Origin of the sequence: Streptomyces sp. 8N706, assembly GCF_052245415.1 — a bacterium.
In the GTDB taxonomy this organism is placed as follows: Bacteria; Actinomycetota; Actinomycetes; order Streptomycetales; family Streptomycetaceae; genus Streptomyces.
In genome coordinates, this window is record NZ_JBQQBW010000001.1 from 1 (window position 1) to 222,964 (window position 222,964).

The 222,964-nt window shown below is 69.6% G+C and carries 194 protein-coding genes, 3 tRNA genes and 8 pseudogenes; 118 read left to right on the forward strand and 87 right to left on the reverse strand.

The features are described from left to right. Positions 1-926, reverse strand: a 926-nt coding sequence (locus tag ACTWQE_RS00005) for a serine hydrolase domain-containing protein (protein WP_443326652.1), incomplete at its 3' end; no start/stop codon positions are given. Positions 927-1,043: 117 nt separating this feature from the next. Between ACTWQE_RS00005 and ACTWQE_RS00010 the strand changes: the two genes are divergently transcribed. Together ACTWQE_RS00010 and trxA (ACTWQE_RS00015) are read left to right on the forward strand one after the other, a co-directional pair. After that, positions 1,044-1,463: a MerR family transcriptional regulator gene (locus ACTWQE_RS00010; protein WP_443326828.1), complete on the forward strand. Its 420-nt coding sequence runs from the start codon at positions 1,044-1,046 to the stop codon at positions 1,461-1,463. After that, positions 1,460-1,822, forward strand: a complete 363-nt coding sequence (gene trxA / locus ACTWQE_RS00015) for a thioredoxin (RefSeq protein ID WP_443326653.1) — start codon at positions 1,460-1,462, stop codon at positions 1,820-1,822. Before ACTWQE_RS00010 ends, trxA (ACTWQE_RS00015) begins: the two co-directional genes overlap by 4 nt. 250 nt (positions 1,823-2,072) lie before the next feature. Here the strand turns inward: trxA (ACTWQE_RS00015) and ACTWQE_RS00020 are convergent, their stop codons facing one another. Continuing rightward, entirely contained in the window at positions 2,073-2,651 is a 579-nt protein-coding gene (locus ACTWQE_RS00020) for a helix-turn-helix domain-containing protein (protein ID WP_443326654.1), read from the reverse strand. A gap of 109 nt (positions 2,652-2,760) precedes the next feature. Between ACTWQE_RS00020 and def the strand changes: the two genes are divergently transcribed. From def to ACTWQE_RS00035, 3 genes and pseudogenes are all read left to right on the forward strand, one after another. Then, a complete protein-coding gene (def, locus tag ACTWQE_RS00025) occupies positions 2,761-3,423 on the forward strand; it encodes a peptide deformylase (RefSeq protein WP_443326829.1) in 663 nt (220 codons plus the stop codon). Between the two features lie 241 nt (positions 3,424-3,664). Continuing rightward, positions 3,665-4,405 carry a dienelactone hydrolase family protein gene (locus ACTWQE_RS00030; RefSeq protein ID WP_443326655.1) on the forward strand — a complete coding sequence of 247 codons (741 nt, stop codon included), beginning with the start codon at positions 3,665-3,667 and terminating at the stop codon, positions 4,403-4,405. 248 nt (positions 4,406-4,653) lie between these two features. Continuing rightward, positions 4,654-4,788 (forward strand): annotated as a pseudogene (locus ACTWQE_RS00035) (TetR family transcriptional regulator); the annotation flags it as partial. An 82-nt stretch (positions 4,789-4,870) separates the two neighbouring features. Here the strand turns inward: ACTWQE_RS00035 and ACTWQE_RS00040 are convergent. Continuing rightward, positions 4,871-5,425 carry a helix-turn-helix domain-containing protein gene (locus tag ACTWQE_RS00040; RefSeq protein WP_443326656.1) on the reverse strand — a complete coding sequence of 185 codons (555 nt, stop codon included), beginning with the start codon at positions 5,423-5,425 and terminating at the stop codon, positions 4,871-4,873. Positions 5,426-5,878: 453 nt separating this feature from the next. Here ACTWQE_RS00040 and ACTWQE_RS00045 point away from each other — a divergent pair, with 453 nt between their 5' ends. Continuing rightward, the gene (locus tag ACTWQE_RS00045; RefSeq protein WP_443326657.1) at positions 5,879-6,445 is read left to right on the forward strand and encodes a dihydrofolate reductase family protein; all 567 of its coding nucleotides are present in this window, start codon (positions 5,879-5,881) and stop codon (positions 6,443-6,445) included. A gap of 106 nt (positions 6,446-6,551) precedes the next feature. Here ACTWQE_RS00045 and dnaB read toward each other — a convergent pair whose 3' ends face one another. Further along, on the reverse strand, positions 6,552-7,985 hold the full coding sequence (gene dnaB / locus ACTWQE_RS00050; protein WP_443326830.1) for a replicative DNA helicase: 1,434 nt from the start codon (positions 7,983-7,985) through the stop codon (positions 6,552-6,554). Between the two features lie 526 nt (positions 7,986-8,511). Here dnaB and ACTWQE_RS00055 point away from each other — a divergent pair. Next, positions 8,512-9,846 (forward strand): MATE family efflux transporter, encoded by a 1,335-nt coding sequence (locus ACTWQE_RS00055; RefSeq protein WP_443326658.1) that lies wholly within the window; start codon positions 8,512-8,514, stop codon positions 9,844-9,846. A gap of 571 nt (positions 9,847-10,417) precedes the next feature. Here the strand turns inward: ACTWQE_RS00055 and rplI are convergent. The 4 genes from rplI to rpsF all read right to left on the reverse strand — a co-directional run bounded on the left by rplI (position 10,418) and on the right by rpsF (position 12,144). Then, a complete protein-coding gene (rplI, locus tag ACTWQE_RS00060; protein ID WP_443326659.1) occupies positions 10,418-10,864 on the reverse strand; it encodes a 50S ribosomal protein L9 in 447 nt (148 codons plus the stop codon). 17 nt (positions 10,865-10,881) lie between these two features. Then, complete coding sequence (rpsR, locus tag ACTWQE_RS00065) at positions 10,882-11,118, reverse strand: 30S ribosomal protein S18 (protein ID WP_003978893.1); 237 nt, start codon at positions 11,116-11,118, stop codon at positions 10,882-10,884. 62 nt (positions 11,119-11,180) lie between these two features. Next, positions 11,181-11,765, reverse strand: a complete 585-nt coding sequence (locus tag ACTWQE_RS00070) for a single-stranded DNA-binding protein (RefSeq protein WP_443326660.1) — start codon at positions 11,763-11,765, stop codon at positions 11,181-11,183. A gap of 88 nt (positions 11,766-11,853) precedes the next feature. Beyond that, positions 11,854-12,144 (reverse strand): 30S ribosomal protein S6, encoded by a 291-nt coding sequence (gene rpsF / locus ACTWQE_RS00075; RefSeq protein ID WP_351509044.1) that lies wholly within the window; start codon positions 12,142-12,144, stop codon positions 11,854-11,856. Positions 12,145-12,408: 264 nt separating this feature from the next. Between rpsF and ACTWQE_RS00080 the strand changes: the two genes are divergently transcribed. The 3 genes and pseudogenes from ACTWQE_RS00080 to ACTWQE_RS00090 all read left to right on the forward strand — a co-directional run bounded on the left by ACTWQE_RS00080 (position 12,409) and on the right by ACTWQE_RS00090 (position 15,158). Then, entirely contained in the window at positions 12,409-12,738 is a 330-nt protein-coding gene (locus ACTWQE_RS00080) for a hypothetical protein (protein ID WP_443326661.1), read from the forward strand. A gap of 148 nt (positions 12,739-12,886) precedes the next feature. Then, positions 12,887-14,000 (forward strand): annotated as a pseudogene (locus ACTWQE_RS00085) (lipid II:glycine glycyltransferase FemX). A gap of 126 nt (positions 14,001-14,126) precedes the next feature. Then, positions 14,127-15,158: an alanine racemase gene (locus ACTWQE_RS00090; protein ID WP_443326662.1), complete on the forward strand. Its 1,032-nt coding sequence runs from the start codon at positions 14,127-14,129 to the stop codon at positions 15,156-15,158. A gap of 103 nt (positions 15,159-15,261) precedes the next feature. On the opposite strand, the gene ACTWQE_RS00095 is transcribed toward ACTWQE_RS00090, so the two are convergent. The 3 genes from ACTWQE_RS00095 to ACTWQE_RS00105 all read right to left on the reverse strand — a co-directional run bounded on the left by ACTWQE_RS00095 (position 15,262) and on the right by ACTWQE_RS00105 (position 20,524). After that, positions 15,262-16,260 carry a BRO-N domain-containing protein gene (locus tag ACTWQE_RS00095; protein WP_443326663.1) on the reverse strand — a complete coding sequence of 333 codons (999 nt, stop codon included), beginning with the start codon at positions 16,258-16,260 and terminating at the stop codon, positions 15,262-15,264. A 70-nt stretch (positions 16,261-16,330) separates the two neighbouring features. After that, positions 16,331-17,818, reverse strand: a complete 1,488-nt coding sequence (locus ACTWQE_RS00100; protein WP_443326664.1) for a glycosyltransferase family 87 protein — start codon at positions 17,816-17,818, stop codon at positions 16,331-16,333. Positions 17,819-17,908: 90 nt separating this feature from the next. Then, a complete protein-coding gene (locus tag ACTWQE_RS00105; RefSeq protein WP_443326665.1) occupies positions 17,909-20,524 on the reverse strand; it encodes a transglycosylase domain-containing protein in 2,616 nt (871 codons plus the stop codon). A gap of 369 nt (positions 20,525-20,893) precedes the next feature. Between ACTWQE_RS00105 and ACTWQE_RS00110 the strand changes: the two genes are divergently transcribed. The 3 genes from ACTWQE_RS00110 (at position 20,894) to ACTWQE_RS00120 (ending at position 24,119) form a co-directional block, all read left to right on the forward strand. After that, positions 20,894-21,598, forward strand: a complete 705-nt coding sequence (locus ACTWQE_RS00110; protein WP_443326666.1) for a helix-turn-helix transcriptional regulator — start codon at positions 20,894-20,896, stop codon at positions 21,596-21,598. A 50-nt stretch (positions 21,599-21,648) separates the two neighbouring features. Then, entirely contained in the window at positions 21,649-22,731 is a 1,083-nt protein-coding gene (locus ACTWQE_RS00115; protein WP_443326667.1) for an inositol-3-phosphate synthase, read from the forward strand. Between the two features lie 101 nt (positions 22,732-22,832). Continuing rightward, complete coding sequence (locus ACTWQE_RS00120; protein WP_443326668.1) at positions 22,833-24,119, forward strand: MFS transporter; 1,287 nt, start codon at positions 22,833-22,835, stop codon at positions 24,117-24,119. Between the two features lie 105 nt (positions 24,120-24,224). On the opposite strand, the gene ACTWQE_RS00125 is transcribed toward ACTWQE_RS00120, so the two are convergent. Beyond that, positions 24,225-25,739, reverse strand: coding sequence for a CCA tRNA nucleotidyltransferase (locus ACTWQE_RS00125; protein WP_443326669.1), 1,515 nt, complete (start codon positions 25,737-25,739; stop codon positions 24,225-24,227). Positions 25,740-25,911: 172 nt separating this feature from the next. Here ACTWQE_RS00125 and ACTWQE_RS00130 point away from each other — a divergent pair, with 172 nt between their 5' ends. The 7 genes from ACTWQE_RS00130 (at position 25,912) to trxA (ACTWQE_RS00160) (ending at position 35,448) form a co-directional block, all read left to right on the forward strand. Continuing rightward, positions 25,912-28,281, forward strand: a complete 2,370-nt coding sequence (locus ACTWQE_RS00130) for a DUF6049 family protein (protein WP_443326670.1) — start codon at positions 25,912-25,914, stop codon at positions 28,279-28,281. Between the two features lie 45 nt (positions 28,282-28,326). Beyond that, a complete protein-coding gene (gene murJ, locus ACTWQE_RS00135) occupies positions 28,327-30,510 on the forward strand; it encodes a murein biosynthesis integral membrane protein MurJ (RefSeq protein ID WP_443326671.1) in 2,184 nt (727 codons plus the stop codon). Between the two features lie 112 nt (positions 30,511-30,622). Beyond that, positions 30,623-32,356: a protein kinase family protein gene (locus tag ACTWQE_RS00140; protein WP_443326672.1), complete on the forward strand. Its 1,734-nt coding sequence runs from the start codon at positions 30,623-30,625 to the stop codon at positions 32,354-32,356. A gap of 38 nt (positions 32,357-32,394) precedes the next feature. Further along, positions 32,395-33,078 (forward strand): RNA polymerase sigma factor SigM, encoded by a 684-nt coding sequence (gene sigM, locus ACTWQE_RS00145; protein WP_443326673.1) that lies wholly within the window; start codon positions 32,395-32,397, stop codon positions 33,076-33,078. Positions 33,079-33,080: 2 nt separating this feature from the next. Then, positions 33,081-33,992 (forward strand): hypothetical protein, encoded by a 912-nt coding sequence (locus tag ACTWQE_RS00150; protein WP_443326674.1) that lies wholly within the window; start codon positions 33,081-33,083, stop codon positions 33,990-33,992. Between the two features lie 112 nt (positions 33,993-34,104). Beyond that, entirely contained in the window at positions 34,105-35,079 is a 975-nt protein-coding gene (trxB, locus tag ACTWQE_RS00155; protein WP_443326675.1) for a thioredoxin-disulfide reductase, read from the forward strand. A 39-nt stretch (positions 35,080-35,118) separates the two neighbouring features. Continuing rightward, on the forward strand, positions 35,119-35,448 hold the full coding sequence (gene trxA / locus ACTWQE_RS00160; protein WP_443326676.1) for a thioredoxin: 330 nt from the start codon (positions 35,119-35,121) through the stop codon (positions 35,446-35,448). 70 nt (positions 35,449-35,518) lie between these two features. Here trxA (ACTWQE_RS00160) and ACTWQE_RS00165 read toward each other — a convergent pair whose 3' ends face one another. From ACTWQE_RS00165 to rpmH, 9 genes are all read right to left on the reverse strand, one after another. Next, positions 35,519-36,136, reverse strand: coding sequence for a GNAT family N-acetyltransferase (locus ACTWQE_RS00165; RefSeq protein ID WP_443326677.1), 618 nt, complete (start codon positions 36,134-36,136; stop codon positions 35,519-35,521). 342 nt (positions 36,137-36,478) lie between these two features. Beyond that, the gene (locus ACTWQE_RS00170; RefSeq protein ID WP_443326678.1) at positions 36,479-37,597 is read right to left on the reverse strand and encodes a ParB/RepB/Spo0J family partition protein; all 1,119 of its coding nucleotides are present in this window, start codon (positions 37,595-37,597) and stop codon (positions 36,479-36,481) included. After that, entirely contained in the window at positions 37,594-38,685 is a 1,092-nt protein-coding gene (locus ACTWQE_RS00175) for a ParA family protein (RefSeq protein WP_443326831.1), read from the reverse strand. Before ACTWQE_RS00175 ends, ACTWQE_RS00170 begins: the two co-directional genes overlap by 4 nt. Positions 38,686-38,906: 221 nt before the next feature. Beyond that, positions 38,907-39,623: a 16S rRNA (guanine(527)-N(7))-methyltransferase RsmG gene (gene rsmG, locus ACTWQE_RS00180; protein ID WP_443326679.1), complete on the reverse strand. Its 717-nt coding sequence runs from the start codon at positions 39,621-39,623 to the stop codon at positions 38,907-38,909. A 105-nt stretch (positions 39,624-39,728) separates the two neighbouring features. Then, positions 39,729-40,265 carry a Jag family protein gene (locus ACTWQE_RS00185; protein WP_443326680.1) on the reverse strand — a complete coding sequence of 179 codons (537 nt, stop codon included), beginning with the start codon at positions 40,263-40,265 and terminating at the stop codon, positions 39,729-39,731. A gap of 12 nt (positions 40,266-40,277) precedes the next feature. Beyond that, positions 40,278-41,390 carry a membrane protein insertase YidC gene (gene yidC / locus ACTWQE_RS00190; RefSeq protein WP_443326681.1) on the reverse strand — a complete coding sequence of 371 codons (1,113 nt, stop codon included), beginning with the start codon at positions 41,388-41,390 and terminating at the stop codon, positions 40,278-40,280. Positions 41,391-41,393: 3 nt separating this feature from the next. Next, the gene (yidD, locus tag ACTWQE_RS00195; RefSeq protein ID WP_443326682.1) at positions 41,394-41,711 is read right to left on the reverse strand and encodes a membrane protein insertion efficiency factor YidD; all 318 of its coding nucleotides are present in this window, start codon (positions 41,709-41,711) and stop codon (positions 41,394-41,396) included. Further along, positions 41,708-42,124, reverse strand: a complete 417-nt coding sequence (rnpA, locus tag ACTWQE_RS00200; RefSeq protein ID WP_443326683.1) for a ribonuclease P protein component — start codon at positions 42,122-42,124, stop codon at positions 41,708-41,710. The genes yidD and rnpA overlap by 4 nt, the downstream gene beginning before the upstream one ends. A gap of 16 nt (positions 42,125-42,140) precedes the next feature. Next, complete coding sequence (rpmH, locus tag ACTWQE_RS00205) at positions 42,141-42,278, reverse strand: 50S ribosomal protein L34 (RefSeq protein WP_003949374.1); 138 nt, start codon at positions 42,276-42,278, stop codon at positions 42,141-42,143. A gap of 422 nt (positions 42,279-42,700) precedes the next feature. Here rpmH and dnaA point away from each other — a divergent pair, with 422 nt between their 5' ends. The 12 genes from dnaA to ACTWQE_RS00265 all read left to right on the forward strand — a co-directional run bounded on the left by dnaA (position 42,701) and on the right by ACTWQE_RS00265 (position 58,945). Further along, entirely contained in the window at positions 42,701-44,458 is a 1,758-nt protein-coding gene (gene dnaA, locus ACTWQE_RS00210) for a chromosomal replication initiator protein DnaA (protein ID WP_443326684.1), read from the forward strand. A gap of 852 nt (positions 44,459-45,310) precedes the next feature. Next, positions 45,311-46,441 (forward strand): DNA polymerase III subunit beta, encoded by a 1,131-nt coding sequence (gene dnaN / locus ACTWQE_RS00215; protein ID WP_443326685.1) that lies wholly within the window; start codon positions 45,311-45,313, stop codon positions 46,439-46,441. Positions 46,442-46,608: 167 nt separating this feature from the next. Continuing rightward, positions 46,609-47,484: a phosphogluconate dehydrogenase (NAD(+)-dependent, decarboxylating) gene (gene gnd / locus ACTWQE_RS00220; RefSeq protein WP_443326686.1), complete on the forward strand. Its 876-nt coding sequence runs from the start codon at positions 46,609-46,611 to the stop codon at positions 47,482-47,484. 77 nt (positions 47,485-47,561) lie between these two features. Beyond that, positions 47,562-48,770 (forward strand): DNA replication/repair protein RecF, encoded by a 1,209-nt coding sequence (gene recF / locus ACTWQE_RS00225; RefSeq protein ID WP_443326687.1) that lies wholly within the window; start codon positions 47,562-47,564, stop codon positions 48,768-48,770. Beyond that, positions 48,767-49,291, forward strand: a complete 525-nt coding sequence (locus tag ACTWQE_RS00230) for a DUF721 domain-containing protein (RefSeq protein ID WP_443326688.1) — start codon at positions 48,767-48,769, stop codon at positions 49,289-49,291. The genes recF and ACTWQE_RS00230 overlap by 4 nt, the downstream gene beginning before the upstream one ends. A gap of 266 nt (positions 49,292-49,557) precedes the next feature. Continuing rightward, positions 49,558-51,615 carry a DNA topoisomerase (ATP-hydrolyzing) subunit B gene (gene gyrB / locus ACTWQE_RS00235; RefSeq protein ID WP_443326689.1) on the forward strand — a complete coding sequence of 686 codons (2,058 nt, stop codon included), beginning with the start codon at positions 49,558-49,560 and terminating at the stop codon, positions 51,613-51,615. A gap of 42 nt (positions 51,616-51,657) precedes the next feature. After that, on the forward strand, positions 51,658-54,288 hold the full coding sequence (gene gyrA, locus ACTWQE_RS00240; RefSeq protein ID WP_443326690.1) for a DNA gyrase subunit A: 2,631 nt from the start codon (positions 51,658-51,660) through the stop codon (positions 54,286-54,288). Positions 54,289-54,291: 3 nt separating this feature from the next. After that, positions 54,292-55,029, forward strand: a complete 738-nt coding sequence (locus ACTWQE_RS00245; protein WP_443326691.1) for a DUF3566 domain-containing protein — start codon at positions 54,292-54,294, stop codon at positions 55,027-55,029. Between the two features lie 48 nt (positions 55,030-55,077). Beyond that, positions 55,078-55,151 (forward strand) — tRNA-Ile (locus tag ACTWQE_RS00250). A gap of 156 nt (positions 55,152-55,307) precedes the next feature. After that, a complete protein-coding gene (locus ACTWQE_RS00255; RefSeq protein WP_003958712.1) occupies positions 55,308-55,442 on the forward strand; it encodes a DLW-39 family protein in 135 nt (44 codons plus the stop codon). A 172-nt stretch (positions 55,443-55,614) separates the two neighbouring features. Then, positions 55,615-57,498, forward strand: coding sequence for a vWA domain-containing protein (locus tag ACTWQE_RS00260; RefSeq protein ID WP_443326692.1), 1,884 nt, complete (start codon positions 55,615-55,617; stop codon positions 57,496-57,498). A gap of 10 nt (positions 57,499-57,508) precedes the next feature. Continuing rightward, a complete protein-coding gene (locus tag ACTWQE_RS00265) occupies positions 57,509-58,945 on the forward strand; it encodes a hypothetical protein (protein WP_443326693.1) in 1,437 nt (478 codons plus the stop codon). A gap of 1 nt (position 58,946) precedes the next feature. On the opposite strand, the gene ACTWQE_RS00270 is transcribed toward ACTWQE_RS00265, so the two are convergent. Both ACTWQE_RS00270 and ACTWQE_RS00275 read right to left on the reverse strand, forming a co-directional pair. Next, positions 58,947-60,281, reverse strand: coding sequence for a serine/threonine-protein kinase (locus ACTWQE_RS00270; RefSeq protein WP_443326694.1), 1,335 nt, complete (start codon positions 60,279-60,281; stop codon positions 58,947-58,949). Between the two features lie 520 nt (positions 60,282-60,801). Then, positions 60,802-61,350, reverse strand: a complete 549-nt coding sequence (locus tag ACTWQE_RS00275; protein ID WP_443326695.1) for a helix-turn-helix domain-containing protein — start codon at positions 61,348-61,350, stop codon at positions 60,802-60,804. Between the two features lie 163 nt (positions 61,351-61,513). Between ACTWQE_RS00275 and ACTWQE_RS00280 the strand changes: the two genes are divergently transcribed. Beyond that, positions 61,514-61,586 (forward strand) — tRNA-Ala (locus ACTWQE_RS00280). A 100-nt stretch (positions 61,587-61,686) separates the two neighbouring features. On the opposite strand, the gene ACTWQE_RS00285 is transcribed toward ACTWQE_RS00280, so the two are convergent. Next, the gene (locus tag ACTWQE_RS00285) at positions 61,687-62,412 is read right to left on the reverse strand and encodes a DUF5324 family protein (RefSeq protein ID WP_443326696.1); all 726 of its coding nucleotides are present in this window, start codon (positions 62,410-62,412) and stop codon (positions 61,687-61,689) included. Between the two features lie 255 nt (positions 62,413-62,667). On the opposite strand from ACTWQE_RS00285, the gene ACTWQE_RS00290 reads away from it, so the two are divergent. Continuing rightward, positions 62,668-63,201: a peptidylprolyl isomerase gene (locus ACTWQE_RS00290; protein WP_443326832.1), complete on the forward strand. Its 534-nt coding sequence runs from the start codon at positions 62,668-62,670 to the stop codon at positions 63,199-63,201. Between the two features lie 92 nt (positions 63,202-63,293). Continuing rightward, positions 63,294-64,187 carry a rhomboid family intramembrane serine protease gene (locus ACTWQE_RS00295; protein ID WP_443326697.1) on the forward strand — a complete coding sequence of 298 codons (894 nt, stop codon included), beginning with the start codon at positions 63,294-63,296 and terminating at the stop codon, positions 64,185-64,187. Between the two features lie 275 nt (positions 64,188-64,462). On the opposite strand, the gene crgA is transcribed toward ACTWQE_RS00295, so the two are convergent. Further along, positions 64,463-64,717: a cell division protein CrgA gene (gene crgA, locus ACTWQE_RS00300; protein WP_443326698.1), complete on the reverse strand. Its 255-nt coding sequence runs from the start codon at positions 64,715-64,717 to the stop codon at positions 64,463-64,465. 141 nt (positions 64,718-64,858) lie between these two features. On the opposite strand from crgA, the gene ACTWQE_RS00305 reads away from it, so the two are divergent. The 6 genes and pseudogenes from ACTWQE_RS00305 to ACTWQE_RS00330 all read left to right on the forward strand — a co-directional run bounded on the left by ACTWQE_RS00305 (position 64,859) and on the right by ACTWQE_RS00330 (position 69,595). Further along, positions 64,859-65,632: a DUF881 domain-containing protein gene (locus ACTWQE_RS00305; RefSeq protein ID WP_443326699.1), complete on the forward strand. Its 774-nt coding sequence runs from the start codon at positions 64,859-64,861 to the stop codon at positions 65,630-65,632. A gap of 32 nt (positions 65,633-65,664) precedes the next feature. Further along, positions 65,665-66,353 (forward strand): annotated as a pseudogene (locus tag ACTWQE_RS00310) (class E sortase). 72 nt (positions 66,354-66,425) lie between these two features. Further along, on the forward strand, positions 66,426-66,605 hold the full coding sequence (locus tag ACTWQE_RS00315; RefSeq protein WP_432092321.1) for a hypothetical protein: 180 nt from the start codon (positions 66,426-66,428) through the stop codon (positions 66,603-66,605). Continuing rightward, positions 66,602-67,240, forward strand: a complete 639-nt coding sequence (locus tag ACTWQE_RS00320) for an aminodeoxychorismate/anthranilate synthase component II (RefSeq protein ID WP_443326700.1) — start codon at positions 66,602-66,604, stop codon at positions 67,238-67,240. The genes ACTWQE_RS00315 and ACTWQE_RS00320 overlap by 4 nt, the downstream gene beginning before the upstream one ends. An 872-nt stretch (positions 67,241-68,112) precedes the next feature. After that, entirely contained in the window at positions 68,113-68,823 is a 711-nt protein-coding gene (locus ACTWQE_RS00325; protein ID WP_443326701.1) for a class E sortase, read from the forward strand. A gap of 43 nt (positions 68,824-68,866) precedes the next feature. Then, a complete protein-coding gene (locus ACTWQE_RS00330; RefSeq protein WP_443326702.1) occupies positions 68,867-69,595 on the forward strand; it encodes a class E sortase in 729 nt (242 codons plus the stop codon). Positions 69,596-69,805: 210 nt separating this feature from the next. Here the strand turns inward: ACTWQE_RS00330 and pknB are convergent, their stop codons facing one another. The 6 genes from pknB to ACTWQE_RS00360 all read right to left on the reverse strand — a co-directional run bounded on the left by pknB (position 69,806) and on the right by ACTWQE_RS00360 (position 77,862). Beyond that, positions 69,806-71,818 (reverse strand): Stk1 family PASTA domain-containing Ser/Thr kinase, encoded by a 2,013-nt coding sequence (gene pknB, locus ACTWQE_RS00335; protein WP_443326703.1) that lies wholly within the window; start codon positions 71,816-71,818, stop codon positions 69,806-69,808. Positions 71,819-71,985: 167 nt separating this feature from the next. Continuing rightward, entirely contained in the window at positions 71,986-73,443 is a 1,458-nt protein-coding gene (locus tag ACTWQE_RS00340) for a peptidoglycan D,D-transpeptidase FtsI family protein (protein ID WP_443326704.1), read from the reverse strand. Beyond that, complete coding sequence (locus tag ACTWQE_RS00345) at positions 73,440-74,837, reverse strand: FtsW/RodA/SpoVE family cell cycle protein (protein WP_443326705.1); 1,398 nt, start codon at positions 74,835-74,837, stop codon at positions 73,440-73,442. Before ACTWQE_RS00345 ends, ACTWQE_RS00340 begins: the two co-directional genes overlap by 4 nt. A 21-nt stretch (positions 74,838-74,858) precedes the next feature. Continuing rightward, entirely contained in the window at positions 74,859-76,379 is a 1,521-nt protein-coding gene (locus ACTWQE_RS00350; protein WP_443326706.1) for a PP2C family protein-serine/threonine phosphatase, read from the reverse strand. 120 nt (positions 76,380-76,499) lie between these two features. Further along, positions 76,500-77,024, reverse strand: a complete 525-nt coding sequence (locus tag ACTWQE_RS00355) for an FHA domain-containing protein FhaB/FipA (RefSeq protein WP_443326707.1) — start codon at positions 77,022-77,024, stop codon at positions 76,500-76,502. A gap of 10 nt (positions 77,025-77,034) precedes the next feature. After that, a complete protein-coding gene (locus ACTWQE_RS00360) occupies positions 77,035-77,862 on the reverse strand; it encodes an FhaA domain-containing protein (protein WP_443326708.1) in 828 nt (275 codons plus the stop codon). A gap of 362 nt (positions 77,863-78,224) precedes the next feature. Here ACTWQE_RS00360 and ACTWQE_RS00365 point away from each other — a divergent pair. After that, positions 78,225-78,311, forward strand: a tRNA-Leu gene (locus ACTWQE_RS00365). Positions 78,312-79,040: 729 nt separating this feature from the next. On the opposite strand, the gene ACTWQE_RS00370 is transcribed toward ACTWQE_RS00365, so the two are convergent. After that, a complete protein-coding gene (locus tag ACTWQE_RS00370) occupies positions 79,041-79,691 on the reverse strand; it encodes an FMN-dependent NADH-azoreductase (protein WP_443326709.1) in 651 nt (216 codons plus the stop codon). Positions 79,692-79,799: 108 nt separating this feature from the next. On the opposite strand from ACTWQE_RS00370, the gene ACTWQE_RS00375 reads away from it, so the two are divergent. The 4 genes from ACTWQE_RS00375 to ACTWQE_RS00390 all read left to right on the forward strand — a co-directional run bounded on the left by ACTWQE_RS00375 (position 79,800) and on the right by ACTWQE_RS00390 (position 83,308). Continuing rightward, positions 79,800-80,180, forward strand: a complete 381-nt coding sequence (locus tag ACTWQE_RS00375; RefSeq protein ID WP_443326710.1) for a winged helix-turn-helix transcriptional regulator — start codon at positions 79,800-79,802, stop codon at positions 80,178-80,180. Positions 80,181-80,524: 344 nt separating this feature from the next. Continuing rightward, entirely contained in the window at positions 80,525-81,949 is a 1,425-nt protein-coding gene (locus ACTWQE_RS00380; protein WP_443326711.1) for a DUF2252 domain-containing protein, read from the forward strand. 124 nt (positions 81,950-82,073) lie between these two features. Next, complete coding sequence (locus tag ACTWQE_RS00385; RefSeq protein ID WP_443326712.1) at positions 82,074-82,907, forward strand: J domain-containing protein; 834 nt, start codon at positions 82,074-82,076, stop codon at positions 82,905-82,907. A gap of 56 nt (positions 82,908-82,963) precedes the next feature. After that, positions 82,964-83,308, forward strand: coding sequence for a rhodanese-like domain-containing protein (locus ACTWQE_RS00390; RefSeq protein ID WP_443326713.1), 345 nt, complete (start codon positions 82,964-82,966; stop codon positions 83,306-83,308). A gap of 366 nt (positions 83,309-83,674) precedes the next feature. On the opposite strand, the pseudogene ACTWQE_RS00395 reads toward ACTWQE_RS00390, so the two are convergent. From ACTWQE_RS00395 to paaA, 6 genes and pseudogenes are all read right to left on the reverse strand, one after another. Beyond that, positions 83,675-83,908: pseudogene (locus ACTWQE_RS00395) on the reverse strand (acyl-CoA dehydrogenase family protein); the annotation flags it as partial. 176 nt (positions 83,909-84,084) lie between these two features. Then, the gene (locus tag ACTWQE_RS00400) at positions 84,085-85,164 is read right to left on the reverse strand and encodes a 2Fe-2S iron-sulfur cluster-binding protein (protein ID WP_443326714.1); all 1,080 of its coding nucleotides are present in this window, start codon (positions 85,162-85,164) and stop codon (positions 84,085-84,087) included. Next, complete coding sequence (gene paaD, locus ACTWQE_RS00405; protein ID WP_443326715.1) at positions 85,165-85,677, reverse strand: 1,2-phenylacetyl-CoA epoxidase subunit PaaD; 513 nt, start codon at positions 85,675-85,677, stop codon at positions 85,165-85,167. It lies immediately after the preceding gene. Next, positions 85,671-86,372: a 1,2-phenylacetyl-CoA epoxidase subunit PaaC gene (gene paaC, locus ACTWQE_RS00410; protein WP_443326716.1), complete on the reverse strand. Its 702-nt coding sequence runs from the start codon at positions 86,370-86,372 to the stop codon at positions 85,671-85,673. Before paaC ends, paaD begins: the two co-directional genes overlap by 7 nt. Further along, positions 86,369-86,656 carry a 1,2-phenylacetyl-CoA epoxidase subunit PaaB gene (gene paaB / locus ACTWQE_RS00415; RefSeq protein ID WP_443326717.1) on the reverse strand — a complete coding sequence of 96 codons (288 nt, stop codon included), beginning with the start codon at positions 86,654-86,656 and terminating at the stop codon, positions 86,369-86,371. Before paaB ends, paaC begins: the two co-directional genes overlap by 4 nt. Continuing rightward, positions 86,653-87,609, reverse strand: a complete 957-nt coding sequence (paaA, locus tag ACTWQE_RS00420; protein ID WP_443326718.1) for a 1,2-phenylacetyl-CoA epoxidase subunit PaaA — start codon at positions 87,607-87,609, stop codon at positions 86,653-86,655. Before paaA ends, paaB begins: the two co-directional genes overlap by 4 nt. A gap of 185 nt (positions 87,610-87,794) precedes the next feature. Between paaA and ACTWQE_RS00425 the strand changes: the two genes are divergently transcribed. The 3 genes from ACTWQE_RS00425 to ACTWQE_RS00435 are packed head-to-tail and all read left to right on the forward strand — an operon-like array spanning position 87,795 to position 90,342. After that, complete coding sequence (locus tag ACTWQE_RS00425) at positions 87,795-88,469, forward strand: DUF5819 family protein (protein ID WP_443326719.1); 675 nt, start codon at positions 87,795-87,797, stop codon at positions 88,467-88,469. 5 nt (positions 88,470-88,474) lie between these two features. Further along, positions 88,475-89,680 (forward strand): HTTM domain-containing protein, encoded by a 1,206-nt coding sequence (locus ACTWQE_RS00430; RefSeq protein ID WP_443326833.1) that lies wholly within the window; start codon positions 88,475-88,477, stop codon positions 89,678-89,680. Next, entirely contained in the window at positions 89,677-90,342 is a 666-nt protein-coding gene (locus ACTWQE_RS00435; RefSeq protein WP_443326720.1) for a TrmH family RNA methyltransferase, read from the forward strand. The genes ACTWQE_RS00430 and ACTWQE_RS00435 overlap by 4 nt, the downstream gene beginning before the upstream one ends. Before the next feature lie 144 nt (positions 90,343-90,486). Here ACTWQE_RS00435 and paaN read toward each other — a convergent pair whose 3' ends face one another. Further along, positions 90,487-92,184, reverse strand: a complete 1,698-nt coding sequence (paaN, locus tag ACTWQE_RS00440) for a phenylacetic acid degradation protein PaaN (RefSeq protein WP_443326721.1) — start codon at positions 92,182-92,184, stop codon at positions 90,487-90,489. 177 nt (positions 92,185-92,361) lie between these two features. Between paaN and ACTWQE_RS00445 the strand changes: the two genes are divergently transcribed. Further along, complete coding sequence (locus ACTWQE_RS00445; RefSeq protein ID WP_443326722.1) at positions 92,362-93,882, forward strand: 3-hydroxyacyl-CoA dehydrogenase; 1,521 nt, start codon at positions 92,362-92,364, stop codon at positions 93,880-93,882. Further along, complete coding sequence (locus tag ACTWQE_RS00450; RefSeq protein ID WP_443326723.1) at positions 93,879-94,484, forward strand: TetR/AcrR family transcriptional regulator; 606 nt, start codon at positions 93,879-93,881, stop codon at positions 94,482-94,484. The genes ACTWQE_RS00445 and ACTWQE_RS00450 overlap by 4 nt, the downstream gene beginning before the upstream one ends. 198 nt (positions 94,485-94,682) lie before the next feature. On the opposite strand, the gene ACTWQE_RS00455 is transcribed toward ACTWQE_RS00450, so the two are convergent. After that, complete coding sequence (locus ACTWQE_RS00455) at positions 94,683-95,183, reverse strand: Lrp/AsnC family transcriptional regulator (RefSeq protein WP_443326724.1); 501 nt, start codon at positions 95,181-95,183, stop codon at positions 94,683-94,685. Between the two features lie 226 nt (positions 95,184-95,409). Between ACTWQE_RS00455 and pdhA (ACTWQE_RS00460) the strand changes: the two genes are divergently transcribed. The 9 genes from pdhA (ACTWQE_RS00460) (at position 95,410) to ACTWQE_RS00500 (ending at position 106,514) form a co-directional block, all read left to right on the forward strand. Further along, on the forward strand, positions 95,410-96,552 hold the full coding sequence (gene pdhA / locus ACTWQE_RS00460; RefSeq protein ID WP_443326725.1) for a pyruvate dehydrogenase (acetyl-transferring) E1 component subunit alpha: 1,143 nt from the start codon (positions 95,410-95,412) through the stop codon (positions 96,550-96,552). Beyond that, positions 96,549-97,601 carry an alpha-ketoacid dehydrogenase subunit beta gene (locus ACTWQE_RS00465; RefSeq protein ID WP_443326726.1) on the forward strand — a complete coding sequence of 351 codons (1,053 nt, stop codon included), beginning with the start codon at positions 96,549-96,551 and terminating at the stop codon, positions 97,599-97,601. Before pdhA (ACTWQE_RS00460) ends, ACTWQE_RS00465 begins: the two co-directional genes overlap by 4 nt. Next, positions 97,601-99,337, forward strand: coding sequence for a dihydrolipoamide acetyltransferase family protein (locus tag ACTWQE_RS00470; RefSeq protein ID WP_443326834.1), 1,737 nt, complete (start codon positions 97,601-97,603; stop codon positions 99,335-99,337). Before ACTWQE_RS00465 ends, ACTWQE_RS00470 begins: the two co-directional genes overlap by 1 nt. Before the next feature lie 54 nt (positions 99,338-99,391). Then, positions 99,392-100,402 carry a DUF6457 domain-containing protein gene (locus tag ACTWQE_RS00475; protein WP_443326727.1) on the forward strand — a complete coding sequence of 337 codons (1,011 nt, stop codon included), beginning with the start codon at positions 99,392-99,394 and terminating at the stop codon, positions 100,400-100,402. Further along, positions 100,399-102,405 (forward strand): molybdopterin-binding protein, encoded by a 2,007-nt coding sequence (locus ACTWQE_RS00480; RefSeq protein WP_443326728.1) that lies wholly within the window; start codon positions 100,399-100,401, stop codon positions 102,403-102,405. Before ACTWQE_RS00475 ends, ACTWQE_RS00480 begins: the two co-directional genes overlap by 4 nt. After that, positions 102,402-103,472, forward strand: a complete 1,071-nt coding sequence (locus ACTWQE_RS00485; RefSeq protein ID WP_443326729.1) for a potassium channel family protein — start codon at positions 102,402-102,404, stop codon at positions 103,470-103,472. Before ACTWQE_RS00480 ends, ACTWQE_RS00485 begins: the two co-directional genes overlap by 4 nt. Positions 103,473-103,787: 315 nt before the next feature. Then, complete coding sequence (locus tag ACTWQE_RS00490) at positions 103,788-104,765, forward strand: NAD(P)H-quinone oxidoreductase (RefSeq protein ID WP_443326835.1); 978 nt, start codon at positions 103,788-103,790, stop codon at positions 104,763-104,765. 250 nt (positions 104,766-105,015) lie between these two features. Then, on the forward strand, positions 105,016-105,813 hold the full coding sequence (locus ACTWQE_RS00495) for a hypothetical protein (RefSeq protein WP_443326730.1): 798 nt from the start codon (positions 105,016-105,018) through the stop codon (positions 105,811-105,813). A gap of 137 nt (positions 105,814-105,950) precedes the next feature. Further along, positions 105,951-106,514 carry a bacterial proteasome activator family protein gene (locus tag ACTWQE_RS00500; RefSeq protein WP_443326731.1) on the forward strand — a complete coding sequence of 188 codons (564 nt, stop codon included), beginning with the start codon at positions 105,951-105,953 and terminating at the stop codon, positions 106,512-106,514. Positions 106,515-106,698: 184 nt separating this feature from the next. Here ACTWQE_RS00500 and ACTWQE_RS00505 read toward each other — a convergent pair whose 3' ends face one another. Continuing rightward, the gene (locus tag ACTWQE_RS00505) at positions 106,699-108,396 is read right to left on the reverse strand and encodes a protein kinase domain-containing protein (protein WP_443326732.1); all 1,698 of its coding nucleotides are present in this window, start codon (positions 108,394-108,396) and stop codon (positions 106,699-106,701) included. A 332-nt stretch (positions 108,397-108,728) separates the two neighbouring features. Here ACTWQE_RS00505 and ACTWQE_RS00510 point away from each other — a divergent pair, with 332 nt between their 5' ends. Then, entirely contained in the window at positions 108,729-110,324 is a 1,596-nt protein-coding gene (locus ACTWQE_RS00510) for a protein kinase domain-containing protein (RefSeq protein WP_443326733.1), read from the forward strand. 256 nt (positions 110,325-110,580) lie between these two features. Here the strand turns inward: ACTWQE_RS00510 and ACTWQE_RS00515 are convergent, their stop codons facing one another. From ACTWQE_RS00515 to ACTWQE_RS00525, 3 genes are all read right to left on the reverse strand, one after another. Further along, a complete protein-coding gene (locus ACTWQE_RS00515; protein WP_443326836.1) occupies positions 110,581-111,588 on the reverse strand; it encodes a phosphotransferase in 1,008 nt (335 codons plus the stop codon). Between the two features lie 184 nt (positions 111,589-111,772). Continuing rightward, positions 111,773-112,207 (reverse strand): pyridoxamine 5'-phosphate oxidase family protein, encoded by a 435-nt coding sequence (locus ACTWQE_RS00520; RefSeq protein WP_443326734.1) that lies wholly within the window; start codon positions 112,205-112,207, stop codon positions 111,773-111,775. A gap of 186 nt (positions 112,208-112,393) precedes the next feature. Next, on the reverse strand, positions 112,394-113,053 hold the full coding sequence (locus ACTWQE_RS00525) for a response regulator (RefSeq protein WP_443326735.1): 660 nt from the start codon (positions 113,051-113,053) through the stop codon (positions 112,394-112,396). Positions 113,054-113,373: 320 nt separating this feature from the next. On the opposite strand from ACTWQE_RS00525, the gene pdhA (ACTWQE_RS00530) reads away from it, so the two are divergent. The 4 genes from pdhA (ACTWQE_RS00530) to ACTWQE_RS00545 all read left to right on the forward strand — a co-directional run bounded on the left by pdhA (ACTWQE_RS00530) (position 113,374) and on the right by ACTWQE_RS00545 (position 117,602). After that, positions 113,374-114,540, forward strand: a complete 1,167-nt coding sequence (gene pdhA / locus ACTWQE_RS00530) for a pyruvate dehydrogenase (acetyl-transferring) E1 component subunit alpha (RefSeq protein WP_443326736.1) — start codon at positions 113,374-113,376, stop codon at positions 114,538-114,540. 1 nt (position 114,541) lies between these two features. Continuing rightward, entirely contained in the window at positions 114,542-115,522 is a 981-nt protein-coding gene (locus ACTWQE_RS00535) for an alpha-ketoacid dehydrogenase subunit beta (RefSeq protein WP_443326737.1), read from the forward strand. Positions 115,523-115,546: 24 nt separating this feature from the next. Continuing rightward, a complete protein-coding gene (locus tag ACTWQE_RS00540; RefSeq protein WP_443326837.1) occupies positions 115,547-117,139 on the forward strand; it encodes a 2-oxo acid dehydrogenase subunit E2 in 1,593 nt (530 codons plus the stop codon). Positions 117,140-117,410: 271 nt separating this feature from the next. After that, a complete protein-coding gene (locus ACTWQE_RS00545) occupies positions 117,411-117,602 on the forward strand; it encodes a DUF397 domain-containing protein (RefSeq protein WP_443326738.1) in 192 nt (63 codons plus the stop codon). Positions 117,603-117,796: 194 nt separating this feature from the next. On the opposite strand, the gene ACTWQE_RS00550 is transcribed toward ACTWQE_RS00545, so the two are convergent. Both ACTWQE_RS00550 and ACTWQE_RS00555 read right to left on the reverse strand, forming a co-directional pair. After that, on the reverse strand, positions 117,797-118,189 hold the full coding sequence (locus ACTWQE_RS00550; protein ID WP_443326739.1) for a type II toxin-antitoxin system VapC family toxin: 393 nt from the start codon (positions 118,187-118,189) through the stop codon (positions 117,797-117,799). Next, positions 118,186-118,413 (reverse strand): FitA-like ribbon-helix-helix domain-containing protein, encoded by a 228-nt coding sequence (locus ACTWQE_RS00555; protein ID WP_443326740.1) that lies wholly within the window; start codon positions 118,411-118,413, stop codon positions 118,186-118,188. Before ACTWQE_RS00555 ends, ACTWQE_RS00550 begins: the two co-directional genes overlap by 4 nt. A gap of 178 nt (positions 118,414-118,591) precedes the next feature. Between ACTWQE_RS00555 and ACTWQE_RS00560 the strand changes: the two genes are divergently transcribed. Together ACTWQE_RS00560 and ACTWQE_RS00565 are read left to right on the forward strand one after the other, a co-directional pair. Then, positions 118,592-119,251: a GntR family transcriptional regulator gene (locus tag ACTWQE_RS00560; protein WP_443326741.1), complete on the forward strand. Its 660-nt coding sequence runs from the start codon at positions 118,592-118,594 to the stop codon at positions 119,249-119,251. Further along, entirely contained in the window at positions 119,215-120,543 is a 1,329-nt protein-coding gene (locus tag ACTWQE_RS00565; RefSeq protein WP_443326838.1) for an MFS transporter, read from the forward strand. Before ACTWQE_RS00560 ends, ACTWQE_RS00565 begins: the two co-directional genes overlap by 37 nt. Positions 120,544-120,585: 42 nt before the next feature. Here the strand turns inward: ACTWQE_RS00565 and ACTWQE_RS00570 are convergent, their stop codons facing one another. Continuing rightward, a complete protein-coding gene (locus ACTWQE_RS00570; RefSeq protein ID WP_443326742.1) occupies positions 120,586-121,410 on the reverse strand; it encodes a maleylpyruvate isomerase family mycothiol-dependent enzyme in 825 nt (274 codons plus the stop codon). Positions 121,411-121,568: 158 nt separating this feature from the next. On the opposite strand from ACTWQE_RS00570, the gene ACTWQE_RS00575 reads away from it, so the two are divergent. Both ACTWQE_RS00575 and ACTWQE_RS00580 read left to right on the forward strand, forming a co-directional pair. Continuing rightward, complete coding sequence (locus ACTWQE_RS00575) at positions 121,569-122,390, forward strand: carbon-nitrogen family hydrolase (RefSeq protein ID WP_443326743.1); 822 nt, start codon at positions 121,569-121,571, stop codon at positions 122,388-122,390. A gap of 187 nt (positions 122,391-122,577) precedes the next feature. Next, positions 122,578-124,410 carry an NHL domain-containing thioredoxin family protein gene (locus tag ACTWQE_RS00580; protein WP_443326744.1) on the forward strand — a complete coding sequence of 611 codons (1,833 nt, stop codon included), beginning with the start codon at positions 122,578-122,580 and terminating at the stop codon, positions 124,408-124,410. Between the two features lie 106 nt (positions 124,411-124,516). On the opposite strand, the gene ACTWQE_RS00585 is transcribed toward ACTWQE_RS00580, so the two are convergent. The 4 genes from ACTWQE_RS00585 to ACTWQE_RS00600 form a co-directional block, all read right to left on the reverse strand. Continuing rightward, the gene (locus tag ACTWQE_RS00585) at positions 124,517-124,747 is read right to left on the reverse strand and encodes a hypothetical protein (protein ID WP_443326745.1); all 231 of its coding nucleotides are present in this window, start codon (positions 124,745-124,747) and stop codon (positions 124,517-124,519) included. A 352-nt stretch (positions 124,748-125,099) separates the two neighbouring features. Then, on the reverse strand, positions 125,100-126,956 hold the full coding sequence (locus tag ACTWQE_RS00590; RefSeq protein WP_443326746.1) for a BTAD domain-containing putative transcriptional regulator: 1,857 nt from the start codon (positions 126,954-126,956) through the stop codon (positions 125,100-125,102). A 1-nt stretch (position 126,957) separates the two neighbouring features. Then, positions 126,958-128,253: a M18 family aminopeptidase gene (locus ACTWQE_RS00595; protein WP_443326747.1), complete on the reverse strand. Its 1,296-nt coding sequence runs from the start codon at positions 128,251-128,253 to the stop codon at positions 126,958-126,960. A 571-nt stretch (positions 128,254-128,824) separates the two neighbouring features. Beyond that, positions 128,825-130,651, reverse strand: a complete 1,827-nt coding sequence (locus tag ACTWQE_RS00600; RefSeq protein ID WP_443326748.1) for an acyl-CoA dehydrogenase — start codon at positions 130,649-130,651, stop codon at positions 128,825-128,827. A 132-nt stretch (positions 130,652-130,783) separates the two neighbouring features. Between ACTWQE_RS00600 and ACTWQE_RS00605 the strand changes: the two genes are divergently transcribed. The 6 genes from ACTWQE_RS00605 to ACTWQE_RS00630 all read left to right on the forward strand — a co-directional run bounded on the left by ACTWQE_RS00605 (position 130,784) and on the right by ACTWQE_RS00630 (position 135,244). Continuing rightward, entirely contained in the window at positions 130,784-131,254 is a 471-nt protein-coding gene (locus ACTWQE_RS00605; protein WP_443326749.1) for an SseB family protein, read from the forward strand. Positions 131,255-131,433: 179 nt separating this feature from the next. Further along, on the forward strand, positions 131,434-132,405 hold the full coding sequence (locus ACTWQE_RS00610; protein ID WP_443326750.1) for a pirin family protein: 972 nt from the start codon (positions 131,434-131,436) through the stop codon (positions 132,403-132,405). A gap of 425 nt (positions 132,406-132,830) precedes the next feature. Next, complete coding sequence (locus ACTWQE_RS00615; protein WP_443326751.1) at positions 132,831-132,992, forward strand: choline/carnitine O-acyltransferase; 162 nt, start codon at positions 132,831-132,833, stop codon at positions 132,990-132,992. A 134-nt stretch (positions 132,993-133,126) separates the two neighbouring features. Continuing rightward, positions 133,127-133,447, forward strand: coding sequence for a choline/carnitine O-acyltransferase (locus tag ACTWQE_RS00620; protein ID WP_443326752.1), 321 nt, complete (start codon positions 133,127-133,129; stop codon positions 133,445-133,447). 37 nt (positions 133,448-133,484) lie between these two features. Beyond that, entirely contained in the window at positions 133,485-134,456 is a 972-nt protein-coding gene (locus ACTWQE_RS00625; RefSeq protein WP_443326753.1) for an ATP-binding cassette domain-containing protein, read from the forward strand. Next, entirely contained in the window at positions 134,453-135,244 is a 792-nt protein-coding gene (locus ACTWQE_RS00630) for an ABC transporter permease (RefSeq protein WP_443326755.1), read from the forward strand. The genes ACTWQE_RS00625 and ACTWQE_RS00630 overlap by 4 nt, the downstream gene beginning before the upstream one ends. Here ACTWQE_RS00630 and ACTWQE_RS00635 read toward each other — a convergent pair. Then, a complete protein-coding gene (locus tag ACTWQE_RS00635; RefSeq protein ID WP_443326756.1) occupies positions 135,225-138,365 on the reverse strand; it encodes an ATP-binding protein in 3,141 nt (1,046 codons plus the stop codon). The genes ACTWQE_RS00630 and ACTWQE_RS00635 overlap by 20 nt on opposite strands. Before the next feature lie 101 nt (positions 138,366-138,466). Here ACTWQE_RS00635 and ACTWQE_RS00640 point away from each other — a divergent pair. Both ACTWQE_RS00640 and ACTWQE_RS00645 read left to right on the forward strand, forming a co-directional pair. Beyond that, positions 138,467-138,844 (forward strand): annotated as a pseudogene (locus ACTWQE_RS00640) (pirin-like C-terminal cupin domain-containing protein); the annotation flags it as partial. 204 nt (positions 138,845-139,048) lie between these two features. Then, complete coding sequence (locus ACTWQE_RS00645; RefSeq protein ID WP_443326757.1) at positions 139,049-140,137, forward strand: AI-2E family transporter; 1,089 nt, start codon at positions 139,049-139,051, stop codon at positions 140,135-140,137. Here the strand turns inward: ACTWQE_RS00645 and ACTWQE_RS00650 are convergent. After that, a complete protein-coding gene (locus ACTWQE_RS00650; protein ID WP_443326758.1) occupies positions 140,077-142,224 on the reverse strand; it encodes an ATP-binding SpoIIE family protein phosphatase in 2,148 nt (715 codons plus the stop codon). The genes ACTWQE_RS00645 and ACTWQE_RS00650 overlap by 61 nt on opposite strands. A gap of 144 nt (positions 142,225-142,368) precedes the next feature. On the opposite strand from ACTWQE_RS00650, the gene aspS reads away from it, so the two are divergent. From aspS to ACTWQE_RS00670, 4 genes are all read left to right on the forward strand, one after another. Further along, on the forward strand, positions 142,369-144,156 hold the full coding sequence (gene aspS, locus ACTWQE_RS00655; protein ID WP_443326759.1) for an aspartate--tRNA ligase: 1,788 nt from the start codon (positions 142,369-142,371) through the stop codon (positions 144,154-144,156). A 236-nt stretch (positions 144,157-144,392) separates the two neighbouring features. Next, positions 144,393-145,142 (forward strand): DUF6879 family protein, encoded by a 750-nt coding sequence (locus ACTWQE_RS00660; RefSeq protein WP_443326760.1) that lies wholly within the window; start codon positions 144,393-144,395, stop codon positions 145,140-145,142. Then, positions 145,139-145,981, forward strand: a complete 843-nt coding sequence (locus tag ACTWQE_RS00665; RefSeq protein WP_443326761.1) for a helix-turn-helix domain-containing protein — start codon at positions 145,139-145,141, stop codon at positions 145,979-145,981. The genes ACTWQE_RS00660 and ACTWQE_RS00665 overlap by 4 nt, the downstream gene beginning before the upstream one ends. A gap of 87 nt (positions 145,982-146,068) precedes the next feature. Beyond that, complete coding sequence (locus tag ACTWQE_RS00670) at positions 146,069-146,260, forward strand: hypothetical protein (protein ID WP_443326762.1); 192 nt, start codon at positions 146,069-146,071, stop codon at positions 146,258-146,260. Between the two features lie 410 nt (positions 146,261-146,670). Here ACTWQE_RS00670 and metG read toward each other — a convergent pair whose 3' ends face one another. The 3 genes from metG to ACTWQE_RS00685 form a co-directional block, all read right to left on the reverse strand. Then, entirely contained in the window at positions 146,671-148,395 is a 1,725-nt protein-coding gene (metG, locus tag ACTWQE_RS00675; RefSeq protein ID WP_443326763.1) for a methionine--tRNA ligase, read from the reverse strand. A gap of 219 nt (positions 148,396-148,614) precedes the next feature. Beyond that, positions 148,615-150,237, reverse strand: coding sequence for a VWA domain-containing protein (locus ACTWQE_RS00680; protein ID WP_443326764.1), 1,623 nt, complete (start codon positions 150,235-150,237; stop codon positions 148,615-148,617). A gap of 367 nt (positions 150,238-150,604) precedes the next feature. Continuing rightward, entirely contained in the window at positions 150,605-150,901 is a 297-nt protein-coding gene (locus ACTWQE_RS00685; protein WP_443326765.1) for a barstar family protein, read from the reverse strand. A 741-nt stretch (positions 150,902-151,642) separates the two neighbouring features. Between ACTWQE_RS00685 and ACTWQE_RS00690 the strand changes: the two genes are divergently transcribed. Beyond that, positions 151,643-153,709: a PhoX family protein gene (locus ACTWQE_RS00690; protein WP_443326766.1), complete on the forward strand. Its 2,067-nt coding sequence runs from the start codon at positions 151,643-151,645 to the stop codon at positions 153,707-153,709. A gap of 165 nt (positions 153,710-153,874) precedes the next feature. Here ACTWQE_RS00690 and ligD read toward each other — a convergent pair whose 3' ends face one another. Together ligD and ACTWQE_RS00700 are read right to left on the reverse strand one after the other, a co-directional pair. Then, positions 153,875-154,792, reverse strand: coding sequence for a non-homologous end-joining DNA ligase (gene ligD / locus ACTWQE_RS00695; protein WP_443326767.1), 918 nt, complete (start codon positions 154,790-154,792; stop codon positions 153,875-153,877). A gap of 112 nt (positions 154,793-154,904) precedes the next feature. Beyond that, a complete protein-coding gene (locus tag ACTWQE_RS00700; protein WP_443326768.1) occupies positions 154,905-156,014 on the reverse strand; it encodes an endonuclease/exonuclease/phosphatase family protein in 1,110 nt (369 codons plus the stop codon). Positions 156,015-156,352: 338 nt separating this feature from the next. Between ACTWQE_RS00700 and ACTWQE_RS00705 the strand changes: the two genes are divergently transcribed. From ACTWQE_RS00705 to ACTWQE_RS00715, 3 genes are all read left to right on the forward strand, one after another. Further along, entirely contained in the window at positions 156,353-157,078 is a 726-nt protein-coding gene (locus ACTWQE_RS00705; protein ID WP_443326769.1) for a VanZ family protein, read from the forward strand. A gap of 310 nt (positions 157,079-157,388) precedes the next feature. Beyond that, complete coding sequence (locus ACTWQE_RS00710) at positions 157,389-158,981, forward strand: hypothetical protein (RefSeq protein ID WP_443326770.1); 1,593 nt, start codon at positions 157,389-157,391, stop codon at positions 158,979-158,981. Positions 158,982-159,229: 248 nt separating this feature from the next. Then, on the forward strand, positions 159,230-160,846 hold the full coding sequence (locus tag ACTWQE_RS00715; RefSeq protein ID WP_443326771.1) for an MFS transporter: 1,617 nt from the start codon (positions 159,230-159,232) through the stop codon (positions 160,844-160,846). Positions 160,847-160,957: 111 nt separating this feature from the next. Here the strand turns inward: ACTWQE_RS00715 and ACTWQE_RS00720 are convergent, their stop codons facing one another. Next, complete coding sequence (locus ACTWQE_RS00720) at positions 160,958-162,352, reverse strand: FAD-binding oxidoreductase (RefSeq protein ID WP_443326772.1); 1,395 nt, start codon at positions 162,350-162,352, stop codon at positions 160,958-160,960. A 182-nt stretch (positions 162,353-162,534) separates the two neighbouring features. Between ACTWQE_RS00720 and mptB the strand changes: the two genes are divergently transcribed. Continuing rightward, positions 162,535-163,959: a polyprenol phosphomannose-dependent alpha 1,6 mannosyltransferase MptB gene (gene mptB / locus ACTWQE_RS00725; protein ID WP_443326773.1), complete on the forward strand. Its 1,425-nt coding sequence runs from the start codon at positions 162,535-162,537 to the stop codon at positions 163,957-163,959. Then, complete coding sequence (locus ACTWQE_RS00730; RefSeq protein ID WP_443326774.1) at positions 163,956-165,296, forward strand: glycosyltransferase 87 family protein; 1,341 nt, start codon at positions 163,956-163,958, stop codon at positions 165,294-165,296. Before mptB ends, ACTWQE_RS00730 begins: the two co-directional genes overlap by 4 nt. Here ACTWQE_RS00730 and ACTWQE_RS00735 read toward each other — a convergent pair. Then, positions 165,274-165,564, reverse strand: coding sequence for a hypothetical protein (locus tag ACTWQE_RS00735; protein WP_443326775.1), 291 nt, complete (start codon positions 165,562-165,564; stop codon positions 165,274-165,276). The genes ACTWQE_RS00730 and ACTWQE_RS00735 overlap by 23 nt on opposite strands. Before the next feature lie 289 nt (positions 165,565-165,853). Between ACTWQE_RS00735 and ACTWQE_RS00740 the strand changes: the two are divergent. Next, positions 165,854-166,051 (forward strand): annotated as a pseudogene (locus ACTWQE_RS00740) (helix-turn-helix domain-containing protein); the annotation flags it as partial. A gap of 43 nt (positions 166,052-166,094) precedes the next feature. Here ACTWQE_RS00740 and soxR read toward each other — a convergent pair. After that, on the reverse strand, positions 166,095-166,559 hold the full coding sequence (soxR, locus tag ACTWQE_RS00745; protein ID WP_443326776.1) for a redox-sensitive transcriptional activator SoxR: 465 nt from the start codon (positions 166,557-166,559) through the stop codon (positions 166,095-166,097). A 178-nt stretch (positions 166,560-166,737) separates the two neighbouring features. Between soxR and ACTWQE_RS00750 the strand changes: the two genes are divergently transcribed. The 3 genes from ACTWQE_RS00750 to ACTWQE_RS00760 all read left to right on the forward strand — a co-directional run bounded on the left by ACTWQE_RS00750 (position 166,738) and on the right by ACTWQE_RS00760 (position 168,758). Continuing rightward, positions 166,738-167,325 carry an NADPH-dependent FMN reductase gene (locus tag ACTWQE_RS00750; protein WP_443326777.1) on the forward strand — a complete coding sequence of 196 codons (588 nt, stop codon included), beginning with the start codon at positions 166,738-166,740 and terminating at the stop codon, positions 167,323-167,325. A 66-nt stretch (positions 167,326-167,391) separates the two neighbouring features. Next, complete coding sequence (locus tag ACTWQE_RS00755; protein ID WP_443326779.1) at positions 167,392-167,649, forward strand: hypothetical protein; 258 nt, start codon at positions 167,392-167,394, stop codon at positions 167,647-167,649. Positions 167,650-167,858: 209 nt separating this feature from the next. After that, positions 167,859-168,758 (forward strand): class I SAM-dependent methyltransferase, encoded by a 900-nt coding sequence (locus ACTWQE_RS00760; RefSeq protein ID WP_443326780.1) that lies wholly within the window; start codon positions 167,859-167,861, stop codon positions 168,756-168,758. 97 nt (positions 168,759-168,855) lie between these two features. Here ACTWQE_RS00760 and ACTWQE_RS00765 read toward each other — a convergent pair whose 3' ends face one another. Then, on the reverse strand, positions 168,856-169,080 hold the full coding sequence (locus ACTWQE_RS00765) for a hypothetical protein (protein ID WP_443326781.1): 225 nt from the start codon (positions 169,078-169,080) through the stop codon (positions 168,856-168,858). 363 nt (positions 169,081-169,443) lie between these two features. Between ACTWQE_RS00765 and ACTWQE_RS00770 the strand changes: the two are divergent. Then, positions 169,444-169,629, forward strand: a pseudogene (locus ACTWQE_RS00770) (DUF1059 domain-containing protein); the annotation flags it as partial. Between the two features lie 441 nt (positions 169,630-170,070). Here the strand turns inward: ACTWQE_RS00770 and ACTWQE_RS00775 are convergent. The 5 genes from ACTWQE_RS00775 to ACTWQE_RS00795 all read right to left on the reverse strand — a co-directional run bounded on the left by ACTWQE_RS00775 (position 170,071) and on the right by ACTWQE_RS00795 (position 176,391). Then, entirely contained in the window at positions 170,071-171,744 is a 1,674-nt protein-coding gene (locus tag ACTWQE_RS00775) for a glycoside hydrolase family 13 protein (protein WP_443326839.1), read from the reverse strand. Positions 171,745-171,782: 38 nt separating this feature from the next. Further along, positions 171,783-172,664 carry a carbohydrate ABC transporter permease gene (locus ACTWQE_RS00780; protein WP_443326782.1) on the reverse strand — a complete coding sequence of 294 codons (882 nt, stop codon included), beginning with the start codon at positions 172,662-172,664 and terminating at the stop codon, positions 171,783-171,785. Next, positions 172,661-173,692, reverse strand: a complete 1,032-nt coding sequence (locus ACTWQE_RS00785; protein WP_443326783.1) for a carbohydrate ABC transporter permease — start codon at positions 173,690-173,692, stop codon at positions 172,661-172,663. The genes ACTWQE_RS00780 and ACTWQE_RS00785 overlap by 4 nt, the downstream gene beginning before the upstream one ends. Before the next feature lie 95 nt (positions 173,693-173,787). Continuing rightward, entirely contained in the window at positions 173,788-175,083 is a 1,296-nt protein-coding gene (locus ACTWQE_RS00790; RefSeq protein WP_443326784.1) for an ABC transporter substrate-binding protein, read from the reverse strand. A gap of 279 nt (positions 175,084-175,362) precedes the next feature. Continuing rightward, positions 175,363-176,391: a LacI family DNA-binding transcriptional regulator gene (locus tag ACTWQE_RS00795; protein WP_443326785.1), complete on the reverse strand. Its 1,029-nt coding sequence runs from the start codon at positions 176,389-176,391 to the stop codon at positions 175,363-175,365. A gap of 147 nt (positions 176,392-176,538) precedes the next feature. Between ACTWQE_RS00795 and ACTWQE_RS00800 the strand changes: the two genes are divergently transcribed. Both ACTWQE_RS00800 and ku read left to right on the forward strand, forming a co-directional pair. Beyond that, entirely contained in the window at positions 176,539-177,006 is a 468-nt protein-coding gene (locus ACTWQE_RS00800; protein WP_443326786.1) for a DUF6233 domain-containing protein, read from the forward strand. 105 nt (positions 177,007-177,111) lie between these two features. Continuing rightward, positions 177,112-178,023 (forward strand): non-homologous end joining protein Ku, encoded by a 912-nt coding sequence (gene ku, locus ACTWQE_RS00805; RefSeq protein WP_443326787.1) that lies wholly within the window; start codon positions 177,112-177,114, stop codon positions 178,021-178,023. 1 nt (position 178,024) lies between these two features. On the opposite strand, the gene ACTWQE_RS00810 is transcribed toward ku, so the two are convergent. Further along, positions 178,025-178,771 carry a 4'-phosphopantetheinyl transferase family protein gene (locus tag ACTWQE_RS00810; RefSeq protein WP_443326788.1) on the reverse strand — a complete coding sequence of 249 codons (747 nt, stop codon included), beginning with the start codon at positions 178,769-178,771 and terminating at the stop codon, positions 178,025-178,027. 161 nt (positions 178,772-178,932) lie between these two features. Further along, positions 178,933-179,133 carry a DUF3073 domain-containing protein gene (locus ACTWQE_RS00815; RefSeq protein ID WP_443326789.1) on the reverse strand — a complete coding sequence of 67 codons (201 nt, stop codon included), beginning with the start codon at positions 179,131-179,133 and terminating at the stop codon, positions 178,933-178,935. Between the two features lie 308 nt (positions 179,134-179,441). Here ACTWQE_RS00815 and ACTWQE_RS00820 point away from each other — a divergent pair, with 308 nt between their 5' ends. Then, positions 179,442-179,570, forward strand: a complete 129-nt coding sequence (locus ACTWQE_RS00820; protein WP_443326790.1) for a hypothetical protein — start codon at positions 179,442-179,444, stop codon at positions 179,568-179,570. A gap of 637 nt (positions 179,571-180,207) precedes the next feature. On the opposite strand, the gene ACTWQE_RS00825 is transcribed toward ACTWQE_RS00820, so the two are convergent. Then, the gene (locus ACTWQE_RS00825; RefSeq protein ID WP_443326791.1) at positions 180,208-180,477 is read right to left on the reverse strand and encodes a hypothetical protein; all 270 of its coding nucleotides are present in this window, start codon (positions 180,475-180,477) and stop codon (positions 180,208-180,210) included. Positions 180,478-180,619: 142 nt separating this feature from the next. On the opposite strand from ACTWQE_RS00825, the gene ACTWQE_RS00830 reads away from it, so the two are divergent. Then, positions 180,620-182,146, forward strand: a complete 1,527-nt coding sequence (locus ACTWQE_RS00830; RefSeq protein ID WP_443326792.1) for a DUF7782 domain-containing protein — start codon at positions 180,620-180,622, stop codon at positions 182,144-182,146. 76 nt (positions 182,147-182,222) lie between these two features. On the opposite strand, the gene ACTWQE_RS00835 is transcribed toward ACTWQE_RS00830, so the two are convergent. Further along, positions 182,223-182,555 (reverse strand): putative quinol monooxygenase, encoded by a 333-nt coding sequence (locus ACTWQE_RS00835; RefSeq protein WP_443326793.1) that lies wholly within the window; start codon positions 182,553-182,555, stop codon positions 182,223-182,225. Between the two features lie 539 nt (positions 182,556-183,094). Between ACTWQE_RS00835 and ACTWQE_RS00840 the strand changes: the two genes are divergently transcribed. The 4 genes from ACTWQE_RS00840 (at position 183,095) to ACTWQE_RS00855 (ending at position 187,482) form a co-directional block, all read left to right on the forward strand. Then, positions 183,095-183,823: a peptidoglycan recognition protein family protein gene (locus ACTWQE_RS00840; RefSeq protein WP_443326794.1), complete on the forward strand. Its 729-nt coding sequence runs from the start codon at positions 183,095-183,097 to the stop codon at positions 183,821-183,823. A 570-nt stretch (positions 183,824-184,393) separates the two neighbouring features. After that, positions 184,394-185,389 (forward strand): alpha/beta hydrolase, encoded by a 996-nt coding sequence (locus tag ACTWQE_RS00845; RefSeq protein WP_443326795.1) that lies wholly within the window; start codon positions 184,394-184,396, stop codon positions 185,387-185,389. Beyond that, positions 185,382-186,701, forward strand: a complete 1,320-nt coding sequence (locus ACTWQE_RS00850; RefSeq protein WP_443326796.1) for an acyltransferase family protein — start codon at positions 185,382-185,384, stop codon at positions 186,699-186,701. The genes ACTWQE_RS00845 and ACTWQE_RS00850 overlap by 8 nt, the downstream gene beginning before the upstream one ends. A gap of 82 nt (positions 186,702-186,783) precedes the next feature. After that, a complete protein-coding gene (locus ACTWQE_RS00855) occupies positions 186,784-187,482 on the forward strand; it encodes a class I SAM-dependent methyltransferase (protein ID WP_443326797.1) in 699 nt (232 codons plus the stop codon). Positions 187,483-188,077: 595 nt separating this feature from the next. Here the strand turns inward: ACTWQE_RS00855 and ACTWQE_RS00860 are convergent. Continuing rightward, positions 188,078-188,737, reverse strand: a complete 660-nt coding sequence (locus ACTWQE_RS00860) for a response regulator (protein WP_443326798.1) — start codon at positions 188,735-188,737, stop codon at positions 188,078-188,080. Then, complete coding sequence (locus ACTWQE_RS00865) at positions 188,734-190,062, reverse strand: sensor histidine kinase (protein ID WP_443326799.1); 1,329 nt, start codon at positions 190,060-190,062, stop codon at positions 188,734-188,736. The genes ACTWQE_RS00860 and ACTWQE_RS00865 overlap by 4 nt, the downstream gene beginning before the upstream one ends. Before the next feature lie 145 nt (positions 190,063-190,207). Here ACTWQE_RS00865 and ACTWQE_RS00870 point away from each other — a divergent pair, with 145 nt between their 5' ends. The 4 genes and pseudogenes from ACTWQE_RS00870 to ACTWQE_RS00885 all read left to right on the forward strand — a co-directional run bounded on the left by ACTWQE_RS00870 (position 190,208) and on the right by ACTWQE_RS00885 (position 192,274). Further along, complete coding sequence (locus tag ACTWQE_RS00870) at positions 190,208-190,498, forward strand: AMP-binding protein (protein WP_443326800.1); 291 nt, start codon at positions 190,208-190,210, stop codon at positions 190,496-190,498. Further along, positions 190,444-190,785 (forward strand): annotated as a pseudogene (locus ACTWQE_RS00875) (hypothetical protein); the annotation flags it as partial. The gene ACTWQE_RS00870 and the pseudogene ACTWQE_RS00875, both read left to right, overlap by 55 nt. Before the next feature lie 98 nt (positions 190,786-190,883). Further along, a complete protein-coding gene (locus ACTWQE_RS00880) occupies positions 190,884-191,498 on the forward strand; it encodes a hypothetical protein (protein WP_443326801.1) in 615 nt (204 codons plus the stop codon). Continuing rightward, positions 191,495-192,274: an aspartate/glutamate racemase family protein gene (locus ACTWQE_RS00885; protein ID WP_443326802.1), complete on the forward strand. Its 780-nt coding sequence runs from the start codon at positions 191,495-191,497 to the stop codon at positions 192,272-192,274. Before ACTWQE_RS00880 ends, ACTWQE_RS00885 begins: the two co-directional genes overlap by 4 nt. Here ACTWQE_RS00885 and ACTWQE_RS00890 read toward each other — a convergent pair. Further along, on the reverse strand, positions 192,211-192,738 hold the full coding sequence (locus ACTWQE_RS00890) for a thioesterase II family protein (protein ID WP_443326840.1): 528 nt from the start codon (positions 192,736-192,738) through the stop codon (positions 192,211-192,213). The genes ACTWQE_RS00885 and ACTWQE_RS00890 overlap by 64 nt on opposite strands. Positions 192,739-193,339: 601 nt before the next feature. Between ACTWQE_RS00890 and ACTWQE_RS00895 the strand changes: the two genes are divergently transcribed. Further along, positions 193,340-193,846, forward strand: a complete 507-nt coding sequence (locus tag ACTWQE_RS00895) for a cupin domain-containing protein (protein WP_443326803.1) — start codon at positions 193,340-193,342, stop codon at positions 193,844-193,846. A gap of 300 nt (positions 193,847-194,146) precedes the next feature. Here ACTWQE_RS00895 and ACTWQE_RS00900 read toward each other — a convergent pair whose 3' ends face one another. Continuing rightward, on the reverse strand, positions 194,147-195,331 hold the full coding sequence (locus ACTWQE_RS00900) for an amidohydrolase family protein (RefSeq protein ID WP_443326804.1): 1,185 nt from the start codon (positions 195,329-195,331) through the stop codon (positions 194,147-194,149). Positions 195,332-195,578: 247 nt separating this feature from the next. Beyond that, positions 195,579-195,944 (reverse strand): PH domain-containing protein, encoded by a 366-nt coding sequence (locus ACTWQE_RS00905; RefSeq protein ID WP_443326805.1) that lies wholly within the window; start codon positions 195,942-195,944, stop codon positions 195,579-195,581. Between the two features lie 237 nt (positions 195,945-196,181). On the opposite strand from ACTWQE_RS00905, the gene ACTWQE_RS00910 reads away from it, so the two are divergent. Both ACTWQE_RS00910 and ACTWQE_RS00915 read left to right on the forward strand, forming a co-directional pair. Then, positions 196,182-196,709, forward strand: coding sequence for a DinB family protein (locus ACTWQE_RS00910; RefSeq protein WP_443326806.1), 528 nt, complete (start codon positions 196,182-196,184; stop codon positions 196,707-196,709). Positions 196,710-197,163: 454 nt separating this feature from the next. Beyond that, on the forward strand, positions 197,164-197,592 hold the full coding sequence (locus tag ACTWQE_RS00915; RefSeq protein WP_443326807.1) for a nuclear transport factor 2 family protein: 429 nt from the start codon (positions 197,164-197,166) through the stop codon (positions 197,590-197,592). A gap of 185 nt (positions 197,593-197,777) precedes the next feature. Here ACTWQE_RS00915 and ACTWQE_RS00920 read toward each other — a convergent pair whose 3' ends face one another. Then, the gene (locus ACTWQE_RS00920; RefSeq protein ID WP_443326808.1) at positions 197,778-198,566 is read right to left on the reverse strand and encodes a DUF5707 domain-containing protein; all 789 of its coding nucleotides are present in this window, start codon (positions 198,564-198,566) and stop codon (positions 197,778-197,780) included. Between the two features lie 565 nt (positions 198,567-199,131). Between ACTWQE_RS00920 and ACTWQE_RS00925 the strand changes: the two genes are divergently transcribed. Then, a complete protein-coding gene (locus tag ACTWQE_RS00925; RefSeq protein ID WP_443326809.1) occupies positions 199,132-199,866 on the forward strand; it encodes a carbonic anhydrase in 735 nt (244 codons plus the stop codon). Between the two features lie 305 nt (positions 199,867-200,171). Here ACTWQE_RS00925 and ACTWQE_RS00930 read toward each other — a convergent pair whose 3' ends face one another. From ACTWQE_RS00930 to ACTWQE_RS00945, 4 genes are all read right to left on the reverse strand, one after another. Beyond that, entirely contained in the window at positions 200,172-200,585 is a 414-nt protein-coding gene (locus ACTWQE_RS00930; protein ID WP_443326810.1) for a TIGR03618 family F420-dependent PPOX class oxidoreductase, read from the reverse strand. A 488-nt stretch (positions 200,586-201,073) separates the two neighbouring features. Then, on the reverse strand, positions 201,074-202,441 hold the full coding sequence (locus tag ACTWQE_RS00935; RefSeq protein ID WP_443326811.1) for an esterase-like activity of phytase family protein: 1,368 nt from the start codon (positions 202,439-202,441) through the stop codon (positions 201,074-201,076). A 556-nt stretch (positions 202,442-202,997) separates the two neighbouring features. Next, a complete protein-coding gene (locus ACTWQE_RS00940) occupies positions 202,998-203,852 on the reverse strand; it encodes an SCO2400 family protein (RefSeq protein ID WP_443326812.1) in 855 nt (284 codons plus the stop codon). A gap of 455 nt (positions 203,853-204,307) precedes the next feature. Further along, a complete protein-coding gene (locus tag ACTWQE_RS00945; RefSeq protein ID WP_443326813.1) occupies positions 204,308-205,777 on the reverse strand; it encodes an FG-GAP repeat protein in 1,470 nt (489 codons plus the stop codon). A 397-nt stretch (positions 205,778-206,174) separates the two neighbouring features. Here ACTWQE_RS00945 and ACTWQE_RS00950 point away from each other — a divergent pair, with 397 nt between their 5' ends. Continuing rightward, complete coding sequence (locus tag ACTWQE_RS00950) at positions 206,175-206,615, forward strand: peptidase inhibitor family I36 protein (protein WP_443326814.1); 441 nt, start codon at positions 206,175-206,177, stop codon at positions 206,613-206,615. Between the two features lie 521 nt (positions 206,616-207,136). On the opposite strand, the gene ACTWQE_RS00955 is transcribed toward ACTWQE_RS00950, so the two are convergent. Further along, complete coding sequence (locus tag ACTWQE_RS00955) at positions 207,137-208,042, reverse strand: alpha/beta hydrolase fold domain-containing protein (RefSeq protein WP_443326815.1); 906 nt, start codon at positions 208,040-208,042, stop codon at positions 207,137-207,139. 346 nt (positions 208,043-208,388) lie between these two features. Here ACTWQE_RS00955 and ACTWQE_RS00960 point away from each other — a divergent pair, with 346 nt between their 5' ends. Further along, on the forward strand, positions 208,389-208,991 hold the full coding sequence (locus tag ACTWQE_RS00960) for a YcxB family protein (RefSeq protein WP_443326816.1): 603 nt from the start codon (positions 208,389-208,391) through the stop codon (positions 208,989-208,991). Between the two features lie 366 nt (positions 208,992-209,357). Here ACTWQE_RS00960 and ACTWQE_RS00965 read toward each other — a convergent pair whose 3' ends face one another. After that, positions 209,358-210,617: a protein kinase domain-containing protein gene (locus tag ACTWQE_RS00965; RefSeq protein ID WP_443326817.1), complete on the reverse strand. Its 1,260-nt coding sequence runs from the start codon at positions 210,615-210,617 to the stop codon at positions 209,358-209,360. Between the two features lie 265 nt (positions 210,618-210,882). Between ACTWQE_RS00965 and ACTWQE_RS00970 the strand changes: the two genes are divergently transcribed. Next, positions 210,883-211,200, forward strand: coding sequence for a hypothetical protein (locus ACTWQE_RS00970; RefSeq protein WP_443326818.1), 318 nt, complete (start codon positions 210,883-210,885; stop codon positions 211,198-211,200). 827 nt (positions 211,201-212,027) lie between these two features. On the opposite strand, the gene ACTWQE_RS00975 is transcribed toward ACTWQE_RS00970, so the two are convergent. Beyond that, complete coding sequence (locus ACTWQE_RS00975; protein WP_443326819.1) at positions 212,028-212,498, reverse strand: ATP-binding protein; 471 nt, start codon at positions 212,496-212,498, stop codon at positions 212,028-212,030. A 147-nt stretch (positions 212,499-212,645) separates the two neighbouring features. Between ACTWQE_RS00975 and ACTWQE_RS00980 the strand changes: the two genes are divergently transcribed. From ACTWQE_RS00980 to ACTWQE_RS01010, 7 genes are all read left to right on the forward strand, one after another. Next, positions 212,646-213,191 carry a GntR family transcriptional regulator gene (locus tag ACTWQE_RS00980; protein ID WP_443326820.1) on the forward strand — a complete coding sequence of 182 codons (546 nt, stop codon included), beginning with the start codon at positions 212,646-212,648 and terminating at the stop codon, positions 213,189-213,191. Next, on the forward strand, positions 213,188-213,967 hold the full coding sequence (locus ACTWQE_RS00985) for a GntR family transcriptional regulator (protein WP_443326821.1): 780 nt from the start codon (positions 213,188-213,190) through the stop codon (positions 213,965-213,967). Before ACTWQE_RS00980 ends, ACTWQE_RS00985 begins: the two co-directional genes overlap by 4 nt. Positions 213,968-214,704: 737 nt before the next feature. After that, entirely contained in the window at positions 214,705-215,355 is a 651-nt protein-coding gene (locus ACTWQE_RS00990; protein WP_443326841.1) for an RNA polymerase sigma factor, read from the forward strand. Continuing rightward, the gene (locus ACTWQE_RS00995) at positions 215,352-216,422 is read left to right on the forward strand and encodes a CU044_5270 family protein (RefSeq protein WP_443326822.1); all 1,071 of its coding nucleotides are present in this window, start codon (positions 215,352-215,354) and stop codon (positions 216,420-216,422) included. Before ACTWQE_RS00990 ends, ACTWQE_RS00995 begins: the two co-directional genes overlap by 4 nt. Before the next feature lie 134 nt (positions 216,423-216,556). Beyond that, positions 216,557-216,769, forward strand: coding sequence for an excisionase family DNA-binding protein (locus ACTWQE_RS01000; RefSeq protein ID WP_443326823.1), 213 nt, complete (start codon positions 216,557-216,559; stop codon positions 216,767-216,769). A gap of 235 nt (positions 216,770-217,004) precedes the next feature. Next, on the forward strand, positions 217,005-217,181 hold the full coding sequence (locus ACTWQE_RS01005; RefSeq protein ID WP_443326842.1) for a hypothetical protein: 177 nt from the start codon (positions 217,005-217,007) through the stop codon (positions 217,179-217,181). A gap of 458 nt (positions 217,182-217,639) precedes the next feature. Beyond that, positions 217,640-217,831, forward strand: coding sequence for a hypothetical protein (locus ACTWQE_RS01010; RefSeq protein ID WP_443326824.1), 192 nt, complete (start codon positions 217,640-217,642; stop codon positions 217,829-217,831). A 381-nt stretch (positions 217,832-218,212) separates the two neighbouring features. Here the strand turns inward: ACTWQE_RS01010 and ACTWQE_RS01015 are convergent, their stop codons facing one another. The 3 genes from ACTWQE_RS01015 to ACTWQE_RS01025 form a co-directional block, all read right to left on the reverse strand. Continuing rightward, positions 218,213-219,031, reverse strand: a complete 819-nt coding sequence (locus tag ACTWQE_RS01015) for a hypothetical protein (protein ID WP_443326825.1) — start codon at positions 219,029-219,031, stop codon at positions 218,213-218,215. An 86-nt stretch (positions 219,032-219,117) separates the two neighbouring features. Further along, complete coding sequence (locus ACTWQE_RS01020) at positions 219,118-219,798, reverse strand: DUF488 family protein, N3 subclade (RefSeq protein WP_443326826.1); 681 nt, start codon at positions 219,796-219,798, stop codon at positions 219,118-219,120. A gap of 381 nt (positions 219,799-220,179) precedes the next feature. After that, positions 220,180-222,330, reverse strand: a complete 2,151-nt coding sequence (locus ACTWQE_RS01025) for a hypothetical protein (protein ID WP_443326827.1) — start codon at positions 222,328-222,330, stop codon at positions 220,180-220,182. Positions 222,331-222,964 lie beyond the last annotated feature (634 nt).

Here is a 222,964-nt window from a genome sequence, read left to right on the forward strand (position 1 = left end):
TCCTCGGGGCTCGTCCACAGCGCGGCCAGGAAGCCGGGGAGCGAACCGGTGTGCCCGACCAGCGTCCGGCCGTCCCGGTGGAGCAGCTGGAGTCCGAGGCCGTAGCCCGCGTCCCAGCTGTCGCGGCCGGGCGCGGCGGCCGGGGTCCGCATCTCGGCGACCGACTCCGGGGCCAGCACCCGCGCGTCGCCGCCGATGAGGAACCGCGCCCAGCGTCCCAGATCGGCCGCCGTGGACCAGAGCTGGCCGGCGGGTGCCATCAGCCCCAGGTCCTCGGCCGGCTCGGGGAGCAGCACATCCGCCCAGGGGTGCACCGCCCAGCCGTGGGCGTGCGGAGCCTGCGGCCGTGCCGACGTACGGCCCATGCCCAGCGGCTCCAGCACCTCGCGTCGCAGCACCGCTTCCCACGGTTCGCCGCGCAGCTGCTCGATCAGGGAACCGAGCAGCGTATAGCCGGGGTTGGAGTAGTGGTGGACCCGGCCGACCGGGTGGCGGAACGGCTCCTCGCCCAGAACGTCGCTCAGTGCGGGGCGCAGCGTCCCCGCAGTGCGCTCCCACCATGGGCCGGGGGTCTCGGCCGCCAGGCCCGAGGTGTGGGCGAGCAGCTGGGCGATCGTGGCCTCGCCCGCCCCCGTGCCCGGCAGGTGCTTGTCCAGCGGGTCGGCGAGGTCCAGCAGGCCCTGGTCCCGCAGACGCAGGACGAGCACCGCCGTGAAGGTCTTGGTGAGGGAGCCGACGCGGTACTGGGTTTCGCCGTCGGGCTCCTGGCCGTCCACCGAGCCACGGGCCCCCGTCCACACCGGCCGTCCCTCCCGCACCACCGCCCCTACCAGGGACGGGGCGCGGCCCTGGGCCTGCGCGGTGGCGATCCGGTGACACAGGGCACGGCGGGTGTCGGGCAGCAGCTCTTCGAACGGCGCACTCATGGGGATCACTTCTACCGGTGCGCCCGTCGCGGCGCACCTCGTTCCCGCGCGCTGCAGCCGTACGGCTCTGGCCTTGACGTCGGCGTCAAGGTCTACCGTCGGAGCATGCGGACGCGGATGCGGATCGGTCAACTGGCGGAGCGAGCGGGTACGACCACCCGCACGCTCCGGTACTACGAGACCCGCGGTCTGCTCCGCGCAGAGCGCACCACGAACGGCTACCGGACGTACGGTGAAGAGCACCTGAGGCTCCTTCAGCAGATCCGTACCCTGCAGGCCTTCGGTTTCGGGCTCGAGGAGATCCGCCCGTTCGTCGAATGCCTCCAGGCCGGCCACCCGGCCGGGGACTCCTGCCCGGCCTCGCTGGAGGTGTACCGGAGGAAGCTGGCCGAGCTGGACGACGGCATCGCGCGGCTGCGGGAGGTACGAGCGCAGATCGGCGCCCAACTGGCCCGTGCGGAGCAGGAGCGCGCGGCCGCGGAGCCACGCTGCGCATTCACGGCACATCAGACAGAAGAAGGGGAGAAGAGCACATGACGACTCGGACACCGGGGAGGGCCTCGGGAGGAGTGTCGGCCGCGCTGCCGGCAGTCACCGACGCGACGTTCGCCGAGGAAGTACTGCAGTCAGAGATTCCGGTACTGGTGGATTTCACCGCTTCGGGGTGCGGGCCCTGCCGCATGATCGCCCCGGTTCTGGCGGACCTGGCCAGGGAGGAAAGTGACCGTCTCAAGGTGGTGCAGCTGGACGTCGACACGAACCCGCGGACCCCGGCCACGTACGGCGTGCTGTCGACGCCGACGCTCATCCTCTTCCGGTCGGGCGAACCCGTGAAGTCCCTGGTGGGCGCCCGCCCCAAGCGCCGTCTCCAAAAGGAGCTCGCGGACGCCCTGTGAGACCACCGGGTGGAGCTTGCGAGCCGGAGGGCATGAACCCCGTTAACGTGTCGGATCCGACACGGCTCCGACATCGCGGCGCGGATCCCGACACGGGATTCGGGATCCCAAAGGGCCTGTAGGTTCTCACCTTCCGCGTCACGCAAGGACGCGATGACCTGCACGTGTCCACCGTCTCCCGCCGTGGCATCTGCCCGCTGTCTCAGCTTCGTGGCATTTCCTCAAGTGAGCCGCGAAGCAGCCCTCGACCTCAGCCCGGGTCCCTCTCGTCTGTCGTGTGGGGAAGCAAGGGGAACAGCCGGGTGATGAGGGCCACCGGTCGGGCGCCGTCAGGCCGAGCAAGGGGGCGTTGTTCGCGGTCTTGGTAGGGGGCGAGCGCCCGTCGGATGGCGTCCGCGACCCGGCTCATCTCTTCGGGTGTCAGGTAGGCGACGGCGCTGAAGGCTTCGTCCTGGCGCCATTCGGTCGGCGCTTGGTCGCGTTGGGCGAGCCATCGCTGCCAGCTCTCGTCCTCCAGTCCTCGGGCCAAGTCGCCGAACTGCTCCTCCGCGGGTGCACCGGCGGTCAGGTTGTGCTGCCTCAGGCGCCAGGGGCGTGCGCGCCCGCTGCGGTGAGGGGCTTCCTCGATGTGTCCGTGGCGTGCGAGCTGCCGAAGGTGAAACGAGCAGAGCCCAGAGCTGTAGCCCAGTCGGGCGGCGGCTTCGGTCGCCGTGACGGTGCCGACTTCGGCGAGGAGATCCAGCAGGGAGGTGCGGACCTTGTGCTCGCGCAGTTCGTCGCCGGTGTCGCGTGTGTGATCGGGCGGGGTGTTGAGCTCGTCTTCAGTCACTTTGCAAAGCCTGCTACTTTGCAAAAATCTTGGCAAGCGGTTCCTGCTCGAACATCAGGCCGCGGTGATGTCCGTCGCGTATGTGGCGTGCGCAGAAGGGGAGACAGCGATGTCTGTTCGTCACGACCGGTCCCGTCCCGTCGACCGCCGGGTCCGTGTGCAGGGCCGGCCCGTCGACTCGTATCCGGCTCGGCCGCCGGAGGCGGAACGGGGTTCGGTGCGCCGGGTCACGGTGGTGGGTGAGGAGATCCTGAGCCGGCCGTGCCGGGAAGTGACCAAGTTCGGAACTCGGGAGCTGTCGGCGTTAATCGACGACATGTTCCTGACGATGTATGTGGCCGACGGTGCCGGCCTGGCTGCCAACCAGGTAGGTCTCGATCTGCGGCTGTTCGTGTATGACTGCCCGGACGACTACGGGATCAGGCATGTCGGCCACATCATCAACCCGGTTCTGGACCTGCCCGATCCGGGTAGCCGCCGACTCGTTGACGAATTCGAGGGCTGCCTGTCTGTGCCCGGTGCCGCCATGGCGGTTCCCCGCACCGATCGTGCCGTCGCTCGCGGGTTCGACAAGGCCGGCAACCCTCTCGTCATCGAGGGGATGGGTTACTTCGCCCGGTGTCTGCAACATGAGACCGATCACCTCGTCGGCCATACGTATCTCGACCGGCTCTCCAAGCGGGACCGCAAGGACGCACTGCGGCAGATGGAAGACCGCCGTGAGGAGGTCTTCGCGCAACGCGCAAGCAAGGCCGCCAGCTTGGGTCGGTGAGGCGTCGCCAGGGTAGTTCGTGTCAGAGGGCATCGCGCTGACCGCACCATTCCCAGCTGTTTCAAGCCGTGTCACCGCGTTTGTTCCTCAGCCTGGTGACTCTTCTTCGTCGCCTCGGCAGGGGGTCGTCGATGCGCATCTGAGCCTTCCACAGCGCCCAGCCACGGATCCACGCCCGCGCTGTTCTGCCGACGGTGAAGACCGGCCCGACCGGGCTCGACGATCACTACAGTCCAGTCTCATGACGACGGTCACCACGCGCACGGTCGAATACCCGGCCGACGGCCTGACGATGATCGGGCACCTCGCGCTCCCGGCCGGTGTCGACCGCCGGCCCGCGGTGCTGCTCGGACCAGAGGGCACGGGGCTCAGCGACGTCGAGCGCCGCCGGGCCGACGCCCTCGCCGAACTGGGGTACGTGGCGCTGGCCTTCGACCTCCACGGCGGGCGCTATTTGGGCGACCCCGAGGAGATGCTGGCCCGTTGCATGCCGCTGCTCGCCGACCCCGACCGGATGCGGGGCATCGGCCACGCGGCGCTCGACGTGTTGCGCGCCGAACCGCGGACCGACCCCGACCGGATCGCCGCCGTCGGCTACGGCACCGGGGGCGCAATCGGGCTGGAACTCGGGCGCGATGGCGTCAACCTGTGCGCGATCGGGACAGTCAACGCACTGACCACGGGCCGACCGGGCGAGGCGGCGCGCATTCGCTGCCCGGTGTGGGCCGGGGTCGGGTCGGAAGACCCCATCATGCCGCCCGCGCAACGGGACGCGTTCACCGCCGAGATGCAGGCCGCGGGCGTCGACTGGCGCCTCGTGGTCTACGGCGGAGCCCTTCACGCCTTCCACCACCCGCCGGTCGACCAGCCCGTGCTCCCCGGCGTCGGCTACCACCCACGGCACGCGCAGCGAGCCTGGCGCGACGTCGTCGACCTGCTCGCCGAGTGCCTACCCGTGCCGACCCGTAACGAAGTCAGCTAGATGTTGCGGGTAAGGGCTGCCATCGTCATGACACGACAGCGGAGAAAATGACACGGAGCCTGAGAACCTACAATGGCTGTAGCCTCTAGGCTTCGCTGTCAGGCGGCAGCCCTGTGACCTGCGGTTCTTCTCGTTGTCTCAGACCGTGTCGGTGAGATGCCGTCTCAGGAACCTGTCATTTCCTCAGCTCCGAGATCGAGGAGCCGGGCCCGAGCCGGAGAGCTGCCGGCCACCGCCCGACCTCCTTGCAGCCGGGCCCGGCCGGCGCCGCCCGCGCCTTGCGGGCCGCACTGCCAGAACAGACAGCCCTGAGCAGCGCTGAGCAGCACCTGCTCCGGGAGTGGCTGAACCGCCTCGCCTCCGACGGGTCGGGCCGAGTCTGAGAGCGCTACGTCCCGCCGCCGGAAGCTCCCGCTGCGGAAACGTCCCCTGACGAAGCGCTGACCTTTGGTTCGTCGCCTCGTCTCAGCCACTGTCCTCGGCGGATGGTCTCACTCTTGCTGTCCCTTTGCTCGGGCTCGTCTCTCTGATCGCGGCGATCGCTTTGACTCCGAGAGGAGTGAGTTGCATAGGGCGGCCTCGTTGGAAACGAGTGCGAAGGGGACCACCAAGTTCCCGTTCGACTCTGAGGACTTGAGTGACCAGGACTGTTGGGCGAATCCGGAGCTCTGCAGCTGCTGCACTCAAGGTGGGGTACTCCGCTGCGGCTGCGAAGCGGGCGAGCCGTTCCCATGCGTTGGCGCCGGTGAGGGCGGGCCGCAGGATTTCGGGGACAGCCGTGGCAAGGACCTTGGCCTGCAGCGCGTCGGAGTGGCTCGTGCCGCCACGGGGACGCAGAGCAATGCCCAGATCTTGGGCCTGTCGATGCATGTTCGCGGCGCTCATGCCCTTGTCGTGGGCGAGGTCTGTCAGGGTGGGCCCGTGGCCGACGTACTGCGCCTGCAGCCATTCCCGCGAGACAAGCTGAGGCTTTCGGGGGTTGCGGGGCAGGTCGTATCCCTTGGTGGCCACTTTGGTCATGGCTCGGTTCGTTCCACGATCAGGTCGGGGAACGCCGCTGTACAGATCGAGACCGAGATCGGCACTGCTGCGGGCGAACGGTCAGACAGGAGTTCGTCTTTTCGTCTTACTGCCCTGTCCCTTGGGCCAGAAAAGGGCCATCGTCAATGAGAAAGAGACTGCGGAAAAGCGAGCCTACAAGCCGGTGTAGGTCTCGCCGCTCGTGACATGTCGATCTTGCGTGACCTGGGCGTTCTTGGCTGTCTCACGGCCTTGTCACCCATGATCAGTCTCAAATCCGTGGCATTTCCTCGCGAGGGCGAGGTCGAGATCAGGCGGCTTGCCCGTGTCGGCCGAGTACACCACGCTGAGCCCCGAGCACGAGGACTACCGGCGAGCCCAGATCGCGCACCGATGAGCTTCCCGAGCCGCGCTGGTCTATACGCCGGACACCCACGGACGGAAGGCTGGGCCATGCGGAAACTGATCTACGGCATGAACCTGACCCTGGACGGCTACATCGCCGCGGCCGGCGACGACATCGGCTGGAGCGGACCGCCGAGCGACGAGCTGTTCCAGTGGTGGCTCGACCACGAGCAGGCGAGTGGCCTGTCGCTGTATGGGCGCAAGCTATGGGAGACGATGAGCTCCTACTGGCCGACCGGCGACCAGCAGCCCAACGCCACCCCGGCGGAGATCGAGTTCGCGCGGAACTGGCGGGACACGCCGAAGGTGGTGTTCTCCTCGACGATCGACAAGGTCGACTGGAACACCCGCCTGGTCACCGGCGACGCGATCGCCGAGATCACCCGGCTCAAGGCCGAGGACGGCGACCCAATGAACATCGGCGGCGCAACGCTCGCCGGGGCAGCCATGCGCGCCGGGCTGATCGACGAGTACGCGATCGCCGCCTATCCGGTCCTGGTGGGCAGCGGCACGCCGTTCTTCACCGCGCTGGACAGCTGGGTGAACCTGAACCTCCTGGAGACGCGGACGTTTCCCGGCGGCGTGGTCCTGACCAGGTACGAGACGAGGCGCTGAGCAGCAGCACCCACGCGCTAGTCTCACGGTGATGTCGTATACGACATCGGTACGACACGGCCCGTGAGATTACGACATCAGCCGCGAGACCCTACAAAGCCGGCGGTCAGGTCTGGGCCATGTCCACGAAACGGGAGTAGTGGCCCTGGAAGGCCACCGTGATCGTCGCGGTCGGGCCGTTACGGTGCTTCGCCACAATCAGGTCCGCCTCGCCCGCGCGCGGCGACTCCTTCTCGTAGGCGTCCTCCCGGTGCAGCAGGATGACCATGTCGGCGTCCTGCTCGATCGAACCGGATTCACGCAGGTCCGAGACCATCGGCTTCTTGTCCGTCCGCTGCTCCGGGCCACGGTTCAGCTGTGACAGGGCGATGACCGGGACCTCGAGCTCCTTGGCCAGAAGCTTGAGGTTCCGCGACATGTCCGAGACCTCCTGCTGGCGGCTCTCGGGGCGTCTGGCACCACCGGACTGCATCAGCTGGAGGTAGTCGATGACGACCAGTTGCAGGTCGTTGCGCTGTTTCAGACGACGGCACTTGGCGCGGATCTCCATCATCGACAGGTTCGGCGAATCGTCGATGTAGAGCGGAGCCGCGGACACATCCGGCATACGGCGGGCGAGCCGCGTCCAGTCCTCGTCGGTCATGCTGCCCGACCGCATGTGGTGCAGGGCCACCCGTGCCTCGGCCGAGAGCAGTCGCATCGCGATCTCGTTGCGCCCCATTTCGAGGGAGAAGATCACACTTGGCATATTGCTCTTGATCGAACAGGCTCGGGCGAAGTCCAGTGCCAGCGTGGACTTTCCCATCGCGGGGCGGGCCGCGATGACGATCATCTGGCCGGGGTGCAGTCCGTTCGTCAGCGAGTCCAGATCCGTGAAGCCTGTGGGCACACCGGACATCTGGCCGCTGCGTGACCCGATCGCCTCGATCTCGTCGAGCGCGCCCTCCATGATGTCGCCGAGCGGGAGGTAGTCCTCGCTGGTCCGCTGCTCGGTGACGGCATAGATCTCGGCCTGTGCGCTGTTGACGATCTCGTCCACATCGCCGTCGGCCGCGTATCCCATCTGTGTGATGCGGGTGCCCGCCTCGACGAGCCGGCGCAGCACCGCGCGCTCATGGACGATCTCGGCGTAGTACTCGGCGTTGGCCGCCGTCGGGACCGACTGCACCAGAGTGTGCAGATACGAGGCGCCCCCGACGCGGGTGATCTCACCGCGCTTGGTCAGTTCCGCGGCAACCGTGATCGGGTCGGCGGGCTCCCCCTTGGCGTAGAGGTCGAGGATCGCCTGGTAGACGGTCTCGTGCGCGGGGCGGTAGAAGTCGTTCCCCTTGAGGACCTCCACCACATCGGCGATGGCGTCCTTGGAGAGCAGCATGCCGCCCAGCACGGACTGCTCGGCGTCGAGGTCCTGCGGTGGTACGCGTTCGAAGCCCGAGCCCCCTGACCAGTCCTCGCGGCCCGGGGCCTGCCGGTCGGCCCTTCCGCGCTCGCCGCCGCCGCGGGGTGAGCGGGAGGCCGGAAGGCGGTCACCCGGGCCCATGTCCGCCGCCCAGGGATCTTCCGTGTCCTGCTGACTCACCCCGACACCTCCTCCCGTCCGCGACGCGCGCCCTGCCGGGCCCGGCGTACACCCGGCTCCCCCGTGCCGTGTCCTTCTTACGGCACGGCTCTGACACATAAGACGCCCGGCTCCGGGTCCGGCGCGTCGAGTTCACTGGGGTGTCGAGGGCCGGAACGGGCGGCGGGCGCCGCACCACGGTAGGCCCGCCGCCACCGTCAGCCAAGATGGTTATCCACAGGCCGTGTGGATGAGTGGACCCAGCCTGTGGAGAAGCCCGCCAAACCTGTGCACAGTCCGGGGGAAAGCGCTGTGGACAAACAGACGATCGCCCCACGATCACCGTCCTGACCTGCAAGGTTCCCATCCACCGGCTGTGCAGAAGAAAAACTTCCACCAGTGACTCAAGATCGCGACAAACGGCGCAGAGAAGATCGCCCCACCGAGCACCAGGTAAGGGATGAAGCACGATTGTGTCTCTTACCTGTGGAAGATTACATTGGAGCCCATGACGCAGGCTCCCGCGACCGCGAAACGCAGCAGACGCCACGATCGCGAGATCGTCGCACTCGCGCTGCCCGCCTTCGGCGCACTCGTCGCGGAACCCCTCTTCGTCATGGTCGACAGCGCGATCGTCGGCCACCTCGGCACCCCGCAACTGGCCGGCCTCGGTATCGCGGCCGCCATGCTGGTGACCGCTGTCAACGTCTTCGTCTTCCTCGCCTATGCCACGACCGCGGCCGTCGCGCGGCGTGTCGGTGCGGGCGATCTCCAGGCGGCGATCCGCCAGGGCATGGACGGCATCTGGCTCGCCCTGCTCCTCGGCATCGCCGTCGTCGCCGCGGGCCTTCCCGCCTCCCCCGCACTCGTCGACCTCTTCGGTGCCTCCGACACCGCGGCCCCGTATGCAGTGACCTATCTGCGGATCAGCGCCCTGGGGATCCCGGCGATGCTGGTCGTGCTGGCCGCCACCGGAATCCTGCGGGGCCTCCAGGACACGCGCACCCTCCTGTACGTCGCGGTCGGAGGCTTCGCCGCCAACGCCGCACTGAATGCGGGGCTCGTCTACGGCGCCGGGCTCGGCATCGCCGGCTCCGCCTGGGGCACGGTCATCGCCCAGTGCGGGATGGCCGCGGCGTACCTCACCGTCGTGGTGCGAGGAGCGAAGAAGCACGGCGCCTCCCTGCGCCCCGACGCGGCGGGCATCCGTGCCAGCGCCCAGGCCGGGGCGCCGCTCCTGGTCCGTACGCTGTCGCTGCGCGCCATCCTGCTGATTGCGACGACAGTCGCCGCCCGGCTCGGGGACCCCGAAGTCGCCGCGCACCAGGTCGTCCTCACTCTCTGGTCGCTGCTGGCGTTCGCGCTGGATGCCATCGCCATCGCCGGACAGGCCATCATCGGGCGCTACCTGGGGGCCGAGGACGTGGCCGGAGCGAAGGCCGCCTGCCGGCGCATGGTCGAGTGGGGCATCGCGGCAGGGCTGGTACTGGGACTGCTGGTGGTACTCGCCCGGCCGTTGATCCTGCCGATCTTCACCAGTGACCCTGCCGTACACGAACTGCTGCTTCCGGCACTCCTGGTGGTTGCCTGCGCCCAGCCGGTCTCGGGCGTGGTCTTCGTCCTGGACGGCGTACTGATGGGGGCGGGAGACGGGCCGTACCTGGCGTGGGCGATGATCGCGACCCTGGCGGTCTTCGCACCCGTGGCCCTCGCCGTGCCGAGCCTCGGAGGTGGACTCACCGCGCTGTGGTGGGTCATGGGGCTGATGATGGCGGTCCGTCTGCTCACCCTCGCGGTCAGGGCCCGCTCGGGCCGCTGGATCGTCACCGGCGCCACGCGCTGACCGGTCGCCCGGGCCGGACGCGCTCTACGAGGCCGGGGTTCCCGGCACACGAGTCCGCGACGTACGGGTGCCGAGCCGTCGGCGCGAGCGCCGTTCCTGCCTCGGCGGCGGCCATCAGCCTACGCCGTCGAAGACACCGTCCCTGCCACGGTCCGCTCCCGCCCAACGACCGCATCAATCAGGGAGGCGAGGCTCGGAGTGGAGCACCGTCGAGCGTGACTGGGGCCGGGCGCCTCCGGCCGGGGGCTGGGAAGTCGGGCTCCGGTCCCGTGCTGGAGCCGGGGCTCGGGTTCAGGCCCGCGGCCTCGGCCGCGCGTCACGCTGGGAACTGGGCCTCAGCGCTGGAGCTCGGGGTGGAGCCAGGGCCCGGGTTCAGGCCCGCGGCCTCCGCCGGGCATCAGGCTGGGAGGGCGGGCTGACGTGGGGCTCGGCTGCGCGTCGGGCTTCGGGCCGCGGCGGCCGACTGTGCTGGTCCGCCGCGGCCCGAAGCACGAGCGACCGGTCCGACGTGTAACGCGCACGGCGAAGGGCCGCACCCGGAGGTGCGGCCCTTCGATACGAGCGCAGCGAATTACGCGGCGACGACCTCGACGCCGACCTTGGCGGCGACATCGGCGTGCAGACGCACGGACACCTGGTGCGAGCCAAGGGTCTTGATCGGCGAGCCGAGCTCGATACGGCGCTTGTCCACGTCCGGACCGCCGGCGGCCTTGATCGCCGAGGCGATGTCGGCCGGGGTGACGGAGCCGAAGAGACGGCTGGCCTCACCCGAGCGGGTGGCCAGTCGCACCTTCACGTTCTCGAGCTGGGCCTTGACCTCGTTGGCCTGCTCGATCGTGGCGATCTCGCGGATCTTGCGACCGCGGCGGATCTGCTCGACGTCCTTCTCGCCACCCTTGGTCCAGCGGATCGCGAAACCACGCGGGACCAGGTAGTTGCGAGCGTAGCCGTCCTTGACGTCCACGACGTCGCCGGCGGTGCCGAGGCCGGAGACCTCGTGCGTGAGGATGATCTTCATGATTCGGTCATCCTCCCTTAGCGAGCCGTCGAGGTGTAGGGCAGCAGCGCCATCTCTCGGCTGTTCTTCACGGCCGTGGCGACATCGCGCTGGTGCTGGGTGCAGTTGCCGGTGACCCGGCGGGCACGGATCTTGCCGCGGTCGGAAATGAACTTCCGCAGCAGGTTCGTGTCCTTGTAGTCGACGTAGGAGATCTTCTCCTTGCAGAACACGCAAACCTTCTTCTTAGGCTTGCGAGCAGGCGGCTTCGCCATTGTCTCTCTCCAGTGTGATCAAGAAGTTTGTGCTGGTCGCCCGACCAGACCGCGGTCGCGGCCTAGAAGGGCGGCTCGTCCGAGTAGCCACCGCCGGAGCCGGAGCCGCCGCCCCAGCCACCGCCGCCACCGCCCTGCTGGCCACCGCCGGCCGGCGCACTGGTGGCCCACGGGTCGTCGGCGGGAGCACCGCCGCCGCCCTGCTGGCCGCCACCGGGGCCGCCGCCCCAGCCGCCGCCACCCTGGCCGCCACCGCCGCCGTATCCACCCTGGCCACCACGGCCGGTGGTCTTGGTGACCTTGGCCGTGGCATTGCGCAGGCTGGCGCCGACCTCGTCGACATCCAGCTCGTAGACCGTGCGCTTGACGCCCTCGCGGTCCTCATAGGACCGCTGCTTCAGCCGGCCCTGCACGATGACGCGCATACCGCGCTGGAGCGACTCGGCGACGTTCTCCGCCGCCTGACGCCACACCGAGCACGTGAGGAAGAGGCTCTCGCCGTCCTTCCACTCGTTGGTCTGGCGGTCGAAGGTGCGGGGAGTGGACGCGACGCGGAACTTCGCGACCGCCGCACCGGACGGGGTGAAGCGCAGCTCGGGGTCGTCGACGAGATTGCCGACGACCGTGATGACGGTCTCGCCTGCCATGGGTGAACCTCTCGGCGGGTGTGCTGCTTGGCTGCTTGCTACTCGAACCCGGTTACCGCTGAACCCTCAGTCGTCGAGGACTGAGATGTCAGTGGGTCTCGGGACGGAGGACCTTGGTCCGGAGGACCGACTCGTTCAGGTTCATCTGACGGTCGAGCTCCTTGACGACACCAGGCTCGGCCTGGAGGTCGATGACCGAGTAGATGCCCTCGGGCTTCTTGTTGATCTCGTACGAGAGACGACGACGGCCCCAGGTGTCGACCTTCTCCACCTTTCCATTGCCCTCACGGACAACGGAAAGGAAGTTCTCGATCAGCGGGGAGACAGCGCGCTCCTCGAGATCGGGGTCGAGGATGACCATCACCTCGTAGTGACGCATGTTGAACCCACCTCCTCTGGACTCAGCGGCCACGGTCTTTCCGTGGCAGGAGGGTCGTGATGCGTAGCAAAGGTATCGGCTGCCACTGACAGCCGGTGCCAGTCCCGGTCGGGGCCGGCATGTGGCCTGGACAGACACCAGTGCAGACCGTACAGAGTACCTGCATCGAGCCTTCCGGTTGAAATCCGGACTCGGATGGCCGCAATCTGTACACATCGGGTGTGTGCGGCGCTACAGTACGCCGCTTATCGCCAGGAGGTACCCATGGCGCAACCAGTCCGACAACACCGCGGTCCTCTCTCCACCCTGAGCTCTGTCCTCAACAGCGACGGCAAGGCGCATCCCGTGGAGAACACCTTCGTGGCCGCGACCCTGGTGCTCGGTGCGGTCGCCTTCATCACGGCACAGTTCGACAGCCTCCATCTGGTCAGTTCCTGGACCGGCCTGGTCGGCGTCCTGTCCGGGTCATGGGGACAGATGATCTCGGTGACCACGGGTGAGCGCTTCCTTCTGGTCATTGGGCTCGGCGCGGCCGCGGTCGGCTTCTTCCTCGGCATGGCCCACGGCGGCCTCTTCGGCGGGGTACTCGGTTAGAGCGGCGTACTCGGCTGGCGAGGGTTCCCGGAGGGGCGCGGGACGTCGAAGGACCGTCCCCAGGAGGGCACAGACCTTGGCGCAGTAGGCTTCCCGGCGAGAGCCGGAGCCCCGACCCTGGGGACAAACCTGCCGAGGAGCGCCCCGCATGAGCTTGACCCTGAGGACCATCAGCCGTGAGCAGCATCTGGCGTACATCCAGAGCCTGCCCGCGGCGAGCCACATGCAGGTCCCGGCATGGGCCGACGTCAAGGCGGAGTGGCGCTCCGAGAACCTCGGCTGGTTCGACAAGAACGGTGAACTGGTCGGTGCGGGCCTGGTGCTCTACCGGCAGCTGCCCAGGATCAAGCGCTATCTCGCTTATATGCCCGAGGGGCCGGTCATCAACTGGTTCTCCCCGAACCTCGAGGACTGGCTGCAGCCCATGCTGGCCCATCTCAAGCAGCAGGGCGCCTTCTCCGTGAAGATGGGTCCGCCGGTGGTCATCCGTCGGTGGGATGCCGGAGCGATCAAGTCGGGCATCCAGAATCCGGATGTGAAGCGACTGCGCGATGTCGAGGCCACCCACATCGAGCCCCGTGCCTTCGAGGTCGCGGACCGGCTTCGCCGGATGGGCTGGCAGCAGGGCGAGGACGGCGGCGCCGGATTCGGCGATGTGCAGCCCCGCTACGTCTTCCAGGTACCGCTGGAGAACCGCTCTCTCGAGGACGTGCACAAGGGCTTCAACCAGCTGTGGCGTCGCAATATCAAGAAGGCCGAGAAGGCGGGCGTCGAGGTCGTCCAGGGGGGCTACGACGACCTGGCCGAGTGGCAGCGGCTCTACGAGATCACCGCCGAGCGCGACCAGCCCTCGGCCGCTCGGCTACTTCCAGCGGATGTGGAAGGCCCTCAACGCCGAGGACCCCAACCGGATGCGGCTCTACTTCGCCACGCACGAGGGCGAGGCCGTCGCGGCCGCCACCATGCTGATCGTGGGCGGCCACGTCTGGTACTCCTATGGCGCCTCCGCCAACCACAAGCGCGAGGTCAGGCCCTCGAACGCGATGCAGTGGCGCATGCTGCGCGACGCCTACGCGCTCGGAGCGAGCGTCTACGACCTGCGCGGCATCAGCGACTCCCTCGACGAGAACGACCACCTCTTCGGGCTGATCCAGTTCAAGGTCGGCACCGGAGGGCAGGCTGCCGAGTACCTCGGCGAATGGGACTTCCCCCTCAACAAGGTGCTGCACAAGGCGCTCGACTTCTACATGTCGCGCCGCTGACGGCCCCGGTACGAACGCCCCCGACGTCCCCGACTCCGACGCTCCCGACCCCGACTTCACTGTCGCCCACGTTCTCTGCTTCATACCTCCTATACACCGCAGATACGAGAGAGGTTCCGGACCGCCATGGCGCTCACCCTCTACGTCGACACCACGCGCTGGCGGGCGCATCACCAGTCGGTGATCCAGCAGTTCCCGGGGCTCGTCCCGGTCTGCAAGGGCAACGGCTACGGCTTCGGCCACGAGCGCCTCGCCGAGGAAGTCACCCGCTTCCGATCCGACATCATCGCGGTCGGGACGACGTACGAAGCCGCCCGGATGAAGGACTACTTCGGCGGCGATCTGCTGGTTCTCACCCCCTTCCGCCGCGGCGAGGAACCGGTGCCACTGCCCGACCGGGTGATCCGCTCGGTGTCATCCGTCGAGGGTGTGCACGGACTGGTGGGGGCGCGCGTCGTCATCGAGGTCATGAGCAGCATGAAGCGGCACGGCGTGAGCGAGCACGACCTGCCCATGCTGCACGCGGCGATCGAGGACGTACGTCTGGAGGGCTTCGCCCTCCACCTCCCGCTGGACCGGACGGACGGCTCCGACGCGGTCGAGGAGGTCATCACCTGGATGGACCGTCTTCGCGCCGCCCGTCTGCCGCTGCACACGATGTTCGTCAGCCATCTCCAGGCCGAAGAACTCGCCCGCCTCCAGCAGCAGTTCCCGCAGACCCGCTTCCGGGCACGGATCGGCACCCGGCTGTGGCTCGGCGACCACGACGCCACCGAGTACCGGGGTGCAGTCCTGGACGTCACGCGGGTCGCGAAGGGTGACCGCTTCGGCTACCGCCAGCAGCGGGCAGCCTCGGACGGCTACCTGGTGGTCGTGGCCGGCGGTACATCCCATGGTGTGGGTCTGGAGGCCCCGAAGGCCCTGCACGGCGTGATGCCGCGCGCCAAGGGCGTGGCCCGGGCCGGTCTGGCGACCGTCAACCGCAATCTCTCGCCCTTCGTCTGGGCCGGCAAACAGCGCTGGTTCGCCGAACCACCGCACATGCAGGTCTCCATCCTGTTCGTGCCCAGCGATGCCCCCGAGCCGAAGGTCGGGGAGGAACTGGTGGCCCATCTCCGGCACACCACGACCCAGTTCGACCGCGTGGTCGACCGGTAGGACCTGGCCGGACGAGCGCCCGTTCCGGACGGGACGTACTCCGGAGAGACGGGCCCCTGACGAGACGGCCCGGAGCCGCCGCGGCGCGACTCCGGGTCCTTTCTCATGGCCGGTGCGGCCGGCCCAGCACGTACACCGGCGTGCCCTCCGCCGTCACTCCCGACTGCCGGATGCAGCCCGTCTCCAGCAGCACGCACAGGCCGTCGCATACGCGGTCGGCCGAGAGCCCGGTCCGGGCGGCGATCGACTCCGGGGTGCGGCTGAGCTGTCCCCACGCCACCATCAACGGCACGATGTGCAGCGCCACGGCCAGAACCTCATCCGTGAGGGCGCACCTCGTCCTCCAGTCCGCCAGCACCGCCTCGGCGGACACCTCGGGCCGCCGGGGCCCGGACTCGCGCTCCCGCTCGGGCCCCGCGGACCGGGCCCGCATACGCTCGGCGATCCGCTCCAGCGAGTCCGCGATCCGTGCCATGGAGCGCACCAGGTCAAGCTGCGCGTCGACGCTCTCCCGCCGGGGGCACACCACGTCCCGCCGCACTGCGGCCAACTCCTCGTCGAGCCGTGCGTTCCGCTCCTCGACAGCGGCGATCATGTCGATCACCGCATCGGGCATGGCATAGAACGGCAGTCCACGGGACGTACCCCAGCGCGGCCGCGGCTGCACCTCGGACTCGGCCAGGGCGTAGGAGCCGTCCCGCTGCACCATGAGGACGACCTCGGAGACCCAGCGCTTGAACAGCTCGGCCTCGGGCTTGGCGCAGCCGTTGACGAGCGTGATGAGTCCCTGAAGATCCACCATCGTCGTCGACTTCCTGAGCCCTCGGCCGGCCAGGTTGAGGAAGGTATCGCTCCCGTCGACGGTCCGTGCCAGCTCCTCGAGGGTGGCGGCGTGCTCGACCGGCACCTGCCGGGCGAAGACCGCCACCGGTGTGTCCGTGTAGCCCAGGACACGCGCCAGGTCGGCGGCGGGGAACCAGTGCCGGCCGCCCGGCATGGTCAGCCTGCGGATTCGTGCGCCCGTCGCCGCGTAGACGAAATCGCCGATGTCGATGGCTTCGCGCGCGCTCGCTCCGATCGACGATTCACCGTGTTCGCTCATGGCGAAGCACCACCTCCGCCGCGCACCTTAAGTGACGACAGAAGTGAACTTCACCCACAACTGTGGAAGTTCACTCCATAGATGCTGAATGCGCCGTTCCGTGCCGTTGAACTCCCCACTGCACGTACGTCCCTTCGCCATAGTGCGCGGCGTGCCGTGCGTGCCGCCGGTGCCCGAGGACGAACACGTCGGGGGCCCCGTCCAGGACGCCGCCCGAAGGATCGTCCGAGCCGTCTCGCCGCACCACGTCCCGCTCCGGCAGCAGCACGTCCCGTACCACCACGGCGCACAGATACAGGGTTCCCAGCAGATGGATCAGGATCGCGAGCTGGTAGCCCTCCGTCGGCAACCCTTGGTGTTTGTCCCCGCTGGAGGTGTACGCGAGGTACATCCAGATCCCGAGGAAGTACATGACCTCGCAGGCCTGCCAGATCAGGAAGTCCCGCCACCGCGGGCGCGCCAGTGCGGCGAGGGGGATCAGCCACAGAACGTACTGCGGCGAGTACACCTTGTTCACCAGGATGAAGACGGAGACGACCAGGAAGGCCAGCTGTGCGAAGCGCGGGCGACGGGGGGCGGAGAGGGCCAGGGCCGCGATACCGGCACACAGCAGCAGCGTGAGCGCGGTGGCCCAGGCGTTCGCACCCTCCAGGGGATCGCCCGTGCGCTGCGAAATGATCAGCCAGAACGAGCCGAAGTCGACCGGGCGCTCCTGGCTGAAGATATAGAACTTCTTCCATCCCTCCGGTGCGAGCGCCATCACTGGCCCATTCACCACGAGCCAGGCGACGACCGCCCCGCCCGCGGCAGTGCCGAACGTCCGCCAGCGCCCAGCCCGCCAGCACAGCACGAACAGCGGTCCGAGCAGCAGCGCCGGATAGAGCTTGGCGGCGGTCGCCAGACCGATCAGCACCCCCGTGGCGAGCGGGCGGCTGCGCGACCACATCAGCAGCGCGGCCGCGGTCAGCGCGACGGCGAGGAGGTCCCAGTTGATCGTTGCCGTGAGCGCGAAGGCAGGAGCGAGGGCGACGAGCAGCGCGTCCCAGGGGCGGCGCCGGTGCGTGCGCGCCACACAGACGGCGACGATCGCAGTGCAGATCAGCAGCATGCCCGCGTTGACCAGCCAGTAGATCTGCTCACGGTCCTGGAGGCCGCCGCCGTCCGGGACCGGCCAGGAGGCGGCCTCCATGAAGAGCCCTGTGAGGACCGGATACTCCAGATACTCCATGTCTCCGGGCAGCCGGTCGAAGTACGGGACCAGGCCGTCCGCGAAGCCGCGTGCCTTGTAGAGATGCGGAATGTCCGAGTAACACGCGTGTGTGTACTGGCTGCCCGCCCCGAAGAACCAGCCGCCGTTGTAGCACGGCAGCTTCTGCACCATTCCCAGCGCAAACATCCCGATGGCCACGAGTGCGATGATCCGCACCGGTGTCCACCAGCCCGCGCCGAGCAGCGCGCGACGGCCGACCGGTCCGCCGATCAGCTCGCTGCCGGCGGCGGCGACCTTGTCCTGGACCGTGGGCCGTGCGGGCCGCCGGTCCTCGTGCACGCTCGTCATGGGGCACATCCTGCCGCACGCGACCGTACGACGGAGCCCCCGCCCGGTCGACCGGGCGGGGGCTGTGTCGTGTACGTGACGGGGGAGCGCTCACTCGCGGCGGGTACTCGTCGGCCCGCCGAAGAGACCGCCACCGTTGGAGTTGCCGTTCCCCCCGCCACCGCTGGGTGGCGTCGGAGTACCGGAAGTGCCGGAATCCGTACCGCCGTCGGCCCCCGCGTCCGTACCGTCGTCGCCGCCGTTCGCCCCTCCGGGCTCACAATTCGGATCGAACACACCGCAGGTGGGCGACGGGCTCGGGGAGGTGGGCGGTGTACTGCTGGGCGTCTCGGAGGGTGTTTCCGAGGGCGTCTGGGTGGGGGTGTCGGACGGCGTCGGGGTCGGGGTGGGGGCACCGTCCTGGTCGACCTTGGACCCGATCGGCTCCGCCGCCGGGAAGGGCTCGTCCGGCGTGCCCTTGAGGGCCGCCTTCATGTAGTCGGTCCAGATCTCCGTGGGGATGGCACCACCGTGGATGGAGTCGAAGCCACCCGTGCCGTTCATGGAGAGCAGTTTCCGGTGCTCCGGATCCGTCCGGAACATGGTGACGGCCGTCGAGAGCTGCTTGGTGTAGCCCACGAACCACGCCGACTTGTTCTTGTCGGTGGTACCGGTCTTCCCCGCCGCCGCACGTTCCAGCGCCCTGGCCTTCTTCGCAGTGCCGTTCTGGATGACGTTCTCCAGGACCTTCGTCACGTTGTTCGCGACGTTGTTCGTCATGGCCTGCTGGGACTTGGGCTTCTCGAAGCCGTCCAGCTCCTGGCCGCCCTGCTCGACCTTGGTGACCGAGTACGGCTCCACGTGGACGCCGGAGGTGGCGAAGGTGCCGTACGAGTCGGCCATGCGGATGGCGCTCGGGGTGGACGTTCCGATGGAGAAGGAGGCATTGAGCCGGTCCATGCTGTCCTTCAGAATGCCGGTCGATTCAGCGACCTTCTGCACGTTCTGCAGGCCGACGTCGATGCCGAGTTGCACGAACGGCGTGTTGACCGACTGCTCCATCGCCTTTTCCAGCGTGATGTAGCCGTGGCGTGTCGGACTTTCGTTCTTCTGGCGGAACGGCTGACCGTCCTCGGTCCGGATGAGCTCGCCGTTGCGGTCCTTGATCGGCAGCATGTCGTTGCCGTTGTACTTGCTCTGGGGCGAGATCCCCTGACCGTCGCTCTTCAGCGTGCCGTACTCCATTGCGGCCGCGAGGACGTAGGGCTTCCAGGTCGACCCGACAGGAACACCGGAGGTGTCCGCGTTGTTGTTGAAGTGACTCTGGTCGTATCCCTCGCCGCCGTAGAGCGCGACAATCTTGCCGTTGTTGGGATCGACCGAGGCGCCACCGAACTGCACGGACTTGTCCTCGTCACGCTTCTTCGCGTCGAGGTACTGCTTCCGTGAGGCCCTGACCGACTTCTCGAGCGCCTCGGTCTTCGACTTGTTGAAGGTCGTGTGGATCTGGAAGCCGCCCTTGGACAGGTCGTCCGGAGTCAGATCGGGCCGCTTCTTGAGGACGTACTTCTGAGCCGTCTCGACGAGGTACCCGTTCTGGCCCGACAGCCCCTTGGCCATCTTCGGGTCCTTCGGCTTCGGGAACCCCTGCTGGATGTACTTGTCCCGCTGGGCCGCGCTCATCCGGCCCACCGACACCTCACGCCCGAGGGTCCAGGCCCACCGGTCCTTGGCCCGTTTCGTGTTGGCGGCCTTGGAGGCGTTGTCCCCGATGCCGCCTGCCGGGTCGTAGAGGTTCGGGCCGTTCAGAGTCGCCGACAGGAAGGCGCCCTCGCTGGCGGTGAGCTTGTCGCAGTCCTTGCCGTAGTACGCCTGAGCCGCCGCCTGGATGCCGTAGGCACCCCGCCCGTAATACGCCGTATTCAGATATCCGGCGAGGATTTTGTCCTTCGGCTCGGTGGCCCCGACCTTTATCGAGATGAACAGTTCCTTCGCCTTACGGGTGAGGGTCTGCTCCTGGGACAGCATGGCGTTCTTGACGTACTGCTGGGTGATCGTAGAACCACTCTGAGTGCTGCCACCCCTGGCCATGTTGAACACGGCACGGGCAATGCCCATGGGGTCGACACCGGAGTCGTCATAGAACGTGGCGTTCTCTGCCGAGATCACCGCGTCCTGCATCGACTTCGGGATCGAGGTGATCGGGACGATCTGGCGGTTCACCTCACCACCGGTCGACGCCATCTGCGTGCCGTCGGACCAGTAGTAGACGTTGCTCTGCGCCTCGGCCGCCTCGTTGGGGTTCGGCTTCTCCACCAGCGCCAGCGCGATACCCGCGCCGCCGACGATCAGGCCGAAGAAGACGACAGCGCTGCCCAGCACCTGCTTCCACGACGGTACCCAGCGGCGGAATCCGTAGCGGCCCGAGCGCGGGTAATCGATCAGGCGCTTCCTCTCCGGCTCACGGGCAGCGGCACGGCCGCGGCCGCCCCGGCCACCGCCGTCGTGACCGACGGCGGCCCGTCGTCTGCCTCCACCGCTTCGCTGGGCGGCGCGGCGCGCCTCCGCACGCCCACCATAGGTTCGCTCCTCACCCGCCGGGCCGACGGACCCGGTGGTGCCGCGCTGGGGCGCGGCTCGGCGGCCGGACGGCTGCTGCCCTCCGCGCCGGGCCGCAGCGCGCCCACCGCCCTGCGACGGCGGTTGCTTGCGACGGTGCTCGCTCATGGAACAGCTACTCCTCGGGCAGGCGCTATCGCCTGACAGCGACAGTTGACTTTCGGTCCCCCCCAAGTACGGACCTGTCCCCACGGGCGACAGGCCGCACTGCACCAGCGACGAGGACGTCCCCTGGCGCACTTTGGTTCCCGGTGGTCTGCATGGCGCACAGACTACGCACGGTCAAAACCCGCGCAGCACGCATCTTCACCCCAAATCAGTCTTGTTGATTCCTACGAATCGGCGATGTGACGCCGTTCACCGCGCCCCCTCTTGTCGGAGCCGGACGGCCGTTCTATCGTCTGGATGTATCGATTCGATACATCAGCTCGGCATAAGGTCCGGCATCGAGGATGAAGGAGACAGGGGAGGCGAAGGATGAGCAGACGCTCCGGCATCCTCGAGTTCGCCGTCCTCGGGCTGCTCCGTGAGTCGCCGATGCACGGCTACGAGCTGCGCAAGCGCCTCAACACCTCGCTGGGCGTCTTCCGCGCGTTCAGTTACGGCAGCCTCTATCCCTGCCTCAAGACGCTGGTCGGTCAGGGGTGGTTGATCGAGGAGCCGGGCAGCGCCCCGGAGGACGCACTCGCCGCATCGCTGGCCGGCCGACGGGCGAAGATCGTCTACCGGTTGACGGCGGAGGGGAAGGAGCACTTCGAGGAGCTCCTGGCCCACTCCGGTCCGGACGCATGGGAGGACGAGCACTTCGGCGTCCGCTTCGCGTTCTTCGGACAGACCTCGCGGGACGTACGGATGCGGGTGCTGGAAGGGCGCCGCAGCCGGCTGGAGGAGCGTCTCGAGAAGATGCGCGCCTCCCTTGCCCGCACTCGCGAGCGGCTGGACGACTACACCCTCGAGCTGCAGCGGCACGGCATGGAGTCCGTGGAGCGGGAGGTCCGCTGGCTCAACGAGCTCATCGAGAGCGAGCGGGCCGGGCGTGACCAGCGCCCCGCCACCGGCTCCGGGCCCGCCGCCGGGCAGCCCGCATCGCAGCACTCTCAGGACCAGTCAGGAAGCACGGGCGGCCTGCCCCGGGACCGGGGTAGTTCCCGGCCGGATCCGTCCGACGACACCGCCAAGTGAGGTCCTGCATCCCGCAGGGCTTCGTCGAGTACACACAGGGAGCAACCGGAATGGGTTCGGTTCGCGTAGCCATCGTCGGCGTGGGCAACTGCGCCGCCTCGCTGGTGCAAGGCGTCGAGTACTACAAGGACGCCGACCCGAAAAGCCGCGTGCCGGGTCTGATGCACGTGCAGTTCGGCGACTATCACGTGCGTGACGTCGAGTTCGTGGCCGCTTTCGACGTCGACGCGAAGAAGGTCGGCCAGGACCTCGCGCACGCCATCGACGCCAGCGAGAACAACACCATCAAGATCTGCGACGTGCCGCCGACCGGCGTCACCGTCCAGCGCGGCCACACTCTTGACGGTCTGGGCAAGTACTACCGCCAGACCATCGAGGAGTCCGATGAGGCTCCGGTCGACATCATCCGGGTCCTCAAGGACAAGCAGGTCGACGTCCTGGTCTGCTACCTGCCGGTGGGCTCCGAGGACGCCGCCAAGTTCTACGCGCAGTGCGCCATCGACGCCGGGGTCGCCTTCGTCAACGCCCTCCCCGTCTTCATCGCGGGCACCAAGGAGTGGGCGGACAAGTTCACCGAGGCGGGTGTTCCCATCGTCGGTGACGACATCAAGTCGCAGGTCGGCGCCACCATCACGCACCGTGTGATGGCCAAGCTCTTCGAGGACCGGGGTGTCATCCTGGACCGCACGATGCAGCTGAACGTCGGCGGCAACATGGACTTCAAGAACATGCTCGAGCGGGAGCGCCTGGAGTCCAAGAAGATCTCCAAGACCCAGTCCGTCACCTCGCAGATCCGCGACCGCGAGCTGGGGGATGACAACGTCCACATCGGCCCGTCGGACTACGTCGCCTGGCTGGACGACCGCAAGTGGGCGTATGTACGCCTCGAGGGCCGTGCGTTCGGCGACGTCCCGCTGAACCTGGAGTACAAGCTCGAGGTCTGGGACTCCCCCAACTCCGCGGGCGTCATCATCGATGCGCTGCGGGCCGCGAAGATCGCCAAGGACCGTGGCATCGGTGGCCCGATCCTGTCGGCCTCCTCGTACTTCATGAAGTCGCCCCCGGTGCAGTACTACGACGACGAGGCACGCGAGAACGTCGAGAAGTTCATCAACGGTGAGGTCGAGCGCTAGTCGAGATCTCGGCACGTTTCAGCGAGCGCCGTTGGTTCTCGTGATCACAGGCCCCTGGGCAATCCGCCCAGGGGCCTGTGCGCTGTGTGAGGCTGTGACTCATGGCTGTTGTGCGTGATCTGCGCGTGCTGCTACGGCTGCGCGACTTCCGCCGCCTGCTGGCCGTCCGTCTCCTCTCGCAGTCCGCCGACGGCGTCTACCAGGTCGCGCTCGCCACCTATGTCGTCTTCTCTCCGGAGAGGGAGACTTCTCCCGCCGCCATCGCCTCGGCGATGGCCGTGCTGCTCCTGCCTTACTCCGTGATCGGGCCTTTCGCGGGCGTTCTGCTGGACCGATGGCAGCGGCGCCAGGTCCTGCTCCATGGCAATTCCCTCCGGGCCGTGTTCGCGTCCGGTACGGCACTGCTGATCGTCGGCGGAGTGCCCGACTGGCTCTTCTATGCGTCCGCACTGTCGGTGACCGCGGTGAATCGCTTCGTCCTGGCAGGGCTCTCAGCGGCCTTGCCACACGTTGTCGACAGCAAGCGCCGACTGGTGATGGCCAACGCGGTCTCCCCGACGGCCGGGACCCTGGCTGCCACGGCGGGCGGCGGCCTGGCGTTCCTGGTTCGCCTCGTTGGCTGGGACTCGGACGCCGTGACGGTGCTGCTGGGCGCGGCGCTGTATCTGTGCGCGGCGCTCGCGTCCCTGCGGATGCGGCGCGGGCTGCTGGGCCCTGATCCCGCACTGGTCCAGCCCGGAGTGCGCGCGGCCCTCGCAAGCACCGTCCACGGGATGATCGCCGGCGTACGCCATCTCTCGGATCGGCGCCCCGCGGCGCGCGCCCTTGCCGCGATGACGCTGATGCGCTTCTGCTACGGCGCACTGACGGTGATGGTCCTGATGCTGTGCCGGTACGCATGGTCGGACACAGATTCGAGAGGGCTCGCCCTGCTCGGCCTGGCGCTCGCCGTCTCGGGTGCGGGCTTCCTCACGGCGGCGGTGGTCACGCCGTGGGCTGTCGAACGGCTCAGGGGGTTCGACCGACTGGGACCGGACGTCCGGCTGCGCTGGGTGGTCGTGTGTGCTGGCATCGCCGCAGTACTGGAGCCCGCACTCGGCCTTCCCTTCCTGCCCGGGCCGATGCTGGTCGCTGCCTTCATCTTGGGCCTGACCAGCCAGGGCTCGAAAATCGCCACCGACACCGTCGTCCAGGCAACGGTGGATGACGCGTTCCGCGGCCGGATCTTCTCGCTCTACGACGTGCTCTTCAACATCGCCTTCGTCGGAGCGGCTGGGGTGGCTGCTCTGATGCTGCCCCCGGACGGCCGGTCGCCCCTGCTGGTGGCGACTGTCGCTGTTCTCTACGGCATTGTCGCGGTGGCCACGGGTCAGCCCCGGTCGACCTGAGGAGGGCTGTGTTTCACGTGAAACATCGCGAAGCCCGGACAGCCCTCACTCCGTGCGGCTCCGCCGTCCATGTTTCACGTGAAACATGGACGGCGGAGCCATATCTCAGTCATCAGATGAGGCCTGGGAAGCCCACCACTCCTTGAGCGCGGCCGCAGCACCGTCCTGCCCCATCGGGCCATGTTCCAGTCGGAGCTCCAGCAGGTGCTTATAGGCCTGACCGACGACCGGGCCCGGCCCCAGACCGAGAATCGCCATGATCTGATTGCCGTCGAGATCGGGCCGGATCGAGTCCAGTTCCTCCTGCTCCTGAAGCCGCGCAATGCGCTCCTCGAGCCCGTCGTAGGCCGCCGACAGCGCGTTCGCCTTCCGCTTGTTGCGCGTCGTGCAGTCCGATCGGGTCAGCTTGTGCAGCCGGTCCAGCAAGGGCCCCGCGTCACGCACATACCGACGGACAGCCGAATCGGTCCACTCGCCGGTGCCGTAGCCGTGGAAGCGCAGATGGAGTTCGACCAGCCGCGAGACATCCTTCACCAGATCGTTGGGGTACTTCAGTTTGCTCATCCGCGCCTTGGTCATCTTTGCGCCGACCACCTCATGGTGGTGGAAGGAGACCCGGCCATCCGATTCAAAGCGCCGCGTCTTCGGCTTCCCGATGTCATGCAGCAGGGCGGACAGCCGCAGCACCAGGTCGGGCTCGCCTTCCTCCAGATCGATGGCCTGCTCCAGCACGGTCAGCGAGTGCTCGTACACGTCCTTGTGACGGTGGTGCTCGTCACGCTCCAGCCGCAGCGCCGAGATCTCGGGGAGCACCCGATCCGCCAGGCCGGTCTCCACCAGCAGCTTCAGGCCCTTCCTGGGGTTCGACGAGAGGACGAGCTTGTTGAGCTCGTCACGGACCCGCTCAGCGGAGACGATCTCAATACGATCCGCCATCGCCGTCATGGCGCGGATGACGTCCGGCGCCACATCGAAGTCCAGCTGGGCGGCGAAGCGCGCGGCACGCATCATCCGCAGCGGATCGTCCGAGAACGAGTCCTCCGGAGCCCCCGGTGTCCGCAGCACCCGTGCCGCGAGGTCCTCCAGGCCGCCGTGCGGGTCGATGAACTGCTTCTCCGGCAGCGCGACGGCCATCGCGTTGACGGTGAAGTCACGGCGGACAAGATCATCCTCGATCGAGTCGCCGTAGGCCACCTCCGGCTTCCGCGACGTCCGGTCGTATGCCTCGGAACGGTAGGTCGTCACCTCGATCTGGTAACTCCGGACGTCCTCGCTTCCGGTACGGCTCCTCTTCAGGCAGCCGACAGTGCCGAAGGCAATACCGACATCCCACACCGTGTCCGCCCATGGCTTCACGATCGTCAGCACATCCTCCGGACGGGCATCCGTGGTGAAGTCGAGATCATTGCCGAGCCGGCCGAGAAGCGCGTCGCGCACCGATCCGCCGACCAGGGCAAGCGTGTGCCCCGCATCCCGGAAGCGGCGGGCGAGGTCATCAGCGACGGGGGAGACCCGCAAGAGTTCACTCACGGCGCGGCGCTGTACTTGGTTCAGCTCGCTCGCCGGCTGCGCGCGCTGCGGTGTCTGCTGGGTGTGGCTGTCATTGTTGGCGTTCGGCACAACAGAACAGGGTACGTGGCCCGGCCGCTCGCAGCGTCCCCCCATCCGGACAGCCGGGCCCGCAGACGATCATGTGGACCACTCCCCAGCACTTCACCACAGCGGACCTCGTTACCATGCGGGGACGCACATCCGACGACCACCACTGACGACGACAAGGGACGGGCAAGGCGTGGCCGAGGCGGCACAGCAGATCCAGGGGACGCGATCCGCTCCTGCCCGCCGGTGGCTGCGGCGCACTGCCGCGGCGCTGGTGGGGATGCCGCTGTTGGCAGGATTGCTACAACTCCCTGCCGCCCCTGCGGCGCAGGCCGACACCAAGGCGGTCGGTTCGCGGTCCGTCGATGTCTCGATCGACTCGATGACCCCGGACTCGCCCACGAAGAGCGACACACTGACCGTCAAGGGGACCGTCACCAACAAAGGCAGCTCCACCGTCACCGACGCCCATGTGGGTCTCAGGCTGGGCCCCACCCTGAGCAGCCGCAGCGCCATCGACAGCGCCGCCCAGCGCACCGGCTTCTCCTTCGGCGCCGACGGGCCGGAGGTCGGCGGCAAGCACACCGCCGAGATCGCCCAGCTGCCGTCGGGGATCTCCCGCAGCTTCAGCATCAGCGTGCCGGTGGAGGACCTGGAGCTGGGCAGCGACGGCATCTACCAGCTGGGTGTCTCGATCTCCGGACAGACCCAGGCGCAGCGATACGAGCAGGTGCTGGGAATCAAGCGCACTTTCCTGCCCTGGCAGTCCACGGCGGCCAAGCAGAAGACGCAGGTCAGTTTTCTGTGGCCGCTCATCTCCTCAACCCACCTCACCGCACGGACGGACTCCGACGCCCAGCAGACTCCGATCTTCCGTGACGACGACCTCGCCGCCGAGCTGGCGCCGGGGGGGCGGCTGCAGCAGATGGTGAGCCTGGGCAAGGACCTCCCCGTGACGTGGGTGGTGGACCCCGATCTGCTCGCCGCGGTCGATGCCATGGCAAAGAATTACAAGGTCGAAGGGGTCGACGGCACCACCACGGCGGGAAAGAACCAGGCCGTCGCCAAGCAGTGGCTGAAGGAGCTGCAGGACGTCGCGGACACCCATGAGGTCGTGGCGCTACCATTCGCCGACCCCGATCTGGCCTCCCTCGCTCACCGCGGCAAGGAGGTGTCCGGCGCCCTCGGCCACCTCAAGCCCGCTACCGATCTCGCCTCGGGGACAGTGGAGACGATCCTCGGCAAGAAGCCGCGGACCGATTTCGCCTGGCCCGTGGAGGGCGCCATCGACTCTTCGGTGGTGGACGTCGCGACGTCCGCGGGCGCGCACAACGTGATCACCCGCAACGACAGCCTCCGGGAGACGGGGGGCCTGCCCTACAGCCCCACCGCGGCCCGTCCCATCGGTGGCGGCAACACAGCGGTGGTGTCGGACGCCCGCCTCTCCACGGCCTTCGAAGGCGACATGTCCGGGGCGGAGAACTCCACACTGGCCAAGCAGCGGTTCCTCGCCCAGACCCTCATGGTCACGATGCAGGCGCCGGAGAAGCAGCGCAGCATCGTTGTCGCACCGCAGCGGGTGCCCACCGCGAGCCAGGCGCGGACCATGGCCGAGGCGCTCCGTGGGCTGGAGCACGATCGCTGGACCGAACCGCTGGACCTGGGGGACGCGGCCAAGGCGAAGCCGGATCCCCGCGCCACCAGCCAGGTACCGGCGCCCGCCTCCTATCCCCGGTCGCTGCGGAAGCAGGAGCTGCCGACAGAGGCCTTCCGTGTGATCCAGCGGACTCAGGGCGCGCTCGACGGCTTCCAGGTCATCCTCTCCCGGCCGGACCGCGTGGTCACGCCGATCGGCAACGCGATCATGCGTGAGATGTCCACCTCCTGGCGCGGCGACGCCGGAGGCGCGACGACATACCGGGAATCCGTGCAGGGCTATCTCTCCGATCTGACTCAGGAAGTCCAGCTCATCCAGAAGTCGACGCAGACCCTCTCCGGGCGGAGCGCGACGATTCCGGTAACGGTGCAGAACAACCTGGTGCAGGGCATCGAAGGGATGAAGCTGGTCCTCACCTCCGGCCAGCCCAACCGCCTCGACGTCGGCAAAGCACAGCCCGTCAAGATCGAGGGCGGGCACAGCCAGTCGGTGAAGTTCGACACCACTGCCAACGCGAACGGCAAAGTCTGGGTGACGGCTCGGCTCTACACCGACGACGGCACTCCGTATGGCGGGCCGATGACGTTCCAGGTGAACGTCACGGAGATCACCTCCACGGTGATGCTGGTCATCGCCGGCGGCGTGCTGCTGCTCGTGCTCGCCGGAATCCGGATGTACACCCAGCGCAAGCGGGCGGCCGTCGCCCCCGATGCCGCTGAGGACTCCGGATCTCAGGAGGAAACGTCCGATGAGCCCGCCGGGTCCGGGGAGCAGGCGACCGACGAGCAGGAATCCGACCGGACGGAGCAGGGAGAACCCGGTGCCGAGCAGCAGGGTGACGTGATGCCGGACACCGGACCGGAAAGCAGCAGCGCATCCGGCACGGGTGAGAAGGTGGACCGTTGAGCGATGCCGGGGCCGTTCGGCCGGGGACGATGAGGTGGGGTAGCGATGAACGCGCCGTACGACGGTGACCGCGGCCAGAGCCCGGGCCCCGACCCATCGGAGCAGGTGCCGCCGACGCCGCGGACCCCGGATCCGTATGTGCGGGATGTCTACGCCCATGATCCTTACCACGACCAGGATCCCTCGGCTCAGGATCCGGTGACCGAGGCGCTGTACGACCGTGCCTCGCATCCCCCGTCGGCCTCGGGCCCCTATCCGGACACACAGTCCCTCTACCAGCGGCCTCCGGCGCCCCAGCACGCCCCCGACCCGCGGCTGTGGGCCCCGACCCCTGCCCCCGAGCCGGACGGCCCCTCCCGACGCCTCCCCTACGGCGACGATGCCGCCACCACCCAGTACGTCGGTGTGGACGACCTGGTCGGCCGGGCGTCGGACGAGCCGCAACAGCAGGACGCGTTCGCCCATCTCTTCCGGGACCAGCAGCAGCCCGAGCCGCAACGCCCCGCGCAGACCCCGCCTCCGGCCGAGCCGGTCGCGGAAACCATCCCCCCGGAGCCCGCGCCGGCAGCCGCGCCGACCAAGCGCTCAGGTGGCCGCGCCTCCGGCATCCTCAAATCCAGCGCGCTGATGGCAGCCGGCACGATCGTCTCCAGGATCACCGGCTTCCTCCGCACGCTGGTCATCGCCGCCGCGATCGGCGTGGGCACGCTCAACGACACCTACCAGGTCGCCAACACCCTGCCGACGATGATCTACATCCTGGTGGGAGGCGGCGCACTCAACGCGGTTTTCATCCCGCAGCTGGTGCGTGCCATGAAGAACGACGAGGACGGCGGCGAGGCCTACGCCAACCGTCTCCTCACACTCGTCATGGCCCTGATGGCCGGTGTGACCACCGTCTGCGTCCTGGGCGCTCCGCTCTTCATCCGCATGATGTCGACGAAGATCGCTTCCGACCCGGCACAGATGGAAGTGGCAGTCGCCTTCGCACGGTACTGCCTGCCGACCATGTTCTTCATGGGCGTGCATGTCGTGCTCGGCCAGATCCTCAACGCTCGTGGCCACTTCGGCGCGATGATGTGGACCCCGGTCCTCAACAACATCGTCGTCATCGCCACGTTCGGCGCTTTCATCTGGGCATTCGGCAGCTTCACCGCGACCGAGGTCAGCGCCTCCTCCGTCACCCCCGCAGGCATCCGGCTCCTCGGTGTCGGCACGCTCCTCGGCCTCGTCGTCCAGGCCTTGGCGATGATTCCGTACCTGCGGGAGGCCGGCTTCACGATCCGTCCGCGCTTCGACTGGCGCGGCCACGGTCTCGGCAAAGCGGTGCGGCTGGCCAAATGGACCTTCTTCTTCGTTCTGGCCAACCAGCTCGGCATGGTCGTCGTCACTCAGCTCGCCACCTGGGCCGGCTCGGTCGCGGAGGGCGAGGGCTATTCCGGCACCGGCATCACGGCCTACAACTACGCGCTGCTGCTCTGGCAGATGCCCCAGGCCATCATCACCGTTTCCGTGATGACCGCCGTCCTGCCGCGGATTTCACGCGCCGCCCACGACGGTGACGCGACTGCGGTCCGCGACGACATCTCCTACGGACTGCGGACCTCGGCCGTGGCGATCGTTCCCTGTGCCTTCGCGTTCCTGGCGCTCGGTGTCCCCATGACCAGCCTGCTGTACGCCGGGTCCGGCGAGTCCGGTGCCCGCAGCATCGGTTACGTCCTGATGGCGTTCGGTCTCGGTCTGATCCCGTACTCCGTGCAGTACGTCGTCCTGCGCGGCTTCTACGCCTACGAGGACACGCGAACGCCGTTCTACAACACGGTGATCGTCGCCGCCGTCAACGCCGCCGCCTCCGGCGTCTGCTTCGTCGTGCTCCCCTCCCGCTGGGCCGTGGTCGGCATGGCCGCGTCCTACGGCCTCGCCTACGCCGTGGGCGTGGGAGTGGCCTGGCGGCGGCTCCGCAAGCGGCTGGGCGGCGATCTGGACGGGTCGCATGTCACCCGTACGTACGCCCGTCTGACCGGCGCCAGCGTCCCCGCGGCGCTCTTCGGCGGGGCCGCCGCATTCGGGATCACCAAGACTCTCGACAATGGCGCCCTCGGCTCTCTCGCGGCACTCATCGGCGGTGGGATCGTCCTGCTCGGAGTGTTCTACGGAGCGGCCAAGCGCATGCGTATCGAGGAACTGACCGCGATGGTCGGTATGGTCCGCGGCAGACTCGGCCGCTGACCGAGCACAACCATCGTCCGCCACCGTGTGTCGTGCATAGCGGCGGACTGTGGGCACAATTGTTTTTGCTGTGGTGCGAAAGCGTGCAACGGATGGGGAGGCAGGAACGACGGTGGCGGAACGGAGCACGGCTGCCGTCGACGTGGCCGACAGCAGTGGCGATGAGCCGCTGACCGCCCAGGCGGGCAAGGCCACGGCCGACGGGGTGGACACCCAGGAGAAGCCCGGCGCAGACGCGGACGCCGCGCGCACTGATACGGCAGGGGCAGGAGGCAAGGCGTCCGCGCCCGACGTGGAACCTCCAGAGCTGCACAGCGGGCACAAACTCGCCAGACGCTACCGCCTCGAGGAGTGCGTCACCCGACTGGACGGATTCAGCAGCTGGCGTGCCGTAGACGAAAAGCTCCGACGGGCCGTCGGGGTCCATCTGTTGCACGCCGACCACCCGAGGGCCCGCCCGGTACTGGCAGCGGCCCGCTCCGCCGCCCTGCTCGGCGACCCCCGCTTCGTCCAGGTCCTCGACGCCGTCGAGGAGAACGACCTGGTCTATGTGGTCCACGAGTGGCTCCCCGACGCGACCGAACTCACCACCGTCCTCGCCTCCGGCCCCATGGAGCCTCACGACGCGTACCAGCTCGTCAGCCAGGTCTCACAGGCCATGACAGCCGCCCACCGCGAAGGACTGGCGCACCTCCGGCTCACGCCCAGCTCGGTCCTGCGCACCGAGTCCGGTCAGTACCGGATTCGCGGACTCGCCGTGATGGCGGCGCTGCGTGGCATCAGTGCCGAGCACCCTCAGCGCACCGACACCGAAGCCATCGGGGCGCTCCTGTACGCCGCGCTGACCCAGCGCTGGCCCTACGAGGAGGACGCCTACGGGCTGTCCGGCCTCCCCAAGGGCGTGGGCCTCATCGCCCCCGACCAGGTGCGGGCCGGTGTCCACCGCGGCCTCGCGGAGCTCGCGATGCGCGCTCTGGTGAATGACGGCGCCACACCGTCGCGGCAGGAACAGCCCTGCACCACACCGGAGGAGCTGGCCAAGGCCGTCGCCGCGCTACCGCGGATCCGTCCCCCGGAGCCATCCTTCGCCACACCCACGTACCAGCCCACGCCCTACCAGCAGGGCGGGTACGGCTCACCGGCTCACCGCAACGGGTCGGGCGCCCCTGCACGGCCAGTCCCGACGCCTCCGCCGCCGCTTCAGACCCGCAGCGGCAAGGTTCTGAAATGGACCGTCGCGGCTCTGCTCATCGCCGCGCTCGGCCTCGGCAGCTGGCAGCTCGCCGACACGCTCATGCACCGCGACGAAGGCCGCAACGACGACTCGAACGGCTCTCAGCCGAGCGAGGGAGGCGGCTCCGGCAAGAAGAAGGACCCGGGCCGCCCTTTGAAGATCGAAGGCGTGGAGGAGTTCTCGCCGCTGAGCGGACCCATCGCGGCGGAGGACCTCCCCCATGCCACGGACGGCGACTCCGGCACCGCCTGGGTGACGCCTCAGTACAAGGGCTACGCGAACTTCGGCAATCTCTCCTCCCGCAAGGAAGGCAGCGGTCTCATCGTCGATCTCGGAAGCGCCCAGAACGTGTCCGGCGTCGATATCGACATGTACCGCAGCGGCCAGACCGTCGAGGTACTGGCAGCGGACGCATCCGCCACCGGCCCGACCTCGCTCGCAGACTTTCCTCAGCGCATCGCCAAGCGGGCGAACACCGGAGCCAAGCTGGAAGCCACCCTCGACAAACCCGTACGGACGCGATACGTACTGATCCACATCACCGAGCTGCCCACCGATGGATCAGCGAACCTCTTCCGTGGGGGCGTCTCGGAGATCAAGCTCACGGGCTGACCGCATCGGCAGGACGGGCGAAGGGGAGGGACCGGACCTTGGACGACGCCACCCGCGGCGCCACGAGCGACCAGGAACTCCTCGCCCGTCATGTCGAGGGCGACCCGGAGGCCTTCGGAGAGATCGTCCGGCGCCACCGTGACCGGCTGTGGGCCGTCGCGCTCCGGACTCTCGGCGACCGGGAGGAGGCCGCCGATGCCGTCCAGGACGCCCTCGTCTCCGCCTACCGCGCCGCCCACACCTTCCGTGGTCAGTCGGCCGTCACCACCTGGCTCCACCGCATCACCGTCAATGCTTGCCTCGACAGGGCTCGCAAAGCGGCCTCTCGCCGTACGTCCCCGGTCGCCGAGACCGAGCGGCTCGAGCAGCTCCTGGAGCCCCAAGAGTCCGCCGCCGCGCCTGTCGAGCGCGACGATCTCCACCGTGAGCTGCTGCAGGCGCTCGGGACACTGCCCAGCGAACAGCGAGCGGCGCTTGTCCTGGTGGATATGCAGGGCTATCCCGTCGCCGAGGCCGCTCGCATCCTCGACGTTCCGACGGGAACGGTGAAGAGCCGTTGCGCACGGGGACGGGCTCGGCTGCTGCCCATGCTCACTCATCTGCGCAACGGAAGCCGGGAGGGCCCGGGGCGGGGGGCGGGAAGGAACCGGACCCAGGGGACATCCGTCCCACAGGCGGCAGGACCGAGGGACACAGATGCCGTGAAGGGCGGAGGTGGGTGAGCGTGACATCCTCGACTGACACGGACCAGCACCCGGAAGTGGCGGAGATCTCGGCCCTCACCGAGGGCCTGCTGCCTCCCGACCGCACCGCCGACATACGGGATCACCTGGCGAGCTGTGCACTGTGCGCCGATGTGCGCTCGTCCCTGGAGGAGATCCGGGGACTCCTCGGCACCCTTCCCGGCCCGGTGCGGATGCCTGCTGATGTCGCCGGTCGTATCGATGCGGCCCTCGCTGCCGAAGCTCTCCTGGATTCGACGGCACCCGTCGCGGTTTCACGTGAAACGACCGCGCTCGCGGCTGATACGACGCATGTTTCACGTGAAACCAGCCACACGGTGAATGCTCCGCGTGCAATGGAGCGTCCCGAAGCACGGCCACGGGGATCGACCGGCCCCGGACGAGGTCGCCGCGCCCGGCGCTGGCGTACGGCAGTCTTGGGAACGGCGTCGGCGCTTGCGGTGTTCGGACTTGGCGGGGTCGTGTTCCAAGCCTTCGTCTCCCCGGATGGCAAACCCGCTCAGCACTCTGCCGCAACGGATACGGCAGATACACGGAAGGCACCTTCAGGGTTCTCGGCAGCCGGACTGGAATCACATGTCCGCGGTCTGCTGGGGAAGACCACCGAGTCCGGTCCCTCAAACGATGTCGGCGCGCAGTCCAGCCCCAACCAACCCATGCAGGGAAGCGACACCACCGTGCCTGCCTGCGTACGCGAGGGGATTGGCCGGTCCGACTCCCCGATCGCAGCCGAGCAAGGGACGTACAAAGGAGGCGGGGCCTATCTTGTCGTGCTGCCGCACCCCTCCGACGCGGCACGCGTCGACGCGTATATCGTCGACTCCTCCTGCTCGGGCAGAACACCCCAAGGCCCCGGCGACGTCTTGCTGACGCGTGTCATTCCACGGAACTGACAGGCCCGGCGTGCGCCGTGCCACCCCGGGAATGCTCGCCCCGTAGGATCCGTTGGGTGGGATGAGAGTCCCAACGGACCATGAGCAGTCGGCAGAGACGAGGAAGACACCCGTGAGCGACGTCCGTAACGTGATCATCATCGGCTCCGGGCCGGCCGGTTACACCGCGGCGCTGTACACCGCGCGCGCCTCTCTGAAGCCTCTTGTCTTCGAGGGCGCCGTCACCGCCGGCGGTGCGCTGATGAACACCACCGAGGTAGAGAACTTCCCCGGCTTCCGCGACGGCATCATGGGTCCGGACCTGATGGACAGCATGCGCGCCCAGGCCGAGCGCTTCGGAGCCGAGCTCATCCCGGACGACGTCGTCTCCGTCGACCTCACCGGTGAGATCAAGACCGTCACCGACTCCGCCGGCACAGTGCACCGCTCCAAGACCGTGATCGTCACTACCGGCTCGCAGCACCGCAAGCTGGGCCTGCCGCGAGAGGACGAGCTGTCGGGCCGCGGTGTCTCCTGGTGTGCCACCTGCGACGGCTTCTTCTTCAAGGACCAGGACATCGCCGTGGTTGGTGGAGGCGACACCGCGATGGAGGAGGCAACCTTCCTCTCCCGCTTCGCCAAGTCCGTCACCATCGTGCACCGTCGGGACGCCCTCCGCGCCTCCAAGGCCATGCAGGAGCGGGCCTTCGCCGACCCGAAGATCTCTTTCGCCTGGCACAGTGAGGTGGCCGAGATCCACGGCGATCCCAAGCTCACCGGTCTGACCCTGCGCAGCACCAAGACGGGCGAGCTCTCCGAACTGCCGGTGACCGGACTGTTCATCGCGGTCGGGCACGATCCGCGTACCGAACTGTTCAAGGGCCAGCTGGACCTGGACTCCGAGGGCTACCTCAAGGTCGACGCCCCCTCGACCCACACGAACCTCACTGGTGTGTTCGCGGCCGGTGACGTGGTGGATCACACCTACCGTCAGGCGATCACCGCCGCCGGCACCGGTTGCTCCGCCGCCCTCGACGCCGAGCGGTTCCTCGCGGCGCTCACCGACACCCAGCCCGCGGAGCCGGAGAAGGCCGCAGCAGCCCTCTGAGACTTCCCCTCCCCTGTAACAACGAATTAGGAGACCGCCATGGTCGGCGACCTCAAGCACGTGACCGATGCGACCTTCGACGAGGAAGTCCTCAAGAGCGACAAGCCCGTCCTCGTGGACTTCTGGGCTGCCTGGTGCGGTCCGTGCCGTCAGATCGCTCCTTCCCTCGAGGCCATTGCCGCCGAGCACGGAGAGCAGATCGAGATCGTCAAGCTCAACATCGACGAGAATCCCGGTACCGCCGCGAAGTACGGCGTGATGTCCATCCCCACGCTCAACGTCTACCAGGGCGGCGAGGTCCGGAAGACCATCGTGGGCGCCAAGCCGAAGGCCGCACTCCTCCGCGACCTTGAAGAGTTCATCGGCTGACGCGATCGCTGTTTCACGTGAAACAGGCCCGCCCCATCCGGGGCGGGCCTGTTCGCATCTCTCCCCACATCTACAGCGGACGCAGGGCTGGCTCCTTCTGAACGGCCCCGAGCAGTCGATCCAGCGCCAGCTCGACATCCTCTTTCCAGGAGATCGTCGTCCGTAGCTCCAGCCGCAGACGGGGGAAGCGATGGTGCGGCCGTACCGTCTTGAACCCCACCGCGAGCAGATGCTCGGCCGGCAGCACACATGCCGGTTCCTTCCACCGGGCATCCCCGAACGCTTCGATCGCCTTGAACCCACGGCGCAGCAGGTCCTTTGCGACCGTCTGCACAATGACCCGGCCCAGGCCCTGGCCCTGGTACCCCGGCATGATCCAGCCTGTCATCAGCTGCACGGCATCCGGCGACACGGGACTGGTGGGGAAGGCAGTGGAGCGCGGTACATAGGCAGGTGGCGCATACAGCACAAAGCCCACCGGCACCTCATCAACGTAGACCACGCGGCCGCAGGATCCCCACTCGAGGAGTACGGCCGAAATCCAGGCTTCCTTCTCCAGTTCCGGCCGTCCTGCCTTTACCGCGGCCTCTCCGCTGACCGGATCCAGTTCCCAGAAGACACAGGCACGGCAGCGCTTGGGTAGGTCCGGAAGGTTGTCCAGTGTGAGCGGTACGAGCCGACGCCCCATGCAGCCAGTTCCTCACTTCCATCGTCCGCCGCTCCTCGAGCGGCGGCCAGCGCTCCACGCTCCCTGAGGAGGCTGCCGACGAAACCGCCAACGGCTCCCAGACCCAATCCTGCTGCAACAAGTCCGGTGCGGCTCACCGATCGCATGGCCCTTCCCTCCAAATGAGGTCTCTCCACGTGGATGCGCCATACCCGAACGCATCGTATCCAGGTAGCGATTGCACCGATACCGCAATAAAGCAAAGGCGGGTCGTGTCCCCCCGCCCGGTGATCTCCGAGGGTCTCCCCCCGAGATCACCGCGCACCACACGACCCGCCCTGAGTTGCGCGACGAGCTACCAGCTCACTCCTCGCTGTCGTCTTCGGCTTCCGCCTCCTCCGAGAGCTTCTGCCCTAGCACCCGCCCCTCGCCGGGGGCCAGCGTGCCCAGGATCCGCTCCAGATCATCCATCGAGGCGAACTCGACGACGATCTTGCCCTTCTTCTGCCCGAGGTCGACCTTCACCCGAGTCTCGAACCGGTCCGACAAACGCGAGGCGAGATCCGTCAGCGCGGGGGAGACGCGAGTACCGGCCCGAGGCCCCTTTGACCGCGGCGCACTACTTGGCCGCGAGCCCATGAGGGTGACAATCTCCTCGACGGCTCGCACCGACAGCCCCTCGGCCACGATCCGATGTGCCAGCCGGTCCTGCTCCTCTGAGTCCTCGACGGACAGCAGAGCACGGGCGTGTCCAGCGGAGAGAACCCCGGCCGCCACCCGTCGCTGCACGGACGGCGACAGCTTCAGCAGCCGCAGCGTATTGGAGACCTGTGGGCGTGAGCGCCCGATACGGTCCGCCAACTGGTCGTGCGTGCAACTGAAGTCCTTCAGCAGCTGATCGTAGGCCGCGGCCTCTTCCAGCGGGTTCAGCTGCGCTCGGTGAAGATTCTCCAGCAGCGCGTCGAGAAGAAGCTTCTCGTCATCGGTCGCCCGGATGATCGCGGGAATGCGCTCCAGACCTGCTTCGCGGCAGGCCCTCCACCGGCGCTCGCCCATGATGAGTTCATAGCGCTCCGGTGCCAACTGCCGTACGACGACGGGCTGGAGGAGACCGACCTCCTGGATGGAGGTGACCAGTTCCGCCAGAGCGTCCTCGTCGAAGACCTCACGCGGCTGGCGTGGGTTCGGTGTGATGGAGTCCAGCAGCAGCTCGGCGAAATGGGCTCCGGCCGGTTGCTCCTCCGCCGGCGTTGCGACAGCCTGATCGTCCCGATGGAGAGTCTCGGTTTCACGTGAAACGCCATTGGTCGGCAGCGTAGCCACCTTGGCCGCTGCCACACCGCGGTCCGTCGTGAGTACCGGTACCGCCGCGGGAGAAGTGACCGCCGAACCCAACGCCGGGCCGACGTTGTCCGACCCTTGCGGAGCCGCGGGAATCAGAGCGCCGAGCCCTCGGCCCAGTCCCCTACGTCGATCACTCACTGCATCCCCTCCGACATGGTGTGCTGCTCCTGCTGAGTCTGAGTGCTCTGGCCCGCCGCGTGAGCATGCTGGGGTTCATAGTGGACGCCGACGCCCCGTAGGGCGATTTCCCGAGCGGCTTCGAGGTAGGAGAGCGAGCCGCTGGAACCAGGGTCGTAGGTCAGCACCGTCTGCCCATAACTGGGGGCCTCCGAGATCCGCACCGACCGCGGGATGCTCGTCCGCAACACTTCTTTGCCGAAGTGACTACGGACCTCGTCAGCCACCTGAGAGGCGAGCCGGGTCCTGCCGTCGTACATGGTGAGCAGGATGGTGGACACATGCAACTTGGGATTGAGGTGTCCCCGCACCAGCTCCACGTTGCGCAGCAACTGACCCAGGCCCTCCAGGGCGTAGTACTCGCACTGGATGGGGATCAGCACTTCCGCGCCCGCCACCAAGGCGTTCACCGTGAGAAGGCCGAGCGACGGCGGGCAGTCGATGAGGATGTAATCCAAGGGCTGCTCGTATGACTGAATCGCCCGCTCCAGTCGGCTCTCCCGCGCCACGAGGGAGACCAGCTCGATCTCGGCGCCGGCGAGATCGATGGTCGCCGGAGCGCAGAACAACCCCTCCACATCGGGAACCGGCTGCACCACGTCCGAGAGCGGCTTGCTCTCCACCAGAACGTCGTAGATCGAGGGCACCTCGGCGTGATGATCAATCCCCAGAGCCGTGGAAGCATTGCCTTGCGGATCAAGGTCGATGACCAAAACCCGCGCCCCGTGCAGGGCCAGCGACGCAGCGAGATTCACCGTGGTCGTGGTCTTACCGACCCCGCCCTTCTGGTTGGCTACCACCATCACCCGCGTCTGCTCAGGCCGTGGCAACCCTTCGCCCGCCCGGCCCAAGGCTTCCACAGCCAGCTGGGCAGCGCGACCGATGGGGGTGTCGTCCATGGGGGGTGGCGTTTCACGTGAAACGTCCTCCCCCGCCGATTCGGTACGGGGGCCGGGGACCGGATCGGTCATCGGTCCCGCGATGTTGGCGTCGGACCGCAAGGATTCACTCTCCTCGACTTCAGGCTCGCAATGGACAGAGCCTGCCATGCTTTCGGGGTCGTGAACCAGCGAGGCCCGTTCTCCTGTGGATGAATCCACATCGATAGCGGCTCTGCGGTCGCGCGGCGAGGCGGCCGCACGGCCACGGCTGATGATTCCATGCAGCAGGGAGCGACGTTTCACGTGAAACACCTTGCATGGACGGGCGCCCTACGTCGTTACGACACTCCGGGTTGTGTAGTTTTGGCAGCTTGTATGGAGCATTCCGGCTAACGACGGCGCCGGGCCCGCCCTGTCCGGGCCGCCTTGGCCCGCTTGGCCGCAAACCGCACTCCACCAGGGCTCTCCCCGACCTCAGCCCGCACCACCGTGGAGGGCGGGTCCACCACGCCCTCGCCGACGTGCAGCACCGACGTCTGCACGACCCCGAGCTTGCTCAGCGCGGCTCGTGCCCCCTTCAGCTCCTCTTCGGCCGTATCGCCCTTGAGAGCCAGCATCTCCCCGTACGGTCGGAGCAGTGGCACCCCCCAGCCGGCCAGTCGGTCCAGAGGCGCGACGGCCCGCGCGGTCACCACGTGCACCGGTGGGAGCTTGCCCAGCACTTCTTCTGCACGGCCTCGAACCACCGTGACATGGTCGAGCCCCAGCAGCTCCACGACTTCCTGGAGAAACGTCGTACGACGCAACAGCGGCTCCAGCAGGGTGATCCGCAGATCCGGCCGCACCAGGGCCAGCGGGATACCGGGAAGGCCGGCGCCCGAGCCCACGTCACAGACCGAGACACCTTCGGGAACGGCCTCTGACAGCACAGCGCAGTTGAGCAGATGCCTGCCCCACAGTCGCGGCACCTCTCGGGGGCCGATCAGACCGCGCTTCACCCCGACATCGGCGAGGAGCTCTGCATAGCGGACAGCCTCGGGGAAGCGCTGACCGAAAACCGCCACTGCCTCGTCCGGCGCTGGGGGGAGCTCCGCTGCCTCCGCCACGGGGACCGTCCTTCCGTACATGCTGTGCATGATGCTGTCAGGCTGACAAAGTACGGCCCCGCCTGCGAACAGGCGGGGCCGGTAACATGCTCTGGGCCGATCCGGTCAGGCCGGGAGCACGACGACGCAGCGCTGGGGCTCCTCGCCCTCGGATTCGCTGCGCAGCCCCGCCGCGGCCACCGCGTCGTGCACCACTTTGCGCTCGAACGGCGTCATCGCCTTGAGCTTCACCGGCTCGCCAGTACCCTTCGCCTCCTCGGCCGCCTTGGCGCCCAGCTCCGCGAGCTCCTCGCGCTTGCGGGCCCGGAAGCCGGCCACATCCAGCATGAGACGGCTGCGGTCGCCGGTCTCGCGGTGCACCGCGAGCCGGGTCAGTTCCTGCAGCGCCTCCAGCACCTCGCCATCGCGGCCCACCAGCTTCTGGAGGTCCCGGCTGGTCGAATCACTAATGATCGACACCGCGGCCCGGTCGGCCTCGACATCCATGTCGATGTCCCCGTCGAGATCCGCGATGTCGAGCAGCCCCTCGAGGTAATCGGCCGCAATCTCCCCTTCCTGTTCCAGGCGGGTGAGCGTGTCGCCGCCTTCGGCGGCTGCGGTCGCCTCTGCCGAAGGCGAGGGGCGGGTCGTGCCTTCCGTCACCGGACGGCCTCCTTACTTCTTGGACGGGTGCTTGGGCCGCTGCTGACCCTTGCGCTGCCCGGACTTCGCATTACGGGAGGAGCCGCCGGCCGTCTTCGGCTTGTCGGCGTCCTGCGACTGCTTCTTCTCCATGGAGGGCTTACCGGCTGAGCCCTGGCTCGCGGTCGCCGAACCCTTGGCGGCCTGTGCCGTTCCACCGGTCTGGCGCTTGGCCTTGCTCTGGCGCTTCGGCTGCTGCCGGCTCGCCCGGGCGGTCTCGGCGGCCTCCCTGGCCTGGACCTCGGCGGGGTCCTCCTTGAGCTTGCCCTTGGCGCGCAGCCGCTCCTGGCGCTGCTGGAACGCGAGACTGCCGGGGGTGGGGTTCCGGCGAATGACGAACATCTGTTGACCCATGGTCCAGACGTTGGTGGTCAGCCAGTAGACGAGGACACCGACGGGGAAGTTGATACCGAAGACGGCGAACATGATCGGGAAGACGTACATCAGCATCTTCTGCTGCTGCATGAACGGCGTCTTCACCGTCATATCGACGTTCTTGGTCATCAGCTGGCGCTGTGTGTAGAACTGCGACGCCGACATCAGCACGATCATGATGACCGTGACGACGCGGACATCCGTCAGCGAGGCCCCGAGCGACTCGACCTTGCTCGCGCTGTCGAGGAACTTGGACGCGATGGGAGCGCCGAAGATCTTGGCGCTCCGGGCGCTGTCGACCAGGTTCTGGCCCATCACGCCGACGGCCTCATCGTTGGCGATCTTGTTCAGCACCTGGTACAGGGCGATGAAGAAGGGCGACTGGGCCAGGATCGGGAGACAGCTCGAGAGCGGGTTGGTGCCCGACTCCTTGTAGAGCTTCATCATCTCTTCGGACTGGCGCTGCTTGTCGCTCTTGTAGCGCTCCTGGATCGCCTTCATCTTCGGCTGGAGCACCTGCATGTTCCGTGTCGCCTTGATCTGCTTCACGAAGAGCGGGATCAGGCAGATACGGATCAGGACCACCAGCGAAACGATGGACAGACCCCAGGCCCAACCGCTGTCCTTGTCGAAGACAAGGCTGTACAGCGAGTGGAACTGGACGATGATCCAGGAAACTGCGGTATAGAGAGGACCGAGGATCGTGTCCACGAATCAGGCTCCTTGGGCGTTGGGCTGAGTCTCGGGCTGTTCCGCCGGCGCTTCGGCGGAGCTACCGCTCCACCGACTCCGTAGCCGTTGGTGCCAGACCGGATGCTTCCGGGGAGGAACGTGGTCGACGCCACCGAGCGACCACGGGTTGCAGCGCAGAATGCGCCAAGCGGTCAGCGCTGTCCCTTTGACCGCGCCGTGCACATCGATGGCCTGGTAGCCGTAGTGCGAGCACGACGGGTAGTACTTGCAGACCGGCCCGAGCATCGGGCTGATGGTCCACTGGTACAGCTTGATCAACCACAGCAGCGGGTACTTCATCGCGGCGCCCTCCCCTCGGCTTCGCCATGGGTGACCCCACCCACGAGACGCTGCAGCGCGGCGTCGAGGTCACGGGCCAGCTGGTCGTGGTCCGCCTCACCGGCGCCGGGCAGCGCCCGTACGACAACCAGGCTACCCGCGGGCAGCAGGGCGAGCCGGTCGCGCATCAGGTGCCGCAGCCTCCGCTTCACCAGGTTGCGGACGACCGCCCCGCCGACAGCCTTGCTCACGACGAAACCCGCACGCGCCGGGGGAGCGTTCTCCCCAGACGCATGCGGGTCCGTGCCTCTCCGTTCCGAAGAGGCGGCGCTTCGAAGATGGACGACAAGGAGAGGGCGCCCGGCCCTGCGTCCTCGGCGTACCGCGGTCGCAAAGTCCTCGCGCCACCTCAGCCGATTCCCGGAAGGCAGCACGGACCGACCTGTGCGATCAGGCGGACAGGCGCGCGCGACCCTTGCCACGGCGGGACGCGAGAATCGCGCGGCCGGCACGGGTACGCATCCGCAGCCGGAAGCCGTGGGTCTTAGCGCGGCGGCGGTTGTTCGGCTGGAAGGTGCGCTTGCTCACTCGGGGGCTCCAGAAATGAATCGGTGGTGGCGGGACATCGCCTGGCTGTCACCGTGCGCCCACGAGTAGCTCGCAATACGCCCGAGTGCACCGCTTCATGACCACAGTTCGTGATCTTTGCCCATCGGAGGCAGGCGGCAGCAGCCATCGACAACTCGACCTGGTCACGGTACGCGCGGCTACGCCATCCGGTCAAACCGGTGCTACCCCGGAGCCTGGCAGTGCTGTCTCATGGCCCACCCTACGGCCGGACGAACCGGCATGGCACATTTGTACACACCCTGTGGACAACGACTTGAACCGCACACGTCGCCCTGACTACCGTGGCTCGACTCCGGTTCCTTCCCGCCCGTCCCGAGAACCACACATTCGTGGGACCCGTCGGCGCCACCCCCCACCCAGCGAGTGAGAGAGCGTGCCCTGTGGCTGACGTACCTGCCGATCTTGCCGCAGTGTGGCCACGCGTGCTCGACCAGCTCCTCGGAGAGGGTCAGGGCATCGAAGCGAAGGACCAGCGCTGGCTCAAGGACTGCCAGCCCCTGGTGCTCGTGGCCGGCACCGCTGTGCTCTCCGTGCCCAACGAGTACGCCAAGGGCGTCCTGGAGGGCCGGCTCTCTCCGCTGATCAGCGACGCTCTCAGCCGCGAGTGCAATCAGCCCATCCGCCTGGCGATCACCGTCAGCGCCACCGAGGAACCGCCGCCTCCGCAGATCCCGGTCCCGCAGCAGCCCCAGCGTTACGAGGAACCCCCGCGTCCGGAGCCCGGTCGCGACACCTACGACAGTTACGAGGGGTACGACCCTTACGGCCGCCCGGCGGACACACTCCCGACGGCCCGCCCCGCGTACCCGGAGTATCAGCAGAGCCGCCCCGAGCCCGGTGCCTGGCCCCGGGGATCCGGGCCCGGCGGACCCGCACCCCGCGACGACTACAGCTGGCAGCAGCAGCGGCTCGGCGGCTTCCCGGAACACGATCCGTATGCCTCACCCCACAGCGCACCGCCGCAGGACCGGTCGCCGTACGACCAGCCGCGCCGTGAGCTGCCCGAGCAGGGCCGCGGCCGCTCCCACGGAGGCCCGCCCGCGCCCAGCGGCGCCCCGGGCCCGCTCGCGGCACAGCCCGCACCCGCCACCGGCCCGGGCGAGCCGACCGCGCGCCTCAATCCGAAGTACCTCTTCGACACCTTTGTCATCGGCGCGTCCAACCGCTTCGCACACGCCGCTGCCGTCGCGGTCGCCGAAGCGCCGGCCAAGGCGTACAACCCCCTTTTCATCTACGGGGAGTCGGGCCTCGGCAAGACGCACCTGCTGCACGCGATCGGGCACTATGCCCGCAGCCTTTATCCGGGCACGCGCGTGCGCTATGTGAGTTCCGAGGAGTTCACCAACGAGTTCATCAACTCCATCCGCGACGGCAAGGCGGACGCGTTCCGCAAGCGCTATCGCGACATGGACATCCTTCTCGTCGACGACATCCAGTTCCTCGCCAGCAAGGAGTCGACGCAGGAGGAGTTCTTCCACACCTTCAACACCCTGCACAACGCCAACAAGCAGATCGTGCTCTCCTCGGACCGGCCGCCCAAGCAGCTGGTCACCCTGGAGGACCGGCTCCGCAACCGCTTCGAGTGGGGCCTGATCACGGATGTCCAGCCTCCCGAGCTGGAGACACGGATCGCGATCCTCCGGAAGAAGGCGGTGCAGGAACAGCTCAACGCCCCGCCCGAGGTGCTGGAGTTCATCGCCTCGCGGATCTCACGCAACATCCGCGAGCTGGAGGGCGCGCTGATCCGGGTCACGGCCTTCGCGAGCCTGAACCGCCAGCCGGTGGACCTGGGGCTCACCGAGATCGTGCTGAAGGATCTGATCCCGGGCGGCGAGGACGCGGCTCCGGAGATCACCGCCACGGCCATCATGGCGGAGACCGCTCAGTACTTCGGGCTGACCGTGGAGGACCTGTGCGGCTCCTCGCGCAGCCGCGTACTGGTGACGGCCCGGCAGATCGCGATGTATCTGTGCCGTGAGCTGACGGATCTGTCACTGCCGAAGATTGGAGCCCAGTTCGGCGGCCGCGACCATACGACCGTGATGCACGCCGACCGCAAGATCCGCGCGCTGATGGCGGAGCGGCGCTCGATCTACAACCAGGTCACCGAGCTCACCAACCGCATCAAGAACGGCTGAGCACCCCCTCAGGGCCGACGTACGGCCCTTCTCTCCGGGCGCCCAGGGGACGATCCCCGGGGCGCCCTTCGTCGTTCCGCACTCCCCGCTGTTCGAATCCGTACCCGGGGCGGGGGCTTCTCCACAGAACCTCGACCGATGGCCCGTCCACACCCTGGGGACCGCCGAGTTGTCCAGATCGTGTCCACAGCGCTCCAGCACGAGAGGGCGTTCCGGGAGGTCAGCAGGGTGTGGAAATGTGGTCAACCGGCTTCCACAGACTGTGGACGCCCAGCGGACCCACAGCGGCCCGATCCCGTTGTCCACTGCCCGCCCACAGGCTGCGGTGGCTTGTGCACAGCTTCTCCACACCCCTGTCCACTGTTCGGCAAGGCAACACCCGGCTTCACCGGGCCGAGTGAAAGGCGTCACACCAACGAGGCCGGTTGGGCTGGGGAGAACATGGGTAAACCTGGGGACGGCGCTGGGGAGAACCGGGCGTGGGCTGTGCACCGGGTGTGCAGAACTTTCCCGCGTCCACAGAACGCCCCACTTATCCACGGGCGGCGCCCACAGGACCGGTGGACAAAAAATCCGGCTTGACCTGCGCAAACGCGGTTATCCACGGTTTCCACAGGCCCTACTACTACGACCACATAGATCTAGCGGGAAACTCGTTCGGAAACGGGCCCTGTGCACAACTCGGCCCCGGAGCACCCGCCCCTCTCGCAGCGACTTGACCCCGACCCGCACCGACTGTCGGCGGCGTGCGTCAGACTGGTCTCCGGCATCGACCCCTGCGTCCGGCGGGGAGACCCGTGCCGACGACGAAGGCCAGCAGGGCGAGCCAGCAACAAGCAGGAGGCGGTTCCGGTGAAGATCCGGGTGGAGCGCGATGTACTCGCGGAGGCAGTGGCCTGGGCGGCCCGCAGCCTCCCGGCCCGTCCGCCGGTGCCCGTCCTCGCGGGCCTGCTCCTGAAGGCGGAGGAGAGCTCCCTGAGCCTCTCCGGCTTCGATTACGAGGTCTCGGCCCGCGTCTCCGTCGACGCGGATGTGGAGGAGGACGGCACCGTCCTCGTCTCCGGCCGGCTTCTCGCCGACATCTGCCGTGCGCTTCCCAACAGGCCTGTGGAGATCTCCACCGACGGCGTGCGGGTGACCGTGGTCTGTGGCTCCTCCCGATTCACACTCCACACCCTCCCTGTGGAGGAGTATCCGGCGCTGCCGCAGATGCCCACCGCCACCGGAACCGTTCCCGGTGAGGTCTTCGCCGCGGCCGCCGCCCAGGTCGCCATCGCCGCCGGCCGTGACGACACCCTCCCCGTGCTCACGGGTGTCCGTATCGAGATCGAGGGCGACACGGTCACGCTGGCCGCCACCGACCGTTACCGCTTCGCCGTGCGGGAGTTCCTGTGGAAGCCCGAGACCGCGGACGTCTCCGCGGTCGCCCTGGTCCCCGCCAAGACACTTCTCGACACCGCCAAGTCGCTGACCAGCGGGGACACTGTCAGCATCGCGCTGGCGGGCTCCGGAGCGGGAGAGGGCCTCATCGGCTTCGAGGGCGCGGGGCGCCGTACGACCACCCGGCTGCTCGAAGGCGACCTGCCCAAGTACCGCACACTCTTCCCGACCGAGTTCAACTCGGTTGCGGTGATCGAGACCGCTCCGTTCGTGGACGCGGTCAAGCGCGTCGCCCTCGTCGCCGAGCGGAACACTCCGGTCCGGCTGAGCTTCGAGCAGGGTGTGCTCATTCTCGAGGCCGGGTCCAGCGACGATGCACAGGCTGTGGAGAGAGTCGACTGCGGCCTCGAGGGCGACGACATCTCCATCGCCTTCAACCCTGGCTTCCTGCTCGAGGGACTGTCCGCCATCGACTCCCCGGTCGCCCAGCTGTCCTTCACCACCTCCACGAAGCCCGCGCTGCTGAGCGGCAAGCCGGCTGTGGATGCCGAGGCGGACGACGCGTACAAGTACCTGATCATGCCGGTGCGCCTCAGCGGCTGAGCATGGCCGAGCCCGTCCGGGGCGTCCCATCTGCGGAAAGCACGAGGGTCACCGCTCATCAGGAGGCGGGACCCCCGGCGGTCGGCTGAGCGGCTGAGCCCACAGGTGAGCGTCCATGACCGGGCGTAGGCTCGACCGCAGGTACGAATCGCTAAGAAGGGGCACTGATGGAGCTCGGTCTCGTCGGTCTCGGCAAGATGGGCGGCAATATGCGTGAGCGCATCCGCCACGCAGGCCACACCGTCGTCGGATACGACCGCAACCCGGACCTCGCCGATGTCCACAGCCTTGAGGAGCTTGTGAGCAAGCTCAAGGGACCGCGTGTGGTGTGGGTCATGGTTCCCGCCGGGATCGCGACCCAGACCACCCTCGACGAGCTGGCCGAACTCCTCTCACCCGGAGATGTCGTCGTCGACGGCGGGAACTCCCGCTGGACCGACGACGAGAAGCACGCCGAGCAGCTGGCCCACAAGGGCATCGGCTTCGTCGACTGCGGTGTCTCCGGAGGCGTGTGGGGCCTGGAGAACGGCTACGCGCTGATGTACGGCGGCGACGCCGAGCATGTGGCCAAGGTTCAGCCGATCTTCGACGCGCTCAAGCCGGAGGGCGAGTTCGGTGCCGTCCACGCAGGCAAGGTCGGCGCGGGCCACTTCGCGAAGATGGTCCACAACGGCATCGAGTACGCGATGATGCAGGCCTACGCCGAGGGCTGGGAGCTGCTTGAGGCGGTCGACTCCGTCACCGACGTCCGTGAGGTCTTCCGTAGCTGGCAGGAGGGCACGGTCATCCGCTCCTGGCTGCTCGACCTGGCGGTCAACGCCTTGGACGACGACGAGCATCTGGAGAAGCTGCGTGGCCACGCAGCCGACTCCGGTGAGGGCCGCTGGACCGTGGAGGCGGCGATCGATCACGCCGTACCGCTGCCCGCGATCACCGCGTCCCTGTTCGCGCGTTTCGCCTCGCGGCAGGACGACTCCCCGCAGATGAAGATGATCGCCGCGCTGCGCAACCAGTTCGGCGGGCACGCGGTCGAGTCGGTGTAATCCGGTCCGGGGTGCTTCTCCGGACGCAACAGCCACACTCAGGGGAGGTTCGGCGGCACCGTCAGCCGCAGCGCATCATGCACGTTTCGCATCTGTCGCTCGCCGACTTCCGCTCGTACGCCCGGGTCGAGGTCCCGCTCGACCCGGGCGTCACGGCGTTCGTGGGCCCGAACGGCCAGGGCAAGACGAATCTGGTCGAAGCGATCGGCTATCTGGCCACCCTGGGCAGCCACCGGGTGTCCTCGGACGCGCCGCTGGTGCGCATGGGCGCCGAGCGCGCCATCCTGCGGGCGGCCGTTGTCCAGGGAGAGCGTCGGCAGCTGATCGAGCTGGAGCTGAACCCGGGCAGGGCAAACCGCGCCCGTATCAATCGCTCCTCGCAGGTGAGGCCGCGGGATGTGCTCGGCATCGTCCGCTCGGTCCTCTTCGCTCCGGAGGATCTCGCGCTGGTCAAGGGCGACCCGGGTGAGCGCCGTCGTTTCCTGGACGAGCTGATCACCACCCGTTCGCCCCGGATGGCCGGGGTGCGTTCCGACTACGACCGCGTCCTCAAGCAGCGCAACACACTCCTGAAGAGCGCCGCGATGGCCCGCCGGCACGGCGGACGCTCGGGGGCACCCGGACGGAGCTCGGGGGCGGAACTGTCCACCCTCGACGTCTGGGATCAGCATCTCGCCCGGGCTGGAGCCGAGTTGCTCGCTCAGCGTCTGGACCTGATCGCGGCGCTGCAGCCGCTGGCCGACAAGGCCTATGAGCAGCTGGCACCCGGCGGCGGTCCGGTCGCGCTCGAGTACCGCGGCTCCGCCGGGGAGGGGCTCGCCGGAGCCGGCACCCGGGAGGAGCTGTACGAGCTTCTTCTCGGCGCCCTCGGCGCCGCCCGCAAGCAGGAGATCGAGCGCGGTGTGACGCTCGTCGGACCGCACCGCGACGACCTGCTGCTCAAGCTCGGAGAGCTGCCGGCGAAGGGGTACGCGAGCCATGGCGAGTCCTGGTCGTACGCGCTCGCCCTACGGCTGGCCTCGTACGACCTGCTGCGCGCCGAGAATCCGGGGGCTCCCGAGGGGGCCCCGGGCGAGGGCGGTGGACGACGGGCGGGCGAGCCGGTACTCGTCCTCGACGACGTCTTCGCGGAGCTGGACGCCCGGCGCCGGGAGCGGCTGGCCGAGCTGGTCGCGCCGGGCGAGCAGGTGCTGGTCACCGCGGCCGTGGAGGAGGACGTGCCGGGCCTGCTGGCCGGGGCGCGCTACACGGTCTCGGGCGGCTCGGTGGAGCAGGTGACCGTGTGACGGAGGAGACCCCGCGGCAGCCCGAGCCGTCCGGTGTCGATCTGGCCCGGGTGGCCCTGCGCGCGGCGAAGGAGCAGGCCCGCGCCCGTGGCGCGGCGGCGCAGCAGAAGAAGCAGGCGCGCCGCGGGGGCCTGCGCTCCGGGGCTCGTGCGGACGGCCGGGATCCGCTGCCGCTGGGTGCCGCGATCAACCGGCTGATCACTGAGCGTGGCTGGGAGACCCCCGCGGCGGTCGGCGGCGTGATGGGGCGCTGGCCGCAGATGGTCGGGCCGGAAGTGGCGCAGCACTGTGAGCCGCAGCGGTACGACGAGGACGCCCGGGTGCTGACCGTGCAGTGCGATTCGTCGGTCTGGGCGACGCAGCTCCGGCTCCTGGCGCCGCAGCTCGTCGCCCGTCTCAACGCTGACCTGGGCCAGGGCACCGTAAAATTGATCAAGGTTCTGGGCCCGGGCGGTCCCTCGCGGCGCTTCGGTCCGCTGCGGGCACCGGGGAGCCAGGGGCCCGGGGATACCTACGGCTGAGTGCCGGGGGCGAAGGTACGGACGGGGTGTCCCTCACCGTAGTGAAGGGTTGACGCTCGGAAGCGCTGAACGCCCTCGTGAGCCTCTTGGAGCCCCGGGCCGCATATGGGGAGTCGGCGGATGCCGATCCAGGGCGGCACATGCGGACTCAGACGCCCGCAAACCCCCATTCATGTCGGCGCTACCGGTAGACTAGAGAGCAATCCCGCCCACTCGCGGAACAAGACGAACGACGCAGCCGCTCCTGTATGCCCCGGAGACGGCTTGTGCTGTGCCAGAAAGGGCGCTTCGTGGCCGATTCCGGCAACCCCAACGAGAACAACACCGCTTCCACCACCGACGGAGCCGCGCCGCGCTCCGGCGACGGGTCCGCGACGGGCAAGCCGTCGTACGACGCGAGCGCCATCACGGTCCTCGAGGGTCTGGACGCCGTCCGCAAGCGACCCGGCATGTACATCGGCTCGACCGGTGAGCGGGGTCTGCACCACCTGGTCTACGAGGTCGTCGACAACTCCGTCGACGAAGCCCTGGCCGGGCACGCCGACACGATCGACGTCACGATCCTGCCGGACGGCGGCGTCCGGGTCGTCGACAACGGCCGTGGCATCCCCGTGGACATCGTTCCCTCCGAGGGGAAGCCGGCGGTCGAGGTCGTGCTGACCGTGCTGCACGCGGGCGGCAAGTTCGGCGGCGGCGGCTACGCGGTCTCCGGTGGTCTGCACGGCGTGGGTGTCTCGGTCGTCAACGCCCTGTCGAGCAAGGTCTCGGTCGAGGTCCGGCGCGACGGTTACCGGTGGACACAGGACTACAAGGCTGGTGTACCGACCGCCCCGCTGGCCAAGAACGAGCCGGTCGACACCACAGGGACGACCGTCACTTTCTGGGCGGATCCGGACATCTTCGAGACGACCGAGTACTCCTTCGAGACGCTGTCCCGGCGCTTCCAGGAGATGGCGTTCCTCAACAAGGGACTGACCATCTCACTGACCGATAAGCGCCCGGACCATGTGGACGAGGAGGGCAACCCGCTGTCGGTCCGGTACTACTACGAGGGCGGCATCGTCGACTTCGTGAAGTACCTGAACTCCCGCAAGGGCGATCTGATCCACCCCACGGTGATCGACATCGCTGCCGAGGACACGGAGCGGATGCTCTCGGTGGAGATCGCGATGCAGTGGAACTCGCAGTACAGCGAGGGTGTCTACAGCTTCGCGAACACGATCCACACCCATGAGGGCGGTACCCACGAGGAGGGCTTCCGCGCCGCGCTGACGGGTCTGATCAACCGTTACGCGCGCGACAAGAAGCTGCTCCGGGAGAAGGACGACAACCTCACCGGTGAGGACATCCGCGAGGGTCTGACCGCGATCATCTCGGTCAAGCTCGGTGAGCCGCAGTTCGAAGGTCAGACAAAGACCAAGCTGGGCAACACGGAGGCCAAGACCTTCGTCCAGAAGATCGTCCATGAGCATCTGAGCGACTGGCTGGACCGCAACCCCAATGAGGCCGCGGACATCATCCGCAAGGGCATCCAGGCCGCCACGGCCCGGGTCGCCGCCCGCAAGGCACGCGATCTGACCCGTCGGAAGGGCCTGCTGGAGAGCGCCTCGCTGCCGGGCAAGCTGAGCGACTGCCAGTCGAACGACCCGACGAAGTGCGAGATCTTCATCGTCGAGGGTGACTCCGCCGGTGGTTCGGCGAAGTCCGGCCGTAATCCGCAGTACCAGGCCATCCTGCCGATCCGAGGCAAGATCCTCAATGTGGAGAAGGCCCGCGTCGACAAGATTCTCCAGAACCAGGAAGTCCAGGCGCTGATCTCGGCGTTCGGTACCGGAGTCCACGAGGACTTCGACATCACCAAGCTCCGCTATCACAAGATCATCCTGATGGCGGACGCCGATGTGGACGGTCAGCACATCAACACCCTGCTCCTGACCTTCCTGTTCCGCTTCATGCGGCCCCTGGTCGAGGCCGGGCACGTCTATCTCTCCCGCCCGCCGCTCTACAAGATCAAGTGGGGTCGGGACGACTTCGAGTACGCGTACTCGGACCGGGAGCGGGACGCCCTGATCGAGCTCGGCAGGCAGAACGGCAAGCGGATCCGGGACGACTCGGTCCAGCGCTTCAAGGGTCTCGGCGAGATGAACGCGGAGGAGCTGCGGGTCACCACCATGGACGTCGACCACCGCGTCCTCGGCCAGGTGAGCCTGGACGACGCGGCCCAGGCCGACGACCTGTTCTCGGTGCTGATGGGCGAGGACGTCGAGGCGCGGCGCTCGTTCATCCAGCGCAACGCCAAGGACGTCCGCTTCCTCGACATCTGAGTCGGCCCCCGACGCCGCTCCCCGAAAGGACTTCGACCAGCCATGGCCGACGACACCCCCGACATTCCTGACCTTCCCGAGTCCACCGTCACGCCCGAGGGCACGCCCGCGACCATCGAGGGCGTGGGCCTGCGCGTGGAGCCCGTCGGGCTCGAGACGGAGATGCAGCGCAGCTACCTCGACTACGCGATGTCCGTCATCGTCTCGCGTGCGCTGCCCGACGTCCGCGACGGTCTCAAGCCGGTGCACCGCCGTGTGCTGTACGCGATGTACGACGGCGGATACCGGCCCGAGCGGGGCTTCTACAAGTGCGCCCGCGTCGTGGGCGACGTCATGGGTACGTACCACCCCCACGGCGACTCCTCGATCTACGACGCCTTGGTGCGCCTGGCCCAGACCTGGTCCATGCGGATGCCGCTGGTGGACTCGAACGGCAACTTCGGCTCCCCGGGCAACGACCCGGCGGCCGCCATGCGGTACACCGAGTGCAAGATGGCGCCGCTGTCCATGGAGATGCTCCGGGACATCGACGAGAACACCGTCGACTTCCAGGACAACTACGACGGGCGGAACCAGGAACCGACGGTTCTGCCGGCCCGTTTCCCGAACCTGCTGATCAATGGCGCGGCCGGTATCGCGGTCGGTATGGCCACGAACATCCCGCCGCACAATCTGCGGGAGGTGGCGGCAGGCGCGCAGTGGGCGCTGGAGCACCCGGGCGCCTCGCACGAGGAGCTGCTGGACGCGCTCATGGAGCGCATCAAGGGCCCGGACTTCCCGACCGGTGCGCTGGTCGTGGGCCGCAAGGGCATCGAGGAGGCGTACCGGACCGGGCGTGGCTCGATCACCATGCGCGCCGTCGTCGAGGTCGAGGAGATCCAGGGTCGGCAGTGCCTGGTGGTCACCGAGCTGCCGTACCAGGTGAACCCGGACAATCTCGCACAGAAGATCGCCGACCTGGTGAAGGACGGTAGGATCGGCGGGATCGCGGACGTCCGGGACGAGACCTCGTCGCGGACCGGCCAGCGGCTGGTCATCGTGCTGAAGCGGGACGCCGTCGCCAAGGTCGTCCTCAACAACCTCTACAAGCACACCGAGCTTCAGACGAACTTCGGCGCGAACATGCTGGCGCTGGTGGACGGGGTGCCGCGGACACTGCCGCTGGACGCGTTCATCCGGCACTGGGTGGCGCACCAGGTCGAGGTCATCGTCCGCCGGACGAAGTTCCGGCTGCGCAAGGCCGAGGAGCGGGCCCACCTCCTGCGGGGGCTGCTCAAGGCGCTGGACGCCATCGACGAGGTCATCGCGCTGATCCGGCGCAGTGAGACGGTCGAGGTGGCGCGCGGTGGCCTGATGGATCTGCTGCGGATCGACGAGATCCAGGCGAACGCGATCCTGGAGATGCAGCTGCGCCGGCTGGCGGCCCTGGAGCGCCAGAAGATCGTGCAGGAGCACGACGAGCTGCAGGCGAAGATCGACGAGTACAACGCGATCCTGGCCTCGCCGGAGCGCCAGCGGCAGATCATCAGCGAGGAGCTGACGGCGATCGTCGACAAGTTCGGCGACGACCGGCGCAGCAAGTTGGTGCCGTTCGACGGCGACATGTCCATCGAGGACCTGATCGCCGAAGAGGACATCGTCGTCACGATCACGCGCGGCGGCTATGTGAAGCGCACGAAGACCGAGGACTACCGCTCGCAGAAGCGCGGTGGCAAGGGTGTGCGCGGTACGAAGCTCAAGCAGGACGACATCGTCGATCACTTCTTCGTCTCGACGACCCACCACTGGCTGCTGTTCTTCACCAATAAGGGCCGGGTGTACCGGGCGAAGGCGTACGAGCTGCCCGACGCGGGCCGGGACGCGCGGGGTCAGCATGTGGCGAACCTGCTGGCCTTCCAGCCGGACGAGCAGATCGCCGAGATCCTGGCGATCCGCGACTACGAGGCGGTCCCGTATCTGGTACTGGCCACGAAGTCGGGCCTGGTGAAGAAGACGCCGCTGAAGGACTACGACTCGCCGCGCTCGGGCGGTGTGATCGCGATCAACCTCCGGGAGATGGAGGACGGCCGCGAGGACGAGCTGATCGGTGCCGAGCTGGTGTCCTCGGAGGACGACCTGCTGCTGGTCAGCAAGAAGGCGCAGTCGATCCGGTTCACCGCGACGGATGATGCGCTGCGGCCCATGGGGCGCGCTACGTCGGGCGTGAAGGGAATGAGTTTCCGTGAAGGAGACGAACTTCTCTCGATGAATGTCGTCCGGCCCGGTACGTTCGTCTTCACCGCCACCGACGGCGGCTACGCGAAGCGGACCAATGTCGATGACTACCGTGTCCAGGGTCGCGGCGGCCTCGGCATCAAGGCCGCCAAGATCGTGGAGGACCGTGGCTCGCTGGTCGGAGCGCTGGTGGTCGAGGAGAACGACGAGATCCTCGCCATCACGCTGAGCGGTGGCGTGATCCGTACGCGGGTCAGCGGGGTCAGGGAGACGGGCCGTGACACCATGGGCGTCCAACTGATCAACCTGGGCAAGCGCGATGCCGTGGTCGGTATCGCCCGGAACGCCGAGGCGGGTCGTGAGGCTGAAGAGGTCGAGGAGATCGCCGACGCAGCCGAAGCGGCCGCGCCGGAGGCGGCCGAGGGCGCAGAGGCCCCGGTCGACGAGCACGAGGAGTAGATCGTGAGTGGAGCCACGGGCGCCGGGGCGGGCGGTCCGAGAGCCGAGGGTGGAGCACCCTCCGGGCCCGCGACCGCGCCGGAAGGCGCCCGTGGCCCTGCCGGGGAGGGCGGCGGGCGGCAGGACGGTTCGTCCCGGAAGGACCCTCAGGGCGGGGGGACGACGACGGACACACGCCAGCTGCGTGCCCAGCCTCAGCCTCAGCCTCAGCCGCAACCGCAGGCTCAGCCGCAGTCCGGGCAGCCGTACCACCCGCCGCAGGCCTATCCCTCGCCCGCCGGCGGCGGAGGGGACACGGGCGGGCGGGCATCCCAGGCGGGGCACCAGCAGTCCGTACGGCGGCCGCGCCCCGGCGCGCGTACGACGCCGCGCATCCGCAAGGCCCGGCTGAGGGTGGCCAAGGCCGATCCGTGGTCGGTGATGAAGGTCAGCTTCCTTCTCTCCATCGCGCTGGGAATCTGCACGATTGTGGCTGTCGCGGTGCTGTGGATGGTCATGGACGCGATGGGGGTCTTCAGCACGGTCGGCGGCACGATCAGCGAGGCGACGGGGTCGAACGAGGGCAACGGCTTCGATCTGCAGTCCTTCCTGTCGCTGCCGCGGGTGCTGGCGTTCACCTCGATCATCGCGGTGATCGATATCGTGCTGGCCACGGCGCTGGCGACGCTCGGTGCGTTCATCTACAACCTGTCGGCGGGCTTCGTCGGTGGCGTCGAGCTGACGTTGGCGGAGGACGAGTAACCGATTTTGGGACTGCGCCCGACGTGCGCTAATCTTTCGGTGCAGCGCGGGGCTATAGCTCAGACGGTTAGAGCGCTTCCCTGATAAGGAAGAGGCCACAGGTTCAAGTCCTGTTAGCCCCACCGCGTGATTGGGCCCGGTCAGAGATTTCTCTGCCGGGCCTGATGCGTTGGCGGGTGAGGTCAGTTGAGTCCGGCGTAGGTCACCGAACGGTATCGGTCGGTGTGTATAGTCGGGCGCCAGAGGTCCCCTACGTCAAAGAAGGACGAGGTCGCGCGGTGAAGAAGCTTCTCCTGGTCGCACTGGCCGCCATCGGCGGACTCCTCGTGTACCGCCAGATCCAGGCGGATCGCGCCGAGCAGGATCTGTGGACGGAGGCGACCGACTCCGTGCCCGCAGGTTCGGGTGTGTGAGACGAAACAGTCCTGACAAGCCCCGGCTGCCGAGCAGCCGGGGCTTCGTGCGTCGGAGGGCGGTGCGGTCCGCTGTTGCAGGACCGTGACGCCGGTCCCCTTGTATTTGCTTTAGCACACCCTTAGCTTGCAAGAGCAAAGATTGACGTGTTCAGGGCAAGGGGCAGGCGACATGGCACGACGACACCGCCGGTTGGCGCGGGCGTTGATCGGCGGAGTGCTCCTGGCACTCGCCGCCCCGCTGCCGGCCCGGGCGGCGCCTTCTGACGAGGGTGCGGCGGTCGACGGGACCAGCAGCATGGTGATGGTGCTGGACTCATCGGGCTCGATGGCCGAGGACGACGGCTCGGGCAGCACGCGTATCGCCGCCGCCCGAAAGGCCGTCGGAACGGTGGTGGACGCTCTGCCGGACGGCTATCCCGCCGGGCTTCGGGTCTATGGTGCGGACAAGCCCAAGGGCTGCGACGACACACGGCTGGTGCACCCCGTGAAGCCGGTGGACCGTGCCGGTATCAAGCAGGCTGTCGCGAAGGTGACGCCCCGAGGCGACACCCCCATCGGGCTGTCGCTGCACAAGGCCGCCGCGGACCTCCCCGAGCGCACGGGCGGATCGATCGGTCAGCGCACGATCCTGCTGATCTCGGACGGCGAGGACAACTGCCAGTCCCCACCGCCCTGCGAGATCGCCGAGCAGCTTGGCAGGAACGGGGTCGACCTGCGGATCGACGCCATCGGCTTCCAGGTCCGAGGCAAGGCTCGGGAGCAGCTCCAATGCATCGCGGAGGCAGGCAACGGCCGCTACTACGACGCACCCGACGCGAAGGCGCTGGCGCGCCAACTCCAGCGTGCAGGGCAGCTCTCGGCGGACGGCTATCGCTTCAGGGGCGCCAAGGCCGAAGGGGCCCCGGGCAGGAAGGGGGCTCCCCGTCTCGTACCGGGCCAGTACCTGGACACTATCGGGCCGAACGAAAAGCGCTACTACGCGGTCGAGTTGGACGGGAAGTCGACCGTGAACTTCTCCGCGACCGCTGTACCGCAGCCCGGCGTCGCGGTGGATGTCACCGATGTGCTGGGCACCGGCGTGGAGTCCGGTACCGACACCGTCTGTGAGTCCAGCACCGAGCTGTCCGGGCAGAAGGAGGGCGCGACACCGATCACTTCGGGGGTCAGCCGCATCCCTTCCGAGAAAGGAGGCGGCAGTTGTGATGAGCCGGGCCGGTACTGGCTGGCGGTCGAAAGGAAGGCATCGGACGGCTCGGACGCCTCTCGGTGGCCACTGGAGCTGACGTACGACGTCGAGAAGCCCCTGCCGAAGAGCGTCACCCCGGCGCAGTCGGAGCCGGAGTACGGCGCGGGCGGCAAGGAGGCGCTGCTGCCCACGACCGCCCCGAAGGACGTCACCGGTGGAACGGGCTTCAATGACGCCCGGCAGATCAGGCAGGGCGTCTGGCGGGACGACGTCCTGCCGTCGCAGACCCTGTGGTACAAGGTGGCGGTGGGCTGGGGACAGCAGTTGCGGTACGACGTGGAATTCGCCAACGAGCCGACCGTGAAGGGATACAGCTCGGCGACCTCCTACGGCGCCACCCAGGTCTACACCCCGGCCCGGCACCCCGTCGGCGGCGGCACCGGGGAGTTCAGCCCGCAGTCCGTCTACAACGGTCGGCCGATGGCTCTCGAGATGGGCACGGTGCCCGTCGCGTGGACCAATCGCTACGAGAGCCACCCCAACACCATTCCGGTGCACGACAAAGGCACTTTCTACATCGCGGTCACGCTGGGAGCCAGGGCCGCTGAGATCGCCGAGAACCCGCACATCGGCTTCCGGCTGCGCGTGGCGGTGCTGGGCAAGGAGAAGTCCGGGCCGCAGCACAACGCACCACTGGTGACCGCCGGTGTTCCTCGCCCCTCGGAGGACAGCCGGGACGGTCACAGTGGAGGATGGACCTCCGGCCCGGTGATCGCGGCCGTTGCGTGTGGGGTGGGCATCGTGCTCCTGTCCGGATTGGCGGTGGCCTACGGGCGGGTGCGGAGGAAGAACAGGACGATCCGATGAGGAGTGGCTCGTGGTGAGGCGTCGGGCGGGGAGAGGTGGCCTTGCCGCGGTGGCGGCGCTGTGTGCCGTGGCGGTGATGCCGGGGACGGCTCTGGCGGACGGCGCGGGCGACCTGCCGGCCTACCGGACCGCGGAGGGCGCCAAGAAGGCCCACGGCGTCGCGAGCAGCGCGGACGCCGAAACGATTGCGCCCGGGGTCTACACCGACACCATCGGGCGTGGCGAAGAGCGGTACTACGGCGTGACCTTGGACGCCAAGTCCAGCGCCTTCATCTCGGCGGTGGCGGCGCCGGCGCCCGGCACCAAGATCGCCGACTACGGCGACACCCTCAAGGTCGTGCTGGAGGACAACGAGGGCAACGAGTGCGGGAGCGGGGACGCGACGTTCGCGGGCGACGGCATGGCGTACCCCATCGGCGCATACGCCTCTCGGCGTATCGGGGGTGGGGTCACGCAGTGCCAGAGCCCCGGCCCGTACCTCCTCAAGGTGGCACGCGAAGGAGAGGCGACGTCCGACCCCGGCCGCTGGCCGATCGAGATCCGCTACATGTCCGAGCCCGGCCTGAAGGGCAGCATCCCCGCGGAGCCGGGCAAGGGCAGTTGGAGCTCGGCGACGCCCGTGCCGCCCAGCGGGGCAACGAAGAAGGAGGCCAGGGGCGGCACCGGCTTCAATGACGCCCGGTCGGTCGGCAAGGGTGTCTGGCGGGACAGGATCAAGCCCGGTGAGACCCGCTTCTACCGGGTGCCGGTCGACTGGGGCCAGCAGCTGAACGTGAGTGCGGAGCTGCCGAACGCCCCTGGGAACAAGGACATCTCCGACGGTTATGTGCCCCAGGGGCTCGGGCTGGCGGCGTACAACCCGGCGCGTGGAGCGGTGGACGACGACAACTTCGCCGACTATGAGGGAAAGCAGTCGGCGGCCAAGCTGTTCACCGCGCCGGTGGACTACGGCAACCGCTTCAGCAGCACTGCCGACATCTCGGCGATGTGCTTCGCCGGCTGGTACTACCTCGCTGTCTCCATGCACCCCGACACCGCACAGTTCTTCAAGAGCGGTACGGACCTCACCCTGCGGGTCGACCTCAAGGGTTCGCCGAAGGCGGGGCCCGCATACGCGGGAGACGCGGCCAAGGCGGGCTTCGGCGTCACCGCCGACGACCGGGAGATGGCGGACAAGGGACAGACGGCTGCCGAGAGCGCAGAGAGCGACACCATGGGCCTCGTCGCCACCGCAGGCATCGGTACCGGTACGGTCCTCGTGCTCGGGCTCGGGGTGTGGATGCTCGTCGCACGGCGGCGCACACCGGCCACCGTAACCCCGGCGCCGTCCACCCCTGTGGTACCGCACTCGACGCAGTCGCCACCCGGAGCCCAGCCGGGGCAGCCCCATCTGCCGTACCAGTCTCCTCAGCAGGAGCAGCAGTACGGTCCGCCGCGGAGCTGGTGAGTCAGCGCGCGTTCAGAGCCCAGAAGCCCACCGCGAAGCACAGCAGCGCCAGGGCCAGTACCGGGATCGTCACTTTCGGGGGCGGTCCCGGTCTGCGTGGCGGGGCCGGAATCTGCGAGGGACGTGGCGAGGCCGGCGGAGGCGAGGGAACCTGTGGGTTCTGAGCGGTGTATGGACGAGTAGGAACGTCATGACGCCGTACCGCGGACATCGGGACATGGGAGATGTCCGGGCCCGTGATGGGGGAGGGGGAAGGCACATGGGCAGGCGGAGGACCGGGAGTGGAGTGGACGGGTTGCCGGCCCGGCGGCGGTACGGGCATGGGCGTGGGCGTGGGCGTCGGTGGGGTGCTCGGCTGCTCGGCGCGCTGCGCGGGAGGAGCCAGTTGGAAGCTGCCCGTCTCCGACGGCGACGGTGGTGCGGAGGTCCGGTGCGTGTCACCGCCCGAACGGCCGGAGGCGGGCCCGTCCGGGCCGAACCCGGCGGGCAGCGGCCCGATGTGGTCGAAGACCTCGACGGCCTCCTCCTCGAGGGTGGCGTCCGGCAGCATCTCCGTGGCGGCCGTGAGCGCCTTGCGCGCGCCCGTGGCCGTGCGGAAGCGGGCCTGCGGGTCGGGCTGGAGAAGGTTGGCGAGCACCTGCCACAGCGGCTCCGGTACGCCCTCGGGCGCGCCCGGTACGCCATGGGCCAGGAAATGCTCGACCAGCGCCTGGGAGTCCGGCTTGCTGCCGGTCAGCAGATACAGCGCCACCAGGCCGACCGCGAAGAGGTCCGTGGGGAAGTCCGGCTCCGCGCCCAGCATCTGCTCGGGAGCGAAGTAACCGGGCGTGCCCACCACATAGTTGGTCTCCGTGAGCCGGGGCTCGCCCTTGCGCATCGAGATACCGAAGTCGGACAGGCGCAGATGCGGCCGCCCCGTACCAGTGGCCTCGAGCAGGATGTTGGCCGGCTTGATGTCGCGGTGCACCACGCCCTCGGCGTGGACCGCGGTGAGGCCCGACAGCAGCTGGTCGAGGAGTGTGCACACGAAGCGGGGCGGCAGGGGGCCGTAATCCCCGATGAGGTGGGCCAGCGAGCCGCCGCGCACCAGGTCCATGGTGAACAGCACCTTGTCGTCGTCCGCCGCCCAGCTCGCCGGAGCCAGCACATGGGGGTGGTCGATCCGCAGCGCTTGCTCACGGACGAACCGCAGCAGCGTGTGCGCGTCGCTCTGCTGCAGCACCTTGGCCGCGACATAGCGTCGCCGCCGTTGGTCCCATGCGCGCCACACGGCGCCCACCCCGCCGCGTCCGATCGGGTCGACCAGTTCGTACCGGCCAGCGAATACCTCACCCATGGCTCCGCGTCCGCCCCCTTGCCACTCAACCTGGTCCGCCTCGTCGTGGGCGACCGCCTCAGCGGTTCGCCAGGCGCCCTGTACCTGGAGGACTCTGCCAGCTCCGGGGGAGCCAAGGCGAGTCTCTTCATGTGTATACGCGATGCCGGCTGTGGAGCTCTGGCGGGTCTGCCGCTTCGCCGGCTGCCGCATACCGGTCCGGAAACGGCCGTGGTCCGCAACGGCGTGATGGAACAGGAACGGTCAGGGGCACGGACTCATAGCAGACGGGTAGTGGTTCAGCCCGGTGGCGGAGCAGCGGACATCGGCGTTCGCACGGGGTGCCGAAGAGGACGCCGAAGTGGGTGCTCGAAAGAGGACGCCCGAAGAGGGCGCCGAAGAAGTGGGTCCCGAAGAGGGTCTCCGAAGAGAGTGCCGCGAGAGGAGGCGGAGAGGCGCGCCACGTGACCGGGACGGAGGGTGGCCGACGGCCGCGGGGGGCGGGGACCGTCACGGTGGGACGGCCCCGCTTGCGCCTTCCTCAGCCCTGGTGCGACTCGTAGTGGGCAACCGCCTCGGCGGTCCGTCCGGCGCCGTACACCCGCAGGAACTCCGCCAGTTCGGGTTGGCTCGCGGCCAGCGTGTCCGCAGCTTCGATGATGTCTCCCGCCGCCGCGACCGACCTCAGCAGCGACTGGATCTCGCGGACCACCCGCCGGACCGTGGGCGCCCCGGAGCTCGAAGTGGACTGGGAGGTGGTGCTCAGTACGGATCCCCCGGAGGTCTTCTTGATCTCCTCCATGCGGTCCGCGGCCTCGGCGGCGCTGACGCTGCCGTCCGCGACCAGGCCCGCCAGCTCCTGGAGTGCCTGGACCCGCTGCACCACGGCAGGGTTGCCGATCTTCGCCCGCTGACCGCTCATCAGCTGCGACAGCATGGGTGCCGACAGCCCGAGCACAGCGGCCAACCGTGCCTGGTTGAGGCCGAGGTCGTCGATCAGCCGGCGAAAGAGCGCCCCCAGCGGCTCGCCGTACCAGCTGCGCTGCAGCTCCCGGGCTCTGGCTGTGGCTTCCTGCTGTGCTGCGTCCATCACGACTCCCCTTCGCTGCTGCGAACCTCGCGCGACATCCTACGGAGCGTGACTGCCGATCGGGAGTCCCTTATCCTTTTGCAGGGTTCCTCCGAAGACCCGGTACTCTGGTCTGCGGCAGTCGGCGGGGCAGCGGTGCGCAGCCGTCGGCTTCACCACCTTCGGGGCCTTAGCTCAGTTGGTAGAGCGCTGTCTTTGCATGGCAGATGTCAGGGGTTCGACTCCCCTAGGCTCCACCCCGAAAGTTGAGCGGCGGGAGACCTGTGGTCTCCCGCCGCTCTGCGTAGGGCGGTGCGTCCGGGGTTCCGATGGCGGTACGTCCCGGGGTGGCGCTGTTCAGCCCTGGTCTCCACGCTCGCGTTGCTCCGACTCCGCCTGCTTGGCCTGGACCTCCGGGTCCAGAGCGGTCTGCTCGCTGCCGTCGACGGAGGTGAGCGGCGGGCGGTCGCCGAGTTCCGTGGCGGCCGGGGGCTCGACGAGCCAGTCCGGATTGGCCTGCTTGTCCCACCACTTCCATACGGCGACGGCGCCTCCGACCAGCGCGCCGAGCACCAGCATCCGCTTGCCGGCGCGGCCGCAGGCGGCCCGGCGGCGACGCTTTCTCACCAGCTTCTCGATCTCCGCGGTGGTCACCTGTCCGCGGAGCGCGGCGATCGCGGCAGCGCTGCGTTCCACCGCCTCCTCGCGCACGGGCTCAGCGGCCGCCACGGCCTGCTCGACCCGGGGCACGGTGTACTCGGCCGCCTGGCGTGCCGCCTTGCGAGCGCGTTTCGCCGCTCGCGTCGCGGCGGCGTCCACCTTCGGCGGGAGCGACTCACGGGCCTGCTGAAAGCCTTGCTGCAGGCGGGGCTGAAGGTGTGCGTCGTACTGGACGAGTGCGGTGTCACGGGCCTGTTGTGCGGCCTGGGACACCTTGGGCGCCAGCCGTACGCGGGCCTCATGCGCGTAGTGCACGGCCTGGTCCTTGGCCGTGCCGGCGTATGGCGCCACCACCTCCGCGGCGTGCAGCACGCTGTCCTTCGCGGTGCCGGTCGCGGCGCGCACGCTGTCGATGCGGGTCACGGGATCCTCCTCCTCGGTGGCGGTACGGTTTTCGCCTTTCCACCCGATAAGAGATCATGCCCGCCCGGGGTCCGTACGGCATGCGCGGACAGGCATCCGGGTCAAGTTCGCCAAAAGCAGATCCAGGGGCCATGGGGAGCCCCTCCCGACACTGCCACGGTTTGCCGCCACGCGCTCCCGGTTCGGCGGCTACTCGTCGCGCCCGAGTCCGTGCGAGGATCGGTGAACGTCAGTGAAAACTACGGAAGGCAGATCGTGGCTGAGCAGCTCTACGCCACCCTGAAGACCAACCACGGCGACATCGAGATCCGGCTTCTGCCGAACCACGCGCCGAAGACGGTCAAGAACTTTGTCGAGCTCGCCGAGGGCACTCGCGAGTGGACTCACCCGCAGACCGGAAAGCGGTCCCAGGACAAGCTGTACGACGGCACGGTCTTCCACCGGGTGATCAGCGGTTTCATGATCCAGGGCGGCGACCCGCTGGGCAACGGCACCGGCGGCCCGGGGTACGAGTTCGGCGACGAGTTCCACCCGGACCTCGCGTTCGACCGGCCCTACCTGCTCGCCATGGCCAACGCCGGCCCGGGCACCAACGGCTCGCAGTTCTTCATCACCGTCTCGCCGACGGCTTGGCTGACGGGCAAGCACAGCATCTTCGGCGAGGTCGTCGACCCGAAGAGCCAGCAGGTCGTGGACGCCATCGCGGCCACCCAGACCAACCCGCGCACCGACCGTCCGCTGAAGGACGTCGTGATCGAGTCAGTCGTCGTGGAGACCCGCGAAGGCTGACCCGAACGGGAACCAACCCGCCCCGCCCGTCCGTATGAGGGGCGGGGCCGGTCTTTGGCAGGCCACCCGTTGAGCAGGGAGACGAGGGACCGATGGATCAGTCGCCAGGAAGCCCGGACAGTACCGCGGCCGCGGGCGGCACACACGGCTGCTACCGGCATCCGGATCGGGAGACCGGCATCCGATGCACCCGCTGTGACCGGCCCATCTGCCCGCAGTGCATGGTCAGCGCCTCTGTCGGCTTCCAGTGTCCCGAGTGTGTGCGCGAAGGGTCCGGGACCGGCCGTGCGGCGCGCGCGACCCGCCCGCGGACGATAGCGGGCGGCACACTGACCGAGGATCCGCGTCTGGTCACCAAGATCCTTCTGGCGCTCAATCTGGCGATCTGGTTCGCGGTGCTCGGTGCCGGCGACTGGCTGGTGAATGAGCTGGACCTGGTCGGAAGCCTCCGGTACCAGGGCATCGGAGAGGGAGTCGCCGAAGGCCAGTGGTACCGGCTGCTGACCGCGATGTTCCTGCACCAGCAGGTGATGCACATCGCCTTCAACATGCTGTCCCTGTGGTGGCTCGGCCCGCCGCTGGAGGCAGCCCTCGGCCGGGTGCGCTATCTGGCGCTGTATCTGCTCTCCGGCCTCGGCGGCAGCGCGCTCTCGTATCTGCTCGCGGCCCCGAACCAGCCCTCACTCGGTGCCTCGGGTGCCATCTTCGGTCTGCTCGGCGCGACGGCCGTGCTGATGCGCCGGATGGACTACGACATGCGACCGGTGATCGCGCTCCTGGCGCTCAATCTGGTCTTCACCTTCACCTGGGGCAATATCGCCTGGCAGGCCCACATCGGGGGCCTGGTCGTCGGCGCGGCGGTGGCCTACGGGATGGTGCACGCCCCCCGGCAGCACCGCGCTCTCGTGCAGCGGACGACCTGCCTGGTGACACTGCTGGCGATTGTCGCGGTGGTGTGGGTACGGACCCTCCAGCTCACCGGTTGAGGCGCTTCGAGCAGCCGGGACAGGTCAGTTGTCCACAGCGGGTGGCGGATCTTGTGCGTGCTGTGCGGGGTGGTCTCACGTAATCGCACTGACCTGCGTTTTCCCTGGAAGGACACGGGGTGACTGGTGGGCCGTAGGACGTACCACCAGTCACACCGGCGTCAATGCTCAACGGGTTATCCACAGATCTTCTGACCTTTTCCCCATGTGGACAGGGCTGTGGATAACTCTGTGGGCAACCTTGGGGCAAGGCTTGCGGCCGACGGTGCGCGCCGCTACTTCCACTGGGTGGAGACCACGAAGCCCGCAGCGATGAAGCCGAAGCCGACGACGATGTTCCAGTTGCCCAGAGAACCGATCGGCAGTTCACCGGTGGTCACGTAGAAGACGACGATCCAGGCCAGACCGATCAGGAACATCGTCAGCATCAACGGTGCCACCCAGCTGCGGCCGCTGGAGAGGTTGATGCTGGTCTGCTTCGTCGGAGGCGGCGTGAAATCGGCCTTCTTGCGGATGCGTGACTTCGGCACGAGGGGCTCTCCTGTCGATGCGCTGCGTGACCGCGCAGTGATCTGGGTCTGTCGCCGGGGCGAGGAGGGACGGGGCGTACTGCCTCCCCCGGGCGTCCGTTAGCGTAGTCCTTCCGCGGCGCAGAAGGAGATAAGGGTACGGTGAGCAATCCAGCGGACTCCGTCACCGACCGGTCCACGCGGACCCGCCGGTTCCGTCCGGTGCGTCTGCTGACCGCCGCGGTCTTCGCCCTCGCCGGACTCATCTTCTGGACGAGTTTCAACACGGCCCAGGGTACTAACCTCCGCACCGACGACTCGATGCTCAGACTGTCCGACCTGATCAGGGAGCGCAGTCGTAAGAACGCCCGGCTCGACGACGAAGCGGCGGTGGCGCGCGGCCAGGTCGAACGGCTCGCCGAGCGTGACGACGGCAGCACAGAGGCGGAGAAGCGCAAGCTCAACGCACTGGAGCAGGCCGCGGGCACCAAGAAGCTGAGCGGCCCCGGCCTGACCGTGACCCTGACGGACGCGCCGCCGAACGCCACCGCCCGTATCCCCGGTGTGCCCGAGCCGCAGCCCAACGACCTCGTCATCCATCAGCAGGACCTCCAGGCCGTGGTCAACGCGCTGTGGCAGGGAGGGGCCCGGGGCATCAAGGTCATGGACCAGCGGCTCATCTCCACCAGCGCGGTCCGGTGTGTCGGCAACACCCTGATCCTTCAGGGCCGGGTCTACTCGCCCCCCTACAAGGTGACCGCCGTCGGCAGCACCCCCCGGCTCCAGAAGGCGCTGGCCGACTCCCCGACGATCCAGAACTACATGCAGTACGTCAACGCCTACGGTCTGGGCTGGAAAGTCGACCAGCACAGAGCGGTGACTCTGCCCGGTTACTCCGGCACGGTGGATCTGCACCACGCAAGGCCCGCGGAGTAGCCGCGACCGAAGGACCGCCGGTGTCGATGACGGTGACCGTGCGACTGATCGTCAGAACGCCCAGCGAAGTCTTTGTCACCGTGGGCGCCGTCATCGTGCTGTTGGTCGTCCATGTGCTGTCTGGACCGGGATTCGGGGCCGAGAGCGCGATGCACCGTGGAATCGGCCGGCTCGAGGAACGGTGGTCCGCCGGCCCGGCGGCCGGGCCGGGGCGGACGGAGCAGCCGGGACGTACGGCCCCGGCGCGGCCGTATGAGCGCGGAAAGTCTTCGCCGTGATGCACATCCCACGTTCCGGTGACAGGTGGGCCGAACCCGTGCTCGAGGGCACGGACGCCCGCCCCCTCCAGAGGGGGCTCGGCCACTACGAGCGCACGGCCGGTCTCGGCGGAACCGGAAACTTTCGCGGTCGCCGGGCACCGTCGCACGTACGGCGACCCGTTCAAGGACTTCCCGGCACTGCGGCCCGGCGATGCCGTGGTGCTCACCGACGGCGCGACCTGGTCACCTACCGCGTCGACGGGACGCCGTACGGCACGCTCCCGTCGGACACCTCGGTCCTCGCCCCGGTCCCGGAGAAGGCCGGATTCGACCGGCCGGGCCGCCATCTCACCCTGACCACCCGCGAGCCGGAGTGGGCACAGCCACCGGCTGATCGTTTGGGCACACCTCGAAACAGCACGGGCCTCGGGCGGGGCAACCCCGGTGCATTGCGCAGCTGACCCACCCGCCACACGCTCCGACCCTTAGTCTGGGTGCTGCAATCGACTTCGGCACCGGCAAGTAGGGACAGGATGTACGGCTGGATCTGGCGGCATCTGCCGGGGAACGCTTGGGTGCGGGCGGGGATCTCGCTCGTCCTGGTACTGGCGATCGTCTTCGTGCTCTTCCAGTACGTCTTCCCCTGGGCGGAGCCCCTGCTTCCGTTCAATGATGTGACGGTCGACAACGGCGGAGGACCTTCAGCCCGATGAGTGCACGCATTCTCGTCGTCGACAACTACGACAGCTTCGTCTTCAACCTCGTCCAGTACCTCTACCAGCTCGGAGCCGAGTGCGAGGTGCTGCGCAACGACGAGGTCGGGACCGCGCACGCCCAGGACGGATTCGACGGCGTACTGCTGTCCCCGGGGCCGGGCACTCCGGAGCAGGCGGGCGTCTGTGTCGACATGGTCCGGCACTGCGCGGACACCGGGGTGCCGGTGTTCGGAGTGTGCCTGGGGATGCAGTCGATGGCGGTCGCCTACGGCGGAGTCGTCGACCGGGCGCCCGAACTGCTGCACGGCAAGACCTCCCGCGTGACGCACGAGGGCAGTGGTGTCTTCGGGGGGCTCCCCTCGCCGTTCACCGCCACGAGATACCACTCCCTCGCCGTCGAACGGGGCACCGTCCCGGACGAGTTGGAGGTCACGGCCTGGACGGACACAGGGATCGCGATGGGGCTGCGGCACCGGGACCTGCCGGTGGAGGGAGTGCAGTTCCACCCTGAGTCGGTGCTCACCGAGTGGGGGCACCGGATGCTCGCCAACTGGCTCGTGGTCTGCGGGGACGCCGGTGCCGTGGAACGGTCCGCGGGGCTTGCGCCGGTGGTCGGCAAGGTCGGCGCGTGACCGCACTCCGCCCCGAACGCGACGCGGAGTCGCCGCACGGAGAGCCGCACGGCGACTCCGGTGCGTTCGAGGCGGCTGTCGGACGGCTCCGCGATCCGTTGAACGACCCCTTGCCGGGACAGAGCGCCGGCCAGGTGTCCGCACAGGACCAGGTTTCCGGACCCGCCGCGGGGCAGACCGCGGGCCGGGCTCTGGGGCATGTGCCGTATCAGGTACCGAGTGAGGCCTCGGAGCAACAGGTCTCACCGTGGTTCCGTTCTCCGTCGGAGCCCGAGCCGGGGGGCGAGACGGCCGGGCCCCCGCTCTCGTCGTCTCCGTCGACCTCGTACGGCGAGTCGACGTCGTACGGCCAGGGGTCCGCCGGTCGGCACGGCCGGGCGTACGTCTCTCCGCCGGAGCCCGGGCAGACGCACGCGCCGGCACCGACGGAGCCCGGGGGCCCGTACACGCCCGCTGATGCCTGGCGGATCCTCGCGCAGACCCCTGCCCCGGAGGACTACGCGGCCCCCTCGGGCCCGGCTGCCGCCGGACACACCGGTCGGCAGGGATCCGGACCGCGCCATGCCTCCCCGCGTCCCGACGAGGCTCCCATGCCCGCGCCGGCCCCCGGCGAGCAGCCGGGGGCCGGCGCGGCGGCTGCGGGATCCCGGACCGGAGAGGCCGGGGACGACGAAACCGTGGCGTTGCGTGTCGCGGGTACCTCCGTGTCCCCGCGGCCCGCGTCGTCCGCCAGGTCCGGCACTCCCGTTGCAGGTGGCCGGGCCGCGCGGCGGAAGGCGGCCCGGAGCGCCGGGCGGCTGGGCGGCAGACGCGGACGGCGTGCAGCGGGGCCGAGCGCCACCCGTGCGGATGTTCCCGCCCCCCGGTCCCGTATGGAGGCCCGTCGTCAGGCACGGGCGCGCAAGGATCCGCCGAGTGTCATCGCCAGCCGCGTCCTCGGGGAGACATTCATCACGATCGGCGTGCTGATGCTGCTGTTCGTGACCTACCAGCTCTGGTACACGAACGTTCTCGCCCAGCAGGAGGCCGGCGGAGCGGCCAGCAACCTGCAGAACCGGTGGGACAGTGGCGGCGACGACCGGAAGGCGGGCGCCTTCTCGCCCGGCCAGGGCTTCGCGATCATGTACATCCCCAAGCTGGACGTGAAGGTCCCGATTGCCGAGGGCATCGACAAGCACAAGGTCCTGGACCGCGGCATGGTCGGCCACTACGCCGACGGCAAGCTGAAGACGGCCATGCCCTGGGACAAGAAGGGCAACTTCGCGGTGGCGGGGCACCGCAACACACACGGCGAGCCCTTCCGGTACATCAACCGGCTCGATCCGGGCGACGAGATCATCATCGAGACGCAGCGCAGCTTCTACACGTATGAGATGGCGAGCATCCTTCCGCAGACGCTGCCCTCGAACATCGACGTGATCAAACCGGTGCCGCCGGGCTCGGGTTTCACCCGGCCCGGGCGCTACATCACGCTGACGACCTGCACACCGGAGTTCACCAGCACCTATCGAATGATCGTCTGGGGAAAGATGGTCGACGAGCGGGCGCGCAGCGAGGGCAAGCCGGACGCACTCGTCGGCTAGGGCCCAGAGAACAATCGAAACATCGGAAACGGAGTACGACGCGGTGGCAGCGACCCATCACGCAGAGGACACCGAGGCACAGCCACCGCAGCGATCGCGCCCCGGGCGCCGGATAGCCGCCGCCATCAGTGTCGTCGGCGAACTGTTGATCACCGCCGGTCTGGTCCTCGCCCTGTTCGTCGTCTACTCGCTGTGGTGGACCAATGTGCTGGCGGACCGGGAGGCCTCCCGTCAGGGCGACCGGATCCGCGACCGCTGGGCGGGCGGGCCGGGCGCACTGGACACCAAGGACGGCATCGGCTTCCTGCATGTGCCGGCGATGAGGAACGGCGAGGTGCTGGTCACCAAGGGGACCGGCACCGAGGAGCTCAACCACGGAGTCGCCGGCTTCTACACCAAGCCCATGAAGTCGGCGATGCCCTGGGACGACCAGGGCAATTTCACCCTGGCCGCGCACCGCGACGGCCACGGCGCGAAGTTCCACAACATCGACAAGCTCGACGAGGGCGACGCCGTCGTCTTCGAGACCCGCGACACCTGGTACGTCTACACGGTCTTCGCGAAGCTGCCGGAGACCTCGAAGTTCAATGTGGACGTGCTGGATGACATCCCGAAGGAGTCGGGCAGGAAGAAGGCGGGCCGCTACATCACGCTGACGACCTGCACGCCGGTCTACACATCGAAGTACCGGTACGTCGTCTGGGGCGAGCTGGAACGCACGGAGAAGGTGGACGCGGACCGTACGCCCCCCGAGGAGCTGCGCCGGACGTAGGGCGCGCTGTGTACGCCGTAACGGGGTCGGAGAGGCTCCCGGGGCGGGGAGAGGCTCCCCGGGCGTCCAGAAGGGCGCGGAGAGGCCGCGAGAGGTCGCCCCGGAGGCAGGGAGAGGCCTCAGAGACATGGAGGGCACGGAGAGGCCCCGGCACCCACCCAAGTGAGGTGCCGGGGCCTCTCCGTGCCCTCTGACGGCTCAGGTCTTCGTCTAGCCGGCCGGGCCGCCGAAGATACCGCCGTCGTCGCCGTTCTGGCCCCCGTCGCCGTTCTGGTCCCCGTCGCCGCCCTGAGGCGGTGCCGTGACCAGGTTCACGGAGTCACCCTTCTTCACCTCGGTGCCCGCCGCCGGGTTGGTGGCGACCACGATGGCGTTGCCCTCCTGGGCCGGACCGATGCCGCTGACGACCAGGCCCGCTTCCTCGAGCGCCTTCTTGGCGTCCTTGAGCTTCTGGTTGGTCACATCCGGCATGGCGAACTTCTCGGCCGCCTTGGCCACCGTGAGGGTGACGGTCGACTGCGGCTCCACCTGGCTGTTGCCGGGCGGTGTCTGCGCGATGACCGTGCCCGCGGCCACGTCCTCACGCTCGGTCTCCTGGGTAGTGACCTCGAGGTCGAGCGCCTCCAGCTGCTGCTGGGCCGTGGCGATCGGCTGGTTGGTCACGTCCGGGACGGTGACCTTCTCCTTCTCCTTGGCGACCGAGAGAGTGATCGTCGCGGTCTTCGGCTTCTTGCTCTCCGCGGCGGGCGCCTGATCGATCACGATCCCGGGGGTGCGCTCCGACTCGACCGGCTTGGCGAGGATCTTGTCGCCGTCGAAGCCCTTGTCCTCGAGAGCCTCCCGGGCCTTCTCGAGGGACAGGCCCTGGACGTCCGGAACGGAGATCAGCTGAGGACCCGAGCACAGGGTGACCTTGACCGTGCCGTTCTTGTCGACCCTGGCGCCCTGGGCCGGGCTCTGCTTGGTGATCTGGTTCTTCTTGACGTTGCCGCAGCTCTTCGAGCCGTCCTTGACGACGTTGAAGCCGCCGTTCTCGCCCTGGGACTTGGCTTCGGCCAAGGTGTTGCCGACGAGATTGGGCACGTCGACCCGGCTGGCGGGGGTGGTTCCGCCGAAGATCTCCTTGCCGATGAAGATCGCTCCGACCAGCACCAGTATGCCCGCGACCACCAGCAGGATCGTCGAGGTGTTGCTCTTCCTGTCGCCCCCGCCGCGGCGGCGGTCCGGGCGCTCGTCGTAGCCGTAGCCACCGTCGTCCTCGCGCATCGGCGGCAGCATGGAGGTCTGCCCGTGCGCGTCCTGGGCGCGCAGGGCGGTCGTCGGCTGGTCCGCGCCGTACGCTCCGTAGCCGACCGAGCCCATGGCAGCCGTGGCCGCCACCGGCTGGCCCTCGAGAGCCGCTTCGATGTCGGCGCGCATCTCGTCGGCCGACTGGTACCGGTAGTCGGGGTCCTTGGTGAGCGCCTTGAGGACGATGGCGTCCATCTCCGGAGGGAGCTCCGGATCGAAGGTGCTCGGCGGCTGAGGCTCCTCGCGGACGTGCTGGTACGCCACCGCGACCGGGGAGTCGCCCACGAAGGGCGGCCGGACGGTCAGCAGCTCGTACAGCAGGCAGCCGGTGGAGTACAGGTCGGAGCGCGCGTCGACCTGCTCGCCCTTGGCCTGCTCGGGAGAGAGGTACTGCGCGGTGCCGATGACCGCGGCCGTCTGCGTCATGGTCATGCCCGAGTCGCCCATGGCGCGGGCGATGCCGAAGTCCATGACCTTGACCTGGCCGGTGCGCGTCAGCATGACGTTGGCCGGCTTGATGTCGCGGTGGACGATGCCGGCCCGGTGGGAGTACTCCAGGGCCTGGAGGATCCCGACGGTCATCTCCAGCGACCGTTCGGGCAACAGCTTTCTGCCGGAGTGCAGCAGCTCACGGAGGGTCGACCCGTCCACGTACTCCATGACGATGTACGGGATCGAGACGCCGTCGACGTAGTCCTCGCCGGTGTCGTAGACCGCGACGATCGACGGGTGGTTGAGCGAGGCGGCCGACTGGGCCTCTCGGCGGAACCGGGCCTGGAACGACGGGTCGCGCGCCAGATCGACCCGCAGCGTCTTCACAGCGACGGTGCGGCCGAGGCGGGTGTCATGGGCGAGGTACACCTCGGCCATACCGCCGCGGCCGAGCACCGAGCCCAGCTCGTACCGGCCGCCGAGGCGACGCGGCTCTTCCATAGCTTCTCCAGCCCTCTCCGTCATTCCCGACGCACCGGTATGGGGTCCGGCGGTGTGCTGCTCGGGCCTACCGTACCCGGCACGCCGTGGGGGTCCCGGACGCGACCGCTACCTGATACCGGACCGGTACGGTCGCGTGGGCAGTTCGGTTCAGAGCGTGATCCGGGTCACTTGCCGTTGAGTACCGCCTCCATGACGTCCTTGGCGATCGGCGCGGCAAGGCCGCCGCCGGAGATGTCGTCACGGTTGGCACTGCCGTCCTCGACGACCGTGGCAACCGCGACAGGGCTGCCGTTGTCGGTCTTTGCGTATGAGATGAACCACGCGTAGGGCTTCTCACTGTTGTCGACACCGTGCTGTGCGGTACCGGTCTTGCCACCGACGGTGACGCCCGGGATCTGGGCCTTGGTGCCGGTGCCCTCCTTGACGACCGTCTCCATCATGTCCTGAAGCTTCTGGGCGTTCTCCCCGCTGAGCGGACGGCTCATCTCCTCGGGCTTGTGCTGCTCGATCACATTGAGGTTCGGCGCACGGAGCTGGTCCACCATGTACGGCTTCATGAGCTTGCCGTCGTTGGCGATCGCGGAGGTCACCATCGCCATCTGGAGCGGAGTCGTGGCGGTGTTGAACTGGCCGATGGAGGAGAGGGCGTTGCCGGGCCGGTCCATCTTGTCGTCGTAGACGCTCTTGTCGGCGCGGACCGGGGTGAAGACCTCTTCGTTGAAGCCGAACTTCTCGGCCTGCTCGACCATCTTGTCCCGGCCGACGTCGTCGCCCAGCTTGCCGAAGACGGTGTTGCAGGAGAACCGCAGTGCCTGGCGGAGAGTGGCGTTCTCGCAGGGGATGTTGCCCTCGTTCTCCAGGTTCTTGGTGCTGAGCGGCAGCTGCCAGGGCAGCGGCGAGTCGGTCTCGGCGTCGATGTCCGTGACCTTGCCGTTCTCCAGGGCGGCGGCGGCCGTGACGACCTTGAAGGTCGAGCCGGGCGGGTACGTTTCCCGCAGCGCCCGGTTGACCATCGGCTTGTCCTCGTCCTTGTTCAGCTTGACCCAGGCGTCCGTGTCCTTGTCGGAGTTGCCCGCGAAGCTGGACGGGTTGTAGCTCGGGGTGCTGGCCAGGGCGAGGATCGCGCCGGTCTTCGGGTCGAGGGCGACGACCGCGCCCTTCTTGTCGCCGAGGCCCTCGAAGGCGGCCTTCTGCGCCTTGGCGTTGAGGGTGGTGACGACCTGTCCGCCCTTCTTCTCCTTGCCGGTGATCATGTCGATCGTGCGGTTGAAGAAGAGCCGGTCGTCGTCACCGGTGAGGATGCCGTCGTAGATCTCTTCGAGCTGGTTGGCGCCGAACGCCTGTGATGCGCGGCCGGTGACCGGCGCCCACATCGGGCCGTTCTTGTAGGTGCGCTTGAACTTGAAGTCGCTGCCGCTGGTCTCGGAGTGGCCGGTGACCGCCTTGCCGTCGACGATGATGTCGCCGCGCTCCTGGGCGTAACGGGCAATGGCGACCCGGCGGTTGTTGGCGTCGGTGGAGAGCTCTTCGGCCTGGACGAACTGGACCCAGTTGACGCGGACCAGCAGGGCGAGGACGAGCAGGCCGCAGAAAATGGCGACCCGGCGGAGAGGTTTGTTCACGGTCGGACCACCTGAGTCATTTCGGCGTCGGTGGACGGGGCGGGAGCCGGTGCCGGGCGCCGCGCGGTGTCGCTGATCCGTAGCAGGATGGCGATGAGCGCCCAGTTGGCGATGACGGACGAGCCGCCCTGTGCGAGGAAGGGCATGGTCATACCGGTCAGCGGGATGAGACCGGTGACGCCGCCGGCGACGACGAAGACCTGGAGCGCGAAGGCGCCGGAGAGGCCGACGGAGAGAAGCTTGCCGAAGGGGTCACGGGCGGCGAGGGCGGTGCGTACGCCACGCTCGATCAGCAGCCCGTACAGCACCAGGATCGCCATGAGGCCGGTGAGGCCCAGCTCCTCGCCGACGGTGGCGAGGATGTAGTCGCTCTTGGGTGCGATACCGCCGATGAGACGGGAGTAGCCCTGGCCCAGGCCGGATCCGAAGATGCCCCCGGACCCGAAGGAGTACATGGCCTGTGCGGTTTCGGTGACGCCGCCGTTGACGAGGCGGAGCGGGTCGAGCCAGTCGTCGACACGGCGCTGGACGTGGCCCGCGAAGGAGGCCACGGCGACGGCGCCGGCCGCGCTCAGGGTGAGGCCGAAGACGACCCAACTGGTGCGCTCGGTGGCGACATACAGCATGATCACGAAGAGGCCGAAGAACAGCAGCGACGTGCCGAGGTCGGTCTCGAAGATCAGGATCAGCAGGCTGAGCGCCCAGATCACCAGAATGGGACCGAGGTCGCGGCCCCGCGGCAGATACAGGCCCATGAAGCGGCGGCTGGCGAGCGCGAGTGCGTCCCGCTTCACCATCAGGTAACCGGCGAAGAAGACCGCGATGACGATCTTCGCGAACTCACCCGGCTGGAGCGAGCCGACACCGGGGATGGTGATCCAGATCCGTGCGCCGAACCGGGCCGGGAAGAACATCGGCGCGATCAGGAGGAGCAGCGCCACCACCATGGAGATGTAGGTGTAACGCTGCAGGACGCGGTGGTCCTTGAGGAAGGCGAGCACGCCGAGGAACAGTGCGACGCCCAGGGTGGACCACATCAGCTGGCCGGGTGCCATCGCACCGCCGAGCTGCGGGGTGGTGATGGTCGGCTCCTGGTCGAGCCGCCAGATGAGCACCAGGCCGAGGCCGTTGAGCAGCGTGGCGACGGGGAGCATCAGCGGGTCGGCGTACGGGGCGAACTTGCGGACCATCAGATGCGCGACACCCGCGAGGAGACCGAGGCCCACGCCGTAGCCGAGCATGCCGGCCGGCATGCTGCCGTCCTTCGCCAGGCCCACGTTGGCGTAGGCGAAGACCGGGATCAGGATGGCGAAGACGAGCAGCGCGAGTTCGGTGTTGCGCCGGCTCGGAGCTCCTACGGAGCTGATCGTGGTCGTGTTCGTGGTGCTGGTCATGGTCTGGACGGCCCCCTACGGCTACTGCTGGGTGCTATCGCACTGTTTGGCCAGCTGCTGCTCTTCCTCCGACAGGCTGGGGCCGGGCGTCGGAGTGGCGCTGCTGCTCGGGCTGTTCTTGTCGGTCGTGCTACGGGTCGCGGGCTCGCCGCCGGCCTCGCCCTGCTGGTCGTCGGTCTTCCGGCGGTCCTTGGCCTGCTGCTCGGCGGCCTTGGCCTGCTCGGCGCGCTTGTGGCACGCCGAGGCCTGGTTACCGAGCTCCTCGACCTTGTCCTCCGCCTGTCCGAGGCTGCCGACCGCGATCGTCTCCTTGACCTGGTTCCGCTGATAGGCGGGGAGGTACTTGAGTTCGATCTCGGGGTGGTCCTCATGGACCTCGTTGAGGCTGATCCACGCCAGATCCTGGCTGATGCCCTGGTAGAGCGCGATGTGCTTGCCCTTGGCACCGACGTAGTACTGGGTCTGGGTCCAGCGGTAGCCGCCGTAGAGGGCCGCGCCGACGACGCCGAGCGCGAGCGTGATGACCAGCGATCTCTTGAGCCAGCTGCCGCGGTGGGCGGGCTTGGTGAAGTCCTCGTCGGTGTACGCGCCGTAGCTGCCGTCGGAGAGACCGGCGATGCCGGGGTCGCCGCTGCCGGGCGGGCCGAAGCCACCGGAGTCTGCGCCGGGCGCCTGCGGGGGGACGCCCCGCCCGAGCTCGGCGGCACGGCCGGCCGGGGTCTGCATGGCGCCGTCGTCGCCGAGCTGATGCTGGTTCTCCGCCACCGCGCCCACTACGACAGGGGTGTCGTTGAGCTGTCCGGCGAGGGTGTCGCTGTCGTCGACGTCGAGAACGTCGGCGACGATGCAGGTGATGTTGTCGGGGCCGCCGCCGCGCAGAGCGAGCTGGATCAGCTCCTGCACGGTCTCGTGCGGGCCCTGGTAGCCGGCGAGTGTGTCCTCGAGGGTCTGGTGGCTGACGACGCCGGAGAGACCGTCGGAGCAGATGAGGTAACGGTCGCCGGCCCGGACCTCACGGATGGAGAGGTCGGGCTCCACATGGTCACCGCTGCCCAGCGCCCGCATCAGCAAAGAGCGCTGCGGGTGGGTGGTGGCCTCCTCCTCGGTGATCCGGCCCTCGTCGACGAGCCGTTGTACCCAGGTGTGGTCCTGGGTGATCTGGGTGAGGACACCGTCGCGCAGCAGATAGGCGCGGGAGTCGCCGACGTGGACGAGACCCAGCCGCTGTCCGGTCCACAGCAGGGCGGTGAGCGTGGTGCCCATGCCCTCGAGCTGGGAGTCCTCCTCGACCATGACGCGCAGCTGGTCGTTGGCCCGCTGCACGGCCGAACCGAGGGACGTCAGGATGTCGGAGCCCGGCACGTCGTCGTCGAGCTGGACGAGTGTGGAGATCACTTCGGAGCTGGCGACCTCGCCCGCGGCCTGACCACCCATGCCGTCGGCGATGGCGAGAAGGCGGGGGCCGGCGTAACCGGAGTCCTCGTTGCCCTCGCGGATCATGCCTTTGTGCGATCCGGCGGCGAAGCGCAGTGACAGACTCATGCGCACCTCGCCCGTCGGCTCCGGGTACATCCGCACGGTGCCCACCCTCCGGTCGGGAGCTTGCCGAGGCCTGTTGACAACGAGGCCACGGCTCGCTCGCTCCGCTCGCTCATTGTCGTACTACTTCCGCAGCTCGATGACGGTCTTGCCGATGCGGATCGGCGCGCCCAGCGGAATCGGTGTCGGGGTGGTGAGTCGGGTCCGGTCGAGATACGTGCCGTTGGTGGACCCGAGATCCTCGACGATCCACTGGCCGTCACGGTCCGGGTAGATCCTGGCATGCCTGCTGGACGCGTAGTCGTCGTCCAGCACGATCGTCGAGTCGTGGGCCCGGCCGAGGGTGATGGTCTGGCCCTGGAGCGAGACCGTCGTGCCGGTGAGGGTGCCCTCGGAGACCACCAGCTTGGTGGGTGCGCCGCGCCGCTGACGGCTCGCGCCGCGGCCGTTGGACTGCGTGCGCTGCTGCGGCGGCTGTTGCTGTCGGCCGGCGGGCGGCCGGTTCTGCTCGGCCCCCCGGCGACCTGCGCGCTGGGTCACGCGGGTGCCGAACAGGTCGCTACGAATGACCTGTACGGCCACGATGACGAACAGCCACAGTACGGCGAGAAAGCCCAACCGCATGACCGTCAGGGTCAGCTCTGACATTGCCCCCGCTTCACCCTTCGGCTTGCCGGTAAACGATGGTGGTACTGCCCACGACGATCCGCGAGCCGTCGCGGAGCGTAGCGCGGGTGGTGTGCTGCCCGTCTACCACGATGCCGTTGGTAGAGCCCAGATCCTGGATCGTCGAGGGCGTGCCGGTCCGGATCTCGCAATGCCGGCGGGAGACACCGGGGTCGTCGATCCGCACATCGGCCTCGGTGCTGCGGCCCAGCACCAGGGTCGGCCGGGAAATCTGGTGGCGTGTGCCATTGATCTCGATCCAGCGGCGGGTCTGGGCGCCGGGCATCGGGCCCGCACCGGGCAGCCGGGTCACCGGCGCCGGGCCGCCGGAGGGGCGGGCGCCGGGCGGCGAGGCGGGCATGGGCGGCGGGCTCGCGGGCTGCGCGGGGTACCCGCCGGGGTGCGGTGCGGCAGCCGGGCGCCGGCCCGCGGGGCTCTGGGACTCGCTGGAGGCCAGGGTCCGGCTGCGGACGCGGTACAGGCCGGTGTCGAGGTCGTCCGCCTTCTCCAGATTGACCTTGATCGGGCCCATGAAGGTGTAGCGCTGCTGCTTGGCGTAGTCCCGCACCATGCTGGAGAGCTCGTCGCCGAGCTGGCCGGAGTACGGGCTGAGCCGGTCGTAGTCCGGCGTGCTGAGCTCGACGATGAAGTCGTTCGGGACGACCGTGCGGTCGCGGTTCCAGATGGTGGCGTTGTTGTCGCACTCCCGCTGGAGTGCTCCCGCGATCTCCACCGGCTGGACCTCGGACTTGAACACCTTGGCGAAGGTGCCGTTCACGAGACCCTCGAGACGCTGCTCGAAGCGCTTCAGTACTCCCACGGGGCACCTCCTTTCCTGATGCTCTTCCCTGAAGTCGTCCTGGTACTGCTTACTGATCGTATCCACGACCGGCAAACACAGGTGGTTCCACTTCGCGCCCCGGCCGTCGAGTGTCGCCCCTCACAGGGGCCGCTCACAGGACCGTCGCGGGTGCGCTCGGGAGACCGCCCACACCGGATCGTAGAGGCGACCACTACGACAGTGTCCCGCAACCGGCGAGGTGCCCGGCCCCGTGGGCGAGGAATACGCGTGTGAACCCACCCCGGCCAGCGTGCTAATCTTCTGGATGTCGGAAGGCGCTCCCACACGACACGGACCGATCGGTCCGGACGGCGGAGGGGGAGTCTCACGGCAACACCCATGCGCGGGTGGCGGAATAGGCAGACGCGCTGGATTCAGGTTCCAGTGCCCGAAAGGGCGTGGGGGTTCAACTCCCCCCTCGCGCACCATACGAAGTGGGCCGCTCCAGAGTGACGAAAGTCGCTCGGAGAGGCCCACTTCGCGTTGTCACGCCGCCGTCGCAGGGTGTGAGGGAGAAGTCCGGGCGCCGGGCCCTTCGGAAGAACGGCGCCGGTGAGACGGGTGCAACCCGATGGGGCCCGGCCGGCGGCTTCGCCCGGCTCGGCTCCGGTCGTCGGCGGCAGTGGTCTTCCGGCCGTCGGCACCGGTGGCCCGGAACGGGCGGCGCCGGACCCGTGGCTCTGAACCGTTGGCGCGGGGCCTGTTTGCTCGGGCCTGTCGGGGACGGTTCTGTCGGACGGATCCGTCGTGGCCGCGGCGTAGGTCGGTCGACGTCCTGCCGGGGCCGTGCCGCCGGGCGGGAGCCGGGTGCGTCGTGGCGGCCGAGTGGCGCGGGTCTCGCCGCGTCGAACCTGGCGCTCCAGGAGACGGCCCCCGGTGCAGCCTGAGCGGCTCAGGAGGCCTTGGCGCCTGACGGAGGGTCAAGTGCTGGCGTGAGAGCCTGCCCGTTCGGGCTTCCGGTGGGGCCGAAGGTGCTTCAGTGCCCGGATCGGGCTGTTCGTCGGTTCTCGGCCGCCTTCCATGCGAAGCGGGCCTCTCCGAAGCGAGATGTGTCACTTCGGAGAGGCCTCGCTTGTGTTCCTTGCTGCCTCCTTCGTTGGAGTGCGAGGAGGCGTGGCGCAAGCCCGTACGGGCCGGGGGCCTCCCGGGCGCGCCGGTCAGGCGGCGAGGCGTGAGGCGAGCGCTTTCGCCTTCTTCGTGGCGTCCTCATGGGCCTTGGCGCGGGAGGCGTCGGCCAGCTCGACCAGGTCCGCCATCGCCGGGTTCGACCGGGCGAACGTCAGCTCGGGGACGATGAAGTCGACCTCGAGGCCGAGCAGGTCTCCCAGCACCTTCTGCAGGTAGGTCTGCACGAACTCGAATCCCTCACGCGGAGTGCCAGGGCCGTACGAACCTCCGCGGCTGGCGACCACGGTGACCGGGGTGCCGGCGGCGGAGGGCGCGTCACCGGCGGTGCGGCCCATCAGGATCACATGGTCCAGCCACGCCTTGAGGGTGGAGGGAATCGTGAAGTTGTACATCGGCGCACCGATGAGTACGGCGTCGGCCTGCTCCAGTTCTGTGGCGAGAGTGGTGCGTACGGCGAAAGCCGCCTGCTGCTCCGGGGAGTGGTCGGAGGGATCGGCGAAGCCTGCCGTGATGGAGGTGGCATCGAGGTGCGGCAGCGGGTCCGCGGCGAGGTCGCGATAGACGACCGTCCCTCCTGGGTGCTGCTCCTCCCAGGCCTTGCGGAAGGTGTCGGTGACGTCACGGGATGCCGAGCCGCCCTGGAGCAGGGCGGAGGAGTCGAGGTGAAGGAGCGTGGGCATGGAGTGCCTCCGGCAATCAGTAAGCAGGTCCAGATTCGTACGTAGCTATTATTAGCACAGCCACTTACTTTTTTATAGCAGCGAAGGTGAGCCAGTACTCTGGGAGGCATGGCTGACCACGGCGAGCAGGAGTGCAAGAAGGTCGACTCCGGCATGACGCGCGTTTTCGAGCTCTTCGGGAAGCGCTGGACCGGCCTGATCGTGTCCGTGCTGATGCAGCGGGCGGTGCACTTCGCCGAGCTGCGCCGGGCCATCCCGGGGATCAGCGAGCGCATGCTGTCCGACCGGCTGACGGAGCTGGGGGCGGCGGGGCTGCTCGTACGGGAGGTGGACGCCGGGCCTCCGTTGCGGGTCGCCTACCGGCTGACCGAGGCCGGGAAGGCGCTGGACCCGGCGCTGAAGGAACTGGGGCGGTGGGCGGAGCTGTATCTGCCGGACGCGGGCGGCTGTCCGGATCGGTTCCGTGGCGGCGGACCGCTGAGCGGTTGACCGGTCGGCCGGTTGAGGGCTGAGCGGTCGGCCCGGGGTGGCCCCGTGACCGGTTGGCGTCCACTGGTCGGGATCCACTGTGGGATCCACTTGTTGGGGGCCCCGGCGCGGGCACGGAGCAGAGTCCGCGTACGGCAGGTGGTCCGGTTCGGCGTGGCTGATGATGCTCGACCGGCGTCCGGGCCCGCTGATTCTTGATCACCTGCCCGCTCATGCTCGCTCCGGCTCTGGGGGAATCGAGCTGCACGGAGTTGTCCACAGGCTGTTGTCCACAGGCCCTGCAACGGTCGGCGGCTGAGGGTACGGTCATGCCAGTCGTGTTGGGGACGGGGAGGCGGCCAGTGATGAACCAGCAGCTGACGGGGGAGGCGGGTGGCCGGATTCCGGACCTTTCGGGATTCGCGCGGTGGCCGGAGGGGGCGCCCACACCGAAGCAGAGGGGAAAGGCCCTGCGGGACCGGGTGCCGCGCGCCGCGCACTCCGAGCTGGTCCTGGGAGCCGGGCGGCCCGACGCCGTGACGGCCGTGGAGGAGTCCAATGCCGGGCGGCTGCCGGAGCTGACCCCGATACGTGTCGGCCGGATGGCCGAGAGCCCGTTCGCCTTTCTCCGCGGATCGGCCGGGCTGATGGCGTACGACCTCGCGGGGACGCCCGCCACGGGGATCGGCGCTCAGATCTGCGGTGACGCGCACGCCGGGAACTACGGGCTCTACGGCGATCATCTGGGCAATCTCGTCATGGACATCAATGACTTCGACGAGACCGTGCACGGCCCGTGGGAGTGGGACCTCAAGCGGCTCGCGGCCTCTCTGGTGCTGGCCGGCCGGGTGGCGGGCGCGGACGAGGACACCTGCCGGGAGGCGGCGCAGGACGCCGCGGGGGCGTACCGGCGCACGATCCGGCTGCTGGCGAAGCTGCCGGTGCTGGACGCATGGAACGCGATCGCCGACGAGGAACTCGTCTCGCACACCGACGCACGCGATCTGATCGGCACCTTGCAGCGGGTCTCGGAGAAGGCGCGGCGCAACACCAGCGCCCGGTTCGCCGCCAAGTCGACCGAGGTGCTCGCGGACGGCCGACGTCGCTTCACGGACTCACCACCGGTGCTGCGGCGGGTACCGGACGCCGAGGCGTCGGCGGTGGCGTCGGCGCTGGCCGGGTATCTGCAGACCCTGCCGGAAGACCGGCTGCCGCTGATCGGGCGGTACGCGGTCCACGATGTGGCGTTCCGGGTGGTCGGCACAGGCAGTGTGGGCTTGCGGTCGTATGTGGTGCTGCTGCTCGACCACCGGGGCGAGCCCCTGGTGCTGCAGGTGAAGGAGGCACGGCCGTCCGCCCTGCTGCCGCATGTGACGAAGGCCGGGTTCGAGGTGGAGGATGCCGTGCGTTCCGGGCACGAGGGGCGCCGGGTGGTGCTCGGGCAGAAGCGGATACAGGTCGTGAGCGACATTCTGCTGGGGTGGACGACGGTGGAGGGGCGCCCGTATCAGGTGCGGCAGTTCCGGAACCGGAAGGGCAGCGTGGACCCGGCCGCGCTCGCCGCCGACCAGCTCGACGACTACGGGCGGATGACCGGTGCTCTCCTGGCGCGGGCGCATACGCACACGGCGGACCCGCGGCTGATCGCCGGCTACTGCGGAAAGGGAGAGGCGTTGGACGAGGCGGTCGCCGCCTTCGCGGTGGCGTACGCGGACCGTACGGAAGCCGACCACGCCGAACTGGTGGCGGCGGTCCGGAGCGGGCGGATAGCCGCTGAGACGGGGGTCTGAGGGGCCGGCCCGGTCGGTGTCGGCGCCCGCGCAACCGGAAGGAACGTCAGGGGGGCGGTTCAAGGGCCGCGGGGTATGGGCCCTCCCGGGCCCGCAGCTCCGGGGCGGCCCGTAGGCTGGCCGGGTGACGAACCCGGAAGCCGAGACGAACCCGGAAGCGGAGCGGACGGAGCCCCAGGGCGGTCCGCGGCCGGAAGCACGCCTGGAGCAGGCGGTGGACGCCGCGGAGCAGGCGCTCATCGAATTCGAGATCGCGGTGGAGACCTTCCGGGTCGAGGTGGAGAACTTCTCCCGTCTGCATCACCAGCGGCTCGGCCCGATGTACACCCGGCTCGACGAACTCGACGCGATGATCGCGGAGGCGATCGCCGCCCGGACCGGCGATCCCGAGGACATACGCAGAGCACAGGAGGCCCGGGGGCTGGTGCTGCCGATGCCGGCCGTGGAGGAGCTGTTCCACGGCTGGATCGATTCGGAGGGTCTGTCGCCGGAGGCGAACGCGATGCTCACCGACCGCCCGGTTCAGCCGCCCCGACGGGTGAGGCCCAGCGAGGAAGCCCGCAAGGCCTACCGCGAGCTCGTCCGCAAGGCGCACCCCGACCTGGCGCGGGACGAGCCGGAGCGGGAGCGGCGTGACGCGTTCATCGCGCGGGTCAACAAGGCGTATGCGGCCGGAGACCTGGAGGTTCTGCGGGAGCTGGCCGACGAGTGGGCTGCTGGGCCGCGGGAAGAGGCACAGCGGCCCAGCAGGAGCGAGGAGCTGTACGCGCGGCTGGAGTGGCTGGCCGAGCGTAAGGAGATGCTGGCCGCCGTCGCCGCGGAGCTGGAGTCGAGCGCCATCGGGGCGATGCTCAAAATGGCTCCCGACGACCCGGACGCGCTGCTGGAGGAAATCGCCGAGCAGCTTCTGGCGCAGGTCTCCGAGCGAGAGGCCCGGCTGACCGACCTGGTTGGGTAACGTGCAGGGGCGGGCCCATCCGCCCGGCCCGTACGAGACCCGGAGAGGCTGACCTCATGCACTTCGCCCAGCTGCCCGCGGTGGACGCCGCCGCGGTACCGTCCGACGGCTTTCTGCTGGATGTCCGCGAGGACGACGAGTGGACGGCCGGTCATGCCGAAGGCGCTCTGCATCTGCCGATGGGCCAGGTCGTGGCACGCTTCGAAGAGCTGACGGAGGCGGTCGCCGATGGACGCCGGGTGCATGTGGTGTGCCGGGTCGGTGGCCGGTCGGCGCAGGTCGCGCAGTATCTGATCGCCCAGGGGATCGACGCGGTGAATGTGGACGGCGGCATGGTCGGCTGGGAGGCGGCGGGACGTCCGCTGGTCGGCGAGAGCGCCGACGCGCCGTTCGTGCTCTAGCGCTGTGACCGGGAGGTTCACCGGCTCCCGACGTCCGGCACTCTGCCAGCCCAGGGCCGGGGAGTGTCCCCACCGCCGGTAGCCGGCGAGAGTACCCCCACGCTGTGCTGTCGGAGTCGCCCGAGATCCACCGGCCTTCGGCATGGGGACGGCTTCGTCGACGGTCACCCGGCGGGCGGCGACCCCCGTACTCGGACGATCTCCTTCAGCCTTCGGCCGGTGAGGGTTGTCCGACGGAGCTGAGGGAGTGCCGCCACTCGGACGCCGCGAGCTTCCGGCAAAGCCTCCCGGTCCCAGCACGGGCGCCGCCCTCGGTCATAGGAGCGACATCGAGACCGGGACGCCTGACCGCCGTCCGGCCTGATCTCACCTCAGTGGACGGGCGGCGAGAAGATCGCCGAGTGCTTCTTCGTGTGCGGCTGCGTGGCCGTGGGAGAGCTCCGATTGCTTGGCCCATGCGGGGTAGCGGTGCAGTGGGTAGTCGGCGTCGGCGCTGAAGCCGCCGTGCAGATGCTGCGCCGTCTGTACGACCCGGCGTATTCCGTCCGATGCCCAGATGTCCACGGCGACGTCCCCGGTGAGAGGCAGGGCCCCAGCGGCCCGGTCCACCGCCGCCTCGACGGCCGCTGGCTGTTCTTCGGTGACGGTGAGGTCCACTGCCCGTCCCTCCGCGCGCGCACCCGCAAATCTGATGGTTCGTCGATTCGGAACGAGTCCCTTGATTGGGAAGGGTGGCGACACGGCGGTGCGGTGCTTCAGGGGGCGGGCCGTCGGGGTCAGCGGTCGAAGTCCAATTCCACCTGCTCGGTGACGGGGTGGGACTGGCAGGCCAGGACATAGCCCGCGTCCACCTCGTCCGCCTCCAGGGCGAAGTTCCGGTCCATCCGCACCTCTCCGGAGACCAGAAAGGCCCGGCAGGTCCCGCACACACCACCTTTGCAGGCGTACGGGGCGTCGGCACGGTTGCGCAGTACGGCCTCCAGCAGCGACTCGCCGTCTCGCACCGGCCAGGTGCCGGACCGCCCGTCCAAGGTCGCGGTCACGGCGCCGCGAGCCTGGGTCGTAACCGGAGCGGAAGCGGCGGAGACACCGCTGTCCACATGGAAGATCTCCTCGTGGACCCGGCCCCGGGGTACGCCGAGGGCGCGTAGCGCCCGCTCCGCCCCCTGGACCAGCCCATAAGGCCCGCACAGGAACCAGCCGTCCACCGATTCCACCGGCAGCAGGGCGGGCAGCAGCCGGGTGAGCCGTGCCTCGTCGAGCCGTCCGGACGGCAGCCCGGCCTGCTGGTCCTCGCGGGACAGCGTCTGCACCAGATGGAGACGGTCGGGATAGCGGTCCTTGAGGTCGGCGACCTCCTCCAGGAACATCGTGGAGGCTGCGGTGCGGTCGCTCCGGATCAGACAGAAACGTGCCTCGGGCTCCTGGGACAGCAGCGTCGAGATGATGGACAGCACGGGCGTGATGCCGCTGCCGCCGACCACGGCGGCGAAGTGCCCCGGCGTGGGCTCCAGCACGAACCGTCCGGCCGGTGCCATCGCCTCCACGGTGTGGCCGACCTCCAGCTCCTTGAGGGCGAAGGTCGAGAATTCGCCGCCCTCGACCAGCCGCACTCCCATGCGCAGGGTCGCCGGCCCGTCCGGATGCCCGGCGGGGCCGCAGAGGGAGTAGGTGCGGCGGATCTCCGAGCCGTCCACGCTCCGCCGACGCAGCGCGAGGTGCTGTCCCGGGGTGAAGCGGTAGGTCTCGCGCAGTTCAGGAGGCACAGCCAGGGTGACGGCGACCGAGTCGTCGGTCAGCCGGTCGACGGCGGCCACCCGCAGCGGATGGAAGGCACCATGGCGGGCCCCGGCCATCTACAACTCCTTGAAGTGGTCGAACGGTTCACGGCAGGACTCGCAGCGGCGCAGCGCCTTGCACGCGGTGGAGGAGAAACGGCTCAGCAGCGTGGTGTCGGTGGATCCGCAGTGCGGGCAGCGCACGGAGAGCTCCACCATGACCGGGCCGGTCGGGCCGCCGGGGCGCGGTGGTGCTATGCCGAACTCCTCCAGTTTGCGGCGGCCTTCGTCGCTGATCGCATCGGTGGTCCACGGCGGGGAGAGGACCGTACGGACGGTGACCTCCGGTATGCCGTGCTGGTGGAGAACCCGCTCGATGTCGGCGGTCATGGACTCGATCGCCGGGCAGCCGGTGTAGGTCGGGGTCAGTTCGACCTGCACCCGGCCCGGTCCCAGGACCTGGAGTCCGCGCAGCACGCCCAGCTCGTCCAGGGTGAGGACCGGGAGCTCCGGGTCCGGCACGGAACCCGCGAGGCTGCGCAGCTCGTCCTCGAGAGCGGTCGGGGCGGTCGGCGTTGTCCCGGTCACCATGTCGCACCCGGGTGGCTGCGGTGCAGATGCTGCATCTCCGCGAGCATCCGCCCGAACGGCTCCGTGTGCAGACCTTGGCGGCCCGCGCCCGCCGTCCATGCCCCGATCTGCGGCCCGGTCGGCACCGTCAGGGTGGCGCGCTCCAGTACGGAGGCAACGGACTCCAGCCAGTTCTCGCGCAGGGCGTCCGCGTCCACGGCCAGTCCCTCGACGGGCTGGAACAGCTCGCCGGTGAACCGCCACAGCGCGTCCAGACCGCACTGCATCCGGCTATGGCTCTCGGCCGTGCCGTCACCCAGCCGCAGAGTCCATTGCTCGGCGTGGTCCCGGTGGTAGGCGACCTCCTTGACAGCCTTGCCCGCGAGAGGGGCGAATGGCCCGTCCCCCTGCACCAGCTGCCCGTACAGCAGGTGTTGGTAGGTGGAGAAGTAGAGCTGCCGGGCCATGGTCTGTGCGAAGTCGCCGCCCGGCTGCTCGACGAGCTGCACATTGCGGAAGGCGCGTTCCTCGCGGAGGTAGGCGAGTTCGTCCTCATCGCCCACCATGGACAGCAGTACACGGGCCTGGCCGAGCAGGTCGAGCGCGATATTGGCGAGTGCGACGTCCTCTTCGAGCACGGGAGCCTTGCCGGCCCACTCCCCCAGCCGGTGGGAGAGCACCAGCGCGTCATCGCCCAGAGCCAGCGCCGCGGTCACAGGTGCCGCACCCCTTCCGGGATGTCGTAGAACGTCGGATGGCGGTAGGGCTTGTCGGCGGCCGGTTCGAAGAAGGGGTCCTTCTCGTCCGGGGAGGAGGCGGTGATCGCCGCGGAGGGCACCACCCAGATCGAGACCCCCTCGGCCCGCCGTGTGTAGAGGTCGCGAGCATTGCGCAGCGCCATCACGGCATCCGGTGCGTGCAGGCTTCCGGCGTGGGTGTGCGACAGGCCGCGCCTGCTGCGCACGAACACCTCCCACAGCGGCCAGTCCGTAGCGCTCATGCACGTGCCTCCCCGTGTTTGGCGGCGTAGGCCGCGGCTGCCTCGCGCACCCAGGCGCCTTCCTCATGGGCCCGCCGGCGCTGGGAGATCCGCTGCTCGTTGCAGGGGCCGTTGCCCCGCAGCACCTGGCGGAACTCCTCCCAGTCGATCGCCCCGAAGTCGTAGTGGCCACGCTTCTCGTTCCACCGCAGCTCCGGGTCGGGGAGCGTGAGCCCGAGAGACTCGGCCTGGGGAACGCAGATGTCCACGAAGCGCTGGCGCAGTTCGTCGTTGGAGTGCCGCTTGATCTTCCACGCCATGGACTGGGCGGAATGCGCGGACTCGTCGTCGGGCGGACCGAACATCATCAGCGACGGCCACCACCAGCGGTCCACGGCGTCCTGCGCCATCGCGTGCTGGGCGTCGGTGCCGCGGCTGAGGGTGAGCAGCAGCTCATAGCCCTGCCGCTGGTGGAACGACTCCTCCTTGCAGATCCGCACCATCGCCCGGGCGTACGGGCCATAGGAGCAGCGGCACAGCGGCACCTGGTTGGTGATCGCGGCACCGTCCACCAGCCAGCCGATGGCGCCTACATCGGCCCACGTCAGCGTCGGGTAGTTGAAGATCGAGGAGTACTTCTGGCGACCGGAGTGGAGCTTGTCGAGCAGCTCGTCGCGCGCGGTGCCCAGGGTCTCCGCGGCGCTGTAGAGATACAGCCCGTGCCCCGCTTCGTCCTGCACCTTGGCCATCAGGATCGCCTTGCGCCGCAGGGAGGGCGCACGGGTGATCCAGTTGGCCTCCGGCTGCATGCCGATGATCTCGGAGTGGGCGTGCTGGGCAATCTGCCGCACCAGCGTCGCGCGGTAGTCGTCGGGCATCCAGTCGCGCGGCTCGATCCTCTCGTCCGCCGCCACCGCGGCGTCGAACGCCGTCGCATACGCTTCCCCGCTCCCGGCCGCAACCACCGTTGTCACCAGGCGCCCCTCTCTTCCGATGAACACGGTCGCGCAGACCCGACAGCCTACCGACCGATCGTTCGGTTCAATGGTGCGGTGGCGGGTCGTAAGGTGTCAAGGCTATGGATAACCCCGAGGCGCTGTCCTGGGAGGGGCGCTCTGAGTACCGTTCCCCGCAGATCCGGGGACCCGGGAGGGGTTGAATGGAGCGTCAGCAGAACGGGACGGCGGTGCCCGGCGGTGTCGCCGCGCTCTCGCTGCCCTCACGAATAGTGGTCGCGGTGGCGGTCGCGGTCGTCGCGGTCGCCGCCGCGGTGCATCTGTCGATGGTCTTTCTTCATGTCGCCCCGTCCAACACGATCACCAAACAGCACGGGGCGACGGTCGACGACTACATCTATCCGGAGTTCGAGCAGAACTGGAAACTGTTCGCTCCCAACCCCCTCCAGCAGAACATCGCCGTGCAGGCCCGCGCCGAGATCCGCACCCCGGAGGGCGGGATCGGGACCACGGACTGGACCGACCTCTCCGCCCAGGACGGAGCGGGCATCCGTCACAACCTCCTCCCCAGCCACACCCAGCAGAACGAGCTGCGGCGGGCCTGGGACTTCCTCATCGGCTCGCACGATGCCGAGAACCGGGCCAACGGCCTGCGCGGACAGCTCTCCGAGCAGTACCTCCGACGGATCGCGCTGCTCCGCTTCGGGCGAGAGGAAGACGGTGGCCGGGTCGAGCGGGTGCAGGTGCGCTCCACCACGACTCCCGTCGCCCCGCCACCGTGGAGCGACGAGAAGGTCGACACCACGCCCGTCCAGCGTGTGCTGCCATGGTGGACGGTCAGCGGTGCGGACCTTCCGCAGGGGGCTGAGCGCCGGTGATCCCGATCTCCCTCTCGCGCCGGGCCGAGCGACGGCTCGCCCACGGCCTCGCCCGTGTCACCGGCAGCGCGCTCGGCCCGTACCAGACCGCTGTGATCCGGATCGGGTTCTCCTTCACCTGGCTGGTCTTCCTGCTCCGCGAGTGGCCGCACCGCCACGAGCTGTACGGTCCCGACGGTCCCTGGAGCTGGGGGATGGCCCGTCAGCTGATCGAGGGCAACGGCGCCTTCACCGCGCTCATGTGGTCCGACGGCCGGTTGTGGTTCGAATGTGTCTACCTCTTCGCGATCGCCGCCGGCGCCCTGCTGCTGCTCGGCTGGCGCACCCGCACCATGTCGGTGCTCTTCATGGTCGGGGTGCTCTCGCTGCAGAACCGCAGCATCTTCATGGGGGACGGCGGCGACAACGTCATCCATCTGATGTCGATCTACCTCGTCCTCACGCGCTGCGGCCAGGTGTGGTCGCTGGACGCGCGGCGCCGTGCGCGGCCGGCCGCCGCGGACCGGGACGTCGTCGGCATCGTTCTCTGGTCCGTCCTCGGCGCCGCGCTCCTGGCTGTCACGCTGCTGGACCGGCTGGGCCTGGGGTGGGAGCTGGTCTTCTGGGGCCTGTGGAGCGCCCACGGCATCCGTTGGGTGGTGGGCCGCCGCGCCCGTAGGAAGAAGGAGGGAGCCGCCCGGGAGGCGGCCACGGTCCTGGAGGTCGTCACCAACGTCGTGCACAACGGCGCCCTGCTGGTGATCATGGCCGAGGTGTGCCTGATCTACTCGACCGCCGGCTGGTACAAGGTGCAGGGCTCGCGCTGGCAGGACGGCACCGCGCTGTACTACCCGATGCACCTGGACTACTTCTCGCCCTGGCCGGCGCTCTCCGACGCGCTCGCCGGCAGCGGTGTGCTGGTGATGCTGATCACCTATGGAACGGTGATCGTCCAGGTGGCCTTTCCCTTCACGCTCTTCAACCGCCGGGTCAAGAACGTCCTGCTCGTGCTGATGATGGCCGAGCACCTCGGGATCGCGCTCACTCTCGGACTGCCCTTCTTCTCCCTCGCCATGATCGCGGCGGATGCGGTATTCCTGCCGACCGGCTTTCTGCGGTGGGCCGGCAGCCGGGTCGCGTGGCTCCGGCACCGCACCGGCAAGACGGACCGCGGCCTCCGGGAGCCCGGGGAAAGCAGCGGTGTGCGGCCGGACCGTACTCTCGTCGGGTGAGCAGCGAGAGCATCGAGACCGTGCAGTACGACGACGGCTACGCGCCGGCCGAGGTCGGCGTGGGCCCGCACCCCCTCCCGTGGCCGGAGGGCGACCACTACGACCCCGAGCTGCTCGCCCATGGCGACCGGCGCAATGTCGTCGACCGCTACCGGTACTGGGCCCGTGAGGCGATCGTCGCCGACCTCGACACCCGCCGCCATGACTTCCATGTGGCGGTGGAGAACTGGGGCCATGACTTCAACATCGGCTCGGTCGTACGCACGGCCAACGCCTTTCTGGCGCAGGAGATCCATATCGTCGGGCGGCGGCGCTGGAACCGGCGTGGTGCCATGGTCACGGACCGTTACCAGCATGTCCGTCACCACCCGGACACCTCCGACCTGACGGCCTGGGCGGCCGCCGAGGAGCTGCCGATCATCGGCATCGACAATCTCCCCGGGGCGGTCCCGCTCGAGACCACCGCCCTGCCGCGCCGCTGCGTGCTGCTGTTCGGACAGGAGGGCCCCGGTCTGACCGAGGAGGCCCGGCGGAGGGCGGCCATGGTCTGCTCGATCGCGCAGTTCGGCTCCACCCGCTCGATCAACGCGGGCGCAGCGGCTGCCATCGCCATGCACGCCTGGATCAGCCGCCACGCCCGCGTCGAGCCCCCGGGCCGGTAGCGCACCGTTCGTGGGACCCGCCGCCCCGCAGAGGCCCATGGGAAGGCTGGGGCCCTCCACGGCGCCGCTCCGTCACAGGCCGATCTACGGCGCCGCTCCGTCACAGGCCGACCGTGGTCACGCCCGGCCCGACTCCGTACGTGGTCAGGCCGGGCGCCGGACCTCGACCGTCCGGAAGCGGTCGGCCACGAACGCTCCGTCGCACAGCGCGGCGTTCGCCGCGGGGTTGCCGCCCGAGCCGTGGAAGTCGGAGAACGCAGCGGTCTGGTTGACGTACACCCCGCTGGTCAGATTCAGCGACAGCTGGGCGCACTCCTCCAGACAGGCCTCCTCGACCAGCTGCTCGACCTCCGGGGAGGTCGTGTACGCGCTCACCGTCATCGCTCCCTTGTCCCGGACCGTGCGGCGCAGCAGCTCCACCGCGTCCGCCGACGAGTCCACGGCCACGGCGAAGGACACCGGTCCGAAGCACTCCGACAGATAGGCGGCTTCCGCCTCCGCCCCGTCCCAGTACTTCCGCGCTCCGTCCAGCTTGACGATGACGGGGGTGCGGACGGTCGCGCCGGGGAAGTCCGGGTGGGTCACCTGACGGGACTCCAGGGCGACATCCCCGAGGCCCGAGGCCGCCTCGAGACGCTCCCGGACCTGCGGATTGACGAGCGCGCCCAGCAGTGCGTTCGCCCGGGTGTCGTCGCCCAGCAGGCCCCGCACGGCGCCCGCGAGGTCGGTGACGACCTCGTCGTAGGACTTGTGTCCGGCGTCCGTGGCGATGCCGTCGCGCGGGATGAGGAAGTTCTGCGGGGCCGTGCACATCTGCCCGCTGTAGAGCGACAGCGAGAAGGCAAGGTTGCTCAGCATGCCCCGGTAGTCGTCGGTGGAGTCGACGACCACGGTGTTCACCCCGGCCTTCTCGGTGAAGACCTGGGCCTGACGGGCGTTGGCCTCCAGCCAGTCGCCGAAGGCTGTGGAGCCGGTGTAGTCGATGATGCGGACCTCGGGGCGCACGGCCAGTGTCCTGGCCAGGCCTTCGCCGGGCCGCTCGGCCGCCAGCGCCACCAGGTCGGGGCCGAACCCGGCCTCGGCCAGGACCTCGCGGGCGACGGTCACGGTCAGGGCCAGCGGGAGTACGGCGCGCGGGTGCGGCTTGACGAGCACGGCATTGCCGGTCGCCAGCGACGCGAACAGGCCCGGGTAGCCGTTCCACGTGGGGAAGGTGTTGCACCCGATCAGCAGCGAGATACCGCGCGGCACCGCGGTGAACGCCTTGCGCAGGTTCAGCGGATCCCGCTTGCCCTGCGGCTTGGACCAGTCCGCGGCCTCCGGGGTGCGGACCTGCTCCACATAGGCGTACGCCACCGCCTCCAGACCGCGGTCCTGGGCGTGCGGCCCGCCCGCCTGGAAGGCCATGGTGAACGCCTGGCCGCTGGTGTGCATGACCGCGTGTGCGAACTCATGGGACCGGGCGTTGATCCTGGAGAGGATCTCCAGACAGACCATGGCACGTGCCTCGGGGCCGGCCTCCCGCCACGCGGGCATCGCCGCGCGCATCGCGGGAAGCAGCACGTCGACGTCCGGATGGGGGTACTCCACGCCCAGCTCGGGCCCGTACGGCGAGACTTCGTCGCCCACCCATCCCTCGGTGCCGGGCTGGTCGAGGCCGAGACGCTTGCCGCGCAGCGCGTCGAAGGCGGCCTGGCCGTCACCGGCCGCATGCTCCCCGTACGCCTTCGGATGCTCCGGGTGGGGAGACCAGTACGCACGGGTGCGGATGGCCTCCAGCGCCTGGTCGAGGGTCGAGCGGTGCTTCTCGACCAGCTGGAGAGCGGTGAGATCGGCGGCCATGGCTGACCAACTCCTCGTTGAGCTGGGCTGGGTATCGAGTGCCTGAGGTCGGGGGCCCACGGGTGTGTGCCTGCGGCGGGGCCCACGGGTGTCCCCGGGAGATACTGTAACCGAACGATCGGTCGGGACAAGGGGGCCCGTCGGTCCTGTGGACAACTCGTCGGGGAGGATCTCACCATGACCGCAATCGACCGGACGGGCATCGTCGCCGTGGTGGGCACCGGGACCATGGGCCAGGGCATTGCCCAGGTCGCGCTGGTCGCCGGGCACCCGGTGAGGCTGTACGACGTGGCGCCCGGCCGGTCGGAGGTGGCCGCCGGGGCCATCACCGCCCGGCTCGACCGGCTCGTCGAGAAGGGCGGGCTGACGGCCGCGGAACGCGACGCGGCATGCGGCCGGCTCAGCGCGGTCACCGAACTCGGCGGTCTGGCGGACGCCCACCTCGCCATCGAGGCGATCCTCGAGGAAGTGGGCGCCAAGCAGCAGCTGTTCACCGCTCTGGAGACCGTGGTCTCCGACGACTGCCTGCTGGCCACCAACACCTCCTCCCTGTCCGTCACGGCTGTCGGCGGAGCGCTGCGCCACCCCGGCCGCCTCGTCGGCCTGCACTTCTTCAACCCGGCTCCGCTGCTGCCGCTGGTGGAGGTCGTGAGCGGCTTCGCCACGGACGAGGCCGCGGCCACGCGCGCGTACGACACGGCGACCGCCTGGGGGAAGACGCCCGTCCGCTGTACGGACACCCCCGGCTTCATCGTCAATCGCGTCGCCCGGCCCTTCTACGCCGAGGCCTTCCGTCTGTACGAGGAGCGGGCGGCCGACCCCGCCACCATCGATGCCGTGCTCCGGGAGTCCGGTGGCTTCCGGATGGGCCCGTTCGAGCTGACGGATCTCATCGGCCAGGACGTCAACGAGGCCGTGACGCGCTCGGTGTGGGAGTCCTTCTTCCAGGACCCGAAGTTCACCCCGTCCCTCGCCCAGCGCCGGCTCGTCGAATCGGGACGCCACGGGCGGAAGTCCGGCCGGGGCTGGTACCGGTACGGCGAAGAGGCGGGGAAGCCGCAGCCGCACACCGCCGAGCCGTGCGACGCCCCCGACGCGGTCGGATTCCACGGCGACCTGGGCCCGGCGGCCGTGCTCGCCGAGCTGGTCGCCGAGGCGGGTATCAAGGTCATCCGTGATCGCACCACCGTGTCCGAGGGGTTCATCGCCCTGCCCGGCGGTGTGCGGCTCACCCTCACCGACGGAGCGGCCGCAACCACCGATTGCTCCGGTCCGCACATCCGGTTCGATCTGGCGCTGGACTACCGCACCGCCACGCGGATCGCGCTGGCGCCCTCCGACACCGTCGCCCCCGAGGACCTGCGCGCCGCCATCGGCCTGTTCCAGGCGCTCGGCAAGCAGGTCAGCGTCATCGACGACATCCCCGGCATGATCGTCGGGCGTACGGTCGCGATGCTCGCCGACTTCGCCACCGAGGCCGTCGCGCGCGGGGTGGCCAGTGCCGAGGACGTCGACACCGCCATGCGCCTCGGTGTGAACTATCCCCGAGGTCCGCTGGAGTGGGCGGACGCGCTCGGAGCCTCATGGGTGCGCGGCGTCCTGTGGGGCCTCCACGACGCCTACCCCACCGGCCGCTACGCCCCGTCCCAGCCTCTGCTCCGCCGTGCCGCGGCCGAAGGGAAGCTGCTCTCATCATGACCATGGCCAAGCGCGACACCTACACGCCCGAATCGCTGCTCGCGGTCGCCGTCGAGGTGTTCAACGAGCGGGGCTACGACGGCACCTCCATGGAGCATCTCTCCCGGGCCGCCGGGATCTCCAAGTCGTCGATCTACCACCACGTCCGCGGCAAGGAGGAACTGCTGCGGCTCGCCATACGGCGTGCCCTGGACGGGCTCTTCGCGATCCTTCAGGAGCCGGGGGCGAGCGGTGGCCGGGCCATCGACCGGCTCGAACACGTGACCCGTCGCACCGCCGAGGTGCTGATGGCCGAACTGCCGTACGTCACGCTGCTGCTGCGGGTGCGGGGCAACACCGACACGGAACGGTGGGCCATGGCGCGCCGCCGCGAGTTCGATCAGCAGGTCGCCGAGCTGCTCAAGCAGGCCGCGGCCGAGGGGGACCTGCGGGACGATGTGGATCTCCGGTTGGCCACCCGGCTGCTGTTCGGCATGATCAATTCGATTGTCGAGTGGTACCGGCCGCATGGCGGCGGCCCCTCCGAGGGCGAGGACGTGGCCGAGGCGGTCGTACGGATGGCCTTCGCGGGCCTGCGGACGTCGGCGCAGCCCTCGCCGTAGACCCGGCCTGGCGGTGGGCCCGGCTCGGCCGTGGAACCGGCCCTGCCGTGGGTACGGCCTTCGGCGCAGCGCCCAGAGCCCGTGCCGGCGCCACGCCGCGTCGTGGCCGGACCTCGCCGCGCTCTCCCTGGGCCCGGCCTCGGTGCGGCCCTCGTCGTAGCCCTCACCCGGTGACCGGCCCCGGCGCGGGAGCGGCCGTCATGTCTCCGGCTGGTTCTCCGGCCAGAGGTCCGTCTCCTCGAAGACCAGCAGGGTGCGGGTGCTCAGCACCTCCGGTATCGACTGGATGCGGGTCAGGACGAGCTCCCGCAGCGCCCGGTTGTCCTCGGTGTGCACCAGCAGCAGAACGTCGAAATCGCCGCTGACCAGGGCGATATGAGCGGCGCCGGGGAGCTCCTGGAGCTGTTTGCGGACCGTGCGCCAGGAGTTCTGCACGATCTTCAGCGTGATGTACGCGGACGCGCCCTGGCCGGCCCGCTCCTGGTCGACACGGGCACTGAACCCGCGGATGACGCCGTCGTCGATGAGCCGGTTGATACGGGCGTAGGCATTGGCGCGGGAGACATGCACCCGCTCGGCCACGGAGCGTATCGACGCGCGGCCGTCGGTGCGGAGCATCCGGAGAATGGCGCGGTCGATCGCGTCCAGGGGGCGCGTGGGTGGAATACGGCCCTCGTCGGCCATCCGTTCAGTCGCCATCCCCCTGTGCCTCCCCACTGTGGACGTCCTGTCTTCATCTCAGGCTGTGGAAAACCGTTTGTCCACAGGCTGAGGCCGCGTGTAGCCAAAATGTGCCGACGACCGAACAATCGGTAGGTGAGACGCGCCACAGTGCGTCCGACGGAGAGCCCTGCCCGTCGTCCCCGGTCGGCGGGCACGAGGTCACCGATGCCGAAGGCCAGGCGAATCCCAGGAGGTGCCCGATATGACGGTCCTCGAACAGCCCGGGTCGTACCACCCGGCCCCGCCGCCCTCCTGGCGGCCCCGTACCGACCCCGCGCCGCTGCTGCCCGACGCGGAGCCGTACCGCCTGCTGGGCACTCCCGCCGCGCGCGACGCCGACCCGGGGCTGCTGAAGCGGCTCTACGCCGAGCTGGTGCGCGGCCGTCGGTACAACACGCAGGCCACCGCCCTCACGCGGCAGGGCCGGCTGGCCGTGTATCCGTCGAGTACCGGCCAGGAGGCCTGTCAGGTCGCCGCCGCTCTCGTCCTCGAGGACCAGGACTGGCTCTTCCCCAGCTACCGCGACACCCTGGCGGCCGTGGCCCGCGGGCTCGACCCCGTGCAGGCGCTCACGCTGCTGCGCGGCGACTGGCACACCGGCTACGACCCGCGCCGGCACCGTGTCGCGCCTCTGTGCACCCCGCTCGCCACTCAGCTCCCCCATGCCGTGGGGCTGGCGCACGCCGCCCGTCTGAACGGTGATGACGTCGTCGCACTCGCCCTGGTCGGCGACGGCGGCACCAGCGAGGGGGACTTCCACGAGGCGCTGAACTTCGCCGCCGTCTGGCATGCCCCGGTCGTCTTCCTGGTCCAGAACAACGGCTTCGCGATCTCCGTGCCGCTCGCCAAGCAGACGGCCGCGCCGTCTCTGGCCCACAAGGCGGTGGGATACGGCATGCCCGGCCGGCTCGTGGACGGCAACGACGCGGCCGCGGTCCATGAGGTGCTGAGCGCGGCCGTCGGACGGGCTCGCGCCGGCGGTGGGCCGACGCTCGTCGAGGCCGTCACCTATCGGATCGAGGCTCACACCAACGCGGACGACGCCACCCGCTACCGGCCCGACGACGAGGTCGAGGAGTGGCGGGAGCACGACCCGATAGCCCTGCTGGAGCGGGAGTTGCGGGCCCAGGGCCTGCTGGAGGATGCGGAGGTGCGGACCGTGCGTGAGTCCGCCGAGGAGCTCGCGGCGGATCTGCGGGCCCGTATGAACCAGGATCCGGTGCTGGATCCGATGGATCTGTTCACCCACGTCTACGCCGAGCAGACCGGGCAGCTGCGCGAGCAGGCCGCACAGCTGCGTGCCGAGCTCGACGCCGCCGAGCATGAGGGAGAGGGCGGGAAGTGACCACTGCACCAGCCACTGCCGGCCCGGCCGCCGCCGTGCGCAAGCCCGCCACCATGGCGCAGGCCCTCGGGCGCGCACTGCGCGACGCCATGGCCGAGGACCCGTCCGTCCATGTGCTCGGTGAGGACGTCGGCACGCTGGGAGGCGTCTTCCGGATCACCGACGGTCTCGCCGGGGAGTTCGGCGACGACCGCTGCACGGACACTCCGCTGGCGGAGGCCGGCATCCTCGGCACGGCGGTCGGCATGGCGATGTACGGGTTGCGGCCCGTGGTCGAGATGCAGTTCGACGCTTTTGCCTACCCGGCGTTCGAGCAGCTCATCAGCCATGTCGCGCGGATGCGCAACCGCACGCGCGGCGCGATGCCGCTGCCCGTCACCGTGCGGGTTCCGTACGGCGGCGGGATCGGCGGTGTCGAGCACCACAGCGACTCCTCCGAGGCGTACTACATGGCGACGCCCGGGCTGCATGTGGTGACTCCGGCGACGGTCGCGGACGCGTACGGCCTGCTGCGGTCCGCGATCGCCTCCGACGACCCCGTGGTCTTCCTCGAACCCAAGCGGCTCTACTGGTCGAAGGCCGACTGGTCGCCGGAGGAGCCGGAGGCGGTGGGGCCCATCGGGCGTGCCGCGGTGCGGCGGGCGGGGCGCAGTGCGACCCTCATCGGCTACGGGCCGTCCGTACCGGTGTGTCTGAAGGCCGCGGAGGCGGCGACGGCGGAGGGCTGGGACCTCGAAGTCCTGGATCTGCGGAGCCTGGTGCCGTTCGACGACGATGCGGTGTGCGCATCCGTCCGCCGGACCGGACGGGCGGTCGTCGTGCATGAGTCCACCGGCTTCGGTGGTCCCGGAGGGGAGATCGCCGCGCGGGTGACGGAGCGGTGCTTCCACCATCTGGAGGCGCCGGTGCTGAGGGTCGCCGGATTCGACATCCCGTATCCGCCCCCGATGCTCGAACGACACCACCTGCCCGGTGTGGACCGTGTGCTCGACGCGGTGGCCCGGCTGCAGTGGGAGTCGGAGTGGACGCCGGGGGAGGTGGGGCGCTGATGGCCGTGGTGCGGGAGTTCACCCTGCCGGATCTGGGCGAGGGGCTGACGGAGGCGGAGATCGTCCGCTGGCTGGTGCAGGTCGGGGATGTCGTCGCGGTCGACCAGCCGGTGGTGGAGGTCGAGACGGCGAAGGCGATGGTGGAGGTGCCGTGTCCCTACGGGGGCGTGGTGACCGCGCGCTTCGGGGAGGAGGGGACGGAACTGCCCGTCGGAGCACCGCTGTTGACGGTCGCGGTGGGGGCGAGCGATGTGACGGCGCCGGAATCCGGCGCAGCGGACGGCGCGGAAGGGGACGAGGGCTCGGGGAACGTCCTCGTCGGTTACGGCACGGGTGCGCCTGCCGTGCGCCGGCGCAGGGTCCGGCCCGTGGGCGGTTCCCCCCGCCCGTCCGGCCCGGAATCCGGACAGAACGGCCGTGCGGCGGCCGGGAGCGGCGGCGCCGGGGTAGGCGGCGACAGGACCGGCGGGGACGGGGTCAGTGGTGCCGGGGGCAGCGGCGCCGGGGCCCACCGGGCGGAGACCGGAGCGGCCGGGCTCGGGGGCGCCGGGGTCCGCCCGGCGGAGGCCGGAACGACCGCCCCCAGGAGCGGTCACGCCGCCGACGCGGCCCGCCGGTCGGAGAGCGGGCCGCCCGCCCCCGTACACGGTCACGGCGCCGACGGACCCGTCGCCGTGATCTCGCCGCTGGTGCGGCGGCTGGCGCGGGAGCACGGGGTGGATCTGCGCGAGGTGCGCGGGTCCGGGCCCGACGGGCTGATTCTGCGGGCCGACGTCGAGGGAGCCGCGCGGGCGGCCGTCCGGGCGGCCTGGGGTGGCCGTGGCGAAGAAGCCCCGTACGCCGCCGAGGGCACGACCGGCCCCGGTCCCGGCTCCGCCCCGACAAGGCCCACGACGGTCGGCGGACCGCAGCCGGGCGCGGGGCCCGGCCCGGTGACCGGCCCTCAGCCTGGGGCGGTGACGGGTGACCAGTACGGCCCGGTGACCGGTGAGCAGTACGGCGCGGAGTCCGGCCCGGTGCGCGGTCGGCAGGTCGGTCCAATGCCCGGCGCGGAGCGCATACCGCTGCGCGGGGTCCGGGGGGTCGTTGCGGACAAGCTCTCGCGGAGCCGACGGGAGATCCCCGACGCGACGTGCTGGGTGGACGCCGACGCCACCGAACTGATGGCCGCCCGTGCCGCCATGAACGCTGCCGGCGCTCCCAAGGTGTCGCTGCCGGCGCTGCTGGCCCGTATCTGCACCGCAGCGCTCGCCCGCTACCCCGAGCTGAACTCCACGGTGGACACCGACGCCCGGGAGGTCGTCCGGCTGCCTGCCGTCCATCTGGGCTTCGCGGCGCAGACCGAGCGGGGCCTGGTGGTTCCCGTCGTACGGGACGCGCACACGCGTAACGCGGCAGCGCTGTCGCAGGAGTTCGACCGGCTCACGGAGGCCGCGCGCGCCGGTGCTCTCACGCCGACGGACCTGACCGGCGGCACCTTCACCCTGAACAACTACGGCGTCTTCGGTGTCGACGGCTCCACTCCGATCATCAACCACCCCGAAGCGGCGATGCTCGGCGTCGGGCGGATCGCCCCGAAGCCATGGGTGCACGACGGCGCATTGGCGGTGCGGCAGGTCGTACAGCTGTCGCTCACCTTCGACCACCGGGTGTGCGACGGCGGCACGGCCGGGGGCTTCCTCCGGTACGTCGCCGACTGCGTCGAGCAACCGGCGGTGCTGCTGCGCACGCTGTGACGCGTGCGGTCCGCCGAGTCCGCCCGGGCACGCGGCTGCGGGGATACTCGGTGCATGACTGCGCAGGTGTACGACGCCGTGGTACTGGCCGGAGGTGCCGCCAAGCGGATGGGCGGGGCGGACAAGCCCGGACTGCCGGTGGGCGGGAGACCGCTCCTGGACCGGGTGCTGGGTGCGTGCGCCGACGCGGCCGGGACCGTCGTCGTCGGCGCCCGGCGGCCGACCGTACGGCCCGTGCGCTGGGCTCGGGAGGACCCACCGGGCGGTGGACCGCTTGCTGCCCTGGACGCGGGCCTGGGCCAGGTCACGGCGCCGGTCGTGCTCGCGCTCTCGGCCGACCTGCCGTTCCTGTCGTCCATCACCGTACGGGCCCTGCTCGCCGCCCTGGACGGCGCGCAGGGGACACGGGGGGCCGGCGCGGCGCGCGCGGCCACTCCGGCGGGGCGGCGTGGGGCGGCGGAGACGGAGGGGGCCGGGGTGGCGGACGGGGAGAGTTCCGCAGCCAAGGCCGACGGGGTGGTCATCACCGACGCCGACGGACGTGACCAGCCGCTTGTCGCCGTCTATCGCACCGAGTCGCTGCGCCGTGAACTCGCCCTGCTCGCCACCGAGCACGGCGGTCTCGCCCATCTGCCGCTGCGCCTGCTCACCGAGGAACTCGCCCTCCACCGCATACCGGAGCCCGACGCCGCCGCGTCCTTCGACTGCGACACCTGGGAGGACCTTGCCTCGGCCCGTGCCCGCATCAGGGAGCATGGGAACGTGCTGGACGAATGGATTGCCGCAGTCAAGGATGAACTCGGGATCGAGTCGGACGTCGACACCGGCCTCCTGCTGGACCTCGCCCGCGATGCCGCGCACGGCGTGGCACGCCCCGCTGCGCCGCTCACCACCTTCCTGGTGGGGTACGCGGCGGCTCGGGCGGACGGGAGCCCCGCCGAGGTGGCGGCCGCAGCCCGGAAGGCAGCGGCGCTCGCCGAGCGCTGGGCGGCGGAGTCCCAGGGCGGACCGGACGGCGCCCCGGACAGTGGCCCCGAGAGCGGCCCGGGAAAGACCCCGGGATGACCAGCCAGGACGCGGGCCGCCAGGCCACCACCCCCGCCACCGGAGATGCCGTCGGCCGGGAGGCTCCCGCTGCCCCGGACGCCCTCGGCCGGGAGGGTGTCGGCCGGGACGCCGTCGGGCGGGAGGACGTCGGCCGGGAGGGGGTCCGCCGAACCGCCGTCGGACCGGATCTCGCCGACCGGGAGACCGTTCTGCAGGAGGCCCAAGATGTAGCGAAGGCGCGGGGCGTCCGGGGTGTCGCGGACGGAGACACCGGCGACCGGGAGACCGCTGACCGGAACATTGCCGACCGCGACACCGGCGACCGGAAGACCGCTGACCGGAACACTGCCGACCGGGATGCCGTCCGCCGGGATGCCGCCGACCGGGATGTCGACCGGGCGGTGGACGAGGCACTGGCCATCGTTGCCGCCACCTCCTCCGACAGATCCGATCGGACTTCTTCTGCCGGGGCCACTCCTTCCAGTGACTCACCGCCCTCTTGCACCGCGGCCCCCTCCGGCGGTTCAGCGTGCTCCGGTGCCGACGACTCCTCCCGCTCCTCCCGTGCCGCCGAGCCCCCCTGGTCCGTCGGATCTTCCGCCCCCGGCCCCGAGGCGGCTGCCCCCGACGCTCGCTCCTCCGGCCCCGATCGTCGCTCCGGCCATGATCGCCCGTCCGCCGGCCAGGGTCGCCCGTCCGCTCCCGATCGTCCCTCGGGCCCCGGCACCCCTCGTAGGCATGCTCACCCCGTCACCGCGTGGCCCGAGGCCAGGGAACGGGCAGCGAGGGCCGCGAGCGGCCCCTTGCCGACGGTGGTGCGGCCGCTGGAGGACGCGCTCGGGCAGGTGCTCGCCGCGCCGCTCGTCGCCCAGACCGATCTGCCGTCCTTCGACACCTCCGCCATGGACGGCTGGGCCGTCGCCGGGCCGGGCCCGTGGCGGATCGCCGCGCCCGCCGGGCCCGGCGTTCTCGCCGGACACGACGAGCCCGCCCTCCTGGAGGACGGCCACGCGGTCCGTATCGCCACCGGTGCCCGCGTCCCCTCCGGTACGACGGCCGTTCTGCGCAGCGAGCACGGTGAGCGGCGAGACGGGCCGGGCGGCCACGCCCGTCTGTACGTCGACGCCGACCGTGATGTCGCCCCCGGCCAGGACATCCGCCCCCGCGGCCAGGAGTGCCGCCGTGGCGACCGGCTGCTGCCCACCGGGTCGCTCGTCACCCCCGCCGTCCTGGGACTCGCCGCCGCCGCGGGATACGACGAGCTGCCCACCGCCACCCGTCCCCGTGTCCAAATCCTCATCCTGGGCGACGAGTTGCTGCACACCGGACTCCCCCGCGACGGCCGTATCCGCGACGCGCTCGGCCCGATGCTCGGCCCCTGGCTGCGCGCGCTGGGCGCGGATGTCGTCGGCACTCAGCGCCTGGGTGACGACGCGGACGTCCTCCACAAGGCCGTCACCACCTCCACCGCTGACCTCGTCGTCACCACCGGCGGTACCGCCTCGGGCCCGGTCGACCACGTTCACCCGACGCTGCGCCGGGCCGGTGCCACGCTGTTGGTCGACGGTGTCGCCGTACGCCCCGGCCACCCCATGCTGCTGGCCCGGCTCGCCCCCGGAAGACACCTGGTGGGGCTCCCCGGCAATCCGCTCGCCGCGGTCTCGGGGCTGTTGACACTCGCCGAGCCCCTGCTCCGTACGCTCTCCGGCCGCGCCCCGTACCCGTACGCCACCACGGCGCCGTTCGCCGCCGATGTGCAGGGCCACCCCCGCGACACCCGCCTCGTCCCGATCGCCCTGCGCGGCGACCGGGCCATGCCGCTGCACTTCAACGGACCGGCCATGCTCCGCGGAATCGCCACTGCCGACGGGCTCGCCGTCGTACCGCCGGGAGGCGCCGGAGCCGGGACCGAAGCGGAGATCCTCGAACTCCCCTGGCCGGTAAGCCCGGCAGGGACGGCCCGGTCCTCCCCGGCCCACCGTTCCGATGCGGGGCCGCAGGCCGGAGGAGCCGCCCGGTGAACTCCTCCAGGCACGACGCCGACGACCGCGCCATAGGTGACGTCAGCCGCCACCGCATCCACCTCCCCCGGCGCACCGTCCACGGCCCGCTCCAACAGGTCGGCCGACGGCTGCTGATGGCCCTGCTGGTGATGGTGACGACCGTCTTCATCGTCTATGCGGACCGCGCGGAGTACCACGACAACGCCGATGATTCGGTCAGCTTCCTCGACTGCGTCTACTACGCGACCGTGACGCTCTCCACCACCGGATACGGCGACATCGTCCCGTACGGCGACGGCGCCCGGCTGCTCAACGTCCTGCTCATCACGCCGCTGCGCGTGCTCTTCCTGATCATCCTGGTCGGCACGACTCTCGAGGTCCTCACCGAGCGCACCCGTGAGGAGTGGCGGCTGGCCCGATGGAGGTCCTCCTTGCGTGATCACGTCGTTGTTGTCGGATTCGGTACCAAAGGCCGCTCCGCCGTGGAGACCCTGGTCGCCAAGGGGCACCGGAAGCAGCATGTCGTCATCGTCGACCCGAGCCAGAAAGCCATCGACGCCGCGAGCGAGGAGGGGTACGTGGGCGTGGTCGGGGACGCGACACGCAGCGACGTGCTGCTACGGGCCGAGGCGCAGCGTGCCAAGAAGGTCATCATCGCGACGCAGCGCGACGACACCGCGGTGCTGGTGACGCTGACGGCACGTCAGCTCAACCGGGGCGCCAAGATCGTCGCGGCGGTGCGGGAGGAGGAGAACGCGCCGCTGCTGCGCCAGTCGGGCGCGGACGCCGTGATCACCAGCTCCAGTTCCGCGGGACGTCTGCTCGGCCTCTCGGTGCTCAGCCCCAGTGCGGTCACGGTCATGGAGGATCTGATCCAGCAGGGCAGCGGACTCGACCTGGTCGAGCGGCCCGTGGTGAAGTCCGAGGTCGGACGGTCGGTACGGGACACGGACGACCTGGTCGTCTCGGTGCTGCGCGGGCACCGGTTGCTGGGGTACGACGACCCCAAGGCGAGCCCGCTGGAGGCGACGGACCGGCTGATCACCATCGTCCGGGCCGAACCCCCGTCGGCCGAGCCGCAGTGAGCACGGTGAGGGCCCGGGCTGCCGTACGGCGCGAGTGCGTGCGGGCCGTACGCCTACCGAGCCCGATCCGCCACCGAGCCCGGTCTGCCTACCGAGCCCGGTCCGCCCGCCGTGCGCGCCCGATGCGTCGTCCGGCCGCGAGTCTTCGTACGGGCGTCTCCCTGCCGTGCCCGGTTCGCCGTACGGGCCCCGCTTCGGGCTGTCCTCGTACGGCCACGAGCCGTCGTACGGCGAGTCTGCCCCGATGCGTCGTACCGGCCCGTCGAGCGGTGATCGCTGTGCCGGACGGCGCGGAGTAGCCTCGCGGCCATGCCTATGCAAGCGATCACCATTCCCGAACCCGGCGGACCCGAGGCCCTGGTGTGGGCGGAGGTCCCGGAACCCGTACCCGGCGACGGAGAGGTGCTGGTCGAGGTCGTGGCCAGTGCCGTCAACCGCGCCGATCTCCTCCAGCGCCAGGGCTTCTACGACCCGCCGCCCGGCTCGTCCCCGTATCCCGGCCTGGAGTGTTCGGGCCGGATCGTCGCCCTGGGCCCCAATGTGTCGGGCTGGGCCGTGGGCGACGAGGTGTGCGCGCTGCTGTCGGGCGGCGGATACGCGGAGAAGGTCGTGGTCCCGTCCGGCCAGTTGCTGCCCGTACCGGAGGGCGTCGACCTCATGACGGCCGCGGCGCTGCCGGAGGTCGTCTGCACCGTCTGGTCGAACGTGTTCATGGTCGCCCATCTCCGCCCCGGGGACGGTCTTCTGGTGCACGGCGGCTCCAGCGGTATCGGCACGATGGCGATCCAGTTGGCGAAGGCGGTGGGCGCGCGCGTCGCCGTGACGGCGGGCAGTGCCGAGAAGCTGGAGCGCTGCCGGGAGCTGGGCGCGGACATCCTGATCAACTACCGTGAGCAGGACTTCGTCGAGGAGCTCCGCAAGGCCACGGACGGCGCCGGGGCCGACGTGATCCTCGACATCGTCGGCGCCAAGTACCTCGACCAAAATGTGAAGTCCCTTGCCGTGAACGGCCGACTGGCGATCATCGGCATGCAGGGCGGCCGCAAGGGGGAGCTGGACCTGGGCGCGCTGCTCGCCAAGCGCGGCGCTGTCACCGCGACCTCGCTGCGCGGGCGGCCCCTCTCGGAGAAGGCCGCGATCGTCGCGGCGGTCCGCGAGCACGTATGGCCGCTGATCAGCGCCGGGCGGGTCCGCCCGGTCGTGGACCGTACGGTGGCGATGCGGGACGCGGCCGAGGCTCACCGTGTGGTGGAGGAGAGCGGTCACGTCGGGAAAGTCCTGCTCACCGTGTGAGGACACCGTGCGAGACCTCATGAGACACCGCGCGAGCACACTGTGTGAGGACACCTCACGAGGACACCGCGCGCACACCCTGTGAGGCCGCCCTCGACCCGACCCCCTCCCGTGGCCGACCTTCGGCCGGTCCCGTGGCCAACCGCTGGAAGGCCTCGAACAGGCCCAACATCCGAGATGCCGGAAGTCATCGACCGTGTGACGCTGAACACTGGCACTCGACGGCTCGGCACGGGAGGGGGTCACGGCCGTGGCTCCAGCGCTCCGCACACGTTTGGCCATCGGCTTCCTGGTAGGGGCGGCCCTGCTGCCGGCTCCGGCGGCCCTCGCCCTCGACCGTGCGTCCGTCCCCACCGAGGGATGGGCACCGGTCGCCAGGCCGCCGCACGCGCAGACCGTCGGACGACTCGGCGGCCTCGTGCACGGCTCCCGCCCGATGGCCGACCCCGAGGACCCGCCGGTCGGTCCCGCGGCCCCACGATCCGGTTCCGCGGACGAGCGGGGCAGGGACCAGCAGGCGGATCCCGGCACGCCGTGGGCCGGGCGGCGCGCGGGGGAGGGCCGGGTGCGGCCGGGCCGGGCGCCCGGGACGGCCGACCGGCCCGGGTTCCCACCAGGGGTGCCGGGATGGGCCCACGCGCTGGACCCCAGTGCCCCCGCCGACGGGTCCGCCCGGCCCGACAGGCCGGGACGGCCGCTCTCTCCTCCGCCCCGGCCGTCCGTCTCTCCCACGCCCACGCCCACGCACCAGGGCGTCCTGCGGCCCCCGGCGTCTCACGCGTGGTCCCCGGCCCCGACCGCGCGGGACGGGCTCGAGGCGGTACGGCCGCGCCCCCCGCTTCCGTACGAGCCGAGCCCGCCCGGTGACTCCGTCACCGCTCCCTCGGCCGCGACGACGGGCAGTGATCCCGGTACCAGCGGCGACAGCCCCGATCAGGCGGTGGGCAGGCCCACGGGGCGGATGCTGCGCGTGCTGCCCCTCGGCACGGGCCTGGCGCTCATGGGGATCGGGCTGGCGTTCATCGGCTTCCGGCTCCGGCAGCGCTGAGCCGGTTCTCGGCGCCCTTTGTCGTCCCGCCGTGTGCCACGGCCCCTGTATTCGCGCCGTACCCTCCCAAGGAGGGTGGATCACGGAGGCGCGGGGGCAGAACGCCTTCCAGGTACGTGTGCGAGAGAATGGGCGGCATGGAGATGCCGAGGAACGAACGGTCGCAGGAGAGTCCCCAGGTACTGGTCGTCGGACCGGACGGAATGGCTCTCGGCAACGCCAGCCCCGGCGGCGGGGAGGGTGACGACGAGTCGCGCGAGGTCCCCGTGACGGAGATGGTCGAACAGCCGGCGAAGGTCATGCGCATCGGCAGCATGATCAAGCAGCTTCTGGAGGAGGTCAGGGCCGCTCCTCTCGACGAGGCGAGCCGGGTCCGGCTCAAGGAGATCCACGCCAGCTCAGTGAAGGAGCTGGAGGACGGTCTCGCACCCGAGCTGGTGGAGGAGTTGGAGCGGCTGTCCCTGCCGTTCACCAACGAGACCATTCCCACCGAGGCGGAGCTGCGGATCGCCCAGGCCCAGCTGGTCGGTTGGCTCGAGGGCCTGTTCCATGGCATTCAGACGGCGCTGTTCGCCCAGCAGATGGCGGCACGGGCGCAGTTGGAGCAGATGCGCCGGGCGCTGCCGCCCGGGGTGATGGCCACGGAGGGCGGCGAGGAGGGCCAGGCCCCCGGCGGAGCCCGCTCGGGTCCGTACCTCTGAGCCACGGAAGCGGAACGATCGGGGCCCGGCACGCGATCCGCGTGCCGGGCCCCATTTCTGCCAGGTCCGCTTCTCCGCGCGGTGTGCGTCCGCACTGCCGTACGGCGCGTCGCGACCGCGTTGTGCTGCCGTACGGGCCCGGCGCGTCGGGAGCGTGTCCTGCTGCCGTCGGGCAGCCGGGCCGTCAGGCCGGCTTGCCCGTCGACACCGTCAGCACGAACTTCTCCGTCTTGTCATGGGGGTCGAACGGCTCGCCGTCGAGCGGAGTCTGACGGAGCACCAGGTCCTTGCCCCAGGTGTTCTCGTCCTCGTACACCACGTCGTACTGCCAGCCCGCCGCCCGCATGCAGTCCTTCACCGACGAGAGGTCCCGGTACCGGAAGTCGGGCGCCGAGATCTTGCTCTTGTCGTCCCAGTACTCGTAGGCGTCGGTGCACTTCTCCTGCTTGATGACCTTGGTCTTGTCACCCGGGTTGAACTCCGCCCCGGTACCGCCGGTGCCACCGGTGCCACTGGCATCGCCGGCCGTGGAGGGCGGCCGCTGCGGCTGGACCGTCTGTTTGTCGTCGGCCCGGTTGCCGCCGCCCTCGCCCTGGTTCAGGGCCAGTACCGCGACGAGCCCGCCGATCGCCAGCAGCGCCACCACGATCGCGCCCACGACCACCGGCACATTGCTCTTGCCGCCGCCACCCGGCGGCGGGGCGGCGGGAGACATCGTGTACGGCGGCGGGGTCTGCGCACCGCCGTGGTACGGAGAGGGCCCCGGGGCCTGGTAACCCTGCTGCTGCAACGGGTGCGTGGGCGGCGGCGGGGTGGTCGGCCCGAAGCCGCCCATCTGCGCCCCGTGCGGGTGGGGCTGGTACGGGGTCTGCACCTGCGGCGGGGCCGGGGCCCGCTGGTCCACCGGCGGGAAGACCGCCGAGCCCACGCCCGCCCCGCTGCCCGCCGGCGGCCCGCCCGTGATGATCAACGGCGCGGCGGACTGTCCGCTCCCCGCCACGCGCGCGCACTCGTCGCGCATCGACTCGGCCGTCGGGAAACGCTCGTTGGGGTTCTTCTTCAGCGCCCGCGCGACGAGTGCGTCGACGGCCGGCGGTATGGAGCCGTTGATGGTCGAGGGAGCGACCGGCTCCTCCTGGACATGCGCGTACGCGATGGCCAGCGGCGAGTCCGCATCGAAGGGCAGCCGCCCGGTCAGCAGCTCGAAGAGCATGATGCCCACGGAGTACAGATCGGACCGCGCGTCGACGCCCCGGCCCAGCGCCTGTTCCGGTGACAGATACTGCGGGGTGCCGACGACCATGCCGGTCTGGGTCATGGAGGTGACTCCGGACTGCATGGCCCGTGCGATGCCGAAGTCCATGACCTTGACCACGTTGCGCTTGGTCACCATCACATTGCCCGGCTTGATGTCCCGGTGGACCAGGCCCATCTCATGGCTGACCTCGAGCGCCGCCAGCACATCGGCCGTGATCTTCAGCGCCTTGTCCGTCGGCATCGCGCCGTGCTGCGCCAGATCCGCGTCGAGCACCGAGCGCAGCGGCCGGCCCTCCACGTACTCCATGACGATGTAGGGCACCATGGCGCCGGAGACCCCGTTGTCGTCCGGCAGCGCGTCCTCGCCGGAGTCGAAGACGGAGACGATGTTGGTGTGTGAGAGTTTCGCCACTGACTGGGCCTCGCGGCGGAAGCGCTCGCGGAAGGACTGTTCCCGGCCGAGTTCGGTGTGCAGCGTCTTGACCGCGACCTGCCGGTCCAGCACGGTGTCGTACGCGAGGTGCACGGAGGCCATGCCGCCCGCGCCGAGCAGGTCGCGCAGCTGGTAGCGGCCACCACCGACGGAACGGCCCTCGTAGCGGCCCTGTGCGCCGTCCTGACTCATCTGTCTGCTCCCCCCGTGGCGCACGGCCATGCGATGTGGCCTCGACGTACCGGCTGTGCCCATGCAATGTTCATGATTATCGGGCCAAGTCTGCCCGAGGGGTCGGACACGTCAAGCCGCATGCCCGTTCCGTGACCGGATGCGCAACAAGCGTTCATGAAGCGTTACCGCCTCACCACGGGATTTGCGCCGTCGCCGCCGCAGCGGATTGGATGGCCTGTCCATCACGGACCGGCGCGCCCTCCGGACCCTGTAGCGTGCCTTAGCGGAACACGGAACACCGTAGGACCGCCGCGACTCATGCACGCGGACAGAAACGACGGCGAGGACCGATGGCACAGACGCAGCGCGCCCAGGGCCCGTCCGAACCCGAAGCCTCCGGCGGGGGAGCCCCCGACGCACCGGAGCAGTGGGGTGACGGCGGGCTCGTCGGTGACGGCCGCTACCGCCTCACCCACCGCCTCGGCCGCGGTGGCATGGCCGAGGTCTTCGCCGCCGAGGACGTGCGCCTCGGCCGGACGGTCGCGGTGAAGCTCCTCCGCGCCGACCTCGCCGAGGACCCGGTCTCCAAGGCCCGCTTCACCCGCGAGGCCCAGTCGGTCGCGGGCCTCAACCACCACGCCGTGGTCGCCGTCTACGACTCCGGCGAGGACGTCGTCGGTCCGAACACCGTGCCGTACATCGTCATGGAGCTGGTCGAGGGCCGCACGATCCGCGATCTGCTGCTCAACGCCGAGGCGCCGCCGGCGGACCAGGCGCTGATCATCGTCTCCGGGGTGCTGGAGGCGCTGTCCTACAGCCATCACCACGGCATCGTGCACCGCGACATCAAGCCCGCCAACGTCATCATCACCCACAGCGGCGCGGTCAAGGTGATGGACTTCGGCATCGCCCGCGCGCTGCACGGCGCGGCCAGCACGATGACCCAGACCGGCATGGTCATGGGCACGCCGCAGTACCTCTCCCCCGAGCAGGCTCTCGGCAAGGCCGTCGACCACCGCTCGGACCTCTACGCCACCGGCTGCCTGCTGTACGAACTGCTCGCCCTGCGCCCGCCGTTCACCGGTGAGACCCCGCTCTCGGTGGTCTACCAGCACGTCCAGGACATGCCCGTGCCCCCGTCGGAGGTCTCCGACGGGGTGCCGCCGGAGCTCGACGGGCTCGTCATGCGCTCGCTCGCGAAGGATCCGGACGACCGCTTCCAGAGCGCCGAGGAGATGCGCGGGCTGGTGCAGTACGCGCTGCAGATGCTCGCCGACAAGGGCGGTCACACCGGGGTGTGGGACACCGGACCGGTGGAGCACGCGGGTATGGCCACCCCGGCGAGGGGCATGACCGGTACGAGCGTCCTGCCGCACCCGAACCACGGTGACACCTCGCAGCTCGGCGCGGGTGGCCCGCTGCTCCCGGGCGGCCGGGACGACGACGGCGGCTTCGACGGCGGTCACCGGCCCGGCGGCGGGAACGGCAAGGGAGGACGCGGCAAGATCTGGCTGCTCGCCGCGCTCGCGGTGATCGCGATCCTCGTCGGTGTCGTCTACGCGCTCGACAACCGCTCGCAGCAGACGGACAAGAACCCCAAGGACACCCCGTCGCACTCCCAGCCGACGAAGCAGAAGCCGACGAAGTCCCAGGAGGAGGAGACGACGGAGGGCAACACCGAGCCCGGCGGCGGCTCGGTCGGCGGCGAGGAGGACTACACCCCCTCGTACACCCCCTCCTACACCCCGAGTGACACCCCGTCCGAGACCCCCTCGTACACCCCGAGCTCGCCGCCCAGCGAGACCACCACGGGCGGTACGGACGACGGCGGCACCGACGGCTCCCCCACGCCCTCCGAGGACGACACCGGCACGGAGGACGGCGAGAACGGCGCCGACGGCGGCGGCATCGGCAGCCCGGGCGCGGTCGAGGGCCCGACCGGCTGAGGCACTGCGGGACGGGCTGAGGCCCGCTGCGGCGGTCCGGCCCGCGAGGTGGGCCGACGGCGGCGGTGTCCTGCGCCGTCCTCGGCCTCGTCCGCGGTGTCCCGACGGTCGGTTCGAGGCGGGCCGGGACGGTCCCGGTCTTCGACGACGAGCCCTTCACCGTCCGCGGCGGTCCGTAGGTCGCCTGCATCCCCTCGTCGGGTGGCGTTGGAGGGGCGCGCAGCCAGGGAACCGGGCGTCCGCGACTCCCTGGACGTCAGCCCATGAAGGCGTCGCGGACGGCTTCGTACTCGCGGGTCCACCACACCGACAGCGCCGCCGCAGCCGGGAACTGCGGATCCGCCCGGCGGTCGTGGGCCTGATAGCGCCAGCGCAGCATCCAGAAGTCGTTGAGCCGCTCCCACCAGACGCGGTGCACGGCCGCCGCCAGCTCCTCCGCCGTGGCACCGGTGGCCCGGCGGTACGCGCGCGCGTACGGCCGTACCTTGCACAGCGCCAGCGTGCCCCCCGGGCCCACGAAGAAGATCGCAGCGGCCCGGACCGCTTCCTCCGCGCGGGGCTGTACGCCCAGCCGGTCCCAGTCGAGGATGGCCGCGGGCTCCGCTCCCCGGTAGAGCAGGTTCAGCGGGTGGAAGTCACCGTGCACCCAGCCCGTGGCGGGCTCCGCGCCCGCCTTCGGGCGCCGGTGGGCGTGCCGCTCGAGCAGCGCCCGGCGTTCGACGAGCCGGTGCTCGGCGAGCTCGTCGAACGCGTCACGGGGCCGCCGCGCGCGGGCGAGGGCGAGCAACTCCTCGATCAGTTCGAAGGTGTCGGAGGGGTCAGCGCTCTCCACACGGGGCTCGCCCCCCGGGGCCGACGGCGGCATCACCCGCTCCAGGCAGGTGTGGACCAGCCCCAGCAGGGCGCCCAGACGCCGGGACTGGGCGGCGGTGAGCTGACCGCCGTCCCGGTGCCGGCCGTCCACCCAGGGGTGCAGGGCGTAGCAGCGGCCGCCGATCACCGCGACCGTACGGCCGTCGGCGTCAGCCACCGGCGGGGCGACCGGGAGGCCCATGGCGCCCAGCCGCGCTGTCGCGCCGTGCTGACGCGCGATGGCGGCGCAGTCGCCGTCGAGGTGGTGCTTGAGGAAGTACCGGCCTCGGGTGGTGGCCAGGCGATAGCCGCGGTTGAGCAGACCCTCGGCGACGCGCTCACAGGACAGCGGCTCTCCCGCACCCTCGTACCGGCCCAGCAGAGCGCACAGAGTGCCGCCGTCCGGAGCGATACCGGACGGGCCGTCGTCCGGGGTGTCCGCCGGGCCGTCGTCCGGGGTCGTGCCCGCCGGGCCGCCGTCCGCAGCGATGACGGCAGTGCTGCCGTCCGGAGCGGTCCGGGGTGGTGGCAGGGCGGTCAGGGCGGCGGAAGCGGCATATGAGCGCGGCACTCGCCAGATGTTAGATCACGTGGGGTCACGCAGAGTGCCCAGTGCGTCGCACAGGGACTCCGGCCAGTGTGTGCACGGTGATGAAGCGCGGTTCGACATGCAGATACGCGGGGTCGAAGGGCGCGCTGTCGGCGCTGTGCGGCATCCGGCCGAACAAGGCCAGCTCCCGCGGTCCGGGTTCGACAGCGCGGGCGGTGCCCGCGAACTGCACGGACCAGACGTCCTCGCTGCCCTGGCCGGCGTTGTCCGCTCCGTAGGCGATCACATTGCCGTCACAGGCCCGGTGGTAGCCGTATCCCCGGTGCAGCCGCAGCAGGACCCGGTCGTCGTCCGCGACGATGTGCCGCGCCGGCGTCACGAAGGGTAGAGCCCGCATGCTGACCGAGAGCCGGCCGTATGCGGTGCTGCGCAGAAGGTCGATCGCGCGGTGGCCGGATGCTGTGGAGGGCTCGGGGGACATGTCTCCACCCTGACCGGCCGGAACGGGTCGACCTAGGGGCCGCGGCCCTCGGAGGGGAGGCCCTTGGTCCCGATCCGGGCAGGTCGGCCCGGAGGAGCCGGACGAAGGACGCTGGGCCCCGTGGCCCCGGTCCGCCCGGAGGGGCCGGACGAAAGATGCCGACCCCGTGGCGCCGGTCCGGGCAGGTCAGCCCTTCTCCGCCTGGAGCCGTGCGACATATGCGGCAGCCTGGGAACGGCGTTCCATTCCGAGTTTCGCGAGCAGGCTGGAGACGTAATTCTTGATCGTTTTTTCGGCGAGATGCAGCCGGTCTCCAATGGCCCTGTTGGTCAGACCCTCGCCGATCAGTTCGAGAATCTTCCGTTCCTGCTCCGTGAGTTTCGCGAGCCGGGCATCGCTCTCGGGGACATTTCCGCCGCGCAGCCGTTCCAGAACGCGGGCGGTCGCCACCGGATCGAGCAGGGATTTCCCGGCCGCCACATCCCGTACGGCCGACAGCAGCTCATTGCCGCGTATCGCCTTCAGGACATAGCCCGCGGCGCCCGCCAGGATCGCGTCGAACAGGGCCTCGTCATCCGCGTACGAGGTGAGGATCAGGCATTTGATGTCCTCGTTCGCCGAGCGGATCTCCCGGCAGACCTCCACTCCGCTGCCGTCGGGAAGCCGTACGTCCAGCACGGCGACGTCGGGCCGGGTGGCCGGGATACGGGCCAGGGCGTCGGCGGCGGTGCCGGCCTCGCCCACCACATCGATGTCGTCCTCGACGGACAGAAGCTCATGGACCCCACGGCGTACGACTTCATGGTCGTCGAGGAGAAATACTCTGATTTTTCCTTCTTCGGACACACGGTCAGTCTCACATACGAACCCTTCCCGTGCTCTTGTCCTCCGGGATAACGTGCCGTTGGCCCGGAGGGCTGCAAGGCTGTGACCAGTGGTTGTTCCCCACTTCCTCGATTTACTTGGAAATCCAAGAAAACTCGCAGGTCAGAGGGGTTTCGCAGAGATGCGGAGCACTGGGTAACGTGCCTATTGCAGGCCGTTGCCCCGGGCGCCTGTCACGCCCGGTTCGGTCCGCCGCACATACCCCGTGCGCCGTTTCGAAGCGGGTGAGCCTTACTGGCCGCCGGCGGATCCCGGGGGCCGGACAGACGGAGGAGCACACCGTGACCGTGGAGAGCACTGCCGCGCGGAAACCGCGCCGCAGCGGCGGCAAGCGCGCCGGCGCCAGGAAGCCGCAGGCCGACCAGCCCGAACTCGTACAGCTGCTGACGCCGGAGGGCGAGCGGGTCGAGGACCCCGAATACTCGATCGACCTGACGCCCGAAGAACTGCGCGGCCTGTACCGGGACATGGTGCTGACCCGTCGCTTCGACGCCGAGGCCACCGCACTGCAGCGCCAGGGCGAGCTGGGCCTGTGGGCCTCGCTGCTCGGCCAGGAGGCCGCCCAGATCGGCTCCGGCCGCGCCCTGCGGGACGACGACTACGTCTTCCCGACCTACCGCGAGCACGGCGTCGCCTGGTGCCGCGGGGTCGACCCGACCAATCTGCTCGGCATGTTCCGCGGGGTGAACCACGGCGGCTGGGACCCGAACAGCAACAACTTCCACCTGTACACGATCGTGATCGGCTCCCAGACGCTGCACGCGACCGGTTACGCGATGGGGGTCGCGAAGGACGGCGCGGACTCGGCCGTCATCGCCTACTTCGGTGACGGCGCCTCCAGCCAGGGCGACGTCGCCGAGGCCTTCACCTTCTCCGCGGTCTACAACGCGCCCGTGGTCTTCTTCTGCCAGAACAACCAGTGGGCGATCTCCGAGCCCACCGACCGGCAGACCCGTGTCCCGCTCTACCAGCGCGCCCAGGGCTTCGGCTTCCCGGGTGTACGGGTCGACGGCAATGACGTGCTCGCCTGCCTCGCCGTCACGCGGTCCGCGCTGGAGCGGGCCCGCAGCGGGCAGGGCCCGACCCTCGTCGAGGCCTTCACGTACCGCATGGGGGCCCACACCACCTCCGACGATCCGACGAAGTACCGGGCCGACGACGAGCGGGCGGCCTGGGAGGCCAAGGACCCGATCCTCCGGCTGCGGACCTACCTGGAGAAGGAGGGCCTCGCCGACGAGGCGTACTTCTCCGGGCTGGACACGGAGAGCGACGCGCTCGCCAAGCGGGTCCGGGAGGCCGTACGCGCCATGCCGGACCCGGACACCATGGCGATGTTCGAGAACGTCTACGCCGACGGGCACGCGCTCGTGGACGAGGAGCGCGCGCAGTTCGCCGCGTACCAGGCGTCGTTCGCCGATGAGGCGGAGCCCGCCGGGAAGGGACACTGACATGGCCGTGGAGAAGCTCTCGCTCGCCAAGGCGATCAATGAATCGCTCCGTGCGTCCATGGAGACCGACGCCAAGGTCCTGATCATGGGCGAGGACGTCGGCAAGCTCGGCGGCGTCTTCCGGGTCACCGACGGTCTGCAGAAGGACTTCGGCGAAGACCGCGTCATCGACACCCCGCTCGCCGAATCCGGCATCGTCGGCACCGCGATCGGGCTCGCGCTGCGCGGCTACCGCCCGGTGGTCGAGATCCAGTTCGACGGGTTCGTCTTCCCCGCGTACGACCAGATCGTCACCCAGCTCGCCAAGATGCACGCGCGGGCCCTGGGCAAGATCAAGCTGCCGGTCGTCATCCGTATCCCCTACGGCGGCGGCATCGGCGCGGTCGAGCACCACTCCGAGTCGCCCGAGGCGCTGTTCGCGCACGTCGCGGGCCTGAAGGTGGTCTCCCCGTCCAATGCCGCGGACGCGTACTGGATGATGCAGCAGGCCATCGAGAGCGACGACCCGGTCATCTACTTCGAGCCGAAGCGGCGCTACTGGGACAAGGGCGAGGTCGACACGTCCGCCTTCCCCGGCCCGCTGCACAAGGCCCGGGTCGCCCGGCCGGGGACGGATCTCACCCTGGCCGCGTACGGGCCGATGGTGAAGGTCTGCCTCGAGGCAGCCGCCGCCGCGGCCGAGGAGGGCAAGTCCCTCGAGGTCCTGGATCTGCGGTCGATGTCCCCGATCGACTTCGACACGGTCCAGCAGTCGGTCGAAAAGACCGGAAGGCTGGTTGTCGTGCACGAGGCTCCGGTATTCCTGGGGACGGGGTCGGAGATCGCCGCCCGGATCACCGAGCGGTGCTTCTATCACCTGGAGGCCCCGGTGCTGCGGGTCGGCGGTATGCACGCGCCGTATCCGCCGGCCCGTCTGGAGGACGAGTACCTGCCGGGGCTCGACCGGGTGCTGGACGCCGTCGACCGTGCGTTGGCGTACTGAAGGGCTTGAGGAGAGTTCGTGACGATGACTGAGACCGGTCAGCGCTTCCGAGAGTTCAAGATGCCCGATGTGGGCGAGGGACTCACCGAGGCCGAAATCCTCAAGTGGCACGTCCAGCCCGGCGACACGGTCACCGACGGCCAGGTGGTCTGCGAGGTGGAGACCGCCAAAGCCGCGGTCGAACTGCCGATCCCCTTCGACGGCACGGTGCACGAGCTGCGCTTCGCCGAAGGCATGACGGTCGACGTGGGCACGGTGATCATTTCGGTGGACACCGCGCCCGGCGGCTCCTCCGCCGAGCCCTCCGGCGCCGGTCCGGCGGGCGAGGCCGTGGCCGAGGGCGGTGACGCCGCGGCGGACGCCGGTGACGAAGGGACGGGGACCGGGGTCGGCGAGGCGGCCGAGGGCCGTCAACCCGTACTCGTCGGCTACGGCGTCTCCGCCTCGTCGACCAAGCGCCGGCCGCGCAAGCCGCAGCCGGGGCAGTCGGTCCCGGGCCAGGCCGGAGGGCGCCCGGATGCCCGGGGGAACGGCGTTGCCGGGCCCGAGCCGTCTGCCGCCGCCGTCCAGGCGGAGCTGAACGGACACGCCGGGGCCACCGCCGAACCGTCGGCCACCGCCGAACCGTCGGCCACCGCCGTACCGTCCGCCCCCGAGCAGCCTGCCGCCCAGCAGCCTGCCGGAGCGCGGCCGCTCGCCAAGCCGCCGGTCCGCAAGCTCGCCAAGGACCTCGGCATCGACCTGGCGACGGTCACCCCGACGGGCCGCGACGGAGTCATCACGCGCGATGACGTCCATGCCGCCGCGGCGTCGGCCATGGCGGCGACGGATGCGGGGCCCACCACGGCACCGGCCACCGCACCCACGGAGGCACCGGCCCCGGCTGCCGCGCCGGCGGCCGCCGCGGCGCCCGCGGCCCGCGAGACACGCGTGCCGATCAAGGGCGTACGGAAGGCCACCGCACAGGCGATGGTCGCCAGCGCCTTCACGGCGCCCCATGTCACCGAGTTCATCACGGTGGACGTGACGCGGACGATGAAGCTGGTGCAGGAGCTCAAGCAGGACCCGGACATGGCGGGTCTGCGGGTGAATCCGCTGCTGCTGGTGGCCAGGGCACTCCTGGTCGCCATCAGGCGGAACCCGGAGATCAGCGCGGCCTGGGACGAGGCCAACCAGGAGATCGTACGGAAGGAGTACGTGAACCTGGGTATCGCCGCGGCCACCCCGCGTGGCCTGATCGTCCCGAACATCAAGGACGCTCACGCCATGACGCTGCCCGAACTCGCGGAAGCGCTGGGTGACCTGGTGTCCACGGCCCGCGAGGGCAGGACCTCGCCCGCGGCGATGCAGGGCGGCACGGTCACCATCACCAACGTCGGCGTCTTCGGCATCGACACCGGCACTCCGATCCTCAACCCGGGGGAATCGGCGATCCTCGCCTTCGGCGCGGTCAAGCTCCAGCCCTGGGTCCACAAGGGCAAGGTGAAACCCCGTCAGGTGACCACGCTGGCGCTCTCCTTCGACCACCGCCTGGTCGACGGCGAACTGGGCTCCAAGGTCCTCGCGGACATCGCGGCGGTCCTGGAAGACCCCAAGAAGCTCATCACCTGGACGTAGCCGCCCGGCAACGACGGGGCCCGGACGCACAACCTGCGGCCGGGCCCGTCGTCGTTGCGGACTGGGCTTTCGCGCGCCGACCGGACAGGGCCAGATGCCGCTCTCGGTCACGCCCGGGGCGCGAGGAGAACCGCCCCGGCGGTCGGCGGACGGGTGTCCAGCTCCGCCCATTGCCTCCCTTCTGAGAACCCGACCGAACCAACAGCGCGTCCCGCATGTCGGAGCAACACTTGCCGAGTTGGTCGACCGTATCCGTAAGGGGATGTGACAGGTGTCCGGGTTCGTGTTCGTGAAGTCGAGTTACAGCACCGGTAACGGCGAGTCCGTAGAGGTCGCGACCAACGTTCCCGGCACGGTCGCGGTGCGGGACTCCAAGGCCCCGGCGGGGCCGATACTCCGCTTCGCCCCCGCCGAGTGGCGGGCCTTCCGGGCCGGACTGGTGGGCGGGGACTTCGACGCGTAAGCGGGCTGAGGTGCGGGTGTCCCTCAGCTGCCGAGCGCGAGGGCGTTCTTGGCCCGCGTGACGGATGCCTCTGAGGCCGGGCCGCCGCTGCCGCCCGGGCAATCCAGCGGCCGGAAGATCCCGGCCGCGTCAGCGGCGCCGGAGGCCGGCCCTCACGCAGTGCAGAGGCCCGGACCCGCCGGGGGCCGCAGCGCTCAGCGGATGACTTCGATGGCGCACCGGGCGCCCGAGCCGCGCTGCAGCTTGGCATCGCCGGTGATCAACGGGGCGTCCAGGTGCTCGGCCAGGGCGATGTAAGCGGCGTCGTACGGCGTGAAGTTGCCACGGAGTTCCCAGACGCGAGGCAACAGGGCGCTGTGGTGAACGCGATGGATCGGCAGTGTCGGGAGCAGGCGGAGCGCTCGGTCTGCGTCCCCCGGTTCGATCTTCTTTCCGAGAAGGAGGCCCCGGAGCGCGCTCGCCGCTTCGATGTCGATGAGTGACGGTGCGGCGAGCCGCCGACCGGACAGGCGGGCGGCACATGCCTTCCCTGTGGGGCCCTGGTCGACGAGTGCCGCGACCAGGATCGAGTTGTCGACAACGATCACTCGCCGCGCCCTTCCCGCTGCGCCGTGAGGATGTCGTCCATCGACACACTGCTCGTCAACTCGCCGCGAACCGCTTCGAGGGCTTCGTCGATGGTGGGGTGCAGCGCCTCCTCCTCCAGGCGGGTTCGCAGGTACTCCTGCAAGGACCGGCCGGAGTCCGCTGCACGGCGGCGCAGTATGGCGTAGGCCTCATCGTCGAGGTTGCGGATCTGTACGGTTGCCATGCATGCAATATAGCGCTGATCCAGCGCTGATGCTCGATCGAATGACGTCTGCCGGAAAAGGGCTCGCGGTTCCCTCTGGGCGCCAGGGGCGGTGCGTTCCCTTCGCGCCCCCTTCGTACACCCGTCCGTATCGCGGACGCCCCTGCGGACGCATACGTGTTGTATCTATGGTGTGCGCATGGCTTCCGCAGCTGCTCCCGCCAAGCAACCACCCGCCGCCGAGCGGGTCTACGCCCACGTCAAGCAAGCCGTTCTCGACCGCCGGTACGAGGGCGGCACGCTGCTCACCGAGGGCAACCTCGCCGACGCCGTCGGCGTCTCCCGTACACCCGTGCGCGAGGCCCTGCTCCGGCTCGAGGTCGAGGGGCTCATCAAGCTCTATCCGAAGAAGGGCGCGCTGGTGCTTCCGGTCTCCGCGCAGGAGATCGGCGATGTCGTCGAGACCCGGCTGCTCGTCGAGGAGCACGCCGCCCGCAAGGCCGTACCCGCCGGGCCGCGGCTCATCGAGCGGCTCGAGGAACTGCTGGAGAAGCAGCGGCGGTACGCCGCCGAGGGCGATCTGGCCGCGGCGGCCGTCAACGACCGCTGCTTCCACGCCGAGATCGTCCGCAGCGCCGGCAACCAGATCCTCGACCGGCTCTACGACCAGCTGCGCGACCGCCAGTTGCGGATGGGGGTCGCCGTGATGCACGCCCACCCCGACCGGATCGCCAAGAACATCGCGGAGCACGCCGAGATCCTCGAAGCCCTGCGCACCGGCGACGCGGAGGCCGCGGCCGCCGCCGTACACCAGCACGTCAGCTGGGTGCGGAACCTCGTCCGGGGGGACTCCCGGTGAGCGGAGCGGTACGTCTGCCGGGCGACCCTCCGGGAGGGCGACGGGCCGTGGCCGTCTGGGGCCTCGGCGTCGCCGTCTACTTCGTCGCCATCACCTACCGGACCAGTCTGGGCGTCGCCGGAATCGACGCCGCCGACCGCTTCCACATCAACGCCTCGGCGCTGTCGACGTTCTCCATCCTCCAACTGCTCGTCTACGCCGGGATGCAGATACCCGTCGGTCTGCTGGTCGACCGGCTCGGCACCAAGAAGGTGCTGGCCATGGGCGTCGTCCTGTTCACCGTCGGTCAGCTCGGATTCGCGCTCTCCCACTCCTATGCCGCGGCTCTGGCGTCGCGTGCGCTGCTCGGCTGCGGGGACGCGATGACCTTCATCAGCGTGCTGAGGCTCGGATCGCGCTGGTTCCCCGCCCGGCGCGGCCCTCTGATCGCCCAGATCGCCGCGTTGTTCGGGATGGCGGGCAACCTCGTCTCCACGATCGTGCTCGCCCGTCTGCTGCACAGCATCGGCTGGACCCCGACATTCGCGGGCAGCGCCGTCGGCGGCGTCCTCGTCCTGGTGCTCCTGCTGCTGTTCCTCAAGGACCACCCGGAGGGCCATGCGCCGGAGCCGGTCCAGCAGACCGACGGGGGGTTCGTACGCCGCCAGATCGCCGCGGCCTGGCGCGAGCCGGGCACCCGGCTGGGCATGTGGGTGCACTTCACCACCCAGTTCCCCGCCATGGTCTTCCTGCTGCTGTGGGGCCTGCCGTTCCTGGTCGAGGCCCAGGGCCTGTCCCGGGCCGTCGCCGGGGAGCTGCTCACGCTGGTCGTGCTGTCCAATATGGCGATCGGGCTCGTCTTCGGACAGATCATCGCCCGGCACCACCGGGCCCGTATGCCGCTCGCGCTCGGTACGGTCTCCACGACCGCGCTGCTCTGGGGCACCACCCTGGCCTGGCCGGGCCACGCGCCCCTGTGGCTGCTGACCGCGCTGTGCGCGGTGCTCGGTTCCTGCGGCCCCGCCTCGATGATCGGCTTCGACTTCGCCCGCCCCGCCAACCCGCCCGAGCGGCTCGGCACGGCGTCCGGGATCGTCAACATGGGCGGATTCACCGCCTCGATGGCGACGCTGCTCGCCATCGGGGTGCTCCTGGACACGACCGGCGACAACTACCGGATCGCCTTCGCCTCCGTCTTCGCCCTGGAGGCGCTCGGGGTGTCGCAGATCCTGCGGCTCCGGGGCAGGGCGGACCGCCGGGAGCGCGAACGGATCGTGGCCAGCCGTGTGGAGACGGTTCACGTCCCGGCGTAGCGCCCGTGCCATCCCGGGCGGACCCGGGGCGGGGGCCGCCCGTTACGGGGTGACCGCGAAGTGCCGCAGGATCGCCTGGGCGAGCTCCCGGTCGCCGTCGATCTTCACCGACTCCGCCGCGGTCTCCGCTCTCACCCGTCCGCAGGCCAGCAGCACGAACAGCTCCCAGTCCAGCGTCAGCGTGGCGGCGGGCCCCAGCGACGGGCTGCCGTTGATCGAACCGCGGCCGTCGGCGTCCACCCGGACCGTCCGCATGAACTCCACGGCGCCGCTCACATCGAAGACCACCGCGGAATTCGCGGGCGCGCCCGCGTCCTTGGCGACCACCTTCGGCAGTGACTCCAGCAGCTGGTCGCGGGCGACCAGCGCACCCGGCGAGTCGAGGTTGCCCGGCTTGCCCAGGGCGCGCCGCAGGTCCTGCTCATGCACCCAGACGTCGAACGCCCGGAACTGCAGGACCCGCTCGAGCGTCGTCTCGCCGCCGAGCGGGCTGCGTACCGTGGCGTCCGGCCGGCGGGTCTCGTTCCGCAGCTGCCGCGAGCGCCGGATGATGGTGTACTCCAGCTCCGATGTCATCTCCGGCGCGGTGTGGCACCGCCGGACGTCGACAGGGACCTCCATGTAACGGGTCAGCTCGTTGGTGACGTGATAGAGATCGCGCGGCAGGGTGTGAATCGGGCGTGGATCACCGAGCAATTCGCATTCGATGCCGATGACATGCGAGACGACATCCCGCACCGACCACCCCGGGCATGCGGTGGCGCGGTTCCACTCGCCCTCGACAAGCGGTGTCACCAGCTCGGATATCGCCTCGATGGAGTGGGTCCAGGCGTCGACATAGGACTGGAGGCTTGGGTGGACGGTCACGTGACCCCTCGGCGGTCGGTACGCGGGCTGGGTGCTCGAGCCTCGGCTCTGGCAGTTAAGTTACGCTGCGCACGGGCACCCCGGCAGTGCTTTCGCGACTGATCGTAGGCCTGTTGGCAGCTCGATTCGAACGCTCGAACCGTGAGAGTGGTGGTAGTGTGCGCGCCTCGTTGCTCCAGATCGACGTGAATCCGGACGAGCCGGTCGAATCGCGCCGTGAGCGCGTGGCTTCACTGGTCCGTGCCCAGGCCGGTACGGACCTTGTCGTCCTCCCCGAGCTGTGGCCCATGGGCGCTTTCGCGTACGAGTCCTTCGCCGAGTACGCCGAGCGGCCCCCGGTCTTCGGAACGGACGCATCCGCAGCGGACAGCCCGACGGCCGCGGCGATGGCGGCCGCGGCGGCCGACGCGCGGGTGTGGCTGCACGCGGGCTCGGTCGTCGAGCGGGCACCCGACGGCACCCTCTACAACACCTCCCTCGTCTTCGGCCCCGACGGCGCGCTGCGCCGCGCCTACCGCAAGATCCACCGCTTCGGCTTCGACAAGGGCGAGGCCGTGATGATGGGCGCGGGCGACGAGATCGCGACCGTCGAACTCCCCGACACCGTCGCCGGTCTGGCCACCTGCTACGACCTCCGCTTTCCCGAGCTGTTCCGGCGGCTGACCGACGCGGGCGCCGAGCTCCTGGTCGTCCCGGCGGGCTGGCCCGCGCGCCGCCGCGAGCACTGGACGCTGCTGGCCCGCGCCCGCGCCGTGGAGAACCAGGCGTACGTGCTCGCCTGCTGCTCCGCGGGCACCCACGCCGGGGTCGAGCAGGCCGGGCACAGCTTGGTCGTCGACCCGTGGGGCGAGGTGCTCGCCGAGGCGGGCGAGGGCGAGGAGGTGCTGACCGTGGAGCTGGACCCGGGGCGGGTGGCCAAGACCCGTGAGCTGTTCCCGGCGCTGCGTGACCGGGTGCTGGGCATGCCCGATCCGCGGTAGCGGGGCGTCTCCCGCTGCGGGCCCTGTCCGACACATCCCGCCCGGCCCACGACGCTCCCCCGGACTCGTCCGGGTGGGGGAGCCGTGGGCCCCGCCTTGCGGCGGACGACGCTTTTTGCCGGACAGGCCCCAGCGGCCGGCGGGAGGCCGAGGAATAGCGGGGGCGGCCCTGTGGTTGGCTGGGACCATGGCTTCACGTGCACGCGTCCGCGCCCCGGAACTCATCGGGAAGGGCGGCTGGCTCAACACCGGCGGACACGACCTCACCCTCGCCGACCTGCGAGGACATGTGGTCATTCTCGATTTTTGGACGTTCTGCTGCGTCAACTGTCTGCATGTCCTCGACGAGCTGCGCGAGCTGGAGGAGAAGCACCGCGACACCGTCGTGATCATCGGTGTCCACTCGCCGAAGTTCGTCCACGAGGCCGACCACCGGGCCGTGGCCGACGCCGTCGAGCGGTACGAGGTGCACCACCCCGTCCTCGACGACCCCGAGCTGGCCACCTGGAAGCAGTACGCCGTCCGGGCCTGGCCCACCCTCGTCGTCATCGACCCCGAGGGCTATGTCGTCGCCCAGCACGCGGGTGAGGGCCACGCCCACGCCTTGGAGAAGCTCGTCGAGGAGCTGGAGACGGCTCACGAGGCCAAGGGCACGCTGCGGCGCGGCGACGGCCCCTATGTGGCGCCCGAGCCCGTCGCGACCGATCTGCGCTTCCCCGGCAAGGCGCTCGTCCTGCCCGGGGGCACCTTCCTCGTCTCGGACACCACCCGGCACGCGCTCGTGGAACTGGCCGAGGACGGCGAGACCGTACTGCGGCGGATCGGGACCGGGGAGCGCGGGTTCACCGACGGCGGCCCGGAGCGGGCGCGGTTCAGCGAGCCGCAGGGCCTGGCGCTGCTGCCCGACGGCAGGGTGGCCGTCGCGGACACCGTCAACCACGCCCTGCGCGCCGTCGACCCCGGCACCGGTGAGGTCACGACGCTCGCGGGCACCGGCCGCCAGTGGTGGCAGACCTCCCCCACCTCCGGCCCGGCCCGCGAGGTGGACCTCTCCTCGCCCTGGGACGTGGCCTGGTGGGCCGGCCGGCTGTGGATCGCCATGGCGGGCGTCCACCAGCTGTGGACGTACGACCCCGGGACCGGGACGGTCGGTGCCGCCGCCGGAACCACCAACGAGGGCCTGGTGGACGGACCCGCCGCGGAGGCGTGGTTCGCGCAGCCGTCCGGGCTCGCCGCGACCGAGGAGCTGCTGTGGATCGCCGACGCCGAGACGAGCGCGCTCCGCTGGGCCGAGCGTGACGGTGACGGCTTCGCGGTCCGTACGGCCGTCGGCACCGGGCTGTTCGACTTCGGGCACCGGGACGGCCCCGCGGAACAGGCGCTTTTCCAGCACCCCTTGGGCGTGACCGCACTGCCCGACGGCTCGGTCGCCGTCAGCGACACCTACAACCACGCCCTGCGGCGTTTCGACCCCGCGACGGGAGAGGTGAGCACGCTCGCCACCGATCTGCGGGAACCGTCCGGCGCGGTGCTCGTGGACGGCGACATCGCGGTCGTCGAGTCCGCCCGGCACCGGCTGACCCGGCTGCGCCTCCCCGAGGAGGCCGTACGAGTCGAGTCCGTCGCCCACCGCACCCGGCGTGCGGCGACCGAGGTCGCCCCGGGCAAACTGCGGCTGGATGTGGTCTTCCAGGCGCCCGGCGGCCAGAAGCTCGACGAGCGCTACGGGCCGTCGACCCGGCTGATCGTCAGCGCCTCACCACCGGAGCTGCTGGCGGACGGCGCCGGTACGGGCACGGACCTGAGCCGTGACCTCGTCCTGGCCGACGGGGTCACGGACGGTGTGCTGCATGTGTCCGCGATGGCCGCGTCCTGCGACGACACCGCGTCCGACGGTGGCGCCGTGAACGAGTACCCCGCCTGCCATGTGCACCAGCAGGACTGGGGCGTTCCCCTCCGGGTGAGCTCCGGGGGAGTGGACCGGCTGCCGCTTCTGCTCGCCGGTCTGGACGAAGGATGACCCCGGCCGGAGAGTGACGGGCCGGTCAGCCGCGCTCCGGCGGCTGACGGGCCGTCACTCGTCCCGGCTCGCAGGATGGTCAGCGCGTACCGTCTCCCGGACGCGCTCAGCTGTAGTAGCGGTTGTGGTCCTCGACCTCGACCACCGGAGCGCCCGGGGACGGGGGCTGGACCCGCCGCCGCTTCAGGATGCTCACATACGCCGCGAGGCCGATGAATCCGACCGCCATCATGATCAGACCGGCCAAGTCGAGGTTCACCCCGGCCATGTGCCAGTCGGTCGCGAAGGTGAGGATCGCGCCGATCGCGATCAGACCGATGCACCCGCCGATACCCATGGTGTCCGCCTTCATTGTTCGCTTGGCTTTTTCCGGACTGGACACTTTTCGCGTACCCGGGTCGGGAACGGCCATGCGGTGAGGGCAGGTTCAGCTCATTCGCACCGATTCGTCACCCTCGCCGGGTGAAGGCGTCGGCCGTGTCCCGCAGCAGTACGTGACGTCGGCGCTGTCGTCGAGGTGGCGGTCGGGGGCCCCACCGGCCGCAGCCGGGCGAGTACCCCACCGCCGTAACGACGCTCCCCCGGCCACCGCTGGGAGGTGACCCTGCATCCGGCCCCTGACCCTCGGCACGGGGGCCCAGGGCTGGTCCTCGTGGATTCGCCCGGAGTGCCTACCGCCCGGACCGTGCCTACCGCTCCGACGGGGCCGGGGGCGGGTCCGTGCCGCCCGGCTCCCCGTCCCGCGCGAAGAGCTGGACCAGCTCGCTGATCACGTAGCGGTCGGTGGCCTCCTCGTACACGAGATGCATCTCGGCGAGCCGGTCCAGACCGTCCCGGGTGCGGTCGGGGTCCGAACCGGCGAGCGCGGCCGCTGTGGAGGAGTCGACCCGGCGGTCCAGGCCCGTGGCGAGCGTGGAGAGCAGCCGCGCGTCGTCCGCCGAGAGCCGTGCCACGGACATCCGCAGCGCGGCGGCGATTCCGGTGTCCTCCGCGGACAGCAGCGCCAGCCTCCGCCGCTCGTCGCGGAGCGCCGCGGCCAGCCGGGCCAGCCGCCAGCGAGGGCGTGCCGTGAGTTGCGCGGCCGCCGCCCGCAGGGCCAGCGGCAGCCCGTCGCAGAGGCCGACCAGCTCCCGGGCGGCGGACGGCTCGTCCGCGACCCGCTCCGGGCCGAGCATGGCCCCGAGCAGCGCCACCCCTTCGTCGGCACCGAGCACCTGGACGGGCACGGGCCGGGCGCAGTCGGTCGCGACCAGCCCGTCGAGCCGGCTCCGGCTGGTCACCAGCGTGACGCAGTGCGGGCCTCCGGGCAGTAACGGCCGTACCTGGGCGGAACCGCGTGCGTTGTCGAGGACGACCTGGAGCCTGCGGCGGGCCACGATCGTCCGGTAGAGCGCGGAGGCGGCCTCCACCGACGGGGGGATGCGCGCGGCCGGCGTACCGAGGGCGAGCAGGAACTCGCGCAGGACGTCGGCGGGTCGGGCCTCGTCCCCCTCGCCGAAGCCGCCCAGATCGGCGAAGAGCTGTCCGTCGGGGTAGGCGTCGGCGTGCTGGTGCGCCCACTGCACGGCGCACGCGGTCTTGCCGACACCCGCCGGGCCGGTCACCACGGCGAGCGGGCTCTCCCCGCTCGCGGCAGCCGTGACACAGCCGGTCAGTTCGGCCAGTTGGGCCTCGCGGCCGAGGAAGCGCGCCGGAGGCCGCGGCAGGAGGCGAGGGGCGGTGTACCCGGCCTGCCCCGCCTCGTCCGCCGGGGGCGGGGTGTCAGGGTGCGGTGGAGTGTCCCGGTGCGGTGGTGCGTACGGGGCGGGGGCCGCGGCCAGGATCTCCTCGTACGCACGGGTGAGCCGTTCCCCGGGATCCACGCCCAGCTCCTCGCCGAGCAGCTGCCGGGTCCGGTGGAACCAGCTGATCGCGTCCGACTGGCGGCCCGCCCGGTACAGCGCCTGCATCAGCGCGGCGACCAGCCCTTCGCGCAGGGGGTTGGAGGCCGCCTCGGAGTACAGCACGCCGGCGGCCTTGTCGTGTTCGCCGAGCGTTCCGTGCGCGGTTGCCAGCGCCTCGAGGGCGGTCAGCCGCCGCTCCTCCAGAGCGTGCGAGGCGGCGGCGAAGTGGGGGCCGGCCACGGTGCCGGTGAGCGCCGGACCACGCCACAGGCTGAGCGCCTCACGCAGCAGATACACCGCGTCCTGCGGTGCCGCCACCGGCCGGGCGAGCGTCAGCAGTTCGCTGAAGCGATGGGCGTCGATCAGCTCTTCGGGCAGCCGCAGCAGATACGCGGAGCCGTGCGTGGCCAGCTCGATGCCATGGTCGTCCGCGCCCGCCTCCGCCAGCGTGGCCCTCAGCCGTGACACATGGCCCTGGACGACGGTACGGGCGTGGGCGGGTGGTTCGTCCTCCCAGAGGCAGGAGATCAACTGCTCGACGGAGACGGTGATGTTGGGCTGGAGCAACATCATCGCCAGTACGCTGCGCCGTTTGGCGGGCCCGAGGGCCAGCTCCTCGGAGCCGCTGGTGACGACGACCGGGCCGAGCAGCGAGAACTCCAACTCAATCCTCCAGGAAGGCGGTCAGCGCGTTCGCCAGCAGATACGGGTCCTCCGCGCCGCACAGCTCACGCGCCGAGTGCATGGACAGGATGGCCACACCGATGTCGACGGTGGTGATGCCGTGCCGGGCGGCGGTGATCGGGCCGATCGTCGTGCCGCAGGGCATGGAGTTGTGGGAGACGAACGACTGCCAGGGCACGCCCGCGCGTTCGCACGCGGCGGTGAAGACGGCCCGGCCGCTGCCGTCGGTGGCGTAGCGCTGGTTGACGTTGACCTTGAGGATCGGGCCGCGGCCCGGCATCGGGTGGTGGCCGGGCTCATGGCGCTCGGCGTAGTTGGGGTGGACGGCGTGCCCGGTGTCGGAGGACAGACAGACCGTGCCGGCGAAGGCGCGCGCCCGGTCCTCGTACGAGCCGCCGCGGGCGAAGACCGACCGCTCCAGGACGGTGCCGAGCAGCGGGCCGTCGGCGCCGGTGTCGGACTGGCTGCCGTTCTCCTCGTGGTCGAACGCGGCGAGGACAGGGATATGCGGCAGCTCCTGGCCGGAGGTGGCGACCGCGGCCAGTGCGGCCGTACCCGCGTGGACGGACAGCAGATTGTCCATGCGCGGCCCGGCGAGCAGCTCCCGGTCCCGGCCGAGGTAGGCGGGCGGCTCGACGCTGTGCACCATCAGGTCCCAGCCGGCGACCTCCTCGGCGGGGACGCCCGCCTCCTGTGCCACGAAGCGGATCAGATCGCCTTCGGCGGGGTCGCCGAGACCCCAGACCGGGGTCATATGGCGCTGCTTGTCGAGCTTGAGGCCCTCGCTGTTGACGGAGCGGTCGAGGTGCACGGCGAGCTGCGGTACGCGCAGCAGCGGCCGGTCGATCGCGACCAGCCGGTGGGCGCCGCCCCGGAGCGTGAGCCGTCCGGACAGCCCGAGGTCGCGGTCGAGCCAGGTGTTGAGGAGCGTGCCGCCGTAGATCTCGACGGCGATCTGCCGCCAGCCGTGCGAGCCGGTGTCCGGGATCGGTTTGACCCGGAGGTTGGGGGAGTCGGTGTGGGCGCCCACGATCCGGTAGGGGGTCTCCGGGCCCGCACCCTCCGGCACGTACCAGGCCACGATCGCCCCGCCGCGCAGCACGTACTTCCCGCCCGTGCCCCCGCTCCAGGCCGCGGTCTCCTCGACCTGCCGGAACCCGGCCTTCTCCAGCCGCGCCGCGGTGCTCGCGACCGCGTGGTACGGCGACGGGCTCTCGGCGAGAAAGGTGATCAGGTCGTCGGTGTGGCCGCGGTCGAAGCGGGGGTGGGCTCTCATGCGGACAGCATAGAGAGAGGCCGGTGGGCCGCCGCCGGGGCGACGGGCCGACGGGCCGAGGCTGCCCTCAGGGGCTGAGGTTGTGGTTCGGACGGACAGGTTGCCGGGGTTCGTAGCGGCGCTTGAGCGCGACCGGACGGTCGTCGTTCCGGCCACAGTCGGCGCGGACACGGCGGTTCGGCGTCGTGGTCCATGCAGTGCACAACAGCCGCCTCCGCGCAGTGGGGCCGCAGGGCGGCGGCGTAGTCGCGCACCCGGCCGGTGCCGGCCTCGCACCGGGACCTGGTCGGGAAGACCGGGCTGAGGGCGGTCGAGAAGCCGGCGTCCCGGTGGGCGAACGCGGTCTCCTCCGGACCATGCGGTGGCAGGCACCCGTCGACCGGGAACATCACCGTCGCGCTCTCCGGAGTCGGCATCGTGGGGGCGTGGGCCGGATGCACATCGATCGCCGGGTCCCGCAGGCCCTGGCTGAGGCAGCCCGTGGGGCCGGGGAGCAAAGGCGAGACCCCTGTCCGTCCGACCGGGCCGGGCAGGGGTCTCGGGTACTGCGACGGCGGATGCCGTGGGCGGATCAGAAGGCCGACTCGTCCAGCTCCATCAGGGAGTTGTCGACCGTCTCGGCGAGGCCGCGCTGCACGGAGACACCCGGCAGGATGGTGTGCGCGAAGAACTTCGCCGCCGCGATCTTGCCCTCGTAGAAGGACTTGTCCTTGGCGGAGGCCGACGCGAGCTTGTCGGCCGCGACCGCCGCGCCCCGCAGCAGCAGGTAGCCGACGACCACGTCGCCGGACGCCATCAGCAGGCGGGTGGTGTTGAGTCCGACCTTGTAGATGGACTTGACGTCCTTCTCGGTGGCCGCGAGGTCGGTCAGCATGGCGCCGACGATCGCCTCGAGGTCGACCGCGGCCTTGGCCAGCTCCTCGCGGGCCCCGGCCAGGTCCTCGCCGCCGGCGGCCTCGGCCAGGAACTTCTTGATCTCCTCGGAGAGGGCGGTCATCGCCTGGCCCTGGTCGCGGACGATCTTCCGGAAGAAGTAGTCCTGGCCCTGGATGGCGGTGGTGCCCTCGTAGAGGGTGTCGATCTTGGCGTCCCGGATGTACTGCTCGATCGGGTACTCCTGCAGGTAGCCGGAGCCGCCGAAGGTCTGCAGCGACTGGGCCAGCTGCTCGTAGGACTTCTCCGAGCCGTATCCCTTCACGATCGGCAGGAGCAGGTCGTTGAGGCGGCTCAGCGCGGAGGCGTCCTCGCCCGCGGCCTCCTTGACCAGGATGGAGTCCTGAATGGAGGCGGTGTAGAGGACCAGGGCCCGCATGCCCTCGGCGTAGGCCTTCTGCGTCATCAGAGCGCGGCGCACGTCCGGGTGGTGGGTGATGGTGACGCGCGGTGCGGTCTTGTCGGTGAAGGCGGCCAGGTCCGGGCCCTGCACACGCTCCTTGGCGTACTCCAGGGCGTTGAGGTAGCCGGTCGACAGGGTCGCGATGGCCTTCGTGCCGACCATCATCCGCGCGAACTCGATGATCATGAACATCTGGCGGATGCCGTCGTGCTTGTCGCCGATGAGCCAGCCCTTGGCCGGGTGGCGGTCGCCGAAGGTCATCTCGCAGGTGTTGGAGGCCTTGAGCCCCATCTTGTGCTCGACGTTGGTGGCGTAGACGCCGTTGCGCTCGCCCAGCTCACCGGTCTTGAAGTCGAACTCGTACTTCGGCACGAGGAAGAGCGAGAGGCCCTTGGTGCCGGGGCCGGCGCCCTCGGGGCGGGCGAGAACGTAGTGCAGGATGTTCTCGGACATGTCGTGCTCACCCGAGGTGATGAAGCGCTTCACGCCCTCGATGTGCCAGGAGCCGTCCTCCTGCTGGACCGCCTTGGTGCGGCCGGCGCCCACGTCCGAGCCGGCGTCCGGCTCGGTCAGCACCATGGTGGAGCCCCACTGCTTGTCCACCGCGATCTTCGCGATGTGCTTCTGCTCCTCGGTGCCCTCCTCGAAGAGCACACCCGCGAAGGCCGGGCCGGAGGAGTACATCCAGACGGCCGGGTTCGAGCCGAGGATGGTCTCCGCGAAGCTCCACAGCAGCGAGCGCGGCGTGGTGGTGCCGCCGAGCTCCTCGGGGATGCCCAGCCGCCACCACTCGGCGTCCATGTACGCCTGGTAGCTCTTCTTGAAGCTGTCGGGGACGGGTGCGGTGTTGGTCTCGGGATCGAAGACCGGCGGGTTGCGGTCCGCGTCGGCGTAGGAGTCGGCCAGCTCGTTCTCGGAGAGCCGGGCTATCTCGGACAGCACGCTCTTGGCGGTTTCGACGTCCATCTCCGCGAACGGGCCGGTGCCGTACACCGTGTCGCGGCCGAGCACCTCGAAGAGGTTGAACTCGATGTCGCGGAGATTCGACTTGTAGTGCCCCATGACGACGGCTCCGTAAGGCTCGGGGAGGCAGGTTCCTCGTACGCATAATCAAGCAGTGACGCCATGATGCTACCGGCCAGTAATAAGAATCAACCCCTCACCGGGCAACTGTGACTCGTTACGCTTTGCGGCATGTACGGCTACGACCAGAACGCGGGCGCCGGGCAGCAGTACGCCGCGCCGCCCCCGCCGCAGCAGCAGGCGCCCGGTGGGTACGGCGGTCAGCCGCTCTACCCCGAGCCGTCGCCGCCCTCGCTCGCCGACGCGGTGCGCGCCTTCACCACCGGATCGCTGTCGGCGGAGGACTTCCAGGGGATCTTCTCGACGTCGAAGGTCTACTGCCCGCGGGGTGAGGGGCCGGGCTTCCTGGCGCTGCACAACACGCAGCAGCCGGTGATCCCGATGTTCACCTCCCTCAAGGAACTGCGCGGGTACGCCGGCAAGGAGTCGAAGTACTTCGTGATCACGGGCGCGGAGGTGCTGGACCTGCTGCCGACGGGGTACGGCTTCGTGCTGGACATGGAGGGCGACCACCGCATGGTCTTCGACGCGAAGGCGGTGGAGCAGATGGTCGACTTCGCGATGCGCCGTATGTACGGGTAGCGACGGATAGCGAGGAGAACATCCGCGGATGTACGGCTGGCCGTACGAGATCCGTGGATTTACGGTCATGGAGGGCCCGTCGCACCGCGCGGCGGGTCCTTGCGCATGCCGGGGGAATGTTCGACGCCCTGCTGAATGTTCACCATTCAACTAGTGGTGCAAGAGCCGAGGAGGCCGTCATGCCCGCCATCACCGTCGAGAACCCGCTGGCCCTGCCCCGCGTCAGCGCCCCCGCCGAGGCCGGGCCGCGCCCGGTGCTCGCCGTCTCCACCGCACCGAGCGGCTTCGAGGGTGAGGGCTTCCCCGTGCGCCGGGCCTTCGCGGGCATCGACTACCAGCACCTCGACCCGTTCATCATGATGGATCAGATGGGCGAGGTGGAGTACGCGCCGGGCGAGCCCAAGGGCACCCCCTGGCACCCGCACCGTGGTTTCGAGACCGTCACGTATCTCATCGACGGAACGTTTGTGCACCAGGACTCGCACGGCGGCGGCGGAGTCATCAACGGCGGTGACACCCAGTGGATGACCGCCGGTTCCGGACTGCTGCACATCGAGGCGCCCCCGGAGTCGCTCGTCGTGAGCGGCGGTCTCTTCCACGGCCTCCAGCTGTGGGTGAACCTGCCGCGCAAGGACAAGATGATGCCGCCGAAGTACCAGGACATCGGCGGCGGCCAGGTGAAGTTGCTGGCGTCCGCCGACGGGGGAGCGCTGCTGCGGCTGATCGCCGGCGACATCGGCGGTCAGATGGGGCCGGGCGCCACGCACACGCCGATCACCATGATCCACGCGTCCGTCAGCCCCGGCGCGGAGCTGACGCTCCCCTGGCGGCCGGATTTCAACGCCCTGGTGTACGGGCTGGCCGGGCGCGGCACCGCGGGCGCGGAGGGGCGGCCCTTCCGGATGGGACAGACCGTGGTCTTCGGGCACGGAGAGTCGCTGACGGTCCGGGCGGACGCGGCGCAGGAGTCCCGGAGCCCGAACCTCGAAGTGGTGCTGCTGGGCGGGGCGCCGATCCGCGAGCCGATGATGCAGTACGGGCCGTTCGTGATGAACACGCACACGGAGCTGGCCCAGGCATTCGAGGATTTCCAGGCGGGCCGGCTGGGCACGATCCCGGCCGTGCACGGGATGTCTGAGGGTGGACTGTAGGGCTCGCTGGGACCACATGCGGACGAGTCCGGTCTGGACATGGACGGGGCTCGTCCGCGCTTGCTGCCTGGTTCAGTTCGTCTTAATTGCGTCGGCCGTGGGATGGGTCGGAACACCCCTAGGTGTATTGCCCACGAGCGTTGACATTGGGTGGGCTTGATCAATAGCGAAGACCTCCGGTGTGGTGGAGGTCTCGAATCTTCAGCACAATCTGCTCTCGACCGCGCCCGACGCCGGGGGTACGCAGGGCCTGCCGCCGGTCGCGCCGATCCGCTTCGGCCTGGACGACGGGCTGCGGTCGAAGGTGCGCTCCCCCGGGGCGGACTTCGCGGCGTACGGGGACGCGACCGCGACGCAGACGGTGTCCTTCGACGACTTCGGCTCGAGTGCGGCGAAGGCGCTCGGGGGTCTCCCCGGACGCCTTCGTGCAGCTCGCGTACCAGCGGGCCAAGGGGCACCTGGGGGCCACGTACGAGTCCATCGCCACGCGGCAGTTCCGGCACGGGCGGACGGAGGCGATGCGCGTCGTCACGCCGGAGATGCGGGACTTCGTCGCGGGGATGACCGACCCGGACGCTTCTACGTAGCACCGGCGGGATGCGCTGCGGGCCGCTGCCGCGGCGGATGTGCGGCGGGCGAAGGAGCACCAGGCCGGGCTTCCGCCTGAGCAGCACCTGTGGGAGCTGGAGCTGATCCGCGGCACCGGGGGGCGGAGCTCGGCGTGGCGGGACAGCCGGCGCTGTACCGCTCGCCCGGCTGGACGATCATGCACGACGACTACCTCAGCATCAGCTCGGCTCCGTCCGTGAACATCCAGTACTTCGGCTCGACCAGCAGCCGCTGCATCGGCGTCGCGTACGTGCTCCTGCCGGACCGCTTCCACGTGTACCTGTCCACCCCGCTCGCGGTGGCAGACGGCATGCACGCCTTCGCGGCCAGGCTCCGGGAGGCTGTGCACGAGCTCCGCGAACTCCTTGCGGAGGGCTGGCGCACCACAGCTACCCGAGGCAGCCCCGGTTCCAGGGAGCTGAAACCATCGTGAAACCGCGCTGAATGCGCCCTGCCGCAACCTCTGCGGCATGACGACAACGACATCGCACTCTCCCGCCATCGCGGCCAAGGGGCTGCGCAAGGTCTACGGGGACAAGACGGTCCTCGACGGCATCGACCTGGCGGTGCCGGCCGGCACCGTCTTCTCCCTGCTCGGCCCGAACGGCGCCGGCAAGACCACCGCCGTCAAGATCCTCTCCACCCTCATCACCGCCGACGCCGGCGACCTGCACGTCGGCGGCCACGACCTGGCCGCCGACCCGCAGGCCGTGCGGGCCGCGATCGGCGTCACCGGGCAGTTCTCCGCCGTCGACGGCCTGATCACCGGCGAGGAGAACATGCTCCTCATGGCGGACCTGCACCACCTCTCCCGCCGCGAGGGCCGCCGTACCGCCGCCGAACTCCTTGAGCGCTTCGACCTGGTGGACGCCGTGAAGAAGCCCGTCTCCACCTACTCCGGCGGCATGAAGCGCCGCCTCGACATCGCCATGACGCTGGTCGGCAACCCGCGGATCATCTTCCTCGACGAGCCGACCACCGGCCTCGACCCGCGCAGCCGCCACAGCATGTGGGGGATCATCCGCGAGCTGGTCTCCGGCGGCGTCACCGTCTTCCTCACCACCCAGTACCTGGAGGAGGCCGACGAGCTCGCCGACCGCATCGCGGTGCTGAGCGACGGCAAGGTCGCCGCCGAAGGGAGTGCCGACGAGCTGAAGCGGCTCATCCCGGGCGGGCACGTGCGGCTGCGGTTCGCCGACCCGGTCGCGTACCAGTCCGCCGCCGTCGCCCTGCGCGAGGTCACCAGGGACGACGAGGCGCTGTCGCTGCAGATTCCCAGCGACGGCAGCCAGCGCGAGCTGCGCTCCATCCTCGACTGGGCGGACTCGGCCGGCATCGAGGCGGACGAGCTGACCGTGCACACCCCCGACCTCGACGACGTGTTCTTCGCCCTGACCGGCGGAACCAGCGTCCCCAACCAGCCCAAGGAGACCGTCCGATGAGCGCCCTCTCCCTCGCCGTCCGCGACTCGAACACGATGCTGCGCCGCAACCTGCTGCACGCGCGGCGCTACCCGTCCCTCACCCTGAACCTGCTGCTCACGCCGATCATGCTGCTGCTGCTCTTCGTCTACATCTTCGGCGACGTGATGAGCGCGGGCATCGGTGGCGGCGGCGCGGACCGCTCCGACTACATCGCCTATATCGTCCCGGGCCTCCTGATGATGACCATTGGCAGCACCGTGATCGGGGCCGCGGTGTCCGTCTCCATGGACATGACCGAAGGCCTCATCGCCCGCTTCCGTACGATGGCGGTCTACCGCGGGTCGGTGCTCATCGGGCACGTCGCCGGCAGCGTGCTGCAGGTGCTCGCCAGCCTGGTCCTCGTCGGTGCCGTCGCCGTGGCCATCGGCTTCAGGTCCACGGACGCCACGGCCCTGGAGTGGCTGGCGGCGTTCGGGCTGCTCGCGCTGTTCGCCCTGGCGCTCACCTGGATCGCGGTCGGGATGGGCATGGCCAGCCCGAACCCCGAGGCGGCTAGCAACATGGCAATGCCGCTGATCCTCCTCCCGCTCATCTCGAGCGCCTTCATCCCGGCCGACACGATGCCGGGCTGGTTCCAGCCGATCGCCGAGTACCAGCCGTTCACGCCGGCCATCGAGACCCTGCGCGGCCTGCTGCTCGGCACCGAGATCGGCAGCAACGGGTGGATCGCGATCGTCTGGTGCGTCGGCCTGACCGCGCTCGGCTACCGCTGGTCGACGGCGTTGTTCAACCGCGGCCCGAAGTGAGCGCGCGGGCTGCCTCCCGCAGCTCGTCCCGCTCCAGGGCGGCGTACGCCGACACCGCGTCGGCGTACGCCGCCCTGTCGGCGTCCCTCGCCGCTTGCCGGGCGCGGTCCGCCGACATCGTCGGCTGGAACTCGCGCAGCCCCCGCAGCCGTTCGGCCAGCGCGATCATCCGTACGGCACCGGTGTCGCCGGACGCGAGCCCCGCCATGCCAAGGGCGTGCAGCACCGTCCCGAACACGGGGAGCTGCATGGGCGAGCCGGACGGAGCGGAGAGCAGGGTCCGCAGCCGCTGCCGCAGCCGGTCGACCGGCTCCGCGACCAGCTCGAGACGGCCGGCGTGCGCGTGCGCCGTCACCGCCGCCGACTGGATCTGAAGCGCCCACGGGTCGAGCCAGGGATCGCTGCTGTGCATGGCGTCGGCCTCGGGCAGCCGCTCCACGGCGCTACGCCACAGGCCGAGCCCGACCTCCGTCAGTCCGCGGGTGAGCGCGATCTCGGCGCGCGCGCCCAGGTCGGGGCTGTAGAAGACATCCGTCTGCGGGGTGTTGTCGGCCTCCGCCTGCCGCTGCCAGTACTCGGCCTCGTCGGGGTCGCCGCGCTGCAGGCAGGCGAGGACGAGGCTCCAGCGGATGAAGATGTAGTCGTCCTGGTTGCCGAGTCGTGGCAGCGCGTCGAGCGCCGCCTTGAGGTGCCCGTACGCGGCCTCGCCCTGCCCCGTCCGCAAGCACAGTTCGCTCAGCCGGGAATGCCCCATGAGCTGCACGGTCGGATTGTCGACCGGAGCCAGTGTGGCGATCGTCCGGCGAGCCGAGGCGAGCGCGCGGTCGATGTCGTGCTCGTACTCCCAGACGTAGGTGGCGACGCACTCGGCGATGCCGGCGACCAGCGGCTGCTCGCTGTCGCTGTCCCGGTCGCAGAGGTTGTGTAGCACTTCGTAGTCGGGAGGCCGCATCTCGGGGACCGCGCTCAGCACCACCGCGTGGGCGCGCAGCAGCGTGTCCGGCGGGGCCGGGGGCAGCCGCCGGAGGGTGACGAGCTGGCGTACGGCGTGCGGGCCGTAGCCCATGATCAGGCTCGCCGTGCACAAAACCGCAGCGGCGCGGGCGACTTCGACGTATTCGGGCTCGGGGTAGTAGTGCGACAGCGGCGGACCGGTGTCTGCGGCGAGGGCGGCGAGGCGGGGAAAGTTGGCGTCGGTGGACCACAAAGAGGCGAGGACGGCGGTGAGGGCGGCGATGGTGGGGCCGTCCGTACGGGCCAGGGCGTGCCGTAGGGCCAGCACGAGGTTGTCCTGCTCGGCCTTGATCCGCTCCCTGGCGGCCAGCGGCTCCGAGCCGAAGAGCACGTCGTGGTACGCGACCCCGAAGTCCCGCGCCCAGGCGAGGAACCGGCCGATGGCCTCCTCGTCCTCGCCCGCCTCCGCGCGCCGGGCCGCGCTGAACTCCCGTACGGTCTCCAGCATCCGGAACCGCACGCCGGCCGGGGTGTCGGCGACGGTGAGCAGCGACTGGTCGCCCAACTGCTCCAGCAGGAACAGCGCATCCTCGCCCAGCACCTGCTCCGCCGCTTCGCCCAAGAAGCCGCCGGGGAAGACGGACAGAGTGCGCAGCGCCGCCCGGGCGTCCTCCGCGAGCAGGTTCCAGCTCCACTCCACGACCGCGTGCAGCGTGCGGTGGCGCTCCGGCACGTCCCGGGCCCCGCCGCGCAGCAGCGCGAACCGGTCGCCGAGGCGGCGGGCGATCTCCGGCACCGACAGCACCCGCACCCGCGCCGCGGCCAACTCCACGGCGAGCGGCAGCCCGTCGAGGTGGCGGCACAGCTCGGCCACCACGTCCGGCGGCAGCTCCACGCCGGGCCGGGCGGCTCGGGCCCGCTGCGTGAACAGCTCGACCGAGGTGTCGAGACCGAGCTCCGGCAGCGCGTACACCGCCTCCGATGTGAGGCCCAGCGGGGCCCGACTGGTGGCGAGCACCCGCAGGTCCTTCGAGGACGAGACCAAGGCCTGTACGAGGCCGGCGGCGCCCTGGATGACCTGCTCGCAGTTGTCCAGCGCCAGCAGAGCGGGCCCGGAGCCGAGCACGCCGAGGATGCCGGACACCGGGTCGGCCGAGGCATGGCCGCTCATGGCGCCGTGCCGCCCCTCGCCTGCGCCGAGCGCGGAGGCCACCTCCGCGGCCACGCCCTCGTCCGCGGTGACGCCGGCGAGCGGCACGAAATGCACCACGCGCTGCTCGGCCCGGCGGCTGACGGCGTGCGCGAGCCGGGTCTTGCCGAGGCCGCCGGGGCCGACCACGGTGACAGCGCGAGAGACGCGCAGCAGCCGCTCCACCGCCGCGATGTCCTCGTCCCGTCCCAGCAGCGGGTTCGGCTCGTGCGGCACGCCGTGCCTGGTCACGGGCGCCTCGCCGCGCAGCAGCTCCTGCTGTACGGCCTTGAGCCCGGCGCCCGGATCCGTGCCGAACGCCTCGCGCAGCTCACGGCGGTACGCCTCGTACCGCGTCAGCGCGGCGGACGGGCCCGCCGTCGCCGCCTCGCCGCGCAGCAGCTCGGCGAGCACTTCCTCGTCGCGCGGATGCGCCGAGGCGGCCACGGCCAGCGGCCCGGCCGCCTCCGCATGCCGCCCCAGCCGGGCGAGCGCGAGCGCCTGCGCGCGTACGAGCGTGCCGCGGACGGGGGCGCGCTCGGCGCGTAACGCGGCTACGGGGTCGTCGGTGTCGCCGGCCCTGTCAGGGGTGCCTTCCCACAGCGCGAGCCCGGCCTCGGCCGCGGCCAGCGATCCCGCGTGGTCCCCGGCCCTGGCCCGGTCCGCGCTCGCGGCGGCGTGCAGGAGCAGGGCGGAGCTGTCGACCTGATCCTCGGCGAGGGTGAGCCGGTATCCGGTCGGCGTGCTGGCGAGGACGTCGGCGCCCAGCTGCGCCCGCGCCCTGGACACGAGGACCTGCACCGCCTTTCCCGGCCGCTCCGGCAACTCGTCCGGCCACAGCCCTTCCACAAGCCGCTCGATGCTGCAGCCCGTGCGCAAGTCGCCCGCGAGCAGCGCGAGCAGGCCGCGGAGCCGGGGCGCGGTGACCTCCTGTCCGCGATAGGCGACACGCGGCAGCAGGGTCAGGTCGGTGGTCACCCGGGCAGATTAGCCAAGGCGCCGGCCGCCCGAACTCCCACTGCGGGCCGAACTCCCGCTGCGCGGGCGGCCCTCACTCGACCGCGACGCGAGCGTGTCCCCCGAGAGCCGGTTCCCCGCCGATCACCATGATCCACGCGTCCGTCAGCCCCGGCGCGGAGCTGACGCTCCCCTGGCGGCCGGATTTCAACGCCCTGGTGTACGGGCTGGCCGGGCGCGGCACCGCGGGCGCGGAGGGGCGGCCCTTCCGGATGGGACAGACCGTGGTCTTCGGGCACGGAGAGTCGCTGACGGTCCGGGCGGACGCGGCGCAGGAGTCCCGGAGCCCGAACCTCGAAGTGGTGCTGCTGGGCGGGGCGCCGATCCGCGAGCCGATGATGCAGTACGGGCCGTTCGTGATGAACACGCACACGGAGCTGGCCCAGGCATTCGAGGATTTCCAGGCGGGCCGGCTGGGCACGATCCCGGTGCGTGGCTGACTCCCTCGCACCCCTCATACGCGGCGGCGGGCCCACCCGGGTCCGCCGCCGCGGGCGTGGGGGCGTCCGTGGCGAGGCCGCGGCGGTCCGTTTTGACGGTCGTCTCCGAGGCCACAGTGTTCCGTGTGACGGTCGTCTCCGAGTCCGTCACCCGGGCGCCGCACCGGGCAGGTGGTCCCGGCGCGCCCGTGGTGGGGTGGGAGGGTGCCGACCGACCCGCCCCTGCTGCCGCATGCGGCGCGCAAGACCGCGGCCTGGTGTGTTGTGGCGCTGCTGGTCGCCGCGGTCGGTGGCGTCCTCATCTGGCTCTGTGTCGCTCTCAAGGACGCCCTCACGCCCGTACTGCTCGCGCTGCTCGGGACCGCGCTGCTGGGGCCGCTGCACCGCAGGCTGGTCAGGATGGGGGTGCAGCGCTCGCTGGCCGCCGGGCTCACCTGCGCCGCGCTGGTCGCCGTCGTCGGGGGCGCGGGATACATCGTGGTCAGCGCGCTGATCGACTCGGGCGACCAGATCGTGGCCTCCGTGCGGACCGTCGCCCGGCAGCTCGCCGCCCGGGTCGACCTCGCGGGCGACTCGCTCGACGACCTGGCGTCCAGGGCCAGGGAGGTGGTCGCCAAGTTCGGTGGTACCGCCGCCTCCGGGCTGCTCTCCGGGCTCAGCGTGTTGGGGCAGCTGCTGGCCGCCGGTGTGCTCGCCCTGCTGCTGACCTTCTTCTTCCTGCGCGACGCCGAGCGGGCCCGGCGGACCCTGCACACGATCGCCCCGCGCGGCACCGGCCCGCGTCTCGAGGCCGTCGCCCGGATCGCCTTCGAGGCGGTCGAGGGCTTCATGCGGGGCACCACGCTCATTGCGCTCATCGACGCCGTCTGCATCACCGCCGGGCTGCTGATCCTGCGAGTGCCGGGCGCGGTCGGGCTCGGCGCGCTCGTCTTCGTCGGCGCCTACATCCCCTACCTCGGCGCCCTGATCTCGGGCACCGTCTCGATCCTCGTCGCGCTCGCCGACCGCGGCTTCGTCATCGCGCTGTGGGCGCTGGGCGTGGTGGTGGCCGTGCAGGTGCTGGAAGGACATGTGCTGCAGCCGCTGATCCAGAGCCGTACGGTCCAGATGCACCCGGCGATGGTGATGATCGCGATCACCGCGGGCGCCGGTCTCGCGGGGATTCTCGGGATGCTCCTGGCCGTGCCGATCGCCGCGGCCGCCTTCGGGGTGATCGGAGCGCTCCGCGAGGACTACGCGGCCGGTTCGGACTCCTCCCCCGGCTCCTCCCCCGAACCGGGCGAGCCCTCGTAGAGCTCGAACCAGATGCACTTGCCCTCGCCGCGCGGGTCCACGCCCCAGGAGTCGGCGAGGATCTCCAGCAGCAGCAGACCGCGCCCGGAGGAGGCCATCTCGCCCGGCCGGCGGCGGTGCGGCAGCTCGTCGCTGGCGTCCGAGACATCCACCCGCAGCCGCCGGGCGGACCGCTCGCCCGCGGCCTCCGCGACCATGAGCGCGTCACCGTCGGTGTGCACCAGAACGTTGGTGATGATCTCGGAGACCATCAGGACGGCGGAGTCCACCTGCTCCGGGTCGGCCCAGTCGTGCAGCAGCTCCCGCAGCTCGTGCCGTATCCCCGCCACCCGCTCGGGCTCGGCCTGTGCGATGGACAGGACCGTACGGCGGAGCGGCCGCGGTGTCGTGCCCTCGGCAGGGAGGCAGCCGCCGCCCTGGGCGTTCCGGCACAGCAGCAGCACCGCGATGTCGTCCTCGCGGCGGTCCGCGAGCGGCCCTGTGGTGTGGTGGGAGGACGGCCCGTGCACCGCCTGGACGAGACCGTCGGCCAGGGACTCCAGATCCTCGCCCGCGTACTGCTCGATGATCCCGCGCAGCCGCCGCCAGCCGCTCTCGAGATCGTGGCCGCCGGTCTCGATGAGTCCGTCGGTGCAGACCATCATCAGCTCGCCGGGCTCCAGCGTCAGCCGGGTGGTCGGGTAGTCGGTGTCCGCGTCGATACCCAGCGGCAGCCCGCCCGCGGTCGGCCGGACCAGCATCGTGCCGTCGCTCATCCGGGTGGCGATGTCGGGATGGCCCGCCCGTGCGACGTCGAGGGTTCCGGTCTCGGGGTCGACCTCGATGTAGAGGCAGGTCGCGAAGCGCGGGTCGGGGCCGTCGGCGCCGTCGGGCCACTGGTCGACCAGCCCGGAGAAGAAGCGCGAGGCGCGGGAGAGCACCGCGTCCGGGCGGTGGCCCTCGGCGGCGTATGCGCGCAGGGCGATCCGCAGCTGGCCCATCAGCCCGGCCGCCCGTACGTCGTGCCCCTGGACGTCCCCGATGACCAGGGCTATGCGGCCGGACGGCAGCGGGATCATGTCGTACCAGTCGCCGCCGACCTGGAGCCCGCCGCCGGTGGGGACGTAGCGCGCGGCCACCGTCATCCCGGGGATGTCGGGCTGGACCGTCGGGCGCATGCTGCGCTGCAGACCGGTGGCCAGCTCCCGCTCGGACTCATGGGCGCTGGCGCGGGACAGTGCCTGCGCGAGCATCCGGGCGACCGTGGTGAGGATGGAGCGCTCGTCGGGCGTGAACGTCACGGGATAGCGGAAGGTCGCCATCCAGGCGCCGATGGTGCGGCCCGCGACGATCAGGGGGAGAAAGGCCCAGGACTGGTGGTCGTGGGGAGCGGCGAGCGGCCAGGTGGCGGGGGAGCGGCGGCGGTAGTCATCGGGGGGGGGGAGATAGACGGCGCGGCCGGTGCGCACCACCTCGGCGGCCGGGAAATCGGTGTCCAGACCTATGTGGACGAAGGGGTTCCTCTCTCCCTCGCCAGGCCCGTGGTGGCCGATGACCGTCAGCCGGTCGCCCTCCACCCCGAAGACCGCCAGCCCGTCCGGGGAGAACCCGGGCATGGAGAGGGTCGCCGCCACCCGCAGCACCTCGACGGTGGAGTGCGCCTCGGCGAGGGCCCGCCCCGCGTCCAGCAGAAAGGCCTCACGGGAGCGCCGCCAGTCGCCGGTGACCCGGGGGTGCGTCGCGGCGGCGGCGCCGGGCTGGGGTTCGGCGACCTCCTGGATGGTGCCGACCAGCTCGTTCTCCATGTCGCCGACCTGGGGGCGGGAGCGGCTGCGGACGACCCGCAGCACCTTGCCGTCGTCGCCGATGATGCGCAGCCGGACCTCGGCGAGGGTTCCCTCGGCGGCTGCCAGATTGACCACGCTGTTGATCTCCACCCAGTCCACGGGGTGGAAACGGGAGCGCACAGCCGATTCGGAGAGGGTGGCGGGGACCGCGGGCAGGCCCAGCAGCCGGGCCGCCTCGGCGTCCAGGGTCACCTTCTCCGAGGCACTGTCCCAGCGCCAGAGGCCGGTCGCGGTGGCCGCCAGGACGTCCTCGGTGCGCATTGCACTACTTTATGAGTCTTTCCTTGGCTTTGACGACCGGCCGCGAGCAGGAGGTGTGCCGGTACCCTGGCATTCGGCCTTCGATGGCCGAGACCCCAGGCCCCCAGGGGCTCACCCACCCCGACCAGACGACTTGGATGAGCGATGCATCGGTACCGGTCCCACACCTGCGGCGAGCTCCGTGCCGCCGACGTCGACGCCGACGTACGGCTGAGCGGCTGGCTGCACAACCGGCGGAACCTGGGCGGCATCCTCTTCATCGATCTCCGTGACCACTACGGCCTGGTCCAGCTGGTCGTCCGGCCCGAGACCGAGGCGTACGAGGCGCTCAGCGGCATCACCAAGGAGACCGTGGTCCGGGTCGACGGCACGGTTCTGGCCCGCGGCGCGGAGAACGTCAACCCCGAGTTGCCCACCGGTGAGATCGAGGTCGAGGTCACCGATGTCGAGGTGCTCGGCGCGGCGGACGCCCTGCCGTTCACCGTCTTCCCGGAGGACGGCGTCAACGAGGAGCGGCGCCTGGAGTACCGCTTCCTCGACCTGCGCCGCGAGCGTATGCACCGCAACATCATGCTGCGGTCGGCCGTCATCTCGACCATCCGCGAGGAGATGACCGCGCTCGGCTTCAACGAGCTGGCGACCCCGATCCTCTCGGCGACCTCCCCGGAGGGCGCCCGCGACTTCCTGGTCCCCTCGCGGCTCCACTCGGGCAAGTTCTACGCGCTGCCGCAGGCCCCGCAGCAGTTCAAGCAGCTGCTGATGATCGCCGGGTTCGACCGGTACTTCCAGATCGCTCCCTGCTTCCGTGACGAGGACGCCCGCGCCGACCGCTCGCCGGGCGAGTTCTACCAGCTCGACGTGGAGATGAGCTTCGTCGAGCAGGAGGATGTCTTCCAGGTCATCGAGAAGGTGATGACCGACCTCTTCACCAAGTTCGGCAAGGGCCGCGAGGTCACCTCCCCCTTCCCGCGGATCCCCTTCCGCGAGGCGCTTCTGAAGTACGGCACCGACAAGCCGGACCTGCGTGCCCAGCTCGAGCTCGTCGATGTGTCCCCTGTCTTCGCCGACAGCGGCTTCAAGGCGTTCGCCGGGAAGCATGTACGCGCCCTGCCCGTGCCGGACACCGCCGGGCAGTCGCGGAAGTTCTTCGACCAGATGGGCGAGTTCGCCGTCGAGAAGGGCGCGCAGGGCCTGGCCTGGGTCCGGATCGGCGAGGACGGCGGGCTCACCGGCCCGATCGCCAAGTTCCTCAGCGAGGCCGATGTCGAGAAGCTGGTCGCCGAGGTGGACGGCAAGCCCGGCACGGCGATCTTCTTCGGTGCGGGCGAGTTCGACGAGGTCTCCAAGATCATGTCGGAGGTCCGGGTCGAGGCCGCCCGTCGCACCGGCCGCTTCGAGGACAACGTCTTCCGCTTCTGCTGGATCGTCGACTTCCCGATGTTCGAGAAGAACGAGGACACGGGGGAGATCGAGTTCTCCCACAACCCCTTCTCCATGCCGCAGGGGGGCCTGGAAGCGCTGCGGACCAAGGACCCGCTCGACGTCCTGGCCTGGCAGTACGACATCGTCTGCAACGGTGTCGAGCTGTCCTCGGGCGCGATCCGGAACCACGAGCCGGAGGTCATGTACCAGGCCTTCGAGATCGCCGGGTACACCAAGGAGGAGGTCGAGCGCGAGTTCGGCGGCATGCTGCGCGCGTTCCACTTCGGCGCCCCGCCGCACGGCGGCATCGCGCCGGGCGTCGACCGGATCGTGATGCTGCTGGCCGATGAGCCGAACATCCGCGAGACCATCGCCTTCCCGCTCAACGGGAACGCGCAGGACCTGCTGATGGGCGCCCCGAGCGAGGTCGACGAGGCCCGGCTGAAGGAGCTGCACCTCAGCATCTACAAGGGCCCGGCGAAGCCGACGCCGTACAAGCCGACGAAGTAGCAGCCGTACCCATCGCCGACGGCCCAGGGAACCGCGGGTTCCTGGGCCGTCGGCGTTGTCGTTCCACCGGGCGCAGTCCCCGAACGACCGCCCGACGGAGACGGCTGCCCGGCGGGCCGAGGTGGCGGGCGAGTCCTGGGCGGGGGCGCATTGGTGCGTTCGCCCGGGGCCGCTCCCCACAGGCCGCTACGGTGCGGAGCGAGGTGATTACTCAACCGGACGGAAGGGCAGTTCCCATGGCACGCAGGTTGCGGATGCTCGGCACCAACAGCGGCAACAACGGCTGTCCCACGCTGTATGAGGCGGAGGAGACAGGTGACTACCTGGTCCAGGGCACCGCCGTCACGGATCCTGTCGAGATCGCCCAGCTGCGGAATCTGAAGGAGAGCGAGGGCGCGGTCACCGTGCCCCGCGAGTTGCTTGCCAACTTCGGTCCGAAGGAGCCTGTCCACGTGCCGCAGTTCGTCACCTTCGATGAATTCGACGACATGTTCGAGACTTTTGAGCACACCGCCTGGCGCCTCGAGAGCCGACGTCGCTACGCCTCGGACGAGACCACCGACACATATGCCCAGTTCGCTAGGGGGGAGACGGTTGACTGGGACCTTGACGACCCGTGGTGCGCCTCACGCCGCGCCCAGGTTGCGCTCGGCAAGCGATTCGAACGGGCACGGATCGTCGATGTACCCGCCACGCCGGGGCAGCTGTACCTCCTCGACAACGCTGGCCGAAATGCGGTGGTCGGCGAGGACATTCGCATTCTGCGCCGCAGTGACGCCGACCGACTGCGGCTGCCGGGCGAGGACTTCTGGCTCTTCGACGCGCGGGTTGTCGCTCTTCTGCACTTCGACGACACAGACGCGATGACCGGTGTCGAGCTCGTCACCAACCCCGTCGAGGTACTGCGCTACTGCCAGTTCCGAGATGCGGCCTGGCACCACGCCGTCCCTTACGCCGAGTTCGAGGCGGTACCGTCCGAGGGGTGAGCACCGACTTCCAGCAGGCCCGGATATCCCTCGGCGCGCGGCTGCGTGAGCTGCGCACCGGGGCCGGGCTCACTGGCCGGGACTTCGCCACGCGCCTGGGCTGGCCACAGTCGAAGGTCTCCAAGTTGGAGACCGGCCGCCAGACCGCCACACTGGACGACCTCCGTGCTTGGGCCGAAGGCGCTGGATGCCCCGAGGCCGCTGTCGAGTTGCAGGCCCGCCTCCAGGGCCTCGAATCCCGCTCCCGCTCCTGGCGCCGCCAGCTCGCCGCCGGCCACCGTCCTGTCCAGGACGCCCTCGCCGTCGAGTTCGAGCGCTCCACGACCCTGCGTGCCTGGGAAGGCGCCATGGTTGTGGGCATGCTCCAGACCGCCGACTACGCCCGGCACGTCTTCGCCCGGTACGCCGACCTCCACCAGTCCGTACGGGACGTCGAGGACGCCGTCCGGGCGCGCATCCGCCGACAGGACGCCCTGTACGGGCCAGGCCGCACGTTCCACATCGTCATGTGGGAGGCGGCGCTGCACACCGCGGTCTGCCCGCCCGCTGTCCTCGTCGGACAGCTCGACCGCCTCTCCGGGGCGATCGGGCTGGACACCGTGGAGCTCGGCATCGTCCCGTTCGGCGCCCCGGTGAAGATTCCCCCGGCGAACGGGTTCTGGATCTACGACGAGCGCTTGGTGATCGCCGAGGACTGGCATGCCGAGCTGTGGCTGAACGACGCCGAGAGCGTCGCCTTGTACCGCAAGGTCTGGGAACTGCTCGCCGACTCGGCTGTGTACGGCGCGAGGGCGCACAGGCTGATCTCCCGTGCGAGGGCCCAGCTCGACCTCGCGTGAGCAGATCCGGGAATCGTCACCGGCGGCTGGAGAATATTCGCGAATCATGCAGGACCGTGGTTCGCGATCGTCCCTAATGTCCCGGTCATGGGCACACAGACAGGAATCCAGGGGCCGCTCGATGCCGTTCCTGGGAAGCAGGGCGAGCAGATCTGCACCGAGTGCGAACGGCTCGAAGCCGCCCGCAGGCGCGCCGAAGCCGAGCGGGACTACAGCCGGGTCACCGATTGCAACGTCCTCATCGCTCGCCACCGCATCGTCCATTCGACGCGGGCATGACCGGCAGCCCGGCCCGACGGTCCCAGGCCGAAGGCGAGCGAGGCCCAGCGCGGCCACAGACCACTGCCAGGGCCGTGCGCTATCTGCCTCCGGGCAAGGCCGTGCCGCCGTGCTCCTTCCCGTGCTCCCTATGCCAAGCGCGGGGACGGCAGGCGTGAGCAGGGGACCGCATGGCATGCGCTGCCGCCATCCCTGCTGAGGTGCGACCGGCGGCCGCTTCCTGTCGCTGAACCTGGTCGCGTGCAGCCCGCACCGCGTACGGACGGAGTGCAGCTGCCCGATTGTTCCCGGTTTCAAGACTGACCCTTGAGCACTGCTGGGGGCTGGGGAGCGGGCTCCTCTTCCGGGTGGCAGGACGCGGAGGGCCCGGAACCGAGGGGTTCCGGCCCCAATCGTGGTCAAGAGGGGAGTTACGCGCCTTCGCCGCCGAAGCGCTCGCGGTAGGACTCCAGCTCCTCGTCGCTGATCTTGGCGAACAGCACCGGCGGTACGGTGAAGGCGGTCCCGGCCGGGACGCTGTCCAGGGCCTTGGCCTGCTCGGCCGTCACCCAGAGGGCGTCGTCCGACGGAAGCTGGAACGCGGACCGCATGGCCTTCGCCGACGCCGGGATGAAGGGCTCGGACACCACCGAGTAGAGATGGATGAGGTTCATCGCCGTACGGAGCGTGAGCGCCGCGGCTTCCTGGTCCGTCTTGATCTCCAGCCAGGGGGCCTTCTCCTCCAGGTAGGAGTTGCCCGCGCTCCACAGGGCCCGCAACGACTGCGCCGCCTTGCGGAACTGCAGGGCCTCCATGTGGTCCTCGTACTCGGCCAGCAGCCGCGCGATCTCCTCGCCCAGCCGTGCCTCCGCCTCTCCGGCCTCCTTGCCGGCGGGCACCTCGTCGCCGAAGCGCTTGCGGGAGAAGGACAGGACGCGGTTGACGAAATTGCCGAGGGTGTCCGCGAGGTCCTTGTTGACCACGGACGAGAACAGCTCCCAGGAGAAGGAGGTGTCGTCGGACTCCGGGGCGTTCGCCATCAGGAAGTAGCGCCAGTAGTCGGCCGGCAGCAGCTCCAGGGCCGCGTCCGTGAAGATGCCGCGCTTCTGGGAGGTGGAGAACTTCCCGCCGTAGTAGTTCAGCCAGTTGAAGGCCTTGACGTAGTCGACCTTCTTCCACGGCTCGCGGGTGCCGAGCTCCATGGCCGGGAACATCACCGTGTGGAACGGGACGTTGTCCTTCGCCATGAACTCGGTGTACCGGACGTCGTCGGCCTCGTACCACCACGACTTCCAGTCGCGCTTCTCCGCCCCTTCCGGCGCGGCGTTCGCCCACTCCTTCGTCGCAGCGATGTACTCGATCGGTGCGTCGAACCACACGTAGAAGACCTTGTTCTCGGCGGCCAGCTCCGGCCAGGTGTCGGCCGGGACCGGTACGCCCCACTCCAGGTCACGGGTGATCGCCCGGTCGTGCAGGCCCTCGGTCAGCCACTTGCGGGCGATGGAGGACGCGAGGGTCGGCCAGTCCTTGCTGCCATGCATGTCGAGCCAGGCCTCGACCTCGGGCTCCAGCTTCGACTGGAGGAGGAAGAGGTGCTTGGTCTCACGGATCTCGAGCTCGCTGCTGCCGCTGACGGCGGAGCGCGCGTCGATCAGATCGGTCGGGTCGAGGACGCGGGTGCAGTTCTCGCACTGGTCGCCGCGCGCCTTGTCGTAGCCGCAGTGCGGGCAGGTGCCCACGATGTAGCGGTCCGGGAGGAAGCGGCCGTCGGTGATCGAGAAGACCTGGCGGACCGAACGCTCCTCGATGAAGCCGTTCTCCTTGAGGCTGCGGGCGAAGTGCTGGGTGATCTCCACGTTCTCCGCCGAGGAACTGCGGCCGAAGTGGTCGAAGGCCAGCTCGAAGCCGTCGTAGATCGCCTTCTGGGCGTCGTGCTGCTGGGCGCAGAAGGTGTCGACGGGCAGCCCGGCCTCCTTGGCCGCCAGCTCGGCGGGGGTGCCGTGCTCGTCGGTGCCGCAGACGTACAGCACGTCATGGCCGCGCTGGCGCAGATAGCGGGCGTAGACATCCGCAGGGAGCATGGACCCCACCATGTTGCCCAGGTGCTTGATCCCGTTGATGTACGGAAGGGCGCTGGTGATGAGGTGTCGAGCCATTGCCGGCTGCTCCCAATTCGTGACGTGGGGTGAGGCCCGTAGCGCATCAATGCAGCGGCTACAGGCTGTCAATATCGTACTGGACCGCCGGGGGCCGCCCGCCCGCCCTTTTTCCGCCGTCATTCTCCGCGCCCGTGGGCCGGGTGCGCGGTGGGTGGAGGGTGCGGATGCCCTCGGCCGGCCGTGGTGGCCGGCCGGGGGCGTTCCCGCCTCGTCACGTCAGCCGAGGATGCCGGCCGCGCGGGCCTCGGCCAGCCACCGCGGGAACTCGGCGGTCAGCCGGTCGTAGAGCTCCGCGTCGGCGACCGTCAGCGGGTCGGTGCCGGCGTGCAGGAAGCCCGCGTTGTCGACCGCGCGCTTGTCGGGGACGGCCAGGACGTCGAGCTTCCGCAGGAAGTCGAAGCCCTTCGCCTCGGGCTCGCCGAATCCGATGAACTGCCAGAAGATCGGGAGCTTCGCGGCCTCGCAGAGCGCCTTCTCGGCGGCGGGCTTGGAGGTGGGGGCACCGTCCGTCTGGAAGATCACGAAGGCGGGGTCGGTCGAGCCGGACTTCTTGTAGTGCTCGATGACGGCCTCGATGGCGCGGTGGTAGTTCGTACGGCCCATGTGGCCGAGGTCGGAGTGCAGGGCCTCGATACGGCCGGGGTAGTCGTCGAGGGAGACCTCGGCGGTGCCGTCGATGTCGGTGGAGAAGAACACGACGGGGACGGTGCCGTCGTCGTCGAGGTGCGCGGAGAGCGCGAGTGCCTGCTCGGCGAGGTGCTGGACGGTGCCGTCCTTGTAGTAGCGCCGCATGGACCCGGACCGGTCGAGGACGAGGTAGACGGCGGCGCGCTGCCCGGCGAGTCCCTGGGTCCCGAGGGCCGTGCCGGCGCTCTTGTAGAGGCTGACGAGGCCGGGGGCGGACTTCTCGATGGCGGTGAGAGCGATGGCCGCCTCGGCGCCGCCCGCGGCGGGCTGGGTGGTGGACCCGGCGGGCTCCGTGGTGCCGGGGTTTGTGGTGTCCGGCTCGGTGGGCGTCTCGACGGGGGCGGTGGCCTCGGCGGGCTCGGTGTTGGCGGGCTCGGTGGTGGCGGGCTCGGTGGTCGCCTCGGCGGTGGCGGGCTCGGCCGTCTGCTCCGTCTCAGCCGTCTCGGCGGGGGTGGCGGGCTCCGGCTGTGCGGGGATCTCCACCGCGCTCGCCGCGGTGGGCTCCGCCTCGGCCGGGTCCGCCTGGGCGGGGACGGCCGGAGCCTCCGGCTCCTCGGAGACCCGCTCCGCCGTCGACCCCTGGGCGGGCACCTGGGTGCTCCGGGGCTCCTCGACCGGCTTGGCCTGGGCGGGGACGGCCGGGGTCTCCGGGTGCGGCTCCACGGCCCCGGGCTCCGGGTCGGGCGCCACCGCCTGGGCGGGCACCGGCGCGGACGCGGGCTCCGCCGCGTCGGACGCGGCGTCCGTCAGCGCTGCCGTCTCCGGTGTGTTCTCGGACGCGGCGGCGGGCTCCGGCTCGTCGGCGGGGGCGGGGCCGGATGTCTCCGGCTGCTGCTCGCGTTCGGACCGCGGGTCCGGATCCGGCTCCGCGGCCTGCTCCTGCCGGGCGAGCGGCTTCGCGGCGCCGGCGTCGAAGGCGGCCAGGAGGGAGTCGGCCTCCGCCGCCCGCTTGGACTCGGACGTGGGTCCGGCCGACGTCGACTGAGCCGGGACCGGCGCCGTGGCGGACGTGGGCTCGTCGGCGGCGGGGGCGGCTTCGGCCGTACCGCCCGCGGCCGTGTCGGCGCCCCGCGCCTCCGGCACTGTCGGCTCATCGTTCCCGGTCGCCCGCGACCGGCCGAACGCATTCCGCAGCAGACTCCGAATGCCCATGGGATAAGCCCTTCACAAGTATCGGGTGCGATGAATGTCCGCGGTGCGGGAATTCGTCCCTGACCAGGACGGACACGTAAGGCTACCGGGATCTGTTCGCCGTGCTCCGGCTTTGACGGCCTAAGTCAAGCGGATCCGGCGCTATTAGAGGGAACCCGATGTGCCGGCACTGGGTGATCCCGCCCTGGCCAGGCGGTATCGGCCGGGGATATCGAACGGCGTTGCCGAACCGATGCAGAAACGGAAAGGCGCGTTGGACAACGACAGAAATCCGCCGATAGCCAGCCCTCTTCAGGTATGTTTCGGTCTCACGCGCCTGCGGGACTGCCCGTTGGCGGCCCGCGGACGGCGGGTGGACGAGAACCGCTCAGCCGAGTTCCAGTCGGGCCCGGCCGGCTTCTGTGAACACCCGGGCGAGTCGTTCGCCGTCCGGGTTGCCCGGGGCGAAGAGGCCCGCCGCGTCCGCCCGTACGACCACCACATCATGGGCGTCGATCACGGGCGAGATGCCGCGCGACTCGACGGCGTCCCACCACGCGTCGAGGTTACGGCCGAACCAGGCGGGCAGACCGCACGGTTCCGCCACCGCGTCCCAGAAGGCATCCAGCGTCGCCAGGTCATACCCGCGCAGATCGACCACCAACTCGTCCATTCCATCCGCCATGCCCAGGATGCTAGTGCTGTGATCGGGGAGGTTCGCCGGGAAGCTCGCGGCGTCCGGTGCGGTGCATCGCAATGCAAGGCGGTGGGGGTGCCCCCGGACGGAGCCCGGGGGAGATCGCCCTCGTACTGGGGTCCCCCATGCCGAAGGCCAGGGGAGTACCCGGGCGACTCCGACAACGCAGCGAGCGTGCGTGCCAGGCGTCGCGGACCTGGGGGCACTCCCCCAGCCTTCGGCCGGGGGCCCCTCCCAGCGGTAGCTGGGGGAGTTCCGTGCCGGGCGTCGCGAGCCGGTGAACCTTCCCGGTCACAGCACTGAGGCCTGTCCGGGCGAACTTGTCGGGCCCGCGACGCATGGAGCGGCACCGAGCTGTCAGGCCGCGGTACTACGGCACTCCCCCAACTCTTCGGCCGACGGGGGCCCCGGAGGTGGCTGGGGTGCCCCGCCGCGTTGGCGGAGTCGTCCGGGTGTCCCCGGCCATCGGCATGGGGCAGCCCGTACGAGGGTGATCCCCTGGGTCCGGGGAGTCGTGAGCCCGACAGGGCCGCCCGGGTGGGTCTGCCGGGCCTGGTGGGATGCATCAACGCCCCTGTGGAGCACGGGACTTGTGTCGTCTGCCCGGCATTCATGCCGTGTTCACCCGGAGTACTCCGTGGAGCGGATCTACGCCCATAGCGTCACCGCCGACATATTCCGACATCCTGTCGGCGCAGGCTGCGCCGGTACTTCTTACGGAGGGAAGACGTGCGCAGACTGCTGCCGCTCATCAACTCGCACCCGGGCGGACGTTCCGCGATGACCTGCCGCTACCGCTGCGGCGACGCATGCTTCCACGACGTCCCGAACACCAGCGGGAACGCCTACCTCGGTGATGTCATAGCCGGGGCGATCTCGCGCCGTTCCGTGCTGCGCGCCGGCGCCGTCGTGACCGTCGCCGCCGCCGGCACGACCGCTGCCGGTCAGACCCCGCCCGCCGCGGCTGCCACCCCGGCGGGGGCGGGGGAGCCCGGGAAGGGTACGCGTGCTGCCCGAGGCCTCCGGTTCACCCCGGTCGCCCCGAACACCACGGACGCCGTCACCGTCCCCGAGGGCTACGCCAAGAACATCGTCATCCGCTGGGGCGACCCGATCCTGCGCGGCGCGCCCGCCTTCGACCCCGACCGGCAGTCGGCGAAGGCCCAGGCCGGCCAGTTCGGTTACAACAACGACTACATGGCCGTACTCGACCTGCCGGGTGAGCGCGACCGCCAGCTGCTCGTGATCAACCACGAGTACACCGACGAGCAGCTGATGTTCGCCGGGTACGACGCCGCGAACCCCACGCGCGAGCAGGCGGAGATCGGTTGGGCCGCGCACGGGCTGTCCGTCCTCGTCGCCGCCGAGGACCCCAAGGACGGCAGGCTCACCGCTGTCACCCGCCACCACCTCAACCGCCGTATCACCGGGACGACCCCGTTCGAGATGACCGGGCCGGCGGCGGGCAGCAAGCTGCTGCGCACCTCCGCCGACCCCCGGGGCACCCGTGTCCTCGGCACGCTCAACAACTGCGGCGGCGGTATCACCCCGTGGGGCACGGTCCTGTCCGGCGAGGAGAACGTCAACCAGTACTTCGCCAACGGCGGGTCGGTCACCGACCCCGTCACCGCCGCGCGGCTCAAGCGCTACGGCATCACCGGCGGGGCGTCCCAGCGCAAGTGGGAGCGGTTCGACCAGCGCTTCGACGTGGCGCGGGAGCCCAACGAGAGCAACCGCTTCGGCTGGGTCGTCGAGATCGACCCGTACGACCCGGACTCCACCCCGCGCAAGCTCACCGCGCTGGGGCGCTTCAAGCACGAGGCCGCCGAGCCCCGTCTCACCGACGACGGCCGCCCGGTGCTCTACATGGGCGACGACGAGCGTTTCGACTACTTCTACAAGTTCGTCTCCAGCAAGCGGATGAAGCGGGGCACCAGCCGGGCCGCCCGGGAGCACAACCGCACGCTGCTCGACGAGGGCACCCTGTACGTCGCCACGTTCACCGGTGACAGCCCGGCCGCGGAGATCGACGGATCGGGCAAGCTCCCCGAGGACGGCGGATTCGACGGCTCGGGTGAGTGGATCCCGCTGGCCAGCGGCACCACCTCGTACGTCGAGGGCATGACCGCCGAGGAGGTGTACGTCTTCACCCGGATGGCCGCGGACAAGGTCGGCGCCACCAAGATGGACCGCCCCGAGGACGTCGAGCCGAGCCCGCGCACCGGCCGGGTCTATGTCGCGCTGACGAACAACACGGACCGCGGCAAGGAGGGCAAGGCCGCCGCCGACGAGGCCAACCCGCGCAACGGCAACAAGCACGGCCAGGTCCTGGAGCTCGCCGAGCGCGGGGGCGATCCGGCGTCGGAGCGGTTCAGCTGGCGGCTGTTCCTGGTCTGCGGCGACCCGGAGGACCCGAACACCTACTTCGGCGGCTTCCCGAAGGAGAAGGTCAGCCCCATCTCCTGCCCGGACAACATCACCTTCGACGCGTACGGAAACCTGTGGATCTCCACGGACGGCAACGCGCTGGGCAGTCATGACGGGCTGTTCGGTGTCGCGACCGCCGGTGACCGGCGCGGCGAGGTGCGGCAGTTCCTCACCGTCCCCAAGGGCGCCGAGACCTGCGGACCGATCGTGCAGGACAAGCGGGTCCTGATCGCTGTGCAGCACCCGGGCGAGATCGACGGCGCGAGCGTCGAGAAGCCCGCCTCCACCTGGCCCGACGGCCCCGGTGAGCTCGTCCGCCCGTCGGTCGTCGGCGTCTGGCGCCGCGACGGCCGCGACATCGGCGTCTGACACGCCTGACGGGACGGAGGCCTCCGACGGCGTCCGTCCCGATGTCAGGGAGGGAGAGCTCCTCGCCCGGCCCGGCGGGTGCAGTCGTCCGGTCCGGCGGTGCCGTCGTCCGGCCGCGAAGGGGCTCGCGGCCGGGCCGCCTGCCCTACCGGGGGCCTGCCCTGCTCATGCCGTCCGTACCTCGGAGAGGCGGCGCTCCGCCGTGCGGAGCGACCGGCCTCTCCGAGGCGTGCCCGACCACGGGTCGGCGGGCAGCCGTTCGCCGATCGTGGTCAGGGTCCAGCGGCGAGAGGTGAGTTCGGGATCGTCCAGTTCCTCGCGTGCGATGGGCGTGGCGACCGGGGCCCCCGGCAGGGCCCGTACCGCGTACGGGGCCACCGCTGTCTGGGCGTAGGCGTTGCGCTGGATGTCCAGATAGACGCGGCCTTTGCGCTCGGTCTTGCGCTGTTCGGTGGTGAGACGGTCGGGGTGGCGGTCCGCCAGAAGGTCCGCCGCCGCGGAGGCGAAGGACCGCACGTCGTCGAAGGGCGCCCGGCGGTCCAGCGGGACCACGATATGCACACCGCTCGAACCGGTCGTCATCAGCCGTACGGGCAGCCCGAGTTCGTCCATCAGGCCGCACACCCGGTGCGCCGCCCACCGTACGTCCTCGAACCCCGCCGCCGGGGACGGGATGTCGAGGTCGAAGATCAACTGATCGGGGTGATCGGGTGCGTCGGCGCGGGAGAGCCAGCGGTGCGGGGTGACGCATGCCTGGTCGGCGAGGTAGACCAGGGTGGCGGTGTCGTCGCACACCACATGGGTGACCGTGCCGCCCTCCTTGGCCACCTCGGTGCGATGGATCCAGTCGGGGAAGTAGTCCGGGATGTTCTTCTGGACGAGCGCCTTCTTCCCGATGCCGTCCGGGTGGCGCACCATCATCATCGGCCGCCGCCGCAGATGGGGCAGCATGCGCGGGGCGACGGAGCGGTAGTGCTCGACGAGATCGGCTTTGGTGACACCGTCGTCGGGGAAGAGGACCTTCTCCGGCCGGCGGAGCTCGATCGTCCGCCGGCCGACACGGATGCTGCGCTGGGAACTCACCTCCGGCGAGTAACCCGTTGTCGTACGCGCCAAACCGGGACGGGCCCCGCCGAGTCCCTCGCCGCGGTCACCGAGGCAGCTCCGGGACGTCATCATCCGGAAGCGCGTTCTCTCAGCCCCGGCTCCCGCCCGCGGGCGTATGGAAGTCGAGCGTGGCCAGAACAGCGCGGTGGTCGGTGCCGTCGAGGTCGAGGAAACGGACGCTGCGGGGCCGGAAGGCGTCACTGACCAGGATGTGGTCGATCTGCGTTCCCACGCCGTGGCGTGCGGTGCCGGACGGCCAGGTCGGGGTGCGGCTCGCACCGAGGAGACGGGCGCTGTCCCGCAGCCCGGTGTCGAGGACCGCCCGGAAGGCGGCGTGGTCCTGGGAGGAGTTGAAGTCGCCCGCGAGGATGGCGGGCAGTCCGCCGCGGCGCTCGGCGTAGCCGCGCAGCCGGCCCAGTTCCGTGCGCCACAGGCCCAGCTGCCCCGGCACGGGCGGCATGGGGTGGGCCACCTGGACCCGTACCCGCTGCCCGGCGATCCGGGCGACCGCACCCGGCATGGAGAGGGTGCCGGTGACGCCGGGCTCGCGGTCCAGCGGATATCTGCTCAGAAGTGCGGAGCCCTCGGCCGGATCGCCGGGCGCGATGTTCCGGTACGGGTAGGCCTTCCGCAGGGCGGGCGTGGCCAGAGCGGCGGCGCAGCGGGTGTCGCACTCCTGAACGGATACGAGGCCGGGCCGCTCACGGCGCAGCGTGTCCAGGAACGCGGGTGTGGCGCCGCCGAATTCGAGGTTGGCTGTCAGCACCAGCAGCCGGGCGGCGATCGGGCCGCGCGGCTCGGCCGCCCCTTCGCCGTACGGCGCCATGAACCAGCCCGTGGCGGCGAGCACGGCGAGTGCCCAGGCGCAGCCCGCGGGCCATCGAGCGGCCGCGGCGAGCAGCAGCGCGAGGCCCGCGGGCACCAGCAGCCACGGCAGGAAGGCGAGCAGCTGGGGTACCGGTGTGACACCGTCCGCCCCGGCGGCCCGGCAGGCGACCGGCACCGACGCCGTCACGAGCAGCACGGCCGCGGAGACGGCTGCCGTGCGGCGGGTGCGGCCGCGCGGGAGCCGCGCGCCATGGTGTACGCGAGAGAGATACCGGGACAGCGGCGCCGGGTCGACGGCCCGGCGGGAACGTGGCCGACGAGCCTGGCGTACCGCGGTTCGGCCGGTCCCTTCCCGGGTGGCTTCTGCCACGGCTGTCCCTTCGCGGGGGATGTCCGCCGTTGCTGTCCCGTCCGGGGCGGTTTCCGCCGCGGCCGTCCCCTCCGCGGGCGACTCGGACCGGCCTGTCTCCTTCCGGCCCGCCTCCGGCCGGCCCGCTGCGGTGTCGGCTGTATCCACGCTTCGCCCTTCGCCCCGGCCCCTTCTGGGGCTCTCCGGTACAGACGGTGCCATGCGGGGGTCGGGTTGCCGGGGAACGTCGGCGCGTGCCGCGACGGACCCCGGGTAACCGCGAGTGAGGCGACACCGGCGCCGGCGGAGGCGGGATCGAGCGCCTCCACCGGAGCCCCGACAGACCTTGGGGGTCCTTCATGGCAGGCAGATGGGTGCTGTTCGGCTACGAGATCGGCAGGGCGGCCCGTAACCGGCGCGGGAACAAGCGAGGGAAAAACCTGAGGAAGACACCCTCGCGGGGCGGCACCGCGTCGAAGCGGCGCGACGGTGCGGGTCGGCGGAAGCGGCAGAGGAGGCCGACGAGCGGGAAGCGGGACAGACGGCCGACGAGCGGGAAGAGGGAGAGGGCCGGTGCCGCGCCGCCGCCCGTGCCGGGACCACCGGCGGTGATACGGGTCCTGGTGATGCTGATCGCGTTCGCCGCGATGGTCGGTTTCGCGGTCGTCCTCGCCAAGTTGACGCTGGCCCCGTCGTCGGCCTCCGAGCCGCTGACGCACAGCAACCTCCGGCCGGGCGACTCGATCCGTGACTACCTCGCGCAGCCCGCCTTCCGTGACACGGTGAAGCAGATCGGCGGCAACATCCTGCTCGGCGTGCCGTTCGGCCTGCTGCTGCCGGTCCTGGTGCCCAGCGCCCGGGGCCTGCTCCGCGTCGGGGTCGCTACGGCCGTCGTCATGGTCCTGGTCGAACTGGTGCAGGGCGCACTCGTCACCGGCCGCGCCTTCGACATCGACGACGTCATCCTCAACACGACCGGCGCGTTCCTCGGCTATCTGCTGCTCGGGCGGAGGCTGGGCCGGGTGGTGCATCCGCGCCGCGGCCACTGGTGGCACCGCTTCACCAAGCGCCCGGCCACGGGCTGACCTCCGGGACGAACGACTTCCCCGGGGCGGCCTTCCACGGACGGGATCCCCAGGGCGTCGACCCCCGGCGCGGACGTTCCGGGGACTGACCTTCCGGAGCCTGACCTTCCGGGGGCCCTCCCCGTAACGAGCCGGACTTCGGTGACGAGCCGGGCTCCGGCCGGCCCTCCGTGACCCCGTTCGAGGACATCGTTCGGCCGACTGCCCCACTCGCGTGGCCGGGCGGTCGCGGCCGACGCAGCGTGGTGCACAGCCCATTCGCACACGCCGTGGGAAGTGACCACGCGTCCGACGTACGGCGAGGTCGGCCATGCATCCAGCGAGTCTCGCCGCCGGCGCGCACCGGGAGAAGCCCGGTGCCCGTCCGTATGGCGGCCCCGCGTTCGCCGCGCCGCTGCCCCTGCTCTCCGCCGTCGCCGTCGCGTTCACCCTCGCGCAGCTGGCCCTGGTGGCCCCCGGCTCGGGCCTCGGCTGGGACGAGTCGGTCTATGTCAGCCAGGTCAGCCCGCACGCCCCCGCCGCCTTCTTCAGCGCGCCGCGGGCCCGGGGCATCACCTTCCTCATCGCGCCGGTGACCGAGCTGACGACCTCCACGGCCGCTCTGCGGATCCACCTCTCCGTCCTGTCCGGCTGCGGACTCTTCCTCGCGCTGTGGGTGTGGCGGCGGCTGCTCCCGGCCACCGTGCTCGCCCTGGCCGGAGCGCTGTTCGCGGGACTGTGGATCACCCTCTACTACGGGCCGCAGGCGATGCCCAATCTGTGGGTCGCCTACGGCGCGCTGTTCACCACCGGCTGCTTCCTGCGCACCGTACGGGGTCGCGCCGCCCCCGCGTTCCTCACCGGCTCCCTCCTGACCGGCGCTGAAGGACGGGCCGTAGCCCGCCCGGCCGTCGCCGCCCTGGGCCGCGACCGCCGGGCGCTGGTGGGCCTCGGCTGCGGCATCGCCTTCACCGCTCTGCTGCGGCCCTCCGACGCGGTATGGCTCGCGCTGCCTCTCGTTCTCTCGGCCCTGTGCGTACGGGCCTGGCGGCGGCCGGCCGTGCTGCTGGTTCTCGCCGCCGGGGCGGTCGCCGGCAGCGCCGAGTGGATCATCGAGGCGTATGTTCGCTACGGGGGCCTCGCCGCCCGGCTGGACCGTGCCGACCGGATCCAGGGCGGCCTGGAATGGCAGCTCGCCTTCGACGACCAGCTGCGTGCGTTGGAGGGGCGGTCTCTGTGCCGGCCCTGCGACGTGGAGTGGCGGCATCCGGTCACCGCCGCTTGGTGGTTCGCCCTGCCGCTGCTCACGGCGGGCGGGGTCCTGGTCGCGGCCCGCGCCCGCCGTACGCCCGTGGTTCTCCTGCCGACGCTTGCCGGGCTGTTCCTCGCGGTGCCCTATCTGCTGCTGATCGACTACGCGGCGCCCCGTTTCCTGCTGCCCACGTACGCCCTGCTGGCCCTGCCCGTCGCGCTGTGCCTGGTCGGGCTGGTATCTGGAGTGCGGCCCCGGCTGCGCCCCTGGGTCGCGGCGGCTGTCGCCCTCGCCCTGGCCGGTCATCTCGCGGTGCAGTACGCCGTCCTGCGCACCATCGTCTCCCGCGGCCGTGACACCCGGGAGGCCGTGGGCCGCATCGTCGACGAACTGCACCGCCAGGGAGTGCGGCCACCTTGTGTCGTCACCGCCGAGGAGGCCGTACGGATCGGCTTCCGCGCCGGATGCTCCTCCCGCCAGACCCGGGGGCACGACGGCAGCATCACCACGGCGGACCTGGTGGAGCTGGCCCGCCGCCGGCCCGTGGCGGTCCTGGTCGCCGGGGACGGGCCCCCGCCGTCGTACGCCCGTGACTGGCGCGTCGTAGCCCTGCCGTCGCTGTCGGGGCAGGAGCGGTTCCGCGCGTTTCTGTCGCCGTCCGCCCGTCCCTGACCCGTCCGGGCCGGGTTCCGGGCAGCATGGATCCACCGAGGCGCTCTTCCGGACGGCGACTCTTGGACAGCGACTGTTCCGGACAGTGACTGTTCCGGACAGCGACTGATCTGGGCAGGGACCTGCTCGGATCAGGCCGTAATGGGGCGGATACGGCCGGGGTGAGGTCGAGTGGTGAGACCCCGGGCCCGGGACTACGGTGCTAGAGAACGCCGTGTTCACCGCGGTCGTGAGGCGCGGGACCCATCATGACGAGCCCTCACTCGACACCTCCGAGCACTGCCGACGCCCCGGGGCGGGGCGGAGGCAGTGGTATCGCGCTCCTGGTCATCGCGTCCTGCCAGCTGATGGTGGTCCTCGACATCACCATCGTGAACATCGCGCTCCCTCATATCCAGAGCGCACTGGACTTCTCGACCGAGAGCCTGTCCTGGGTCATCAACGCGTACACGCTCACCTTCGGCGGACTGCTGCTGCTCGGCGGACGACTCGGTGACATCCTCGGCCGCAGACGGGTGTTCATCTTCGGTGTGCTGGTGTTCGTGCTGGCCTCGCTGCTCGGCGGGCTCGCGCAGAGCGCGCCCGAACTGCTCGCCGCACGGTCGCTCCAAGGCGTGGGCGGCGCCATCGCCTCACCCACGGCACTCGCCCTGATCACGACCACGTTCCGGGAAGGCCCGGAGCGGAACAGGGCGTTCGGGGTCTTCGCGGCGGTCTCCGCGGGCGGCGGCGCGATCGGCCTGCTCATGGGTGGCATCCTCGTCGAGTGGCTCGACTGGCGCTGGGTGTTCTTCGTCAATGTGCCGATAGGCCTGCTCATCGCCTTCGCCACGCCCCGCCACATCAAGGAGTCCGAACGCCATCCCGGCCACTTCGACCTCGCCGGGGCGCTCACCTCCACCGCGGGCATGGCCTCACTCGTCTACGGCTTCATCCGCGCCTCGGAGGAAGGCTGGCGCGATCCGCTGACCCTCACGGCCTTCGGCGCGGCGGTGGTGCTGCTCACCGTGTTCCTCACCATCGAGAGGCGCTCGAGGCAGCCGATCACCCCGCTGAAGTTGTTCGGCGACCGCAACCGCGCGGGCTCGTACGGCATGATGCTCAGCATCGCCGCCGCCATCTTCGGCATGTTCTTCTTCCTGACGCTCTTCGTGCAGAACGTGCTCGGGTTCAGCCCGCTGCAGGCAGGGCTGGCCTTTCTGCCGGTGAGCGCGGTCATCGCCGTCGGCGCGGGGCTGGCGTCCCAGCTGCTGCCGAAGTTCGGACCCAAGCCCTTCATGGTGGTGGGGGCGCTCTTCTCCGCGACGGGACTGTCCTGGCTGACACAGACCGATGTCTCCAGTACGTACGCGGGGAGCATTCTCGGCCCCATCCTGCTGTTCGGCTTCGGCATGGGCATGCAGTTCGTGTCGCTGACGCTCATGGCGGTCTCCAATGTCGCCCCGCACGAGTCGGGCGCGGCCTCCGGAATGCTGAACGCCACCCAACAGGTGGGAGGCTCGCTGGGGTTGTCGATCCTGGTCACGGTCTTCGGCACGGCCAGTCGTAACGAGGCCACGAGCCAGGTGCCGCAGTTCCTCGCGCAGGCGACTCCGGCGCAACGGGCCCAGTTCCAGCGCACCGGGGAGCTGCCGGGCACCTGGGGTGACCAGGTGCTCGCCACGGGTGTGTCGACGGCCTTCCTCGCCTCGGCCGCTTTCACGATCGTCGCCGCGCTGATCGCCCTCTTCGTCATCCAGGTCCGCGCCTCCGACCTCGAACGCCTCCAGGGCGGTGCGGCCGCCGCTCCTGCTCCGGTCGCCGCGAGGGGGGAGGAGGGTGGTGCGCACTCCCGGGCTCCTCGGACTGACGGCTCTGACGGCTGAGGACATCGGACCGACAGCTGAGACCGCTGAGACCGCTGAGAACTGCGAACGACGGCCGGCGGGAGCAACGGCGGCCTGTGAACACCCGCAGGCGGTACGTCGTCGGCAGGATCACGCGGCGGGCGCGGGCTTGATGTTGTGGTTGAGACGGAAGACGTTGTCCGGGTCGTACTCCGCCTTCACCGCGGCGAGACGCCGGTAGTTCTCGGGACCGAACCCGGCGATCACCCGCTCCTCCCCCTCGTACCCGATGAAGTTGAGATAGACGGCGCCGCTGGACCAGGGCTGGAGATCGGCACGGATGTCATGAGCCCACCGGCGGGCCCGCTCGTCGTCGGCCGGGTCCTCCCAGAGGCCGAACGGATGGGCCACCCACGGCGCCCGGCGCCACGGAATGGGGAAGTCCGGGTTCATCCGGGCGGTCGCGCCGCCCTGGGGGAACAGCACATGCTGCGAGGGCGAGGGGACGATCATGTCGGACGCCCGGGCGCAGAAGAGGTCCACGGCCTCGTCGGGGAAGCTGTCGAGATGCTCCGCGGACCAGTAGTTCCGGCAGCCGGGAGGATCGTCGAGCATGCATTGCAGCTCGGCGTAGGGCAGTTCGACGATCATTTCGCCTGCGTGGCCGAGCCCCAGCATCGGCCGGGCCACCTCACGGGCCTCGGCCTCGCCGCCCGCGTAGGTGACCAGGGCCATGCATACCAGCTGTCCCACCATGTGCTCGGGGACGAACTCCTCCGGCGGTCCGGTGAGGAAGATGAGCCCTCCGCCGACCTCGTCGGGGGCGGATTCCAAGAAGTCGCGGTAGGCGCGCGTCACATCGCGCCCGGCGTCCGCCGGCCACAGCAGCATCATCGCCGTCACCGTGGGGAGCGGGTGCAGCCGGAAGGAGAACGAGGTCGCCACACCGAAGTTGCCCCCACCTCCGTGGAGGGCCCAGAACAGCTCGGGATTCTCGTCCTCGCTCGCCCGTACGGCGTTGCCGTCCGAGGTCACCAGATGAACCGAGAGCAGGTTGTCGCAGATGAGACCGTATTTGCGGTCGAGCCAACCCGCTCCGCCGCCCAGCGTGAAACCGCCCACCCCGGTGGTGGACACCCGGCCACCCGTCGTCGCCAGACCGTACGGTTCGCCGGCCCGGTCGAGATGGCTCATGGTGGCCCCGCCGGCGACCTCGGCGGTGCGCGCCCCGGGATCGACGACCACCGCGCTCATCCGCCGCAGGTCGATGACGAGGCCGCCGTCCGTGAGGGACATGCCCGCGACGCTGTGGCCGCCGCCGCGCACCGCGATCTCCAGATCGAGGTCCCGTCCGAAGCGGAGGGCCTTGGCGATGTCCTCCGGGGTCTCGCACTGGGCGATCGCCGAGGGCCGCCGGTCGATCATCGCGTTGAAGATCGTCCGGGCCTCGTCGTAGGCCGGGCCGTCGGGCGTGATCACCTCGCCCGTGAAGCCGTCGCGCAGATCCTTCAGTGCGGCGGTACCGCCCAGGGTCTCCGAAGCCATGGCACGTGCCTCTTCCCCGCGAGGTCGTGGTTGCTCTTCGACCGTAACCCCGGGCCCGCGGGAACGGCATATCGGGCAGGCATGGGCGATCCGCCCGCCCGTCAGGCGGGCGCCACACATCCGCCACCCCGCGGTGGGGACGCCGTTGCCCACCGGCCACCACCCGCTGTCAGCCTCCCAGGATGTCGGCGTTGGATGCAGTCGTGGCCCCCGACCGCTGCCGGACGCTCGGACTGGCGGGCTCCCTGGCGCTCCTCGCCGGAGGGCTGACCGCGGGGGCGCTGCCGCTGGCGGAGGTGCCCATGCCCTCGTCCGGGCGGGCCGCCCTCGGGCTGGTCTGCGCGTACTTCGGGCTCGTTCTGCTGGTCGCGGCGTGGTGGTGGCTGGGACGGGCGGTCCGCGGGCCGCGGCCGCCGACGCCCCGGGCGCTGATGCTGACCCTCACCACCTGGGCGGTACCGCTGCTGCTCGGCCCCCCGCTGTTCAGCCGGGATGTGTACAGCTATCTGGCGCAGGGCGTCATGGTCGACGCACAGATGGATGTGTACGCCCACGGGCCGGACCGGCTCGGCGGGCCGCTCGCGACCGAGGTGGCCCCGGACTGGCGGCAGACCCCGGCCCCGTACGGCCCGGTGTTCCTCGCGCTGGCCGCCGCCACGGCTGATCTCTCCCGCGCCGGGGTCGCCGCCGGAACCGTCGGTATGCGGCTGGTGGCCGTGGCCGGGGTCGCGCTGATGATCGCCTCGCTGCCCTCGCTGGCCCGCCGCTGCGGCGTCGACCCGGCCGCCGCGCTCTGGCTCGGCGCGCTCAACCCCCTGGTGCTGATGCATCTGGTCGCCGGTGCGCACAACGACGCGGTGATGCTCGGACTGCTCGGAGCCGGGCTGGTCGCCGCGTGGGCCGGGCGGCCTGTGCTGGGCGCCGTGCTCGTCTCACTCGCCGCGCTGGTCAAGGCGCCTGCCGTGCTGGGGCTGTTGGCCATCGCCGCGCTCTGGTCGTACCGGCTCGCCGGGCGCGCCCGGTATGCGCGGGCAGCGCTGCTCGCCGGCGCTGTCGCTCTGGGGACGACCGCCGCCGTGACTGCCGCGACCGGCACCGGCTATGGCTGGATCAGCGCGCTGGACACCCCCGTCTCCCCGGACAACTGGTCGCTGACCACGGGCCTCGGCCGGCTCAGCGGCGCGCTGCTGCACTCCGTGGACAGCGGTCTCGCCGAGTCCGCCGTACCGGCGTGGCGTCGGCTCGGCCTCGCCGCGACCGCCGTGGCGATCGCCGTGCTCTGGCGCCGCCACCAGCGGCTCGGCCCCGTCTACGCGCTGGGGCTGAGCCTGATGGCGGTGTTCACGCTGGGACCGGCGTTCCGGCCCTGGTACGCGCTGTGGGGGCTGTTCCTGATAGCGGCGGCCGCCCCGGACGGGCGGATACGGCGCTGGTGCGCGGTGGCGAGCGGGGTCCTCGCCCTGGCCGTGCTGCCCAGCGGATACGCCCCGGACCGGCTGCAGCTGACGCTCGCCGTCTCCGGTGGCGCGCTCGCGCTGCTCACGCTGTGGTGGGTATTCCCGGCCCCCGGGCGCGCGGTCGTCCCCCGGCCCCGGACGGCGTCGTGACCGGGCCCTCGACCACCTCCGGCCGGGTGCTGTCCGCCCTCGCCCTGGCCACCGCGACCGCGGTCTTCCTCGTGACCGTTCCCTTGCACCGGGACTTCTTCGACGTCGGCGTCTACTACGGCACCGTCAACCACTGGATCCACGACGGCGGTCAGATCTACGCGTATCTGCGCCCGGGCACGCACTACGGGTTCACCTATCCGCCGTTCGCCGCGGTGTGCATGCTGCCGATGGCCCTGATGGGCTGGACGGCCGCCGTGACGATCAGCGTGCTCCTCGGCGCCGCCGCCGCGGCCCTCCTGCTGCACTGGCTGGTCGTGCCGGTCATCCGGCGGGAGGGCTGGAGCCGGTGGTTCGCCGTCGCGGTGGCGGCATGCCTGTTCGCGCTGCTCGAACCGGTGCGGGACACCTTCAGTTTCGGACAGGTCAACCTGGTCCTGATGGCGCTGGTCTTCGCCGACGCCCGGCTGCTGGCCACGGGCGGTCCGGGGCGCCGCCGCTGGGCCGGTATCGGGATCGGCCTGGCCACGGCGATCAAGCTCACGCCGGCCCTCTTCATCGGCTATCTGCTGGTCACCCGGCGTCTGCACGCGGCCTGCCTGGCGGCGGGCACGGCCGCGGCCGCCACACTGGCCGGGGCCCTGGTGGCACCGGAGGCGTCGGTGGCGTACTGGACCGAGGCCCTGTGGAACACCGACCGCATCGGCTCACAGGCCTATGTGTCGAACCAGTCGCTGAACGGCGTGCTGGCCCGACTCGAGCCGGCCGACCCCAGCCGTACGGCCTGGCTGCTCGGTGTGCTCGCCGTGCTGGCCGTCTGGGCGGTCCGGTCCCGCCGGTCCGCCGCGCACGGTGACGTGTGGTCAGGCTTCGCGCTGACGGGGGCGGCCGCCTGTCTGACCAGCCCGGTCACCTGGGTCCACCACCTGGTCTGGCTGGCCCCCTCCCTCGTCCTGCTCGCCGACACGGGCCTGCGCCGCGGCCGCCGCGCCCTGCTGGTGACCTCCGCGGTGCTCTACGTCGTGCTGTGCAGCAGCGTGGTCTGGCTGTGGCGGTGGGACTCCACCGGGGTGGACGCCTTTCTGGGCGGCAACCTCTATGTCTGGATCTCCCTGGGGCTGCTGATCTTCCTTCCGCGGCGGGAGCGGGTGGACCGGGAGCCGGTGGACAGGGAGGCGGCGGACGGGGAGGCGGCGGAGCCCGCCGACGGGCCGCGGACCGCCGCGGCCCGCGGGCGCCGCTGGGGACGGGTCCGCGCGCCCGGCACCGTGCCGAGAACGTCCCCGCCTCCCGGCGCGGCGGGAACGGCGCGGTTCAGCCGAGGAGTTCGGAGGTGACGAGGGTGCAGGAGAACAGCTCTTCGCCGTCCTGGTGACCGGAGACACGTGTGATGGAGCCGGAGCCGTCCCCGGCCATACGCTCCGCCTCGATCCAGCACGGCCCGGTGAGTTCGGCGTAGCGCCCGAACGTCGCGGTGAGGGTGGTGGGGAGGGGGACGGCCGCCGGAGTGAGGGCGCTGGGCCCTCGCCGGGACCGCCCCGGCCGCCTCCACCGCCGAGGCCGCCCCGCTGTCCGTGACGTCCACGGCGACGGTGTGGGACGCACGCGTCCTGGAGATCACCTCCACCGCGGACAGCCTCCGGGCGCCGAGCACCGCCACCCCGAGCCGACCACCTTCCGCTCCACGACGACCGCGGAGGGCCCGGGCTGGATCGGGCTGGCCCGGCTCCGCCCGGGGGTGACCTGGGAACAGTTCCGCGCGACCATGCGGAAGGTCATATCCACCAACGATCCCGACATCGTCGCGGGCAGCAGGGAGCTCGCGGAGTCCGCCGTGCTGCTCGGGGGCACCGTCATCCACCCCGCCGGCGAGAGCATCGGCACCAAGGCGCGCGGCTCCGATCCGCTCAGCCGTCTCACCCCGCAGGAGCTCCAGGTCGTACGGCTCGCCGCGACGGGCCTGAGCAACCGTGAGATCGGGGCCCAACTCTTCCTCAGCCCGCGGACGGTGGGCTACCACCTCTCCAACGCCTATCCGAAGCTGGGCGTCACCTCCCGGGGCGAGCTCCCCCGGATCGACATGGCGGCGTAGAGCGACCGGCCGGCGCCGCCAGGCCTCCGCCCCCGGCAGGGGCTCAGGCGCTTCCAGGCCTGATGAGCCGACGCGGTCCGGGACCCTCCTCGCCGAGTTCGTCGTACGGGTTCGCCAGCAGGCAGCGGTCGATCGACAGACAGCCGCAGCCGATGCAGTCGGTGAGGTTGTCACGCAACCGCTGCAGCTCTTCGATACGGGCGTTGAGGTCCTTGCGCCAGCACTCGGAGACCCGCGCCCAGTCGTCGCGGGTGGGCGTACGCCCCTCGGGCAGCAGGGAGAGGACCTCCCGGATCATCGCGAGCGGGATGCCGACGCGTTGCGAGGCGCGGATGAAGGCTACCCGGCGGAGGGTGTCCCGGCCGTAACGGCGCTGGTTTCCCGGGGTGCGCCGGCTGTGGATGAGGCCTTGGCGCTCGTAGAAGCGCAGGGCGGACGAGGGGACGCCGCTGCGTTCGGCCAGTTCTCCGACCGTGATCTCCCGGACATTCCAAGGTAGTTGGCTCATCCTGCCACCGTAGCTTGACTTGAACCTTTGTTTAAGTTGGACGCTTTCATTCAGGGAGACAGCCGGAGGCCGGGCTCATCGTCCACTTCGCGCTCTCGCCGCGGTGCCCTGGAGGCGACGGTTCCCCGTACGTCCTCCGGCGCCGTCACCGCCCGATGTCCGTATCGAAGGAGATCTGATGTCCGACACACCCATCCGACTGGCCGTCATCATCGGGAGCGTCCGGGAAGGCCGGTTCGGTCCCACCGTCGCCCAGTGGTTCGTCGACGAGGCCCGGCCCCGTACCGACAGCGACATCGACGTCATCGACCTCGCCGAGATCGACCTGGGCATGACGGCGCCCACGATGGATCCCGCACCCGAGGTGGCCGCCGTTCTGGAGCAGGTGAGCCCGCGCCTGGAGGCCGCCGATGCCTTTGTCGTGGTGACCCCCGAGTACAACCACAGCTACCCGGCGGGTCTGAAGAATGTGATCGACTGGCACCACGCGCAGTGGAACGCCAAGCCGGTCGGATTCGTCTCCTACGGTGGTGTGTCCGGTGGGCTGCGGGCGGTGGAGCACCTGCGCCAGGTCTTCGCCGAGCTGCACGCGGTCACCGTGCGGGACACGGTCAGCTTCCACAACGCGTGGCAGCAGTTCGGTGAGGACGGTCGGCCGATCGCCCCGGAGGGCTGCAACGCGGCGGCCAAGACCATGCTCGACCAGCTCACCTGGTGGGCCCAGGCCCTCCGGGAGGCACGCACCAAGCGCCCGTACGGCACCTGAGCGGCAGGGGCGGGGCGCGGGGGACGGGGGGTGCCGTCCCCCGGGGACCGAGGGGACGGATCACACATGCTCGGGGCACAGCGCTTCGCCGGCCGGGGCGGCGAGGGCCCCGACGAGCCCGTCCCGGCGGTCTTCGCCGGGCTGAGCATCACCGTACGAACGGCTGCCGGGCTGCTCGGCCTGGGGCTCCAGACGGTCACTGCCCTGATCGACTCCGGTGAGCTGGTGTGCGAGGGCGGCGGCGTCGACCGCCGCTATCTCACCCTGTCCAGCGTGCTGGCGTACCGCCGCTCCCTGCGCCTCAACGCGGTAGGGCGGGACTGAGCGACTGAAGGGGCGGAGGGGGCCGGAGGGGCGGGGACGGGCAGCGCGGCCAACCGCGGACGACCGGCGGGTGACCGTGACGGAAACCCTGGCGCCCGGCGCCGGAACGGCACACAAAACACACATGGGGGTCGGCTCGATGACGCTTTTCCGCCCCTACTGTGGCGGCCGATTCCGCCCGTACCCTGCCCCATCGAGGACGACATCACATGACGGCGACCCTCACCCCAGCAGAGCAGCGACCACGTCGGCTGAACGACGTCAAAGGCTGGTTTCCCAGCCTTGACCAGGTACTTTTCGATCGTTTCCTCTCCCGCCAGCAGCGCCTCGACGAACCCGGGGACCTGCTGGAGATGGGTGTCTTCATGGGGAAAAGCGCCATCTTCACCGGCAGCTTCCTCCGGGAGGGGGAGCGCTTCACGGTCTGTGACCTCTTCGACGCCCCGGCGCCGGACGAGCAGAACGCGGCGGAGGCGCGGAAGTCCTACCCGACGCTCACCCGTGTCGCCTTCGAGCAGAACTATCTGGCTTTCCACGAGGAGCTGCCCTACGTCATCCAGGGCCCCACGTCCGCCGTCCCGGGGCATGTCGATGCGGACACCTGCCGGTTCGTCCATGTCGACGCCTCGCATCTGTACGAGCATGTGGCGGGCGACATCGACACGGCGCGCAAGTCCCTGCTGCCCGGCGGGGTGGTGGTCCTGGACGACTTCCGCTCCGAGCACACCCCCGGTGTGGCCGCCGCGGCCTGGGAGGCGGTGTTCAACCACGGACTGCGCCCGGTCTGTCTGAGCACGCAGAAGCTCTACGGCACGTGGGACGACCCCGAGCCGCTGCAGGAGGAACTGCTCGCCGAGACCGAGTGGCGCAGCGATCTGCACATGAGCGTGCAGGAGATCGCCGGTCGCCGGGTGCTCCGCTTCTCGGGCCGCCCGCAGGCGCCGGCGGCTCCGGCCTCCCGTTTCGCCGACGAGGCCCCGGGCCCTGGCGACCCGCAGGCCCCTGCCACGCCGGGCCGCCCCGCCCGCCGGCCCTCGCGCGCCCGCCGTCTCGCCGCCGATGTCCTCCCCCCGGTGATCACCCGGGCGATCCGCCGCCGCCGGGGCTGACCAGCGGCTCTCTCAGCACACCACCGCGGCGGCACACGACGCCGTACCGGCCTCGCGTGCCGCCGCGGTGGTGTCCTGCGCGGACGGCGCCGTCCGGCTACGGCGACCAGGTGTACATGTCGCCGTTCACCCATCTGACGACCGCGGGGTCCTCGAGGTCCGGATGCTCCACCCCCGCGTGGCGGGCGAACGCGATCACATCCGCGATGCTGTGCGCCTTCCCGACAGTGGTCCCGCCGATCTGCACCACACGGAAGGGCGGGTCGCCGGGTTCGGGGCCCCGGACGATGACCGGGGGCGGCTCCGGGATGCTCTCGCTCATTCCTCCAGCGTGCGGTCGCCCGCGCCGGGATGCATCCGGTGATCTCCCCGGCGACGCCTTCCGCGTGACTCAGGGAGGCGGTTCCGGGACGCGGTTTCCGCGACGCGACCCCGGCTGCGCGATACCGGCTCGGCGATCCCGGCCGCGTGATACCGGCTCGGGCGATCCGGCCGCCCGATGCCTGCCGGGGCGACCCGGCCGTGTGACGTGGGGCCGGGCGGACGCCGGGCCGGAGGCGTGCCGTGGCGTATACGGGCGCCGAGTGGTCGCTGCCTCCCATGACACCAAGTCCGATGTGCCCGAGTTCGCAGTCATTCATGCGGGTTTAATCTGAGGGGAGAAGCCGTCCTCCAGGAGGCCGTCATGACAAGGAAAGTCGCCGACTGCCGGAGATTCCCCAGTGAGTCGCACTGCACGCTCACCATCTCGGGAGAGGAGGAAGAGGTCGTCCGCGCGGCCATCGAGCACGCGGTATCGGTCCACCAGCACCAGGACGGCCCGGAGCTGCGCGGACAGGTCCGCGCGCTGCTCGAGGACGAACGCATCCCAGCCATTCCCAGGTCGGGCCCGCCTCCCCCCGAAGGCGAAATTTTCGATTTGTAGTTCGAACAATCCCCGCCGGGTCCCGGGCAGGCGATCAACGGCCCCGGCCGCGGAAGATTCCCTTCTGTTCTCTCGAAGGGATCGTGGCACTCGACGCGCGCCCCCGACCGGAAAGGGCCGTCAACGGCACCTCCGGCCTCGCGCACCCGCGGCCGTTCCGCCGCCGCCCGCGTTTCCAGCGCCCGCGTTTCCGGCGCCCTTATGTCCAGCGCCCGCGGTTCCAGCGTCCGCGTTTCCGGCGCCCGTATGTCCAGCGCCCGCGGTCCGCGAACGCCACGGTTCTCGCCGCCGCGCTGTCCCGCACCGCGGCGGCGAGGACCGTTCGCCCCGTACGGCTCCCGGCCGTGGTTCCTTCCGCCACGGCCGGTGTCGTGGAGGCGGGTGCGCTCAGCAGGCCAGCCAGACGGCCGCGTCGCCGGGCAGCCGCCCGTCCTCGAGCGGCGCGCTCGCCAGGATCACGCCCCGGTGGCCGGGCAGGGCCACCGGCTCCGGCGAGAGGTTGACCACGCAGCGCAGGCCGGGGGCGCGGGTGAAGGACAGCACCTCCTCCTCCGGGCGGGAGTCCCACGTCAACGCTCCGTCGCCGAGCGCCGGATGGCTGCGCCGGATCCGCAGCGCCTCCTGGTACAGCTCCAGCATCGACTCCTCGTCGCCGAGCTGTGCCTCCGCCGTCAGCTCCTTCCAGGCCGCCGGCTGCGGCAGCCACGGCTGCGCCCCCGCGTCCTCGGGGCTGTAGCCGAACGGCGGGACGTCGCCCGACCAGGGCATGGGCACACGGCAGCCGTCGCGACCCCGGTCGGTGCGTCCTGACCGCTCCCATGTGGGGTCCTGGAGCAGCTCCTCCGGGAGATCCTCCACCTCCCACAGCCCGAGCTCCTCGCCCTGGTAGATGTACGCGCCCCCGGGGAGCGCGAGCGTGAGGAGCGCCGCGGCGCGAGCCCGCGCCGTACCCAGCGTCCGGTCGAACGGCTGGTCGGGGGCCAGCTCGGCCAGCGACCGTACGGGCCGGTCCGGCTGCGGCCTGCCGTAACGGGAGACATGGCGTGCGACGTCATGGTTGGAGAGCACCCAGGTCGCCGGGGCCTCCACCGCGCCCAGAGCCGCCAGCGAGGCGTCGATCGCCCGGCGGAGACCGGCGGCACGCCACGGCGCCGTCAGATAGTCGAAGTTGAAGGCGGTGTGCAGTTCATCCGGCCTGACGTAGCGGGCGAGCCGCTCCGGAGCGCCGGTCCAGGCCTCCGCGACGAACACCCGGGGGTCGTCGTAGGAATCCGCGACGGCCCGCCAGCCGCGGAAGATCTCGTGGACGCCGTCGCGGTCCCAGTGCGGGTGGTCGTCATGGGACGCCGCCCCGACGAGTTCGATGTCCGAGGACCCGAGGTCGGGCAGGCCCGGATCCTTGACCAGCGCGTGCGCGACATCGATCCGGACTCCGTCGACACCGCGGTCGAACCAGAACCGCAGGATCGACTCGAATTCCGCGCGGACCTCCTGGCTTTCCCAGTTGAGGTCGGGCTGCTCCGGTGCGAACAGGTGCAGGTACCACTGCCCCGGCGAACCGTCCGGCTCGGTGACGCGGGTCCAGGCGGACCCGCCGAAGACGCTGCGCCAGTTGTTCGGGGGCAGAGCACCGTCCGGCCCGAGGCCGGACCGGAAGATATAGCGCTCCCTGGCGGCGGAGCCGGGCCCGCCGGCGAGCGCCTCCTGGAACCAGCGGTGCTGGTCGGAGGTGTGGTTGGGGACGATGTCGATGACGACCCGCAACCCGAGGCCGTGAGCCTCCTCGATCATCGTCCGGGCCTCGGCGAGCGTGCCGAAGGCCGGGTCGATGGCCCGGTAGTCGGCGACGTCGTAACCGCCGTCGGCCATCGGGGAGGGGTACCAGGGGTTCAGCCACAGGGCGTCGACGCCCAGGTCGGCGAGGTAGGGCAGCCGCTTCCGCAGTCCGGCGAGGTCGCCGATGCCGTCGCCGCTGCCGTCCGCGAAACTGCGGATGTAGACCTGGTAGATCACCGCGCTGCGCCACCAGTCATCGGTGGACGGGGTCCGGTCACGCGGCACGGGCGTCTCCTGGAGGGTGAGGGGGTGGCGCGACGAGGTCACTTGACGGCTCCTGCGGTGAGGCCGGCGATGATGCGGCGTTGGAAGATCAGAACAAGGACGACCAGGGGCACGGTGACGACGACACCGGCCGCCATCTTGGTGCCGTAGGGGATGTCGAAGCCGGTCGCACCGCCGAAGCGGGCGATGGCCACGGTGGCGGTCTGCATGGAGGTCCGGTTGACCATCGACAGCGCGATGATGAACTCGTTCCATGCGCCGATGAACGTCAGTATCGCGGTGGTGAAGACACCGGGCGCGGTGAGCGGAAGGATGACCTTGCGGAACGCCTGACCCGGAGTGCAGCCGTCCACCATGGCCGCCTGCTCCAGCTCACGCGGCAACTGACGGAAGAAGGCGGTCAGATTCCAGACCGCGAGCGGCAGGGCGAACGACAGCGACGGCACGATCATCGCCTGGTACGTGTTGACCCAGTGCAGATGGTTGGTGAAGAGCTTGAGCATCGGCACGACCAGGGAGATGCCGGGGAACATCGAGGTGGCGATGATCACCGCGAGTACGGCGTTCTTGCCCCGGAAGTCCAGCCGTGCGAGCGCGTACGAGGTGATCGTGGCGATCACCAGCGTCAGCACCGTGGTCGTACCGGCGACGATCAGACTGTTGAGCAGCGCCCGTCCGAATCCGTTGCCGGGGCGCAGCACCGCCCGGTAGTTGTCCAGCGACCACGGTGACGGCAGCAGGGACGTGGCGAACAGGTCCGAGCTGCGCCGGAAGCTGGAGACCGCCATCCAGTAGAACGGCGCCAGGCAGTACACGACGATCGCCGCCATCCCGAGAAGGCGGAGCGCGGTCCGGCGGGAGGCGGACCCGGTACGCCCGGACCCGGTACGCCCGGGCCGCGCCGGGGCGATGGCGCTCATACGGTTGCCTCCTTCGCCCGGCCGCGCCGCAGAAGTCCGGCGCGGCGCCTGCCCGTTCTCTTCTCCGTGCCGTCCGTGGAGAGGATGTCCGCCCCGAGGACCTTGACGAAGACGAAGGCGACCGCGGCCACGTAGAGGAAGAGCAGCACCGAGTACGCGGCGGCGGGGCCGTACCGGGTGTTGGCGGCCTCGTCGAAGGCGAGCATGGACAGCGTCTCCACCGAGTCCTTGTGGGCGCCGATGAGCACATAGGGAAGGTCGAACATCCGCAGTGCGTCGAGCAGTCGGAACAGCACCGCGACCAGCAGGACCGGGCGCAGCAGGGGCAGGGTGACCCGGGTGAACTGCTGCCAGGCGTTGGCGCCGTCCATCCGTGCCGCCTCATGGACCTCACCCGGTATGAGCTGCAGCCCGGCCAGTATCAGTAGACCGACGAACGGGGCGGTCTTCCAGGTCTCCGCGACGATGACGGCGAGCGCGGCCTGGAAACCGTCGGTGGTCCACAGCACCTGCTGTCCGAGGAGGGTGTTGGCCACACCGTCCGCCTGGAATATCCACTGCCACAGCAGGCCGGAGACCACGGTCGGGATCGCCCACGGCACCAGGATGGAGGCCCGTACGAGCGCCCGGCCGCGCACCACCTTGTGCATCACCAGCGCCATGACGACACCGAGCACGGTCTCGATCAGCACGGTGGTGAAGGTGAAGAACGTGGTGTTCGTCCAGGCGTTCCAGAACCGCTCGGCCGCCTCGCCGTGGAAGAGGCCGGCATAGTGGCCGAGACCGACGAACCGCTCGCCGGTCCGGACGAAACCGGAGCTGTCGAGGCCGGAGTTCTTGGTGAACAGGGACTCGCGGACGGCGGCGACGACCGGGTAGCCGGCGACGAGCCCCAGGACGGCGATCGTCGGGGAGAGGAGGACCGCGGCCAGACGGGCGGTGCCCTGCCGGCGGCGCCGGGCCGTGGGCGGCGCCGATCCGGGGGGCCGGGCGGTGGCCGGGGGCGGTGGTGCCGTCAGAGTCGGCATGGACGATTCACCTCAACAGGATGCGGGGGGCGGCGAGGGCCGGGGCTCCGGACGGCCGGGTACGGCGGCGGCCGTGCGAAGCCCCGGCGGCGTGGTCACGGGTTGCTGATCCCCTGGAGCTTCTTCTCCAGGCCCGCCAGGGCCTTCTCGGGCGTGACCTCTCCGTTCAGCGCGCGGTAGGCCGCCTCTTGGATCGCCGCGGTCGCGTCCCCGTAGCGCACGACGCGCGGCCGTGGGTTTGCGGTGAGGATCGACTGCTTGAGGACCGGGAGGTACGGGTACGTGGCGACGAGGTCCTTCTCGCCGTACAGCCGGGAGCGCGTGGGAGCGTTGGAGCTCAGCAGCAGGTTCTCCCGCTGCATCCGCTCACCGGTCATGAACGTCAGGAAGTCCAGGGCCGTCGCCTTGTGCTTCGCGTTCGAGCTGATCGCCAGGTTGTGACCGCCGAGGCTGGAGACCCCGGGGCCGTCGAGGCCGGGGAGCGGGGAGACGGCGAACTTGCCCGCCACCTTCGATGAGCCGTCGTCGGCGTTGGCGAGCGACCACTGATAGGGCCACTGGCGGTGGAACACCAGCCTGCCCTGCTGGAACGCCTGCCGACCCTCCTCCTCCTTGAAGGTGATCGCCTTCTTGGGAATCAGGCCGCTCTTGAAGGCGTCGGTGAAGAAGCTCAGGCCCTTCACGGCCTGGGGTGAGTTCACGCGCGGCCGGCCGCGGTCGTCCACGACGGAACCGCCCGCGCTGTCGACCATCTCGGCGAAGTTCACCGAGAGACCTTCGTACTTCTCGAACTGTCCCGCATAACAGGACATGCGCTTCGCCTCCGGCAGGGCGAGCACCTTGGTGCAAGCGTCCTTCATCTGCTTCCAGGTGCTCGGTGGCTTCACGCCTGCCTTCTCGAGCAAGTCCTTGCGGAAGTAGAGCAGTCCGCCGTCCGAGGTCCAGGGCGCCGCGTACAGCCCGCCCCGGTAGGAGGCGCCTTCGATGGTCGGCTTGAGGTACGCGGAGGTGTCCAGGGCGTCCTTCGGCAGTCGCGCGATCCATCGGTTGGCCGCGAACTCCGCCGTCCAGACCACGTCGAGATTGAGCACCGAGAACTCACCGGACTTCAGCTCCGCGTCCTGGATCATCCGCTGCCGCTGCTCGTCCGGCGAGTCGGACAGCTCGATGGCGCGTACGCGCTCCTTGGGGTGACCGGCGTTCCAGCGGTCGATGATCTTGGACAGGGTGCCGTTGTTGTCCTTGCCCGTGGCGAGGGTGATCGGCCCCCGGCCGGTGAGCGCCGACGCGCTGTCCTCGGCGTCGCCGCCCCCGCCCGTACCGCTTCCGCATCCGGCGAGAGCGGACGCGACCAGTGCCGCGACGCCTGCTCTTGGCAACCAGTGACCCATTGGTCTCTCCTCACTTCACGCCTTCGTCGGCGGTACAGCCGGGGCGCGGTGCCGGAAAGACTAGGAAGGCCGAAGTGGAATCGTCTACGGTTACCGGCAAGTTTCTTTCATATATTTGCAAGGAGACGTCATGCCCTGCACACCGAACGGAGCGCGACGGGGACGTGCGGAGGATGGCGGGTGGTCCCCATGGCGGTGCGGCCTGCTGGGGGATGAGGGAACGCCACAGGGGCGCCCCGCCGTCGCGGGGCGCCCCTGTGGTCCGTTGTGTCGCGCCGGTCAGTCGGTGTCGCCGGCGCGGGGCGGAGCGACACCGGTGCTGCCGCGCACCACCAGTTCGGGCTCGAAGAGCAGCTCCTCCGGGCGCCCGTTCTCACCGGAGATCTGGTTCGTCAGCAGGGCGACCACGGCCCGGCCCATGGCGTCGACCGGCTGCCTGACGGTGGTCAGCGGCGGATCGGCGAAGGGCATGAAGGCCGAGTCGTCGTACCCCACGACCGAGACATCGCCGGGGACGTCGAGTTTCATCCGGCGGGCCGCCCTGATCACTCCCAGGGCCATCGCGTCGCTGCCGCAGACCACGCCGGTGACGCCGCGCTCGAAGAGCTGCAAGGCGGCCGACGTCCCTCCCTCCAGGGTGTACATGGTCTGCACGATGTCCGGGTCCGCATCGGTTTCACCCAGGTGTTCCCGGACGGCCGACCGGAAGGCGCCGATCTTGCGCCCGGCCGGGACATGGTCCTGCCCGCCCCCTGCCAGGCCGATCCGCCGGTGACCGAGGGAGGCGAGATGGCGGACGGCGAGTTCGACCGCGAGCGCATCATCGGCGGAGACGCACGGGATCTTCAGATCCTCGATGATGCCGTTGACGGCGACGACGGGGAGCCCGCGCTCCGCCAGGCGGTCGTAGTGGGCGTGGTCCGCCGCCTGTTCCGAATGGAGACCGCAGACGAAGACCGCGCCGGCGACCTGGTGTTCCAGCAGCATGTCGACGTAATCGCTCTCCTGCACTCCGCCCAGCGTCCGTGTGCACAGCACAGGGGTGAAGCCCCGCTGGGCGAGCGTGCTGCCGATGACCTCCGCGAACGCCGGAAAAACCGGGTTGCCCATCTCGGGGACCACCAGGCCGACCAGGCGGTTCGCCCGTCCGCGCAGCTGCGGCGGCCGCTCGTACCCCAGGACGTCCAGTGCCGTCAGCACGGCGGCACGGGTGGACTGCGCGACCCCCGGTTTGCCGTTCAGGACGCGACTCACCGTCGCCTCACTGACGCCCGCGTACTCCGCGACCTCCACCAATCGACTCGCCATGCCGCAAGTCTATGGCAAATTCCTTGCAGGCCTTGCTGGTGCTTTCAGCGACCAGCCGGAGGGGCGGGAGGCCGGACACGCTCTGCCCTCCGTGTCTCTCGGGAGCGGACGGGTCGCCCCTCGCTATATTCGAACTAGAATCGAACAGTGCAGGATGATCGGTACGTGACCGCGGGCCCCTGGGCCAGGGTCTCCCTCCCCGACGGGCAGCAGCTCGACGCTGTCGTCACCGGACGGACCCGTACCCCCGACGGGCAGTGGTGGTACGAGCTCGAAGCCCTCCTCACCGCACGCAGCACCCTGGGTGACGGCCGTGTCGTCGCCGAACCCACACCCGTCGCGTTCAGCGCTCCGGCGGGCCATGTCGCCCCGATCCCCGGAGAGGACTACCGGGCCGTACCCACGCACGGGGCGGTCGCCGGCCGCCAGTGGCAGGTCGAGAACCTCCGGCGCACGCTCGACGGACCCACGCGGCGGCTCCACCGGCGCGACTGCTGGCAGGCGCGGACCGCCCACGAACGGGTCACGACGAGGGAGGCGTACGCGCTGCTGGCCGACCCGGACGTGGAGCCGTGCGACACCTGCCACCCGGAGCGGGCGCTCCGGCGCGGTTGAACGGGCCGAACGGCGGGCTGCGCCGAGCTCCACCCCGGCATACCATGACAAACCCCATGGAATCCCATGGAGCGCCATGGACGGAGCAGGGAGAGAGGGCCCGTCATGCCACGACCCATCTGGCGAGGTGCGATCAGCTTCGGCCTGGTCACGATCCCCGTCCAGGTCGTGAGCGCCACGGAGTCCCACGACATCACCCTCCATCGAGTCCATGCCCAGGACAACGGCCGTATCCGTAACCGCAAGGTGTGCGAGCTCGACGGGGAAGACGTCCCCAACGAGGAGATCGCCAGCGCCTACCCGGTCTCCCGTGACCAGGTCGTACCTCTGACCGACGAGGACTTCGACCGTCTGCCCATCCCCACGGCCAAGACGTTCGAGCTCCTCGCGTTCCTCCCAAGCCAGGAGATCGATCCCCTGCAGCTGGACCGCGCCTACTACCTGCAGGCGGACGGGCCCGCGGCGGCCAAGCCCTACGTCCTCCTCCGGGACGCGCTGGACCGGTCGGGCAAGGTCGCCATCGGCAAGGTCGCGCTCAGAGGCAAGGAGGTCCTCGCGCTGATCCGCATCCACGAGGGCGCCCTGACGATGCACACGATGCTCTGGCCCGACGAGATCCGCCCGCACACGGGTCTCGCCCCCGATCGCGACGTCCAGCTGACCGACGAGGAACTGCGGCGTGCCCAGGAGCTCATGGAGAGCATGGACGAGGTGCCGGAGGAGGAGCTGCACGACGACTACACCAACGCGCTGGTGGAGGTCGTGACAGCGAAGCTGGAGGGCCGCGAGATCGAACCGCCGCCGGAGCCCGAGGCACCGTCCGGGCAGGTCGTCGACCTCATGGCCGCACTGGAGGAGAGTGTCCGGAAAACCAAGCAGACCAGGGGCGGAAAGCCTGCGGACGCGGGCGCCAGGAAGTCCGCCGAGAAGAACTCCGCCGAGAAGAAGTCCGCCGAGAAGAAGCCGGCGAAGAAGCCCGCGAAGAAGACGGCGTCCCGGGCACGCAAGGGGGCGTGACCTACCCGGGTACGGCCCAGTGGCGCAGCAGCGTGCCGGCCCGTCGGCTCACGACCGTCACCGGGGAGGGGTCCATGATGGCCAGGCACGCCTGGTGCCCCTCACCCGTCTCCAGATCGAGAAGCTGGACGACGTCCACCGCATCGGGCCGGTCGGGCCATGCCACGATGGCCGGCGGCTCCTGGGGCGGGGACAGTTCCAGCCTCCGGAACGGTACGCGCATCCCCAGCCCGAGAGCCTTCACCACGGCTTCCTTGCGGCACCAGTACCGGAGAAAGGCCGTCGGCCGCTCATCGGGTGACATCCGGTCGAGGACGGCGCGCTCGTTCTCGGACAGCGCGGTGGACGCCAACCCGTCCACGTCCAGGGCCCGGTCGGCGGGCTCCACATCCAGACCGACCTCGGCCGCTCGGCAGAAGGCAACGCCCACCAGGCCGCCGCCGTGCGTCACGGAGAACCGTATGCCTGTCGGACCCTCTCCCCGTGCCGTGACCTTGCCGTGCGGTCCGCCGCACTGCGAGCACCGCCGTTCGAGGCCGACCCGGGCGGGTTCCATGGCGAGGTACTCACCCAGCGCGATACGGCTGATCGCACACCCGAGGAGAAACCGCCGGCGGTCGTCCGGACGGAGATAGGCGTCGAGCCTCGTCCGTTCGACCGGGTCGAGCAATCGGACCAGCTCGTCGTGGGCATCGTCGAGTTCCGCCCACCACACGTGCACCGTCCGGTCCGGGAGCGCACTGGTCAACGGTTCTGCTCCGATGTGTCGGTCGTTCCGCGCAAGTCGGCTGTGTGGTCGGTCCCCGAAAGTGGAGCCGCTGTCATAACGGTCTGCCGTTGCATTCCATGGCGGCGGTCAAGGAATCGAAACAAGGGAAGGAGGAAAGCTCCGAAATGCGGAGAAGAGCTTCATCGGTTCTCGTCGTACGGGTGGCCGTACGGTCGGCGCTCCGGAATTCCCTGATCGTGATCGAGCTCTTCCTTTTCCTCCGGAACCGTCGGCCGGCCGGCCAGTTCTCGCTGAAGGGCGTCGAAGTCCGCCGACGGAGACGTGTACTTGAGCTCGCGGGCCACCTTCGCCTGCTTGGCCTTCGCACGGCCACGTCCCATAGCTGCATCTCCCGGGAATAGGAGCGGTGCGGCCGGTCGAACGACGGAACCGCTCGTCTCTTACGTCACAGGGCGTACGTTACCATGTGCACTACACCCACGCCATGTCATATGGGTGCAGGCCGAAGGGGTCACACGGCCCTGTTTTCGCTCCTCGCGAGGCGTGTCCGGAACACGGCTCCCATGCGGTGACGGCCTCACCGAAGGCGCAACGGCGACCACTTGACGCCCCCCGCCGGGCGTCGGTGCGGCCAATGGGGCCCCGGCCCCCCGGGCGCTCGGTGGACCGTGCGCCGCAGGCGGAAAACATGGATACGGGTGAGCAGCGGATCGGCCTCGAAATCCTTTCTCGTGCGCTCACCATGGATTCGACCATAGGCGAGTATGCCGACCTCGGTCGAGGTGAATACGGGCCGGGTGCGCGGGCCGCGATGTGAAGCCGGCAGCAAGGAGAATCGCGGGCATGGCGTCATCGTGGAAAATGTGCGATGTTTCACCGAGAAGCCTGGTATTTCCCTTTCTGTGATCTGCGGGGCCGCGCAGGTCGTTCCCTGTCCGGGGCTCCTCTTCTGCAATGCAAGGATTCTGTCGGCACCATTGCTGAGGAATGCCTGAGATCGGGTCGGCGCAATGTACAGGCGTATCGATGCCCGGATCCGGAGCCTGCAGGTTCCGTCGTCGCCCAGCGCCTAGCGGAGCCAATTCCGACCGTCGGGCCGGAAGATGCCTCCTCAGTGCCGCCCATGGATGACAGAGGGTCAGCTGTACTGCGACATCCGCAGGGACAGCCCTCTGGTGACGGGCCCGCGTCCGGGCTCACGAGGCCTTCGGCCGACAGACTTCCGCGTGAGGTCGCAGGGGCTGCCGGACCGCCCGAAGGTGCACCGGGCGTGCGGCTCCGTACGGCGGGCATGCGCCGGATCGTGCGTGTCCCGGGCCGGATCAGTGCGGCAGCAGCGGCGGCAGCGGAGGCAGCGCGGGACCCGGGCGGCAGCGCGCCCAACCCGCGCCGCACAAGCGGAAGGTCCCCCGCCTGTCGTCGGAAGGCGGGGGACCGGTGGGGTTTGCGAGGTGTCAGAGTTGTCCCAGGGGCCCGCTGAAGCCCGAGGCGGCGGCCGCGTCGGGGGAGACCAGCTTCTTGGGCACCTTCGAGACCTGCGAGAACAGATCGAAGTCCCCGCCGAACGAGTACGCGTGGTTCCCCGAGGGGGTGTCGTACCACGAGTAGGGGTCCCGGTCGTCGGCGACGGCGGGGGTGATGCTCAGCACGCTGGTGGCGCAGAGCAGACCACCGGCGATTCCGGCCCGGCGCAGAAGCTGTTGGGCATGATTCGTTTGTTCCATGCCTTTCTCCTAACAAGGAGTGACGCCGGGCCGCCGGTGCAACTCGCGGCCCGTTGAAGACTTTCCGTTCTTTCCCTCATTGGGGGGGAACGCGCTGTGTGGTGCGGAAAGGCGATTGGGCCGCAGGCCACACGATGGCCGCATGACTGACGCACTTCTCTCCGCGAACGGCATCGCCCGGCTCGCCGAAGCGTTGACCGAGCACGGGTTCAGCCGGGACGGCCTCGTCGCCCGGGTCGGGCACGGGGCGGCCCGGGATCTCAATCGCTACGTCGTCGAACCGGCCCTCGCCGCGCTCTGTGACGACGAGCCGCTCTCCACGCTGATCCGGCTGTTCCTGTGCGGCCGCTCCGTACTGGCCGCCGACGCCTCCCGTGCGCTGTCTCCGCTCCCGCTGTCCGAGGCGCTGGACGCGGGACTCCTCGAGCAGGACGGCCAGGACGGGCGGGGCGGCCAGGACGGGCGGGACCGGCAGGATCACGTACGCGCCGGGGTCTACCTGCACCCGTACGAACAGTGGTGGGTCGTCTCGGACTTCCCCCCGTTCCTGACGGCCGCCCGTCCGCACGACCGGGAGTACGTTCTGCCCGTCGGGCCCACCGCCGCCATGCTCCGGCGCGTGACCGTTCCCCATCCCGTCGGCAGCGCACTGGACCTCGGCACCGGCTGCGGTGTCCAGGCGCTGCATCTGTCGACCCTGGCCGGACACGTCACGGCGACCGACCTGTCACCGCGAGCCGCGCGATTCGCCGCCACCACGGCCGCACTCAACGGCCTCGACTGGGAGGTGCTGCGGGGCGACATGCTGGAGCCCGTGGCGGGCCGCCGCTTCGATCTCGTGGTCAGCAACCCCCCGTACATCGTCGGGCCGGGAACCGTCACCTCGTTCTACCGGGACTCGGGGCGGCCCGGTGACCGGATCTGCAACGAGCTGGCGGGCGCGGCCCCCGGTCTGCTCACCGACGGCGGCTTTCTGCAGTTCCGGGCGAACTGGGCGCATGTCCAGGGAGAGGACTGGAGGGAGCGGGTCGCCTCATGGGTCCCCGTGGGCGCGGGGATGGACGCCTGGATCGTGCAGAGTCACCGGACCGACGCCGCCGACTATGTGGACCACTGGCTCAGGGAGAACGGCGAGGAGGAGTCGGCCGGCCGTACGGCGTGGCTGGAGTGGTTCAAGGAACAGCGCATCGAGGCGGTCGGGGGCGGCACGGTGGTGCTGCGCAGGAGCGGGCGGCGCGATCCGGTCGTCCGGGTCGAGGAGTTGAGCGACGGGGAGCAGCTGCTCGGCGCTCAGGTGGCGGGGTGGTTCGAGCGGCAGGACTGGCTGCGCGACCACGATCCGCTCGCGGCCCGTTACGTGCCCGCGCCCGGCCTGGTGCTCTGGCAGGAGGGCGCGCTGCGGGGCCGGGACGGCTGGCAGCTCCGGCGGCAGGTGCTGCGCGTGACCGGCTCCGGTGTGGGCTGGAGCGAGGAGACCACTCCGCTGGCCGTGAGCCTGCTGGGCGGTATCGGCAGTGCACGGTCGCTGCGCGAACACCTCGAACAGCTCGCCACCGAGCACGGTTCCGACCCGGCGGGACTTGTCGAGAGCGCCCTCCCCCACGTGGCTCGTCTGGTCGAACGTGGAGCGCTGCTGCCGGCCGAGCTCGCCGACAGCGGGGACTCCTGACCGGGACGCGGTGTCGCCACCACGACATCCCGGAACGTTGGTGGTGGCGCGACGCCGAATGCGGATTCGTACGGGGTTACTCCGTGTCGGGAACAGCCATCTCGCCCAGCAGCGACCAGTCGTCCTGCGGGACCTTCATGTTCACGATCCGCGGCGTCTCGGACAGGTGGGGCGGCAGAGTCCGCTGGGCCGCCTTGAAGTGGTCCGACTGCACGTGCGTGGCCCCGGCCTCGTCGTCGCGGAAGGCCTCGACCAGCACGTACTCCGTGGGGTCCTCGACGCTCCGGGACCAGTCGAACCACAGGCAGCCCGGTTCGGCGCGCGAGCCGGCGGTGAAGTCGGCGGCGATCTCCGGCCACCGGTCGGCGTACTCGGGACGGACCTTGAACTTGGCCGTGATGAAGATCATCGGATGCCTCTCGTCGCACTGATCACACGCGCACGCTGCCTGCATGCCTGCATGCCTCGCGTCCAGGATTCGCACGCTACCAAGGCGGGTCGCACCCGGCCGGTCGTGGGTGATCCGCCGCGTCCGACGGGGTGGTCAGGGGAAATGCGGGCACCGCGGGTCCCGGAGGGGCGTTGTGGTGCCGGGTCTCCGGGCACCGAGGGGCGTTGTGGTGCCGGGTCTCCGGGTGCTGGAGGGGCTGCGGTGCCGGGTCCGGCGGTCGGCCCCTTGGACGCGCTGCGCCGCTCGTCGCTGGACTGCATCGGGCTGCGGGTGAGAACAACGCGGGGTTCGCCGACGCCTTCGCCCAGGTGACCGGGGGTGTGGCGACCCCGTCGGGTTCCCTGCATGCCGGAGGGCGTGCCGCGATCCCGTTCGGCACCGCGCCTGCCGGAGGGGCGCGCCGCGATCCCGGCCGGCGCCGGGGCGTGGCTGCCCGGACTCACCCGATCGGCCCACTCGCCTGCGAGATGGTTGGTCACAGGGCGCAGGGTGGTTCCATGTGGTCCCGTCGACTCGCCCTGGGCGCTGTGGTCCTGCCGCTGGCACTGCTGGTGATGCGGGACGCTCCGGTACGGCTCGTGCCGCCCGAGCCGATCGTCGTCGGCCCCCGGCAGCCGCGCGGTGCGCCGCAACCCGCGATCGTCAGCCGGGCCGCCTGGCGGGCGGACGAGCGCATGGTCAGGCACCAGGCGACGTACACGGGTGCGGTGAGCGCGGTCTTCATCCATCACACCGGACACCCCAACGGTTACGACTGCGCCGATGTCCCCGCCATGCTCCGGGCGCTGCAGACGGACCATGTGAGGCGGCAGGGGTGGGACGACATCGGCTACAACTTCGTCGTGGACCGGTGCGGGACCGTCTACGAGGGCCGGGCGGGCGGCGTGGGACGTTCGGTGCACGGGGCGCACACCAAGGGATTCAACGCCGACAGCGTGGGAATCGCCGCCCTGGGCAGCTTCGACGCCGGGGTGACGGTGCCGCGGGCGCTCATCGACGGGATCGCGAAGGTCGCCGCGTGGAAGTTGCGGTACGGGGCCGACCCGCGCGGCATGGTGCGACTGGTGTCGACGAACGACGAGAGCAAGTACAAGGAGGGCGCCACCGCCGAGCTGCATGTCATCTCCGGGCATCGCGACAGTCACCAGACCCGCTGCCCCGGCGACGCGCTGTACAGGCGGCTGCCCGCGATCCGCGAGGCGGCGGCCCGGCTGCGCCGGAGCTGATGCCCCTGCTCGCGCTTCCCTCCGGACGCGGTACGAGGGCCGGCCGTGGCCCCTCCTCGAGCCCGACCGGCCGTCCGACGCGGCAACCGGTCATCGGCATCCGCGACCACCGTCGACCCGGCGACCGCGACCGGCGACGGTAACGGCTATCGCGACCGTTATCCGCGACCACTGTCGACCCGGCGACGGTGACCGTAACCGGCAATCGCCACCGGCGGCTGTCACGCCGGACGGCAGAACGACCGCGGACGACCCCTCGGTTGCGTCGGGCCCCGGCGGCGGCAACGCGGCTGTCCGGCCTCGGCCGGGTGCCCCATAGTGCCTGTGCCACCCCTTCCGTTGTGCACTCCACGGACCGGGAGCGACGGGGCCGGCCGTGACGTCCGCGTGGTCGCGGACCACTGACCAGGGCCGCGGCGGCCAGGATCGCGGCCGGGGACCGGCATGCGGGTTCCCCCGTAGTACTTGAGAGCTACCGCCCAAGAGCACTCCTCAGCGGGACGTCGACCACAACCGGCGGCTCCTAGCCTCCTACTCAACTGCTCCCCGTGCGTAGGAAGGAAGGCCCCCATGCGAGCTGCGTCGCGTCTCAGGCGTGGGTTGCTGGTGGCCGTAGCCGCCGGATCCATCGTGCTGTCGGTCAGCGCCGCCACGCGGTCCGGGATGCCGGGTACGCCTCCCGCCCCAAGGCTCGCCGCGGTGAGCGCCGACACCCTCGAGGCGCGCTACGCCGCGAACCGGGACTACATCACCGAGTCCGAGCGTGCGGCGCGGCACATGGGCGACACCGCCCGCGCACAGCACCTCGGCGGACTCCGCGCGCAGGGACGACAGTTCCTCTCCTTCAGTACGGACGGCGACGGGCTGGCCGTCGAGGTGATCGGGGACCTGGCCCACGCGGACCGGGTCGCGGTCGTGGTGCCCGGCTCCGACACCACGATCGACACCTTCGACCGACTCGGCACCCGGTACGCCTCGTTGAACGGCGGGGCCCGGGCGTTGTACGCGCAGATGCGCCGGACGGCACCGGACACCGAGGTCGCCGTGGTGGCCTGGCTCGGCTACCACGCGCCGCGGACGATGAGCCGGGACGTCGTCACCACGGCGCGTGCGGAGGAGGGCGGACGACAGCTGCGAAAGCTGGTCGAGCGGGTACGCGACGCGAACCCCACCGCCTCCGCCGCCCTGCTGTGCCACTCCTACGGGTCCGTGGTCTGCGGCAGCGCCATCGCGGGAAGCCCCGGCAGGATCCCGGCACTCTCCGGTATCGCGGTCTTCGGCAGTCCGGGCATGGGGGTGCGGTCGGTCTCCGAGCTGCACAGCGAGGTTCCGGTGTGGGCGGGCCGCGGTACGGACGACTGGATCAGGGAGGTGCCCAACACCGAAGTCAGCCTCCTGGGGAGGACGATCGGCTTCGGCACCGACCCGACGTCCCGTCAGTTCGGGGCGCGGCATTTCGCCGCGGGCTCCGGCGGCCACAGCGACTACCTCAGGTCCGGCACCCTCGCGCTGCGCAATCTCTCCCTGATCGCCCTCGGCCGGGGCGCGGAGGTCTCCCATGACTGATCTGCGGCTCCGGCCTCTCGTCCCACCCCTCGAGCCTCCGCGCAAACCCCCGTGCGCGGACGGCGCACCGGCCGCCGGTCAGCGGGCCGGCGGCCGGTTGCGTACGGCCGTACTCCGGATCGAGGCGGCGACCCCGGCGGACCGTGACCGGGCCGTCGATGTGCTGCGCGTCCTGGCCATTCTGGGGATCGTCCTCGGCCATTGGCTGGTGAGCGCGGTGACGCTGCGCGCCGACGGCCATCTGATGGGCGACAGCCCCTTGCGGCACATGCCCGGCTTCACACCGGTGTCCTGGCTGCTGCAGCCACTGGCGATCTTCTTCTTCGTCGGAGGGCGGGTCGCGGCCCAGGGGTACGCCGCCGCACAATCCCGCGGAGTCCGCTACGGCTGGTGGCTGGCCGAACGGCTGAAGAGGTTTCTGCGCCCGGTGACCACCCTGTTGGCCATGTGGGCGCTGGTGGTGGCCGGACTGGTCGCCGCGGGGGTCGCGCACGAGACGATCCGTACGCTGCTGAAGCTCGTCATCTCACCGCTGTGGTTCCTGCTGGTGTTCGCCGTGCTCACCGCCGTGACGCCGCTGGTCCACCGGGTGAGTGCCCGGGTCGCCGCCGTGGCGTGCGGGGCGGTGGCCGCACTGGACGCGGCGCATTCCGCGTCCGGCGGTGCCGGATGGGTCGATACGCTCCGGCAGCTCAATGTCCCCCTGGGCTGGCTGGTGCCGTTCAGTCTGGGCGTGGCGTGGGCGGCGGGCGGATTCGGCCGCCGGCGGGAGGCGGCCGCACTCCTCGTGGGCGGCGCGCTCGCCACGGCGGGACTGATCCTGTGGTGCGGTTACCCCGCCAGCATGGTCGGCGTTCCCGGGTCGACGGCGTCCAATCTCGATCCGCTCTCGCTCGCCGCCGTCACCTTCGGTCTGGCCCAGTGCGGTGGGGCCCTGCTGTTGTGCGGGCCGCTCCGCCGCATGGTGGGGCAGCCGCCGGAGGCCGGCCACCGCTCATCCGGGTCATCCGGGGGACCGGAAGTGCGGGCGGGCGCGGGCGCGTTCGCCTGGGCGGCCACGGCGCTGATGAACATGTCGGCGATCACGGTGTTCCTCTGGCACCAGACCGCCATGCTCGCCGTGACCGTGGTGGCCCTCGGCATCGGCGATCCGCTCTTCGGTCTGCACACTCCTCCCGACCAGCCGGCCTGGGCCGCCGCCCGACTCGCCTGGATTCCCGTTTTCGTCATGGTCCTGATCGCGCTGTGCGCCGCTTTCCGTGATGTGGGGCATAGGTCCCGGACCCGGCTCATCCGCCACAGCGGGATGTGAATATCGAAACGATATTCGAAGCGATAATCCCCGTTCCTACGGTCACAGTTCGTGATTTCGGCAGTCTCTCCTGGAAGGGTCAATGGGCGCAATATCCATCGAATCAATAAGCACGCTGTATGTGAAATACGAGAATGACTTGAGGGAGGTACGGGACGCCCAGCGGAATTTCCTCCAGGAGCGCGGAAAGTCGATGAAGGCCCAGCTCGACGATCTGGAGGCCGAGATCACCTATCTGCTCCTGCGTGAACTCCGTCCCGAAGTCGTGGTGGAGATCGGGACCTTCTACGGCTGGTCCACGATGTGGATCCTCAGTGCGCTGCGGGACAATGGAACCGGTCACCTCCACTCGTTCGACATCGTCGACAATGTGGTGCGCAACGTGCCCGAGGAACTGTCCGCCCAGCGCTGGACGTTCACCAAGGGGAATGTCCGGGAGCATCTTGGCAGGATCCCCGGCAAGACGGATTACCTCTTCATCGACGCGGACCACGGGGCGCGTTTTGCGCACTGGTACATCGACCATGTGTTTCCGGCCGTGCCCGCCGGTACGCCCACCAGCGTCCACGATGTGTTCCACGGCCGCCGGCCGAAGCCGCTCAGCGAGGGTTCTGTCATCGTCAAGTGGCTGGCCGAGCAGGGGATCGAATTCTTCACCCCGTCTGCCGCCAAGGCGCCCGAGGTGACGGCGCAGCTCTCCGTGGTGAAGAAGGATCTCGGACTCGACGAGCCGGTCCGCAATAGCCCGGACAACCCGATGATTTTCTTCGACCTCCCGTAGCCGGCGTAGGACCGGACCCGGTGGGTCCGGTTCCCCTCTGTTCCTCCTCCTGCTGAGCCTCCGTCCCCACAGACGTCGAGGGTTCCGTTTCCGTCAATCCGGCTTTCACAGGTTCAGGTTGGCGACGGGCCTTGGCGCGCGCCTATAGTGATCAATCGATCACCTGTGCTACGGGGGCGCAGGGTGGATACGGGGGATGAGCAAGCATGGCTTCCGTTGATTCCAGGCTTGACGGAGCCTCGGCCTCATCGCGGTGTTCGCCCCGCTGTCGGTGTGGAAGTACCGGACGCGGAGCTGATTCCGCCCCCCGGCGCCGGTCGCGGAGCTGATTCCCGGAGCTCCGGGGCTCGGAGTCGGTCCCTGGCGCTCCGGGGTTCGGCGGCGGTCCCCGGCGCTCCGGGTCCGGAGCTGGTCCCGCGGCGCTTTTCGGCGTTGGGGGCTGCTCCCCCGGCGCGCTGGGCGTTCGGAGCTGGTTCCCGGAGCTGCGGGGTTCGGGCGTGGCCACCGGCGCTCCGGGGTTCCGGAGCGGACACCCGCGCTCCGGGATTCCGGAGCGGAGCGGCCCACCGGCTCGTGCCGGTCGCCGGGATGCCGGTCAGTCCCCCGCCACGACCAGACCGGCCTCGTAGGCGAAGACGGCCGCCTGGGTGCGGTCGCGCAGGCCGAGCTTCACCAGGATGCGGCTGACGTGCGTCTTCACGGTCTGTTCGGCGATGACGAGCTGCTCGGCGAGCTCGGAGTTGGACAGGCCCTGGGCGATCAGGCAGAGCACTTCCGTCTCGCGTTCGGTCAGATCCGCGACACGCTCCCGGCGCGGTGCGCGGGGAGAGCCCATCCGGGAGAACTCCTCGATCAGGCGCTTGGTGACGGTCGGTGCGAGCAGCGCGCCGCCCGTGGCGATGGTCCGTACCGCGTCGGCCAGCTGGTGTGCGGAGGAGTTCTTCAGCAGAAAGCCGCTCGCGCCGGCCCGCAGCGCCTCGTACACATACTCGTCCAGATCGAAGGTCGTGAGCATGAGGATCTTGGTGACGCTGCCGTCCGCGGTGATCCGGCGGGTCGCCTCGAGCCCGTTGAGGACGGGCATCCGGATGTCCATCAGGGCGACATCCGGGGCGAGTTCGGCGACCTGACGGATCGCGTCCTCGCCGTTCACCGCTTCACCGACGACATCGATGTCCGGCTGGGCGTTGAGCAGGATTCCGAAGCTCTCGCGGATCATGGTCTGGTCGTCGGCGATCAGCACCCGGATCGTCATGAACCCTCGCTCTCGCCGGTCGGCAGCGAAGCCGTCACTTCGTACCACCCGTCTTCTCTCAGCCCGACCCGCAGGGTGCCGCCGAGTGTCGCCGCCCGTTCCCGCATGCCCAGCACGCCGTGTCCGGACCCGGCCTGGCGGCGTACGGGGCCCGTCGCCGGGCTGTTCACCACGCGGAGGCCGATGTCCGCATGTCCGTACGATATCCCGACTTCCACCTGTGAACCGGGGGCATGGCGCAGCACGTTGCTCAACGCCTCCTGGACGATCCGGAAGGCCGACAGCGCCACGCCCTGCGGCAGCGGCCGGGGGGTGCCGGAGACGACCGTGTCGATACGGAGTCCGGCCGCCCGGACATTGGCCACCAGCTCGTCGATGTTCGTCAGGGTGGGCTGGGGCGCGTAACGGCCGTCGGAGCCCTGCTCGTCCGACCGGAGCATGCCCAGGATGTGCCGCAGCTCGGTCAGGGCGGCGAGCGCGTTCTCCCGGATGCCGGCGAAGCTGTCGCTGAGCTCCTGGGGAGGGTCGGGGACCCGGTAGGGGGCGGCCTCCGCCTGGACGGCGACGACGGACATGTAGTGGGCGACGACATCGTGCAGTTCACGGGCGATCCGTGTGCGCTCCTCCAGCAGGGTCCGCCGGGAGCGTTCGATCTCCGTGAGGTTCTCCTGCCGCTTCAGCTTCCGCTGGGCGTCCCGCCGGCCGCGCAGGGCCCCCTCGATCACCAGGCCGACGGCGGAGAGCGTCGCGAACAGGGCCAGGTTGCTGGCGGCGGCCTCCGGCCGCAACAAGGCTTCCAGCAGCGATCCGGCCAGCACACCGATCACCCACAGGCCGACGAACGCCGGTGCCCTCACCCGCCAGCCGACGATCAGCGTGACGGTGACGTGCGCCATCAGCCCCGGCTCCGTCCACGGCCAGGGATCGCCGGGGGCCAGACGGCCGTACTCCGATGCCGTGAGGACGGCGTAGGCGAGCACCGGGGGCAGCGACAGCCACCAGGCGGCCATGGGCCGGACCAGGGCCAGTGGGATGGGCAGCGTCTGCCCGGCGGCGAGGGCGAGGCAGAGTGCCCCGGGCGCCCGGAGCCGCTCCAGGATCAGAGCGGTGTTGCTGCCGGTCAGGAGGAGCGCGAAGAGTACGGCGCTGATCAGGGGCAGCCGGCGCAGCACGCGGTTGCGCGTACGGGAGAGATACGGCATCGGACGGGGCGCGAAGGAGAAAAGGTCCCGTGCCAGGGTGCGGAAGGTGGACGAGAAGCGGAGTTCCGGCCCGGCCGGTGGGGTCTTCGCCCGCTGCGGCGTGCTGTCCTGATCCGTCGTCACCCGGTCCATGGTAAGTGCGCCGGACCAGGCCGGTGGCCTGGGCCCACGGTGCGAAATGGCTTCAATAACGCGGCGAAAGAAGGCCTCCCTAGATTCAGCCGCAGAAGCATTCCGCATTCCTGCCCATGCACAAGGAGTCGGGAAGATGAACGGTCCGAACGGCCAGGCGCAGTGGCAGGGACAGGAGCGCTCCATAACCGCGCTGAAACTCCCAGAGTTCTTCGAGGCGCAGGTACGACTCACCCCGGACGTCCCGGCGGTGAGTTTCCGCGACACCCATCTCACTTACCGGGAGCTGAACGAACGGGCCAACCGGCTGGCTCGGCTGCTCGTCGCCCACGGCGCCGGCTCCGAGACGTATGTCGCCGTGGCCGTCCCCCGCTCGGAACAGCTGGTGGAGGCCTGGCCTGCGGATATCTGCACCGGCCCGCGATGACCGCGGAGCGCTTCGTCGCCGATCCGTACGGGGCGCCCGGCAACCGTATGTACCGGACCGGAGACCTGGCGAGCTGGGACGCCGACGGGCGGCTGCAGTTCTGCGGCCGGGCGGACACCCAGGTCAAGATCCGCGGATTCCGGGTCGAACCCGGCGAGGTCGAGGCGGCGGTCGGCCGCTGCGCCGGGGTCGCCCGCGGGGTGGTGATGGTCCGTGAGGACCGGGCCGGCGACCCGCGTCTGGTGGCGTACGTCCAGCAGAAGCCCGCCGCGCGAGGCGAGGCGCCGCTGGTCCCGGCGGCACTGCGCTGCTCGCCCTGCTCGACGCCTACCCGGCCCCGTCCGACGGCCCGGGCACCGGCGGCCTCGAGGAGATCCTCACGCGGATGCACGACGGGTACGCCGAGGTGTACGGGCTCCCCGAAGGCGCCGCGCAGGAGCCTCCCGGCATCGAGGAGATGCGTACCCGGATCGTCGGCTGGCTCGGGCGGGGCGAGAGCGAGCTGCGCCATCTCGACGACGGTCAGCGGGCGGCCGCGCTGGACGTCATGGTGAACAACGTGACGATCACGAGCGCGCGCCGGCCGGACCGGTTCCGCGGGACCATGCTCCTGGTCGTGGCCGCGCGGAAGCGTCAGGAGGGGAACACCCCCGAGGCCTGGAAGGAGTTCCTCGACGGCGAACTGGAGGTCCACGAGGTGGACTGCGAGCACCCGAGGATGCTGGAGCCGCAGTCGGCCGCCGAGATCGGCCGGATCATCGCCCCCAGGATCGCGCCGTCGGCCGGGCCGCTCGAGTCGGTCCCCGTGTCCGAGTCGGTTTCGGTGTCCGGGACGGCTCGGCTGTCCGGGCCGGCTCCGGCACCCGATGCGGCCCCGGCGCCCCAGGCGGCCCCGGCACCCGATGCGGTCTCGGCACCCGATGCGGCCCCGGCGCTCGACGGGGGCCCGGCGCCCGAGGCGGTCACCGCGACGCCGTCCCGCGAGCGGAGCGCCGGATGACCATCCCGGTGCTGCCGTCCACCGGTGTCCTCGGAGTGCTGGGCGGTATGGGGCCGCTGGCCTCCGCGGAGTTCCTCAGAACGCTCTACGCCCGCGAGTGGGCCGGGCCGGAACAGTCGCGCCCGCGCGTGCTGCTCGACTCCGACCCCGCCTTCCCCGACCGCACCGAGGCGATCCGTCAGGGCCGGGTGCGGGAGATGACCGAGCGGCTGGAGGCCCGGCTGGCGGAGCTGCTGGCGCGCGGGGCCAGCCAGGTGGTTGTCGTCTGCTTCACCGCGCACTACTTTCTGCACCGGCTCGATCCCGCGCTGCGCGCACGGGTGGTGTCCCTAGTGGAGAGCACGACAGCGGAACTGACCGGCACCACCGGCCGGTTTCTGCTGCTCTCCACGGAGGGGACCCGCCGGGCGCGGATCTTCGAGGAGGCGCCGGGCTGGGACGCCGTGGCCCACCGGGTGGTCCGGCCCGATGAGGACGACCAGGCCCTCGTCCACCGGCTCATCTACCGGATGAAGCGTCACGGGCCGTTGCCGGGGGAGACCCTGCCGCAGGTGGAGCGCATGCGGCAGGCTTACGGATGTTCCGGGCTGGTCCTCGGCTGCACCGAATTCCACCTGGTCTCCCGTGAGTTGACCGCGCGATACGGGGAGGACCGGACGGTGGACGCCCTGCGTACCCTCGCCGTCCGGTTCTCCGCCGGGCTGCCGGACCGTCAGACCGTAACGGGCAGCCCGCCCACCCCGGAGACCAGGCGGGAGGCCTGCGCGAGCAGATAGAAGTGGTCCCCCGGGAGGACCGTCAGCCGGAAGCCGCCCCCGGTCACCTCGGACCAGGCCCGCATGTCCTCGCTCGACACATGCGGGTCGCGGTCGCCGAGGTAGGCGGTCACCGGTGCGGCGAGCGGACGCGGGGGCACGGCCGGCCGGTAGTCGTCCGTCAGCCGGTAGTCGGCACGGATGACGGGCAGCAGCAGATCCCGCAGATCGGGGTGGTGCAGCGCGGCCGAGAACGTCACCCCGAGTTCGAGCACGTCACGCAGCAGCACCTCGTCGCTCTCCCGGGAGACACCGGAGGGCCGCAGCCGCGACGGCGCGCTGCGGCTGGAGACCACGAGCCCGCCGACGACGGGTCCGTGGGCCGCCTCGAGCCGCATCGCCACCTCGTGCGCCACCGACGCACCCATGCTGTGCCCGAAGAGGACCAGCGGACGGTCCAGGGCCGGTACGAGCGCCTCGGCGATCCGGTCGGCGAGAGAACACCATGCTTGTCGGCCAAGTGCAGCGCGTGGGTGGAAAACAGCCCGTACACGGCGCTGTCAAGACTGCTAGGGCTCATCGATTCCTCTCGGTGACCGTGTTCAGACCCAGTCCTGGTTTTTCCCGCTGATGCCGGAGCGGGTGGAGACCGCTGCCACTCCCGGCGCTCCGGCAAGACCTGCGGGGAGGGTGCTTCGATGAACACGCATGCTGAATGTGGGGGGCATTCTCAGCTCTTTCGACGTTTACGGTTCCGCGGCCGCACACGACGCTATGGAGCGGATGCTTCGAAGCCTTATCGTTTCGGTTTTGCGTCCCGGGGCCGTCTGAATTCGACGGGGAGCCGCGATAACCCGGCGAAAAACCGGACCGCTTTGATCCGCTTTACCTCCGCCCCAGAGGCCCACGGGGCGGAGCGGCTCGGCGCCCGGTCCCGGGGTTTTCCGGGCACTGCTCCCCGACGCTGACGCGGATCGGCTTCCGGCGTGCCGGGCGGAGACGGGCCCCCGGGCCCCCACCGGGCGCATCCCGGATCCCCGTCATAGGCTGGCACATAGGGATAAAAGCGATATCAGGGAGGCCGTTGTGGGGGCTTTCCGCTTGGTCATCGAACCGGACGAGGGGAAGTCGATCTGGCTCGCGGGCATAGGGGTCGACTTCAAGATCTGGGGTGAGGAAACCGGCGCCCAGTTCTCGGTCGTCGAGCATCCGATCGAGCCCGGCCGCCTCGTACCGCCGCACATCCACAGCCGCGAGGACGAGTTCTCCTACGTCCTGCAGGGCCGGGTCGGTGCGCGGGTGGGCGACCAGGAGGCCACGGCGGGCCCGGGCTCGTACATCCTCAAACCGCGCGGGATCCTGCACACTTTCTGGAACGCCGGGCCGGAACCGGCGAGGATTCTGGAGATCATCTCGCCGGCCGGCTTCGAGCGGTTCTTCGAGGAGATGGGCACGCTCGCCGAGACGGCCGAAGGTCCTGCCGAGTTCGTCCAGCAGCGCGCCGAACTGGGCGAGCGGTACGGTCTCGGGTTCTCGGACGCATGGGTCGCCGAACTGACCAGCACCTACGGGCTCAAACTCCTCGGCGAATAGCCGCTCGGGCCAGGCCGCGCCACCGCGCGGGCCGGCTCAGGCGATCCGTGCGGAACCGTCCTGAGCAGGGCCCGCGCTGACGCACCCTGAACACGGGCGCCCCTGAACACGGGTGAACACGGGCGCCCGCTGAACACGGGCGCTCCGGAACATGCACGCCCCAAGCCCCGATGCGTCGATGAAGTGGACATTCCCCTACCCGTCTCGGCACATGAGCGAACCGAAGCAGAGTCCCGTGACAGTTCCCGAGGGTGGCGCGACGTGCCCGGACCCGAGAACTGCTGTGTGTGAGGCGCCCTTTCACAGGGTGAGGGGGCGGCCTGCCGTGAAGACGTGCCGGATCCGGCGCAGGGCGTCCCATTCGGTCCGGGGGTCACCGTCGACAACAATCAGGTCGGCGCGCATACCGGGGGCCAGGGCGCCGGTGTCGGTCAGACCGAGGGCATGGGCGGAATTGACGGTGGCCATGTCCAGGATTTCGGCATGGCTGAAACCAAGCGAGCCGAAGAATTCGAGCATCCCGACGTAGTCGCCGAACCGCGCTCCCGGAACACCGGCGTCGGTCCCGGCGATGAACCGGACACCGGCCTCCCGCATCGTCCGGATGACCTCGGTCATCGCGTCCGCCCGCTGGGGGCCCAACTGCTCGAGGAAGAGCCGCCAGTCGCCCGAGACGCAGCGGCAGACGGCTATGTCGTTCTCGACAATCCGGCGCGTGACCTCCAGGTCGTGGACGGTGCCGTCCGCCGTGCGCCAGGAACAGTGTTCGAGAGTCCGGACACCGGCGGCCACGCAGTGGGCAATGGCATCGGTGCCGTGGGCGTGCGCGGCCACCGGCAGCCCGTAGCGGTCGGCCTCCTCGACGATCAGGCGCAGCTGGTCCGGAGTGAACTGCGACTCCCACATACGCGGGCCACTCGGGGTGAGCGCGCCACCGGAGGCCATCACCTTGATCAGGTCGGCTCCGGCCGCGGCGTTGCGGGCAATCCGTACGCGGATGTCGTCGTCGGTGGTCACTTCACCACCGAGGAATCCGCAATGGCCACCGCGCGAGGTCAACGGCGCGGTCGCGACGACCAGCCGTGGCCCGCGCGTCGCCCCGGACTCGATGGCCGCACGTAACGTCACGGTGAGCGCGTCGCGGTCACCGAGATCTCGTACGGTCGTCACGCCCGCGGCCGTCAGCTGCTCGGCGCGGCGCCCCATGGCGGCGGCGAGTTCGTCCGGCGCGGCGTGGGTCACCGCACCGATCGGGTCCGGGCCCGCGTCGAAGGCGAGATGGACATGGCAGTCGATCAGACCAGGCATGACGGTCGCCCCGGGACACCGTAAGCGGGCGACCCCCGGATCCACCGAGGTGTCCAACTCGGCCGCGGTACCGACAGCGGTGATCACGCCGGAGTCCAGGAGCACAGCACCGTCGCCGATCACTCGGACCGCGGGTCCGGCGATGACGCGGTCAGCGGTTATCAGGACCTTGTCCACAATCGCCTTTCGCAGAGGCAGGGGATAGCGCGATGTACGGTCACCGCGTTCCTTACGGCGGGTACCCGCCCGGAGACGGACGCGTACCGCGGACCGAGCCATGCGGGGAGAGCCCCCGACGACGAAAAGGGCTCCGGGCCCATGACCGGGCCTTTCGCCGTGGTGACATGCTCAGTACCCCTCGTCGGCAGCGACTTCCCGGCCCCTTGGGCACGGGCCCGGCACGGCGACCGTCCGCTCCGGACGACTACCGCGCAACGAACTGCGTCAGGATGGCCTGCACCTCGTAGATGTCGACGCCCTTGGTGAAGGTCTTCTGGACCGGGGCGGGGGTGCCCGAAATCCAGACCTTGAGCTCCGCGTCGAGGTCGAAGGTACCGGCGGTCTCCACCGCGAAATGCGTGATGCTCCGATAGGGAATGGAGTGGTACTCCACCTTCTTGCCGGTGATCCCCTGCTTGTCGACGAGGATGAGCCGACGGTCGGTGAAGAGCAGGGTGTCGCGTATCAACAGGTACGCGGCGTACACCTGCTCGCCCTGGCCCAGCAGCCGCGCGTACTCCTCCTGCGCCGCCGCCGGATCGACGGTGTGCGCGTTTCCGAACAATGCCATGACAGTCCCCCCACTCATTGACGTCGCGCGATCTTTCACACTGTAGTCCGGCCAAGGGCCGCCGTCTCCGGTGGAGTTGTGTTCGGCGGCGCAGACGCCGCGCGTGGTGCGCGGCGTGCGGGCCTTGGGGGCTCCGATTCTGTCCGGCGGATCACGCCGTATTCCCGTACTCCTGCATGACCCAGGGCGACGTTCGCCACCTGCCGTTACCCGTTGGCCTGTGCAAGGCTTGCTTTCATGCCGACGACACCGGACGGGCGCCACGTACCGCCGCCGCACGCTGGTGAACGCGTCATGCTGGAGGCTTGGTTGGACTTTCACCGTGCCACGCTCGCGCTGAAGTGCAATGGGCTGGACGACCGTCAGGTACGCCTGGCCTCGGTGTCACCGTCATCCATGACGTTGCTGGGCCTTGTCCAGCACATGGCGGAGGTGGAACGCCAGTGGTTCCAGAGGGTGTTCGCGGGCCAGGACGTGCCACTCGTCTACGAGGTGGGGGAGGGGAACGGCTTCGCGCTCGCCCCCGACCGCGGCATCGACGAGGCGCTGGCCGTCTGGCGCGCGGAGGTCGCACTGAGCCGTGACCTGATCGCCGCCTCTTCGCTGGACGACTCCGGGAAGCTGTCGGAGCAGGAGGCCGCGCACGTAGGCGACCAAAGTGTTTCGCTGCGCTGGATCCTGGTCCACATGATCGAGGAGTACGCCCGCCACAACGGCCATGCGGATCTGCTCAGGGAGAGCATCGACGGCGTCACGGGCCCTTGAGCCTCGTCCGTCGATACGGGTGTCGTATCCGTCGGGCAGGGCGGCGACGAAGTCGTGGGCGGCGGCGCTGCGGGGCGCGCACGGTCTCCTCGTCGGTCGCGGCGTGGGTGACCGCAGGCGATGTTCTCGCGGATGGTGTCGTGGATGATCAACGTCTTCTGCGGCAGCACCGTGATGTTGTCCCGCAGGAAGGCCACAACGGGCGGTGTGCCGAAGCATGCCGTCGAGACGCACGGCCCCGTCCCTCGGGTCGTAGAAGCGCGGCACCAGCTGTCATGGACGGCTGACGTCCGAGGAGGCATCCAGCGCTCGACGGCCCGCTCGGCCCCCCGGTGGGGGCGAGTGGCCCAGATCACGACTATTAAAGTTTGACTAGCTAGTGCAGCTCCAGTGGCATACCTTTTAGCGAGTAGTCAAACTTGATGAGCGTGCGTCGAAATCCTGAGGAGCCTGCGTGACCTTTCTGCCCGACACCGGGTACGTCCCGACCGCCGAGGACCGCGCGAGCCTGGACGCGTGGTTCGCGGAGTACGACGTGCAGAGCGCGAAGCGCAACGTCGAGCGCATGGCCGACATGGCGGTGTTCCCTCTCAATCTCGTCAGTGACGATGCGGCGGGCAACGGTCGTTCGGCGCAGTGGGACCGCGAGCAGTTCGTCGCGACGATGACGCATGTGATGGGTGACGGGAGCGAAAGCATCACGTTCGAGTCCACGCGGACGCCCGTCTTCCTCTCGCCCTCCATGGCCGTGGTCTTCACGGACTCGGCCATGACGATGGAGGGCCGGACCCAGCAACTCCGCTACGCCGACATTCTGCTCAGGCGGGATGGCGAGTGGGCGTTCCAGACCATGATCCAGGGCGGCTGGGGCGACAACCTCTAGGAGAGAGCGGGCGCACGGATGGGCCACGCCAACGTTCGGCGGTGCTGTGCGGTCGTCGACGTGTGGTGACCCATCTGCCTCCGCTCGGGTGGAGTGCGGAGGCGCGTCGCCGGGGTACGGAACGGGCCGCCGGTCGTGGTGACCGGCGGCCCGAGCGTATGTGAGCCCTCTGGAACGGCGTGGGGTTACTGCACGTCCACGACGTCCCCGGTCGCCGTGGCGGCCGGGGTGGTGGAGGTGCCGGCGAAGTTCCAGCGCCAGTAGACGTCCTCGGACGCGGTGGCCGTGGTCTTCAGGTCACCGGTACTGGAGGAGTACACGGTCTTGACGGTGGTGTAGGTGGTGGTGCCCGCCTTGCGGTACTGGAGCTTGACCGGCTGGTTGGTGTAGCCCCGGTAGTCGAGCGTGTCCCAGTTGGCCCGGGTGAGCTTGCCGGTGATGGTGAGCGTCCCGCCCTTGGCGATCGGCTCCGGGCTCGCGTTGACGGTCAGCTTGGAGTGGCGCTGGAGGCGGGTGGTGGTGTAGGCCCACCGCTCGGCCCGGCTGTCGTCGTTGGCGAATGCCTGGACACCGACCTTCCACGTGCCGGCGTCGGCGTTGGTGAGCCATGCGTCCGGTTCGAAGGTGAACGTCTTTGAGCAGGTGGACGTGGTAGCGCTGGAGGCGACGCAGTCCGCGGGTGTGGTGTCCTCGTTCGGCACGATGTAGCCGTCGGCGTTGTCATAGGGGTCGGTGCCGTCCGGGCCCCGCCACAGGTAGAAATCGGCGTCCCAGATGCCCGACGGGTCGGTGGCGGTCATCGAAACCGTGATCGTCTTGTCGGCTGCGTCGACCACGATGCTCTTGCCGCCGTTGACGACGACGTTGGTGATCCGGATGTCGCCGACCGTCTCGTCCGCCTGCGCGGCAGGGACGGTCAAGCCGCCCAGCGCGGCACCAGCGGCGAGTACGGCGAAAACTGCGCGTCTGCGCATCTATCTCCCCCACGGAGTGAAAAGGAGGCATCCGCCGGAGTGGCACGGCGGAGCAGTTGAAGGGCTAACTATAAGCAGCCGGACGACGCCTGCTCATCCGGGTGTCACCGCCTTCGTGCGCAGGATCGTCGCCGGCGACCAAGGCGGGCTGAGGCCTGGCCAATGGCCGCAGTCCGACGACGGAAGGGGCCTGCTCCAGACCACCTGGTCTCAAAAGCAGGCCCCACGCCTGACCGGGGTTCCGGCGGGTCACCCTTGGCGGCGGGCACCGGTGCCCGGCTCAAGCACCTCATGGTTCGCGCCGGTCGGTTCAGCGAGCGAGCCCAGTTCAGCGAGGGCCCAGTTCAGCGAGCGGGCCCCACTGATCCACCGGCACTCCAAAGCCCCGGGTGGCAACGCTGCGAGGCCAGATCTTTCCACAAGCTGCCCACATCACTTCTGTGGGCCGTCGGTGGTAAAGGAGCCCACGCCTGTCTGTGTCTGCCGCCGGACCACCGCATCACGCTGAATAGTCGCCATGGTCAAGACGTACGGACGGGTCTCGGCGGCCCGGAGGGGACCATTGATGGACAGCACAGGACGCCCGCCTCGTAGGGATCTGCTTGCCGGTGGCCTCGCGGTCGCCGCAGGCGTGCTCTCGGGCTGCTCATCGACCAGCGCCTCCCCGGGCGCGACGACTTCCCCGCGGGATGCGCGGCCGGTCACGCCGAAGGCAGCCTTCGCGAGACTGATGGACGGCAACAAGCGTTGGGTGAGCGGAGACCTCCAGCATCCGGACCGGGACCCCAACCGGCGTCAGCTGGTGGCCGAGAAACAGGAACCTTACGGGGCTGTCCTCTCGTGCATCGACTCCCGAGTACCGCCTGAGCTCCTCTTCGACACCGGGCTCGGCGACCTCTACGTGATGCGCACGGGCGCCCAGGCGGTCGGCCCGGTGGTCACCGGTTCCGTCGAGTACGGGCCCATGACGGGTGGTACCCCGCTGATCGTCGTACTCGGGCATCAGCGCTGCGGTGCCGTCGAGGCGACCTACAAGGCGACGCGCGCCGGCACAACACTGCCGGGCAACCTGCAGGCGATCGCCAAGGCTCTGCGTCCGGCGTACGAACAGGCAGTCAAGAAAGGCGGTGCTGACCCGGTCGAGACGATGATCCGTGCCCAGATCCAGCTGACCGCGGACGACCTGCGCTTCAACCAGGACCTCGGCCCGCTGGTGAGGAAGGGTGCCCTTGCCGTGGTCGGCGCCTACTACTCGCTCGACACCGGGCGGGTGGAGGTCCTGACAGGCGCGCCTTCCTGAACCGGTCGGACCGCCGACGGCCCGCAGGCCAGGGCTGCTCGGTGGAGCGGCGGGCTCAGGGCGCAGATCGGCTCCCGCAATCCGATCGATGGCGCAACGCCGCAGTTCAGAGGCGTGAAGTCGGCACACAGGACGGGCCGCGTCCCGAGTTCCTGCCGGACGTCATCCCGCAGCCGCCTGGTCACCGCCTTCTGCGAGGTGGCCGAAGCCCACCTCGCCGGCCCTGACCCCGACCGAGTCAGCGGGCGCTCCCGGCGACGCCTTCGAAGCTCCGGCGGCCGTGCTGCTCCCGCCCGACTCGCTGTTCACCGCCGTCCGAAGGGCTCGACGCCGACGATACGGCGCACGCGCAGGGGCTCGATCAACACCGTCACCCGCCGCTCCTCGGGCAGCAGCCACTCATACGGCGTGCCCAGGTACTTGTGCGCGAGCCGGTCCATGTCGCGCTCCGCCTGAGGGCCCTCGACGAAGCGGGCGACGCGGCCGTGGATCTGGACGCGGTCGAAGGGGTCGGCGTGGTGGGAGAGGCACACCCGCGGGTCATGGCGCAGATTCCGTAACTTGACCCTGCCCACGGAGGTGTTGAACCAGGGGTGGTCCCCGTCCAGATCGACCCACACGGGACTCACGTGGGGCGCCCCGTCCGGGCATGTGGTCGCAACGAACCAGACGGCCGTGGTCGCCAGCCGCTCTCGTATGTCCTCGGTGAGATCCTGCACTCCTGGCCCCCTCATGACTCGCCCCCCAGCCGCACCAGCAGCCCGCAGCATCCTGCCCAGTTTTCCCGGCCCCGAACTCCCCTCCGTGTCAGGCCATGTGCCTCAGTGGGCGCGGAGCCGACCGCCCTCAACGCCTCACGTCCCCATGAGGACCGTCGGCCCCGGCGGGGTGCGCCAGGGCGCGCGGCGAGCAGGATCGGGGCGCCTTGACTGGTGCGCGGAGAAACGCCCTGACCGTGGCTCACCGGCCGTTCGGGTGCGCACCCGGTGCAGCACTGCCTGGCCGACGGCTGGGTGCGCCCCTTCGTCTCGAAGCCCCGGCGGGACGGCCGCTGAGCTCATGTGCCCAGACCACCCGCCAGGCTGCCTCGCCCGGTCGGGAGGGAGGCTCGCCGAGGGCGAGGTGAACCACCTGCTGGGCGAGCAGGATTCCCCAGTGTGCTCTCACCCAACCTTCGGAGCACTTCCCCGAGGCCGCCGCGGGTGGGTCAGCGTCCCAGTGGCTTCGGCAGTCCGACGTAGGTGATCGTGCTCTCGACGCCGCTGTCCACCAGTCGGCCTTGCTCGTCGAAGGCCTGGGTGCCGTCCGTCATGCCGAAGTCGTTGTCGTTGATCAGGGCCAGTGTGCGCCGGCCCGCAAGCGCGATGCCCTCGATCTTGCCGGGGACGCCCTTGATCGTGCCGAGGTCGACCACGAGCTCCTTGCGCAGCACCGGCACCCCGGAGGCGGCGGGGTCCGCGAGCTGCTCCAGCGAGGGCGAGGTCGCCTGGTCGTCCCAGGGACTGCCCAGGATGCTGTTGTCCGGCCGCAGTTCGACGGCTTGGAGCCGCGCCGCGCGGTCGGTGCGCTCCTCGATCAGCACCTGGTCGCGGCCCACCGCGACCACCGAGGAGATCTTCAGCTCCGACGGGTCGGTCTCACCCGGGTCGACGACATTCACCGGGTCGAAGCGGTAGGCGTACTCCGCCGTCACCGCCTGCTTCTTCGGTGAGAAGCGCAGCAGCCGGGCTGTCAGCGAGGACTCGCCTGCCTCCGTGCCGGGCACCGGCAGTGGGCTCTGCACAGCGAGTACCAGATCGCCGCCGGGGAGCAGTGCGAGGCCCTCGAAACCGCGGTTGACCTTGCGCTGCCGCAGGATGCCGGGCAGCGCCTCGATGACCGGGTAGTCCGCACCGGTCAGGTTCAGGCCCTCGGGCACGTAGCGGGCCAGTACGCGCCCGGTGCCGGAGGTGTGCACCAGCGAGGGTCCGTACTCGTCGACGAGCCAGAAGCTCCCGTCGGCGGCCCGCACGATGCCCTCGGTGTCGAGGCCGTTGGGGTTGTAGGGAAGCGGGGTCCGCGCGTCGTAGGTGTACGGGGCCTCGTCTCGTGCCTGCTGGTTCGGCAGCCCGGTGACCGGGGCGCCGGAGGAGGTGGTGATCGGGAGGGCGTCGACGACCTCCAGGGTGCCCTTGGACGCGCGCACTTTCACGATGGCCGGGTCGAAGCCCGGCACCGGGAAGGTACGGCGCTTCTTGCCGTCCACCGTGATCTGGCCGTTGGGCCCGCGGTCGGTCACCGTCCAGAACTCGCCCTCGCGTGTGGCGGGGTAGAGGTCACTTCCGATGCCGCCGAGGTCCACGCCGCGGTCGTCCGCAACGGTGCCCGGCAGCAGGGCGTTGCTGAATGCGCCGAGCGGAATGTCCGGGAGGGTGGCGGTGCCGGTGATCCGGGGGCCGGTCGTGGGGGCGCCGTTGCTCCCGGCGGTGTCGGTGCTCCCGGTCGCGCCGGTGGCGGTGCCGGCCACCGCGATGGCGGCGAGCAGGGCGAGGGGCAGTCCGACGGAGACGGAGCGACGGACAACGCGTGGGGACATCGGGCCTCCGGGCGGGGCGGAAGGTGCGCTGTGCAACACCTGGACGACGAACAAAGATCTCCAGGAGTGGAGCGCCCCCAAGGCTGGGCCCTCATCCCCAACGCCGGACGACATCCTGATGAAGATCGGCCCATACTCCGGGTGAACGCCTACCCCGACTCGCGGCGGCATTGATCGTGTTCTTTGCTGCCCGTACGACGTGCTGCGCGTCGGAGCCGCCTGATGACTTCCTGTGCGGTCGTGACGAGTACGGGGTCGGCTTCTCCTCGTGAGGATGCGCCGTACGGATGGGGCACACCGGCGTTACGGGCTCTCCTGCGGCGTCATGTCGACACGCGTGCTCGGGCCGCATGCCCCGGCCGGAGGAACCTCTGTCTTCGCTTGCTTGTGTGAAACGCCGTTGTCCGGGTCGACCTGGCTGATCGGGCCCTGCTGTTCCCCAATGTCCGAAAGGTCGGCCCGTGACCGCTGCCCTCGCCTGCGGCCGGAGGGCATCCTTCCTTGCCGTGCCCCCGTCAGTGCGAGCAGACGTCGGTGTGCGATGGCAGCGGAGCCATCAGTCGACGCACACAACTCCCAGCAGGCACACACCCGTCGGTGATGTCGGCTCGGCCGCCGGCGTGGTCGGCGCGGGGCGCACAGGTGATGTGCCTGCGTCGGAGTGTCCGGTGGAAGCGGGCGCGGTCGTCTCCGGTGCTGCGTTGTCGTTGTCGGCTTGCGTCCTCTTGGCCACCGTGGGTGTGGTGTGCGGCGTCGCGCTGGGGGACGCGAGAGGCTGGGCCGTGGCGGTGGAGTTCGACTGCCGGCTCGTCGCGACAGGGGGAGGCGTGGCAACGGTGGTGTTCTGCTGCCCGCCGGGTGCCGTTCCTGGGCGAGAGCCGGGATGCCGCGAAGCCCGGGTGTCCGGCTGTTCGGATGACGGGGCGGCCGTCGCCGTCCTGGGCGGGGTCACGCTCTCCGGCTCCGGCGCCGAGGCCTCGTGTGTGTGGCTGGGGGAAGGCCTGTTCTGCAGCACCGCGGCAGTCAGACCACCGCCGACGAGGGCAACGGCCGTTGCGACCACGGCCCGACGCCGTTGCTTCTTCCAACGTGCCAGCTGCCGACGGCGAGCCGCCCGTCCCTGCCCGGAAGGGTCGGCGCCTTCGGAGCCGCTGGACAGAACGGCACCCGACGCATCCGCCGTCGTGTCCTCGGATGCTCCACTGCCGATCGACGCTGCACCGGCGTGATGAGTGCCGTGGCGGGACCCCGAAGCGGGGCCTTCCGCTGCACGCCATGGATCCGACGTCGTGGTAGCCGCCGTCGTGCTGTGGTGGTGGGCAGGCGGGGCTATGTCCGGAGCGTAATCCCCGCACCCTGGACACACGAGCGCCCCATTGAGGTTCCGGCGGCACGACAAGCAGTAGTCCATCTGGATCTTTCTGTGCTTACTGCGCCGCCAGGGGCGCCGACGACCTGTTCACGTTCGCACGCGGGATCGAGCGGGCAGCAACGTTAACGGCACAGGCCGAAGGTGACGCGTAGACCTTGTGATGCTTTCGTGTGGACTCCTTGGCGGCGGCTCTCGCATTCCGGATATGCCGTCGCAAATGTCGGGAGTTGCGTCACGCCACGTCGACGGGTTCGCCGAGAAGGAACCCAACGGGCTGTCATCGCTCCGCTCGGCACGTTGGGACTGTCGGAGCGAGCCCCGGCCCTCACCGCCTTGCGGGCCGTCCGCGCCGCCATCCGAGTCGCAAACCCGTGCCCCGCGCCCGCGAGCAGGGCGACACAGCACAGGACGCGACGGGATGGCGGGCGGACGTGGTCAGCTCCCATGGGTGCGAGAGGTCACACGAAGGGGGTGCCCGAGGTCTTCGGGGAGGGTCAGTCGCCCAGAACCGAGCCGAACTCGCTGTTCTGGTAGGTGAATCCGAAGGACTTCTCGCTGTACGAGGTGGCGTTGGTCGCCGTCAGACCGGACGCCGAGCCGCGCAGCACCCAGTCGGCACCGTCGCGTGTCGACCCGGAGAAGACGTCCTCACCCTTCGCGGCGATCGCGACGTCCTCCATGCCGTTGCCGTCGACGTCCGCGATCCGCACGTCGGAGCCGAACCAGTCGTACGCCTCCGAAGCGCCGGGCACACCACTGGTGGCCTGGTGGAATGCCTGGGCGCCGGTGCCGGTGAGGCCGGTGGCCGTGCCCTTGAGCAGGACCGCTTCGCCGGTCTGCGTCACGCCGCTGACGGTCTCGCCCGGCACGCCGACCGCGACATCCGCGTATCCGTCGCCCGTGACATCCCCGACCGCGACCGACGCGCCGAAGTTGTCGCCGGACTCGTTCACGCCCGGGACGCCCGAGGTGTCCTGGTCGAGCGTGGCGGTGCGGTGGGCGCCGAGGCCGTCCGCGCTGCCGTAGCGGACATGGACGAAGCCCGCGGCGTCCGAGTACTCGCCTGCCGCGCTCGACGACGCCGGGATGTGGCCGGTGACCAGGTCGGTGTACCCGTCGTGGTCGATGTCCCCGGCGGCGGCCGAGACGGTGGGGGCCTCGTTCTCACCGGCGGAGCCGGCGCCCGGGTCGGCGACGGTGACCCAGTCGAGCCGCTCGGTGCCCCAGCTGTAGACGGCGGTGTGCTGGCAGTCCGTGGTGCCGTCGCAGCTCTTCGGGCCCGTGATGGTGAGCTGGGCGCGCCCGGCGCCGGTGAAGTCGCCCGCGGTCAGGGTGCGGGGTTCGATGTAGGCGTTGAAGTACTCGGAGTACTTCGCTCCTTCCGGGGCGGTGCGGCCGGTGAGGTCGTCGTACACCCACAGCTTGTTGCGGCTGAGGGCGGCGAGCTGCGGGGTGCCGTCGCCGTCCAGGTCGGCAATCTCGATCTCCTTGCCGAAGTCCTTCTCGGCCTCCCAGGCGCTGTCGGCGAGCGGGCTGGCGATCTGGATGCCGCCGTTGGTCAGGCCGTTCGCGCCGCCCCACAGGACGGTGAGGGCGCCGAAGGAACCGCCGGAGCCCACCTGATCGCCGGGCGCGCCGACGACGAGGTCGGTGTAGCCGTCGGCGTCGAGGTCGCCGGTGGCGTAGGTGCTGCCGAAGCGGTCCCCGGTTTCGGCGGCGTCGGGGACGCCAGTGGAGTTCTGGGTGACGGTCGCCGAACGGGCGGGGGACACCCCGTTGGTGGAGCCGTAGAGGACGGTGACCGAGCCGGCGTCGGTGTATCCGCCGACGGGGGCTCCGGGGGTGGCCACGACGAGGTCGGCGACCCCGTCGCCGTTGAAGTCGTCGGCCGTGGCGGTGACGGCGCTCGCCTTGGGGGCGAGGGTCAGGGACAGGCCCGCGGACGCCGCGGCGGCGACAGTCACGGCAAGGGCCAAAGTACGTACGCGCAAAACTGCTCCAGTCTCAGGGGACGGAAGTGGAGCGTGGGGCTCCGCCCATACGACACCGTGGGTGCGCGAATGGTTGTACGTGGGCGGTCAAGTATTTGATCTCTCGCCCTCGGAGTCGGCTGTTCGGGCGCGACCCTCCGGGGATCCCGCCGGAGATCATTGGTGGCCGGCCTCGGACTGCCCAGGGACGGCCCGGACGGGCGGCACATGGGCCTGACGGCGTGGCAGCAGTGCGCCCCGAGCGAAAGAGGCTTCCGAAGATGTCGTGATTGCGCCGCTTTACTACCGCCCGACCAACTACGGCACGCATTCAGGCAATGCCTCTGGGTAGTCACCTGGTTGCTTCATTGGCTCCACCGAGGAGGAAATCATGCGTCGCTTCATCACCGCCGTTGTCAGCCTCGTTTCGGCGATCGCACTCACCGCGGGGCTCACCTCGACCGCCTCCGCCTCGCCCACCAGCGCTCCAACCGCACGGGCCGTCGGCGCCGGGCAAGGCATCGATGAGTGCCCGCAGAAGTTCTACTGCCTCTACGACCACCGCGGCTTCAACATCCGCCACGCCGACGGCCAGATCTGGATCTTCAAGTCCCCCGTCACCGACCTCGGGACACAGGGCGCCGCCGACAGGGCCGGCTCCGTCGTCAACAACCTGGACGAACCCATCTACCTCTACCGGCACTTCCCGACATGGAGCGACCCGGGGACCTGCCTCGAAGTGCCTCCGCACACCCACGTTTACGACCTCGGTCTGTACACCCTCGACAACGAGGTCTCCTCCGTGGCCCTGAGGGAATTCCCCTGCTACTGACCTGGCCGCGATGGTGAGCTCCCATGCGTACAGGTGCTATCGAGCACGTACCACGGTCGCGATGACACCTGTTGCAGTGGGGAACACCAGAGGTCGGCGGAGCGGGTTCGGGCGGTGGCCTGCCCGGTCTGGGGTCGAGCACGATCAGGGGGCCGTACGCTTGCCGGCTACTCGGGCAGGCTTGTCCTCTGCCCGCAATGTGTCCGAGTGGCCCCCTGGTCTTGCTCGACGCGGGACCCGGACCCGGGGAGGTGTGAACGGGCAGGCATCCCCGTTCTCTACGGCATAAAGGAGGATCTCCGGTTCGGCCTCCAGGGACTTCCCGGCCTTGACACTCTCAAGTGTCCGGCGAACCACAACTGCTGCAGCTGTGTAGGCTCCGGCAGAGAAGCACGTTCTGGCCTCTTCGTCAGCTCATTGAAGGTCGTGGGGAACAAGGTGGCTGGCTAGCCCGCGGATTGGGCAGGTTTGTGAGCCGCTGCTCGAGGCCGTCACCACGGAGCGCGAAGTGGCGGCCCCTGTCAAGTGCCTTCTCGGGTGACCAGTTCCGCGATCCGCGCCGTGGCCCTCTTCGCCTCGGGAATTTTCGAGATCATCCAAACGTGGAACATACCGGGATACTCCCAATACTCCAGCGGCACACCGGCTGAGTCGGCTTTGATCCGAAAACGGCGGGCATCGGAAAGCAGCACATCGCGGGTGCCCACGAACAAGGTCAGCGTGCCGAGGCCGTGCACGTTGCCGTTGAGGGGGCTGACCAGAGGATTGGTGGGCTCCAAGGAGCCTGCGTAAAGTCGGCCGGCCTCGAGCAGCCCGGGGATGCCCAGGTACGGGTCGTGCTTGTCATAGGCCTCCTGGGCCGAGCCGCTCATGGAGATGTCCAGCCACGGCGACAGCAGCACAATCTCCTTGGGCTGCGGACGTCCCTCATCGCGCAGGGACGCGGCAAGGACCAAGGCGAGTGCCCCACCGGCTGAGTCACCCATCACGATCTGGTCCTCGGGCCGCATGCGTCCGAGCTTTTCCTTGTACGCGGACTGGACCATGGCGATGGTCTCGTCGTAGCGGTGGCTCGGCGCGAGCGGATACAGCGGCGCCGTGGCCGAGCATCCGGTACGCGTGACGAGCCGGGCCAGAAACGACCAGTGGTCAGTTTGAATCTGGTGCACATAGGCACCGCCGTGGAGATAGAGGATGTGGCGCGAGGATGATGCCCCGCGCGGCCGTAGCGTGTACGTCGGCCTACCGAGGATTTCTTCGCGCTCCACCACCACGTGGTTACGCACAGAGGCAGGCGGCACCGCGTCATCTGGCCGCTGCCTCGCCGCGAGACTCTCGTGCAGCTTCCCGACGTCGGCGAACGTTCGCTTGCGCCGCGTCAGCCGCATGGAGGCAATGATCGCCTGAGCATGCAGACTCGTCTTCATCGACGCCGGTTACCCGTGCCCTGCTGCGACAAACGAGAGTCAGGCGACCGTCGGCATGATCCGCGGCAGCGGCTGTGGCGCTGAGCGTCATTCCGTTGCACCAGCGGGACAGAATGGTCAGGTAGTGCGAAGGTGGTGCGCAGGGCCCGAATCGGTCCAGGTCAGGGGCATGATCCCCAACCAGGGCCTTCGTGCTTTAGGACCAGGAGGTAGGGCGTTCCCGGCGGCCCCCGAAGTGTCTGGGCCGCAGGTCTCACCGAGATTTGCCATCTGGCTGCGGTGGGATGAGTAGCCGTTGCTCGCCTACCAGTACGATCCCTTGCCCCATCAGCTCTGGGGAGGACGTATGACCGCCGACGTATCCGTGCAGTTCACGTACACGGTGACACTGCGGGAGATATCCGACGGATTGAAACTTCAGATGCGGCACAGTCCGGTTGGCCGGTGGGCTTATCGCGTCCTGTGGGTCGTGGGCATCTTCCTCGGCGTGGTGATCGCGATCAACGTTGCGGCCAAGGGCATCGACTCCCCTGCCCTGGGGGTATTGCGGTTCACTGTGACCGTCATCGTCATCATGATCGCGTTCCGCTGGCTGATGGCTCTGGGCTTGCTCGGGTACGCCAGGCATCTGGGCGAACATCGCGTCACGGTCGACCCATCAGGGATCGGCACTGTCTCCGAGCGCCATACGAACCACACAGGTTGGGAGTTCTACGGGCGCTGCGTCGAGGGTCGCCGGGTCTTCGTGCTCCTCACCCCAGATGTATGGGGCGCCGGAGTGCTGGTACTGCCCAAGCGCGGCTTGAGCGCGCCGCAGGACACAGAACGCATGCGGGAGTTGCTCGCCGCTGCGCTGATCGACCAGCACTCAGTCCGGGCCGCGCGGAAGAAGGGCTCTGACCAGCCGGAAGAGGGCCCAAGTGGTGCGGAGGTGGTGCGCGGCGCCTGAATCGGTCCAGACAAGCACGAAGGCCCGGGTTGGGGATCATGTCCCTGACCTGCGCCTGAGTCTTTGGAGCGGGTGACGGGAATCGAACCCGCGCTCAGAGCTTGGGAATCACGGGGCCTGCCGAGCATGACACCCGCCCTGACCTGCTGAACAGACGATTTGGCGTGCAACGCCGGGGCTCGTCGTAGCCCCTGATTGACCGTGGTTCACCGCCTGATCGGGCACGCATCGGGCACAGCCTGGCGAACGGATTGCCCTGGCAGATCACGTCCCGGTCCGCCGTGCCCACCCCCATGCCTGCTCGGCTGGCAGCTTGCGAGCGCACGCTTTCCCACTGTGTTGGTTCGGAAACATAGTGCTGGGTGTCTACTGTCCGTCTTCGCCAAGCGAGGTGAGCCAGTCCAAGAAGCCGCCTTCGTCTGCCTCCGGCTTCCCTTCGCCCTTTGGGGCCTCACCGCTGTCGTTCTGCCCGCTGTCACCGCTCCCGGTTGCGTCCCCCGGCTCGGAGCTGTCGCTGTCGAACCAGTCCTTGATCTGTTCGTCCAAGGGCTTCTCGTCGGCCTCGGGCAGGTCCGGGACGTCGACAGAGGGTTTCTCGCTGGGAAGATCGGGGAGTCCGGGCTCCTGCGGGGCACTGCTCGTGGGGGTCTGTGCCGGTTCGGATTCCGGCTTCTCCTCGCCATCAGTGAGGGCTGTCCATACGAGGACCGCGAGGATCGCCGCCGCTCCGCCGAGTGCCCAGTTGCGCAGCGTCTTTGATTCCCGCTCCGGCGGGCCTTGGAAGGCGGGCTCGGCTTCGGGGCGTTGCGGAACCTCTTCGGTGCGAAGCATCGCCACGCACTGCGTGGCTGTGGGTCGGGCCGCCGGGTCGGAGGCGGTCATCGCGGTGAGCGCTCGGCGCAGTCGCGCAGGCAGCTCCGCGGGTACGTAAGGCGGCCGCGACAACCGGGCCGTCGCCGCTTCATGCCCGTCGCCGGGGTACTCCAGCCGTCCGGTCACGCACTGCAGCAACACGAGACCGAGCGCATAGATGTCGGCCGCAGGTCCGGCGTTCCGCCCTTGGACCTGTTCCGGCGCCATATAGGCGGCCGTGCCCGACACGCCACCTTCAGCGATGTGCCGGCGTGCGCCCAACAGCTCGGAGACCCCGAAGTCGGCAAGGCGGGCTTGGCCGTTGTGGTCCAGCAGGATGTTGGCGGGCTTGATGTCGCGGTGCACGACGCCGTGCTGATGTACGTAGGCCAACACCTCGGCGAGCTGGCCGCCGAGGGTGGCTACCTTGTCCAGATCCAGCGGCCCGCCCAGGAGCAGTTCGCCGAGCGACCTCCCGCTGACCAGCTCCATGACCAGGAACGGCTGGTACGCCTCGACGCCGAAGTCGTACACGGTCACCAGACCCGGATGGTTCAGCCCGGCCAGCAGGCGCGCCTCCTCATGGAACCGGTGCTCATCTGTTCCATCCGCGCTGGGCCGGAATGCCTTGATCGCGACAGATCTGCCCAGTTGCGTGTCGAAGGCGCGATAGACGTCGGCCACGCCACCGCTGCCGAGGCGGGTCTCCAATCTGTATCGGCCGTCGGCCAACTCCGCTTCGTGAAACCGGCGAGTGTGGTGGGCGTGCTGCACGCGTCCTCCTAATGTTGTTGCTATTGGCCGCTGGTGACATCCCGCCAACCGCACACCATTAGTGGACGGCTCAGCTACGAACGAAAGCTGGGGTGGCAGCCCTTGCCGTGACTGGCGACCCTATCGGCGCTGTCAAGAGGCGTAGCACAGCGTGGATGCGCATTCCAAAATTCGGCACATAGGCGCTTTTAGCAATGCGTAGGTGGAAGCTCGGAGGCCCAACCGGTGTTGCGCGCGCTGCCGCGCGGGGCTTTACAATGCCCCGATGGGATCGATCCACAGTGAAGGCACGCGTGTCCGCAGCAGCGAGGGCTCCCCCGCGGTGGGCGCGACCATCAGCGTCATTACCGGGCTGATCGCGTCAGCGCTCGCGCTGCATATCTTTTTCGTGATTTTCGAGGCAAACCCCGGTAACAGTTTCGTCCTATTCATCGCCGATCTGGCGAGAAGCCTGTCGTTGGGCATGGACCCTCTGTTCACGCCGGAAAGCGCCAAGACGGGCGTATTCCTCAATTATGGTTTCGCCGCAGTCCTCTACCTGGGTATCGGCCAGGTCATCTTGCGGCTCGTTCGCCGGCGCTGAAAGGCCCGTCGCCGAGCAGGCTTGAAAACCGTCGTGGTGGCGACACCACCGTGGGTTCAGATCCCACACCCTCCGCAGGCAGAGCGATGAAATCGGCCCCTGACCAGGCAACTTGGTTGGGGGCCGTTTCGTTGTCCGCGTCCCGTGAACGCCCGGTGTTCCCCGTGGTTCCCTGCTCGATCGGGCACGGAAAGGGGCACGCTCGTCCTCCACCCTCACCTTCCCCCTCTACCTCAACCCACTACTTCCCCTAGCTCCCATCCCGTCTGCCGTCGACCCACACGCAGTGGAGCGGGCTTGGCCTGGGTCGATGGCAGACGGGATGGGAGCTTCCTACGCACGCCACGATGCTTCGGCAGACGCAGTGCGGGCCCCTGGCCATCCCGGAGCCTGAGCGCCCCCGCCGGAGGCGTTGTGCGTGCAGGGCCCACGAGCGAGTTCGGCTCTCCCTCATGCCCTCCGGGGCATTCCCTGCGGGCGCGCGACGGCCGCCGCCGGCGCCGAGCGGGGCGAAGACAGGAGCGCGGGCGCAGGCGGCGGCCAGGGAGCGCGCCCGGCGGAGCGTGAGCGACGCCGGGGACTGTTCGCCGTTGGCGGGGTTCGGGCCCCAGGTGTGCGGAGAGCGGCTTGCTCGGCGTCGTCTAAAGCCGCAATGGGCATCCCGTATCGCGGGTGATGACCTCGACTGGGCCTGAGGCCGGGGAGGGGGCCGTGGATGCGTGGCACGTAGCGGTTGAGACGCGATCGCCTTGCCGGCCCAAGAGATGATCCACCCTTGGGATAGATGGCTGATGGGCGCTTGAGGGCCTGTTGTGACCGAGTCGGCGTCAGCGATTGCTGAAACTGGATGTGGCCGGGCCGGAGGGTGTAGGCCGGTATCCGTCGGCCGAGGGGCATCCCTGGCCCTCCGATGGAGGGCTTACCTTGACGGTAAACCAGACCGCTTTGCCGATGGTGTGTTGGACGACGCCCCAGGCGTCGGTGAGTTCCTGCACGAGTAGTAGCCCTCGGCCGGATTCGCTCTCGAGATGGGGCACTCGGAGAAGAGGTGTGCCGGTTCCGGAGTCCCGTACCTCGACCCGGACCTGTTCGTCCTCGGCGTCGACGCGCACAGCGAAAAGGCGTCCCGGTGGAACTCCGTGTGCCAGCGCGTTGGTGGCGATCTCCGAGGCACACAGCCGGATCTCGTCAAGGTGCTCGGTGTAGCCCCACTCCGTTAAGGCGCAGGTAACGAACTCCCTGCTCGCGGGGACGGACTTCCGGTGTCGAGTAAACAACCGCTGTCTGGTCAAGGGCACGGTGAGTCACCACCTCGTCGCTGACTGTACGATCGCGACGAGATTAATACCTTTCGCGAAAAGCGACAAGGTGCTGTGATGGGGTCGCCTCAACAACTCGCTTACCGTGTAAGGCGGCAAGGTTGGGGTGGGTCGGAGGAGGGCGTAGTGAGCAGTGATGGATGGACCAGCACTTCGGCGCCGTACCTGAAGCCGAACGTCGGTGGCGGAAGCGGCGACGCGTGGGGCGCCGATGCGGCCGCGCACGGCAGGCACGGCACGCAACAGATCCTCCACGCCGGGGAGGTTCCCTCGCCGCCCGTCGTGGCTCGCCTGCTCGGAGTGGCGGAAGGCGAGACTGTCGTCGTGCGACGCCGCATCATGTACCTGGACGAGCAGCCGAACGAGCTGACGGACACCTTCTATCCGGCCTGGATCGCCGCGGGTACGAAGCTGGCCGCGACCGTGAAGATCCGCGGTGGGGCCGCGGCCCTGCTCGCGGAACTGGGGCACACGGGCAGGCGGGTGCAGGAGGAAGTCGTTGCGCGTATGCCGAACGGTGAGGAGCGTGACCTGCTCCGCATGGAGCCGGATGTGCCCGTCCTGTGTCTGGAACGCCTCACCAGCGACGCGGACGGCCGGCCGATCCAGGCCGACATCATGACCATGCCCGCAGACCGTCAGCGCCTCCGCTACGAGCTCACGATCGGATGACCGTGCCTAAAGCAGCCCAGGAAGCAGTGGACCGACGCTCGCTGCATGAGCGGATCGCCGCTGATCTGCGTGAAGAGATCATGTCCGGTGACCTCGGCCCGGGTGCCAAACTCCCATCCACAGCACAGCTCAAGGAGCGCTTCGGCGCATCCAACGCCACGGTGCAGAAGGCTCTGCAACTACTCAAGGACGAGGGTCTCGCGGTGGGCCGGGCGGGAGCCGCGGTCACCGTACGCGAGCACCGGCAGCGGACCATGCGGCCGGCCGCGTACATGGCCCCGGCAGAGCCCGGCCAGCCCTACCGCTGGATCACCGAAGCCGCCAATCATCAGGCCCGCGGCAGCAGCCGTCTGCTCCAAGTAGCCGAGGTCACACCTCCCGCCGATGTGGCAGAAGCCCTGGCCCTCCCGGAGAACGGGACCGCTCTGCTGCGTGCCCAAGTGCTCCTGCTGGACGACGAGCCCGTCGAACTGGTCAAGTCCTACTACCCCTTGGAACTGGTCCGAGGGACAGCGATAACGGAACGCCGCAAGATCAAGGGCGGCACTCCCGCACTCCTTGCCGAGCTGGGCCATCAGCCGCGTCTCAGCGTGGACCGGGTGTCCGCACGCGTTCCGACCCAGGAGCAGTACACCGTCCTCCAACTGCCCGGCGACCTCCCGGTGCTCCGGACTCTGCGTGTGGTCCACAGCGATGACGAGCGGCCCATCGAGGTGACCGTCATGGTCAAGGCCGGGCACCTCTATGAGCTGCAGTACGAATTCGCGCCGTCCTGAAGACGGACGTCCCATGGGGCCGTCCTGAAGACGGACGTCCCATGGGGCCGTCCTGAAGACGGACGTCCCATGGAGTGTGGCTCGCGGCGAGGCCGCGCCTCTCGTCGCGCTGTTTCGTCTCCTTGAGGGTCACTCGTCGAGAAGCATCGGAGTGGGGCAATCGGGCACGGATCTGGCACGAGACGCTGAGGACGACCGGACAACAAGAAAGGCCCGGGTCTGTGACCTGGGCCTGCGTCTTTGGAGCGGGTGACGGGAATCGAACCCGCGCTCCGAGCTTGGGAATCACGAACGGTTCATGGTCACCGGCGCCTCTGAACAGCAAAGATGGCCGCTGGCACCCCTCGGGTCGTATTCGGTCCTCCCCGCGGTTGACCGCTGCTCTCCGCTCCAACGGGTGCGCAGCTGGTGCGACCTCGTACAGCGTCCTGCGGTACACGTGTCAGACCCGCTGTCCTGGCACGTTGTGGACGAGCGCACGCTTTCCAAGTCTGTTGGTGGGCTGCTGGGTGGCCTCCAGCGTTCACCTGCGTACAGCCAGCACACCACGGAAACGAGTACTTCATCAATACACAGCAAAACGGCCACCGTGATCACGATGACGACCGTTTCGTCGTTACTCAGAGGAACCTTTCATCGGCTCGAAACGGCCGTCCCCGGGGCGACCATGGCGCACGTCACAGGAACCTCTCTGAGCCGGCGGAGAGGTATCGACTGTGAGGGACTCAGAAAACGACCTGCGCCGACGGGTGCGGGCAGGAGAGCGGGACGCGTTCACCGAGTTGTACGAGCAGTGCGCCCGCACGGTCTACAACCATGCGCTGCGGCTCACCGGCGACTGGTCGACAGCGCAAGAGATCACGTCGGAGACGTTCCTGACCGCCTGGAAGGTCCGGGAACGGCTGGAGGTCGACGGCGGTTCTCTCGTTCCCTGGCTCTTGGGGATCGCCACCAACAAGGCAGAGAACGCCCGGCGCGGACTGCGCCGCCGGCTCGCCTTCCTGGCCCGCCAGCGGCAACCGGCCGTCGTCGCCGACTTCGCCCCCGAGGTGGCCGGACGCATTGACGACGCACGGCGGCTGCAGGCCGTCCAGGGCGCTCTTGTCCGGTTGCGGCGCCAGGAGCGGGAGGTCCTGTCGCTGTGCGTGTGGTCGGGTCTGGACTACCAGCAGACCGCCAACGCCCTGGGCGTTCCCGTGGGCACCGTGCGCTCGCGCCTCTCGCGTGCCCGCGCAAAACTCGTCCGGCTCGTCGACGAACAGAGCGAACAGCACAAGAAGAATGAACTCAACAAAGGGAATGAAAAGCAGGAACCGCGCAGGTCTCGCGGAGAGATGACTGGTGAAGCCGCGCTCGCGGCCCTGCACGTGCGGGAGGACACCGTATGAACCGCAATGACATCCCCCCGTCCCACCCCCGGCACTCCGACGTCGATGACCTCGCCCGGCTGCTGCCGGCCCCGGCCGAGTGGGACCTTCCGCACGAGCAGCAACTCCGTCACAAGGAACTGCTGATGCAACACATCGACCGCGACCAGGCCACCCAAAGCGTTCGCCCGGCCCGGCGGTTGCTACGGCCCGCGCTCCTGCTGCCGGTGACGGCGCTGGTCCTGGGCGGCACACTCGCCGTGGGCGTCGCCTTCACCGGAGACGACGGGCGGCCCTCCACCGCTAGGTCGCAGCCGCACGGCGCCAACGACATGCGGCCCGCCGCGGCACTGCTCGACCAGATCTCCGATGTCGCGCTCAAGGGGGACACCCCGTCGGTCAGGGACGACCAGTTCACCTACACCCGGGCCAAGATCCGAGAGGCGGAGCTGACCAGCGGCAAGGCCGTGGTCGGGCCGCTCAAGGAGCACGAGACATGGGCCTCGCAGCAGCAGGGCCCGCTGCACAAGCCCGGCCTCACCCGGGTCGACGGTGAAACCCTGCCCGTCAACGCCGAACTCGGCGACACCAACGGCACACCGGCAGGCATCAGCAGGCCCACCTACCGCTGGCTCGCCTCCTTGCCCACCGACTCCGACGAGCTGCTGACGTACCTGTACGCCAAGACGCCCAAGGTGGACGGTCAGGAACGCGACCAGGCGGTGTTCGAGCGGATCGGCGACCTCATCGGGGGCGTGATGCCGCCCCGTACGGCCGCCGCCCTCTATCAGGCTGCGGCGAAGATCCCCGGGGTCGACGAAGCCCCCGACGCGCATGACGCCATCGGCCGTCGCGGCGTCGGCATCGCCCGCGACGACACCACCTTCGGCACCCGCACCGAATGGGTCTTCGACAAGGACGACCTCACATTCCTCGGCTCGCGCAGCTACCTGATCAAGGACAGCCAGTACGGCAAGCGCGGCACCCTGATGTCCAGCAGGGCCGAGATCGAGCACGCTGTGGTCGACAAGGCGGGCGAGGAACCTGCCGCCGCACAGGAGCCGAGGCCGGGTTCGCAGAAGAGCTGATCGCCCCGAGCCCTCCGTCGGCCCGCCGCGGGTCCCTGGACGTCATCCGGGGGCGCGCGGCGGGCGCCTTGCCGTTGGCCGTGGCTCGATCATGGGACTCGCCCCTGCCCTCGGAACGGAAGGAGAGCCCACCCATGGCTGAGCGTCTTCTCTCCGTCGCACAGGTCGCCGAGCGGCTGGGGACGACTGAGCGCTTCCCCCGTCGCCTGGTCGCCGAGCGGCGCGTGACCTTCGTCAAGGTCGGTCGGCACGTCCGTATCCCGGAAAGCGCGCTCGCGGCCTTCATCGACGCCAACACGGTCCAGTCGGTGCGGCGCCGTCGGCCTCGCGCTGGGAGGGCTGCCTGATGGCCAACAGCAAGGGGAGGAGGCGCCGGTTCGGTGCGCTGCGGAAACGTCCTCTGGCCGCTGGGAGGCGCGCTGTCCGGGACCGAATGGGCTTCTGCGCCCGGCCGACCGGACCTGCGCCACCAAGGTGGACGCCGAAGTATGGCTCTCCTAGATAGAGGCCGACCTCACTCGTGGCGACTGGCAGGACCCGGACGCTGGGGCCGTGAGCTTCGCGGAGTACGCCCGGCAGTGGGTGCCCGAGCGGGGATTGCGACCGACTACCGCCGAGCCCTACCGGTGGTTGCTGCGGTTGCATCTGCTGCCCACCTTCGGCGATATGGACTTGGACGAGATCATCGGACCTCGGTGCGGACTAGACAACAAAGAAGCCCCGGGCCGCTGGCCTGGGGCTTTGTGCTGGAGCGTGTGACGGGAATCGAACCCGCGCTCTGAGCTTGGGAATCACTGGCTCGAACTGCCTGACTTCGGCTATGACCTGCGGAAAGAGCCGTTTGGCTCACCAGGGGAAGGACTGCAGGCTGACCGCTGTTGACCGTGGCTCCCCGCTCGTTCTGGCACGCATCTGGCACGGCCTGCAGAGTGTGGCCGGATTACGACGCTGGACCGTGCCGGTTCTGTACGGACGGGTGGGATGCCACTAAAGTGACATGGCCTCATAGCTTCTACGGAGAAGGGGAGGAGGAATGCCGTGCTGATTTACATGAACAGTTGGAACACGGGGTGCCCCGCACCGGGCCGCGTGAGCCGTAAGTGGCGGGAAGCTGCTGGAAGGGCCGGATCCTTCGTCTTCTCCGCTCCAGGGAACATTTCCCAATCGCTGTGATTCATCCAGTGCGCGCCCGGCCCGCGTGCGGGGAGGCGAGCGCGATGTTCCTCGAATTTCTTCAAGCCCTCGGTACGTTTCTTGGCGGCCTCGGCGCCCTCATCGCGGGCACGGCCCAACTCCTCGCGTTCTTGCAGAAGAAGGGCGAGGAGAGGGAGGCTGGTCACGGCAGCGACGAGCCGAATGTCTGGATGATTCCCCCGAGGCTGGTCGCGTACCCGGCCGCAGCAGCCTGACGCTACTCTTCGAAAGAATGTCGCATCGAAGAACGCGTCCCTCTGCCCGTCGGGTCCCGTTCTGGGGTCCCAAGAATTGCGGTGGGGAAGTGAACAAACGGAGGGACGCGACCGCCCCTCCGTTTGTTCGTGGTGCCGACCATCAGCGGCATGCACGACCGACACCCGCTTTTGGAGTTCGATCACTCCCCGGTACCGCTGGGGAGCTGCCCGACCGTGCTGGCCATGCCAGACCGCCTAGTAGTGCTGACGTCCCGAGCCGTTGATGTCACTCGTGGATGTCAGAACGGCGCAACCGCATGGGCTCGCTGGCACGATGGTTTCGTGGTTGACCTGGAGCGAATCACAGCAGAGCTGGGACCGACAGCTCCACATGCACCGTTATAGGTCGAACAGACTCTCCTGGAAGTTCTCGACGACATCCCGTCGCGGGTAGAAGAGGCCCAGCAGCAGAAAAGTCTTGGGACGAGCCGCGACGTTTCCGACGAAGCAGTGCACGGCCTTCTCCGGAGTGACCATCCGGTCGAACCAGCGCTCGCGAAGCTTCTCCTCCACGTCGTCCTTCCCGTACTGACGAAGGAACTTACGGTACGACTCGCCCGCCTCCCAGTCCCTCAGCCCCATGTCATGACCACTGCACGCGGGATCCGCACATCGGAGGCTGTACCGGAACTCAAGCGGCACCCACTCCAGTTGGCGAAGGTCCTGCGCGAGTAGATCCAACTGATCTGCCAGGGCTGCCTTAGAAGCCGGCCAGGGCTCGGCAGGAGCGAAGCGGAAGCCAGTGAACTCCGCTGGGCGGAAGACTCCGAGCGACGTACCCCGCATCTCCTGGTCCCGCCTTATGGCGCACAGGGACGGCGCCACGAGGGGTCGAACATGCGAAAAGCGTTCGCGCCAGCCGTCCGCTGTCCCGAGACGCTCGATGACCTTGAGAGTCTGCAGATTAGGGCGCAAGCTCTCGGGGCGGCGGTCCCCATGGTTCCGCTGCACGTCGACCTCGACGATCGAGTACTTGGCGAACTGGCTTTCTTCGTTCAGCAACCGGAACGGAACCGGGAAGAGCCGCACATGCTGGGGCGCCCCCTGGTCGAGCCGTACGCCAGCCACGCAACTCGTCTCGTGGTACTTCGCGGACAGTTCCGGATAGGTCTTGACCGTGATCATGATCTGTGCGTGCTGCCACTTTCCCGATCCCATGGTTGCCCCCTCCAGTGATCTCCCGATCCGATTGGAAAAGAGGCATGCGCCACCGGCAAGGGCGCGTACAGAGATGAGGGATGAAGTCAGGCCAGGGGAGTTACAGGCACCGCGGCCCGCTTGCGGACCATGTCCAGAACGACCTTCCGGTGGCAGCGGCTCTCGTCCTTCTCGAAGCACAGCACCGCGACCCGGGACTGCCGAGCATGCTCCGCGAGGCGCTCGAGATCGGTCTGCGCCTCCTCGGACCGCAGCACTCCACGAAACCGGGCCCGGCCCACGTCGAGGCGGCCGTCCCAGAACGGTGCCCGGTTGTCCTTGGGATTTCCCAGGCTCCGTAGGTGCGTGTATTCGATGCCGGCCTCGGCAAGTGCCTCCCCGAGGCGGGTCTTGCTGAAGCCCTTCTTGCGGCTGATCGGCGTAAGCCGTACGTCCGCCACGACTTCGATACGACTGTCGCGGAGCGAGGTCACGAAGGAGTCGATGTCTAGGCCTTCGTACCCAGCGGACCAGAGGCCGGGAGTCACCCTGGTCTCCCGGAAAAGCTCATCGAGGGAGACCGCAAGAGCCTCGGCAACCGCTCCGACGGTGAAGAAGCTTGGCTGAATCGCTCCCTCGCTCTCCAGACGGGCAAGCGTTCCGACGGCGATGCAAGCCTCCTTGGCGAGCCGTTCACGCGTCCACCCGCGGGCCTCCCGCAACGCTCGAACCCGCTGGGCGAGGGCACATGCGTGGTCGTGGGGACGCTCTGAGTGATGGCCTGCCATGGTCGTGATCCTAATGGGCTTTGAGGCGGCTGGGCATCGTGTGTTCCTGGTCAGCTACAGGGCGGGATTCGCGAAGGGCCCTGACCTGGTAGGTCGCTGTCAGGATGGCGGGTTTTGACGCCCGACCTCTTCGTCCCGAAGCAACTTGGATGGGCGGTCGACCTGAGGCTGGTGCGCCTCTCACCTGCTGCGATGGTCCGCAGGTGTGCGCGGTTGTCCGCCGCTGTCTGTCGGCGTTGTCACGCAGTTAGACACTCACTCCGGGGGTACCCCTGGTAATTTGCCCGTCCGTTCTGTCGGGGTCGGGACTGTGGGCGCAGAATGCTGTGCACGATTGAGATCGCAAGCATTCTATGGACGTAACCACAGGAATCACCGCGACTAGCTTATCTGCACTGCGTCTTCCGTCGATTGCATGAATTCACTTGACCGATCAGCAGAGGCCCTATACTTTGGCCAGTTTTCCCAGATTTCGGTATAGGCAGATGTGGTGCCAATCTCAAATCTCAGGACTTCGCCAGAAGACTTTAGCCTGGCTGCGGGAATCACAAATTGGTCTCTCATTAGCCCCGGCATTCCTGGGGCTCCAGTTCCCGAAGGTCTCTGCGCAGAGTACTCGCGTCCGCGATAGTCGCGCAACTGATAAGTGGCCCGACCGAACGAATCTCTATGGTTCCCTACAGCGTGGAATATCATAGGGCATAGACCCGACTCTTCGGCCAATTCAAGAAATTCGTCAATTGCGCCGAGAAACTTGTCGAGCTCTTCTTTGGAGGGGAAGTCTTCCCGCGAATGCTGCAATCTGTTCCGAACACTGGATACCCCTCCACTCTCCAAAATCCGGGTCATCTCGGAAAGGGTCTCAATAATGCTTTGCTGATTCTCTGATTCTAGGTCCAGGAAGGGAACTGTGTGCACGAAGCTAAAAGGGGTTAGCTCGGCTAGTTTGGCGTACACGGGCATGTCAGAGTCCGGCCGCGTGTATTTTTCTGCTGTTTCCAGTGTCTGGGACAAGTAAGCACGAAGGCGTGCGAAGCCCGAGATTAGAGGAAAGAGAGTGTTGCGTCCCTGCGAGTCATAAATGGTAGCGTCGTCTGTCCTGTGAGCCTGTCGCGCGTCTGCACTATTGAGGATATTCGCCATTTGGGCTCGTGCGTCCGAATGGTGATAGGTGAATCTGGATGGCGCAGTCCAGTGATCGAAAGTTAGCGCCCAGGTCGTAAATGCGAGGGTGGCATCGAGAGCGGCCTCAATCGAAGAAAACAGAGGCGACGATTCTCGCTTGATCTCATATCGTTCTGCCTCGCCAAATGAGGTGACACTAGAGACAGCGTGGGCGAACGTCTCACGATTTCTACGCAGAGGCCCGAAAGCCTCATCAGAGCTCTTGGTGTTAAACCCTAGCTTCCAGAGCAGAATATTGACGATCTCTGCGTCGTCCAGGCGCTCCACTTCGAGGCTCTCAGGAAGACCGCACATTTCTGCGGCAACAGAGAACGAACCAGGGCCGACTAGTACCAAACTCCGAAGCACCTCCGCCGGGTCCTCGCTCCTCACAAAGCGATCCAGCTTTTCTCTCGTGGAGCTCCCTTCGACCCTCCGGAGCTTCCAGGCGAGTTCCCTTGAGGATGAAGCATCAGCGAGGTCATAGATCGAGGAGATGAGGCGACTAAGGCGAACCACGGCCAGCGACCTATCCTGCGGAACTGTCCTAACCCCGTAGTGGGAACATTCTGCAGACAGATTGTAGTAGCCGGTAGAAAGTTTCCAGATTTTCGGTCGCCTGACCTCATGCGTGGGAATCCTTATATTCCCAGAATGGATTGTTTCGTCGATGCAAGTGCTAAGGTCTTTACTTCTCATGAGCATCAAAGCCTGGATTTTCCCCGCCTTATTCAAGCTGCGAGTGAAATCGTCGGGATTTCCGGCTTGGATTTCGTTGGCCTGAAGCGCGTGGCGCAGAGGAGAAGCCTTACCCCGCAATGCGGTAGCGATAACCGCGTCCAGCTCGTCACTTGAAAAGCACTCGCCGAGCAGTGGTACTTCACCCAGACTGCTCTGGTCGTCAAAGTAGCCGCAAAACTCGTTGTCGATCTCGGAAAAGAATTCACGAAAAGCTGATTCTTTTCCGTATTCCTTCTCTAGTATTTCTCTGGTCTTTGCCCGAGTCTTATGGATTTGGCTATCTGACGTTGCTAGGTATGTGTGGTGAATGATCCGACAGCTTCGTTTTTCGCAGTGGTAGAGTGGAATTCTGACGACCGGGCTCAATGGCCGCATGTCCTGGCTGAGCAAGATGCCAAGTGGGCCGGTCACCATGTCGAATGACTGGAAAACTCCTCTAGGTGTCCCCTCAAGGAGCTGCGCTGTTTGCCTTTCGTCAAGCGAGGCTGGGTCATGCTGAAACATTTCAAAAGCTTTGTCGTACAGCTCCCGACCCCATACGAAAGGGTGCAGAATTTTACCCGAAGCTATTTCGCCATTGAGCTCTGAGACGAAATCTGTCAGGTCAGTTCCCTCGTGATCGACCAAAAGTTCATGGTGGAAAAACTTGAGGAAACATGCCAGTCGAACTTCTGGCCACTTGAAATTTCGAACCCGCATAAGACGCTTGCATAGATCTTCGCCGTGGCTTGTCAGTGCGATCGGTTCTATCAATCGGGAGGGGACTCGATATCGGGTAGGCAGGATGGAATCGGTCATAAACTCTTGTACGGCGATCAGTCGCAGGAGCTTCTTCCGCTCATCAGCCTGCGGATACATGGCCTTAAGGTCACGACATGTGTGCGGCATTCAATGTCCCCTCTGACAGGGATAGGCTAGCGTCCATCGCAGGGTGTGTCGTCAGTTTCTGCAGTCGCCGGTAGCGTCACACTTCAGGTGAGGGCGGCGGAACGGCTTTGGGCGGGAGCTGCCATGGGGCGAGTGATCATGGCCCCGTAAGCTTCCGGCGCGTCGGGCAGTCTGTGGACCTGCCCGGTAAAGCACGACGTTGGGGCCATGATCTTCGAGGCTCGCCCCATGGTGGCTGCCTAAAGCCCAAGACCGGGAAGTTAGGGTCTGGCCGTGTCTGCCGGGGTGGGCTGGGGCGTGAGTGTGATGGTGATCGAGGCGGGTGTCTTGCGTCCGACGCTGCCGGCGGTCTTGTTGTAGGCGTAGGGCGACA

What these genes read in the sequence shown, in the direction of transcription:
- ACTWQE_RS01020 (WP_443326826.1), bottom strand. Translation starts at nt 219,798, where the DNA reads ATGGCAGGCCATCACTCAGAGCGTCCCCACGACCACGCATGTGCCCTC.
- trxA (WP_443326653.1), top strand. Translation starts at nt 1,460, where the DNA reads ATGACGACTCGGACACCGGGGAGGGCCTCGGGAGGAGTGTCGGCCGCG.
- ACTWQE_RS00555 (WP_443326740.1), bottom strand. Translation starts at nt 118,413, where the DNA reads ATGGCAACCGTACAGATCCGCAACCTCGACGATGAGGCCTACGCCATA.
- ACTWQE_RS00345 (WP_443326705.1), bottom strand. Translation starts at nt 74,837, where the DNA reads ATGACCAGCACCACGAACACGACCACGATCAGCTCCGTAGGAGCTCCG.
- ACTWQE_RS00455 (WP_443326724.1), bottom strand. Translation starts at nt 95,183, where the DNA reads ATGGCGACTGAACGGATGGCCGACGAGGGCCGTATTCCACCCACGCGC.
- aspS (WP_443326759.1), top strand. Translation starts at nt 142,369, where the DNA reads ATGCATCGGTACCGGTCCCACACCTGCGGCGAGCTCCGTGCCGCCGAC.
- ACTWQE_RS00380 (WP_443326711.1), top strand. Translation starts at nt 80,525, where the DNA reads ATGAACCAGCAGCTGACGGGGGAGGCGGGTGGCCGGATTCCGGACCTT.
- recF (WP_443326687.1), top strand. Translation starts at nt 47,562, where the DNA reads ATGCACGTTTCGCATCTGTCGCTCGCCGACTTCCGCTCGTACGCCCGG.
- ACTWQE_RS00595 (WP_443326747.1), bottom strand. Translation starts at nt 128,253, where the DNA reads ATGAGAGCCCACCCCCGCTTCGACCGCGGCCACACCGACGACCTGATC.
- ACTWQE_RS00315 (WP_432092321.1), top strand. Translation starts at nt 66,426, where the DNA reads ATGTACGGCTGGATCTGGCGGCATCTGCCGGGGAACGCTTGGGTGCGG.
- ACTWQE_RS00880 (WP_443326801.1), top strand. Translation starts at nt 190,884, where the DNA reads ATGCACGACGGGTACGCCGAGGTGTACGGGCTCCCCGAAGGCGCCGCG.
- ACTWQE_RS00490 (WP_443326835.1), top strand. Translation starts at nt 103,788, where the DNA reads ATGCAAGCGATCACCATTCCCGAACCCGGCGGACCCGAGGCCCTGGTG.
- ACTWQE_RS00045 (WP_443326657.1), top strand. Translation starts at nt 5,879, where the DNA reads ATGCGGAAACTGATCTACGGCATGAACCTGACCCTGGACGGCTACATC.
- ACTWQE_RS00585 (WP_443326745.1), bottom strand. Translation starts at nt 124,747, where the DNA reads ATGGGTATCGGCGGGTGCATCGGTCTGATCGCGATCGGCGCGATCCTC.
- ACTWQE_RS00830 (WP_443326792.1), top strand. Translation starts at nt 180,620, where the DNA reads ATGACTGACGCACTTCTCTCCGCGAACGGCATCGCCCGGCTCGCCGAA.
- rpsF (WP_351509044.1), bottom strand. Translation starts at nt 12,144, where the DNA reads ATGCGTCACTACGAGGTGATGGTCATCCTCGACCCCGATCTCGAGGAG.
- ACTWQE_RS00475 (WP_443326727.1), top strand. Translation starts at nt 99,392, where the DNA reads ATGACTGCGCAGGTGTACGACGCCGTGGTACTGGCCGGAGGTGCCGCC.
- ACTWQE_RS00985 (WP_443326821.1), top strand. Translation starts at nt 213,188, where the DNA reads ATGACCGTGCCTAAAGCAGCCCAGGAAGCAGTGGACCGACGCTCGCTG.
- ACTWQE_RS00030 (WP_443326655.1), top strand. Translation starts at nt 3,665, where the DNA reads ATGACGACGGTCACCACGCGCACGGTCGAATACCCGGCCGACGGCCTG.
- ACTWQE_RS00840 (WP_443326794.1), top strand. Translation starts at nt 183,095, where the DNA reads ATGTGGTCCCGTCGACTCGCCCTGGGCGCTGTGGTCCTGCCGCTGGCA.
- ACTWQE_RS00095 (WP_443326663.1), bottom strand. Translation starts at nt 16,260, where the DNA reads ATGAGCGAACACGGTGAATCGTCGATCGGAGCGAGCGCGCGCGAAGCC.
- ACTWQE_RS00450 (WP_443326723.1), top strand. Translation starts at nt 93,879, where the DNA reads ATGACCATGGCCAAGCGCGACACCTACACGCCCGAATCGCTGCTCGCG.
- ACTWQE_RS00795 (WP_443326785.1), bottom strand. Translation starts at nt 176,391, where the DNA reads ATGGCGAGTCGATTGGTGGAGGTCGCGGAGTACGCGGGCGTCAGTGAG.
- ACTWQE_RS01010 (WP_443326824.1), top strand. Translation starts at nt 217,640, where the DNA reads ATGTTCCTCGAATTTCTTCAAGCCCTCGGTACGTTTCTTGGCGGCCTC.
- ACTWQE_RS00500 (WP_443326731.1), top strand. Translation starts at nt 105,951, where the DNA reads ATGGAGATGCCGAGGAACGAACGGTCGCAGGAGAGTCCCCAGGTACTG.
- ACTWQE_RS00960 (WP_443326816.1), top strand. Translation starts at nt 208,389, where the DNA reads ATGACCGCCGACGTATCCGTGCAGTTCACGTACACGGTGACACTGCGG.
- ACTWQE_RS00505 (WP_443326732.1), bottom strand. Translation starts at nt 108,396, where the DNA reads ATGAGTCAGGACGGCGCACAGGGCCGCTACGAGGGCCGTTCCGTCGGT.
- mptB (WP_443326773.1), top strand. Translation starts at nt 162,535, where the DNA reads ATGTCGGCGTTGGATGCAGTCGTGGCCCCCGACCGCTGCCGGACGCTC.
- ACTWQE_RS00510 (WP_443326733.1), top strand. Translation starts at nt 108,729, where the DNA reads ATGGCACAGACGCAGCGCGCCCAGGGCCCGTCCGAACCCGAAGCCTCC.
- ACTWQE_RS00720 (WP_443326772.1), bottom strand. Translation starts at nt 162,352, where the DNA reads ATGGCTTCGGAGACCCTGGGCGGTACCGCCGCACTGAAGGATCTGCGC.
- dnaB (WP_443326830.1), bottom strand. Translation starts at nt 7,985, where the DNA reads ATGGGCCCGGGTGACCGCCTTCCGGCCTCCCGCTCACCCCGCGGCGGC.
- ACTWQE_RS00920 (WP_443326808.1), bottom strand. Translation starts at nt 198,566, where the DNA reads ATGCGCAGACGCGCAGTTTTCGCCGTACTCGCCGCTGGTGCCGCGCTG.
- ACTWQE_RS00350 (WP_443326706.1), bottom strand. Translation starts at nt 76,379, where the DNA reads ATGAGTCTGTCACTGCGCTTCGCCGCCGGATCGCACAAAGGCATGATC.
- ACTWQE_RS00660 (WP_443326760.1), top strand. Translation starts at nt 144,393, where the DNA reads ATGGCACGCAGGTTGCGGATGCTCGGCACCAACAGCGGCAACAACGGC.
- ACTWQE_RS00275 (WP_443326695.1), bottom strand. Translation starts at nt 61,350, where the DNA reads ATGGACGCAGCACAGCAGGAAGCCACAGCCAGAGCCCGGGAGCTGCAG.
- ACTWQE_RS00580 (WP_443326744.1), top strand. Translation starts at nt 122,578, where the DNA reads ATGGCTTCACGTGCACGCGTCCGCGCCCCGGAACTCATCGGGAAGGGC.
- ACTWQE_RS00905 (WP_443326805.1), bottom strand. Translation starts at nt 195,944, where the DNA reads ATGGCATTGTTCGGAAACGCGCACACCGTCGATCCGGCGGCGGCGCAG.
- ACTWQE_RS00325 (WP_443326701.1), top strand. Translation starts at nt 68,113, where the DNA reads ATGGAGGCCCGTCGTCAGGCACGGGCGCGCAAGGATCCGCCGAGTGTC.
- ACTWQE_RS00685 (WP_443326765.1), bottom strand. Translation starts at nt 150,901, where the DNA reads ATGGCGGATGGAATGGACGAGTTGGTGGTCGATCTGCGCGGGTATGAC.
- ACTWQE_RS00100 (WP_443326664.1), bottom strand. Translation starts at nt 17,818, where the DNA reads ATGACGAGCGTGCACGAGGACCGGCGGCCCGCACGGCCCACGGTCCAG.
- rplI (WP_443326659.1), bottom strand. Translation starts at nt 10,864, where the DNA reads ATGAAGATCATCCTCACGCACGAGGTCTCCGGCCTCGGCACCGCCGGC.
- ACTWQE_RS00375 (WP_443326710.1), top strand. Translation starts at nt 79,800, where the DNA reads ATGGCTGACCACGGCGAGCAGGAGTGCAAGAAGGTCGACTCCGGCATG.
- ACTWQE_RS00610 (WP_443326750.1), top strand. Translation starts at nt 131,434, where the DNA reads ATGCCCGCCATCACCGTCGAGAACCCGCTGGCCCTGCCCCGCGTCAGC.
- ACTWQE_RS00940 (WP_443326812.1), bottom strand. Translation starts at nt 203,852, where the DNA reads ATGGACTACTGCTTGTCGTGCCGCCGGAACCTCAATGGGGCGCTCGTG.
- ACTWQE_RS00855 (WP_443326797.1), top strand. Translation starts at nt 186,784, where the DNA reads ATGGGCGCAATATCCATCGAATCAATAAGCACGCTGTATGTGAAATAC.
- ACTWQE_RS00010 (WP_443326828.1), top strand. Translation starts at nt 1,044, where the DNA reads ATGCGGATCGGTCAACTGGCGGAGCGAGCGGGTACGACCACCCGCACG.
- ACTWQE_RS00705 (WP_443326769.1), top strand. Translation starts at nt 156,353, where the DNA reads ATGGCAGGCAGATGGGTGCTGTTCGGCTACGAGATCGGCAGGGCGGCC.
- ACTWQE_RS00760 (WP_443326780.1), top strand. Translation starts at nt 167,859, where the DNA reads ATGACGGCGACCCTCACCCCAGCAGAGCAGCGACCACGTCGGCTGAAC.
- soxR (WP_443326776.1), bottom strand. Translation starts at nt 166,559, where the DNA reads ATGAGCCAACTACCTTGGAATGTCCGGGAGATCACGGTCGGAGAACTG.
- ACTWQE_RS00320 (WP_443326700.1), top strand. Translation starts at nt 66,602, where the DNA reads ATGAGTGCACGCATTCTCGTCGTCGACAACTACGACAGCTTCGTCTTC.
- ACTWQE_RS00295 (WP_443326697.1), top strand. Translation starts at nt 63,294, where the DNA reads ATGGATCAGTCGCCAGGAAGCCCGGACAGTACCGCGGCCGCGGGCGGC.
- rpsR (WP_003978893.1), bottom strand. Translation starts at nt 11,118, where the DNA reads ATGGCGAAGCCGCCTGCTCGCAAGCCTAAGAAGAAGGTTTGCGTGTTC.
- ACTWQE_RS00860 (WP_443326798.1), bottom strand. Translation starts at nt 188,737, where the DNA reads ATGACGATCCGGGTGCTGATCGCCGACGACCAGACCATGATCCGCGAG.
- ACTWQE_RS00995 (WP_443326822.1), top strand. Translation starts at nt 215,352, where the DNA reads ATGAACCGCAATGACATCCCCCCGTCCCACCCCCGGCACTCCGACGTC.
- ACTWQE_RS00520 (WP_443326734.1), bottom strand. Translation starts at nt 112,207, where the DNA reads ATGTCCCCCGAGCCCTCCACAGCATCCGGCCACCGCGCGATCGACCTT.
- ACTWQE_RS00270 (WP_443326694.1), bottom strand. Translation starts at nt 60,281, where the DNA reads ATGGGTGAGGTATTCGCTGGCCGGTACGAACTGGTCGACCCGATCGGA.
- ACTWQE_RS00710 (WP_443326770.1), top strand. Translation starts at nt 157,389, where the DNA reads ATGCATCCAGCGAGTCTCGCCGCCGGCGCGCACCGGGAGAAGCCCGGT.
- ACTWQE_RS00470 (WP_443326834.1), top strand. Translation starts at nt 97,601, where the DNA reads ATGGCCGTGGTGCGGGAGTTCACCCTGCCGGATCTGGGCGAGGGGCTG.
- ACTWQE_RS00950 (WP_443326814.1), top strand. Translation starts at nt 206,175, where the DNA reads ATGCGTCGCTTCATCACCGCCGTTGTCAGCCTCGTTTCGGCGATCGCA.
- ACTWQE_RS00400 (WP_443326714.1), bottom strand. Translation starts at nt 85,164, where the DNA reads ATGGCCGGGGCCCGCCATGGTGCCTTCCATCCGCTGCGGGTGGCCGCC.
- ACTWQE_RS00935 (WP_443326811.1), bottom strand. Translation starts at nt 202,441, where the DNA reads ATGTCCCCACGCGTTGTCCGTCGCTCCGTCTCCGTCGGACTGCCCCTC.
- ACTWQE_RS00115 (WP_443326667.1), top strand. Translation starts at nt 21,649, where the DNA reads ATGGGTTCGGTTCGCGTAGCCATCGTCGGCGTGGGCAACTGCGCCGCC.
- ACTWQE_RS00680 (WP_443326764.1), bottom strand. Translation starts at nt 150,237, where the DNA reads ATGGGCATTCGGAGTCTGCTGCGGAATGCGTTCGGCCGGTCGCGGGCG.
- ACTWQE_RS00870 (WP_443326800.1), top strand. Translation starts at nt 190,208, where the DNA reads ATGAACGGTCCGAACGGCCAGGCGCAGTGGCAGGGACAGGAGCGCTCC.
- ACTWQE_RS00825 (WP_443326791.1), bottom strand. Translation starts at nt 180,477, where the DNA reads ATGGAACAAACGAATCATGCCCAACAGCTTCTGCGCCGGGCCGGAATC.
- ACTWQE_RS00755 (WP_443326779.1), top strand. Translation starts at nt 167,392, where the DNA reads ATGCTCGGGGCACAGCGCTTCGCCGGCCGGGGCGGCGAGGGCCCCGAC.
- paaN (WP_443326721.1), bottom strand. Translation starts at nt 92,184, where the DNA reads ATGGCCGCCGATCTCACCGCTCTCCAGCTGGTCGAGAAGCACCGCTCG.
- ACTWQE_RS00925 (WP_443326809.1), top strand. Translation starts at nt 199,132, where the DNA reads ATGGACAGCACAGGACGCCCGCCTCGTAGGGATCTGCTTGCCGGTGGC.
- ACTWQE_RS00885 (WP_443326802.1), top strand. Translation starts at nt 191,495, where the DNA reads ATGACCATCCCGGTGCTGCCGTCCACCGGTGTCCTCGGAGTGCTGGGC.
- ACTWQE_RS00055 (WP_443326658.1), top strand. Translation starts at nt 8,512, where the DNA reads ATGACGCAGGCTCCCGCGACCGCGAAACGCAGCAGACGCCACGATCGC.
- ACTWQE_RS00845 (WP_443326795.1), top strand. Translation starts at nt 184,394, where the DNA reads ATGCGAGCTGCGTCGCGTCTCAGGCGTGGGTTGCTGGTGGCCGTAGCC.
- ACTWQE_RS00110 (WP_443326666.1), top strand. Translation starts at nt 20,894, where the DNA reads ATGAGCAGACGCTCCGGCATCCTCGAGTTCGCCGTCCTCGGGCTGCTC.
- metG (WP_443326763.1), bottom strand. Translation starts at nt 148,395, where the DNA reads ATGGCTCGACACCTCATCACCAGCGCCCTTCCGTACATCAACGGGATC.
- murJ (WP_443326671.1), top strand. Translation starts at nt 28,327, where the DNA reads ATGAACGCGCCGTACGACGGTGACCGCGGCCAGAGCCCGGGCCCCGAC.
- ACTWQE_RS00090 (WP_443326662.1), top strand. Translation starts at nt 14,127, where the DNA reads ATGGCGCTCACCCTCTACGTCGACACCACGCGCTGGCGGGCGCATCAC.
- ACTWQE_RS01000 (WP_443326823.1), top strand. Translation starts at nt 216,557, where the DNA reads ATGGCTGAGCGTCTTCTCTCCGTCGCACAGGTCGCCGAGCGGCTGGGG.
- ACTWQE_RS00630 (WP_443326755.1), top strand. Translation starts at nt 134,453, where the DNA reads ATGAGCGCCCTCTCCCTCGCCGTCCGCGACTCGAACACGATGCTGCGC.
- ACTWQE_RS01015 (WP_443326825.1), bottom strand. Translation starts at nt 219,031, where the DNA reads ATGGGATCGGGAAAGTGGCAGCACGCACAGATCATGATCACGGTCAAG.
- ACTWQE_RS00390 (WP_443326713.1), top strand. Translation starts at nt 82,964, where the DNA reads ATGCACTTCGCCCAGCTGCCCGCGGTGGACGCCGCCGCGGTACCGTCC.
- ACTWQE_RS00790 (WP_443326784.1), bottom strand. Translation starts at nt 175,083, where the DNA reads ATGGGTCACTGGTTGCCAAGAGCAGGCGTCGCGGCACTGGTCGCGTCC.
- ACTWQE_RS00970 (WP_443326818.1), top strand. Translation starts at nt 210,883, where the DNA reads ATGGGATCGATCCACAGTGAAGGCACGCGTGTCCGCAGCAGCGAGGGC.
- ACTWQE_RS00765 (WP_443326781.1), bottom strand. Translation starts at nt 169,080, where the DNA reads ATGAGCGAGAGCATCCCGGAGCCGCCCCCGGTCATCGTCCGGGGCCCC.
- ACTWQE_RS00670 (WP_443326762.1), top strand. Translation starts at nt 146,069, where the DNA reads ATGGGCACACAGACAGGAATCCAGGGGCCGCTCGATGCCGTTCCTGGG.
- pknB (WP_443326703.1), bottom strand. Translation starts at nt 71,818, where the DNA reads ATGGAAGAGCCGCGTCGCCTCGGCGGCCGGTACGAGCTGGGCTCGGTG.
- ACTWQE_RS00355 (WP_443326707.1), bottom strand. Translation starts at nt 77,024, where the DNA reads ATGTCAGAGCTGACCCTGACGGTCATGCGGTTGGGCTTTCTCGCCGTA.
- ACTWQE_RS00850 (WP_443326796.1), top strand. Translation starts at nt 185,382, where the DNA reads ATGACTGATCTGCGGCTCCGGCCTCTCGTCCCACCCCTCGAGCCTCCG.
- ACTWQE_RS00835 (WP_443326793.1), bottom strand. Translation starts at nt 182,555, where the DNA reads ATGATCTTCATCACGGCCAAGTTCAAGGTCCGTCCCGAGTACGCCGAC.
- ACTWQE_RS00715 (WP_443326771.1), top strand. Translation starts at nt 159,230, where the DNA reads ATGACGAGCCCTCACTCGACACCTCCGAGCACTGCCGACGCCCCGGGG.
- ACTWQE_RS00070 (WP_443326660.1), bottom strand. Translation starts at nt 11,765, where the DNA reads ATGGCAGGCGAGACCGTCATCACGGTCGTCGGCAATCTCGTCGACGAC.
- gnd (WP_443326686.1), top strand. Translation starts at nt 46,609, where the DNA reads ATGGAGCTCGGTCTCGTCGGTCTCGGCAAGATGGGCGGCAATATGCGT.
- ACTWQE_RS00165 (WP_443326677.1), bottom strand. Translation starts at nt 36,136, where the DNA reads ATGGGGCGTCGGCTCGTACCGCTCACACTGGACAACCTTCCGGACCTA.
- ACTWQE_RS00445 (WP_443326722.1), top strand. Translation starts at nt 92,362, where the DNA reads ATGACCGCAATCGACCGGACGGGCATCGTCGCCGTGGTGGGCACCGGG.
- ACTWQE_RS00175 (WP_443326831.1), bottom strand. Translation starts at nt 38,685, where the DNA reads ATGGCAGGCTCTGTCCATTGCGAGCCTGAAGTCGAGGAGAGTGAATCC.
- ACTWQE_RS00600 (WP_443326748.1), bottom strand. Translation starts at nt 130,651, where the DNA reads ATGGGGCACTACAAGTCGAATCTCCGCGACATCGAGTTCAACCTCTTC.
- ACTWQE_RS00080 (WP_443326661.1), top strand. Translation starts at nt 12,409, where the DNA reads ATGGCGCAACCAGTCCGACAACACCGCGGTCCTCTCTCCACCCTGAGC.
- ACTWQE_RS00260 (WP_443326692.1), top strand. Translation starts at nt 55,615, where the DNA reads ATGGCACGACGACACCGCCGGTTGGCGCGGGCGTTGATCGGCGGAGTG.
- yidD (WP_443326682.1), bottom strand. Translation starts at nt 41,711, where the DNA reads ATGAAGTACCCGCTGCTGTGGTTGATCAAGCTGTACCAGTGGACCATC.
- ACTWQE_RS00535 (WP_443326737.1), top strand. Translation starts at nt 114,542, where the DNA reads ATGGCCGTGGAGAAGCTCTCGCTCGCCAAGGCGATCAATGAATCGCTC.
- ACTWQE_RS00785 (WP_443326783.1), bottom strand. Translation starts at nt 173,692, where the DNA reads ATGCCGACTCTGACGGCACCACCGCCCCCGGCCACCGCCCGGCCCCCC.
- ACTWQE_RS00370 (WP_443326709.1), bottom strand. Translation starts at nt 79,691, where the DNA reads ATGCCCACGCTCCTTCACCTCGACTCCTCCGCCCTGCTCCAGGGCGGC.
- ACTWQE_RS00625 (WP_443326753.1), top strand. Translation starts at nt 133,485, where the DNA reads ATGACGACAACGACATCGCACTCTCCCGCCATCGCGGCCAAGGGGCTG.
- ACTWQE_RS00040 (WP_443326656.1), bottom strand. Translation starts at nt 5,425, where the DNA reads ATGACCAAAGTGGCCACCAAGGGATACGACCTGCCCCGCAACCCCCGA.
- ACTWQE_RS00105 (WP_443326665.1), bottom strand. Translation starts at nt 20,524, where the DNA reads ATGAGCGAGCACCGTCGCAAGCAACCGCCGTCGCAGGGCGGTGGGCGC.
- ACTWQE_RS00910 (WP_443326806.1), top strand. Translation starts at nt 196,182, where the DNA reads ATGCCGACGACACCGGACGGGCGCCACGTACCGCCGCCGCACGCTGGT.
- ACTWQE_RS00120 (WP_443326668.1), top strand. Translation starts at nt 22,833, where the DNA reads ATGGCTGTTGTGCGTGATCTGCGCGTGCTGCTACGGCTGCGCGACTTC.
- ACTWQE_RS00605 (WP_443326749.1), top strand. Translation starts at nt 130,784, where the DNA reads ATGTACGGCTACGACCAGAACGCGGGCGCCGGGCAGCAGTACGCCGCG.
- ACTWQE_RS00750 (WP_443326777.1), top strand. Translation starts at nt 166,738, where the DNA reads ATGTCCGACACACCCATCCGACTGGCCGTCATCATCGGGAGCGTCCGG.
- ACTWQE_RS00815 (WP_443326789.1), bottom strand. Translation starts at nt 179,133, where the DNA reads ATGGGACGTGGCCGTGCGAAGGCCAAGCAGGCGAAGGTGGCCCGCGAG.
- ku (WP_443326787.1), top strand. Translation starts at nt 177,112, where the DNA reads ATGCCACGACCCATCTGGCGAGGTGCGATCAGCTTCGGCCTGGTCACG.
- trxA (WP_443326676.1), top strand. Translation starts at nt 35,119, where the DNA reads ATGGTCGGCGACCTCAAGCACGTGACCGATGCGACCTTCGACGAGGAA.
- ACTWQE_RS00780 (WP_443326782.1), bottom strand. Translation starts at nt 172,664, where the DNA reads ATGAGCGCCATCGCCCCGGCGCGGCCCGGGCGTACCGGGTCCGGGCGT.
- ACTWQE_RS00820 (WP_443326790.1), top strand. Translation starts at nt 179,442, where the DNA reads ATGGATACGGGTGAGCAGCGGATCGGCCTCGAAATCCTTTCTCGTGCG.
- ACTWQE_RS00650 (WP_443326758.1), bottom strand. Translation starts at nt 142,224, where the DNA reads ATGCGCACCGAGGACGTCCTGGCGGCCACCGCGACCGGCCTCTGGCGC.
- ACTWQE_RS00560 (WP_443326741.1), top strand. Translation starts at nt 118,592, where the DNA reads ATGGCTTCCGCAGCTGCTCCCGCCAAGCAACCACCCGCCGCCGAGCGG.
- paaB (WP_443326717.1), bottom strand. Translation starts at nt 86,656, where the DNA reads ATGAGCGCTACGGACTGGCCGCTGTGGGAGGTGTTCGTGCGCAGCAGG.
- ACTWQE_RS00955 (WP_443326815.1), bottom strand. Translation starts at nt 208,042, where the DNA reads ATGAAGACGAGTCTGCATGCTCAGGCGATCATTGCCTCCATGCGGCTG.
- pdhA (WP_443326725.1), top strand. Translation starts at nt 95,410, where the DNA reads ATGACGGTCCTCGAACAGCCCGGGTCGTACCACCCGGCCCCGCCGCCC.
- ACTWQE_RS00425 (WP_443326719.1), top strand. Translation starts at nt 87,795, where the DNA reads ATGGAGCGTCAGCAGAACGGGACGGCGGTGCCCGGCGGTGTCGCCGCG.
- def (WP_443326829.1), top strand. Translation starts at nt 2,761, where the DNA reads ATGTCTGTTCGTCACGACCGGTCCCGTCCCGTCGACCGCCGGGTCCGT.
- gyrA (WP_443326690.1), top strand. Translation starts at nt 51,658, where the DNA reads ATGGCCGACGACACCCCCGACATTCCTGACCTTCCCGAGTCCACCGTC.
- ACTWQE_RS00540 (WP_443326837.1), top strand. Translation starts at nt 115,547, where the DNA reads ATGACTGAGACCGGTCAGCGCTTCCGAGAGTTCAAGATGCCCGATGTG.
- paaD (WP_443326715.1), bottom strand. Translation starts at nt 85,677, where the DNA reads ATGGTGACCGGGACAACGCCGACCGCCCCGACCGCTCTCGAGGACGAG.
- ACTWQE_RS00480 (WP_443326728.1), top strand. Translation starts at nt 100,399, where the DNA reads ATGACCAGCCAGGACGCGGGCCGCCAGGCCACCACCCCCGCCACCGGA.